This window comes from Bacteroides ndongoniae (assembly GCF_900108345.1).
Classification (GTDB): Bacteria; Bacteroidota; Bacteroidia; order Bacteroidales; family Bacteroidaceae; genus Bacteroides; species Bacteroides ndongoniae.
Genome location: NZ_FNVV01000013.1, coordinates 229,414 through 460,099, shown reverse-complemented (window position 1 = coordinate 460,099; position 230,686 = coordinate 229,414). Strand labels below are relative to the sequence as shown.

The window sequence follows — 230,686 nt, the reverse complement described above, 5'->3', positions numbered from 1 at the left end:
GTCGGCATTGCCTGTTTCCTCAACCAGCATTCTGCGCCGCACTTCGGCTTTAGCCGGATTGTAGCAGGCCATCACTACCCGATAGCCCGCACGGGCTACGGCACGAGTGATCTCAGTCCCCATGCCGCCGTCCGCTCCTGTTATTACAGCCAGTTTCTTCTTATCCATACGCCTACCCCCTGCTTTCGATGCGTTCAATCTCTTTCTTCAGGCAAGGCGGCAACTCTTCCTTCAACCGTTGATGGCATGCCATGTCGATGCTGTACATACGGGCAATGCAGTAGTTGCTGTGCCGACACGAGCAGCGTGCATTCTCTTCCGCCTTCATACGATTCACAAAGCCCGGTTCGTTAAGTAGTGCGCGACCCATTTGCACAGCCTCGAAACCGCAATCCAGCACTTCGTCAATCTTCTGCCGGGCCACCAGTCCGCCTACATAGACCAAAGGCATGGTGAGCGCCTTGCGGAACTTCAAGGCATCTTCCAGGAAATACCCCTCCTTGAAAGGCACGGTAGGAATCATCCATTTGCCTACCATACGTACTCCGTACTTCAGCCACCAGCAATCCATATAGTGGGTCATGGTACGGATGGGCATCTCGCCGCGCATCACGTACATAGGTGCCTTGCTCACAAAGCCACCGCTCAACACCAGCGCATGGGCACCGCTTTGCTGCAACCGCTGCGCCACCTGCAACGACTCGTCCAGCTCCATACCTCCACGGAAGCCGTCGCGCATATTCATCTTCACCAATACGGCCATGTCGTTGCCGGCTGCCTTCATTACCTCGTCCATCACCATGTCCATGAAGCGCATGCGGTTTTCCAACGAACCGCCGAATTCATCTTTGCGATGATTGGTAGAAGGCGAAAGGAACTGACTGATAAGATAGCCATGCCCGGCGTGAACCTCCACAGCATCGAAGCCCGACTCACGCGCCAGATTCACTGCATGGCCGTAAGCACGAGCCATTTCCGGAAGTTCGTCGGCACGCAGGCCACGGACAAACGTAGGCGAATAAAGGTTGAAGCCGCTACTGGCTCCTACGGGCATACAGCCACAGATGCTTTTGTGTGACATGTTGCCGCAATGTCCTAACTGGATGCTGGCCGCAGCACCTTCGGCATGAACGGCATCGGTCAGACGGCGCAAGCCAGGCACAATCTCCGGACGCATCCACAACTGACGGTCGAAGGAAAGGCCGCTACGGGTAACGGCAGCATAAGCCACTGTCGTCATACCCACACCACCCGCGGCTACGGAGCGATGATAGTCGAGTAGCTGTTCCGAAGGCTTGTTGCCCGGACACATACTCTCGAAGGCCGCCGAGCGGATAGTACGGTTACGCAGCGTCAGCGGACCTATGGTTACAGGGGTAAACAGTTTAGAGTTCATTTATCTATGTTTCTTTAAGATTCAGATATAACATATTTTCCAATCGCGGACAATACGAGCGGATGCAGACCAGAGTTAATATATAAAAGGTATCACCCTCTTCCGCCCTCCTACCGCCTCATCGCCAAACTCCTCACGATAACGTTTGTGGATGGCATCGGCACGGGGCACCAGGTTGGCAAACGTCCACCAGACAAACACCCAGGCTGCCGGCGACGCGGTCAGTATGGCAAAGCCCGTCCACTCCACCAGTTCGCCGAAATAGTTGGCCGAAGTGACATAACGGTACAGGCCACGGGCAGGCAGATAATGCTTCGTATCGCCCGGACGGCGCAGATGACGGATGACATGATCGGAATGCAGGTTGATGCCCATGCCCACTACGAACAGCAACAATCCTGCCACGGCATGAGGTTTCAGGAAGTAATCCATACCGCCGTCATAGAGCCCTTCCGGTGCAAAATAGAACAACCCGCCGGCCTGCATCATTCCGTTCAGCACATTGAACACAATGCCCATCACCATAATGGCCAGTGGCATGCGGCTTTTTCCTTTCATCAGGAAAGGGAAAATGAACGAACGCTGAAGATAGTGAAGCTGAAACAACAGGAAAAACACATATACCGGCATGGAAAAGCCCATGCCACTACGCCCCCACAGCCAGAACATCACGACAAACACAGGCGCCTCCATCAGCATCCAGGCCAGCTTGTTGTTGATGGACAGTCCCCACGACGAGGTGCGGAACATACCGTAACCGGCCTTTACAAAATAGAGTGCCACAAACACAAACAGTGCCACGACACTCATCACTATCAGAAACAAGTGAAACTTTTCTACATCCATAACTGTCTCATTTATGCGTACAAATATAGTGAAAACTAAAACAATGGAATAAGTTTTATCCGAATTAAAATAAAGAATGACTACCTTTGCACTCATGAAACAGGAAAAAGAGACAAACAGCCCCAGCCTCCACCTGCAGCGTCAGCAATTGCTGTTGCGCATGGAGTACGAATACGAGAAGGAAGAGTTCCGCCGCCAGACCGAAACCATGGGCGTAGCACGCAAGGTGAAGCGTGGCCTGTGCTGGTTTCCCGCCACGGCCGGACGCAGCTACTACAACTCGCTCAACCAACTGGTGCTGGAAGTGACACGCACCGAAGATACCGACATCGAGCACTCGTTCGAGTACGGACGCCCCGTCTGCTTCTTCCGCCAGACGGCGGACGGCAGCCTCAACTATTACAACTTCCAGGCCACCGTCAGCTATGCCGACGACACACGCATGGTGGTCGTCATGCCCGGCGCGGGTGCCATCCTCGACGTGCAGGGAGCCGACCGCCTGGGCGTGCAGCTCTACTTCGACGAAACCAGCTACCGTACCATGTTCGAGGCACTGAACGATGTCCTCCGGGCCAAAGGCAACCGCTTGGCCGAACTTCGCGACACACTGCTGGGCACTTTGAAGCCCGGCTTCCGCGAACTCTATCCCGTCCGCTTCCCTTGGCTGAACCGCACGCAGGAATCGGCCGTCAACAAGGTATTGTGTACCCGCGATGTGGCCATCGTCCACGGCCCTCCCGGAACGGGCAAGACGACTACGCTGGTCGAAGCCATTTACGAAACGCTGCACCGCGAACCGCAAGTGCTGGTGTGTGCTCAGAGCAACACGGCTGTCGATTGGATTTCGGAAAAGCTGGTGGACCGTGGTGTCAACGTACTGCGCATCGGCAACCCTACACGGGTCAACGACAAGATGCTGTCCTTCACCTACGAGCGTCGCTTCGAGTCTCACCCCTCATATCCCGAACTGTGGAGCATCCGCAAGGAACTTCGCCAGCTGCACGGCAAGTCGCGCCGTGGCACCTACGAAGAACGTGAAGGCATACGCAGCCGCATCTCCCGCCTGCGAGACCGCGCCACAGCCTTGGAAGTGCAGATCAATGCCGACCTCTTCGACTCGGCTCACGTCATTGCCTCCACACTGGTCAGCAGCAACCACCGCTTGCTGTCGGGCCGCCGCTTCGGCACCCTCTTCATCGACGAGGCAGCACAAGCACTCGAAGCCGCCTGCTGGATAGCCATCCGCAAGGCCGACCGCGTCATTCTGGCGGGCGACCACCAGCAACTGCCGCCCACCATCAAGTGTTACGAAGCGGCACGCGGCGGACTGGAACGTACGCTGATGGAAACCCTCGTTACCCGCAAGCCCGACACGGTCTCCCTGCTCACCACACAATACCGCATGAACGAAGCCATCATGCGCTTCTCGTCCGACTGGTTCTACGACGGCCAACTGCAGGCCGACCCCAGCGTACGCCACCGCAGCATCCTCGACTGGGACACACCCATCTCGTGGATTGACACCTCGGAAATGGACTTCAAGGAAGAGTTCGTAGGCGAAAGTTTCGGCCGCATCAACCGGCAGGAAGCCGACCTGCTGCTCAGCGAGCTGGAGAAATACATCGCCCGCATCGGCGGACAGCGCATCCTGGACGAGCGCATCGACTTCGGCATCATATCGCCTTACAAGGCACAGGTGCAATACCTGCGCAGCAAGCTGCGTGGCAGTGCCGTCTTCCGCCCCTACCGCGACCTGATGAGCATCAACACCGTAGATGGTTTTCAGGGTCAGGAACGCGACGTCATCTTCATCAGCCTGGTCCGTGCCAACGAAGAAGGTCAGATAGGTTTCCTCTCCGACCTGCGCCGCATGAACGTAGCCATGACCCGTGCCCGCATGAAGTTGGTCATCCTAGGCGAAGCCGCTACACTGAGCCGGCATGCGTTCTACAAGAAGCTGCTGGAGTACATCAAGCAATAGTGTACCAATCAGCCAACAGTTATGTAAAAACAGTGCAACAGTTACTGCACTGATAGTGCAGTAGGCTGTGCACTCACAGTGCAGTAGTTATTGCACTACAAGTGCAGTAACTGTTGCACTCGTAGCGTAGTAGTTAGTAGATGTCTTTACCCAATTGAACTATACGTATTTTAGTCTTACAAACAATGTCAACAGACAGTTTCCCAAGAACAGTTTCTGCCTAAATAGACAAAATGCACGTTTTTGCACGCTCGTTTTGTTGCTCAATTCTTGCTATTTACTCATATTTGCAACAAAAAAATAAAACCATGAAAAAGAAACTACTAACACTCATTGCTTGCTGTGCGCTGCTTGCAAGTTGCAGCTCCAACAAGAGCAACCAATCTGAGAAAGAAGAAACGTTAAAAGTCTCTACAGAAAAAGTAGAATTGACTGATTCGGCCTTTTTTGCCCAAACCCGTATCTTGCCGCTTGAAACGACCGACGCTTCTTTGGTCCAGAGTATCAATGCCATCTGTATGGCTGGCGACACACTGTTTCTGCTGGACAACAGACAACAGAAAATCTTCATTTTCGACGGAAACGGGAAGTTTATCAATGCCATTCATGACATCGGCAACGGTCCGAAAGAATATGTTGCCCTGAGTGACATCAGCATACAAAACGGACTTCTGGCCGTCCTGTGCAACCGGCCTTATAAAATAATGTATTATTCCTACGACGGACAATTTGTCAAAGAACGGAACGTCTCCGACTATTTCCGGAACTTTGCCACAACCGACCGCTATACTTACTATTATAGTACAGCCCCTTTGGGCAAACGTATTTTCAATGTGTATGATGAGCAAAACGGAACGGAAAAGCAGATACCTTTTCCCGACGGTAAATACATGGGGGCAGAAGCTCAGGAAGAGGGAACAATATATCGCGTAAGCGCCGGCAGGCAGGTCACCGAAGGGCACAGCGTACTGTTCACCTGGCCTTTTGACTATACCATTTACAAAGCCGACAACGGAGAAGTAAAAGCCCTGTACACAATCGATTTCGGTGAAAGGACACTGCCCAAGGAACTGCTTGAACAACCGATGAATGTTTTCGAGTTTACACAACTCTGCGCAAAGGAAGGATACGTCCACACCATTGAAGATATGGTCGAAAACGAAGACTACCTGATTTTCAAGACCAACCCGTGGATTTTCTTAATAGACAAACAGGAAAGAACCGTGAAGCCATGCAGCTTTATACGGGTAACGGAATTTATGGGCGGCGGAAGCAACGATTATCTTGCCGTCAAGGGGACAGACATGCTGGCCCAGTCCTATCCGCCCTTCCTATTCAAAGGACTGATGCGGAATGTGATTGCCCAAAACCTTCTGCCTCATAACGAACTGGCAGACCAATTTGCCCGCGTGTACAAAGAACTGAAAGACGAAGACAATCCGGTCCTGTTACTGTTCCAGTTTCCAAGGAAGTAAAAGGCCAGGACCTGCCGAAACAGCCGTGAAGTTTCACCCTATATCACTTATACTAAGCGCATTGCGTTGAAAGGTAAAAGAAGAACTTTCGTTTTTTTGCGGATTTGCGTCACCGTGGTGAAACTTCATGTTTCACCACATTCGCCTGAACGCCACCCCAATGCAAGGCGGTGAAAGCGTGAAAGGTATTTCCGGATAAAAGAAATCAAATGTCTGGAGAGATGTTTTATACCACTTTACCCCCCCGCCGTACAACACAAGCATTCTGCACGAGCCACACCAGTGTGGAACAAATGGATTGCAAGTGTGGAACACATGGGATGCAAGTGTGGCAGAAATGATAGAATTTCAATCTTATCCTCAAAAATATCCGAGCATGAAAATAATGAGGGAAATATAATAAAGCAAACAATTTTTCGCTATTTTTGCCAAAGCAACCATTGGATAAAAGCACTATGGACATCGTTGTAGAACATAGCATCATCCGGGATAAAGCGGAATATCTGCTCTCTCTCATTTCTCATTTTGCCGAGCGTAACGGACTGAACAAAATGCAAGCCTACCGATACATCAAACGTTTCGGCGGTATCAAACTTGTGGACGAGCATTACAACATCATGCATACACTCAGTTTTGACGAAGCTTTGGATTCATTGACCCATTATTTAAATCGTCAGGGAGGAGCCATTACATGAAACTATATCACGGCAGCAATATTGAAATCGAGAAGATAGACCTCTATAAATCCAAACCCTGCAAAGACTTTGGACGGGGATTCTATCTATCAGACAATCAAATTCAAGCAGAAGAGCTTGCCAGATTCAGAGCACTGACTGTGGGCGGTAATCCTGTAATAACCATATTTGAATTTGATGAGTCCCTATTGGAAAATGGCGATCTGAAATATCTCAAATTTGAACATTATTCTGAAGAATGGGCCAACTTTGTATTTGAGAACCGAAAGAATGCTTTTACTTTCGATAACAACTACGATGTTATTTATGGACTTATTGCAAATGACAGAGTGGGCTTTCAAATTCAAAAACTGGAAGACGGAAGTATCGATATGAAAGAGTTTCTTAATCGTATTAAATACTTCAAAGGCGTTACTTACCAATATTTCTTTGGAACAGAACTTGCTATCTCTAAACTTAGGAAATTATGACCGACATTGATTACATGATAGAACATGTAGCAGCAGACCTCATCAGACTGCTCGTTAAAAAACAAGGCATGACATTCATTGACGCAGTAGACACTCTGTATACATCGGACACTTACGCCAAACTATCCAATCCTGAAACTGGACTATACTTCCAAAGTTCCAACTATGTCTACTCGTTTTTGGAACATGAGCTAACTACCGGAATAATGGGATAGATTAGAAACTATAAGAGGAGACATATCAAAACGCTTCCCCATAAAACAAGAATGCCCCAGCCGTGCAACGCACGCCGGGGCATTCCCTGTTTTTTCTACAATCCTAAATGACTTTAGTTGTTTTCCGGACGGAGCTTGCGTACCGTAACAGCAGTCTGCCACATTTCGCTTTCGCGCAGGGCTTTCAGTTCGGCATTCAGCTTCTCGCGATAGTCGGGTTGCGAGTTGCTGTCAATAGAAATCTGAGCTTCGTTACCACACTTCACGCTCTCATACAACTTCTGAACCACGGGTTTGATAGCATCGTGGAACGGGCCCATCCAGTCGAGGGCACCACGCTGTGCAGTAGTAGAGCAGTTGGCATACATCCAGTCCATACCGTTCTTGGCAAAAAGGGGCATCAACGACTGAGTCAGTTCCTCAACCGTTTCGTTGAAGGCTTCGGAAGGCGTGTGACCGTTCTCGCGCAACACTTCGTACTGTGCCAGCAACAGCCCCTGGATAGCACCCATCAGCGAACCACGCTCGCCGGTAAGGTCGGAAGTAGCCTCGCGTTGGAAAGTAGTCTCGAACAGATAGCCGGAACCAATACCAATACCCAATGCCAGTGTGCGGTCCATAGCTTTGCCCGTAGCGTCCTGATAAATGGCGTAAGAAGAGTTCAGTCCGCGGCCTTCGAGGAACATGGTGCGGAGTGAAGTACCCGAACCCTTCGGAGCTACCATGATAACATCAATATCTGTAGGAGGAACTACACCCGTACGGTCGCTCCAAGTGATGGCGAAGCCGTGTGAGAAATAAAGAGCCTTGCCGGCTGTGAGGTGCGGCTTCAGCGAAGGCCATACCGACATAACAGCAGCATCGGAAAGCAGGCACATCACAATTGTACCTCTCTCGGCTGCTTCTTCGATGCCGAACAGTGTTTCGCCCGGTACCCATCCGTCAGCAATCGCCTTCTCGAAGGTCTTGCCCGGACGCTGGCCAACGATAACGTTGAAACCATTGTCACGCAGGTTACAGGCCTGACCCGGTCCCTGTACACCATATCCGATTACTGCGATAGTTTCGTCTTTCAGAATCTCACGTGCTTTCTCCAAAGGAAATTCTTCGCGGGTCATCACATTCTCGATAACACCGCCAAAATTCAATTGTGCCATTTTGTTTTAGTTTTTTATTTGTGGCTTTCGCCTGGTTAATATTTTATTTTTTTAGTTTTTGAGTTCTTGAGGTTTTGAAGTTTTGAGTTCTTGAGGTTCTAAGTTCCATATAAACTTAAAAACTCAAAAACTTATAAACTTAAAAACTCAAATTCTATTTTCGCCCGGCAGACCGTCTCACTACCGTTCTTCTTCACTTCCACACCGTAGACGCCGTTGCCGTCGTCGTCCAGATAGAAAGAAAGTTCGTCGCCGTAATAGCTCTCGGCTACGTAGGCCATCTCGAAACGACGGATGCGTTCCGTACGATACTTCTCCAACGGGAAGAGGTCGAGAATATGCTCAATGTAACGGATACTGTTCACATGGCCGTTCACGTCGATGTCGCTATACTTGGCCTTCAGCGTAGACACTGGCTCCGTAGCAGTGATTTTGATGCGCGAAGGTTTCTCGATGGGGCAAGGCTCGTCGCATACATAGTCCACAATGCTTCCGTTGTGCATGGCCATCAGGTCGATGGGTTTGCGCGTCTGCATACTGATCATGGCCCATACGGAGCGTGCATAACCAATCTTGCGTCCATCCCTGCCGACAATGGCAAAGTTACGGTCGGTGAAGAGGCGATAGACGTTCTCCACCCACGTCTGCACCGAAAAAGTCTCGTACTGATAGGGCATCTCGTCCATCTCGATAGCCAGTCGGGACAATACCCACGTATAGTTTTCCTCGTTCAGTGTAGCCATGCCGAAACCGCGTTCGGTGGCATGAAAGCCTGCACAGTTCAGCAGGTGGTTGCCCAGCACGCCCAACGTCAGCCTTCCTGTAAAGTCTACATGGAAAGGTTCGGCTACGAAATTATAGGTTCCTATCTTGTTGTCCATAGGTCGAGGATTTTTAGTTTTTAAGTTTTTTAGTTTTTAAGTTTAGTTGACAAGGGACAAGTTAACGAGGCCACGAGGGGAAAAGGGACTCATTACTTGTTAACTTGTCTACTCGTCAACTTGTCTACTCATTTCTTCTTTACTCTTCAGATACTTTGCCTCACGTTCAGCCAGATATTCGTTCACCCGTTCGAAACAACTGGTAGTAATGGCCACACGGCCCGAACGGACAAACTGAAGCACACAGCCGAAAGTCTGCAACTCCTGGTAAAGACAGGTGATGTCGTCGCTCATACCATTCATCTCGACAATGGAGAACACCGGATTTACTTCCACAATACGGGCATGATACTTACGTATCACCTTGGAAACCTCCGGAGTCTGCTCCAACGCAGGAGTTGCCACCTTATAGAGGGCAATCTCATGCTGGTAGATCTCATCATCGGTGAAATAGTGCGCCTGCAGCACATCTATCTTCTTGGTTATCTGTTTCACCACCTTTTCAATGGTGTCACGATCGGTCCATGCGGTAATGGTATATTTGTGCACCCCCTTGATGGACGAGGCAGACACATTCAGGCTCTCGATATTAATCTGCCTGCGGGTGAACACAGCCGTCACCTGGTTGAGCAAGCCGGCGATGTTCTCCGAATGGACGATAATGGTATATAATGTCTTTTCAGTCATAATTCTTTGTTTTCAATTTCAACATTCCAACAGCATCTGGTTCACCGAACCACCCGGAGGTGTCATCGGCATCACGTTGCCTTCTTCTTCCACACAGGCTTCGAGCAGGAACGGGCCGTCGGTTGCCAGCATCTCGCGGATAGCATCAGCCAGTTCCGAACGTTCCATCACACGACGCGAAGGAATGCCGTAAGCAGCAGCTATCTGCATATAGTCGGGGTTCAACATGGGCGTGAACGAGTAGCGGCGGTTGAAGAACATGGCCTGCCACTGGCGAACGTTACCCAAATAATTATTGTTCAGCAGAATCATCTTGACAGGGGCCTTCTGTTCCATCACCGTGCCCAGTTCCTGCAGGTTCATCTGCAAGCCGCCGTCGCCCATGAAGACACAAACCGTGCGGTCGGGGCGTCCGAACATAGCACCGATGGCAGCAGGAAGTCCGAAGCCCATCGTACCCAATCCGCCGGAAGTGACAATGCTGCGCGGACGGGTGTACTTGAAGTAACGGGCAGACATCATCTGGTTCTGGCCGACGTCGGTCACCAGAATAGCATCGTTATGGGTTGCCTCGCTCACGGCACGTACCACTTCGCCCATACTCAGCTCGCGGGTAGTGCGGCACAGTTCGGGACGGATTACCTTCTCTTCCTCTACTTCTTCGTAGGTACGGAAACTGTCGAGCCACTCCCGGTGGGTGGCCGGTTTCAGCAGTTCGGTAACGGCAGGCAATGTCTCTTTGCAGTTACCCAGCACAGCTACATCGGTCTTGATGTTCTTGTCTATCTCGGCAGGGTCGATATCGAAGTGAATGATTTTGGCTTGCGGGGCATAGGTTGCAACGTTGCCTGTCACACGGTCGTCGAAGCGCATACCTACGGCTATCAGCACATCGCACTTGTTGGTGTTGATGTTCGGTCCCAAATTGCCGTGCATACCCAGCATGCCTTTGTTCAGCGGATGGTCGGAAGGCAAAGCCGACAGTCCCAACAAGGTGCGTCCGGCAGGCAGTTCAGCCTTTTCGATGAAAGCTAACAGCTCGGCTTGGGCATTTCCCAACTCTACACCTTGCCCAACGAGCACCAACGGACGCTGGGCAGCGTTGATGAGGTCGGCCGCCTGGCGGATAGCCTCCATATCCATGTCGGGTACAGGCTGGTAGCTGCGGATGAAGTCGACTGTTGCCGGCGCATACTCTGTCTTATCCACTTGGGCATTCTTGGCAAAGTCGAGCACTACGGGACCGGGACGTCCGCTGCGTGCTATGTAGAAGGCACGTGCCACAGCCCAAGCCACATCTTCGGCCCGGCGAATCTGATAGCTCCACTTGGTGATAGGTTGTGTGATGCCTACCAGATCGACTTCCTGAAAAGCATCCGTACCAAGAAAGCCCGTCCCCACCTGTCCGGCTATCACCACCATCGGCGTACTGTCTATCATGGCATCGGCAATGCCTGTAATAGTATTGGTGGCTCCCGGACCGCTGGTTACCAGACAGACACCTACCTCACCCGACACGCGGGCAAAGCCTTGCGCAGCATGGGTAGCTCCCTGTTCGTGGCGTACCAGAATATGGTTCAACGTCTTCCGATGGTCGTATAAGGCATCGAATACCGGCATGATGCTTCCACCCGGATAACCGAATATTGTTTTTACCCCCTCGTGTTCCAGCGAACGCATCAGGGCTTCTGCGCCTGTAATTGTATCTTTCATATCAATATAATGGATAATGGAGAATGGAAAATGGAGAATGAGTGATGAATTCTCAATTATCAATTATCCATTCTTAATTCTATTAGTCTATCAGTCTCACCGCCCCCTTGTCTGCCGAGCTTACTAAACTGGCGTAAGCCTTCAGCGCCTTGGATACCTCGCGGTTGCGGGTGACAGGCGTCATGGGGCGGGCAGCCAGTTCTTCATCGGTCAGCTTCACGTTAATGGTGCGGTTGGGAATATCTATTTCGATGATGTCGCCATCCACCAGCTTACCGATGTTACCGCCGGCAGCCGCTTCGGGCGAGATGTGACCGATGCTCAGGCCCGACGTACCGCCACTGAAGCGTCCGTCGGTAATAAGGGCACATTCCTTGCCCAAATGGCGCGACTTGATGTAGGACGTAGGATAAAGCATCTCTTGCATGCCCGGACCACCCTTAGGACCTTCGTGGGTGATAACCACTACGTCGCCACTCTGTACTTTACCGCCCAAGATGCCTTCGCAAGCAGCTTCCTGCGAGTCAAACACCTTGGCTGGACCTGTAAACTTCCAGATGCTTTCGTCCACTCCGGCGGTCTTCACTACACAACCGTCCAGGGCGATGTTCCCCTTCAGTACGGCCAGTCCGCCATCCTTGCTATAAGCGTGCTCCAAGTCGCGGATGCAACCGTTGGCACGGTCAGTATCGAACTCTTTGTAATAAGCATCCTGCGAACCCAGCTTCAGGTTGAACTTACCGCCGGGGGCACTGGCATACTTTTTCTGTGCCTTCTTGCAGACGTTGGGACTGGTGATGCAGTACTGGTCAATCTCCTCGGCCAGCGTCATGCCATCTACACGTTTCACACTGGTATCTACCAGTCCCCCTTTAGCCAGTTCGGCCATGATGGCTACGATGCCGCCTGCACGGTTCACGTCCTGCACGTGGTATTTCTGCGTGTTCGGAGCAACCTTACACAAGCAGGGCGTCTTGCGCGACAATATGTCAATGTCTTCCATCTTGAAGTCGGCTCCAGCCTCGTGGGCCACTGCCAGCAGGTGAAGCACCGTATTGGTAGAACCTCCCATGGCGATATCCAGCGTCATGGCGTTGAGGAAAGCCTCGCGGGTGGCGATGCTGCGGGGAAGTACGCTCTCGTCGCCTTCCTCGTAGTATTTGTAAGCGTTCTCCACAATCAGTTTGGCAGCGTCTTTGAACAGTTTCCGGCGATTCTCGTGTGTAGCCACAATTGTTCCATTGCCCGGCAGAGCCAGTCCGATGGCTTCATTCAGACAGTTCATCGAATTGGCGGTAAACATACCCGAACAGCATCCGCATGTGGGGCAGGCATGTTGCTCTATCTTGGCTACATCCTCGTCGCTCACCGTCGTATCGGCCGACTTGATCATGGCATCAATCAGGTCGAGGTGCTGCCCTTTCCACTCGCCAGCCTCCATCGGTCCGCCCGAAACGAAGACGGTAGGAATGTTCAGACGCATGGCGGCCATCAGCATGCCCGGCGTAATCTTGTCGCAATTGCTGATGCAGACCATGGCATCGGCCTTGTGGGCATTGACCATGTACTCCACACTATCGGCAATGATGTCGCGCGAAGGCAGTGAATAAAGCATGCCGTCGTGTCCCATGGCAATGCCGTCGTCGATGGCAATGGTATTGAATTCGGCAGCAAAGCAACCCAGCTTTTCAATCTCTTCCTTGACGAACTGCCCTATCTCGTGCAGGTGGACGTGCCCCGGAACAAACTGCGTAAACGAATTAACGATGGCAATAATGGGCTTACCCATCTGCTCACGCTTCATGCCATTGGCCACCCACAATGCACGTGCTCCCGCCATGCGGCGGCCTTGCGTGCTGAACGAACTGCGTAACTGATGTTTCATCTTCGTTATTCTCCTTTCAATAAAAAAGCCTTTCTCGTATGTGAGAAAGGCTTCAAAAAAATATCTTCATCAGGTATGGATACATACACAAAACCTTTCTCACGCTCTTGATTTCAAGACCACGACGCGAATAATATGCAGGACTGCCAGGTTAATGGATGTATGTAGCATCATATCTTTCTTTTTTAAACGATTCAACTGTTTTATTGCTTAACGTGTCGCAAAGGTAAGTGATTTTTTATAATATACAAGCAGTTTGAAGAAAAAAAAGATATTTTTCTATAGATTCGTAAGAAAAAGGCGCATAAAAGTCTCCTTTTATCATAAAAGTCGAACTAACGAAAGAGCAACAAAAAGAAACTGCCACGGCTTTGCAGGCAAAACCAGTGAGGTTTGTCCGGCTGTTGCCCCGCATTTGATGAACAAACACGAGGCGTTTTCCCTGCAAACGCGGGGCATTTTCCCGACAAACGCGGCGCGTTTCTAAAACAAACCTGCCCTCCAGTGTTCCAGACAACCGTTCCACAGGAACAGTCGCTAAAACCAACCGGAAGGCAGGGACGTTGTCGTTGTCATTCCATGCCACATTTATAACAACAACATCTTTCTTTTTTTCTTTATTTCTTTCTTTATATATATAAAGGAGAAAATTGCGCTTATTCTACGCAATTCTTCATCATTTTCCTTATTATCAAACGATTATCTACTACAAAACAATTGTTTTAGTAGTCATTACTCCCTATTTTCGACCAATTTTCCTTCATTTTTCGATGTTTTTCCACTGTTTTTTGCAGTTTTTCTGATGTTTTTTGCTGGATTTTCATCGTTTTTTCATCAAAACCTTGTCGAAACTGGAAAGATTTTCATCATTTTCTGTTGTTTTCTGAGCGTTTTCTGTTGTTTTTTTAGGTCAGCGCACTGCTATTTCGGCAAAGCCCATCGGCTCGTTTTCCGTAACCATACGGACAGCCTTCAGGTAGAGGTAACGAGCCTTGACCGGAGTAAAATAGACCGATTGCATAACCGGATTGTTACGGATATTAGAAAACTCACCTGCTTTAATCTTGCGAACATGCTGCCCATCGGCATCCGCCACAGACAGTTCATAATGGGAAATAAGCCCCCGATTAGGTTCACTCTGGTCGGGCAGAAAATGGAAAGATGAAACAAAACGTTCGCTGCCCAAATCGACAGTCAACAGATCGCCATCAACAAAACAAGTAGTCTTTTCGTCACGGTCAGATGCAGCAGCAGCCGATTCCGCGTTCACACCGGAGAGGGTGAAAGGAAAACTCTGCATTTTGGAAGCCTGTACTTCTTCAAAAAGCTTGTCTGCCTGCTCGCCAGCATCATATACCCCGATATTATTGAGACAAAGCGGACCACGGGCGTCGGTAATCCGGATACGAATGCCATCGGAAACTACAGAAGAAAAGCGCAAAAGACGCTTATAGCCAATGGTCGTAGTTTCTTCATTCAGCACAACAGGCTGCCAGTTGCCCGATGCGTCACGATACTCTACCGTAAAAGCCTTCACACGCTGACCCAACGGAATGTACTCCTGCAAAAGCATGCGGTTCATCCGCAAAGCCGATGAAAAAGCAAAAGTAATATCGGCCGTCACTACACTGTCTGTTGTAGCCCAGAATGTATCGTAATCGTTGTCTGTCAAGGCTGAAGCCACATAAGCACCACCCCGCTCGTCGCTCACCTGTGGAGTAAGGCCAGCTACCAGATTTGTTTTCAACTCTTCCTGTATGATCTGATGGAAACGGACAGCATTAGCCGAATCAATCGGATGAATCAGACCGTTTCTGTCTACCGGGAAGTTGAGCAACAAAGTGCCGTTATGACCTACGCTGCGATAGTACAGGTCGACCAGTTGTTCGGGTGTTTTCACCAGACTGTCTTGTTCGGGATGGTAGAACCACCCCGGACGGATGGATACATCGCACTCGGCAGCTACCCATTGATCGCCATCGGCATGACCATACTGAAGCTCATAGCTTTTGTCATAGCCGGGATAAACCTCGCCCTTACGAAGGAAAGACCAGTTGGTTGCCCCCGCAAAGCCACGTTCATTGCCCACCCAACGGCATCCGGGACCACCGTCGGAAAAGATAACAGCCTGCGGCTGGATGCTGTCCAGCATTTCATATATACGAGGATAGTTGTAATAGTTGCGCCGGTCGATGGTCCTCGTTTCCTTCGCTCCGCCGTACCATCCATCACCTCCATTGGCACCATCAAACCATACTTCGAAAACTTCACCATAATTCGTCAGCAAGTCACGCAACTGGGCATAAAAATAGTCCAGATATTCAGGTGATCCATAATTGGCCTGATGGCGATCCCATGGCGACAGATAGACAGCAAACTTCAGCCCATACTTCTTGCAGGCTTCCGACAATTCACGTACGATATCTCCCTTACCATCTTTATAAGGACTGTTGGCTACACTGTAATCGGTCCCGGCAAAAGGCCACAGACAGAAACCATCGTGATGTTTGGCCGTCAGTATCACACCTTTCATTCCGGCAGCCACTAACGTACGCGCCCATTGTTCACAATCCAAACGGACAGGATTGAACACCTCTGCCGGTGTGTCACCATATCCCCATTCCCGGTCGTTGAACGTATTCAGGCCAAAATGGATAAAAGCATAGGTTTCCATTTTTTGCCATTCCACTTGTTTAGGTTCAGGAACAGGCAACAGAGGAGCCGGAGCCTCAACATGGGTTGATGAACAGGAAGACAGGCCTACGGCCAACATCGAAGCCAGGCATAATGCTGACAAACTGGTACTTTTTTTCATATCATAGATTGGTTTTGATAAATAATCAGTTGTTATCGTTCAGGTATATTGTCCGCCGCTCGGCAATGGACAGCTTTGACCATGGAGTGACCGAAGTCCACAAAGCCAGGTCGGTAATGTCTGCCGGATAAGTTTCTCCACCGTTCAGATCTTCCTGCAGTGCCTTCAGCATCACATAGTCCATCCCCTGGTGATGGGTATCTACCCTCAATGCTTCCTGTCCCCAATGCTGCCAATAACGATGTTCGTAACGGCTGATATAGGACTCATCGGACTCCCAGGTTTCATTAGGACTGTACCCCTCAATATAAATCTGCCGACGGTCGCCCTGCCAGATGCCTTTGGTTCCCTGTATCTCAAAATCAAGGCTACGCGGACGAGGCAAAGTCGTATCATGAGTCAAAGTAACCAGAATACCTTTTTCGGTCTGCAACTGGGTTACTACGACATCCCCCATGGTAATTTTCTGATCCGACGGTCCGCCCAAATCACGAATACGCTGCAACAGACCAGCCGGTTTTGAGGCAAAGGAAGTAAGACTCTTAAAACGATCGGTACGCCCGATACCTGCTATCAGGCAAAGCGGAGCCAGACCATGCGTAGGATACAAATCGCCATTTCCCTCCTGATAAAAACGGCTACGCCAAACGCTTTCCGTCTTGTCACGGTTGCCCAGCGTGCCGTCATCGTCCAGTAGCAAACGACGCAAATCGTGGCGGTAGCCGCCACGCATATAAACTATCTCGCCCAACAGACCGGCACGCACTAATGTATAGACTGACAAATTCTCGCGCATGAAGAGTGTATTTTCCAACGGATAGACTTTGCGCCCTGCACGTCGGGCACATTCTATCAGCGGCCGGTATTCATCCAGATACAACCCGCCTTTTATTTCCAAAGCCACATCGGCTCCATGTTCCACACAGTGCAGCGCGTGTTGCACATGACACTGCCAAGGCGAGGCCACAAATACCAAGTCGGGATGCTGCCCATCCAGCATGTTCAGATAGTCATCCTCGCCGCTATTGTAACAACATACATCGGGCATCCCGATATCCGTTAAAGCCGGATCGGCAACTGCCACTACCCGAAAGCCGGAAATGCAACGCAACAATCGGAACAGTTGCATCCCCCGATACCCAACACCTATAAATGCTGTCTTTATCATATACTTGCCGTCAGTCTGTTCTTTTCCTTTTCATTGTACGAAATGTATGTCAAAGGTAGGCATTTTTTGCAACATAAGCCAAAAGTTTCCTATCTTTGCCCGGTAAAACAAAAGATTATTCACTAAAATCATCTTTATAAAAATGGAAAACAAATACATCACCGTAGCCTATAAACTGTATTCAATAGAGGACGGCGAAAGAGATTTCGTTGAAGAAGCCCCTGCAGAACACCCTTTCCAGTTCATTTCGGGATTGGGCATGACACTCGACGCCTTCGAAAGCCAACTGACCGGCCTGAATGTTGGAGACAAATTCGACTTCACCATCGGAGCAGCCGACGCTTATGGCGAATACGACGAAGAGCACGTTATTGATTTACCGAAAAACATTTTCCTGATAGATGGAAAATTCGACAGCGAACGTGTAGTAGAAGGAGCCGTTATTCCGCTGATGACAGCCGAAGGACAACGCATCAACGGCAGTGTGGTAGAAGTAAAGGACGATGTGGTAGTAATGGATATGAACCATCCCCTGGCCGGATGCGACCTGAACTTCGTAGGCGAAGTAGTAACCAGCCGTCTGGCAACCAATGAAGAGTTGGCTGAAGTAGCCCGCATGATGAGCGGCGGTTGTAGCGGCGGATGTGGAAGCTGCGGCGGTGGTTGCGGCGATCACGAATGTGGCGACGACTGCGGATGCGAAGGCGGATGCTGCCACTAAAAGAATGAAGAACTAAAAATGAAGAATGAAGAATTTCTTTGTGTTCCCTTATTGGGCAGATACACATCAAACGAAAATTCTTCATTCTTCATTTTTAGTTCTTCATTTACTTGCTTGTCATAATATCAAGCACCAGTCGATCCGTCTCGTTCATTCCCTGCGAACCGATCTTCGTCAAGTTACGGATACTCTGGTCAACGTCCTCGTCAATGATTCCTTCCACCGAAGTAACGCACCGGTTTTCCATCGCCATGATGGCTGAAAGGACTGCAGTCGACACACCGGTCGTCACCTTCAATGCACAGCTCGGCTTGGCTCCATCGCATATCATTCCCGTCAGATTAGCAATCATGTTCTGCACAGCATAAGTTATCTGCTCGTATGTGCCTCCCATCAGCCAAGTGATGCCACAGCTGGAACCTGTAGCTGCCACCACGCAACCGCATAAAGCAGAAAGACGTCCCAGACTTTCCTTTATATAAATCACCGTCAGATGGCTCAACATCAGGGCGCGTATCAGTTCCTCTTCCGACTTTCCATTCTCTTCGGCATAAACCACTACCGGAAGCGTGGCCGAGATGCCTTGGTTTCCACTGCCTGAATTACTCATTACCGGTATCATGGCTCCTGCCATACGGGCATCGCAGGCACCTGACGTATACGAAAGAATATGTGAAAAGACACTGTCGCCCATGATCTTATGCTCGTAATTTCCACGGAGCATCTTACCCAAACCGTGACCATAATCTCCTGCAAACGACTGCTCGGCAGCAGCCTTGTTCAGACGGGCCGTCTCCTGAATGAATCGAATTTCATCCAATGGAGCTGTCATTGCAAAATCGTAGACCTTACGGAAAGTCAGGCTAAGCTTTTCTTCTTCCTGCTCGGTTGTGCCCGAAGCTGTACGTTTGTCAAACTGTATCTGTCCGTTACAGGCTTCATACACAAAATTGGTATGCCCTCCAGCAATAATGGCCGTAGCCTCATCACCTCCTGCCTGACAGACAGCTTCTATGTACAGCTTCTCGGCAATATCTTTTTTCAAAGCAATCGATATCCGCTTATCGGCAATAAACTGCTTGCCTTCCTCTACAGCTTCGGGAGTACTATCCTTCAGCACTTCCAACTGGTAAGCAGATTTCCCTATCAGGGCTCCCAGAGCCACAGCAATCGGCAATCCTATCATGCCCGTACCAGGTATACCCACTCCCATCGCATTCTTCAGGATATTGGCACTAAGCCACAGCGAAATTTTCTCCGGGCGTTTACCCAATAACTCGGTGGCACGAGCCACACAAAGAGCAACCGCAATAGGTTCGGTACATCCGATAGCCGGAACAACTTCCTGTTTTACCAACCTGATAATCTTTTTTCTTTCTATTTCGTCCATACAAAAATCCTATCATTATTCAATAATCATACAAATTTAAAGGTAATAGAAGAGAAAACAATAAGATTCAGCGGCTTTTTTTGCAGAATGAGGCCTTTTAAAACCAATATTCCGAAATAATGGAGTATTTTTGTAACTTGCTAAATAATAGGTAATATTAATCGTAAAAAAGAAAAGAATTATGAATCTAAAAAAATGGATACTTACGCTCTGCATAGGTATAACCGCAATGTCGTGCATACAGAACGAAGCACTGAACATGGAAGCGGCAATAGACGGCTGTACAGGACCGGATATACAACTGACAAACATAAGCAACACTGAAAAGAGAGTATTGCTCTACGTACAAAAAGGAGCTGATCTTTCAAAGCAAGAACTGATATTTACCTTACCAGATGGTGCAACCATCGAAGCTAATGAAAAGAAGCAAGGTGATAACGGCAACATATACGACTTCAGCGAAGGCGAACATGCACGCTCCTTCACGGTCACTTCCGAAGACGGAGAATACACAGCTGTATACACCATCTACATCATCCTGACCGAACTTCCTACCACTTATCGCTTCGAACAATTGCTCGAAGGTTCAACCAGCAATTACGACATCCTTTACGAGGAAAGCGAACCAACAACAATAGGTGATTCAAAGAAGATTCTGGAATGGTCCAGTGGAAATCCTGGATACGAATTGACCAGCATGGCTAAAGATCGTACCGGCTATCCCACCATGCTCTCGACTGACGGCTACATGGGTAAATGCGTCAAACTGGAAACCAAAGATACCGGTAGCTTTGGCGCTATGGTAAAAATGTACATTGCCGCCGGTAATCTGTTTATAGGCAATTTTGAACTGGGTGATGCTCTGAAAGATGCTCCTGCAGCCACAAAGTTCGGATTCAAGTTCTTCAAACATCCTGTACGGCTGACCGGTTACTTCAAATATAAAGCAGGAAGCGTTTTCACAGAATCAGGACAGGCAAACGAAAACAGAAAGGACCGTTTCGACATTTACGCCATCTTCTACGAAGCATCGGATAACTCCTTTATGCTGAATGGTTCCAACGCATTGACTCATCCTTCGCTGGTTGCCGTAGCTAGAATTCCTGAAGAAGAAGCCATCGAAACCAACACCTGGACTAAGTTTGACCTTCCCTTCGAATTAAAAGAAGGCAAAAGTATTGATGAAGAAAAGCTTGCTCAAGGTAAATACAAACTGGGCGTCGTATTCTCATCGAGTGTTGACGGTGCTTATTTCAACGGAGCCGTCGGTAGCACACTTTATGTTGACGAAGTAGAAGTAATCTGTCAGGAAAATAACTTTTAATCAAACAGTTAACTAAATTACAATTCATATGAAAAAATATTATCTCCTCATAATAGCTCTGTTGTCAAGTGTGGCCACCATACCTGCATGGGCACAGCAAGAACGAACTCAAAGCATTATCCAGTCCTATCTGCACGGTTGGGAATATTCACTGAAAGCAGGTTTCAGCATCGGAGGAACCTCTCCCCTTCCCCTTCCTGTAGAGATACGTAGTATAGACGGATATTCCCCCAGTATGGCTATCTCTATTGAAGGCAACACGACCAAATGGCTGGATGCGAAAAAAATATGGGGACTTACCATCGGACTACGCCTGGAGAACAAGAGTATGACAACCGAAGCTACGGTGAAGAACTATAACATGAAGATTATCAATACCAATGGAGGCGAATTGAAAGGGCTTTGGACCGGAGGCGTAAAAACCAAAGTAAAGAACAACTACCTTAGTATACCTGTTCTTGCCAATTACCGTATCAGTCCACGCTGGAAACTGGTAGCCGGCCCTTACTTCTCATACTTACTTGAAGGCAATTTCTCTGGAAATGTATACGAAGGACACCTCCGCACCCCTGATGCTACAGGCTCACGCGTCAACTTCGAAGGCGAAAGCATTGCTACCTACGACTTCAGCGACGACCTGCGGAAATTCCAATGGGGATTGCAGCTGGGTGGCGAATGGCGCGCATTCAAGCATTTGAATGTTTATGCCGACTTGACGTGGGGTCTGAATGACATCTTCCAAAAAGACTTTGATACAATTACCTTTGCTATGTATCCCATTTATCTGAATGTAGGATTCGGATATTGGTTCTAAGTAAACATACTGGAAATAACGGCAGAGCCATTCGAGCAGAAGCTGAAAAATATAGAATTTCTATTATCAGCTAACTCATCCGAAAGACTCTGTCGTTTTTGTATCGCCTCCTCTTTTACATTCAGTCTGAATTTTCAGATGAATAAAAGATAAAACATCTGATGCTATCTTAATACTTTCCTGAATAAAATCAGAAAAAGAAAGAGAAGTCACATGCCACATTTCATGATGAAAAGGAAGAGAGAATATGATATAAAAAAAGCTGCCTCAAAGCAAGAGACAGCTTTCCAGATTATATTTTAGTATATTTTATTCACCGATGACTTCCAAATTGTCTACAATCAAAGTACTATTAGCCGCACCATTAAAGTTTGCACCATCTTTACTTGAAGAACATATAATAGCCAGTTTATATGTTTTCTCTGCATCATAAGTAGCGCCATCTTTCCAAGTAAAGTTCAAGTCAAATTCAGTCCATTCACTCTTGGCTGTACCGTCTTCCAATCTGGCTCTTGCAACAATACGCTCATCATCACTGTCAATGTTACTTCCATCCAATGTTTCATCAGCAGTAGTTATCGTATAAAGAACTGCCTGAATAGCACATTCATCTACCTCTTCCGTTTCTGTTGCTACACCTTCAACGGTTCTGATGAAAGGAGTTCCGGGAGCATATTTATATACGCCTTTAAATCTTAAAGGTTTCTTATCATAAACAACACCGAAGTGAGTCATTTTTAGAGCACCACCGGGACGCAAAGCACCCAACATATCATATTCAAAAGAACCAGTAAATACTGAACCTGCGGTAATATAAGCCTTGGCCAAGGCAGCCATAGTATTACGAGCATCACGCGTTACTAGCTTAGCTGCTTTCCCTTCGTAACCATTTTCTTCGATAACAACAGGATAACCGACTAATGGATTAGCTTTATAATTCAATAACTGTGCTCCTTCATTAGGAGTAGCCAATAAATTAAGAGGAAGTGGAGAATAATATGATTCATAATCTTCACCAAGATCAACCATTTCCCATTCATCGAAAGAGAAACTCAAAACATTCTGCAATCCAGATACAGAAACCTGATATGTCTTCGTCTTTCCATAATCCTCGGAAACAACAGTGTAAGTCACAGGACCTCCAGAGAAGTCTTGAGCCACACCTGTAGCCGGAGTCACTGTAGCACCTTCGGAAACTGTAATAGTTGGAACCAAAGCTGTGATATCAGCACCTTCGACAACCTTAAAAGTAATTGTATTATCATCATTGATAACAGGCTGCTCGGTCACAACATCAGTATTATCGAACGTAAAAGTCAAAATATCAGCCTCAGTCTTCTCCGTACCTGTCAATTTAGTACCGGCAAACGTAACTTTAACATCCTGCTCCATCGAACCAAGCATAGCCTTTATGTTCAAATTTAAAGAAAGAGTGCCGTTTGCAACAGAACCCTGAGCTTCAACATCTGCGTCCAAGCCAGCTACTTCTACCTTAACAGTAGTAGTACCAGTAAATGTATATGCATTACCGTTCGGAGTAAGTTCACAATTCAATAATTCAACATCACCTACCGGAATACCCATAAAAGCAAAATCCGTAATAAACAAGTTGATAGCAGTAGTACTAGCCTTTTCTACCATTATTTTCTGATAAGCAGAAGGCATATCCTGTCCCATAACGTTCACTTTCAGTTCTCCCTTGTATCCACCGGCAATCTCATCCTGAATTACCTGTGAATAATCGGCCGGAGTAGAATCATCGTCGCTACAAGCAACGAACAAACTCATTGAACAAATCAATGCGAATAAATAAAATAATCTTTTTTTCATACTTTCTAACCTACTTGATTTTAGTTAATAATATCTCCACAACGGAGACCTTAATTCTTCTATTTTGCATTAAGGGTGCAAAATAACACTTTTTGCATGACTTCCACAAGTTCTTTTCCACAAAAAAGTTGTTCCATTTTTACCATTTTTTTATAAGAGGCCTAAAGAGTTCTATGTTTTAAAAGAATTAAAGAGTAACTAATACCTAGCCTTTTAACTAAATAGTCCCAAAACAAAAAGACTGTTTACTTTGTACCATCCTTCAACATTCTGCAAAACTTTTCAAGACTTACGTTCAGATTTCACAAAAAAGCATTATCTTTATAGAAAAAATAAAATCTAACAAAGGCATCAAAGTACACTATAGTTATATATAACCTATTTAAAGCATATCGACTATGTTCAACTCATTTGGAAACATCCTGCGCCTGACCAGTTTTGGCGAATCGCATGGCAAAGGCATCGGAGGTGTTATTGACGGATTTCCCGCCGGTATCACCATTGACATGGATTTCGTACAGAAAGAACTTGACCGTCGTCGTCCCGGACAATCGGACCTTACTACTCCACGCAAAGAGGCCGACAAAGTGGAGTTTCTTTCCGGCATCTTTGAAGGAAAATCTACCGGCTGCCCCATTGGTTTCATCGTATGGAACGAAAACCAACACTCGAACGACTACGATAATCTGAAAGAAGTATACCGTCCCTCGCACGCCGACTACACCTACCGGGTGAAATATGGCATTCGGGATCATCGGGGAGGCGGACGGTCATCGGCCCGCGAAACCATTTCGCGCGTCGTAGCAGGAGCATTGGCTAAACTGGCATTACGCCAACTTGGCATACGTATTACCGCATATACCTCGCAAGTAGGCCCTATCCGTCTGGAAGAAAACTACACCGCTTACAATCTGGATCTGACAGAAACCAACCCCGTACGTTGCCCTGATCCGGAAAAGGCTAAAGAAATGGAACAGCTCATCACCCAAGTGAAAGCCGAAGGCGATACAATAGGCGGAGTCATCACCTGTGTCATCACAGGTTGCCCTGTCGGACTAGGACAGCCCGTTTTCGGCAAACTGCAAGCCGCATTGGCATCGGGTATGCTAAGTATTAATGCAGCTAAAGCTTTCGAATACGGCGACGGATTCAAAGGACTGAAAATGAAAGGATCGGAACAGAACGATGTCTTCTACAACGATGCCGGCCGCATCACCACCCATACCAATCACTCAGGAGGCATACAGGGTGGCATCAGTAACGGACAAGACATCTACTTCCGCGTAGCCTTCAAGCCTGTAGCCACTGTGCTTATGGAGCAGCATACCGTCAACATCGACGGACGGGATACTACCCTGAAAGCCCGCGGACGCCACGACCCTTGCGTACTGCCCCGGGCCGTACCCATCGTAGAAGCCATGGCCGCACTGACCATTCTGGATTTCTACCTGATAGACCGGACAACGCAATTGTAAGAGGCCTCTCCTCCGCCCCAAAGAAATGGGAGAAAGGAAACGGCTTACCTATTATATAATGTATTACTTTTAATCCACCCGCTCCCCCTCCGACGGATCAGGGAGCGGAAAAAGAGTTTTCCTCGCTTATGATCAAGACCTACATCTCTGAAAACGAATCCCGCATGCTGGACGAATTGTTCAGCCTCATCCGTATCCCAAGTATCAGCGCCCAGCCGGAACATCACGACGACATGCTGGCCTGTGCCGAACGCTGGCGTCAGTTGCTGCTGGAAGCAGGTGCCGACGAAGCCATGGTGATGCCTTCGCAAGGTAATCCGATGGTTTTTGCTCAAAAGAATGTCAATCCCGAAGCTCCAACCATCCTCATCTATGCCCACTACGACGTAATGCCGGCCGAACCGCTGGAACTGTGGAAAAGCGCCCCCTTCGAACCCGAAGTACGTGACGGGCATATATGGGCACGTGGTGCCGATGACGACAAAGGTCAATCGTTCATCCAGGTGAAAGCATTCGAATATCTTGTAAAGAACAACCTGCTGACTCACAACGTAAAATTCATCTTCGAAGGCGAAGAAGAGATTGGTTCTCCCAGTCTCGAAGCTTTCTGTAAAGACCACCGCGAACTGCTCAAGGCTGACATCATCCTTGTATCCGACACCAGCATGCTGGGTGCCGACCTTCCTTCATTGACTACAGGTCTGCGCGGACTGGCTTATTGGGAAATTGAAGTAACCGGTCCTAACCGCGACCTGCATTCCGGACACTTTGGCGGTGCAGTAGCCAACCCCATCAACGTACTGTGCCAGATGATGAGCCGCATTGTCGATGCCGACGGCCGTATCACCGTCCCCGGTTTCTACGACGATGTAGAAGAAGTTCCTCAGGCCGAACGCGACATGATTGCCCACATTCCTTTTGATGAAGAAAAATACAAGGCTGCCATAGGCGTTCGTGAACTGTTTGGCGAAAAAGGATACAGCACACTGGAACGTAACAGCTGCCGGCCATCGTTCGACATCTGCGGCATCTGGGGCGGATACACCGGAGAAGGTTCAAAGACAGTGCTCCCTTCCAAGGCTTACGCTAAAGTATCCTGCCGACTTGTTCCGCATCAGGACCACCACAAAATCTCCCAGCTATTTGCCGACTATATTCAAAGCATTGCTCCTGCCACCGTACAGGTAAAAGTCACTCCCATGCATGGCGGCCAGGGTTATGTTTGCCCCATCAGCCTGCCGGCCTATCAGGCAGCGGAGAAAGGTTTTGAGAAAGCTTTCGGCAAGAAGCCGCTGGCCGTACGCCGTGGCGGAAGCATCCCTATTATTTCCACTTTCGAACAGGTATTAGGCATCAAGACCGTTCTGATGGGATTCGGACTGGAAAGCAATGCCATCCACTCGCCCAATGAAAATATACCGCTCGACATCATTCGCAAAGGTATCGAAGCTGTAGTAGAGTTCCACCTGAACTTCCATTAAAGCTGTTGTTCACCCAAAGAATGGTCGGCTAGTACAAAACAACAGACCCGGACAACACCAAAAACAATATCAGTGTTTGTCCGGGTTATTTGTTTCAGACAAGCTGTTCGCTGTCTTTATCTGCCTCATCGCAACTACTTGTCAACAGACAGGCACAGTGTTAGAAAGGTTTTCGGAAACTGCATCCGTTACGCCATTCCGAACAGCCATAAGCAGTCTTTCCTTTTATAACGGTTCCTTTGCCACAGAGCGGACAAGGAGTACCCACCAACTCGTCGGTAGCAGTAGCGACAGGTGTAGCCACAGTCGTAGTAGCTGCTGCAGGAGAAACGGCAGCCGCAGCATCTGCCTTCTTCTTGCGAGGAGCTCGCTTTCCGGTTTCCTTTTTCGGCTTCGCCTCAGAAGCAGCAGCAGACTTCACCGCGCGTCCCGCTTTTTCCACAGAAGGAGTCTGCACGGTAATACGCCGATTACTGCGATCGGCCAAGACGCTGGCCACAATCTCGGCAACCATCTGCTTCAGTTCTTCCAAGAATTGAGCTGCATTATAGGTACGACGTTCTATCTCGCGCAGTTTCTTTTCCCAGATACCAGTCAGTTCGGCACTCTTCAGCAGTTCCTCGTGAATGGTCTGTATCAGCTCTACCCCCGTAGGAGTAGCAATCAGATTTTTCTTTTCTTTCCGGATATAGTTACGCTTGAACAAAGTCTCGATGATGGCCGCACGTGTAGAAGGACGTCCTATGCCATTCTCCTTCAGAGCATCGCGCAGTTCATCGTTATCCACCAGTTTTCCGGCAGTCTCCATAGCCCGCAGCAACGTAGCTTCGGTATACGGACGTGGAGGCTGTGTCCACTTCTCGACCAATTCGGGTACGTGAGGTCCACTTTCTCCTTTGACAAAAGCCGGAAGGACCCGGTCTTCGTCGCCGCTATCCTTTGTCCCTTCATCATTATTGTCCTGTGCCGAAGCGTTGTAATTGAATACCACCCTCCACCCCGGATCCAATATCTGTTTACCCGAGGTCTTGAACTCAATACCTCCTGTCTCGCCCATGACTGTAGTAGTAGAAAAACGACAATCGGGATAGAAGACGGCAATAAACCGACGGGCTATGAGGTCGAACACACGCCGCTCCAGGTCAGTCAGGTTGACAGGCGGCTGACCGGTGGGAATAATGGCATGATGGTCTGTCACTTTCGAATTGTCGAATACTTTTTTCGACTTGATCAGAGTGGTACCTTCCAGCGGCGCCGTCAGTGTTTCATAACCTCGTAAACCTTTCAGGATAGAAGGACATTTGGGATAAATATCGTCACTCAGGAAGGTCGTATCTACACGAGGATAAGTCGTTATCTTTTTCTCGTAAAGAGACTGGATAGTCTTCAGGGTGTCATCGGCCGAGTAAGCGAACTTCTTGTTACACTCTACTTGCAGCGAAGTCAAATCGAACAGACGAAGCGGAGCTTCCCGACCTTCTTTCTTGGTGACAGAAGTGACAGTAAAAGGCTCGTCTTTAATACGTGCCAGTAATTCCTCACCCCGTACACGGTCGGTAATGGGGTCAATACCACGGTTTTCTTCCTCTTTCTTAGGCTTCCTACCGGCCGCAATGGCTTCTTGCTGCTTTTCGGCCTCTAAAGCCAGTTCTTCATCACTCTTGCGGATAAGAGCAGAAAAGGACGTGTCGCGATAAACGGTATTGAGAACCCAATACTGTTTGGGGACAAAATGTTGGATTTCGAGCTGACGATTCACAATAAGCGCCAGCGTAGGAGTCTGTACCCGCCCGATGGAGAGGACCTGACCATTCTGACCGTACTTCATCGTATACAAGCGTGTAGCATTCATGCCCAACAGCCAGTCGCCAATGGCACGACTCAGGCCGGCTTCGTACAACGGTTGAAAATCGGCAGCATCGCGTAGTTTGGCAAATCCTTCACGGATGGCCTCCTCGGTAAGCGACGATATCCAAAGCCGTTTCACCGGACACCGGGCACCAGCCTTCTGCATCACCCAGCGTTGGATAAGTTCACCTTCCTGGCCGGCATCACCACAATTGATGATCATATCGGCCTTCTGCATCAGGCCTTCAATGACATGAAACTGACGTTCGTAAGTAGGATTACTGATAAGCTTGATGCCAAAACGGGGAGGAATCATAGGCAGATACTCCAATCTCCACGATTTCCAGTCGGGCGTGTATTCGTGCGGCTCTTTCAAGGTACAAAGATGGCCGAATGTCCACGTCACCTGATATCCGTTTCCTTCGATATATCCGTCTTTTTTATCCCTTGCTCCCAGCACGTCGGCAATATCACGTGCCACAGAAGGTTTCTCGGCTATGCAAACTATCATTACTTCTTCAGTTGTTTTTTAGTCGGGCAAAGATACAGATTTAATAAGGAATGAAAAAACGAAGAACTGGAAAATTCGTAGCCTCCAACTGAGGGAATATTTTTACCCAACTGGGGAAAAATATTTCTCCAACTGGGAAATAAATTACAGCTATCTGATAATGAAACAAACGTATTATCACCATTCCCCCACAAACGCATAAATTTTAATGCCCGTTTACCTGCATAAAAAAAGGGCTCCGCCGAGCCCAACCTTTGTTAATTTTAAATCTAATACTATGAAAAACATGCTGCAAAGATAATAATATCTTTGGTTTTTGCAAATATAATACCTAAAAAATATCCAGAATAACATTGATTAAGAAGAAGGGCGGAAATGTAAATACATCCCGCCCTTCTTTAACGATTAAATCAATGAATTATTCTTCATCCATCAAGATCTCCAAAATCTGGCAAGCAGCCTTGGCAACCGAAGTACCGGGGCCAAAGATAGCAAGGCATTAAATTAGGTAATTCGATCAATACCCCGGATTATTTTTAGCCTCTAACTTCGGATTACTCTGCAATTCGACCAAAGGAATGGGCAACAACTCATGTTTGCCGCTGACAAAGTTTTGGTAAGCAGGATAAGGTTTGTTTTCCTTTTTGTTCACCGAACTATTCTCACCGAAAAGTTTCAGAGCATCGGCCAACACCCCCCAGCGAATGAGGTCAAATTTACGCTGTCCTTCAAAAGATAATTCAAAGCCACGCTCCCAATAAAGAGCCGTGCGAAAACGTCCCTGTTCATCACCGTCAGTAATGAAAGGCAGATCATGTGTTTTTTTGCGGACAGCCATCAGTTGATCGTAGTTGGCCGATGTATAAGAAGTGGCTCCAGCACGTTGACGTACACTATTTAACAACATCCAAGCCTGTTCTGTCTTTCCCACTTCGTTGTAGGCTTCCGCTGCCATCAACACTACATCGGCATAGCGCAAGACACAATAGTTCACGTCACCATAGTTCATATTTTTGTTACGGCTTTCAGGAGCCATCCATTCTCTACGCCACTTACCTGGATACCAAGAACCGGCACCGCGTTCTTCCTTTACATGCTGCTTGTTTTTCCAAGCAAAACGATAAGTACAGATACTCACATCGCGACGCACATCGCCTTCCTCAAAAAAGTTCTTCCACTCAGGCACAGTAATAAAAAAACCGTTGGCTCTCCCCATATAGTTGGCTGATTCAGAAGAAGCAATCCCCGTAGGTTCGGCCACCAGCGGACCGTTGTAAATGCCCCATGCACCCCCGTTACGACTGCCTTGCTGGTGATAGAACGAAATTTCGAACAGACTCTCCTTACTATTAAGCACACCTTCAGAAAAGCCTTTGAAAAGAGCTTCATAACCACCTTCATAGAAGCCATGGTAACCATTTGCCTGAAAAGCATCCCACTCTGTAAGGGCTGCTTCAAAATACGTTTTACGGGTACTTTCATCGGGACACGACAGTTTTCCATCTAACTGTAAGCTATAGCCGGCACGTTGCAAATAAACACGCATCAGCAGAGCACGAGCGGCACCTTGCGTCACCCGTTCTGGACTGGACGAAGCCGTAGCCCAGTCCAGGTTATTCTTAGCAAAGTCCAAGTCAGCAATAATCTGATCGTAAATTTCCTCACGGCTCACTCGGGCACCGAATGCCTCATCGTAACTGGCCGAGTAGGAAGTCTTGAAAGGCACATCACCCCAACTCTTTACCAAATCGAAAGCTAGGAAGGCACGCAGGAAACGAGCTTCGGCATCGAGTGCTTTCAGTTTCTGACTGTCGGCATAGGCGGACATGTTCTCTATGCCGTCAATAGCCATATTAGCCCGGTCAATGCCCTGGTACTTCAACAGCCAAAGCATTCTGACCCATTCGTTGGTGGAATTTACTGTGTAGTGCACCATATCCTTAATCTGATTATCCGAACCAGTGCGGGCCAAATAATATGTATCGTCCGATGCCATGGATGCCATTTCGTACCAGCCATAGTGGCGATAGTCTGAAATAGAATTGTAGATACCCAAGACGGCCATTTCGGCCTTGGCCTCCGTACTGAAGAAGCCGTCCTTGTCATAACTCGAATTTGGGGTCTCTGTCAGCATATCCTCGCACGATGTGAACGAAACAGCCAGCAGAACAAATGCTATATATAATAATGTGTATTTTTTCATTGCTATCATTTGTTTATTGAGGTTAGAATGCGATGTTTACACCGAAAATGAAAGAACGGCTACGTGGATAGGAACCGAAGTCCACACCGGGAGTCAGCGGGCTACGCATGTTGCTCACTTCGGGGTCGAAGCCTGTGTAGGGTGTCCATGTGAAGAGATTGTTGCCGGTGGCATACACACGCAGATTGCTCAGCTTTATTTTCTTTATCAACTGTTTGGGGAACGTATAGCCCAAAGTCACGTTGCTCAGGCGCAGGAAAGAGGCATCTTCCACTGCCCACGAATGAATGTATTTGTTACCCTCCTGATTGTCATGCCAGGAAGCAACACTCTTGCCCTGGTTCATAGCAGCCAGTTCGGCAGGGTCGGTCACCCGTTCGCCTCGGTCGTTGATGGTCATCCAGCGGTTGTGGCTGTTCATCACATTCAGGGCATTATAATTTTCGCGTCCCACCTTGCTTGTCACCAACTTAGTAGCATTCAGTACTTCATTGCCATAGCTGAAAGTGAAGAACACACTCAGGTCGAAACCCTTGTAGGTGAGGTTGTTGTTCAAACCGCCGTAGAACTTGGGCGAGGCATTGCCTATGACCGTCTTGTCGTTCTCGTCTATCACGTCGTTTCCGTCCATGTTGCGGAACTTCCAGTCGCCCGGCTGCACTGTGTTGCGGTTGCCATAGCATGCCACACCGTCCTTCAGGGTGTAGGTTTTGGTAGTGGGGTCGTAGTCGAAATCGTCTACCTGATAGAGTCCATCGGTGATAAAGCCATAGAACTGGCCGATGGGTTCGCCCACAGCCAGGCGGTGAGTATTCTGATTGTAGCCGAACTTAGCCTCGAACAGCTGCACCTCCTCACCGGTCAATGCCTCAACGGTGTTCTTGTTGTGCGAGAAGGTCAGCGTAGTATTCCACGAGAAGTCCTTCGTAACGATATTCTGCGTATTGACTGTCAGGTCGATACCCACATTCTTTGTCTCGCCGGCATTGACCATCATCGTTTCATAGCCCGACGACATGGGCAGACGGGTGCTCAGCAACAAGTCGCTACTACGGTTGATATAGAACTCGGGCGAAACGGTAATGCGCTGTTCCAAGAAACCGAAGTCGAAACCCATGTTGAACGTCTTGTTGGCCTCCCACTTCAGGTCTTTATTCGGAATGACACTCGAAGCATAACCCGGCACCAGAGCATCGCCCATGGCAGTAAGCACGGAACTGAACAGTGCCAGACTGTTATAGCTGCCTATGCGGTTGTTTCCTGCCAAACCGTAACCGATGCGGAACTTCAGGTCGGAGAAGATATTGAGCTTCTTGATGAATTCCTCCTCACCCAGACGCCAGGCGGCAGATACGGCAGGGAAAATGCCCCACTTGTTGTCGGCACTGAACTTGGACGAGCCGTCGGCACGCAGAGTAGCACTCAGCAGGTACTTGTCCTTATAGTCATAGTTGACACGGGCGAAGAAAGAGAGCAGGTTATCATCATCATTCAGATAAGAATCAGACGCCGAAGGTGTACCGATACCCATGTCATCCAACTGGAAGTCATCGGTAGGCAAATTACTAACCTCGGTGTGAACATAACGTTCCCAACGATGCACATACTCCTGGCCTAACTGGGCGGTCAGCTTATGCGCTTTCTGGAAACGGGTTTCGTAAGTCAGCACGTTCGAGGTTTGAAAGCTGCCATCTTCCGTATTACGGATAGAGCCATAAGTACCGTTACGGCGTCCCATGATGGACTGGTCGCCATAAAACAGCTCGCGGCGTTGCGTACGGTAACGCATACCGGTGTTGTTGCGAAAAGTCAACCCCTTCATTATTTTATAGGTCAATCCGCCATTAGCCTGTAGCGTGCGGATTTCGCGGTCGTCTTTTTCTTCAGCTGCGTTTATCAACGGATTCTGCATCACATTGCCGGCTTCGTCGGTCAGCAGCGGATCTTCACCCATCAGCAGTTCGTCATCGCTGCCCTTAATGCCGATAGTAGGACGGTATTGCAGAATCTGTGCCATCTTGTTGAAGCGGGCATCCGTGTTGCTGCCGCCTTCGTTAGTACCGTTGCCTGCCACGCCTGCTCCGTAAATACTACGATAGTCGAAGTTGATGCGTGCAGTAACGCTGAGTTTGTCGTTCACCTTGCCGTTCACACCCAGAGTAATGTTGTGGCGCTCGCTGCCGCTGTATACCATGGCTCCCTCATCCTTGTTGTAGCTATAGGCCAGGTTGTACTTCACCGCTTCGCTGCCACCGTTCACGCCTACACGGTAGTTCTGCGTCAGCGTGGTGCGTCCCATGGTTTCGTCCAGCCAGTCAATGCCGGGACGGTTGCCATAGTTTTCGTGCAGTTCCAGGAAGCTGCCGTAGCGGTTCTGCCAGGCGGTCATGGTTTCTTCGGGGGTGGAGGTCAGCCCCACGGTGCGTTCATAGTCGGCCAGCACAAACTCTTCGGTACTCAGCACGTCGAGCTTGTTGGCAAGCTTGCGGAAGCCCACATAGGCGTCAAACGTCACCTGTCCTTTGCCCTCCATGCTCTTGCCACTCTTGGTCGTGATGAGTACCACACCGTTGGCACCCCGGGCACCGTAGATGGCGGTGGCAGAAGCGTCCTTCAGCACGTCGATGCTCTCAATGTCGGCGGGGTCGAGGCTGGACATACCGTCCTCTGTGGGGAAACCATCTATCACATGAAGAGGCTCATTGCTCTGAGTAATGGAGATACCGCCACGCACACGAATGGAAGCCTCTGCACCCGGCTGACCGTCGGTCTGTACAATCTGCACACCCGCCATGCGTCCGGCCAATGCCTGTGTAGCATCCGAAGTGGGCACTTTCATTAGATCCTCACTCTTGATAGAGGCTACGGAACCGGTCAGGTCCTTGCGCTTCACAGTAGCATAGCCCACAACAACCACTTCTTCAAGCAACTGGTTGTCAGCCTCCAGCGTCACATCAATCTTACTACGTCCCTTCACGGGCACTTCTATGGTTTTCATACCGATGTAAGAAAACACCAATACGTCTTTCTTGGCATCATTGACGGTTATGGTGTAGTTTCCGTTCATATCGGTGATGGTGCCCACGCCCGCCGCACCTTTGAGGCTGACGTTTCCGCCTATCACTTCCAAATTTTCATTGTCCATCACTCTACCGGTGACGGTCAGGCTTTGCGCACGAAGACCGGTGATGCCTACCACCAACAGCAAAGCTAAGATAAGATTTCTCATTGTTGTTTAAATATTAATAGAATTTTAAATGAATTATTTCCATGCTGACATTCAAAAAAGATTAAAGAAAAGCCCGACAAACGCCCTCTATTTCTTTTGAATGCTTTTATAAATATGCTTTGTTTAATATTGTTCGGCACCAGCAAGATTGTAATACAGTCTATCTTTCTGCCCATCCACCTCAACTTCTACCACGATGCGGCCATCACCAGCTTCAGCAAGTGAAGCATGAATGGTTGTGTTATCCGCCTGCTTGCGCGGGCAGATAACGGTGACATAACGAACAGGGTTTTCATCGTTCTTCTTTACATTGAAAGAGAATGCCGGACGGCGAATGCGTTCGCGATAAGCCACAGAGTACCATCCTTCCTCCTCTACCATCTCCATCGGATGAGCCGAGAAGCACTGCAACCGCACATTGCTCTCACCATCGTAGTGGGTAGTCAGGCGGTTTTGTTCGCGACTGACCTCCACTGCCCCGTCGCACAACTGATAGTGCAGGTTTACCGTACCTGTTGCCGGACCGATAGCCTCGTCCACCAACACGAAGTAACTGCCTCTGACAAAGAACACCGAACGTCGGTGAAGCAAACCGGAATATCCTGGATTCTCTGTTACCAATATCCGAGTATCACCCTCCGCCTTCCACAGGCGGGTGACAGATTGGGTTGTCTCCAGATTGCGGTTGTCGAGCGTCAGCGTGTTGTGTACAGCAGTCTGCCGAAACCAGTTACGCTGTTTCCACACTTCCTCATCGCCTCCGAACACATAGCAGCCCGAGTCGGGAAAGAGGTTCTTTCCGCCCGACCACAATTCAAAGGTACCGTTGTCCGGCTGACAATGCCATTCTCCCTTCGGACCAGCCTTGAGCACCATCACCGTAGCATCTTCCTTCCACCCGTTGCGTAAAGTGAAGAAACCAGTGACAGGCGAAGCATACGACAGATGAATGGGACACCGCCCTTCCTTGCCCTGCGTAGCAAAGTAGCGCAACTGCTCATCATCAGGGAACTGGGCAGACCATCTCTTAAAACTCTTGATAAAACTGTAGGGAGCCGACCGCCTTCCGTCGCTAAAACAGGGAACAGTATAGTCGGGAAACAGGGTGTTCAGGTAGAAGTGCATCATCTGGTGAATGGTCTCAACATATGAGTCGGGAAAATCCTCACGAAAGCCATTAGCATCGGCCATGGATAGTGCCTGGCTAAATATGTCAATAGCCGCAGCATGGTATCCCAAATCAAGTTCATACTGTCCACCGTCGGCATAGACCTGCTTCCTGATTTCACGGTTCAGAACATCTATGCCACTCTGACGCCACCGGGAGGCTTCGGCAAATTCGGGAAAGAAGATACCTGCATTGAGCACGTACTGGGCCTCGAACAACAAATGATTGCCCTCGGCAGAATAGTTTTCCTGAACGTGCACGGCATGCTTGTGATAGTTCACCAAAAACTCCGTAAGGAATGCAGGCGTGAAATACCGGGAAGGAAGGAACAGCAGGAACTGATCTATCTGGTCTTTCAAGCGAATACCCGTCTCCAGCGGACGCCAAGCAAAACGCACGTTTTCGACTTCGCCCTTCACACTGTCCACATCGGCCAGCTCATACAAATCGGGATTTATCTTCACCAACGGGTTCTTACGAATCCAGTCCACGTACTGCAATACCCATTCGCGAGCATACTTCTCATCACCCGTCACCCGGTAAGCCTTACCCATGGGAATGAACCATTTATGACGATGAAGCTGCCAGCGCAATTCGTTGTCGCGCACCGGCCAGTATTTCCAATCAATATCCTTGCCGTAGTTGAAGGACGGTTGATAACCGGTATGCACAAAGAATGTGTGCTCCAGGGCCTCATCAGCCCACTTCCGCTCGGTGGGACTGAGAGTCACTTTATTCAAATCCAAAGCCGGATAAACCACACCGGCACGTTGCCGAAAATAGTCCAACAGAGCTTGAGCGGCTTTCTTCCAGTTTCCGCGACCGTAAGCTTCCTTCACCTGCTCCAACCCCGGATAATCCAAGTTGAGCAGTGCAAAAGCTTCCTTGTTCAACGACTGAGCCTGAAGAACCATAAAGGTTAACGGCAAAGCAAGCAGTAAAGCATATATACGTTTCATTAATTTGAAGTTACAATAATTACTATCATTTATTTATAAGTTCATCACATTATTTCATCCGTGTCATTTGTTTCATCCCCCATCATCTATTCCGTGTCATGACAGGCGTTTTGTCTACCGCTTCCTGCACCTGCCACACACCGTCGATTTCATCGTAGAGTACGGAAGAAGAGGCATAGCGACGCATGTAAGGTGTGCCACCAATCTGCGGATTGTCTGCCCCCAGGCTGAACACCACGGGAACGGCATCGTGAGTCACCTCCAGCGCGGCCGGTTGCGAGGCATCGAGCACGGCGCGTATCTTCCAGTCGCCCACCTCAAAGATGTGATTGCCAGTGCTGCGCAACAAAGGTATATCGGCGCCCGTATGCCCCACCCGAACCACAGCCAGGAAACGCGCCGCACTACTGCCTTCCACCGTAGCAGTGAGGTGCCACTGATTGGGGGTAGCGGGCGTAATCTGTGCGGGCGGCACTCGGAACCGGTCCGTCTGACTCAAACTGAACGGCTCTCCACAAAACAACTGCGTCACCGCCACATAACTGCCATCGGCTCCAGCTGTAGTGAGCATCTGTTGTTCTTCGTCGATGCTGAAACGCACCGGGCTATGCAACAACCACTCCCAACGCACAGGCTCGGAAGCCTCCAACTCATCGTAAACAAGCAATATGTCTGGATGCAACATCAATACATGCCGCCGATAGCAATTCAACGGAGTGTCACCGAAACCATTTTCCGGTGTCTGGCTAATACCAGCCTGCTCGAAAGCAGAGACCCACATGGGGTCATCGGACACGCCACAATAAGCATGTGAAGCATCGCCCAAGCAATAACTGATATGACTGCCTCCCAAGGCACGGACTACGCTGCCATATCCTTTCGTGGAATAGGGCTGTCCTATACCATTGACCAACAGCGTATTGTGCGCACGACTATGACGATAGGACATCAGGTTGTGGGCATCGCTGAAATTCTGATAATAACCAGTACTGCGATAAACGGGCTGCCCCTCATAGAGCAGATTGAACGCATTCTGGCTGGCCGTTGTATGACTACCCGAACCGAATGTGCTGGAACGGAACGACAAAGCCAAATCATCATCCGTACTCCCCGGATGACTGTGCATGGCCACTTCGCCCGTATCCTCATACCACAACATTTTAGGCGCATCGGCGGGGAAAACCGTATCGTAAGTGCGGTCGGCACACATGCGGTAAAGGCGCAGCTCATAGTCCTGAGCCACCAGGTCGGCACACTCGGCGGCATACCAGCCCGCATAAGCATCGCCAGTTTCCCGTGCCAGATAGTCGGCAAAGGCAGCCGTTAGCCGGCTGGGGGTGTCGCCCTGCTCGCTGGCATCGCCAAAACCATTGCTGGCCGAATGAGGCGGGAAGCTATAAACCAAGGCCTGGCCGGAAGCACGATACCAAGGATGCCCAAGAAAGTCGAAACGAGCCACATAGGAAAGCAAAGCCGGCATATAAGCCAGTGTATGAACATTGGCCGGGAAATAGCCCGTTCCGTTGTGCCACAGACCATCAAGATTGAAACCACCGGCCGGAGCACGGGCCGTCCACAGCTCATAATAGTATTCCAGCATAGGTAACACTTCACTGCCATAAACCGGATGGTCGTAAAGTAAAAAAGCTATCTGGAAGTAAGTACGCATGTTCTGCTGCCAAAAATGATTGTCAAATATATGATTTTCCTGATAACCCAAGTTTTCTTTATAATAACGGCGCAAGACACGCATCAGCAACTCTTCGGCTGCCGAACGTTCTGCCGGGTCAAGTCTGTCGTGAAGCAAGTCGTAAGCCAAAAGGCAACATATAGCCACATCGGACGAGGTGAAATTGTCGGCAAACAATTGCCCGTCGGATGGAGAAGCCATGCAAAATGCCTCCAACATTTCGTGCAGCTTGTCCGCATAGCACGACTGGAGCGTGAGGTAGGCTGCCTGATAGAGCCAAAAAGCCTGTGCCTTCAAGACAGATGCCTGGGAACAAAGATCGCCCAAAGCCTGATAATTGGTGTCTAAAGCTGTTGCCGCGCGTGTCAACAATGCCTTATATTCGGAATGGGAAGCCACTTTACGACGCGCCTCGTCAATACGAGGAGCCAGAAAACAATATAGACGCGGATAATCACGCGGCGCGTTGCAAACAAAATCGGCAAAGGAAGGGGTGACAAACACAGCTTCGTCACCTGTTACCTCGAAAGCGATGGCCTCACTCCATTCACTTGCGACTGTCCCATCGGCGGCACAAGAGCGAAAGCGCCAGTACCATGTGCCCGCCTTTAGAACGCGGTGGGGATTGAAGAAGCATCCCGTCTGCAAAGTGGAAACAAGGGTCTCAGACGTATTGAACGATGCGCTAGACGAAAGGGCAAACTCCAGCATCTCGCCCGTCTTCTGGCTTTGGGGCACTATGAGGGGAGCCGGGTTAATCATCAGCTCGTTATCGGCCTTCGGATAAGGCTGTGTGCGTATCTTGTCGCGATAGGCATCGGGAACCTCGACAGCGGGTACTTCCTGTGGTTCGTCGGTCGGAGGAAGCGAATCAGACGTACAAGCGGCCAAAGAGAAAAGAAGGGCTATGAGGAAGACATGTTTCATGATAATACTATAAGAAAAAATGTACCCAATCACTACAGAGATTACACGAATTAACACAGATTATCCAATCGAAGTTCCGTTATTATAAACAAGCATCTGTAAAAATCCGTATAATTCTGTAGTGAATGGAAATACTGGAATATAGAGAAATAGAATAGTTCAGGTCAGGAATTGCGGCTATCCGAGCGGACTTCCGCCCTCCTCTTCGCTTCCGCCACTGCCGGTTCCGCCTGTTGCGCTTTTTTCTTCGCCATTCCAACGCGTCCAACGCACGCTGGCGGGAGCCAGGTTACGCGTCACAGCACGGCCCTGCGTATAATGGGTTTCGGGGGTGAAGCGAATGCGGGTCAATTCGATGTCCTCGGCGGTCACCTTGTCGGGCGTGTCCTGCCCGCCCTTGCGTGCGGCAATGGTGTAGCGGAAGAAACCGATGTCCTGCAGGTGTACGCTGCGGCCGGCGTTCATGCCACGCGCCATGACACTGGGCAGCACCGACAGCACAGCCAGCACGTCGGCCTTGTGTACGGTAGACATTTCCATGATTTGTTCCACCAGTTCATCCGTCTCCATAGGACGGTCGGTAATAACGGCGTAAGGATAGTACTTGCCGTTGGATTTCAATTGTTTGGGTTTGAAATATGCCATAGTCTTTCAGATTTTCACCTCTTGCAGAAGAGGCAGTTAAACATTTGGTTTTCTGTGTCATTCTATAGTAATCGACGACACGGCGACCCGTAGGGTACGATACGGCGACCCGTTAGGCACCAGACGGCGACCCGTAGGGTACGAGACGCCGTGTCGTCGGCAAGGCTTCGAAAGGGGGTTATTCGAAGATGGTCAGTACAGAAAAGATAAGACCCGAAGCTGTGGAACTCATTGTTTCGGTCTTGCTGACTGTGCCATCGGCCACGTTAATCAGGCAACCTTGTACGCTTCCATCTACCACCGACGAAGATACGCAATAGTAGTTGCCACTATAGGCAGCTTTCACATTGGCTTTAAGGGTAGCATCTTCCAATGCCATGAAATCAGTAATCTGTGCTATTGAAGGGATATACCATTCGCTCAGATTTGACGCGCTGACAGGAGTCAATTCATTATTGGTGAAAAAAGCGTTGAATATCTGGAGCGTACTTTTGTCTCCCTCCATAGCATCGAATGCTGTCTTGATTGAATTGCTGAAGCTATATCCGGCATAAGCCTGGCTTGCATCGTCTGTAGTAGCAAGGCTCAATGTTGAACAGTCGCCTAAACGCAAGCGATTAATGGCCTTGTTCAGTGACACAGCATACGCTTTTGCGGTTTTGCCTTCTGCATAAACTGAATTGTCGGCCTTACCCTCTGCCATAGAGAACACCACAGCCACCGCATCTGTAGCCTCAGCCACCACTTCGCCCTGAGCATTGATATAGGCGCCGACCTTCAGTTCGCCTGCCGGCTGAGGTTCTTCGGGGTCAGTTTCTTCACCCTCGAAGGCATCATCTATCACAACTTCCATCTTAATTTTGTCATCGCCCGGCTCTTCACCCGGCTTCAGGCTGACGCTGGTGTTGCTTTGAAGGCTCATCATCTGGTCAGGGGGAAGCTGGATGCTCTTGGTAGAGGTTCCTTCTTCGTTGCTGAAAGTGATGCTAGAAGTACGAGTTTCGCCGGCCACAGTAGCCAGCACATAGCAATAGAAAGCAAACTCACCATCAGTCAACACAGGCACGTAGCTATCGGCAGTGGCCTGAAGCTGTCCCTTAGTAGTAGCCTTACCCGTAGCAACGTTGAATCCGGCGCCTGCATAGAGATTAGGATTGATGTGAGTAAGACCGGTCAGGCCCAATGCATCCACATCAGCCGTCTTCACGGCAATGCGGGTGAAGGGACGCTTCAGGGTAACGCTGCCTGCCAGGTTGTCGGTTGCCACGGTTGCGCAGAAGGCATCGGCGGCAGGATTGTTGAACAAGTCGTTAGTTTTGTTCAGACGATAGGTAATGTTGGTCAAGGTCTCGGCGTTGTAAACCACTTTTTTAGCATCATTTATGTCAGTACCTTCCACATAGTCGGCCCAGAACAAGTAATTGGCTGCGCTTGCATTCTTTTCAAACTCAAAGGTAGCCTTTCCGGCGGTCACGGGCTGCACCATGCGGGTGCCTTCGATGACTGTCCCTTCGCTGTCCACTGCTTCCATGATGCAACGCATCACATATCCCTGTACATCAGCCACTGCACGCGTATCGGGTGTGGCACCGCTTACATTCACTGAGAGAACGACTTTACCGCCGTTGGTTTCATTGCTGGAAATGATTTCCTCCTGACTGCACGCTGCCATAAAGAGCAGGGTAAACACAGCCATCACTGAATAGAAAAAGTTCTTTTTCATGGTTACTTAAAAGTTTTATTTGTATATAAATATAGTTACTTAATTATGCTTGTTTTCATTTAAATGACCTCTACCTCCATGTCTATCTCGTCGTCGAAGTCGGGATCAATGCCCACACCATCCTCAGCCAGGGCTGGATCGGCCGTAAGGAAGTTGTCACGAACGGTGGTAAGCATGCCGGGAGTACAGCGTAGGCGTATGATGGAGCGTGCCACGGTCTTGTTCTGGCTGTCCACCACTTCTACTTCCACAGGCACAGCTGTGTCGGTCTCGTTGCACAGTACATAATCAAAGCCTATCTCAAAATCCTTGACGGGTGTTTCGGGCAGGGTAAACTCCTTACTATAGCTCATGTAGAGCAGAGAATTGCGCAACTGCCCGGTAAGCACATCAAAACCCATAGGTAAATAATCGCTGTACTTCACACGCACGGTGAACTTGTTGCCACTTACTTCGCCTGCTGAAACCTTGTCTATCAGCTTGTCGAGGTCGGTAGCCAGCAGACGATAGCGTGCCACAGGACGGCTGAGCGTCAATTCAAGAGGCACCTGCACGTTCCAGTCGTTGCGATAACTGCTCAAGTCCACTTCCTGCATGGCATAAAAGGCGTCTTTCCAGTCGGTGTTGCCTTGGTAGCGTCCATTGCCGATGACAGGAGTCAGGGTAGTGGTATCGTAGAACCAGTCAGCCCTCTGGTCAGCCTGCACATAGTCGGCCCAAACAGCCAGCCGGTAAGGGCGTGCGTGAAGTTTCAGGGATACGGGCACAGTGAGCAGGGTACGTCCGTCCACTACTTCTTCGTAAACCACCTGCCGTACGGAAGTGGCGTCGCTCAGATAGGCATCCACAATAAAACGGTGCAGGTAGGCAGCATCGCCCTCTGCGCGGGTGGAGAAAGCTTTCGATGCGGCTTCGGAAACAGTTAGACGGAGCGACAACTGTGCCTTAACCGTCACCTCTGTAGGGTCTACCCCCCACTCTCCTGTAGCTGTCATTTCGGGTTCTTCGTGCAACTGGCAAGAGGCCAACAAGAAGATGCAACTGCCCAAGAGGCTGAAAATATGTTTGAATATCTTTTTCATTGTCTTCATATATTTAAGATTAAAGGCGATAGACCAGCGACAGTCCCAAACGGGTCAGTCCCCAATAGTGACGGATGCGGGTATTAATCAATGCACCGTTCTCTATATTATAATAGGTATTGTATTTTAGGTTGGCATAACCCACACCTACATTGAACTCGGCTCCCCAGTGTTGCCCCAAGGGTAGTTTGTAACCATAGCTCAGTCCAGCTCCCAACAGTGGACGACCGACGTCCTGATAGCGATTGTCTTCCCACTTAAAGTTGAACCAGGCAGTATGGGCGTGCAACCCAAAGAAGTGTCCCCGTCCGACCTCGCTTCCTGTCCACCAGCGCAACTCGGGCTGCAAGGCAATGACGCGAAGGGCATGTTCACGCTGCGCATCCCACAGACTCCACATCACAGGCAAGTCGAGAGTCATCTTGCGGTGTAGCTGCACTTCGTAAGCCAAGTTGAGCACACCGATGGCATCGAAAGCCACGTTCGTTTTCAGAGCATGATATCGATTACCCGTAACGGGCACAGCTGTCTTCTTTGCTTTCTCAACGACAGGATTCTTACCAGCAGACTTCTTTCCGGCAGACTGTTTCACCAAAGTGTTTTTCTGCTTGTGGGCAACAGGCTTGGACGTCGGTTTGCCCGAAGGTTTCCACACTGCCGTTTCTTCGGGCTCGGCCGAAGTCTGTATCAGAGGCTTCACAGGAACCTGTGCCCCAACAGTCAGCGCGGCAGCCAAGCAAAAAGCCGACAGAAGAATACGTAAGATGAATGTTTTCATGATGAATCAGTTTATGAATAAGTGGTACAATTCAGATTTCCAACTCGGGAACTTTGTCGCGCATGGTAGTGACGTAGCCATTCTCATCTACGATGGTTTCCTGCCCCTTGTAGGTAATGCTCACCTTGTCCTTGGTACTACGTATGAAAAACGAAGGTGCGCCTTCGGCCTTGAGGTTAACACTGATAAGCCAACCACCGGCCTTAATACGGCCGTCCTCCAGAATTTCGGGTGCCTTGGCAGGATACTTCACAGCATGAGTGTTAATAATGGTGCCAAAACGATAGACTTTGGCTTTCTCCGACTTGGCCGTAAAATGATAATGGTTAGGATACTTTTTAAAGTTACCTTTATCATCGGCACGCAACCAGTTATGGGCTGGTACAAAGAATTGGCTGGTAGTATCGGTCTGCAAAGCACCTGTAGAGAAAATGTAAGCATCTGAAGCTCCCCCTCGTCCCGAGAGACCCTGTACATGAATATAACGTTTATCTGTTTTATCCACGCTCATTGGTTGAGTCACCGTATGCAACATAAAGGTATAATCAGCCGGTTCGGATGCTTCCAACTCATCGTAAATAAAAATATAACCAGTATTACCCAAGTTAACGATGTGGCGACGAAATTTCGTAAGAGGCACATCATCCCAACCATTCTCCGGTGTATAATGTACATCACTCTGCTCACCACGTTTCAACCACAGTGGAGAAATTACCTTACCATAAGCATTGGATGCATCACCCAGCACATAACCGATTTTCTCCCCTACATAATAGCGAGGAATCCATCCATAACCTTCCACACCTATGCGTTGTCCCATGCCATTAACAAGAATTGTATTATGGGCACGCGTACCACGATGACAAAGCATGCTATGCACATCAGTAAATTCGATATGGTGGCCACTGCTGTAGAAAATGGGCTTACCGCCGAAGAAGGTATTGAAAGCATTCTGGTTGGCCAAAGCATGGGAGGTCGAACCATAAGGGCTACTTCGGAAACTCCACATGGCGTTGCTGCCCACACGGTCCCAATTGGTCTGGAAAGATGCTAGGCCGGTTTCGGGGAAGACATATCCCCAAGGTAAAGCTGTCAGACCAGGACCATCAGGCAAAGGTTTATCACACTGTAGACGGAACCAGGCCAAATCACCAGGCTTAGCCAGCAAAGCCTTCTTCAAGTAAAGGGGGTCAACTTTAAGGGTACGGCGTACAAAGTCGGCTGCATAAGTATTGCCAGTAAGACGGGCCAAAGCATCCAAATAACCGATACGTATGCTATTAGGACGTGCAACATTCTGATGTGAACTACCATTACCACCCGATTTGGAAAAAGGAGGCTGCTGGAAGATGGTATACATTACATTGTTGGTATACCAAGGATCACTGAAATAATCAAAGCCTGTAAGTTTTGTATAATAATAAGGGACCTCGATAAGAGTGCGCGTATTAACCGTGAAATAGGAATCACCGTTGTGCCAACCTCCATCTTTATTCAAACCCGGGAAACGCGCCAACCATACGTTATAGCAATAGTCAGTCCACGTATCAGCCTCGGGCAAGTCACCATAAGTGGCAAAAGCAGCCATGGTTAGAATGCGGAGAGTCATTTGCCAGATATGATTCTCGGCAATATGATTCTCCATATAGTTATTGAAATGATTATACATGCCGTTGCCCTTCTCTCGGATGTCATCTAACAATTCTTTCTTCTGAGCAGAAGTCAGCAAGTCGTAGAAAGAATCGTAGGCCATAGAACAGAGTGATAGAAGGGTGGCATCGTTAAAATCGCCCTTCACGTTCGCGTTCTTATTCCAATCGGACATGATCATCACCCGACGGATAGCTTCATCGGCATACTTACGGTCTTTGGTCAGAAGATAAGCACGTATCAAGGCTTCGGTGTTTCCTTCTTCGGCATCGATAATGCGGCGGCTTTCACGAGTGAGGTATGAATTGATCTGCATCTGGTTGGTAAGGTTCTTCACCTGACTGGTATTGATGTCCTTCACATCCTTCATGGGTGTGGTCAACACTTTATCAGCGCGTTCCAGATACCAGGCTCTTTCTACCTTACCCAGACTTTCTTTTCTGAACTTGTCCCATTCATCCTTAATAATCCAAACGCGAGGATGCGACAAGGGCACACACGCCAATACTTCTTTCAATGAAGGCGGGCAGAAACGATGTCCGTTGTCTTTTACCTCTACCTGTAAAGTCTCGCTCCACTGTGGTTGACCGTCCTTGACATAGGCATACTGCCAGTACCACGTACCAGGCGACAACGGTTTCTCTGGGTTGTAGAAAGGCCAGCGGGTATCTGCCTGAAAACAACCTTTTTTAAATGTACTATCTTGGGCATAACGTATCTTGTAAGCCAACTTACTCTTATCTATCTTTTTGACCAAATGTTCAAAACCGTCCATGGGAGCACCATCAGACTGGGCTTCGGCCGGCAACGGCCACTGAAAAGACACGAAGCGATCGTCGACCATTGCACCGTTGAGCGGCGAAGGGGTAACACGCGATTCGTGCATCATACTTTGCTCCGTCAACCGGATGTTAGCCGGAGCTTTCTGAGCGCAGACCGGATTGATGGCTGCAGCAGAAAACAGAGAAATGAGAATCAAATTCTTCATGGTATGTATGTTTATTTAAATAATTCGCCTCATCGGATTTTCTGTTGGCAAATATCCGTATTTGCCCGAAAAAGAAGTATCGTTTTTGTATATTCTTCCTTTCAATTTTGGCGATTTCTGTTTCATTTTTGTATATCAAGCTTTCAATTCTGTACAAGCACTTATTCAATCACCTGGGAATGAAACGCATAGGAGAATAGGGACCCGGCGTAGGATGTTGCTTCATCCACTCTAACAGCAGAACACGATGCTGCTTCAACAGCTCTGTATATCGACGTTCCACAGCTAAATTGCGCATCTCTCCCCGATCGCATGTCATGTCGTAAAGCAATTCGCGGTTCTTCCCGGCTTCATACAATACATATTTGTAACGGGGTGTACGTACCATCCAGCCACACGTACCACCGGTCTGGGCAAACAAGGTTTCCGTCACCACATAGGAACGATGACTGAGGGCTGTGTCTCCACTTTCTGTCAACGCACGGAAACTGACTCCCTGTGCGCCGTCGGGCAACTTGGCTCCCGACCAATCGCAAAGGCTGGGCATCAGGTCCACACCATTATTAATAAGCTGAGGCATCACGGTTCCAGCATGCTTTGTACCGGGCAGACAGACAATGAAAGGCACGTTAACCACTTCTTCGTAAAGAGCCGTTTTCTGATTCCACTGGTGAGCAGAAGCTCCATCTCCATGGTCGGAGGTAAAAATAATGAGGGTATTTTTCCACAGGTTCTGTCGCTCTATCTCGTCCACAATTTTACCGATTTCGACATCCACATGTTCTATCAACCGATAGTAGGCATTGAGATAACATCGCCAGTCATCGGGAGTATAGTGTCGGGTCGGATACAGACGATAGCTCTGCTCACGCTCGTAGCTCAGCACATCTGCATCATAAGGGGCTATAGGAAAGTTAGCAGGCAGGTTAGGGCAGTCGTCCAGCTGGAATTCTTCAAGGTTGGCAAACGGGGTATTCTGACAACGGGCATACTCACAAATGTTATGCGGATTGTCGAACGAAGCCACAAGGAAGAACGGCCTGGTGTGTTTTCGTTGCAGGAAACTTACCGCTGACTCGGCAAGTCCGTTATCGTTATGACTATGCAGATTCTCAAAACCGAAAGCATGCGCGGCAGGCAGAGAATTAGTATTGACGTGCCACTTGCCCGCATAGGCTGTTTCATAGCCTGCCTGCTTCAACAATGTGCCCAGTGTACGGCTGCGCAGGGAGTCGGGCATGGGTGTCTCGTTCTCGGCCATACCTATTTCGGCAGGCGTATGACCGGTAAACATAGATGCCCGCGACGGACCACTCAATGGTAACGAACAGTAAGCGTTGGTGAAACGCAAACCGTGTGCTGCAAGACGATCCATGTTTGGCGTATGCAAATCAACGTTTCCAGCACAACTCATAGCCGTAGCTGTTTGCTGATCGGTCATAATGTAGATAATATTGGGACGCTGCTGTGCCCAAAGGGAAGCTGGAAACATCAGCCCGGCTACCCAAGCAATTTTCAAAGGTTTCATACTGATTAAGACTGTTTTCAGGGATTATCGGGAGTTAACTGAATACTATTAATGGTTAACAATCCTCCCAACGAAACGAAACAGAATGACAAATTCCTTAAACTTCTTATAATTTCTCATTCGTCATTCCTTATTCTCAGGTACTTGAGCAATGCCTCCAAATAATAATAATCGGCATAGTTCAATGGCACGTCAATCTCGGAGCCATGAGGTAGAGAGCCGGTAGAATGCTTCAGTATGAAACCGGCATTATTTCCTTTAACGGCCAGATAGTCCTTGCCTGACAGACTTTTGAGTATCTTTTCAGCATGAATGAAGTATTTGGAACTATCGGGAACCAAGGTACTCAAATCGAGGAAAGCAGAAGCTATGACAGCAGCAGCCGAGGCATCGCGCGGCGTATTGGACATAGCAGGCGCATCAAAATCCCAGTAAGGAATGGCATCGGAGGTTGTGGTACGTCGTATAATCATATCGGCCACTTGGACAGCCTGTTGCAAAAAAGCGGTATCCTTCGTTTCTTTATAACATAAGGTATAACCATAGACTGCCCAACCCTGTCCGCGCGACCAAGCCGACTCATCGTTCTTACCCTGAAACGTCTGTTTACGTTCCACGGTACCATCGGCATTGTAACTCACTACGTGATAACAGGTATGGTCGGGACGGAAGTGATTAGCCATGGTTGTACGGGCATGGCGGACGGCGATGTCTGCATATTTCGGGTCACCAGTCAGTTTACTTACATTAAAAAGCAATTCCAAGTTCATCATATTGTCAATGATGACAGGAAAATGCCACGTGCCAAAATCCCAAGAGCGAATACATCCGATGATGGAATCGAAACGACTACATAAATTATTTGCTGTCTCCACCAACAATGGTTTGATGGTATCGTTCGGTGCCAGACGCAACGCGTTGCCATAACTGCAATTGACCATAAAACCAACATCGTGTGTGCCTTTCATATAACGCACATTGTTTAATTTATTGGTGAAGCGAATAGCCTGCATCTTCAAAGAATCATTACCAGTCAACTCGTAAGCATACCACAATGTACCAGGAAAGAAACCACTGGTCCAATCGGAGATAGTACAAAGCCTCCTTTTGCCTAACAGCTCTTTTGCCGGATTAGGATGGATAGAATCAATGTTCACTTTGTGTTCCAACTGTTCTTCCAGAAACGGTAACTCGTAACCCGCCCATGTAGTACGCGGCATCTTCATAGAATCGGCCAATTCGCTAGCAGTAGATAACAACTGATAAACAGCTACCTCTTCCACACTGTCTATCCATGTTCCAGTTGTAGTAGAAGTCTGATAACGACAAGCTGTCAGCCCCAAAAACAAGACGGTTCCTGCAAACAAAACTTTTTTCTTCATGTTCATGGTCTTTAGAATTCATATTATTAACAAACAACGCCGGACAACTCTTTCTATCGTCCGACGTTGCAAAGATAAAGCGTGTCATATACATACGCTTTCAAAATACGCTTTCTCTATTTCTGTTCTGTTGAAAATGCTTTCAGTTTTGTCCAGCCTCCTTTCATTTTTGTACAAGCACACTGTTTATCAATCTACTTTCCGTATTCTGAGGGCAAACAACCAAAATACTTTTTAAAACTGGTAGTGAAATAAGAAGGTGTATTGTATCCTACCATTACACTGATCTCGGCCACAGTATACCGTCCCTCTTTCAACAATTTACAAGCCCGATTGAAACGTACTTTACGGATAAAATCGTTGGTCGACTCTCCCGTCAAGGCTTTCATCTTAGCATGCAAGCTAGATCTACTCATACACATTTCACGAGCAAATTCATCAGTAGTAAAATCTACATCGTCCAAGTGTCGCTCCATAATATCCATAGCTTGCTTCAACAGTTTTTCGTCTAACGGATTCAAGGCAATCTTCTCCGGTTCTATCTCCATCGACTTGGAATAGTATTCGATGGCCCGATAACGCGTACGAAACAGATTTCGTATCTTAGTCACCACAATATTCAACACAAAAGGCTTTGGAATATAATCATCAGCTCCCACCTGTAAGCCTTCCAGCTGTTCCTTAACATCGGCCTTGGCCGAAAGGATGATAACCGGAATGTGACAAGTATTCATATTCTGCTTAATAGCGCGACACAAGTGCAAACCGTCCATGACAGGCATCATTACATCTGTCAAGACAAGGTCTACCGGCAGTTCCTTTAGCCGCTTCAATGCTTCTTCTCCGTTACTCGCCTGCACCACCTGATACATAGTACCCAATTTTTCAGCTAGATAACAACGAATATCTGCATGATCTTCCACCACCAAAACAGTTTCTTTCCGAATTTTGTCTTCCTGTGTAGATGTTCCGTCCTCATCCGACAAAGAAGCATCGACCGGTTCGTCTTCTGTGTCCACCATGTACATCTCCTGCCGATTGGTTGTGTGTACTTCTTCTATCTCTTCTGTAGTACACTGTTTTTCTTCCAAAGTGTAAGCAGATTCAACCACTGGCACTAAAACAGTGAACGTACTCCCCTCGCCTTCTTGACTTTCCATCTTGACGACACCGTGATGTAACTCCACCAGACGTTGTACCAACGAGAGACCAATACCACTACCCAAATGTTCACTATCCGCCTGATAGAAACGTTCGAATATTCTGTCTTGTTTACCAAGAGGAATACCAATCCCCGTATCCTTAACCTGTAGCATCAACTCATCACCTTCCTGCCTCAATGTCACAGTTATACTTTTGCCCCTACCAGTGTACTTGAAAGCATTGGAAAGTAGATTATTTTCTATCAACTCCAAATATTCCGGATCGCAAAGAATCTTCCGGTCCTCCAAATCAGAGTCAAAACGGTAAACAATCTGCTTTTGCTGCGCCAGACGTTCATAGAAAAGAAAATTCTTCTCCATTATCTGTCGAATGGGTACAAGCCTTACTTTTAAGTGAAATACACCCAACTCGGCACGGCGGTAGTCCATCAACTGATTGACCAGATACAGCAGACGATCTGCATTGCGCCGGATGTGCTCCAACTGTCTACCCATCCAACGGTCTTGTACCTTAGCCAGCAAATCTTGCAAAGGCGCCATAATCAACGTCAACGGAGTGCGAAGTTCGTGAGATATATTGATAAAAAAGCGCAGTTTCATTTCATTTACCTCCTTTAACCGTTCTTTGTCAATACGTTCCATTTCAAGCCGTGCCTTCATGATTTTACGTGTCCAAAAGTAGCGAACAACAAACGCGATGCTACCCGCAAACGCCAGAAAAAACAGTATACCGGCCCACCAGGTCTTGTACCAAACTGGCAAGACCACTATTTCGAGTTCTGTAGGATGATCACTCCAAATACCGTCGTTATTGGCCGCCTTCACCAAAAAACGATAGTGTCCTTGCGGCAAATGGGAATAAGACACCGTACGCATAGTATGGGTCACAGTCCAGTCGGCATCATATCCTTCCAACTTGTAAGCAAAGATGTTGTGATTACCCGCTATATAGTTGGGAACTACAAAATCCAGCGAAAACATGCTCTGCTCCGCCTTGAGCGTAATACGCCTTGTACGTCCGATATGTCGTTCCAAGATACCAGTCGTGTCACCCGGATGCACAGTTTTATTAAATAGACGCAATTCTGTGAAAATCACTGAGGGAGTATAAGGATTATCTATTAGCTGGTCAGGATAAAACGCCGTCAGTCCATTGACACCGCCAAAATATATCTGTCCGTTTGCTGTAAGACAATACGCATAAGGAGTAAACTGATTACTTTGCAAACCATCCGCTGCCGTATAGTTACGACATGTTCCCATACGAGGCACGAAACGGCTCAAACCACCGTTTGTACTAAGCCACAGGTTGCCAGAACTGTCTTCCAGAATACCATATATCACATTGTTAGGCAGACCATCCGCCGTAGAATAACGTACCACTTCCCCTTTGTTCTCATCGAAACGGTACAGTCCGTCACGGGTGCCCAACCAGAATACGTGGTTAGCCTGCTCACGTATACACTGTATTTTTTTTCTCTCCAGTTCATGCCCAGCAGGAAGTAAAGACACCTGCTCCAAAGTGTTCCCCACTATACGAAAGACATGAATACTTTCTTTATCACTAATCCAAATACGCTGCTTGCTGTCTTCAAAGAACAATTGAATTTCGGATAGTTCTATGGGCTTTCCATCGGCTATCATCGGAAAATCCGTAAAGGTCCGGCTCCGTTTGTCGAAACATTTGATAGTCCGTACCGTACTTACCCACAATTCGTCTTTCCCTTTAGGAGTAAGAGTATACACACTACGACCATCAGTCACCCTATCCGACGGCATAAAGTTCTCTATTCGCCCACTTGGCACATGCAGGATACTGAATTCACCGGCATGGCTGCCAATGTACACCTCCTGTCGTTCTTCATCCACCTGCAAAGCCTTGATGTCATTCGAGGAAAGGCCATCCGCTGTCGTAAAAGCCCTAAACAGTCCCTGTTGCTTGTCATATAGGTTCAGTCCGCCGTTAGTACCTATCCACAGATTCTGTTTCTTATCCTCAACGATACAACTAATCACATTATTGTTCAACGAATTACGACCGGGCATCCGACTAATATAACGAAACCGATTCTTCTGTTCATGATAATAGTTCAATCCGCCGAAATAAGTTCCCATCCACATGCCTCCCTGCCGATCACAATACAAACTGCGTACCGATGTTTGAGACAAACTAGCTGGATTGGAGGGATCGTTCACATACTGTTCGAACGTGTCATCCTCCTGACGGTAAATATTCAAAGAAGTAAACGTGCCTACCCACAAACGGTTCCAATGATCCAAAGCCAACGAACGTACATAGTCTGATCCGATACAGCGCTCTCCTCTGGCTGTATAATGCCGTACTGTGGCATCGCTTAGGTCAAAACGATACAGTCCTTGCCCTTCCGTAGCCACCCACAAGTAAGAAGGAACCTGCATAAGTGCGGTCAAAATCCGACATTTTTCTAATTCTTTGAATGAATACTTTCTGACTTCTTTTTTACCACCAGAATATATGTACAAGCCCTTATCTGTACCTATATAAATAAGAGAATCGCGACGAGTGAGCGAATAACATTGCTCTACATCGACAAATCCAGTAAGTTCTGCAGGTTTCGATAAGCCCTCATGAACATCGAACATATACAATCGGTTCCCAGCCAAAAACAACAGGCTTAATGAATCAACAATAGCCACATGAGTAACGGCAAGTCTTTTGTTCAAACTGCCTTTCAAACTGTAATTACGGAAAGCATCCCGATTGGCATCATAGCAAGAAAGGCCAGACTCGGTACCTATCCACAATCGGTCATGCACATCTATGTCCAGTGCATACAGAAAATCGTTAGCAAGTGTAGTCGTATCCCGACTATCGTGACGATATACTGTAAAATCATAACCATTGTACTTATTCAACCCATCCTGCGTAGCGAGCCACAAACACCCCTGACTATCCTGTACAATGTCTAGTACCGTACTCTGCGACAAACCCTCCTCCAAACCTATACGAGCAAAACTCAGCTCCGAATTGAACTGTGCCTGTGCTTTTGTCACAATCAACATAACCAACAAACAAATGGCATAAACTATTTTTTTCATAGTATACATTCTTGACATTTCGGAGCTAAGGTACAATATTTTTTAAAAGCCAACAAAAAAGGGATAGGAAAATTACTTCCCATCCCTTCCTTTATTCATCCTCTTTTTAGAAGATTATTCTTCATCCATCAAGATCTCCAGAATCTGGCAAGCAGCCTTGGCAACCGAAGTACCGGGGCCAAAGATAGCGGCTACACCAGCCTTGTACAGGAAGTCATAGTCTTGTGCGGGGATTACACCACCGGCAATCACTACAATATCCTCACGGCCCAACTTCTTCAGTTCGGCAATGATTTGTGGAATCAAAGTCTTATGTCCGGCAGCCAATGAAGATACGCCCACTACGTGAACGTCGTTCTCAACAGCTTCGCGGGCAGCCTCGGCCGGAGTCTGGAACAACGGTCCCATATCCACGTCGAAACCACAATCGGCATAACCGGTTGCTACAACCTTAGCACCACGGTCGTGTCCGTCCTGACCCATCTTAGCAATCATAATACGCGGCTGACGACCTTCTTTCTTAGCAAACTTCTCGCACAACTCGCAAGCATGCTTGAAGTCGGCATCATTTTTACTTTCTGATGAATACACGCCTGAAATAGTTCTGATTATTGCTTTATAACGTCCTACTACCTTTTCACAAGCATAAGAGATTTCGCCCAAAGTGGCACGAACACGAGCTGCTTCTACAGCCAACTCCAGCAAGTTGCCTTGCTTGGTTTCCACACACTTGGTAATGGCGTCCAGAGCCTTCTGAACTTCTTCCTCGTTACGTCCTTCTTTCAGACGCTTCAGGTTCTCCAGCTGCTCCTGACGAACGGCAGTATTATCGATTTCAAGAATATCAATCGGAGCTTCCTTCTCCAGACGATACTTGTTCACACCTACAATGGTCTGCGCACCGCTATCAATACGTGCCTGTGTACGTGCGGCAGCTTCTTCGATACGCATCTTAGGAATACCGGTTTCGATAGCCTTGGCCATACCGCCCAGCTTTTCGATTTCTTGGATGTGTTCCCAAGCCTTGTGAGCAATTTCGTTAGTCAAAGACTCTACATAGTAAGAACCGCCCCATGGGTCAACGTTCTTGCAGATGTTAGTCTCTTCCTGGATATAGATCTGCGTATTACGTGCAATACGTGCAGAGAAGTCAGTCGGCAAGGCGATAGCCTCATCAAGCGCATTGGTATGCAATGACTGTGTATGTCCCAGTGCAGCAGCCATGGCTTCGATACAAGTACGGCCTACGTTGTTGAACGGATCCTGCTCGGTCAGTGACCAACCAGATGTCTGCGAGTGTGTACGCAATGCCAGTGATTTCGGATTCTTCGGATTGAACTGTTTCACAATCTTTGCCCAAAGCATACGTGCGGCACGCATCTTGGCGATCTCCATGAAGTGGTTGGTTCCGATAGCCCAGAAGAATGACAGACGCGGAGCAAAAGCGTCAATGTCCAGTCCGGCTCCTACACCTGCACGAAGATATTCCAGACCGTCAGCCAGAGTATAAGCCAACTCGATGTCTGCCGTTGCACCGGCTTCCTGCATGTGGTAACCGGAAATGGAGATAGAGTTGAACTTAGGCATCTTTTGTGATGTATATTCGAAGATATCAGAGATAATCTTCATCGAGAACGAAGGCGGATAAATATAAGTATTACGCACCATGAACTCTTTCAGGATATCATTCTGGATAGTACCAGCCATTTCCTCCAACTTGGCACCCTGCTCCAGTCCGGCATTGATATAGAATGCCATAATCGGCAGAACGGCACCGTTCATCGTCATTGATACGGACATCTTGTTCAAAGGAATACCGTCGAACAAAACCTTCATGTTCTCCAACGAGCAGATAGATACACCAGCTTTACCCACATCGCCTACTACACGTTCGTTATCAGGGTCGTAACCACGGTGTGTAGCCAAGTCGAAAGCTACCGACAGACCTTTCTGACCGGAAGCCAGATTGCGACGATAGAAGGCATTTGACTCTTCGGCTGTAGAGAAACCTGCATACTGACGGATGGTCCAGGGACGCAGCGTATACATTACAGAATACGGACCACGCAAATATGGCGGAATACCTGCAGCAAAATCAAGGTGTTCCATACCTTCGAGGTCCTCTTTGGTATAAACAGGCTTCACATTGATGTGTTCCGGAGTTTTCCAGTCGGCCTGAATACCGTTGGCTTTCTGCCATTCAGCACCGTTAACGGGCTTGAAATTGGCATATATATCTATATTTTTAAAATCTTTTCTCATCTTCTTTGGTAGTTGACGAGGATTCAGCCGACAAGTTGCCAGGGAATTGTTCCTTGCAGCTTGTGTCCTTGTCCCCTTGTTAACTTAATAATTTAGCATTGTATTCTTTCAGGGTTTCCAATACGTTGACACGGACATGGATGAAATTCTCGATACCGGCAGCTTTCAACTCGTCCATACAAGCAGGTGCACCCGCTACGATAAACATGGCACGACCGTCCAAAGCCTTGAAGGCAGGAACAGCGTATTCGGCATATTCATCATCGCTTGAGCAAAGTACTACGATATCAGCCTTGGCAGCCAAAGCAGCTTCTACTCCTTCCTCAACCGTAGCAAAGCCTAAATTATCTACTACTTCGTATCCGGCACAAGCCAAGAAGTTGCAAGAGAACTGTGCACGTGCCTGACGCATAGCCAGATTTCCGATAGTCAGCATGAAGGCTTTCGGACGTTTGCCGGAAGTTTCAGTCTGCAGACGCAAAGCTTCGAACTCGCTTGCTGCACGGTCAAAGTTCAATGAAGGAACATCTTTCTCGCAAGTATCTTGTCCGCCGCAGCAGCAAACAGCTTCCAAAGGACGCTTATCACCGGCCAACTCTGTAAAGTTAGGATACTGGTTAGTACCCAGCAGGATTTCTTTACGTTTGGCTACAGCTTCATGACGTGCCTTGTTGCTGGCATTGACTGCTTCCTGTACCTTACCGGCTTTTACAGCAGCATAGAAACCGCCTTCTTCCTCAACGGCGAGGAACAGATCCCATGCCTGCTTAGCGATAGAAACGGTCAGATTCTCGATGTAATAAGAACCGGCAGCCGGGTCGATTACTTTATCGAAATGAGATTCCTCCTTCAGCAACAGTTGCTGGTTACGGGCCAGACGCTCAGAGAAGTCGTTCGGAGTCTCGTAAGCCTTATCGAAGGGTACTACTGTCATTGAGTCAACGCCTGCCAAAGCAGCACTCATGGCCTCGGTCTGTGTACGGAGCAGGTTTACATAAGAGTCGAATACTGTCAGATTGAATGAAGATGTTTCGGCATGTACCTTCATCTTAGCGGCACATTTGCAGTCGCCTTCGGCCAGATAAGAATCTACGATGTCGGCCCACAGCATACGTCCGGCACGGAACTTGGCTATTTCCAGGAAGTAGTTAGAGCTGATACCGAAGTTAAACTTAATCTTCTTGGCTACGGTTTCAGCGGGTACTCCGGCTTCGGTCAGCAGATTCATATATTCGTTACCCCAAGCCAGTGCGTAACCCAGTTCCTGATAGATATAGGCTCCGGCATTGTTCAGGGTCAGTGCGTTTACATTGATTACGCGATATTGAGGCAAAGCAGCAGTAGCGGCAATCAAAGCCTTGGCTGTATCTACCAGGCTGCCTTTCTCCTTACCCTTGGACAACATTTTGTTCAGGTAATCGAAGTTAATAGAACCCTGCAACTTAGCCAGATCATATCCTTTCTTCTGGAAGTATTCCACCAGCAGATTGGCCAGTTCTACAACGTGTCCCTGACAAGTGGAGAAGTTCAATTCTACACAATCGGCACAAATGCCTTCGAGTAACGCCTCCACGTATGCGGCGTTCAGTTCCTTGGCCTTTACATGGAAAGACAAGGAGTCGATACCTTTGTTCAGGATGTCCAGTGCCTTGGCATTGGCTTCCTTTACATCATCCACCTTGATTTCCTGACGAACCAGCCACTCGTTGTTGTCTTTTTTGTTACCTCTCAGATAAGGGAACTCACCCGGAAGAGCGTCAGTAGTCTTCAGTCCTTCAAGATCTTCCTTACGGTAGAAAGGTTTCACTTTGAATCCTTCGTTTGTTCTCCAAACGAGTTTCTTCTCAAAATCCGCACCTTTCAGGTCGGCTGTCACTTTCTCCATCCACTGTTCAGTGCTGACGGGAGAAAAGTCCGAGAAGAGTTTTTCTTTACTGTCTGCCATAGTTTATTTAAAAAATTAAAGATGAATACAATTCATAATGTCGTGAATAGACTTGCAAATATACTGAATTACTTCAAAGAAAAAGAGTTTTTAGGGAATTTTCGCACGCAATACTTACTTTATGATATAGTTTTTCTGCCAGACAGAGCTACATTCCCCGAACAGCTGCCGTGAATCCATCCATCCGGCAAAATAAGAAGATATCACGACAACGGCCGATAAGAGAAAAAAGAAGTCCTTTTTCTACACTCGCGCGACACAGCAAAATAAAAAGTAAGAAAAACTTTTGTTAACTCCTTTTGATTAAGTATTTTTGCGCGAAATTTTAAAAAGCACATTAATTAAGGAGTATGGATTGGTTAGAAAGTTTGTTATGGGATTCCACATCAGTCGCCCATATCGTCTGCTTGTATGCATTCGTTATTTCGGTGGGTGTGCTGTTGGGTAAGATTAAGGTTTTCGGTGTATCGTTGGGAGTGACGTTTGTCCTCTTCACCGGCATCCTGATGGGACACTTCGGTTTCACAGGTGAAACGCACATCCTGCACTTCATCCGCGAATTCGGCCTGATTCTGTTTGTATTTTGTATCGGTCTGCAGGTAGGACCGTCTTTCTTCTCTTCGTTCAAGAAAGGGGGAATGACACTGAACATGCTAGCTGTGGGTATTGTCGTGCTCAACATTGTAGTAGCACTTTCCATCTATTTCATAGCCAACGGGCAAGTGGAACTGCCCATGATGATCGGTATTCTATATGGTGCCGTGACCAACACTCCCGGTTTGGGTGCTGCCCAGGAAGCTTTGAACCAGCTGCATTACACGGGCGATCCCATCGCATTGGGTTATGCTTGTGCTTACCCGCTCGGTGTTGTCGGCATTATTGCTTCGATCATCGCCATACGGTATATCTTCCGCATCAACCTTTCGAAGGAAGAAAAAGAGCTTCAGAGTCAGGAATCGGACATGAAGCACCAGCCCCACATGCTTCACCTGGAGGTTCGTAACGAATCGATCGACGGTAAAAAGCTGTTGCAGGTAAAAGACTTCCTGGGCCGTCCGTTTGTCTGCTCGCGCATTCGCCACGAAGGACACGTCAGCATCCCTAGCCAAGATACAGAATTCCACATCGGCGACCAGCTCTTCATCGTATGTTCGGAAGAAGACGCTGCTGCCGTCACTGCATTCATCGGACGCGAAATCCAGGTAGACTGGGAAAAGCAGGACATGCCTATGGTTTCGCGACGTATCCTTGTGACCAAATCAGAAATCAATGGTAAAAAGCTGGGAAGCATGCACTTCCGCAGCATGTACGGCGTGAACGTGACACGTGTCAACCGTTCGGGTATGGACCTGTTTGCCGACCCGAATCTGATTCTGCAGGTGGGCGACCGCGTCATGGTGGTAGGTCAGCAGGATGCCGTAGAACGTGTGGCCGGCGTGCTTGGCAATCAGCTGAAACGCCTCGACACACCCAACATCATCACCATCTTCGTCGGCATCTTCCTTGGAATCCTGCTGGGAAGTCTCCCCATCGCATTCCCCGGCATGCCTACTCCGGTCAAGCTGGGTTTGGCTGGCGGTCCGCTTGTAGTAGCCATCCTTATCGGACGGTTTGGACATAAGCTGAAACTTGTCACCTATACTACAATGAGTGCCAACCTGATGTTGCGCGAAATAGGTATCGTACTGTTCCTTGCCAGCGTGGGTATTGAGGCTGGTGAACACTTCGTGCAAACAGTGGTCGACGGAAACGGACTGTACTACGTAGGATATGGATTCCTGATTACCGTCATCCCGCTACTGATTATCGGAATCATTGCTCGACTATATTGCAAGGTCAATTACTTTACGCTGATGGGTCTTATTGCCGGAAGTACTACCGACCCACCTGCACTGGCCTACGCTAACCAGATTTCGGGTAACGATGCACCATCAGTAGGTTATTCTACCGTCTACCCGCTGACTATGTTTCTGCGTATTCTGGCCGGACAGATGATATTGCTGGCCATGATGTAACGGCAAAAGACAATATTCGCCAACGTCAGAAGGCGTGCTCCATAAGGGAATAAATTTCTTTAGGCACGGATTACACTGAATTTCACGGATTATTCTTATTCCTTTCCCTGTGTTTTTCTGTGTAGTCCGTGCCTAAAATCTATAATATACCAGCCATTTTTGAGTTTGACACCCTCTTTTTACGCTCCGTATCATCCGGAGCATTCATAATCTTTTACACCCAAAGAAAGTAAAAGACTGAGGGTATCACAGTCGTATACCGAGATACCCTCAGTCGTATACTTAGGGGGTCTAAGTCGTATACTGAGGCACTCTAAGTCGTATAGCATCGAGCAGAGGACACAGAATCCTCAGAATCAGCAGATTGCGAATTCACCCGAAGAGTCTGTGAGCGTAAGAAAAAGACTTACTTACAGTTATTATACGAAACCTTCGCACAGCGCACGCCAGCGCTTTCGGCATCACTTCAGTTTCAGGCGGACAAACTCTTCGATAAAGTCCACCGTCTTCTCGATGCCAAGTACGGAAGAGTCGATGCACAGATGATAAGTCGAAGCCATTCCCCACGTCTTATAACTATAATAATTATAATACTCCGAACGCTTCTTATCGGCACGGTTCATCATTTCCTCGGCTTCGTTTTCAGAAATGCCATGCAAACGGCACAGACGCGCGATGCGGTCCTCGCGCGAAGCCGATACAAACACGTTGACACAACGCGGATTGTCGCGCAGGATGTAGTCGGCACAGCGTCCCACGAAAAGGCACGACTTCTCCGCAGCCAGCTTCCTGATGACGTCGCTCTGCACCTTGAACAGGGCATCGTTGCTTAAACAGTTCATCGACGGAAGCACACCATCGCTAAAGAACGGGAAACGCATCCCGAATATGCCTCCCACCATGCCTTGCGAAGCTTTCTCATCAGCCTTTTCGAAAAACTCACGGCACAGGCCACTCTCCTCCGAAGCCAGGTTGATAAGCTCTTTGTCATAAAAATCGATACCTAAACGCCGGGACAGTTTCTCGCCGATTTCGCGTCCGCCGCTACCCAACTGACGCCCTATATTGACTACAAATTTATCCATAATCTATTTTCAGTTTTATTGCACTAGCAAATATATATATTCTGAAGGAAAACACCATCAAAAAGTAAGAAAAAGGTTGCTCACCCCATTGTTGCATCTGACGCAGCTGCAGCCGACTTGAACTTGCGGAATTGCCAAATCAACATGAAGGCCGCCACCAGACTGGCCAGAAAATCAGAAACCGGCATACTGAACCACACTCCGTCGGCCCCCCAGAAGCGGGGCAAAATCAGCAGGCAGGGAAGCAAAATCAGCAACTGACGCGACAAAGACAGGAAAATGGCCTTCCCCGCCATCCCGATACTTTGGAAAAAGTTGGCAGTCACCATCTGAAAACCAATTATGGGGAAGAACATCACAATGATGCGCAATCCGCGAGCCGACAGATCGATCAGTTCAGCATCGGACGTAAAAATGCTTACCACCAACCGGGGTACCGCCATGCCCACCACAAAGCCGAACGTCGTAACTGCCGTGGCGTAAACAATAGTCAGCTTCAGCACCTTTGTCACACGCGGATAAAGTCGGGCACCGTAGTTATATCCGGCTATCGGCTGCATGCCCTGATTCAGTCCCATCACAATCATCACCACAATATATACCAAACGGTTCACAATGCCGAAAGCACCGATAGCCAGGTCGCCCCCATACCGTTTCAGTCCCTGGTTGATAAGGATAACGATAAAGCAAGCAGCCACATTCATCAGAAACGGCGACATACCGATGGCCAGTGAATCGAACACAATCTTACGTTTCAACCGGAAAATCCCCCGATGGAAATGAAGCAGTTCGTCACGATTGCTGAACAGCCTGAACTGCCACATAAGGGCAATGATCTGAGCCAGAATAGTAGCCACAGCCGCCCCACGGATACCCATGTCCAAACCGTAAATGAACAACGGGTCGAGAATCGTATTAATCACCACCGTAGCTATCGTTGCATACATGGCCTTCTGCGGATGGCCGGCCGAACGCAGCACCGAATTCAGTCCGAGATACAAATGCGTCACGGCATTGCCCAGCAAAATAATCTCCATATAATCGCGAGCATAAGGCACCGTCTCGTCACTGCCGCCAAAGAAGTAAAGTATCGGGTCCAGAAACGGCATCACCACCAACGTAAATCCTACACCCAGCAGAATATTCAGCACCAGCACATTGCCCAGCACCCGCTGCGCCGTCTGATAGTCTCTCTGTCCGAGCTTGACCGATATCAGTGTAGACGCTCCCACACCCACCAGCGACCCGAAAGCCGCAGCCAGGTTCATCAACGGGAAGGTAAGAGCCAGACCGGAAATAGCCATCGGCCCAACTCCGTGTCCGATAAAGATACTATCTACCATGTTGTACAGTGAAGAAGCAGTCATTGCGATAATAGCCGGAACGGCATACTGCATCAGAAGTTTACCAATGTTTTCAGTACCCAACGCCGTGGGTGTCTTTTGTTGTCCTGTCATATCTTTCTCATTTATTCAATCCGGGCGCAAAGTTACTTCTTTTTCATCGGGTAGAAGTGTAAACAAAAGGTTAAAAATAGAGAATAAAAAAACAAAGAGCATAGATAAGGCGTCCCTTTGGCGTCATTTCGAGACAAAAAATAGTATTATTAAAAAAATGTTTCGTACTTTTGTACCCAAATAGAGTGAAATTTAACGATATGAACGTTTTAGAACTAAGTGAACAGGAAATCATTCGCCGCAACAGCATGAATGAACTTCGCGCGATGGGCATCGAGCCCTATCCCGCAGCAGAGTATGTAACCAACGCTTTCTCGACCGACATAAAAGCTGAATTTAAAGACGATGACGAACCGCGTCAGGTAAGCATTGCCGGACGTATGATGAGCCGTCGCGTCATGGGAAAAGCATCCTTCATCGAACTACAGGATTCCAAAGGACGTATCCAGGTATACATCACCCGCGATGACATCTGCCCCGATGAAAACAAAGACATGTACAACACCGTGTTCAAACGTTTGCTCGACTTGGGCGACTTTATCGGCATCGAAGGCTTCGTATTCCGTACCCAAATGGGCGAAATCAGCGTACATGCCAAAAAGCTGACTGTACTGGCCAAAAGCCTCAAGCCGCTGCCTATCGTAAAATATAAAGATGGAGTAGCCTACGACTCGTTCGAAGACCCCGAATTGCGTTATCGCCAACGCTATGTCGACCTCATTGTGAACGACGGTGTGAAGGAAACATTCCTGAAGCGCTCGAAAGTCATATCGACCATGCGTGCCGTGCTCGATGAAGCCGGCTATACCGAAGTCGAGACTCCCATCCTGCAATCTATCCCCGGAGGAGCAAGTGCCCGTCCGTTCATCACCCACCACAACTCGCTCGATATCGACCTGTATCTGCGTATTGCAACAGAGCTCTATCTGAAACGCCTCATCGTAGGCGGTTTCGAAGGTGTGTACGAAATCGGTAAGAACTTCCGCAACGAAGGTATGGACAAAAACCATAACCCCGAATTCACCTGCATGGAGCTGTACGTACAATATAAAGACTATAACTGGATGATGAGCTTCACCGAGAAGTTACTGGAGCGCATCTGTATCGCTGTAAACGGTTGCACCGAAACACAGATTGACGGTAAGACCATCAGCTTCAAAGCTCCTTACCGCCGTCTGCCTATCCTCGAAGCCATCAAGGAAAAGACTGGATATGACCTCGAAGGCAAGAGTGAAGACGAAATCCGTCAGATCTGCCGTGAGCTGAAGATGGAGATCGACGATACCATGGGCAAGGGCAAGCTGATTGACGAAATCTTCGGCGAATTCTGCGAAGGCACCTTCATACAGCCTACTTTCATCACCGACTATCCTGTCGAAATGAGCCCGCTCACCAAGATGCACCGCAGCAAACCCGGCCTGACCGAACGCTTCGAACTAATGGTAAACGGAAAGGAACTGGCCAACGCATACAGCGAGCTGAACGACCCGATAGATCAAGAAGAGCGTTTCAAAGATCAGCTCCGCCTGAGCGAGAAGGGAGACGACGAAGCCATGTTCATCGATCAGGACTTCCTGAAAGCCCTGCAGTATGGTATGCCTCCTACGTCGGGTATCGGTATCGGTATCGACCGTCTGACTATGTTGATGACAGGAAAAGCCTTCATACAGGAAGTATTGTTCTTCCCGCAGATGCGTCCCGAAAAGGTTACTCCGAAGGATGCACCAGCCAAGTACATCGAACTCGGCATTCCCGAGGAATGGGTACCCGTTATCCAGAAAGCCGGCTATAACCAGATTGCCGACATGGCCAACGTCAACCCGCAAAAGTTACATATGGACATCTGTGGCATCAACAAGAAATATAAACTTGAGCTGAACAACCCGACCGTCAACGACGTAACGGAATGGATTGGCAGAATTAAGAATTAATAATGAAACTACCCGGAAAGATAGCCATTATGGGCGGAGGAAGTTGGGCTACCGCCATCGCCAAGATGGTGTTAGCCCAAGCCGAGTCAATCAATTGGTACATGCGGCGCGACGACCGCATTGCCGATTTCAAACGACTCGGCCATAATCCTGCCTACCTGACTGGCGTCAAGTTTGATATCAAACGTATCAACTTCAGTTCCAATATTAATGAAGTAGTGAAAGAGTCGGATACCCTTATCTTCGTGACTCCTTCACCCTACCTGAAGTCGCATCTGAAGAAACTGAAGACCAAAATCAAAGACAAGTTCATCATTACCGCCATCAAAGGTATTGTCCCCGACGACAACCTCATCGTGTCCGAATACTTCACCAAGGAGTATAACGTGCCCGCCGAGAACATTGCCGTACTGGCAGGACCTTGCCATGCCGAAGAAGTGGCTTTGGAACGTCTTTCGTACCTGACCATAGCCTGTCCCGACACAGCCAAAGCCTGCGTCATTGCCCGGCAACTGGCCAACAGTTTCATCAAGACCTCCGTCAGCAACGATGTGGCCGGCATCGAATACAGTTCGGTGCTGAAGAATGTGTACGCCATTGCCGCTGGTATATGCAGCGGACTTAAATATGGCGACAACTTCCAGGCCGTGCTTATGTCGAATGCCGTACAAGAGATGAACCGCTTCCTACAAACAGTATATCCCCTGAACAGAAACGTGTACGACTCCGCCTATTTGGGCGACTTGCTCGTCACCGGCTACTCCAACTTCAGCCGTAACCGTACGTTCGGTACCATGATTGGTAAAGGATATTCCGTCAAAAGCGCCCAGATAGAAATGGAAATGATAGCCGAAGGATATTACGGCACCAAGTGTATCAAGGAAATCAACAGGCACTATCACGTCAATATGCCTATCCTCGATGCCGTCTACAATATCCTGTACGAACGCATTTCGCCAACTATCGAAATCAAGCTGCTGACAGACTCTTTCCGGTAATATGCATACCCGACAGACAGACCATGCACAATGTCTGTAAAGGCTAATAAAGAACCTACGAACTTAAAAATTAGAATATTATGATTAGTTTGAACATTGAAAAAACTTTTGGATTTGTTTCCAAAGAAAGCATTTCCGCTTACGAAGCCCAAGTAAAGGCTGCACAAGAAGCATTGGAAAACGGTACCTGCAAGGGTAACGACTTCCTTGGCTGGCTGCATCTGCCTTCTTCCATCACGCCGGAACACTTGGCCGACCTGAAAGCTACCGCACAAGTTTTGCGCGACAATTGCGAAGTAGTGGTAGTAGCCGGTATTGGCGGAAGCTACCTTGGTGCACGTGCTGTCATCGAGGCCATGTCAAACAGCTTCGCCTGGTTGCAGGAAAAGAAGAACGGCCCCGTTATTCTTTTTGCCGGACACAACATCGGTGAAGATTATCTATACGAACTGACCGAATACCTGAAAGGAAAGAAATTCGGTGTTATCAACATCTCCAAGTCGGGTACTACTACCGAAACGGCTCTTGCTTTCCGCCTGCTGAAGAAGCAATGCGAGGACCAGCTCGGTAAAGAAATGGCTAAGAAAGTAATTGTAGCCATCACCGATGCCAAGAAAGGTGCTGCCCGCGTCACAGCCGACCGCGAAGGTTACAAATCATTCATCATCCCCGACAATGTAGGAGGACGTTTCTCGGTACTGACACCGGTAGGTCTGCTGCCTATCGCCGTTGCCGGATTCGACATCGAAAAACTGGTAGCCGGAGCAGCTGCTATGGAAAAGGCTTGCGGCCTTAATGTTCCGTTTGCTGAGAACCCTGCCGCCTTGTACGCTGCTACCCGCAACGAACTGTACAAGAACGGTAAGAAAATCGAGATACTCGTCAACTTCAACCCCAAACTTCACTACTTCAACGAATGGTGGAAGCAGCTGTACGGTGAATCAGAAGGTAAAGACGGGAAGGGTATATTCCCCGCAGCCGTTGACTTCTCAACCGACCTGCACTCTATGGGACAATGGATTCAGGAAGGCGAACGTACCATCTACGAAACCGTTATCTCTGTTGAAAAGACTCAGCACCAACTGACTGTTCCGACTGACGAAGCCAATCTGGATGGTCTGAACTTCCTTGCCGGCAAACACGTGGACGAAGTCAACAAGATGGCCGAACTCGGCACACAGCTGGCACACGTAGACGGCGGTGTACCCAACATGCGCGTCGTACTTCCGGCTCTCGACGAAGAAAGCATCGGCGGACTGATGTACTTCTTTGAAAAGGCATGCGGTATCAGCGGCATCCTGCTGGGTGTAAATCCGTTCAACCAACCGGGTGTAGAAGCTTACAAGAAGAACATGTTTGCTCTGCTGAACAAGCCTGGTTACGAAGAAGAGTCGAAGGCTATCCGAGCAAGACTGTAAAAGACAGATACTGATAACAGCGCAGGCAAGCGCAGCGAGATGGAAAACACCGTTCCCTGCAAAGCGGAACAGACATCATTTCCCCTCCTGCCTTTGTCTGCGCTGTCTGTTGTTTACCAACTCCTCATTCCGTATAACTTAAAAACTTATTATGTTCGAAAAATCCATATCCGACTATCTACAGAAACACGGCTATCCCCACTTGCAACTGAAAGCCGCCCTGTTCGACATGGACGGTGTACTGTTCAACTCCATGCCCTACCATGCCGACGCGTGGCACAAAGTGATGGAACGCCACGGATTGCACCTCAGTCGCGAAGAAGCCTATCTGCACGAAGGGCGTACCGGTGCCTCGACCATCAACATCGTCTATCAGCGCCAGTTTGGCAAGGACGCCAGCCCCGAACTGATAGAAAGCATCTATGCTGAAAAGAGCAAGGAATTCAACTCGCACCCCGAACCCGAACGGATGCCGGGCGCTTGGGAAACACTGCAGAAGGTCAAGGCGGCAGGTATTACCCCCGTTTTGGTGACAGGTTCCGGACAACACTCGCTGCTGGACCGCCTGACGCACAACTTCCCCGGTATGTTCGACCGTAGCCACATGGTCACAGCTTTCGACGTGAAATACGGTAAACCAAATCCGGAGCCCTACCTCATGGGACTGGAGAAAGCCGGCGTACAGGCCCACGAAGCTATCGTCGTCGAGAATGCTCCCATCGGTGTACAGGCAGGTGTGGCCGCAGGTATCTTCACCATAGCTGTCAATACCGGCCCGCTCGACGGTCAGGTACTGCTCGACGCAGGTGCCAACCTGCTGTTCCCCTCCATGCAGGCACTTTGCGACAACTGGCAAGAACTGCTCGACGCATTGAAGAAGTAAAGCGAAAAAAGGCTATCTTTGCACCACGTTTAAAGGAAACAGCTGACTTACCATCATGATAGACCAGGCAACCATCGACCGGATTATGGACGCGGCACAGATCACCGATGTCGTGTCCGACTTCGTCACCCTGCGCAAACGCGGAGTGAACTATGTCGGCCTGTGTCCTTTCCACGACGATAAGACACCTTCTTTCTACGTATCTCCCTCGAAAGGGCTTTGCAAATGCTTTGCCTGCGGCAAGGGTGGAAACGCCGTTCACTTCATCATGGAGCACGAACAGCTGACCTATCCCGAGGCATTGCGTTACCTGGCCCGGAAGTACGGCATCGAAATCAAGGAACGCGAACTGTCCAACGAAGAAAAACAGGCGCAAAGCGAACGCGAAAGTCTTTTTGTCGTCAACCAGTTTGCACGCGACTATTTCCAGAACATCCTCCACAACCACGTGGACGGACGCAGCATCGGCATGGCCTACTTCCACAGCCGCGGCTTCCGCGACGACATCATCGAGAAGTTCCAGCTGGGTTACTGTACCGATAGCCACGATGCCTTTGCCCAAGAAGCCCTCAAGAAAGGATATAAGAAAGAGTTTCTGGTGAAGACCGGCCTCTGTTACGAGACGGACGACCACCGCCTGCGCGACCGCTTCTGGGGACGCGTCATCTTCCCCGTCCATACGCTGTCGGGCAAAGTGGTAGCCTTCGGCGGACGTGTGCTGGCCGCTGCCACCAAGGGCGTCAAAGTGAAGTACGTCAACTCGCCCGAAAGCGAAATCTATCACAAGAGCAACGAACTCTATGGCATCTACTTCGCCAAGCAGGCCATCGTGAAGCAGGACCGTTGCTTCCTGGTGGAAGGTTATACCGACGTCATCTCCATGCACCAGAGCGGTGTGGAGAATGTGGTAGCTTCGTCGGGTACAGCGCTGACCACACAGCAAATCAAGATGATACACCGCTTCACCAACAACATGACCGTGCTCTACGACGGCGATGCGGCCGGTATCAAAGCCTCCATACGAGGCATCGACATGTTACTCGAAGAGGGCATGAACATCAAAGTGTGCCTCCTGCCCGACGGCGACGACCCCGACTCTTTCGCCCGCAAGCACAACGCTACCGAGTTTCAGGCATTCATCAACGAACACGAAACGGACTTTATCCGCTTCAAAACTAATCTGCTGCTGAAGGATGCCGGACGTGACCCCATCAAACGGGCTGAACTGATCAGCAATCTGGTACAAAGCATTTCGGTAATACCCGAAGCCATCGTGCGCGACGTATACATCAAGGAGTGCGCCCAGCTGCTGCATGTAGAAGACCGCCTGCTGGTGAACGAAGTGGCCAAACGCCGCGAGAAACAGGCCGAACAGCAAGCCGAACGCATCGAGCGCGAACGCCGGGCCGCCGCTGCCAGAGCCAACACACCCGCAGGCAACAGCGCAACCGTGCCCAACAGCGACATGCCACAAACTGCTGCCAACGCACCGACGGATGACATTCCCGCACCTGCCGCCGACAGCCCTACGCAGAAAACGGCTCCTGCTCCCTATTCCCCAACCGACTTCCCGCCCGAAGCCGCCCTACCGGCGGATGCATACGAGTCGTTCATCCCACAGGAAGGCAAGGAAGGACGGGAGTTCTACAAATACGAACGGTTGATTCTGCAAATGGTTGTACGCTACGGCGAACGCGTCATGTGCAACACCACCGACGAAGCTGGCGAAGAAGTTCCGGTCAGCGTCATCGAATACGTAATAAACGACCTGAAAGAAGACGAACTCGCCTTCCACAACCCACTGCACCGGCAGATTATGACAGAAGCCGCCGCCCATCTGCACGACGAAGGTTTCATTGCCGAACGCTATTTCCTGAACCATCCCGACCCGGCCATCAGCAAACTGACTGTCGAGTTGGTCAGCAGCCGATACCAGCTGAGCAAGTACCACTCGAAGAACCAGAAAATTGTCACCGACGAAGAACGCCTCTACGAACTGGTGCCCACGCTGATGATCAACTTCAAGTATGCCATCGTCAGCGAGGAACTGAAGCACATGATGTTTGCCCTACAAGACCCCACCGTGGCCAACGACAACGAAAAGTGCAACTCCATCATGCAGCGCTACAGCGAACTGCGCGAAGTACAGAGCATCATGGCTAAACGATTGGGCGACCGGGTGGTGCTGAGTTTCTAAAACGAACGAACCGATTCGCGTTATACTCCTTCCACCACCCACTTCTCAATGCCACGCGTGGCATTGCTGAAGTTCACACCTATCTTATAAAGTGTCCGCCCATCGGCAGCAAAAGGCAGGGGATATTGCTTTTCATTGATTTGCCGAAGGGCTTCCTCGGCGGAACCTTCCAGCTTAAACTCCATCACATAGATATAGCGGTCGGTCTTGACGACCATATCCACGCGGCCATAAGATGTATGATACTCCGCCTGCGTATAAAAGCCCAGCAGCTTGAAGACAATGAACAGCACGTTCTGGTAGTGAAGCTCCAAGTCGCGTATCAGCTCGTAGGGCGTGTCGGCAAAGAAGCTCTGGAGACGGTGCATGAAGGCGTCGATGTTACCGCTACGCACCTCTTTGACAAAGTTCATTATCTCGAAAGACAAATTGCCCGAAGGAAGAGAAGCATAATTGGGCAACAGGAATTTGGTGAAACCCTCTTCCACTTCCTGATTTGGGAAACCCAATTCATAGGTCCTGAACTCCCTGTCATACCCCTTAATAGTCAGATAACCGCTCTGATAGAGGATGGGAACAGGATTCATGTACATGGTGTCGATGCCCCCCAGCGAATCGGCCGTAGCCATCTCCTCGGTCAGGCGGTGCAAGTCGTACTTGCTGCGCTGGAGCAGTTCTACAAGGAAAGTTGGTGTGCCCGTCTCAAACCAGTAGCTGCCGAACTTCATCTTGGCAAATGTATTAAGCAGGCTAAACGGGTTGTAGATATCCTCGCTATCTTCCACGAAATGGTATCCGTCGTATTGTTCTTTCAACTGCAGTTTAGCTTCGTCCTCCGTGAGATGGTTCTTTTGGGCCAGCATTGCGATGTCTTCCTTGAAATCGCGATGCAGTTCGCGTTCCGTAATGCCGCATATGCTGGCAAACCGGTCGTCGATGGAGATGTCCATCAGATTGTTCAGATCGCTGAACACGCTGACCTTGCTGAACTTTGTCACACCTGTCAGCAGGGCAAAGCGGAGGTATTTGTCACAACTCTTCAGCACACCATAGAAGGCTTTCAGTGTGTTGCGATAGTCGGTGAGCAGGGGTTCGTTGCCGATGGCCTGTAGCATGGGTTTGTCGTACTCGTCCACCAGCACCACCACATTCCGCCCCGTCGCCCGGCAGGCCTTCTCTATAATCCAAGCAAAACGCTCTTCGGGAGCACGATCCTTCTTCTCATCACCATACAGGACTTCCCAGCTCTCCAAATGCTGGTTCAGGATAGCGGTCAGCGAAGCGGCGTCCTCATACTTCCGCGCGTTCAGGTCGAGGTGAAGCACGGGGTACGTCGTCCAGTCCTTCTCCAGCCCTTCCATGGCGAGTCCCTGGAAAAGCTCCTTCTTTCCTAAGAAATAAGCTTCCAACGTAGAGATGAGCAGGCTCTTGCCAAAACGGCGCGGACGGCTCAGGAAGTAATATTTGCCCGTCTTTACCAACTGATAAATCAGAGATGTTTTGTCTATATAACAATAACCGCCCCGACGTATCTCTTCAAAACTCTGTATGCCTACCGGATAAATCTTGCTCATGGTCCTTCAGAATAATAAGTTACGCAAATATACATTTTTCTCGCAAACAACAGTCAGACATCGCAAGAAAAAACCGCCGCTCCCCACCCGTACGAGCGACACTTGCATTACATTTCTGAAACACTTGTGTGGCTCGCGAGCCGTACAAGTGTCGATCACGAGCCGTGCAAGTGTTGCTCAGACGCACGAAAAACGGGGATCATTTTTGCAAACAGACAGCACACAGACTTGTTCCCGAATCCTTTACCTGGCAACCTCCTGCAACTGTTCCTTCAACTTATCCCACTGTTCGGGCGAGGCAGCCGAAGTGAAGCGAATCTTCCCCTGCTTGTCGAAAATGACGTAACGGGGAATGCTCAAGGCACCCTGACGGCCAAAGGTGTCGTACACTTCCTGATGAAAAGCGTTCTGCACGCGAACGTGCTCGCCTTTCAATCCACAATAGGCAGCCATCTTCCGCCACTTCTCATCGTTCTCCGGACGGTCGATGGAGAGATAAAGCAATACCACATCATTGGCTGCGGCATACTCCTGCAACGGACCGATGTGGGCAAATGCCGCACGGCAGGGGCCGCACCATGTAGCCCAGATGTCCATAAAGATAACCTTGCCTTTGTACAGGTCGGTCACATCCTTTATTGTCTGGGCCGAGCTCACGTCGGGGAAGTGGAGGTCGGCCGGAATAGCGGTTTCGTTGAAGGCACGGTTCTTGCCCACGGCACGGCTCACCCACGGCATCCAAGGGCTTTCGGGATGCAGTTTGCAGAACTCGTCGGCCAGCGGAAGCAGCGCCGGGTCGTAACGTTGCTGCCCTTCATCTTCAAGGAAAAGTTGTGCCATAGCAGCCTCTTGCGCCTTGCCTATCAGCCGATGCTCGAAATCGTAAAAGGCCAATTCGACTCCCTTTTCCACCCCTTCGGGCTTCGGCTCGCCTTTGGTGTAGTAGCGGATGCCGGTGTCATAGCTCACCACCGAATAGAAAGCCCTGGAGAAAGGACTGTACGGATGATTGATGGAGCAGAAAGTCGTCATGCTGTCCAGCTCGGCCAGCCATTCCTGTTTCGTAGCTTCGGACGACCGGAAGGTGGTGGCCAGCAACTGATTCTGGAACGCCAGCAGCAACTGCATGCGTATGTCCTGACGGGCTTTGTCACGGAGTTCTTCGTCCACACCTTCCACCTCCTTGTCCAGCGACAGGGCATAGTTCGTCAGCTTGCGGCGTACCGATGCAGCGATGGTATCATCGGCTATTTCCCAACGGTCGCCCTGACGGGTCCGGATGTCGAACACGTCATCGTACAGCTGTGACATCACTTCTGCCACATGAGTTGTTCGTCCTGACCTTCCAGGATAGTCATCGGCTGCTCGGACTGCCCGTCCAGCTGCACCCGGATATTTCCGCCTTTTGTCAGCAACGTACCCAGCTTCTTTTTCCCATACAGAGCGAGGTTGAAACATTCATATTCGCCCCCGGGCAACGTCAGCGCGAAGGTACTGTCGGCCTGTAAGGCCAGTGTATCGTAAGTTTCCGAATTGAACATCCCGCCGACCGAACGGTAACAGATAAGAGTCGCCCCGTCGGCATTGCGCAGGGAACCTGTGATACGGATTTCCTGACGTGTAGTACATGCAGCACACAAGCTGCCCAGACATACTGCCCCGAGGACAGCTCTCCATACATTTCGTTTCATGTGTTTCATTATTGATTAGACTATTAGAAAAAACGGCGGAACATCCACCTGACACAAAGGTAACGTTTTTTATATCAAATACAAAGACTCCAGTTAAACAGAAAAGATTTCCGGAAGCTGTCTACTACGGTAGTTTATAAAACAAAGAAACGGCCGGGTAAATCTGGAAAAGCCAGCAAAGCAGCAGTGCACTGCCTTTGCACTGATACTGCAACGCCTTTGCAGCAACGGTGCAACGCCTTTGCAGTGGCAGTGCATCGCTTTTGCACCGACAGTGCACAGAAGTTGCAACAACACACTACAGGCTTGTTGAAAAAACAAAGTCCATAGTCAGCAACCCTAAAGAAGAGTATTACATTGCTAACTATGGACTTTACGCGCCAGCCCAAGGGAAGCTGGCTATAGAAATACGTCTGCTATAAGTTATAGACAGATCACAGGGAAGTAGAGTGATGCTTGATAAGATTCATGAACTCCTCTCTCGTCTTTGCCTGATTGAAAGCACCGGTGAAATCGGAAGTTGTGGTGATGGCATTCTGTTTCTCTACGCCTCGCATCTGCATGCACATGTGCTTGGCCTCGACCACCACCATTACACCCAGCGGATTGAGCGTCTCCTGAATGCATTCCTTAATCTGCAGCGTCATGCGCTCCTGCACCTGAAGCCGGTGCGAGAAGATGTCTACCACACGGGCAATCTTGCTCAACCCCGTGATGTAGCCGTTAGGAATATAAGCCACGTGCGCTTTGCCATAGAAAGGCAGCATGTGGTGCTCGCACAGGGAGAAGAAATCAATATCCTTCACAATCACCATCTGACTGTATTCTTCCTTGAACTTGGCCGAACGCAACACTTCATGAGGGTCCATCGTATAACCCTTGGTCAGGGTCAGCATGGCCTTGGCCACACGTTCCGGTGTTTTCAGCAATCCTTCACGCTCCACATCTTCACCCAGCAAGGTAAGGATACGCTGGTAGTGTTCCTTCAACTCATCCAATGCAGGAGACTCTATTTCTTCTTTTCCTAACATAGCTTTTTTATATTTGAGACTTTATAATGGTATATTAATCTGTTCTCTCACAATCGAAGCTTCTTTGAAAACACCCGTAGCACGCAGTTTTCGCATCATCGCATCGGCTTCTTCAATGCTGCGGTAATCGCCCGCCCGACACAGCCAGCGGGGCGGATTGAAAGAAGTGTAAACGGCCAGCTCCGGAAAATATTCCTTGATGCGCGAAGCCACCGCATGCGCCTCGTTCTTGGCCTGGCGGGTATTGTTTCCGGCATACACCTGAATGCGATAGCCCGAAGTTTTAATGGTTCTGGTGTCATCGCTTCCGGTAGATACATACTCCGAACCGATCAGAGCCGTGATACGCGCATCCTGATGGACACGCACCTTGCCTTGTCCGGGCACATCGCGCTCCAGACTTTTCACTATGTTGTTCTGCGCCACCGAAAAGGTTACGAAAGCGAAACATACCACTAAAAACAAACCAAGTCTTTTCATATATAATATGTATATCGATATGTGATGATTAAATATTGCATCCTCTCACTTCTTGCCGGCCAGGCAGAAAGCCCCGACAGACATGCGGCTTTTTCAGATACGGACTATACGTCATACATAAACGTTCTTCACTTATAATCCGTGTCCGGACAACGGCCTCGCCCGAAGGCTACAAACCGATTCATGTTTCCGACACACCGCCAGGTTCAGTTCACCGACACTCGGAAAGTGGAAGAAAAGGCAATTGATAACAAGCTAAAACGACTTGTCGGAATGTTGCATCCGCGCCCCGTTGCCCGTTATCAATTGCCCGTTATCAATTATTCATTGAATGCGTCGATGATGCCCTTGAAGTCAGCAGCCTTCAAAGCAGCGCCACCAATCAGACCACCGTCAACATCGGGTTTTGCAAACAATTCCTTGGCATTCGAAGGCTTGCAGCTGCCACCGTAAAGGATAGAGCAGTTGTCAGCGATTTCCTTGCCATACTTCTCGGCTACAGTAGAGCGGATGAAAGCGTGGATTTCTTCAGCTTGCTCCGGAGTAGCAGTCTTGCCTGTACCGATAGCCCATACCGGTTCATAAGCCAGGATAACTTTCGAGAAGTCCTCAGCAGACAGAGAGAATACAGAAGCCAGCTGTGCGGCAACTACTTCGTTCTGCTTGTTAGCCTCACGCTCTTCCAGTACCTCACCGATACAGAAGATAGGAGTCAGACCATTGGCCAAAGCCAGTTTTACTTTCTCTTCCAGGATTTCTACTGTCTCGTGATAGTAAGCACGACGCTCTGAGTGACCCAGAATTACATATTTTGCACCTGTAGAAGCAACCATAGCAGCTGAAACTTCACCGGTATAAGCGCCCGATTCCTTATCAGCGCAGTTTTCTGCACCTACACCAATCTTGGCAGGGTCTACCAACGGAGTAACCGATGCCAGATGAATAAACGGTGTACAGATGATTACATCACAGTTAGGCTTTTCGTTAGCCAGTACTTCATTCAGTTCTTTTGCAAGAGCAATACCCTCCTGAAGGGTTTTGTTCATTTTCCAGTTTCCTGCAACAATGTTTTTTCTCATTTTGTTTATATTTAAAAAGGGTTAATAATTTCTGTTACTTTACTACTGCTCTTCATCACGCTGCGGCTTGCTGCGTTCCGCCTTCTTCTGCAATCTGACCACAAACAGCTGATCGGCTCCAATGACAAAGGCCAATGGAACAATAAACCACAAGAGCACATAGCCCATCGTGTACCAATCGTTTACATATTTCTGACGGCCCAGTTCCAGCTTGTCCAGACTATCGGTCAGCACATATTCATCGGGCAGCTGGCTGTCACTCCACTTGTTCAGAATAGTACCGTCCTTAATCAGCAACAATCCGGGATTGGAACGTATGATAGTCTTCAACGTAATGTCGTCCATCTGGCAGAACGGATATTCGGCACCCGTACGGTCGCACCACAAAGCAATGGCGTCTTCAGGCGAAGAAGTCAGGGCATAAAATCCATATCCGTGTTCTACACTATAATCGTAGATTTCATTAATAAGATCGATATTGCTGTCATCAGCCTCCTCTATGCGATGGGCCACCAACAGGAAAGTATATCCGCGACTGGTCAGTACACTGTCTGTAATATCTGTCCCACTCGTCAGACTCTGCATCGCAAAATCATGAATAGGCGGTTCGTACCCCTTCTCCTTGACAATCGTACGGGTTTCGACAAACGTCCAGGTGCTGTCCGGATAGTTATCCAGCGTAAACTCTTTCCGCTTACCATCTTTCTCCATCACAAACGTCGTTTCGAGTACACTGAGCTTAGCCCCTTCGGGAATCTCCATCCCGGCCTTGATATTCGTTCCTATCTTATAAGGACGGAAATCAAGCAAAGGCAGGTTGCGCAGGCAATAGGCCGACAAAGCAAACACAAAAAGAATGGTATACATGGAGAAAATCCATTCCATTTTCAGGGTAATGAACCTTGTAATCTCCCGCCACTGACGGAATACAGTAACAGCTGCAACCAACAGCACCACATTCTTGCCAAAAGTCTGCCAATTAGTCAATACCAGTGCATCTCCGAAGCAACCACAATCCGACACCGGATCGGCTAAAGCCAGATAGAGCGTCAACGGAGTCATCACAAGCATCAGCAGAAATGCCAGCGTCGAAGAAATCTTCCGCCGAATACCTAAGAAAAGATAAATACCAGCACAGAACTCGATTGCTGCAAGCAATACGGCAAATAGTAACGGCCAATATCCCGGAAACCACGAAATCAGATTGAATGCAGTCAGATAATCCTGAATTTTATAAAACGAACCAAAAGGATCTATCGCTTTTACAAATCCGGAAAAGATGAACACTACAGCCAAAACGAAACGGCAGATGTTCACCCACACTTTCATGATAATATGTTTCTTATCAGTCTCCAAATTCTATCTTTATCAAACCGAATACAGAATAATTAATCATATCCATATAGTTGGCATCCACTCCTTCCGACACCAACGTCTGCCCAGCCAGACTCTCTATCTGTTTGGTACGGTAAATTTTCATCAGAATCAGATCTGTATACGAACTGATACGCATACTACGCCAAGCCTCATCGTAATCGTGATTTTTGGCAAGCATCAGGTCAAGCGACTGCTTGGCATACTTGTCATACAAGGCCAAAGCCTCCTCATTCGATATATTGGCCGACTCGGCATATCCCAGTTCCAGCTGTATCAGGCCTACAATTCCATAATTTACAATGGCAATAAACTCCGAACGGATTCCTTCATCCACCAATGCCACTCCTTTAGTCTCAATACTACGTATGCGATTGGCTTTAATGAATATCTGGTCGGTAACAGAAGAGGGACGGAGAATGCGCCACGCCGGACCGTAATCGTGCAGTTTCTTCGAGAACAACTCACGACATACCGCAATGACATGCTCAAATTGTTGTTTAGTATCTTTCATTTCCTTACTAATAGGCCACAAAGATAGTGATAATTGGAGAGAAATGAAAAGAGGACACTCTAAAATCTATTTAAAGTGCCCTCTTGCTATAAAGATTGTTTACGTTTTTGTTATGAACAACGCAATACCTGACCCGGACGCAAGATTGTTCTACGCGTGATACGGTTCAGCTTGCAAAGTTTATCAATGGAAACACCCTGACGGGCAGCGATTTTAGACAATGTATCTCCTCTTTTAACTTTATAGAACAAACCTTCGCCCGAAGCCATGCTCTTGGCTTTGTCCGAAGATCCTTTCGTCTTCTGGAAAGTATAGGAGTCTGCTACGATATCCTGTTTTTCAAAATCAAACATCAAAGCAGGATTAATAGGAATTCCCAAGAAACGGGTTTCGAAATGAAGATGCGAACCTGTCGAGCGACCTGTATTTCCACCCAAGGCAATCGGTTCACCGGCCTTTACACGCTGATTCACATCGACCAACTGCTTAGACAAGTGGCCATACACTGTCTCCAGACCATTATCATGACGGATCACTACATACTTTCCATAGCCGCGCCGTCCCTGATTCTTCACAATACGAACTTTACCGTCGAAAGCTGCACGGATCGTGTCGCCTACATATACTTTAATATCCAATCCGTAGTGAGCACGACGCCGACGGGGACGATAACCAAACACATCGGTAATGCGGGTGTGCTCGGTAGGCATACAGAAGCCCGTCAAATCAAACGTATATTTTTCAGGTACAATGGCATTTCCGTAAGCCTGTACAAGTTCATTATTCCAATTGGGATAGAGATCAAGCCCCGGATACAAAGCCTGTTCGGCACGTATCTGTTTCTGTAAAGCCAGCGAATCTACACTTTTTAATTTTCTATCAATCGGAGCCTGACGGGCAATAAGGTCTTGAGAAAAAGAATTCAGGCTGACCATAGCCGCCGCGGCTATCAAAACTGTTTTTATTCCTTTAAAACTCATTCTGTCTGTTGTCTTTCATTTTTGATACCCGTGGCAAGTATGTAATTAGAGAATCAGAGGCTTGTTCAACGCGAATATCCAGATTATTTTTAAAAATTTCCCCAAAGATAAAACTTCTCGCTGAAAAAGAGTACCCTTTATTAACTATTTTTTCAAGAGTAACAATCTAAAAACAAAAGTGAACAGGCTCTAACCCCCTATAAATAGGGGGAATAAGGCTAAATATGTTATACAACATAAAAGCGGAAATAAAGTGTATATTTAACCGTTTTTTCAACTAATGGCCGCCCAGTTAACGTTCGTCTTCCGCAAAGCCTTCAATTGTCTCCAGAGTATTTCATTTTCAGGAAGAACTCCGTTCGGATCAGCATCTACGATTTTTTGTGCCACTTCGCGCACATATTGCAGCAACTGACCGTCACGGGCTATATCGGCTATCTTCAGATCGAAGGCAATGCCGCTTTGCTGCGTTCCCTCCAGATCGCCCGGTCCACGCAGTTTCAGGTCGGCTTCGGCTATCTCAAAGCCATCATTGGTCCGCACCATAATCTCCAACCGTTTGCGGGTATCTTCTGCCAACTTGTAACCGGTCACCAAAATACAATAAGACTGGTCGGCTCCACGCCCTACGCGTCCGCGCAACTGGTGAAGCTGGGACAAGCCGAAACGTTCGGCATTTTCAATAATCATCACCGATGCATTAGGCACATTCACCCCTACCTCGATCACAGTGGTAGCCACCATAATCTGTGCCTCACCCGACACAAAGAGTTGCATTTCCCGGTCTTTTTCGGCCGGCTTCATCTTGCCGTGCACCTTGCATACCTTACAGTCAGGGAATGCTTCACATACATGCAGATATCCTTCCTCCAGATTCTTCAGGTCTATCTTCTCACTCTCCTTTATCAGCGGATAGACAATGTACACCTGACGTCCTTCCTCAATCTGCTTCCGCACCGAACGATACAGACTCTCACGCCGATTGTCGAACTGATGAATCGTAGCGATCGGTTTCCGTCCCGGCGGTAATTCGTCAATCACCGACACGTCCAGATCGCCATACAGCGTCATGGCCAATGTACGCGGAATAGGGGTAGCCGTCATTACCAGCACATGAGGGGGCTGCGCACTCTTTGTCCACAGTCTGGCCCGTTGGGCAACACCAAAACGATGCTGTTCGTCGATGACCACAAAGCCCAACGAAGCAAAGTTCACCGTATCTTCGATAACGGCATGTGTACCTATCAGAATCTGTACCTCGCCGCTGAGCAGCCCTGCCAGAATCGCTTCCCGGCGCTTTCCCTTCACCGAACCGGTGAGCAGTTCCACCCGTACATCCATACCATGCAGAAACTCCCGGATTGTATCGTAATGCTGATTGGCCAGAATTTCGGTAGGCGCCATCATACATGCCTGATAACCGTTGTCAAGTGCAATAAGCATACTCATCAGCGCCACAAGCGTCTTTCCGCTACCCACATCGCCCTGCAACAGACGGTTCATCTGCCTGCCCATCCCCATGTCGCGACGGATTTCCTTCAACACCCGCTTTTGGGCATTGGTCAGTTCGAAAGGAAGATTTTTGGAATAAAACGTATTGAATATATCGCCTATTTTACTGAACACATATCCCCGATACTTGCGTTGCCTGTCGCGTGCATAACGCAAAATGTTGAGCTGTACATAGAACAGTTCTTCAAACTTCAACCGGTATTGCGCCTTACGCAGCAGTTCGGCACTGGTCGGGAAGTGTATATTTACCAGCGCTTCGGTCAACGGCATCAGATGATGTTCGCGCAGTATGGCCGGCGACAGCGTCTCGGGCAGAGGATCAGAAAGCAGTTTCACCACCGTAGCCATCATTTTCTCGATAGCATGGGAGTTAAGCGAACTGCGCTTCATTTTCTCCGTCGTATTATAATAAGGACGCAGTCCCATCGTTTCAAGTTTCAGATCGGCCACAGCATCCACATCGGGATGAGCTATGTTGATGCGTCCGTTGAAAACCGTAGGCTTTCCAAAGACGATGTATTCCTGACGGATCTTATATTTTCCTATAATATATTTCACCCCCTGAAACCAGACCAGGTCCACCACTCCCGTTCCGTCGGAGAAATGAGCCACCAGTCTTCGGTTGCGTCCTTCGCCCACATCCTCGAAACTCAGGATCTCACCCTTCAGCTGTATGTAAGGCATGTTGCCATCCAGCTCGTATATACTGTATATACGGCTCCGGTCTACATATTTATAAGGGAAATAATACAATAAGTCGTGCAAGGAATATATACCCAGCTCCTTGTTGAGCACAGCAGCCCGCTGGGGTCCCACGCCCGACAGATATTTTATGTCACGCGAAGCTAAATCGAACATAACAAAGCTTCGGCAATCTTCAAGTCAAAAGGAGTCGTTATCTTGATATTCTCGCGGTTACCTTCTGTCAGCCAGACAGGCTCTCCCAAAGCCTCTACTACAGAAGCATCGTCGGTAAAGTCGGACGTATAAGGCTGACGATAAGCCCGCAGCAGCAATTCTGCGTCAAACACCTGAGGAGTCTGCACCAGCCGATACTCGTCACGGGGCACTGTCTCGCTTCTTCCTCCCTGACACAGGTGACGGACAGTCTCTACCACATTGACCACCGGAACAACCGCTTTCTTTTCAGCAGCCTGTTCGTAACAGCGGGCAATCACCTCTTGCGACACAAACGGACGAACTCCGTCGTGCACACCGACCAGACCAGACGTGTTTACCCTTTCCAGCGCATTCTTTACAGAATGAAAACGGGTTTCTCCGCCATCGGCCACTTCGTGAGGCACAGTAAAATGGTGCTCCCGGCACAGTTGTGCCCAATACGCCTGTTGGCTGACCGGAAGCACCAATATAATCCGCATTTCCCGATCGTAGTCATAGAAAGCCTGCAGCGTGTGCATCAGCACAGGCTTTCCTCCTATCGGAAGAAATTGCTTGGGCAACTCGCTGCCCATGCGCAATCCTTTTCCACCGGCTACAATCAGAGCGTATTTCACAGATAAAATGTATTAACGGATGATTATTCGATTATCCTATTCTCAATCGGGCACACACATGGCCTGCTTCAATTCGGCCACTTTCTCGGCTCCCAGCAGATGTTCAACCACAGCCAAAGCAAACGGCAATGCAGCAGCAGGGCCTTTTCCGGTAATGTAGTTACCGTCTTTCTCAACCAAAGCACCGGTATATTGGGCACCTTCCAGATACTTGTCAAATCCAGGATAGCAAGTAGCCTTGCGTCCTTTCAGCAATCCCATCTTACCCAGAATCATCGGAGCGGCACAAATGGCAGCAATCGGTTTGTTTTCATCGGCAAACCGCTGTATCAGTCTGTGCAAGTCCTCGCAAGCATCCAATGTAGTCGCACCAGGCAGTCCGCCAGGCATCAGAATAAGTTCGGCATCAAAGAAATCACAATTGACTATATTCTTGTCGCAAAGCACCGGAATGCCGTGCGAACCTGTTACTATCTCATTAGGAGTTACACTCACCATTTCTACCTGAAGACCGGCACGCTTCATGACGTCTACAGCAGAAAAGGCTTCCATTTCTTCAAATCCATCGGCAAAAAATACATAAACTGTACCCATAACTTTTATCTCCTTTTATTTTAAATTAAAGTAATATGTTATTGTTCCCGTCTGATTATCCACTCCGCCCACAGCATTGAAACGTGCTTTCCGGGCCGCGTCTTCGGCTGCTTTGCGCAAAGCAGAGTTTACGGTATTGGTTTGCCTGTTGATACTGGTTGCTATCACACGTCCGGCCGGATTCACCGTAATGTCCACCACTACCCGGCCTTCGTCCTGCACATTATATACAGGCTTCGGCAGGCCACCTTCACCCAGCGAACGGCCTCCCAGACTGAACGTACCATAACCGCCTACACCCGAGGTCGCTCCGGTCGGTGCATTTCCCGTCGGACTGCCTTGTATACCCTTTCCTTCGGTATTTCCCTTGCTGCCCATCTGCGCACCTTTACCAAACGCTCCGGCTACACGCTTACGGGCTGCTTCTTCGGCTTCCTTGCGTTCTCTCTCGGCTTTCGCTTCGGCCAGCTTACGGGCTTCTTCTGCCTTTTCGGCTTCCGTTTTCTCCGGTTTTTTCGGTTTTTCCGTTTTCTTCTTTACCTCAGTCTTTGGTTTGATGGCTACGGTCTCTTCCTCTTCCTGGGTAATCATCTCCTGTTCGGCTGCCTCCTGCACTTCGGGAGCAGTCTGTTCAGGCACCACGTCTACCTCTACCAGCGACGGATCGGCTGTCCCCCATGCATCGGGTACTTCACCCAGCATCACGGGCATACCGTCTTCTTCCACCTTCTCGGGCAGACTGAAACCGACCAGCAACAGAAGGGCTACAATAGCCACATGCACCAGCAACGCGCCTGTCAGTCCTACATATTTTGCTTTTTTCTTGGAAGAGAGCATCGGTCTATTTGTTGTTTTAACTGTTCATAATAAACAATGGCGGACATGCGCCCCTCCGTTCATCTGTTTTCAGGCGGACGGGTAGCAAGCACCATCTTGAAATGGTTCTCGTTGGCAATGTTCAGCACCTTTACGATTTCGCGGTAAGGCACCGACTCGTCAGCATAAAGAGCCACATACATCTCCGGCTCACGGGCTGCACATTCCTTCAGGAAAGGTGTCAGCTCCTCGACCGACAGGTTACGCTCCTTGTCATTGCCGAATGCCGCATACATATTCAGATCCTTGTCGATAATCACCCGCGCCAAGGGCTTGGCCGATGTCTGCTGTTTGCCTTGCGGCAACAACACCTTAATGGCATTGGGCGACACCATGGTCGAGGTAATCATAAAGAATATCAGCAACAGAAAGATGAGGTCCGTCATGGACGCCATGCTGAAATTGGGTGATATTTTGACTCTGCGCTTTAACATGAAGGTTGATTCAATAAGTCCATAAAGGCCATTGTCTTGGCTTCCATCTTATTCACTACGCCGTCAATCAGCGTCACCAGATAGTTATAGGCAAACATGGCTATGATACCTACAATCAGACCACCCACGGTTGTAATCATGGCCTCATAGATACCGCTCGAAAGCAGCGTGATGTCGATATTGTTACCGGCGTTGGCCATCTGCCAGAAAGCACGTACCATACCGGTCACCGTACCAAGGAATCCCAGCATCGGCGCACCACCCGAAATGGTTGCCATGATCGTCATGCCTTTTTCCAGTTTGGCCACTTCGAAGTTACCCACATTCTCGATGGCAGCCTGCACATCGTTCACCGGGCGTCCCAGACGGCTGATTCCTTTTTCAATCATACGTGCCGAAGGTGTATCTACACTGCGGCAATAGGCTATGGCAGCCTTCAGTTCACCGCTCAGAATGTAGTCCTTTATCTTGTCCATAAACTGCGGATCTTCCTTGCCGGCTTTCCGGATAACGTAGTTGCGCTCGAACAGAATGTAGAAGCACAGCAGGGACATCAGGCCCAGCAGTACCATAATCCAGCCACCTTTCATGGCCATACTCCACAGGTTCATCTCGTCGGGTGTGTTGACAGGTGTCAATACCGGATTGGCACCGGCAATCGAATCGGCAAGCGACGGAGCCACTTGGGCCCATAAAAGCATCAGATTCATCAGCGTAGACAGTTTTTATATTCCTGAATAGTACGTTCCAGTCCCAGGTACAACGCATCGCATATCAGCGCATGACCAATGGAGACTTCGTCCAGCCAGGGAATGTTTTTATAAAAATAGTTCAAGTTCACCAAACTCAGGTCGTGTCCGGCATTCAGTCCCAGTCCCAGGCTGCGTGCCACCTTGGCAGCCTCTACAAAAGGAGCCACGGCAGCCTCCCGGTCCTTCGGATAGGCACTGGCATAAGGCTCCGTATAGAGTTCCACACGGTCGGCACCTGCCTTGGCCGCGTATTCTATCATTTCCGGGTCGGTCGACACGAAGACCGATGTACGGATGCCCGCACCGTTGAACGTATCCAGCACTTCCGACAGGAAACTCTGATTAGCTTTCGTATCCCATCCGGCATTCGAGGTCAGCTGCGTAGGGCTGTCGGGCACCAGTGTCACCTGATGGGGTTTCACTTTCAGCACCAGGTCAATGAACTCAGGAGCAGGATAACCTTCGATATTGAATTCGGTACGGAGCAGGGGGCGCAAATCATAAACGTCGCTCCGGCGTATATGCCGTTCGTCCGGACGGGGATGAACGGTAATGCCGTCAGCCCCAAAGTTTTCGCAATCCAATGCCACTTTCACCACATTCGGTACATTGCCACCGCGGGCATTACGCAACGTAGCAACCTTGTTTATATTCACGCTTAATCTTGTCATAATACGTTCGATAGTTTGCGGCAAAAATACAAATAATAGCGATAAGTTGTCAGCAATCTGAGAAAAAAATGGCATCTTTGCAACGTATAATAACAGACTGAATATGAAATTCGCCATTATCGGAAACACCTATCAGGCAAGCAAATCATCTCATGCCGAAACCCTTCTGCACATCCTTCACGAGCGGAAAGCAGAACTTTGTATCAGCCGGGAGTTCCATCGTTTTCTGTCCGACGACCTTCATCTGAACGTTCCTCCTGCCGAATTGTTCGACGGTGACAACTTTCAGGCCGACATGGTCATCAGCATCGGCGGCGACGGTACTTTTCTGAAAGCTGCCAGCCGGGTAGGCAAGAAAAACATTCCGATACTGGGTATCAACACCGGCCGGCTGGGCTTTCTGGCCGACATTTCGCCGGTCGAGATGGAAGAAACTTTCGACGAAATCTACAATCATCACTATAAAGTAGAAGAACGCAGCGTACTTCAGCTGCGCTGCGACGGCGGGCATGTGTTTCAAGAGCCTTATGCCCTCAACGAGATTGCCGTACTGAAACACGACAGCTCGTCCATGATCAGCATACATACTTATATTAACGGTGCTCACCTCACTACTTACCAGGCCGACGGACTGGTCATCGCCACGCCTACCGGTTCCACAGCCTACTCACTCAGCGTGGGCGGCCCTGTCATGGTGCCCCACAGTCAGACCATCGCCATCACCCCCGTGGCACCCCACAGCCTGAACGTGCGTCCCATCGTCATTTGCGACGACTGGGAAATCACCCTCGAAGTCGAAAGCCGCAGCCACAACTTTCTGGTAGCCATCGACGGCCGTAGCGAATCGTGCAAGGAAGGAACAAGGCTGCACATCGCACGAGCCGACTACAGCATAAAAGTCGTCAAACGCTACAACCACATTTTCTTCGACACACTCCGCAACAAGATGATGTGGGGAGCAGATGTACGGTAATAAAGCACATTTTTCGCTTTTAACGGTTCGAATCAGCCTTGCCGATTTTCACAGTCGATACCATCAGTATGGGATTTTCTTCTCCGGTCATCTTTTCCACAATACTTTTCAGCTCCGGATCCTCGATTTCCATATCCAGCAAATAGAAAGGCGGAACAACCGTATAGAATTTATCGCCCCTCAAAGCCATAGGCAACAATGGGTATCCACCGTCAATATCATTCTTGATTGCCCAGCCTTCCGAAGAACATCTGTTCAGAGTTTTACCACTTCTTTTATCCCACAGATACACCCCGGTTTCATGTTCCGAATAATTATTAAACCCGACAAACAACAGGCTGTCGCTTTCCTGACATCCCGACACCGCCCTGAAAGCCGGATATCCCTTTCTGCCTTCCATACAATCCTCTGCGCTTAACTATTCGCTTTTCAGCATTGCCAGATGATTTTCCAGCCTCGTTCTGTTCTTTTCTCCGAAATCAACGAAATACGCCGGCGAATCTCCTTCCGTTCCAAGACGGTACACATAGTCCGAGAACGGGAACGTAAGTGTCCCCTCATCCCGTCCGCCATTTCCTCTGAGCATGTGATTGTCTATCACCTCCGTCATGCCTATTGACGCATCCGCATAAAGAGAATAACGGGTTTCTGCCGTATCTATATGATAAATGACCAACAAGGGCAACTGGCCGTCTTTCTCCAAAGCCGGGTTTTGTCCATAGTCGCAATATAAGACAAGAGTATGATCCATATAAATAAAATCACCCGCCAAGAAATCCAGTTTGATTGTTTCCTTAAACTCCCCTTCCAGACTATACACCAGAACTTTCTTCCGATCCAGAACATACAATACCCCCTCTTGCGAGTTCACGGCAACCTTGTCTATTTCAGAATATTCTTCAGGTCCGACGCCTTGCTTGGCAATCTTATACAGGTATTTCCCCTGGTCGTCAAAGAAAAAGATGGAAGCGGTCTTATTGTCCACAATGATTATTTTATTGTGCGCAAACAGAAGCTGGTCAACGTTACCCATCAGATTGTCGTCCGACGTCTCCAGCGGGATGTATTGTATTCCGCTTACAAATTCCGACATATTCAGCTTCTTTTGTGCCGGACTCGTCAAATCAATATTCGTCACCTGACCGTCACTCACCTGTTTGTCCCTGCAAGCGGTGACAAGCAAAAGGCCCATCACCCACAGCACTGTAAAAAGTCTCTTTACAAAAGTAGTCGTGTTAATGAAACTCATATGTTTAATTTTTAGGTTTAACAGCCTCAAAGCTCCGAAAACCTATCCGAATAGCCTAGAAAACGAGCGTGCAAAAACGTGCAAAACCGGAAAATCTGGAATTTCCTGCCCCAACAGAAATATGAATCTTATATCAAATAAAAAAAGCTCTTCCCCAGTTTCGACACATCCGGCTATTATCAGTACGATTATTTTATGCCGGTTCCATAATATTCAGCAATCTAATATTGAGTTTACTTTCTATCTCAGCAATGCTTTTAAATGAAAAGTTAACCTTGCCCGACAACATCTTACTTACATATTGAGGAGTAACCCCAAGACGTTCAGCCAATCCATTTCGATTAATTCCATTTGTTTCCATATAGTCAACCAATGATAAAGCAACATCACGAGACCATTTCAGCCATTCACGGTTTTCACGTCTCCAGGCTGCATTTTCTTGGAACTTTGAAGGTACACTACTTTCATGCTCCTTCAAAAAATCAATCGTTTTGCTCATAGTTTATTCCTCCATGTTTAAGTCGATGAAACTATCCTTATCAAACACACCATGTCGTTTAAGGAACTCCTTACACTTGTTCAACTTATTCAGTTCTATCATGGTATGTTCCTTATCCTGCATGGTTTTTGTCAATTTTATAGCTCCTCCAGTAACGACATATACATTAGGTTCCAACCTTATTGCATATATCCTAAGCCAACTATCATGCCTCTCACGTTCCCAATTACGAGCCTTCTGACGTGTTAGCTCCACACTCCTCGTATCGCTCACATCAAGAGGTCTGAACAGGGTGTCTAATTCTTCTAAAGCCTTGCAAATTCCATAACTATATAGTATTACAATGCAAATATAGCCATTTTAACCATAAACTTATAAGTTTAGTTACCTATTTTACAACATCTTTAGAAAGTCTTCTATAAATAACACCCAAGCTGTCAACAAACCAAACGTGCAAAACCGGAAAATACACCGATTTTTTCCCAGTTAGGAAAAAATAATTTCCCAGTTAGAGAAAAATTTTTCTCTAACTGGGGAAAAAAGTACACCTAACCAAGCAAATGCAAACAATCATTCCGGGCACCCACTTCCCGATCCTTTCATAATTCAAAAGGATAATTCAATCCAAGCGCGCTGCGTACCCTCTTTTTGGCAGCCTTTCCAAGCCACCAAGTACGTGCATTCATCTGTTTGCGCACCTGTTCAGTCCGTTTAGGACTGGTGACCGGAACTTCGTCCGCATAGCGGATACTTGCAATGAAGCGAGACAGATAAACTTCCTCATCCTCGCTACCTTCTTCGGTCAGCAGCATCTTCATCATGCCTATAGGATGACCCTGCTTATGAAGGTTGACGCTGACACAAATCGGATATTTGTCCTTGTACTCAAACCCTTCCGGCAGTTGCATCCGGCAAACGACCACCGTATCGGCACCGCAACGGTACACTTCCCTGCCTCGGGTGAACATCCTGACATAACGGCCCGTATCCACCGCAAGCCCCTTGTCCAGCGGATTCTCTCCCAACGAAGCTTTCAATTCCTCATACACTCTGTCTCGACCCCATTTATTGAAATAAGGATACAGCAACAGACAGTTCTCGTCCTCGGAAACCAAGGATACCGCATACTGCCAAAACGTTCCTTTCCCCGTATAAAGAGTAAGAGGATAAGTCTCTTTTGACAATACTTTAAATCCTTCTGGTTTCGTCACCTCAATGCCATACAACTTTTCAACCTGAGAACTATACAAGTCAAAAATGCGTTTCTGGCTCCATCCGCTTATACTGCAAAGCAGAACGACCAGCATAATAAAAGCCTGTTTCATAAGTATTATCTTTTCAGTTGATGTCTCAAAGTTCACAAAAGTAATTCAGATTATCAAGAAATCGAGCGTGCAAAAACGTACAAGCCTTATAAATAACCCTACTTAGTATCTATACCACCTACTTTTAACTCCTAATGGAACTAATCGAAGCAATAACTTGTTTAACTCCTTTAGCAATGATATCAAGGCTTCAAACAAAATACATATATCACATTCAATAGAAACGCCAAAAATGTAAGAATGCTTGGTATATAAGTATTTATTTCTTTTCTTTTTCCCTCAAGGGTCTTACCTACTGTATGAAGGAATAGGAAAAACCACATCGCAATATAAATACCAGAAATATACCAGTCGTTAATCACATAATTGCATTGCTTGTTAATCGCCATTAGTAGCACGGACAATATGGCCAAAGAAATAAATATTATATATAGTGCTTTCGTTTTCATCTTGTTGCGATTATACAGTCATAAATATTCTATCTGCTAGGTTAATAAGCCTCTTTTGACAACACGTTGAATCCACCTCAATGCCATACAACTTTTCAACCTGAAAACTGTACAGGTCAAAAATGCGTTTCTGGCTCCATCCGCTTATACTGCAAAGCAGAACGACCAGCAGCATCATAAAAGCATGTTTCATAAAGGTGCGTCAAAATGAAAAAGTATAATCTTTATGTAATGTCATCCTGAACAAAGTGAAGGATCTGAATGCCCGAGCATCCTTTTTTTGAGATTCTTCGCTTTGTTCAAACTATACCTAAATAATAAGAGCTATCTTGAGCGAAGCTAATGAAAAAATACGAGTCTTTCTCTAATTTAATACGCTCTTCAAAGTTCACAAAAGATCATTTTTTACTAAAAATTTCAACGGCCTTTTGTTCAATACTATCAAACGAACTTGCCTGTGCCTTCTTCCAATCGAGTATCTCCACCCGAATAACAACACCAAATTCGTCTTTCACCCGTTGCTCTATCTCCGCTACACGCACTTTCTTTTCCTCAAGATACCAAGTCAGATAAAGCAACAGGCTCGTCACTTTTTATCTGCTGGCAACTCCTTTTCGGAAAATTTCAAATTTAAGGGCGTTTTTTCTCTTCCTTCGCAAATAGCGATCATCTCCAGCGCCATATCTTCCGCGTCCGTCACACCGATTTTACTTTTTAATTCCTCATAAGCAGTCCTCATATTGTCCAAATCCTGCACCTCCTTTACTATTTTCAATTTGGCATTCCAAGCATTTCGTTCCTCCACCGTTGTACAACTGAAATAAGCTTTCTGCTCATCTGCCGAAAGCTCATTCACACTTTTGACACTTTTCTCAAGATAATTCTGAAAGACCCTTTGATAGTTCAAAAAAGCTGTTGTCTGTGCGATGGAATCAACCCTTTCCCGTTCGCTGTCTGTCAGTTTTGTATATGCAGGCAACTGGCTTCTGTCCTTTACTGCCCTATTTTCACTTATTTTTTCAACAATTCCATTTTTCCCTTCCACATTGTTACAGGCAAATAATAGAAAAGATAACCCACAAAGAGCAACAAGTTTCAATGTAATTCTACTCATAGTTGTACATTTTAAATATTCGACAAATAAGCTTCCGCTTCGTTATTTAAGTTGATGTCTCAAAGTTCACCAAACCAATTCTGACAACCAAGGAAGCGACTGTGCAAAAACTGTGCATTTTGTTTCGCCGCTATACTCAATGCAAAAAAGATTTCATTTTTCAAACAGCACCAGAGAACCTATCGGATCATATACAAATTTACCGCCCTTATGAGCAACGGCTACAGAATTAAAAGTTTTTCCTTTATATTCCCATTGTAACTCTATAAGTTCCATCCCTATTTTAAGTTCTTTAGTCAACTGCTGTTGAATCAGATCATATGTATCCTTCTGTCGCATGGAGCGCTCCTTTTCCCTACCCTCCTTCAGAGGTAGTATTTCGTAACGGGTTCCGGTTTCATTCAGATAAAACGCTCCTTTCGTATCATCAGCAAACGATCGTTTCAGATATTCATCCAACTGCTGCTGCGAGCTAATTTCACCCAGTTCTTTGTAACCCATCAGTTTTAGGTCTTTCATGCTTTTCTCTGCACATTCTTTCACAAATTCTATTTGTTCCTTCCACGTCGATAACACCTTTCCCTCACAAGGATCCGTTATCGTTTTCTGAGCATTCAGATTACACACAGAAAACAAGAAACTCACCACCAATAAAAAACTTCTTACTTTCATCATAATAATACACTTAACAGTTTTACACTATTGTTTTATATTTAAGTTTACAAAGACTTTTTATTAGGTGACAAGGCTTCAGCCAACAAGCTAATAAGCCCCCCAATACCCTATTTTATAAAGTACCGCCCGAAACGGCTCGCTACAAACGCCTTGTCAACTCGTCAACTGCAGATTAAGTTTGCGAATTGAAAATCGACGAAGTCAAGGTTGGATTAAGTTCATATCTCAAAGTTCACCAAATCAATTCAAATCATCAAGAAATCGAGCGTGCAAAAACGTGCAAACTCCGTAAATACACAATTTTTCTAATCAGAGAGGGTTAACAAGCACGCTTAACCACGCAGATGCAAGCAGTTCATTCCGGGCAATGCCGTTCGAACGTATCTCTGAACATACCTACAGGAAAGATGAAGTCAAGCGAACCGCGTATCTTATCCTTATCAGCCTGATCCAACCGACGGATGCGCGAATCTATCCGTTTACGTAACTTTTTGATCTTCTTTAGACTGGGAAGCGCCGGCGCTTCGTCCGAATAGCGCATGCTTCCGAGGAAACATTTCAGATAGTCGTCCGCATGTTTGCAGCCTTCTTCGGTCAGTACCATCTTCATGATGCCCGAAGCATGACCGCTCTTCCTGATAAGGATTCCAACATAAGCCGAATACTTTTCCTTGTATTCGAATCCTTTCGGCAGTTTCATCCTATAAACTGTCAGCGTATCGGCATTGCAACAGTCCACCAATTCTCCCTGAGTAAATATTTTCACATAACGGGCCGTGTCCAAAGGAATCGTAATATCCCACGTATCCATCCCCAACGAAGCCTTCAAGTCACTATATGCATTTCCTTTTATGTCCGGCCAATAATTGAAGAATGGATACAGCAATAGACAATTCTTATCCTCGGAAACCATAGAAACAGGATAAACAAAACCTCCATTTTCTCCCACATAAAATTGAATGGGATAAGAATCTTCAACCAACTCTTCGAATCCATCAGGTCTCGTCACCTTAATGTCATACATCTTTTCGACCACATGGCTGTACGCGTCAAAGACGTATTTCTGCCCCCATCCGCTTGCACTGCAAAGCAGAACGACCATCATAACAAAAGCATGTCTCATAAATATTATTTTTAAGTTCATGCCTCAAAATTCCGGGAAAAGCAAGGGATAAGCAACAAATCGACTGTGCAAAAACTGTGCATTTAATTTTAGCAGAAAGCAAAACTATGCATGAACTGTGCAAAAAGCTGTGCACGGAGTATGCAAGAGGCTTATAATGAGAGAATAAACTTATCCCACTCTTTGGCTTCCGAACCGTTTTGGAAAAACTTGGCACAAAGCCTCCGCCGAAGTGAACTGACGCCTTCGGGCGAAAGAAACAACAGAGCGGCAATCTCTTTGTTTTTAAACCGAGCCTTAATGAGCAGGCTGGCACGCCATTCTTTTTCCTTCAACTGCCCTAAGCGACCCAGCTTTTGAGTAAAACCTTCGAAGGAGCCATCGAGCTGTTCGGCAAACCGGTCCCACTCGGCAGAAGTGACGGCCTGCCCGGTTATCAACTTCTGCCTGAACAAGGCATAGATTTCCGACTGGGAAAACAGGTCCTGATCCAACAAACGCTTGTTTTGCTCCAATTCCACCTGCCGATTCATGTGGGACAGAATGTCGATTTGCTGCTGCAGCTGCTCGCATTGCAAGCTGCTGCCCTGCAACTGAGTGTTCAGTTCTTGGATGCGGTTTTCCAACCGATGAATATGTTCGCGATTGTCTTCTACAAACTGCCGGCTGTTGCGATAGGCCTCGGCCTGCAACTGCTCGGCCACCTGCAGACGCAGGCGCATGACCTTGCGCCGATGCAGATAATAGAGCGTACCGCCACACACGAACAAGACAAACGCCACCATGATGGCAACATTCGTCTGACGCTGACGCAGGTTCTGAAGCTTCAAACGCTGGTTCTCCTGTTCGCGAAGCTGGTAATTGTAATGCGAATGAGCATTGCGGACTTCATCCGTTCTGGTTAACTTCAAGATAGAATCGCCCAACGATAATGCCTGATCGAGATGTCGGGCAGCAGAAACAGTTCTTCCCTGCGACAAAGCGATGGAAGCTAATCCCCTGTTAGCCCATTCCTGTACATACAATGTGCCACATGATAACAATTTGTTATAATACCATTGTGCTGAATCCAATTGACCTACTTTATGATAATAATCAGCTGCAATAGAGTAGATTCCACTCTGATTAATTTTCTCGACATTCTGCAAGGCTTATTGTAAAGGGAAATAAGCAATTTCGTATTTCTTTTCTTTCGTATAATAGTATGCTAAAAAACCTTGTATGACTCTTACCAAATCCTTTCTTTTCAACAAACAGGATAGTTTATAAGATGCCCGATAATAAAATACAGTACTGTCTTGCTGCTCCAAGTTCATAAACAGTCCTCCCAACTGACTATAACTATATACCATATTTACACTATCTTTCAGCACTTTAAAACATTCAAGGCTCTGTCTGTATGCATCCAAAGCCTCTAAATAAAGGTTCTGCTGTTTCAGCAAGGTTCCCATTTGCCAATAGATCTTGCTTTTCAAAACCATATCCTCATCCTCGCGCATCGCGTCGAGCGCCCGCTGAAAATAAGCCAACGCCTGCGGCGCATCGCCCAAGTCGCGATACACACGGCCGGCATAGTAGTAGGCTTCGGGCAGGTGGGGAAGGCGCTTGTGCCGCTCGTAGTAGGCCACTACTGGCAGGATGGCACTGTCCGACGTATGCACGATGTAGGCCTTATCCTTCGCCTTGATGCAAAGCAGGCGGTAGTACATGCGGACGTACTGAGGTTCGTCCGCCGTGTCGGCGGCATAGGAGACAAGCAAGGCACAGGCACTATCCGGCAGCACGGACACCAGACTGTCCGCCGCAAGCAGCAGCGACGGATAGGGCTTGGGACGGCAGGCGGACAGGCACAGCAGCATGCACAGGGCGGCAAACAGAACGGGCAGGCTTTTAAGCGACGTGCCCGGGTGTGTTTTTTCGATTGTATTCATGTTCGTTTGTACGTATAAGGTCTGTATGCAAATATCCTACTTATCGACTACACCCCCAAAACAATTTGTATCAAATACCTTCGATGACGTAACATCGCGTGTTAAAAATTCAGGTTTCGCCCGTGTAACGCGTTGGAACATCTACACAAATGTTACATCAGACTTGCACGTACGTTACATAAACTTGCACGTACGTTACATCCTTCACCACATCATCTTGTTTATCAATAGATTAACAAACACACATCGAACAGGCTTAAATCCCGAAGAAATAGAAAAATCCGGAAAGGTGAAAGCAAGAGGTGAAACTTCCGTGAAACCGGATGTTTCATCCTATCTACCTGACAGCCAAGATCCTGAAAGCTAAGTGAAGGCGTGAAGNATTCATAAGTGAAAGACGCTCGACAAGGGCGTTATGCTTTTTCTCAAGCTTTTTGTATTCTTTGTCGCGGAGCTTGCATTCAATGGCAGCCTTCTCAGCCTTGCTGTTTGCCTTAAGCAGGGCATCTGTAAGGGAATCAATCTTACGGTTGGCGTCCTTCAGGTCTTTTCCTATTTCATCAAGTCGTGCTATCATTTCATCAAGCTGCTTGCTCTTGTTCTGATTCTCTTCAAACAGGAACAGGGCGAACCTCTTTATCTGCTCATTATCCATACCTTCAAGGGGTGTATGCTCCTTTTCAGGCCTGTTCATCATCTCTTCAAGATGCTTCTGTCTGAGTATGTGTTCTATGAGTTCCTCTGTTTCCATGTTCTCTAAATTTTATGTAAAGATACTCATTTTCAGTGAGATACGCAAATATTCAGAGAACTTTTATCGCTGATTTTCAGAGTTTTATCATTAAATTTTTATGCTCGTTATTACCGGAGTTTCAAGTATTGTGACCAGGTCTTTCCAGTCTATCTTATACACTGTCACATCGTCCTTACGCTCTATTTTCATGAACTTATAACCCTTAATGAAGGACTTCTCATGAAGGTAGTAGGCATTCCGCTCATAGTGTATCATACGAACCTTACGCTGGTCTTTCGACATAAACATGTAAACGTCTCCGCTCAGCGGATCTCGGTGATACCTGCCGCGGATTATCTCGCATATACGCTGGGCCTTGCATCTCATATCGTGAAGCTCAGGAAGGTAGTAGAAGTTGTGAAGACCGTTGATGCTCAGCATAAGCCCTCCAGTTTCTCTACCAGTGTTTTCAGCCCCTGATAGTCTAAGCCTTTCTTCTGTATGCACAAACCCTCACGGGTTCTAATCGTTACCATGATGCTCCCTTTATGGGGAGATGTACGTTTAGACTTGCCTTTAGTAACATCCTGTTCTTCATTGCCTGCCTGGATCAACTCTTCAGGAATACCTTCCACTTCTACAGGTACAACTTTCTTCTGTGTCTTCTTGAACCAGTCATAGAATGCCGTGTAAGGAATGTTGTTGCTAATACAGAATGAGTTGATGGAAACTCCTTTGGGTTCGCCCTCGGTCTTGTAGAGGAACCACAGTCTTTCAAAATCTTTTTCGCTAAACATAATCTTTCGAGTTTTAAGTTTAGCACGAAGCTAAAGGAAAGGGACATACTAGTCAATACGCCAATTTTGGAAGCTTACCTGCAATCCCCACGAGTATTGCTTGCATGGCTCACGAGCCGTGCAAGTGTTGCTCGCGAGCCGTACAAGTGTCTCTCAGGAGCGATGCAAGTATGGCACAGGTATAGTCAAGAAATCATCTAATCCTTATCGCTACACAATTTATAAACTTCGCATGCAGTCATCAGGAAAGCACCCGGTCCATAAAGTTCCGTCATATCGTGAGTCACTTTCTTAGGATCGGCCCCAATGGGCTGTACCCAGCACAACTTCCCATCCGGATCTACAGCCTCAGCCAAAGCCTGCCAGCCTTTTTTGACTATAGGCAGAAAATCGGCAGCCGGTAAATAGCCGTGGTTGATGCCATAGGCCAAACCATAAACGATGAAACCTGTCGAACTGGTTTCGGGCGAAGGATAGCTGTCGGGATCGAGCAGACTGGCATGCCAATATCCGTCCTTTCCCTGAAGTCCGGCCAAACGGGTGGCAAACTCTGTGAACAGCGCCTCGTAGAAGGGACGGAATTCAGTATCAGCCTCGGGCAGCGTTTTCAGTATTTCGGCCAGACCGGCAATTACCCAACCGTTGCCTCTGCCCCAAAACACCTTTTTGCCATTGGCCTCGCGCTGGTCGAAGTAACGGCTGTCCCGATAAAACATTTTCTCTTCCTTGTCATACAGATGATTGTAGGTAGCCTTAAACTCGGCATCCATGAAATGCATGTATTTGCGATTGCCGGTCAGACGGTACAGGCGGGTGTACACTGCAGGAGCCATAAACAAAGCATCGCACCACGTCCAGCGTTCCAGACGAAGCTGGGGTACACGGAAATCGACACTACCGTTCGAAGGATGATTCACCACCCACTCCGTACGTGCCAGCGTAGGTTCAAGCATATTCTTATCCCTAAATTTCTCGTACAGGTCGATGTAGGTCTGAGCTACACAGAAGTCATCGGCATGATACATCCGGTTGCCCAATTGCCAACGCTGCCCGGAGAAAGTTTTCTTCATCCATTTATAATAGGTAGAATCGCCCGACAGTTCTGCCCAATCGCATAGCCCCATATACCATGCACCTGCCACCCAGCCACGCTGGTCTTTCGCCCCATGCGAAGTGTTAGGAAACTCCTTGATTTGCCAGTCGGCTACTTTCTTGCCCAAAGTTTTCACGGCCTGACAGCTCCAGAACTCCTCGGACTGAGCCACGGAAACCGTAGCTTTATTATTGACCATGTTTCCTTCTGCATAAGCAGAGATCACACCTGCGGACAAACACAATGCCGCACCATACAATTTAATCCATGTTTTCATGATACAAAAAAATCGTTTATCTAAAATTATTTAAGTTTCGCAAGTTTATTAATCGGTTGTAGTTAAGGAGTTAAGAAGTTAAGGAGTTAAGCCAATACCTCTGTGAAAAGGATACAGACCATACACTTAATCTATCGGCTTTAACTCCTAGCCCACCTTGGTGGGCGATAACTCCTTTTAACTTCTTTAACTCCTGAAAGTTTCGCATTTGCGAAACTTGAGTTAATTAACCTGAACAAAAATAGTGATTTATGCATATACTTTGCATCAACAGCCCCAATTATCCACTAGAAAAGCTGAATTAAATCTGCCCTCAAAACATGCCGATTCACTTTTAATGATTATTTTTGCAACCGGATAAAACCTTTATGGCCTCAGGCTGTTAATAAAAAAATGAAGAATGAAGAACAAGAAAATGAAAAATGAAGAATGAGGAATGAAGAATTAGTTATCATTTACCATTAATCATTCATCATTAACCATTCATCATTCACCATTAACCACTTACCATTATTCTATTAATAATATGGCGAACAAAAAGAATGCGCTTGTCATCATGGTTATAGCACTGCTGGTGCTGCTGGTAGGAGTAACCATCCTGCTGTTTACAGAGAAAAAGACCAATAGCGAACTCGTACAGGAATTCCAGCTGGAAAAGGAAGACCTGGAAAACGAATACACCCGATTTGCACAGCAATACGACGAACTGAAGCTGACCGTCTCGAACGACTCGCTGGCTTACCTGCTGGAACAGGAACAGCTGAAAACACAACGGCTGCTGGAAGAACTGCGCACCGTAAAGAGCAGCAACGCCAGCGAAATACGCCGGTTGAAAAAAGAACTGGCTACCCTGCGCAAAGTCATGATAGGCTACATCAACCAGATTGACTCACTGAACCGCCTCACGGCTCACCAGAAAGAAGTGATAGCCGAGGTGACGCAGAAGTATCATGCCGCCTCGCAGCAGATCAGCAGCCTGTCGGAAGAAAAGAAAAACCTGAACGAGAAGGTGACCCTTGCCGCCCAGCTGGACGCAACCGGCATCACCCTCGAAGCCCAGAACAAGCGTGGAAAGAAGGCACGGAAGATAAAAGATGCCGTAAAACTGAAAATAGACTTCACCATCGCCAAGAACATCACGGCCGAAACGGGCGAACGGACCCTGTACGTACGCATTGCCAAGCCTGACAACTCCGTGCTGACACAAAATTCATCGGACACCTTCACTTACGAAAACCGCCAGCTGCCCTACTCCATCAAGAAATACATCGAATACAACGGAGAGGAACAGAACGTGACCGTCTACTGGAATGTGGAAGAATACCTCTACGCAGGTACTTATCAGGTCTACATCTTCACCGACGGCACCATGATAGGGTCGAAGGAATTTACGTTGAAGTAAGAAGTGGAAAGGGGGAGAGAAGTTAAAAGCCGATAGATTTCAGAACAGAAAACTTCGCCCTTACTCCCCTCCTCCCCCAGCCTTAAGCCTTAAACTCTCAACCTTAAACCATACCCCATCCCCCTCATTCCGTATTAAAAAGTTTAAAGTATTTTGCCGTATCGGCGAAAGCATATACATTCGCATTATTGCCTATGCAATAATTGTTTTTATAAAGAACTCATTTCATTACTTACACTAACGTATGCAGACTATGAAAAAAGTCTTATGTATCATCTATTTGGCCCTCCTTGCCTTTCCTATGAGCGCACAGCGTGTCCTCAGCCTGGATAGTTGTCGTGCATTGGCCATCGCCAACAACAAAGAATTGCTGATAAGCCAGGAAAAAATCAATGCCGCACACTACCAGAAGAAAGCGGCATTCACCAACTACCTCCCCAAGCTGTCGGCAACAGGCGGATATATGCGCAACCAGAAAGAATTCTCCCTGCTGAGCGATGCACAGAAAGGCGCACTCGGATCGGTAGGTACACAGGTCAGCGGCGCCATGCAGAGCGGCATACAGGGATTGCTGACACAGCACCCCGAACTGATACAGAATCCGCAATTCATGGCATTGCTGCAAGCATTGGGAAGTGCCGACATCGCCACCCCGCTCAACAATCTGGGCAACGCGCTCGTTGATGCCTTCCGCACCGACACCCGCAACATGTATGGCGGAGCACTGACCCTGACACAACCCCTCTATATGGGTGGAAAGATACGAGCCTACAACAAGATTACCCGATATGCCGAAGAGCTGGCACGCCAGCAACACAACAGTGGCATGCAGGACGTCATACTGAGCACCGACCAGGCCTACTGGCAGGTGGTGTCGCTGGCCAACAAGAAAAGGCTGGCCGAAAGCTACCTGCAACTGTTGCAGAAGCTGGACGGCGACATGCAGAAGATGATAGCCGAAGGAGTGGCTACCAAAGCCGACGGACTGTCGGTAAAGGTAAAGGTGAACGAAGCCGAAATGACCATGACCAAGGTAGACGACGGACTGAGCCTGGCACGCATGCTGCTGTGTCAGTTGTGCGGTCTGGACTTGAGCAGCCCCATCACCCTGGCCGACGAACAGGAAGAAAACCTGCCCCTATCCTCCATAGCTGCCAACGGAATCGACCTGGAGCAGGTATACAGTCTGCGCCCCGAAGTACGTAGTCTGGAGCTTGCGGCAGAGATATACAAGCAGAAGGTAAACGTAGAGCGCTCGGCCTACATGCCCTCCATCGCCCTAATGGGAAACTACATCGCTACCAATCCGTCCGTCTTCAACAGCTTTGAAAAGAAGTTCAAAGGCATGTGGAACGTAGGCCTAGTCGTATCGATGCCGATATGGCACTGGGGTGAAGGCATCTACAAAGTGAAAGCCGCCAAAGCGGAAGCCCGCATCGCCCGCTACCAACTGGAAGAAGCCAAGGAGAAGATAGAACTGCAAGTCAGCCAGTCGGCCTTCAAAGTGCGCGAAGCGACCAAAAAGCTGGCCATGGCCGAAAAGAACCTGGAAAAAGCCAACGAAAACCTGCGTTACGCCAATCTGGGCTTTGAAGAAGGAGTAATACCCGCCAGCAACGTGCTCGAAGCACACACGGCATGGCTTTCGGCACAGTCGGAAAAGATTGACGCACAAATCGACGTGAAGCTGACCGAAATCTATCTGAAGAAGGCGACGGGAGTGTTGCAGTAAGGGGAGCCTCACCCCCGGCCCCTCTCCCAAGGAGAGGGGGGAAGGGAATGAATATTCAAAAACTTAAGAACTTAAGAACTTAAGAACTTAAAAACTTAAATCCCCCTCGTCAACTCGTCAACTTGTCAACTAAAAACTTATAAACTTAAAAACTCAAAAACTCAAAAACTCATAAACTAAAATGGATACAAAATCACAAAACAGCAATATGCTGTTGGCATTCCTCACGCTGACCGGAGTGATTGCCATTGTTGCCGTCATTGGCTTCTTTATGCTGCGCAAAGGTCCTGAAATCGTACAGGGACAGGCAGAAGTAACCGAATACCGCGTGTCGAGCAAGGTACCCGGACGTATCCTGGAATTCCGTGTCAAGGAAGGACAAACCGTCCGTGCAGGAGACACACTGGCCATACTCGAAGCACCCGACGTGCAGGCCAAACTGGAACAGGCACGTGCTGCCGAAGCTGCCGCACAAGCACAGAACGAAAAGGCGCTGAAAGGTGCCCGCCAGGAACAGATTCAGGCTGCCTACGAAATGTGGCAGAAGGCACAGGCAGGAGTGACCATCGCCGAGAAGTCGTACAAACGCATCAAGAACCTGTACGACCAAGGAGTGGTATCGGCACAGAAGCTGGACGAAATCACTGCCCAGAGAGACGCTGCACTGGCTACCGAAAAGGCTGCCAAGGCACAATACACCATGGCCAAGAACGGTGCCGAACGTGAGGACAAGGCTGCCGCCGCCGCACTGGTGAATCGAGCCAAAGGAGCTGTAGCCGAAGTGGAATCGTACATCAACGAAACGTACCTCATCGCACAGAAAGACGGAGAGGTGTCTGAAATCTTCCCAAAACAGGGCGAACTGGTAGGTACCGGCGCACCCATCATGAACGTTGCCGTAATGGACGACATGTGGGTGACCTTCAACGTACGCGAAGACTTGCTGCAAAGCCTGACCGTGGGTACGGAGTTCGAAGCCTTTGTACCTGCACTGGACAAAAACATCCGACTGAAAGTGAACTACATGAAGGACCTGGGTACGTATGCTGCCTGGAAAGCTACCAAGACAACCGGACAGTTCGACCTGAAAACCTTCGAAGTAAGAGCCCTGCCGACCGACAAGGTGGAAGGTCTGCGACCGGGCATGAGTGTGATACTGGATAGAGAATAACGACGATGATCAACAGCCAGTCCAAACATAAAGCCCTGTTGGCCGTGATGAAGCGCGAATGTCGCCGCCTCGTCGCACGGCCGCTGTACCTGTTCTGCATGGTAGTGGCACCGCTGTTCTGCTACGTGTTCTTCACCACGCTGATGGACTCGGGTCTGCCCATCAATCTGCCCGCCGGTGTCGTGGACCAGGACATGAGCAGCACCTCGCGCCAGCTGGTACGCAATCTGGACGCTTTCGAGCAGACGGCCATCGTGGCCCACTATCCTACCTTCAACGAAGCACGGACAGCCATGCAGCGGGGCGAGATCTACGGATTCTACTACATACCCGAAGGACTGTCGGCCAAGGCACAGGCGCAACGCCAGCCCAAAGTGTCGTTCTACACCAACAACACCATGCTGATAGCCGGCTCCCTGCTGTTCAGGGACATGAAGATGATGAGCGAGCTGGCATCGGGCGCCGCCGCACGCACCGCCCTCTATGCCAAAGGCGCTACCGAAGACCAGGCCATGGCCTTCCTGCAACCCATCGTCATCGACACGCACCCGCTGAACAACCCCTGGCTGAACTACTCCGTCTATCTGTGCAACACGTTTGCGCCGGGAGTGCTGATGCTGCTCATCTTCATGGTGACCGTTTACTCCATCGGCGTAGAGATAAAGGAACGCACCGCCCGCGAATGGCTGCACATGGGCAACAACTCCATCTGGATTTCGCTGGCAGGAAAGCTGCTTCCGCACACGGCCATCTTCTTCCTGATGGGTATATTATATAATGTATATCTCTACGGATTCCTGCACTTCCCGTGCAACAACGGCATCCTGCCCATGCTGTTTGCCACCCTTTGCTTAGTGCTGGCATCGCAAGGCATGGGCATCCTGATGATAGGCACGCTGCCTACCCTGCGCTTGGGACTGAGCTTCGCCTCGCTGTGGGGCGTGCTGTCGTTCTCGATGTGCGGTCTGTCGTTCCCGGCCATGGCCATGCACCCCACGCTGCAGGCATTGGCCAACCTGTTCCCGCTGCGCCACTACTTCCTGATCTACGTGGACCAGGCACTGAACGGCTATCCCATGATCTATTCGTGGACCAACTACGTGGCACTGCTCATTTTCATGATGCTGCCCTTCCTGATAGCCCACCGGCTGAAGGCTGCATTGGTTTACTATAAATACATTCCCTGATGAAACAGCTGACGTTCAAACAAAGAGTCGTACAAGGCATCTACGACATGTTCTATATATGGAAACAGGAGTTCCGCACGACCTTCCGCGACCAGGGCGTGCTCATCTTCTTCATACTGGTGCCGTTAGTGTATCCGCTGATCTATGCCTTTATCTACACCAACGAGACCATCCGCGAAGTGCCCGCCGTGGTAGTGGACAACTCGCGCTCGGCGCTGAGCCGCGAATACCTGCGCAAGGTGGACGCTACCCCCGACGTGAACATCGTGACCTACTGCGCCGACATGGAAGAGGCCAAACTGATGATGAAGGAACGCAAGGCATACGGCGTGATCTACATCCCCGCCGACTTCAGCGACAACATCGCACGGGGCAAGCAGACGCAGGTCAGCCTGTACTGCGACATGAGCGGACTGCTGTACTACAAAGCCCTGCTGCTGGCCAACACCAACGTATCACTGGCCATGAACGCCGACATCAAGGTAGAACGTGCCGGCAACAGCACCGAACGTCAGGACGAAATCACCGCTTATCCCATCGAGTACGAGGACGTGGCACTGTATAACCCGACCAACGGCTTTGCTGCCTTCCTGATTCCGGTGGTGCTGATGCTGATTATCCAACAGACACTGCTGCTGGGCATCGGACTGTCCGCCGGAACGGCACGCGAGCACAACCAGTTCCGCGACCTGGTTCCCATCAACCGACACTACAACGGTACGCTGCGCATCGTCATGGGCAAGGGGCTGAGCTACTTCATGGTCTACTCGCTGGTGTCGGTCTACATCCTCTGTGTGGTACCCTGGATTTTCAAACTGAACCGTATCGCCATACCGGGCGAACTGGCTCTGTTCATCCTGCCCTACCTGGCTGCCTGCATCTTCTTCTCGATGACGGCATCCATCGCCATCCGCAATCGTGAGACGTGTATGCTGCTGTTTGTCTTTACCTCCGTGCCGCTGCTGTTCCTTTCGGGCATCTCGTGGCCGGCGGCTGCCATTCCTCCGTTCTGGAAGTACTTTTCGTACATCTTCCCGTCGACGTTCGGCATCAACGGCTATGTACGCATCAACAGCATGGGGGCGACACTGAACGAGGTGGCTTTCGAATACCGTGCCTTGTGGTTGCAGGCGGGTTTCTATTTCATCACCGCCTGCCTGGTATATCGCCGGCAGATCATCCTGAGCCGCAGACACATGATAGAGGCTTACAAAAAGATGAGACAAAAGCGAGGCCTGTAATGCTTTTCCGGGATTTCAGTTACTTTAACTATCCATGCAACCGAAATCTCGGAAACATTCGTACTTTTGTCAAAAACAACATCTTATGAAACACACTCTTATTTCTATCGCATGTATGCTGCTCTGCCTTTGCGCTCCGCTGAAAGCCAAAGAAAAAGTAATAGACCGGCCTCCGTTCTGCGTGCGTAACACTACCTCCATCGAAGTCAGCAAAGTAGTACTCAGCGACACTGCTACCGTACTGCACATCTACGCCAAGTACCACCCCAAATTCTGGATAAAGATTGCATCGAGTAGCTATCTGAAAGACAACAATGGCGAAACCTATCCGCTGCGTTCGGGTATCGGCATCACACCCGACCGGGAATTCTGGATGCCCGAATCGGGCGAAGCCGAGTTTCAGTTAGTGTTTCCGCCCCTGCTGGCAAACGCTACTTCCATCGACTTCAGCGAAGGAAGCGAAGTGGAACAGGGATTCAGCATCTGGGGTATTCAGCTGAAAAGCAAGAAACTGCCCGAACTTGAATTGCCCGAAGGGGCAACCGTACATCCGGTAGACAAAAGCCTCGAACTGCCGCAACCCGTCTCCCAATACGGCACAGCCACGGTGAAAGGCAAGCTGCTGGACTACCATCCGGGAATGACGAAGAAAATCAGGTTCATCCTGCTCGACCCTATCAAGTCTTATACAGAATTCGAAGCCAACGTTGGAGAAGATGGCAGCTTCAGTACCACCCTTCCTGTCTGTGGCACTACACCCGCTATCTGCGCCTCCTTCGGATCGCCCATCTATTTCTACGCCGAGCCGGGCAAGACGAGCGAACTGTTCATCAACCAGCGCGAACTCTCGCGCCTGCAGTCTAAGTTCCATCAGAACGCAAAGCCTTACGGCCCGCGGGTCTACATTAACGGCCCCTTGCAGGAGATAGCACAAGAACTCTCCACACAACCCTTCCACACGAACCTGACAGAAACGGCAATGGAGAAAGAAGATCTGGCATCATTCAAGACCGCGGTACTGGAAACCTTCGCCCAAAAGGAAAAGCAACTGGAGGCGCTGCCCATCTGTCGTGCTACACGGGAACTGCTGCACTTCGAACTGGACTTCAACTGTTACAACGCACTGATGCAGGCTCCCAGCATGTTGACCCAACAATACGTAGAAAAAAACAAGCTGGACAGAGAAACCGGTTATAAATATTTCGAGAAACTGATGCAATCGAAACCGGCCGACTATGCCCCGTCCAACCTCCTGAAGTCGCTGAACAATGCCCGACTGACGCAGGCTCCCTCATACTGCCTCGGCATCATCTACGCATCGGCTATCAAAGACCAGCTTGCCAAGGACTGGGGAACGGACAAAGGTGTATTCTTCGACACAGGACGTGCAGCAAAACTCTACCGTAGCATCAACGAATTTGTTCCGCTCACAGCCGAACAGACCGCCGCACTCGACTCGCTGCCTGCCGCTTACAAGCAACTACTGACCGAAGCCAACAACCATCTGCTGCAGACCATCGAAGCCAACAAAAAGAAAACAGGCTTCAACATCAACGAAGTGGGCGAAGTGAGCAACGAAGACCTGTTTGCCTCCATCATCAGCAAGTTCCGCGGCAAGCCGCTGCTCGTGGACTTCTGGGCTACGTGGTGCGGACCGTGCCGCATGGCCAACAAAGCCATGAAGCCGATGAAGGAGCAACTGAAGGACAAGGACATCGTTTACCTCTACATCACCGGTGAAACCTCGCCGCTGGAAACCTGGAAGAACATGATTCCCGACATACACGGCGAACACATCCGACTGACCAACGAACAGTGGGCTTACCTGAACGAACACTTCCAGATAAAAGGCGTACCGACGTACTTCATCATCGACCGCGAAGGCAACATCAAGTTCAAGCAAACCGGATTCCCCGGCGTGGACAAGATGAAGGAAGAACTGCTGAAGGTGACCGACTGATGCCCCCGCAGGCTTCGGCCTGTTCCGACATCCTATATATTATATCCCCCCTTTATGGGACACAAGTACGGCTCGCGAACCACACTTGCACGGCTCGCGAGCCGCACTTGTGTTCTGCACGAGCCGTGCAAGTGTCCTGTAATCGCCTCACTCAAGGGACGCATTCCGGCACTGCTCCGTCCACCCTCTCTCCTCAAAAGAGGCAAGCTTTTACAATAATTAACCCGTTGTCATTTGCTATATTACGAAATATTCGTAGATTTGCAATGAATTCAAACTAAAACTGTATTCCATGGAAAAGTTAACAATGCAAGAAGAAGAAGTGATGTTGTACATCTGGGAACTGAAAGAATGCTTCGTAAAAGACATCCTCGCCAAATTCCCCGAACCGAAGCCCCCCTACACCACCGTGGCCTCGATCGTGAAAAACCTGGAACGGAAGCAATATGTGAAACCCACACGCATGGGAAACACATACCGCTACACACCGCTGATCCGCGAAAGCGAATACAAACGGACGTTCATGAGCGGCTTTGTCCGCAACTACTTTGCCAATTCGTACAAGGAGATGGTCTCGTTCTTCGCCAAGGAACAGAAGATCTCGGCCAACGACTTGAAAGATATAATTGATATGATTGAGAAAGGAAAGGAGAAGTGAAAAATTCCTTTTCAACGAAGAATGAAGAATGTCCGCCTTGCGGACAAATGAAGAATTTCTCCATCGTACAAGAAAAGTTCTTCATCCGCCATTTTTAATTCTTCATTCTTAATTCTTCATTTTTAATTGAAAGATATGGTCTATTTTCTGAAAATCAACGTAGCGATAGCCTTGTTCTATGCCTTTTACCGGCTGTTCTTCTACAAGGACACGTTCTTCACCTGGAGGCGGACGGCTCTGCTGTGCTTCTTTGCCGTATCGGCTATTGTACCGCTGTTCAACATCCAGACCTGGATTGAGCAACAGGAACCGATGGCAGCTATGGCCGACCTGTATGCCACCGTGGTGTTGCCCGAACTGACGCTGACACCACAGCCCGAAACGGACTGGAAGCAACTGCTGGCCGACGGCATCGGGATCGTCTACTGGCTGGTGGTAGCCTTGCTGACGGCACGCTTCCTGGTGCAGCTGACAGGCATTATCCGCCTGGGCCGACGCTGCCCCACACAGAAAATAGACGATACCACCGTACATCTGCTTCCACGGCCGGAAGGTCCGTTCTCGTTCTTCCGCTGGATATTTGTCTATCCCGACGCACACACCGGCGAAGAACTGCACGAGATACTGACGCACGAGCGCACCCATGCCCGGCAATGGCACTCCGTCGACGTGATGATAGGCGAACTGGCGTGCATCGTCTGCTGGTTCAATCCCTTTGCCTGGCTCATGAAGCGGGAAATACGTACGAACTTAGAGTACATGGCCGACGAAAAGGTACTGGAGACCGGCCACGACTCGCGCACTTACCAATACCACTTGTTGGGTTTGTCACATCATAAGGCTGCAGCAACCATCTATAACAGTTTCAATGTTTTACCCCTAAAAAAGCGCATCACTATGATGAACAAAAGAAGAACCCGAGCAATAGGGAGAACCAAATACCTGATGTTCCTCCCGCTGGCCGCCCTGCTGATGATAGTCAGCAACATCGAGGCCGTGGCACGCGCCACACAGAAGATTACTGCTGAAGTTATGGAAGCTGTCACTCCCGCCGAAACACCCGAAGTACAGCCTCAACCTGAAAACATCGCTCCACTGCCCAAGCAAGAGCCTGATAACATCGCTCCATCGTCTCAAACAGAAATGAATGTTGCTCCTATACCCCAGCAGGAAAAGAGCAAGAAGGTGACCTACAAAGGAAAGATTGTGGACGACGAAGCGGGTAATCCGATTAGCGATGTAAAAATCATCATTGACCATAAGTATCAGTCAATTACCAAAAGTACAGTCAACGCCCAAGGAGAATTCCGTATAGAGACGTCGCCCGAAGCAAGTATTCTGTTTGAACATACCAAAAGTGACGGCAGCAAACTGGTGCGATTCTGTACACCCAAAGTATTGGCACAAATGAATCCCGACAACATGGTCATTGAGCTGATACCTTATATAGATATCAAAACAGCAGCAACCGAAGCCGATGTATATGAAGTCGTAGAAAACATGCCGGAATTCCCCAACGGAGGCATGACGGCTTTAAAGAAGTACTTATCCGACAACATCCGCTATCCCGAAGCTGCTCATAAGGCTGGCATACAGGGACGTGTCACCGTGCAGTTTGTGGTTGGCAAGGACGGAAGCATCGGAAACGTAAGCATCCTGAGAGGTGTCAACGCTGATTTGGATGCCGAAGCCATCCGCGTCATCAGCAGTATGCCCAAGTGGAAACCGGGCACACAGAAAGGCGAACCGGTCAAAGTGAAATACACCGTCCCAGTCATGTTCCGCCTGGCTCCTGAACCGGTGGAGAAGATAGACGAAACTACTGTGGTAGGCTACCACACACCCGTAGCAGGCGAAGTATATGACGTCGTGGACAAGATGCCCGAATTCCCCGGCGGCATGACCGGCCTGATGCAATACCTCAGTAAGAACATCCGCTATCCGGCCGAAGCCCAAACCAAAGGTATACAAGGAAGAGTGACAGTAGCGGTCATCATCAACACCGAAGGTAAGGCTGTCAACGCCAGCATTGTCCGAAGCGTCGACCCCATCCTGGATGCAGAAGCTCTGCGCGTGGCCAGCACCATGCCCGACTGGGTACCCGGCACCAAGGACGGAAAACCCGTGAACGTGAAATACACCTTCCCGGTGACCTTCCGCCTGCAATAATAATTCTCTCTTTACATAATTGATTCACTACAGAGGACACAGAGTAACACGGAGTTTATATTTCTTGAACTCTGTGGGACTCTGTGTCACTCTGTGGTGAATGCTTATTTCTTCACCTGCACAATCCGTGTCGGCTCCATCTCAATGTTGCGCTTGTCCACTTGGCGTACCACAGCAGCAGCCAGCTGAAGGAAGGCGCGACCGGTGAGGGTATCAGAGTCGAGAGCCACAGGTGTACCCTTGTCGCCGCTCTCGCAAATGCTCTGCACGATGGGGATTTGTCCCAGCAAAGGCACCTTCAATTCCTCGGCAAGCTGTTTGCAACCGTCCTTACCAAAAATGTAGTACTTGTTCTCCGGCAGTTCGGCTGGAGTAAACCACGCCATGTTCTCTACCAATCCCAGAATAGGCACGTTCACCTTGTCGTTGGTATACATATCCACACCCTTGCGTGCATCGGCCAGAGCCACCTGCTGCGGTGTGCTGACAATGACAGCACCCGTGATGGCAAGCGTCTGGAGCAGGGTCAGATGGATGTCGCTCGTGCCCGGAGGAGTGTCAAGGATGAAGTAGTCGAGGTCGCCCCAGTCGGCATCACCCACCAGCTGCTTCAGGGCGTTGCTGGCCATACCGCCACGCCACAGGGTAGCCTGTTCGGGATTGACAAAGAAGCCGATAGACAGCAGTTTCAGACCGTACTTTTCGATGGGGATGATGAGGTCGCGGCCGTCGATACGCTCGGCATACGGACGGGCATCCTCCACCTGAAACATTTTAGGGACGGAGGGACCGAAGATATCAGCATCGAGCAGACCTACCTTGTACCCCAGCTTCACCAGGGCTACAGCCAGATTGGCAGCTACGGTACTCTTGCCTACCCCACCCTTGCCGCTCGATACGGCAATAACGTTCTTCACACGGGGCAGCATCTTGCCCGGCTCGGGACGGGCTGCCTGACGGCTTTCGGTAGTGATGGTCACCTCCACGTCGGGCGACACATAAGTATGAATGGCCGTTTCGGCCGACTTCAATATGGATTTCATGAAGGGGTCGGTAAGCTTCTCGAAGATGAGCGAGAAGCTGACCTTCATACCGTCGATACGCAAGTTGTCGGCCACCATTTCGGCTTCGACAAGGTTCTTGCCGTTGCCCGGATAGCGCACGGTGGCCAGTGCGTCGAGAATGAGTTTCGGATAAAGAGTCATAATTGTTATTTATAAGGCGTTAAGAAGTTAGAGGAAGTTAGAAGGGTAAAGGGCGATAACCCCTTCTAACTTTTTTAACTTCCAATTCATATTATTTACTTGTCTGAAGCCCGCTCCGCTTGCTGCGGTTGTAGCTTCGGTATTCATCGAGTTCTATCTCCACATCGGGCTCGACGAGCACACCTTCGTGAGGCAGGCGGAAACGGATGTACTTGATGTTCAGCCCGCGGTCCAGCCATTGCTGCTCGTAGTAGGTACGAATGCTGAGTATCTCGTCGGCCAGTCCCGAGTGATACAGGTCTTCGGTCATCACTTCGACGGGCAGGTGGTTGTGCTCCACCATGTACTTGGTGTAGGTGAACATGAAGTTGCTGTCCGTCTTCAGATGTACCAGCCCACCATCTACCAGAAAACGGCGATAACGCTCCATGAAGTAGGTGGAAGTAAGCCGCTTCGTAGCCTTCTTCATCTGTGGGTCGGAGAAGGTAAGCCAGATTTCGCTCACCTCGCCCGGCGCAAAGAAGCGGTCGATGATTTCGATGTTGGTACGCAGGAAGGCGACGTTCGTCATGCCCGCCTGAAGCGATTCAGTAGCCCCTGTCCACATACGTGCACCCTTGATGTCGACGCCGATGAAGTTCTTCTCGGGGAAGAGACGACCCAGACCGACGGTGTACTCGCCCCGGCCACAACCCAGTTCGAGTACGATGGGGCGGTCGTTCTTGAAAAACGTTTCTCCCCAGTGGCCTTTCATGTCGAAAGGCACGTCATCGACTACCGAATAGGGGTATTCAAACACGTGCGGGTACTCCCGCATATCTGCAAATTTCGCTAATTTTCCTTTTCCCATAATTTAGAAAGTCTCCACCCAACCGGTGTGGCAATAAAACGCCCGGTCGGCGAAGGATTGGTGAAACAATGCATATTGGTCGACGCCCGTACAGTGGCACACCCCTAACCGTTGCGGCAGGCAGTCTGACAAGTAACGGGCTATCACGTTGTATTTTCCGGTTCTTGCCGTGCGGATATGAAAACCACCCAGCACCAGCTTCAACACTCCCTCCGGAAATGCCTCGCGCACCGTGCGGAGGATATTGGTGATGCCCCGGTGCGAGCAGGCACTCAGCACAGCCAGGTCGAGGTCGCGCTTCAACACCAGCGCCAGTTCGTCGTCGAAACGGTCGGGACGTTTCTGTCCGTCGGTCAGCGTGTAGAAATGTTCGAAATGCGTGTCAGCCTCATCGGCTACAGGCAATTGAGGGAAGACAAAGACATCCGGCAGAATCTCTTCGGTCTGCCCGACAAAACGGAAGCGGGCAAGATCAAGGTCATCGGGGTGCATCAGGCCGTTTTCGCGCTCGTCCTTGTATTTGGGACGGAGAGCCTCACGCTTGCACACCACCGTGGCGCGGTCGTTCAACCGAAGGAAGTGATGCAGACCGCCCGTGTGGTCACGATGCCCGTGAGACAAGACAAGGCAATCCACTTCGCGCAGATCGATGCCCAGCTGACGGGCATTGCGGATGAAGAGGTCGGACGCACCGGTATCGAACAGTACCTTATGCCCTGCCACATCAACAAGCAGGGAAAGCCCATGCTCTCCCTGCAAGCCCTTGCCATAGACCGTATTCTCGACAAGGGTGGTTATCTTTATGTCTCTGTTCACGCCGGTCATTCCACAACGGTTACCCATCCGTGCACGTCGGGCTCGTCGCCGTACTGGATGGCACGCAACTTGTGATAAAGTTTAGAGCAGACCTCACCCGGCTTGCCGTCTTTCGAGATGACGTACGAACGGTTGTTCTCGGGGTCGTCGATGCGCTGGATGGGGCTGATAACAGCTGCCGTACCGCAAGCACCGGCTTCCTCGAATGTAGCCAGTTCTTCTTCGGGGATGGGACGACGTTCTACCTTCATACCCATGTCTTCGGCCAGTTGCATCAAACTCTTGTTGGTGATGGACGGAAGAATGGATGTGGACAACGGCGTAATGTACGTATTGTCCTTGATGCCGAAGAAGTTGGCGGCACCACACTCGTCCATGTATTTCTTCTCCTTGGCATCGAGGTAGAACTCTGCCGAATAGCCGGCGTCGTGAGCTTCCTTGCTGGCACGCAGGCTGGCCGCATAGTTACCGCCCACCTTGAACGTACCGGTGCCGAGCGGAGCCGCACGGTCGTACTTGCGGGTGATGACGTAAGGAGTAGTGACAAATCCGCCCTTGAAGTACGGACCTACAGGCGTAACGAATATCAGGAAGAGATACTCATTGGAGGGTTTCACACCAACCTGTGCACCCGTACCTACCAACAACGGACGGATGTAGAGTGATGCACCACTCTCGTAAGGCGGAATGAAGCGTTCGTTCAGTTTCACCACCTTCAGCACAGCCTCGCGGAAACGTTCTGTCGGGAGTTCGGGCATCAGGATGCCACGGCAGGTGGATTGCAGACGGGCAGCGTTTTCCTCCAGACGGAAGATACGCACCTTGCCGTCCTTACCCTTGAAAGCCTTCAAACCTTCGAAAGCTTCCTGTCCGTAGTGCAGACAGGTAGCCGCCATGTGCATGGGGATGGTTTCCTCGCTGCATACTTCCAGCTCGCCCCACTGACCGTTACGATGATAAATTCTCACGTTGTAGTCTGTCTTCATGTATCCGAAGGACAGATTTGACCAATCAATTTCTTTCATATCTTTAAAGTTTTGAATATTCCTGCTTTGCTAATTGCAACAAAAATAATCTTTATTCTTCACTTTCTTGCTTTTCAGCCAGTATTTTTTCGATTTCCTGGTCAGCTTTGGTCAGTTTGCTCTCGCAGAAAGCGATGATTTCATTGGCTTCCTTTATTCTCTCGGCCAGTTCATCAATCTCCAGTTCGTTGTTGTCAATCTGGCTAACTATCTTCTCCAGGCGGTTCATGGCCTGGCTGTAGGTTTCTTTTTTCTTGGTTGACGGCATATGATTCAATTTATACGAGTTAAGAAATTAAGGAGTAAAGCCGATAGTCTTGTAATGGAGAATGGATAATGGATAATGAATACACGCAACTTCATTCTCAGTTCTCAATAATCAATTATCCATTCGCCATTCTTCGTTCAGCAGATTCTTGATTCACTACCGACTGCACTTCGCCCCGATAGAGCCGGGTTACGAGCCTGTCGCCCGGGCTTAGCAAAGCGGCGTCTTTAACGGCCTTGCCATCCTTCAGCGTGATGCTGTAGCCACGGGCCAGCAGCTTGTCGGGCGAGGCATCGGCAAGGCGTTGCTTCAACAGCTCCAGCTTGTGGCGGTGGCGGGCAAGCACAGCCTCCACCGAACTGTGCAAGTCCTTACGGGCGGTGAGCAGTTCCAGCTTGGCAGACGATACCCGGCGGACGGACGCTGTAGGGATGCGGTTGCGGCACTGTTGCAGGCGGTTGCGTTCCCACTTCAGGCGGGCAGTGACTCCTTCGTACAGGCGGACAGCGAGGTCGTTCAGACGGTCGGCTGCTTCGTCCATGCGGGCAATGAGGTATTCGGCGGCGGCAGTAGGCGTCTTCACACGGGCGTGTGCCACGGAGTCGAGCACCGTATCGTCGCGCTCGTGCCCGATGCCGGTGATGATGGGCAGCGGGAACTGGGCACAGGCAGCAGCCAGCAGGTAGGTATCGAAGCAGGAAAGGTCGGACGTGGCTCCTCCACCACGGATGATGACTACCACGTCGAAGGTGTCGGCGCGACTGTTGATACTGTCGAGCGCGGCAAGCATCGATTCCTCCACACGGTCGCCCTGCATGGCGGCGGCGAAGAGTTCGGTATGGAAGTAATATCCGCGCGGATTGTTCGTCAGCTGATGACAGAAGTCACCGTAGCCAGCAGCCGTAGCCGAGGAGATGACGGCTACGCGTCGGGGCAGTTCGGGCATGGGCAGTTCCTTGTTCAGAGTCAGCACGCCTTCTTCCTCCAACTGCTTCAGAATCTCGCGACGGCGGCGGGCCATGTCGCCCAGCGTATAGGTGGGGTCGATGTCGTGCACGGTCAGGCTGAAGCCGTAGAGTTCGTGGAAGCCCACAGAGACCTGCACCAGCACCTTGATGCCTGCCGTGAAAACCTGCCCCGTACTCTCTTCGAAGTAGGGACGGAGCAAACGGAAGACGTTGTTCCAGATGACGCCACGTGCCTTAGCCACGAGGTTGTTGCTACGCGAGTCCTTCTGCACGAACTCCACATAGCAATGGCCTGTAGCGGGGTGTACGCGCACTTCGCTCAGTTCGGCCTGTACCCAATACTCGTCGGGCAGGCACTGCTCTAGGCTGCGTCGCACCAAGGCATTGAGGTCGTATAAGGATAATGCATCCATCTTTGCGGATTCTGATTTTAAGTAAGACAAACAAATCGTTTCAAACGACGGGAACTTCCGGCAGACGAGTGGGCAGAATCAGCGGCTGGCTGTAGCCTGATATTCCTGATAAGCCTTCCACATGTCGGGCACGCCATAACCGTAAATGTTGTCGGGGAAGTCGGCGTGGTCGCCCGAACGGCGAACCAGTTCGATGACTTCCTTGGCCGTCAGCGTGGGACAGGCTTGCCACAGACAGGTGACCATGCCGCACATGATGGGCGAAGAGAAAGAGGTTCCGTTGGCTCTGCCCTGATTGCCATCGGTACGGATGACGTCGGCTCCCAGCCCCACCGCCATGACATCGGGCTTCACACGACCGTCGGCCGTATTACCGATGGAGGAGAACGGTGCCAGCAGGGCTTTCTTATCGATGGCACCCACGGTCAGGACATTGTCGGCATCGCCCGGAGGGGTAATCTTCTTCCACGAGCCCTGCCCTGAATTACCGGCGCTGCACACCAGTATCATGCCCTTGTCGGCCACGCGCGATGCCTGACGCGACATCAGGGAGTAGTGTCCGTCGAGGTCTCGGAAGCGGTAATTCTTCGACGGGTCGTCGAAGGAATAGTAACCCAGCGAGGTGTTGATGACGTCCACGCCCACACTGTCGGCAAACTCGACCGCCGCTGCCCAATAGTCCTGCTCTACCAAGTGCTCGGAATACTCGTCTTCGCTGCGCAGCAACCAGAAGGAGGCTTCGGGTGCGGTACCTATCATCACGTTGGGACGGTTCATTCCGATGCACGACAGTACGCTGAGGCCGTGGCTGCTCTCGGCATAGATGTCGGCCGCAGGGTTCACAAAGTCCTTTACCCCGAGAATGCGGATATTCTGCATGGCCGTTATGCTGTCAACGTTATGGTAGCCGGCGTCTATCACGGCTATCGTCATGCCTTGTCCGCGGAAGCCCGCCTGGTGCAGCTTGTCGCCCCGGCTCATCTGTATCTGCGTGATGGCAGCTCCATAAATGCTGTCGCGATAGACGGTAGGACGGTTCACCAGCGAGTCGCGCCGTTCGGAGAAGGAAGGGCCTTTGGGAGCCGTCCATACCTTCTCGGCCATGCGGACAAAGGGGAGCGAAAGAATGCGCCCGATAAGTGCTGTGTCGTTGCACGAGACGGTGACAAAGTTATCCCACTTGCCCGTCACCACCACGTTCACGCCCTGCCGGCGTATTTCGTCGACATATTTGCGGCAAACGGGCAGGTCGGTCGAGTCGATGGGCAAATGCTGTTTGCTCCGGCGTTCGATGGCCTTCGGCGAAAGGAATTCTTCGGGTCTGTCCAAGCTATACTCCGTGGCAGCCTTGTCTTTCAGACTGATGCGATACTTCAGCGTATCTTGCTGTGCCCCTGCAGTGAATACGGTAAAAGCACAGGTCAGTAACAAAATCATTCGTTTCATTATAAATAAGTATCAGTTTTTAAGTTTATAAGTTGTTGAGTTTTTGAGTTCATGAGTTTTTGAGTTAGCGAGTTTTTAAGTTAGTGAGTCGGTAAGCGAAAGCATTATAAACTTATAAACTCAAAAACTCACGAACTTAAAAACTCACCATTCACCCCTCGGTCACATACATGCCTATCCCCCGCTGTGAGGCGATAAACGAACCGCCCACTACCCGGCGGCCGATGTAAAACACTGCCGACTGCCCCGGCGCAATGGCCGATGCCTCTTCGTGGAAGTGTACCAGCAGGCGACCGTCGTCGAGCCGGCGCAGCGAACAGGGAATGGGACGGCTGCGGTAGCGGATGCGCACCGTCAGAGCGTCGCTGCCCATCACCTCGGCCTCATCGGTCAGTTGCTCCTGCTCGACCAGCATGTAGCGGGTACGCAACTGTTCGGCATCGCCCAGCATCACGGTGTTCTTCTGCGGATTTATCTTCAGCACATAGGCAGGCTTGCCGAGGGCAATCTCCAGCCCCTTGCGCTGCCCGATGGTGTAATAAGGGAAGCCCTTGTGTTCGCCCAGCTTCACGCCTTCGGAGTTGACAAACCATCCTTTGCCTACCTCGGCGTCTATCTCGGGACAGTGCTGGCGCAGGAAGTCGCGATAGTCGCCCTGAATGAAGCAGACTTCCATGCTTTCGCCTTCGTCGGCCTTCAGCGTATAGCCCTTGTCGCGCAGATAATCGCGCACCTTCAGTTTGGTATATTCGCCCAAGGGGAAGATGCAGCGGCGCAACACGTCCTGCCCCAGCCGCCAGAGGAAGTACGACTGGTCTTTCTTGTCGTCGTCGCCCGCCACGATATATATCTTTCCGTTCCGTTCTTCCAGTCGGGTATAGTGACCCGTAGCTATGTAAGCGCACCCCAGACGGTCGGCCCACTCCGTAAGGATGCGGAACTTGAACAAAGGATTGCACATCACGCAGGGGTTCGGCGTACGTCCCTGCCGGTATTCGTCGATGAAGTTCTGCACGATTATCTGCCGGAAAGCTTCACGCTCGTCGGCCACATGATGCTTGATGCCCATACTTTCGGCCAGCCGACGGGCCTCTACCGGTTCGTCGCCCCATACCCACATGGTCAGGCCTACTATGTCATACCCCTGTTCTTTCAACATCAGGCACGTGGCGGTACTGTCGATGCCTCCGCTCATGCCTACCAACACTTTCTTCTGCGTTCCTTCCATACTTCTATTCATAATAAAATTGCATGCATAAGTCCAACATTCTTGAATCAAATCTGTGTAAACAGTACATCAATAATGAAATACCTGCCCCGTATGTTCAGTCACGGCACAGAAAAAGGACTTCATCCTGCATCCGCCCGCCTCCCGACAGCCAGCAACGCTACTGCCCGCAAGGCCGGACCTTAAAGTCTGAAATGCAAAAGTAGGTGTTTTCTAGGAAACTACACAGCGTTTATTCCTTTTTATGACATCCGACAAGCACCGGCTACCTGCCTGCAAAAGCCGGACACTGTAACACAAATGAAACAAGTATGACACACAGACATAACACATGTTTCCGAACTTTGCCGCCGAAAACCTACAGACAACAAGAAACAATGAAGAAGAACATCCTGCTCCTGCTCATGGCCCTGTTGCCACTGGCTACTCAGGCTCAAGAAAAAGCCATCAACGAAGACGGAAAGAAAATCAATAAGGAAAAACTGGAAGGCAAGGACTACCTGCCCGAAGTGCACGGAACCATCCGCGCCAAATACGAATATCAGACGGGCATGAATGCCGGACGCTTCGAGGTACGCAACGCCCGCGTCAGCCTGACGGGCAACATCCTGCCCAGCGTGGCCTATAAAGCCGAAATAGATTTGTCGGACGAGGGACAGATCAAGATGCTCGACGCCTATGCCCGTATCTTCCCGCTCAAGGGCCTGGCCGTAACGGCCGGACAGATGCGTGTGCCTTTCACCATCGATGCCCACCGCTCGCCCCACCAGCAATACTTCGCCAACCGTTCGTTCATCGCCAAGCAAGTAGGCAACGTGCGCGACGTAGGTCTGACGTTAGGCTATAAGCTGCCTACCGACATGCCTGTCACCATCGAAGGAGGTCTGTACAACGGTACGGGACTGACCAACCAGAAGGTATGGCACAAGGAAGTGAACTACTCGGCCAAAGCAGCCATGTTCCTCACCCAAGGACTGAATCTGACCCTGAGCGTACAGGCCATCCAGCCGGAAGACATCCGGATGCAATCGTACGACATCGGCGCGTACTACGAATTCGGCCGCTTCCACATCGAAGGCGAGTACCTGTACAAAACTTACTCGAAGAATGCCTTCGACGATGTGCAGGCCGTAGATGCCTTTATCAACTACGACCTTCCGCTGAAGAACGGTCCCTTCACCAAGATGTCTTTCCTGGCACGCTACGACATGATGACCGACCAAAGCGACGCCAAAACCACCGACGAGACTACCGGCGCCCTGGTTACCACCGACTACAAGCGCCAACGTCTGACCGGCGGTATCACCTTCAGCCTCAGCAAGGCCTTCCGTACCGACCTGCGACTGAACTTCGAAAAATACTTCTACGCCAAGCACAGCATCGCCAAAGAGTCCGAACAAGACAAAGTGGTGCTGGAACTGATGGTACGCTTTTAAACACACAGAAGGCGATGTGGGACCGAATGCCCCACACCGCCATTCCTGCCTCCCGTTTCGGCATCAGCCCAACGGATCTTCGCCCGGCTCGCCGGTGCCGCCACCTTCTTCCGTAGTGCCACCTCCGGAAGATGGTACGCCGCCCCACTCATTTTTTTACAAAAACTCTCGATCTACGACTTTCACTTTCAGGATATTAAATTATAATTTTGCGTAAAAAGTGGAATCATGTATAATACCAGTCATATTATCACCCGGCCCGGATTATGGTAAGGGAATTACCTTTATCAGTTGTACTCCATGATAAGGGACCTCAGCAGTGTATTCCCCATCATATATACCGATGTCTTTCTGCCTCCACAAGTCCCTGATCAAGACCTTTCCACTCAGTCCCATTTGCTTCAAATTCAATTTCAAGTCATAGTTAACGGTTTGGATTTTCTCTGCTTCATCTTGATTCCATAATACAAAATAAGGATCCATCTGGAACAGACCTATTGCCCAAGAGCCATCACAAAGTTTCTTATACCAGATCTGCCCGTTCTCTACCGGGATCTTCACAGCCGGACTGACTAAAGGATCCTGGTTAACAGCAATCACCTCACTGTTAGTCAGCAAATTCAATGTAAAGTCATCCAAAGAAGCCATATCGCAACCGATTAATAACGGAGCCGACAGAAGGCACCACAATGATATATGAGCATATTGTTCGTCCGGAGTAAGAGCAGACTCTTGCACCTCGTTTCTCCATGCTTTCCCCAATTTACCCACTACCAGCATGTCCGGGTCATTGTAATATCCCGGAGCCGTAGCCCGAGCACAAACATCCTGGAAGCACCCGATAGCCGTAACTACATTCCATTCATCGGTAATGTCGCGTGTCGTACGCCACAAATCACCTCCTGCTTCTTTACCCCAATTCCAAACATTGGGAGCTCCATAGCCTACACAGTAGACAATATCCCGCTTAACCTCATCCAAAGCATTACGCATGACAATATAAGGTTCCTGGATGGTACTTTCTTCCGTATTCTTCTGAACGTCCATATATCCACAGTGGTCATACTTCAAATAATCAACTCCCCACTTAGCCCACGTTTCTGCATCAAGCCGCTCAAAACGGTAACTTCCCAAATAACTGCCGCAAGTGGTTGGACCGGGAGAGGAATAGATACCAAACTTCAGTCCCAATGAATGGATATATGCAGACAGTCCCTCAATATCCGAAAACTTCTCATTTGCCGGAAGCACACCGTCCGCCAAACGATCAGCAGCCTGCCAGCCATCATCAATATTGACATAAGTCCAACCATATGGCTGAAGTTTTTGATAGAATGCCCCCCACTCCACGCTTATACGTAACTCCATTTACAGTCAAGAGAGAAGGGGTTCAAACTACCGCTTGATTTTTTTGTGGCATCCCCCAATCCTGTACACAATAAAAAGCCTGATATACTCCATCAAGCCAGTATTCTTTGTTTTGTGCGTCCACATGCCCACAAAGACACAATAGAAGACACAAAATATACCATTTTCTCAATAATACGACTTTCATTACAACCATTTTACCTATTCTTAAAAAAAATTACCTTCACTCTTTTATAACCGTCGGATTAAAAAATATTTCATCTAGATATACTTGATACGATGATTCAAATGCAACTTTTACATAACGGGATTTTAAGTTCAGCTTATCAAACAAGACGCCTTCAATCCAAGCGTCATGCTTTGCATTTGGCCAATGTTCTACCGTTTTCACTGATATCAGATGATACTGTTTCCCATCATCGGAAACAGACAGACTGACAGTTTCCGGCAAACCGATATTTTCCGGAACATAATTCAATCCTCGTAGCATAACTTTATCCAAAGGAGAATCATCTGTCCCCAAATCGAACAACAATTCATGATAGCCAGGGGTAAAAACAGCCCAACAGGGATCTTTGGGATTTTCTTCGGACAGCCTACTGTCTACCAGCATCCCGCATTCTTTACTCTCGGTGCAGACCGAATTCTTGCTTTTCAGTGTACCCATGAAAGAAGCGCCTAACAATCCCCAATATGTTTCTCCCCGGCTCCAATCCATATAATTCATATAAGCTTTATTGGAACATCCTGGTTGACCTAACTGAAACGAAGAGGACGGCTTGTCAAACAGACTATACATCATAAAAGAAATGATAGTCTCAACCTCTGCGGCAGAAGCAGCAGCCTGTTGTGACAAAAGACGCGGATAAGCAGCCGGTATCAAGGCCGAAGAACGGTCGTTTGTATGGTTCTCCCAAGTAAAAGTCTCACAATTGGCCCATAATGCGATGTCCAGTTTATCATGAATGGCACGCAACTTCTTCCAATTACGTTTTAAACGTGGAAGGGGGAACTGCTCACGCACACAGCCTACCTCATCCTGATAAGCTATGATGTCGACCTTCAACTTGGCCAGCTGTTTCTCATAAGCCGGATCGTCAAAGGCTGAATCCACAATGCCATAAGGAGAAATCAGCGTCTTCTTCCCCGGAGTCAATGCTTTAGCTTTTTCGACCAACGTATTGACAGCCTGTACGGCATGTTCGGCAAAAATCGGACAAAGACAATCTTCTACCGGCAAATACCAACCATAAAAAGCAGTATGATTCTTATACAAAACAGCCAGTTCCTCCATCATCTGAAGCTGACGCTGCTTGATAGCCGGATCCTGTAGATTATCATCCTGATTTTTGGCCCAACCCGTACTCATAAATACTTTAAGCCCCAATTCACCCGCCATATCCATAATAGCATCTACGGGACTTTCTTTCCCAGAAGGATATACATGAGGCATCAACTTGGAAGGATAATAGGCTTTCCCTTCATTGGCTACAGCCATGAATACAAGATATTCGATACCCATTTCCGAAAGCTCTTTTACCTTCTGACGCCACAACGCAGGGTCGGTATGGTCAAAATGCTGTGGATTGGTATACTTATTACGCACATCCTGATAAGCCAGATTTATCCATGTTCCAGTAATAGGTTTGACTCCCATTATTGCCTTATTCTGCCCATGGCAACCCAATGGAGATAGTCCAAACAAAACATACAGACATATAGTCAAAATCAAAAAAAGTCGTTTCATAGTTTTATAGTCTATTCATTAAAAAGCATTATCTCATCAACCTCGTCTTTTCCTCATGCACGATACTAAACAACAGGTTCGTCCGTCAAATCCCAGCCCATAACCGTAGCAATATAAGGAATAAGCCACATTGCCATTTTTTTATGAGCAGAATAGCCCGGATGCCATGCAGCTCCCATATCCGTAGTTCTATTATAAAGGTTCTTATCCAGTCTCAATAAGAAAACATTCGAATCATTAAGCTCATCGATAACAGCCTGATAATGTTCAAAGACAGGTGCTTGCATAGCCACCGGATAAACACAGATGATGGGAATATCTCCGTAATACTTCCGCAATTGCATAACCAGTTGCGTATATCCCTTTACAAACTCTGATTTGTAAGGATGAGGTTCCGTCGAAAAATCGTTTGAACCTAAATTGACCACAACCAGATCGGGATGATAATCCGTAAAGTTCCACTTAATCGTAAGATCTTCATCAAATGTATTCAACATCCGGTCTTTCATCGTCACTTCCGACACCCGTACAGAATCTCCATAATTGCGTACAACCCCTCTGCCAGAATGCGCTATTAATGTGTAATCCGCATTGAAATAGCGTGCAACCATAGCAGCAAAAGCCATATTACAGTTTTCTGTTTCCAACAAGAACGGTTCATTACGGTCCTTTCCCTCCACCCCGTATCCACACGTCAAAGAGTTTCCGATAAACTCAATGTGGCGGGAACGCTTCACCGGTTCTTCTTTCAAATAGCCCGAATCGGAAAGGAGAAACTGATGAACAGTAGTCCGTCCGAATTCTCCTTCCGTCCGCTTCTGAACTCTCAGACGATGAAGGCTTTTATCTATCCCCGATACCAAATTGACCAGTGTGTCCGTTCCACTTATTTTAACAACCCTATGCAACCGGTCATCAACAAACACATTATAATAACTCTCTCCTGTTTCAGAGACCTTGATTGAAACATGTCCACCTGTAAAACGGGTTTCAAAATATGTCCCTACCCAATCGAAAGCTACCGAACCATCATGCGCAACCCAGGTCCGGCCAATATACCTCACAGCAGGATTATCCCCATTGAAAACATTATCGGAACCTTTGGCATCCAGTGCCGGAATCCCACCAACCAACAGCAAAAACAACAGGTATAGATAATAGCACTTCATCTTTTTCTTCTATTTATTTTTAGCTTTGGCCTTCAACTCTTTCAAATACTTCATATATCCATTGAACAAGTCAATCGTACGTTCCTCGCCTACACGAATGGACATATCCGGGTCATTGAAGACGCCTGGGAACTGATAACAAAGAATCTTTTCAAAATTAGAGAATAGATTCAGATCATGAATGATTTCTTCTATCGGACGAGGATACAACGAATTATCAGGATTAAACAGGAAAGCTTCCAAATCAAACCACAAATGAGACTTTGCTTTGTTACATGCTTCCTGAAGCATATCTGCCGCCTCTTTCCCCGTCAAATCACCAGCCGGCATACGGGCAAAGCCAAACGGACAAAGAATATCCAAATACTCCAATAATGCAGGATAAGTATCCATTCCATTGGGAACTTCAAAACTATTAGTAGCCAGCATGATAGGTTTCCCCGGTGCAAAGCTGTTGCAATAAGACTTAAATTCCTTAAAGAAGTTCACAATGTCTGCCTTCCTCTTTTTACGCATGTCCGGTTGTTGTTCCCAATTATCCAATCCTCCTCCGCTTTCCTCGGAAACATAAAAAGCATAAAACGATTCGTGATGGCCATACATATCCCACAATTCTTTAGCTACCCGTTTATGCCACTCCAAAGATTCCGGAGTAAAATCAAACCATGCAAATATGCCCACACCAACTAAAACATTCATTCCCAATCTGTCGGCTTCGGACAAGATGGCTCCTATAGGGTCTTCAGCCGTAATATCCATACGCCCCGGATATAATTCTGAAGGATAAAAAGCTTTTCCTGCATAACTATCTACTGTCGTATTATGCTTGCCCACATACTGTTCGTTACGAAAGACCTCTTGAATGACAATCATATCCATTTCAACCTTATGCATTGAACGTACCAATTCCTTCCATTGCTCGTCGGTCATTTTCTTTATATCTTTGTTCCAATGCTTGCCTTCAATTTCACTCCAATGATAAATGCCAGCCCAAGCTCCGGATATTTGTTGGATTGAACGGATATCCGACTCCACCACTTCAATATCCTTCGTTTTACGGTATGTTCTATTTCCATCAGTAACTTTCAGAATAACCTTGTGCTTTCCTAACCGCTGCTTGGTAGGTACCACAATCTTCACAGTTTCCGATTTTCCAGCCGGAACTGTTACAGATGACTCGTACAACAAAGTATTCCTTTTTTCTCTCCCCCAGTATATGGAAACCTCAAAAGTCCGTTGCTGATCACTTTTATTAATAATACCTCCCCGGATGTCTAAGTCAACTTTATTTGTGATTTTTCCTGGAGGAATCAGTGTCAGACTGACATTATTCTCATCAGCCCATAAGCCTGTAAAAAACAAAATAGAAATAACTAATAACAAAATACGTTTCATATCAATTTCCTTCTTTAGTAAAAACTACCTGGATAAATAATGTGCGATTCAACTTTTCCGCCAGCAGAACGAATATAAGATTCAAATGTACGCTCGCCGTCTTTCAAAATAATGATACGAGCTCCATTAGGCAGATTATTGTATACCGTATTTCCACCGGTGTATCGTCCGTATGCCAATACAACTTCCCGATAAGCTACAGCATAATCGTTATCATGATCATGCCCCACAAAAATCCCCATCACATCTCCACATTCTTTCATCGAAGCAAACAGACCGGAATTCATCGTAGGACAGCATACAGCCTCGCCTCTGATCCCAAACAATCTGTTTTTGTCTTCCGTGACAGCATCTTTATACTCGGGTAACGGGATATGAAAAAAAGCCAACGCAGGAAGAGGAGCACCATCATTTTGTTTTGTAAACTCCATACTTTGAGCCCTATACCAAACTATCTGATTAAACTTTATCCAGTCATATCCGGGTACCGATTTCAGTTTTGTGTACGAATGAGAATCCATGCAATATAATAAAGCTGCTCTCTTATCCTGTTCTTTCGAAGACATAACTGTCAAAGTATAATCGGGAACATGGTTCCCTGTACGAGCCGGCATCATGCAGCCCTGTTTCCCGGCAATATAATCGTAAAGTTCCACACGAGTCCGATCATACTCATCATCATGATTTCCAAACACAACAGCAAAAGGTACGCCACGCTTCATACATGGTTCCAAAACGATATCTAATCCTTTATAAGCTTCATTAGAAACCACAACATCTCCGGTAAATATTACAAAATCAGGATGTTCTGCATCTAACACCTCGTTTATCCGGTCTAAAGCAATCTGAGAATTCGCCTGATCATCGTATTTATAATGAACATCGGTAAATTGGACAATTTTAAAATAACCGTCTTTATTAAACACCAATTTCTTTTCCTGCGCATAGCTTATAAAAGCTGTAGATAACAGGATGATACATAATAGTAATTTCCTATACATATTTTCTTTATTTCAAACTTTTTATAATCTTCAATAATAATTCCGGTTCATCCGTCGTAATATAATCAAGTCCCAACTGATAATACAAGAACAATTCTTCCGCATTGTTTACAGTCCATACATTTGTCAGCAACCCCTTTTCTTTAGCCTTCTGAAACAAGTTCTTGTCTTGCCGATATGCATAATAGGAATAGTCAATGCCAGAAATAGAATCATTAACCAAATCCTGTAATTCTTTCTTTCCTTCCATCAGATAAAGGATTTTGGCTGTCGGATCCAATTGCCGAATACGTTTTAGAACATCATAATTGAAACTGATATATTCTACATATCCCTGCATCTTCATACGATGTACAATGCTAACAACAGAGTCCGTCAATTGCAATGTACGAAACAATCCTTTCTGGGAATCTTTTATTTCTATTATCGGACGAGTCGTATTTTGTCTTCTTGCAACCAGCAGCAATTCTTGCAAAGATGGAACTGGATCATCCTTATGAACCGTATTCTGAAATAATTCGGCCAGATTTGTGTTCTCAACTTCCATACCATACACATGAGGGTCATGTGAAAGCACAACTCTATTGTCTGCCGTCAGCCAAACATCCAACTCCGAGCCTTGGCAACCTAATGCAACAGCATTCTGAAAAGAACGAATAGAATTTTGTAATGCTCCACTCTGTTTCCATGCTCCACGATGAGCTACGATTCTGTTTCTGCTAAAATCATCTTTCAACAATTCAAATTCGTAAATCTGGCCATCAATCTGTAGACTAATACCAAATCTGTATGCACTCTGTCCCTGTGATAAAGCTTTGTTCTTCTTTAAACAAATAGACTTACTTTCCGTATCTATTCTAAAAAGAGAAGACGTATCAGATATCAAACAAACATCTGACGGAAGCGGATAAATTCTTCCAATTGTTACTCCTGGCTTATTGACAGGGATCAGATAGTTGTCTAATGTATATGCTGAAATGCCCCAAAGTTGCAGACAATTACTACAAATCAAAAGAATTAATAAAAAATTTACTTTTCCTATTTTCATATCAAATATCTTTATAGCAGTCCATTTTCTTCCAAATATTTTTTATAACCATCATAATTATCTGTTCCTTTTTTAAATGTTACCCAACTGAAGTTTGTTATATACTCAGTAAAAAGCCCTGCAACAAAAAGTTGCTCTTTCAATTCTTCCCAATCTTTTGCATGATAAGGAACATCTGGGCAACCACAACTCTTAAAAGACTCAATATCCACTCCAAATGTTACTCCATTGGCATCACATGCTTTCTTTATTTCTGCATACCAATTAGGCAAATCAACATCAAAATCGACAAGACAACGTCCTCCACAATCTTGAAGATATAAATAATCAATATTAGGTGTTTGAGCAAATATACGTCCAAACCATTCTCCACAAATATCTGCAGGCATACCACGCCACAAAGCTGGAGCTATCGAAACAGATTTATTTGACTTAGTTTTAATATAGGAAGCTACCCCTTCAAGATACTGTGCTAATAAAGAAAGAGCAGGTTCTTGTTGCCAACCGACAGGATATGATCCATCATGAAATTCCTCTGTAATATACCATCCGGCTAAACAAGGATGATTACCAAATTGCTCATAAACTTCATCAAAAAGCATTTTATTACGTTGCAAATTACTATCATACTTTGTTGGATCATTCGTATTCGTTTTGCTGTAATCTCCTGGATATAACCCCAAAATGAGTTTCATTCCATTACGCTCCGCCGCCTCAAACATTTTATCAATAATATCACATTTTACAGTAACCCATGGTAGGTTTGTGTTCTTATAGAAAGAGATATTGGTCGTTTCATCTGCCCCCGTAAACTGTTGAGCATATTGAATAATCCAAGTATCCAATCCAATAGCTTTGCTATCCTTAAATTGTTGATCCCAATTTTCATTTTCATAAGCATCTTTATTTAATTGAATAAAGATACTGGAGAATTTAGGAAGCCCCGGCTTTAATTCATATGAAGTCAACTGTTCCAAATTATCAATGCCAACCTCTCCATTTCCTGTCTCATGTTTTGTATTAACAATCTCTATTCTATAACCCTCACATCGGTTTAATTCCAGTTTCTCCGAAACCTCCCCTTCACCTTTTTTGTAAAGTTTAAAAGCGCTATAGGGCATTATTAATCGATTCCATCCATCCTTTGACAAAATATCTTTATCCTCAAAAACATAATAAGACCAACGTTTACGAGTATTGTCATGAGGAGCCTCTGCCGAAAATTGCATTTTATCTTCTAAAAGAACAAAACGGAAAACTCCTTTATTATCCTTATTGCCTTTTACCCAGATTGATAAACCTAACGGATAAAAAGATAAATCAAAACGCCAATCTCCCCACGTCTGCTCAAAATAAACTTTTTCAGGTGCAGCAGTTAAAGAACTGCCTGTAAACATATACTTCAAGCGGAAACTTCCATTTCCTTCCATCTTATCATCTCCCAACTCGTAATTTATTGTAGCATTGGTCGGCTCAGCTGGTTCCGGATCTGTCAACGTTGTATGATAAATCTCACAATTTAGTTCATCGAAAGGATTAATAATTTTAGTCGCTTTAGTTTCATTAAGAACCTTCTGAATTTCTTCTGCCAAATTTACATCATTCTCAAGTTTATTCTCTTTTTTATCGTCAGAACATGAAAAAAAGAAAAACACTAATGAAAAAATATACATCATAGATACTCTCATAACACTAAAAATGTTTATATGAGGATGTACCACTGTGATACATCCCCATTGATTAAATTAAGATCTTATTGAGGATTATAACTCATCTTATACATTCTAATGACAGACTCATTTGTATCAAATCCAACCGTTGCAGCTGCGATATATACATCATATCCAGAAGAGGTAGATTTTGAATATACAGCGACATCTCCCCACACATTATAATTTGTAGGAGCTATTTCTTCTCCTGAGAACAAATTAAACTTGTCATATCCATTCTCACCAGGTTTCAATTCCATCATTGAACGATCTGTTATTTCAAATACCTGCACCTTAGAATTTCCCCAAGCAGAGTAGTTTTGTTCATTCAATACCAAGAACTGATCTTGCTCTACATTGAATACTTTAAAATCAAGGATCTTATAAGCATGGTTCGACGGTTCCAATTCAACAACTTCCATAGCGGTAGAGAAAATATTAAAACGACTGCCTTGCTTTACTGATGAATTCTCATTCTCAGCATCATCTGCTGAAGGACGATAATAAGAAATATAATGTTCTGAAGAATCATCTAAAGTAGCACGTTGAATTTGAGCGCGAGACCAATTTCCTTTCGCAGCACCATAACGTAGTTTATTAGGCTGATTTGCAGGAGTAAGCAACGTACCATCTTGTAATTCCCAGTAATAAATATACATATCATCAGGAGCCATTCCATAAATAAATGCCCTTCCTTTTGTCACATCTCCAATAACACTCATCTCATATCCCATATCAGCTGGACAACCATCAGCATCTGTATAATCAAGCAAAAGTTTATGCTCGTTTTCTGTTTCAGAATAATAATAGACCATGAAACCTGCACCATAAATATTCTCACGTGCCGTAACAAAATGTCCTGCCGCATCTACATCAATCTTCATCATAAAAGTCCTTGCAGCATCAATTTTCTTGATAAATTCGCCACTATCCTTATCGAACAAATATATAGGTCCATCATATTCTTGCACAGCCAAATACTTCTCATTCATCGCAACACCTGTATTATTACGAGTAGCAAGCCCTAAATCCAAGCATGACTTCTTCCACAAATTAATAAATCTAGTTTTAGGATACACAGGTTCAACACGAATTGTATTATGATGTAGTGTACCATTTACATCTATAACCGTTATTTTACGAGGCTCTGTAAAGTCCAGTTCTCCACCTAAAGGAGGATCAACATAACAATTATGTTCCACGCTAACTGTACAAATAAGTCGGGTCAGATCCAGAGGAGCTTCATCACTGGTTGGAACTTTGACAACAATTTCTTCTCCTTCATTATATGGACCTTTTTTTTCAGCATTATATTCTATTGCATTTCCTGGTATACGAATAGTAACATTCAACAGACCATTAACCTGATCATTCCTTCCTTCTGATAAATCCGGAGACTCACAAGAAGCCAAAGGAAGAATAAATACACAAACAATTATTATTGCTATTTCACTAAAGATCTTCATACGCTATATTTTTTATTTCCATTCATCAAACTGTTCACATAATATATTTTGCTGTATTTCTGAAAGTGGAATAGGAAAACGATTATATTTTTCAAGATAGACACGCGTTTGCCCTGCATCACAATCAACAATTTCATATTCAAACCCATCTGAAACTTGAACAGGTTTTACTCCTTTCATATGGGTTCCATTCAATAATGTCGTTCCCAACCCCCAACGGCGGATGTCCCAAAAACGATGACCTTCGAAAGCCAGTTCAATCATTCTTTCACGACGTAACAATCTCATAAATTCAGTCTTAGTCGTAGCATGCACCTCAGGCATATCAACACGTGCACGAACTTCGTTTAACGCCTTTAATGCTTCATCCAGATTATTCTGTTGAGCCATAGCTTCGGCATAAATCAATAACACCTCGGCATAACGCATATAATAAAAAGTCAAATCAGTAGAACGCATTCCATCCTTAGGCAGTGTTTCATCAAACAGTTTACGCATATAATAGCCCGTACAAGTAGTACCACCTCCCATTGCATAACCATCTTTACTCCCTTCATAAGTATACAGTGTCTCACCCTTCCACTGGCATCCATTATATAGTATAGAAGCATAAAAACGAGGATCGCGTCCTTTATACGGATCTGCTACCATCTCTGGATCACTCCAATCGAAATCACGCCCATCAACCAACTGATATGCAGAAACCAAATCTTCTGTAGGACTCACCTCTGCATAGCCTCCATCGCTGGGAGGACAATAAAAATAATCAAATGAATAGTCCATTTTATTATCATAAGAATAACCAAATTCAATAATACTCTCTGAATTTGACAGAGGAGAACTTCTTCTATTCATAAACAATTCACCGTACCCTTTATCTTCTCTAAGAGGATTCTTATATAAAGTGTATCCCAATTTTTTTACTTCCAACGCTGCATCTGAGGCTTCTTTCCAGCGTTCTGCATAAAGCATCGCACGCGCTTTCATTCCATAAGCAGCACCTTTTGTCAACCTTCCGGAAGGAACTTTATCCGCATCTGGTAAATAAAGAGCAGCAAAATCCAAATCTTCTGCAATAAAATCCCAACATTCCTCTGGAGTACAACGCGCATGTTCTTTCTGTCCCAATTCCGGCAACTCTTTATAAAGGATAAAACTGGCTCCGTAGCGCTTAGCCAAATCAAAATTAGCTAAAGCACGAAAAAAACGTACTTCCGCCTCAGCCTCTAATGCAACAGATTCTGAAAAATTGTCCTTATGCTCGGCTAAATCACGCAGAAAACGACAACATGATAACTGCCAAGTATGTCGATTCTCCCACAAATCAAAACGATTAGACGCAGGAGTAATAGGAACAGAGCCAAAAACAAAAAGGTTTTCTTCATCCCTAGGACCATTCATTTTCAGAATGTCTGTACAAGCATCATTGCTAATTGCATCACCATAATATCCCCCAATAAGAGAATAAAATCCATTCAAATTTAACCTTAAATTATCTTCATTAGACCAAGCGATATCTTCCGGATAACTATCCGTCAACACCGGATCTATATTACAACTCACCACTGACAGACTTGTTGAGAAGACAAATATTTTAAAGAATCTATAAAAGTATTTCATTGCAATAGTATTTTAGAAAGAAAGATTTAAACCAAATTCATAAGTTCTCTGCTGCGGATAATAACCTTGATTGACACTTGGCATTTCCGGGTCTAGATGCTTCAAATGGGACAATGTAAACAAGTTTCCACCCGCAAAATATATACGAACTTTCTTCAAACCCGCAGTTTCAGCCCACCTACTGGGGATAGTATAACCTAATTGAAGACTTTTCAAACGTACATATGCACCGTTTTCAACCCACCAAGACGACATTTTACCACCATTATCCCGAGAAACGATACCTAAACGAGGATATTCCGCATCCGTATGATCAGGTCTCCAAGCACCTTCCACCAAATAATAGGGTGAATTCCCATCACAATAAAAAGGTTTAGTATAAAAAGTATTATCATAGCCAACACCAGAATATATTCCGCACAAGTTTACATCGAACAAGGCCGCACCCTGGAGCAACATAGAGAAGTCTATTCCTTTCCAATCAGCAGCAATATTTAAACCGTACATCATTTCCGGTGTACTGCTACGGCCTATGGGAACCATATCCTGATCCATCGTAATTTTCCCATCACCATTTATATCCTTCAATTTTATATCTCCCGGTAAAGTCGGACCATAAATTGCACTTTGAGCTATTTCCTCTTCTGACTGAAACAATCCTTCTGCTACAAATCCCCAATACTCACCCATAGGACGTCCCGTACTACGACGATAATTAGGGACATTAGGATCCTCTGTCATTTTCAATATTTTATTCCGTGCCCACGAAATATTTCCCCTAACACTATAATTAAAGTCCTTAATGCGATTACGATGTGTCAATACCAATTCAAAACCACGGTTATCATGCGAACCATAATTTATATATGCAGGATAATAATTTCCTAAAGAAGGAGGGAAACTTCCTGATTGTGATTCGAGCGAACGTGTTGTTTTCATATAAAAGACATCCAGTTCAACACCCAAAAGTCCATTCAACATACTTGATTCAATACCCACATTATATGTATCTGTCAATTCCCATTTTAACAAAGGATTAACAGGACGACTTGTACCTAAATATTTTTGAGGTTCTGAGCCAAATATTACTATGGGATCAGCAGACAAAGTTGCCGTAGAAAAATAGGTCATTGTATTACTAATGGCCCGATCACTTCCTAAACGTCCAATAGAAGCACGCAGCTTCAGATTCTCAACGAAAGGAACAGATTCTCTGAAAAAATCTTCCTGAGAAATTCTCCAACCAACAGAAATACCGGGAAATACTCCCCACCTATATTTTTTCGGCAAAGCTGTAGAAGCATCTATTCGGCTTGTTATCTCCAACAAATATTTGTCATCATATGCATAGTTAAGACGCATTACATAACCAGCCCTTTTATCCAATCCGTGCCCGCCTTTAACCAAATTTTCATTTACTGTCAAACCATAACTCATATCCATAATATCTGTAATAGGAAAATCTTCCCTTCCCGCCGAAAGACTTGATTCATCAGCTCTTGAAAATTCATACAAGAACAGTCCCGAAACAGCATGTTTACCAAATTTATTCGAATATTCAACTGCTGGTTGAATTGTATAACCTTGATTATCCGTAAACCATTGATTTAACTGTACCTTATTAGCAACACGTCCATTCTGAACATCCCAAGAACGAGTAGACTGATTCCAACATGCTAAATCATACGTCAATAGATATTTTTTCTGCATTGTATAATTTTTCACATACGATGCATTCAATTTTAAACTTAATCCTTTGACAAACGGCAATTTATAACGCATGGATACATTACCTTGAAAATAGGTCTTTTTAATATTATTTTTTCCAGAAAGGTCTCGTGCTGCAATCGGATTATTATTGCCATTACCATCTAAATTGATACTACCTACTGGCATACCACTTGCTGTATAAGGTTGCAAATAAGGATAAGACAACATTGCTTGCTGAAAAATAGAAGCATATGATCCTACACCTGCAGAAGCTCCCGGCTCATTTTCATTCGACACATAACCTGACAAATCAAACGATAAATCAAAATTATCCGTCACCTTAGCGTCCATATTAGAACGAAAATTATATTTATCATAAGAAGTTCTATCTATAATACCCTGCTGATTATATGCCCCCACCGAAGCAAAGAATTTTAGTTTCTCTGTACCTCCCGAAATAGAAACATTATTTGTATAAGTAGGAGCAATATCTTTAAATAATAAATCGAACCAGTCCGTATTTCCATAAACACTTTCTTCCGGACCAGGATTATTTATACGGTCAATTTCACCAGCTGTAAAGCGCAAATTCTCTTCAGCTACCCCATCCATACGTTGAGCCATATTATACCAATATGCATAATCTGAACCGTTCAGAAATTTAGGGAAATTAGTATTTTGGCTTAATGTAACAGCCGAATTAACCGTTACTGTAGGTTTCTGTATTTCTCCACGCTTTGTCGTAACCAATATTACACCTGCTGCTGCACGTACCCCATAAACCGCTGCTGCAGTTGCATCTTTCAATATTGTAATGGACTCTACTTCATCTTGCGTAAAAGATGGGAAATAATCAGTTACAACACCATCTATGACAATAAGAGGACTACCATCGCCTGCGCCATTTCCACGAATATACAAACTAGAACCATCATGACCAGGTTGACCACTACTTTGTTTTGTTATCAAACCAGGAAGACGACCTGCCAACATTGAAGACAAATTTCCACTTGGTGCCATCTTTAGTTCTTTATTATCAACCTGAGCAATAGCACCAGTCACATTTATTTTCTTCTGCGTACCATATCCTACAACCACCACTTCATCCAATAATTCAGAATCTTCCTTCATTACCACTTTCAGAATCCTCTCACCATTCAGAGATACCTTCCGCGTTGTGTATCCGATGTAAGAGAATGTCAGGTTAGCTTTAGCATGAGGCACCATAATAACAAAATGTCCATCTGCATTTGTCACAGTACCAACCTTACGATCTTCCGTAAAAACAGAAACTCCAATTAAAGGATTATCTGCTTCATCAAAAACATTTCCTTCCACTCTAATCTGAGCAATAGCCTTTATACTCATAAGAGCAGATAAAAAGAGCAGTAAAATAAAACATCTGTTTTTCATTATCATTCAAATTTAAAGTTAAAACTATACCATTCCATTCTTATTCTGAGAACCTATTTCTTCCAGCACCTTCCAACACTGATAAAGTCCACGAGGTACATGAAAACATCCTTTCCATTTACCACCTTTCAGAGGAAGAAGTACCTCACCACGACGGTTCAGATAACCATACCACTCAGGATATTTTTCATCTCTAAAGTGCGACCACACATAATCGTGCACTTCCTCAAACCACTCCAAACATTGCTTGTCTCCTGTCAGATAATAACCCTTCAAAAGCGAAATCAAAGTCTCAATATGTACCCACCACAGTTTTTGATCCCATTCAAGCTGCTGAGGAGGATTACCCAAACGATCCATAAAATAAAAGATTCCACCATATTGTTTATCCCACCCATAATTGAGCATGGTCAAAGTGATGTTTTTAGCCTTCTCAATCAGTTCCGGGCGTCCAAGACGTCTGCCCAAATCCATAATGAACCACATGGCTTCAATAGCATGACCGGGGGTTACCTGTCTACCTTCGAAAGAATCAGACAGAGAACCGTCAGATAAAACATTTTCTACGATTATTCCTCCTAGTTCAGGACGATAGAAAACATCCATTACTTCGTGAATACAAGTATCCATCGTCTTCACTAAAAACTCTTCGTCAAGCAAATGCTCTATTTCCAATGCGAGATTACAAAGAATCATAGGTAATGCAAATCCTTTCAGATTGCGGGTGCCTGGATGCAGCTTGTTCCACTTTCCTTTCGGATTGTCCACCTTTGAAAGAATAATATCAAACGTCTTCTTGGCAATCTCTGCATACTCCTGTTTTCCGGTAGCCAAACTCAACTGTCCAAATGCCATCGTAGCAAACGTATAAGAGAAGATGTTGTAAGGTTCTACTAAAGGATGCCCCTCACGATCGAGAGAGAAATACCAATTATAGTTTCCGTCATGCCCATACTTCTTCAGGAATTCACCACCTTGAACGGCACAATCCAGCCACTCTTGCTTTTGTTCCACTTTATTGTAAAGCATGGAGAACATCCACACTTCACGCCCCTGCAACCAAATAAACTTATCTGTATCAAACACATCACCATTACGCTTCAGACAAGTGAAATATCCTCCAAATTCACGATCCTGCGAATGATCCAACCAAAAAGGAAGAACCTTATCTAAAAGTTCATCTCTGTACTGATTTGCCAGTCTTTCAAAATCCATCATTTTTTCCGTTTTTAAATTAGATAGTCAAGAGCCTCTATCAAACTAATATTCGTTAATCTCTTCATATTTTTTATTATTCATCTACTGTATAAGTAATCACATCCCTTATCCAAATATCAGCACCTTTTATCGGATTCATCCATTTACACGTTATTTTATAGTTTCCATAAGGTTGTGTATAATTAAAAAACAATTCATGTTTACGATGATTATATTTCGATGGGAGCAAACATCTTTCCACCAATTTTGCATTAAAATATATATCCAACTCAGCGACATAATTTTCAGGAATATTCTCACCTTTAAGTTCGCCACGAATAACAGCGCCAACACCATTAAATTCAACCGACCGAAAATCCTTCACCCAATTTTCTACAATAAATTTCCGATCCAATTTCAAGCCTTCAAAAGAAACTTCTAACGGTACTGGTTGGGGAGATTGATACGCTATTTTGACATTGCCACCATCTACTTTTCCTCCTTCTCTTTCTACCATCTGCAAAGCATGATTAAAACTTAATTCACAACCTTTTTTAAAACTTACTGTATTGTTAAAAGGGAGATCCTCTACCACAGACAACTCCTGTTTATATTTCTCCGGAAGATGATCATAACCTATCATTGCCCCCAATATTCCTCCGGAAGAAGCAGGATTACAATCTGAATCTTGTCCTGCTCGTGTAGATATATCAATCGTTCTTTCAAAATCACCTTTTCCATAAAGTAAGCCCAAAACAATATATGCACCATTGACATAAGTTTCAATGTTAAACGGCATTTCTACTCCATCAGGACAGGCAATATCATTGTCACCCCATTTCTTCTCAATTCTCTCCCAACATTCTTTCCAATTATCTGGATACAGTTTACTCCATCTAATCACATCTGACATACATTCATAAAAACGGCTTCTTTCAGGAACGACTTTCAATGCTTCTGTCACAACATACTCAACATCATCACTTACATATGCCAAAGAATACATAGCCGCGACATATACTCCTCCATACCATCCATCTCCATAAGCCATAATATGCCCTACACGATCACAAATTTCTGTAGCACTATTCACCATACCAGGCGACATAATTCCTGCAAAATCCGCTTCTATTTGAAAATCCAGGCAATTTGCATGAGGATTATTATGCCAATGCCCACATTTCGAAGGTTCTATCCCCCTTAAAAGATTGTAACGAGCCATCTGATTAGCATGACACAAAGGATAGTCCTTGCCCAAGAACGCTACAGCAAATGAGTCGGTCGGTGCATCCAAACCACATTTTTCAATAGTTTCCACAAAAGTCAAATCAACGTAAATATCATCATACAATCCTCCACCAGCATCATACCACTTCTTAATTTCGCCAGATCCCCAAGGAATTCTGACCGAATCAGGAATCATCTGTGACAAATACTTAAACTCTGTTGGTCCACCATATGTACAGCCTATTATCTGTCCAGCCCAAGCGCCTTTCACTTTATCAAATAATATGTCTTTTGATAAAGTAACGTTCATCATTCCATTCTGATTAGCATTACAAGAGCATAAAGTTGCTATCATGCAACCAATTAGCAAACAATTCTTAATCTTCATTTTATATTTTATAATTTAAGGTCATTCTTCATTTTTTCATCCAATAACGCTCAATTTCTTCCAGCGATTTACCTGTTGTTTCAGGAACTAATTTCCAAACTATCAATATATATGGAACACACATAAATGCGAATAATAAGAAAGTGCCAGCAGGAGTCAGATTTTGTAACATCCAAGGAGTAAGCTGACCCACCAAATACGTACCTACCCAAAGAGCAAAACCTGCAATAGACATAGCTATACCACGGATACGAGTAGGATACATCTCGGACAACAGTACAAAAATGACGGCCGAAATGGAAATAGCACAGCAAAACACATAAAACAGAAAGAAAAACAACAAAAAGCTGTTAGATAAGCCTAATACTTCTGAAAAACGAAAATAGAAACCAATCAACAGTAATGACAACACCATACCCGAAACCCCATAATAAACAAGTTTCTTACGACCGACGCGGTCAATAATAAAGACTGCAATCACAGTTGTCACTGCATTAACGATACCTACCAATACCTGACTAAACAAAGCATCACCGCCAGACAGACCCGCTTCTTCAAAAATGGAAGGACCGTAATAAAGTACAGCATTCACACCCATGAACTGTCCCAAAATAGCAATAGCCGCACCAATCAATACCGCCTTCAGGATGCCGGGTTGCAACAAGAATTTCCAATCGGATTTGCTTTCAGATTGAACCACAGACTTTGTCTCGCTAAGCTGCACAACTGCATCCCGAGATAAAAGATATATCTTGCGAAAAACACCAAGCGCCTTGTCGTCACGACACTTGAGCACAAGCCAGCGGGGACTTTCGGGAATAAACAACACCACAAGGAAGAACAACAACGAAGGAACACAAGAAAAGCCCAACATACCCCGCCAAACTTCGGACACCAAAATTGTATTCATCCAACCACTACCAAGCGAAGCACCACTCTGTGAGAAATGCAGGAGTTGATAATTGGCCAAATAAGCACCAAGAAAACCCAAAGTTACCGCCAATTGATAAAGTGACACCAATCGCCCCCGATAACGCGCAATAGAAACCTCGGATATATAGAGTGGTGACACAATAGACACTACTCCGATTCCTACCCCACCCAACACACGAGCTACCACCAATTGATCGAATCCGCCGGCAAATGCACATCCTATGCCTGACACCGAAAAGAACAAAGCAGCTATCAGCATCGTAATCTTACGTCCATAACGGTCGCTCAATTTGCCGGCAAACAACACCCCGATGATAGAACCTACCAAAGCACAACCGACAAACCATCCCGTCTGAATCTGGTCAAGCCTAAATTGCGTCGTCACCAGCGATATGGTGCCCGAAATAACCGCCGCATCATATCCGAACAAGAATCCTCCCAAAGCCGCTACGACAGAAAGGAATACCAAATAAGAAAAATTTATATCTGTTTTCATACCTATTAAAGTTAATCTATAAGAAAATCAATGCATTATCTCTAACCATTCAAGAACTGATGAAACCGCTGGTTCCATACTTTGAAGCTATCGGTTTATCTCATCAATAACGGTCAAATTCTCTAACGGAGCAAATTAATCCATCTCGAAATATTCTTTGTATCTGTCATACAAATGTCCGGCCTGAATATAAGCCGACTGCGGACTCATGAAATGAGAAAACTCGAAAGTAATAGCCTTGTCATATCCGGCACGCTTGGCCGCTTCCAACTTCAAGCGGAGCTTATCAAACTTAATCGGCAGAAAATGGATAGGCATATCACGATCGAAAGTTTCTGCATTTGTCCAACACTTCATACTATATTTATCAGCCAACTTCTTATTTACTTCAAAAAATGCATCCAGTTCATCATAATCAATATGCCCATCCTGAAATGCACAAGCGTCAACAACATCATGAATACCATCGAATATCTCATTCCATTCTTGTTCATGCTGTCGTACAGATACCGTTTCCTTTTTGGTCAACTTACTTGTTCCCATAATAGCCTTCTTACCATCAATCCAAGGCGAAATAAAAGTCGGCAAGCCACCTGAGACATCCTTACACTGTTTGCCTAAAGCATGAAAAGCCGTAATAGCTCCTTTTGTAGCCCGACTGATTTCACCACTGATATACCATCCTCCAAAACTATCGAAACGACTACCATACTCCTCCCACACTTCATCTATCACATACTTGTTATCCTCTATCTCACAACTCAAGTCGCCAGTATCCCAATAACGCCCAGAATCGTACAAACCGAAATAGAACTTCATGCCATACTTCTCCGCCAACTTCAAATACATTTCAAGTAAATCAACCGAAGGCATATAGCAACCCTTACCAAGCAAATACTTCGACGGATAAGTAACAAACTTTCGATAACCAGAACGGATCATAATAACAGTATCTATACCAATAGATTTCATATAACGGAAATCAAGTTCCCATTCTTTTGGTCCCCAATTCTGATGAGGAATATCATGTGAAATCTCATCCAAAAAAGTCCCTGTTATTTTCAATCCTCCACACTTAGGTACAATCAATTGAGAATTGCCAGCCGACCCCTGTAAAAGCTGTTGCCCTTCTCTTTCAGATAATGACGCATACGATAAAGATGGAGCCGCCAGTAACGACACACCCGCAAAAACTGATTTTTTTATGAACTCTCTTCTACTACTCGCTTCCATCTGCATTAGATTATTAGTATTTTATTATATAACGCCGCAAATATACTAATCATTTTAATTATATCCAATAAATTAATAAAATATTTTATTATATATCGGCAAGATAATTAAATATATCACATAAATGAAATTATTATGTTATTAATTAATGAATAATTAATGAAATATTTTATTATCTTTGTGCATACTAATAAGAAATGATAATATGGCACAAGCATTACTCAAAGAAATAGAGATAGGGAGCAAAAATGCCCTATTAAAAAAGAGAATAATTACACATTATATATATAATGGAAGTTCTACTATTACAGATCTCTCTAAAGAACTCGATTTGAGCGTGCCGACCGTAACCAAATTCATAACAGAGATGTGTGAAGAAGGATACATCAATGATTATGGTAAATTGGAAACCAGTGGTGGAAGGCATCCCAGCCTCTATGGGCTCAACCCCGAATCCGGCTATTTTATTGGAGTAGACATCAAAAAGTTTGCTATCAATATAGCCTTAATCAATTTTAAAGGTGATATGCTGGAGCTGAAAATGAATATTCCCTACAAATTTAATAACACTCCGGAAGCATTAGAAGAACTATGTAAACTTGTCAAAAATTTCATTAGGAAAGCAGAGATCAATGCAGAGAAAATCATGAATATCTGCATTAATATTTCCGGACGGGTCAATCCTGAATCAGGTTACAGTTTCAGTATGTTCAATTTCTCGGAGAAGCCACTAGCTGAAGTACTGACAGAAAAGATTGGCAAACCAGTCTGTATCGACAACGATACACGAGCTATGACCTACGGAGAATATATGAAAGGATGTGTAACAGGAGAAAAAAATATCATCTTTATCAATATTAGTTGGGGACTTGGCATAGGTATTATCATTGACGGAAAGATATATACCGGAAAGTCCGGATTCTCTGGCGAATTCGGACATGTCAATGCTTTCGACAACGAAATCATCTGCCATTGCGGGAAAAAAGGCTGCTTAGAAACAGAAGCTTCCGGTAATGCACTACATCGCATTTTCCTAGAAAGAGTAAGCAGAGGCGAAACATCTATTTTATCCAACAGATTAAAAGATAAAGGTAACCCACTCACTTTAGACGATTTGATAGTAGCAGTCAACAAAGAAGATCCCCTGTGCATCGAAATAGTGGAAGAAATAGGCCAAAAACTAGGTAAACAAATAGCTGGCCTGATAAATATCTTCAATCCAGAACTAGTCATCATAGGAGGAACGCTTTCGTTAACAGGAGACTACATTGCACAACCAATAAAAACAGCCGTACGAAAATATTCACTAAACTTAGTAAACAAAGATTCCATAATACTGACTTCCAAGCTAAAAGACAAGGCCGGAATTGTGGGAGCCTGTATGTTGGCTCGAAGTCGTATGTTTGAAGGTTAATATCTATCCTAAAAAGAACTTACCAGATATTCTTCCTTTTCCGCATCTCCTCCCGCACCAGTTCCGCCTCCGTAGGCGACAGTTTGGGCAGCTTTACCGTCTGCGGACTCTCCTGCTGGTAAGCTTTCACTTCGTCGATAAGCAGTTGCCAGTCGTACAGGAATTCTTCCGAACAGCCATGACGGCGGTATATCTCTTTGGCTGCCTCCAGAATCTCGGGAGCGCAACTGTCATCCCCTTGGAAAACCACTGCGGGGATGTCGTGATGTATGCAGTCTCTTAGTAAACGTACTTGATCTTTCATTGCAGAATTCTTTTCTATTTTCAGTATTGCAACTTTCACCAATTTAACCCTTTGGCAAGGGGAATACAAAGATAAAGGGTATTTTCCAAAAGGTATTGCATAATAGCCGAAAAATCCGTATATTTGAGGAAACGAAGCAACGGTTATGGCTAACCCGAACATTCCGGGCATTCCCCGGACCGAACAAGACCTGCTGTATCAGAAACTAAGCGTTTACAACAGCGGAAGAACTTCTTACAAAGAAGTAGGAGCCTATCTTGTGGCATTGCCCCGTTACGAACACCCTGCATACTCACTGTGGATTTATTCGCCACTTCCCGAGCATCAATCCATCTTCTACATCTGCGACCTCTCCGAAGATGTGCACGATTCGCTGCGTATAGCCAGTACGCTCTGTTTCTATTCCCAGCGACCGCTCTACGTTGTAGAATACAATGCCAAAAGGATGCAAAGCAAAGGCGACGACCTTGTCTTTTTCGGAAAATATCGGGGACACTTTCTGCACGAGGTACTACGCATCGACCCGGCTTACCTGTCGTGGATTGCTTTCAAGTTCGAACCACGCATCCCCAAGCAGGAACGCTTTGTACAGATAGCCCGCATATATCATTCGGTCCACCTCGATGTGCAACGGCGAAAAAGCCAGCAACAAAGCAGAAGCAGTTTTCTAGGAAAAGAAGGGGACAAAGTAGAAAATCTGAAACTGACTGTCCAGAGTGTACACATCGAAGACAATCCCTACAAGACGCAAGTCATAAAGGGCATTCCACACTTCTACGTCAGACAAATGCTAAAGCTGAAAGATGCTGCCGGCAACCTCGTTACCCTGCGTATCAATGCACGGACAGCCAGTACACAGTCGTGTCTGCTCCCTGCCCTGGAACACGCCTATCAGCCGGGCGAAACAGTAGAAATCGCCTCGGCACGGATAGCCCGTACTTACCTGATAGGGAACATAAAATGTACGAGGCTCAATTATGTAAAGCTGCGATAGAAGCTTGCAGATGCTTTCACACTTTCTCAATCAGCACCGTAGCATAAGCCGAGATGCCTTCTTCACGCCCGGTGAAACCAAGTTTTTCTGTGGTTGTAGCCTTGATAGATACATCATCTTCATCTACCCCCATCACCGATGCAAGCGTACGCTGCATCTCGGGAATATGTGCCTTTAACTTAGGCCGTTCGGCGCAAACCGTAGCATCAATGTTACCGACAGTATAGCCTTTGGTAGCAATCAGTTCAACGGTTTTCTTCAAAAGGATTTTGCTGTCGATACCCGCAAACTCGCCTGCTGTATCAGGGAAATGATAACCGATATCACGCATATTGGCCGCCCCCAACAAGGCATCACAAATGGCATGAATCAGCACATCGGCATCGCTATGTCCCAGCAGCCCTTTCTCATGTTCCAGCCGGATGCCTCCCAGCCAAAGCTCGCGTCCCTCGACCAGCCGATGGACATCGAAACCAAAACCTACACGTATCTTCATAAGCTTTCTTATAAAACAATATAAACTACAACTGTTCTTCCTGCCACTTTCACAGTTATCGGATGTAGAAATCAAGCAGTTTTTCTTCGCCCAGATATCCTTGCAAATGTTGTCCGATGCTTACCGGTCCCACTCCCGCAGGCGTACCCGTAAAGAGCAGATCACCAATTTTAAGCGTCATGAAACGACTGACATAAGCAATAATATCGTCCACGCGGAATAACATATCGGCCGTATTTCCACGCTGTACCTCCTTGCCATCTATATCAAGATGAAAGTCCAGATTCTGCACATCCCCACCTGCCTGCTCCAAGGAGATAAAGTCGCCTATTGCAGCCGAATTATCAAATCCCTTACACAGTTCCCAAGGATTGCCCGCCTCACGGAACTTACGCTGAAGGTCGCGGGCCGTAAAATCGATACCGACCGTCACTGCGTCGTAATAACGACGGGCAAAACGTGGAGCAATATGCTTGCCCAATCGGCAGATACGTACTACAACTTCCGTTTCATAATGCACCTCGTTCGAAAAGTCAGGCAAAAAGAAAGGCTTGCCGTCCTTCAGTATCGCCGAATCAGGTTTCAGGAAGATAACCGGCTCATTATTCACAGCCGTATGTCCCAATTCCTCGTTATGACGGGCATAATTCATGCCCACAGCCAAAATCTTCATGACTAAATATGTTCAAAATTCAATCGGTTAAACATTACCGCCAGATGGGCGTACAGTGAAGTATTCTGCACCACAATATGCTCGGGCACCCGGATACGGAACGGAGTAAAGTTCCACACAGCCTTGATGCCTCCCTCCACCATTTTGTCGGTAATCTGTTGAGCTATCTCAATGGGAACAGTCAGCACACCGATATTGACATCGTACTCCGACATCTTCTGTTCAAACTCATCGGTATGATAAATAGGGATACCGTTCAGCTGTGTTCCTACCAGATCAGGATTCACATCGAATGCCGCCACAATCTCCAATCCGAAATGGTTCAAACCGGAATCGTGCAGCAAGGCTCCACCCAAGCTGCCTACACCAAACAGAAAAGCCTTATGCAAATTGGTAAAACCCAGAAAATCTTCTAATACAGCAATCAAAGTATCAATATCGTAGCCTACCCGTGTGCGGCCAGAGATATTGACATACGACAAGTCCTTGGCTATCTGAGATGCATCGATATTGATTTCTTTGGATATTTGCGTAGAAGAAACAAAACGTTCTCCTTTCTTTTTCAACAGCTTGACATTAGAAAGATACCACGGGAGACGGCGCAAGGTTGGCTCCGGCACTTTCATGCTATTCTTATGTTGAATTGCCCGGTTCGTGGTCATTCTCTTCAATTATTTAGGTTACAATAGACAAAAGTAGTCTTTTTTCTGTAAACGCTTGGCGATAGTTAACATAATTTCTACAAAACTTTTGACTGCATTGCAAGACTCCATGCAAAACATTATTTTTGCCTGTCGAAATCAAGGAACAGACATATACATATCCTATATATCAAGCATATTATGAAAAAGAATGACTGGAAAGAACGACTCAATGTAGTATACTCCACCAACCCCGACTTCCAATACGAAATGGAAGAAAACATCGAAGCACCTACCTTGCCACCCGCACAACAACGCCTGCGCGTGCAACTGGACCGCAAGAACCGGGGAGGAAAAGTGGTGACCCTGATAACTGGATTTACCGGTACAGAAGACGACCTAAAAGAACTGGGACGGATGCTGAAAAGCAAATGCGGTGTAGGAGGTAGTGCCAAAGACGGCGAAATCATAGTACAAGGTGATTTCAAACAGAAGATCATCGAACTGCTGAAAAAGGAAGGATATACCCAGACAAAGCCAGTAGGATAAAAAAGAGCGGCAACTACAGAATAAACCGTAGTTGCCGCCTTCATAAATATATTAAAGGAAATAATTATTCAGCACGCAAAGTGAAACGCTTGAAGTCGATAACCTTCAGTTCAGGATCAGCTTCTTTCAACACTTCTCTTACTGTCTTCTTAGGATCCATTACATCCTCCTGGTTCAACAGACAAACTTCCTTCAGGAACTTGCCCAGACGACCTTTAGCGATGTTCTGAATCATCTGCTCGGGCAGGTTAGCAGCCTTCTCAGCAGATACAGTAGCGATGATTTCCTTTGCCTTAGCAACATCTTCTGCTGTAATCCAGCCCTTAGACATGTTGCTTTCCATGTGATCTTCGCTATCTACGTGAGCAGGATTGATACCGGCTTTCTTCAGAGCTGCTTCAACAGCCTTCTGTACTTGCTCAGCCTTTGTCTTCTCAATAGCCACTTCGATTTCTTTCTGCTTGATTTCTTCAGATACGCCGTCTTCGTCGATCGCAATCGGGTTCATAGCTGCAATCTGCATGGCAACCTGCTTACCCAGTTGTTCGTCTACTTTCTTATTGAAAGCAACGATAGTGCAAAGACCGTTCTTATTCATGTGGTTGTAAACAACAGTATCAGCACCTTCTACTGTCATGTAACCGTCAAGTTCCATCTTCTCGCCTGTGATACCACTGCGGTCTGTTACAGCTTGAGCTACAGTTACGTCACCCAGTTGCAGAGCTTTTACTTCGTCCAAAGTCTTGCACTTGTTGGCAACAGCAAGATCCAGAATATCCTGAGTCAGTTTAACGAAGTCAGCATTCTGTGCCACGAAGTCAGTCTCGCATTTCAAAGCGATAACTACAGCAAAGTCGCCAGTAGTCTTAGCCAAAACGCAACCTTCTGAAGCTTCACGATCGGAACGTTTAGCAGCTACAGCTTGACCCTTTTCGCGAATAATCTTCATAGCCTTGTCGAAATCGCCTTCAGCGTCATTCAAGGCATTCTTGCAGTCCATCATACCAGCACCGGTCATTTTACGGAGCTTGGTTATATCAGCCATTGTTACAGCCATAATTTCTTCTATCTATTTAAAAGTTAATAATACTCTGTGTTATAAAGCAATTGAGAGCTGAGAACAGAGAATTGAGAATTGCCGTTTAAAGTAACTCTCAACTTTCAATTCTCAACTCTCAAGTATATAATTTAAGCCTCTTCGTCTTCTTTCATGAAGGCAGCAGCCTTAGATGCGTTGATGGCATCTTCGTCAGACTTGTCAAGGCGAGCTTTAGTAGCTTTCTTCTTGCCTTTGTTGGCAGGAGCTTCACCAGCAGCTTCCATATCAACCTTCTCTGCCTTACGCTCTTCCAAACCTTCCTGCATAGCAGCGCAGCAAGCATCCAGAATAACTTCTACAGACTTGGTTGCATCGTCATTAGCCGGAATTACGAAGTCTACGTTAGTAGGATCAGAGTTCGTATCTACAATACCGAATACGGGAATACCCAAACGGTTTGCTTCGCGAACAGCGATGTTTTCCTTCATAACGTCAACTACGAACAATGCAGACGGCAGACGAGTCAAATCGGCGATAGAGCCTAATGTCTTGTCCAATTTGGCGCGTTGACGAGAGATCTGCAGGATTTCTCTCTTAGAGAGGTTAGCATAAGTACCATCGTTAGTCAATTTATCGATAGTAGCCATCTTCTTCACAGCCTTACGGATAGTCGGGAAGTTAGTCAACATACCACCCGGCCAACGCTCGATTACGTAGGGCATGTTTACAGATGCAGCCTTGTCGGCAACCACCTGCTTAGCTTGTTTTTTAGTAGCAACAAACAGAACTTTCTTACCAGACTTGGCGATTTGCTTCAAAGCTTCAGCAGCTTCGTCTACTTTAGCAACAGTCTTGTTAAGGTCAATGATATGAATACCATTGCGTTCCATGAAAATATAAGGAGCCATTGCAGGGTTCCACTTTCTCTTCAAGTGACCGAAGTGGCAACCGGCTTCCAATAATGTATCAAAATTTGTTCTTGACATCTTGTTTTAATCTTTAATTCGTTTACTTTCTTTTTTGTTTTTCTAAACCAACCGCCGGGTAGCCTGTTCAGTGCGAGCGAGAGTCCCGGTAGTTTAGATGCTAAACGTATCCAGTTGACGAGGTTATCAGTTGACAGTCTACAAGACAATAGACTTATAGGCTCGTTAACTTGTCCACTTGTTAACTTATGTAACTGATTAACGTTTACTGAACTGGAATCTGCGACGTGCTTTCGGACGTCCCGGTTTCTTACGTTCAACAGAACGCGGGTCACGGGTCATGAAGCCTTCTGCACGCAGGGCAGCTTTGTCATCGGCATTGATTTTCACCAAAGCGCGGGCAATAGCCAGACGCAATGCCTGAGACTGGCCAGTGAAACCACCACCGCAAAGGTTCACTTTGATGTCATATTTTTCAGCAACACCCAATTTGTTCAACGGTTGCTTAACCACATACTGAAGAATGCTTGATGGAAAGTACTCTGCGAGGTCTCTCTTGTTAATAGTAATCTTTCCAGTACCTTCGCTTACGAAAATGCGTGCGATAGCACGTTTACGTCTGCCTAATGCATTTACTACTTCCATTATCTTCTTATTTAAGTGCGTTAATATCAATCATTTTCGGGTTCTGAGCAGCATGTTTGTGTTCGCTACCAGCGTATACATACATATTACCCAGCAATTTAGCGCCCAATTTGTTCTTAGGCAGCATACCCTTTACTACTTTTCTCAGCAACTTGTCATCACCGTTCGGTTTAGCCTGCAAGCGGGCAGGGGTGATTTCTCTCTGACCACCAGGATAACCTGTATATGACAAATAGATCTTGTCATTCCATTTGTTACCGGTCAGTTTCACTTTGTCGGCATTGATAATGATCACATTATCGCCACAATCTACATGAGGGGTAAAGTTAGGTTTATACTTTCCTCTCAACAGTTTCGCAACTTTTGCGCCCAAACGACCCAATACTTGGTCGGTAGCGTCAACAATGACCCATTCTTTAGTCACTGTAGCTTTGTTTGCAGAAATGGTCTTGTAACTTAAAGTATCCACTCTTGATTTGTTTTTTAATAATGTTACTACTAATTTTTTCTCTTCACCGCTAATCGGACACCCCGGACAAAGGCCGTCCAACTCGCTATGAATTAATCGCTTATCCTTTTTAGATAATAATCGGCTTGCAAAGGTACGGTTTTTCTGCGAACTGACAAACGATTTAGCCTTTTTTTGATTATCACCGAGTTGGCTTTTTCTCACCCGTCACAGATACATACAAAAAAACTTTCCCACCTGGGACGCACGCACAACGTTTTGTCCCGGATGGGAAAGAATTAAAAACAGAAACAACACTCTTGCTGACAAGTACAGAAAACTATCAGCGAACTATATCTTCTGGAAACTTATCGGGCATCACAACACGTTTCCACGTCTCGTGATACCAGCAATTCAGTTCATTTCCATTCAAGTCCTTCGATATAAAATACTTCAAATGCATGTATTCATCCGATTCCATTTCAAACTGAAGCACATTATCCTGATTGTCCAACATAGGCAGGTGAATGTTCTTTTCAATACTTTCCTTGTAAGAATTATCTGTCAGCTGTTCATAAGTTCCATAACCGGTTATAATGGCATCCGACCCAGGAATAAGCGTAAAATTAACAATCCGCCCATCCTTACCAAGTACTTTGAATGTATTACTCGGTTTCAGCATTCCAGGTACATCAGCAGACTCGGACACATAATGGCACAATTGCCAGATTCCTTCCAGATTGGCCGGTTTAAAAGCAGCCTTCTCCTGTGCGGAGACTCCTGCTACCGCAAGCAGCATAGCTGCAAGCATGGTAAAGAACAAATTTCGTTTCATATTCGTATCGTTTTTGGTTAACACTCTCAGCCTTAGGGGCTGTCACAAATATAAATAAAATTTTCGAGAATATAACACATATACAGAAAAAAAAGTCCGCACAATCTGATAAATTGTACGGACTTGCTCTTTAAGGGTAAAAAATATCCTTATTGTCTTTCAGCAAACAAATTCTTCAATTAGAACTCGGCATTACGCGGAGTACGCGGGAACGGAATAACGTCGCGGATATTGGCCATACCTGTCACAAACAGAAGCAGACGTTCGAATCCCAGACCGAAACCGGCATGAGGACATGTACCGTATTTTCGCGTATCCAGATACCACCACATGTCTTTCATCGGAATATGCAGCTCGGTGATGCGTGCCATCAGCTTGTCATAATTCTCCTCACGCACACTTCCACCGATGATTTCGCCAATCTGCGGGAACAACACGTCAGTACCCTGCACAGTCTTACCATCCTCATTCTGCTTCATATAGAAAGCCTTGATTTCTTTCGGATAGTCAATCATGATAACAGGCTTCTGGAAATGTTCCTCAACCAGGAAGCGCTCGTGCTCGCTGGCCAAATCGCAACCCCAATATACAGGGAACTCAAACTTATGTCCTTTTGCCACGGCTTCTTCCAGAATCTTGATACCTTCCGTATAAGGCAGACGGATAAACTCGGTATCAACCACCTTTTGCAGACGTTCTATCAATCCTTTATCAACCATCTTGTTCAGGAATTCCAGATCGTCACGACAGTTGTCGAGTGCCCATCTTACACAATATTTAATGAACTCTTCTTCCAGATCCATCAATTCGTTCAGATCTGCAAAAGCAACTTCAGGCTCAACCATCCAGAACTCAGCCAAGTGACGGGGAGTATTAGAGTTTTCAGCACGGAAAGTAGGACCAAACGTATAGATAGCACCCAAGGCCGTAGCAGCCAACTCGCCTTCCAGCTGTCCGGAAACCGTCAGACTGGCCTGCTTACCAAAGAAGTCGTCATCGTAAATAATAGAACCGTTCTCGTCCTTCTTCAGGTCGTACAGATTCTTCGTTGTCACCTGAAACATCTGTCCGGCACCTTCGCAATCGGACGCTGTGATGATCGGAGTATGGAAATAGAAGAAGCCCTTCTCGTGGAAAAACTTGTGGATAGCTATCGCCATATTGTGACGGATGCGGAACACAGCGCCAAACGTATTGGTACGGGGACGCAAATGAGCAATCTCGCGCAAGAACTCCATGGAGTGACCTTTCTTCTGCAAAGGATATGTATTGTCGCAAGTACCCAACACTTCTATCTCGCGGGCTTGGATTTCGGCTTTCTGTCCGGCACCGACCGATTCGGTCAGAACACCATTCACACTAAGGCAGGCTCCGGTCGTGATATCCTTCAGCACATCTTCGTCAAAGCTGGCCACGTCTACCACAATCTGCACATTATTTATTGTAGAACCGTCATTCAGTGCAATAAAATTCACCTGTTTGCTACCTCTGCGGGTACGAACCCATCCTTTCACATTGACCATAGCGCCAAAATCGTCACGCTTCAGCAGGTCAACAATCTTTGTTCTACTAATCTTTTCCATAATTCTATCGTATTCTGCAAAGAGTCAAAGAGCTGCATCGCTCCCCGACTCTTTACTACATTATATTAATACTCTTTTTTATTCAAACGAACCCATCCGTAAGAAGTTTACCTCCTGCTCTGTCAGGTAACGCCATTCGCCACGACGCAAACCCTTCTTTGTTAATCCGGCAAAGTATACACGATCCAGTTTCACCACCTTATAGCCCAGCGACTCGAAGATTCGGCGCACGATACGGTTCTTACCCGAATGGATTTCAATACCTACATCATTCTTCTTATTCTCGTCAGTATAGCTGATGGCATCTGCATGAATCTCACCATCGTCCAACTGAATACCGGCAGCAATCTGTTCCATATCTGCCTTTGTCAGATTCTTGTCCAGATGCACATGATATATTTTCTTTTTCAAATACTTGGGATGAGTCAGCTTAGAAGCCAGATCACCATCGTTGGTAAGCAACAGCACACCGGTCGTATTGCGGTCCAGACGGCCTACCGGATAAATGCGCTCGGTGCAGGCATCCTTTACCAGATCCATTACCGTGCGACGCGCCTGCGGATCGTCGGATGTAGTCACCGTATCTTTAGGTTTGTTCAGCAATACGTAAATTTTGCGTTCGATGCTGACTGTCTGATCATGGAACTTCACTTCGTCACCACGTTTGATCTTGGTTCCCAACTCGGTTACGACAACACCGTTTACCGAAACTACACCAGCTGTAATAAACTCATCGGCCTCACGGCGTGAGCAGACACCGGCATTAGCAAGGAACTTGTTCAAACGGATCGGCTCGTTCGGATCGACAAACTGTTCTTTGTATTCTATCTGTTTCTTCTTGCTGTACTTAGCGTTCGGATCGTAATCGGCTGTACGACGCTGACGGTTTCCACCTTGTTTGCCATATCCCTGCGGCTTGCCTGCACCACCAGCATTGAAACGCGAACGTTGCGGACGATCACCATTATCGGCATTCGGAGCAAAACGCGGACGTTGCGGGCGGTCGTTTCCATACGAACGTTGCGGACGTTCACTAGCTTCGGCATCATTATAACGCGGGCGCTGCGGACGCGCACCATAAGAACGTTGCGGACGATCGCCATACTCGTTATTCGGAGTAAAGCGCGGACGTTGCGGACGATCATTGCCATAAGTGCGTTGCGGACGACTCGAATTTTCTGAATTGGAATTGAAACGCGGGCGATACGAACGGTCATCGCTGTACGAACGTTGCGGACGATCGCCATTCTCAGTATTAGGATTGAAGCGCGGACGGTAAGAACGGTCGCTGCTATAAGCACGCTGCACACGTTCACCATTCTCCCTGTTAAATCTCGGGCGATGCGGGCGATCGCCATTTTCACGGTTATAAGACGGACGGTTATAACTTCCGTTGAACTGGTTACCATCACGGCCGGCATTCGAGTTCCCCTCTGCGGAAGAAGCATCGCGCCAAGTTTCGTTTTCTGTACTCATTTTGTTTTTATTCGAATAAAATTAGACGTTGGCCTCACGGCCGTTATTAGGTAGATGTGTCAAATAAAGGAGCTGCTTCCTCTTGACACATCCTCTTATTTACATTCCTGTATAATTGTGCGGAGTGATAGCGCGAAGTTCTTTCTTGATGTCCTCGCTCACGTTCAGCTCCTTGATAAAGTTCTTAATAGATTCTTCTGTTATGGCCTGGTTGGTGCGCGTCAAAGCCTTCAGTGCTTCGTACGGATGCGGATAGGCCTCGCGACGCAGAATAGTCTGAATAGCTTCAGCCACGACGCTCCAGCAGTTGTCCAGATCGCGATAGATAGCTGTTTCATTCAGCAACAGTTTACGCAAACCCTTCAATGAGCTCTGGATGGCAATGATAATATGTCCGAAAGGCACACCGATATTGCGCAGCACAGTCGAGTCGGTCAGGTCGCGTTGCAGACGAGACACCGGCAACTTCACAGCCAGATGTTCCAAAATAGCATTTGCCATACCCAAATTACCTTCGGCATTTTCAAAGTCGATGGGGTTCACTTTGTGAGGCATAGCACTCGATCCCACCTCACCGGCTTTAATTTTCTGTTTGAAGTATTCCATCGAAATGTATTGCCAGAAGTCGCGGTTCATGTCGATCATGATGGTATTGATGCGCTTCATGGCGTCGAAGATAGCCGACAGATTGTCATAATTGGAAATCTGTGTAGTATATTCTTCACGTTCCAAGCCCAGCTTTTCGGATACGAAACGGTTGCCGAACGCCTTCCAGTCGTATTCGGGATAAGCTACGTGATGGGCGTTGTAGTTACCGGTAGCACCACCGAACTTGGCTGTCACGGGACAGGCCTTCAGCGTGGCAAGCTGACGTTCCAAACGATAGACAAACACATTGATTTCTTTTCCCAGACGGGTAGGCGAAGCGGGTTGTCCGTGCGTCTTGGCCAGCATAGGGATGTTGGCCCACTCTTCAGCATACGTGCGAAGTTGTGCTATCAACTCTTCTATCTGCGGATAGTACACATTGTTCAGTGCTTCTTTCACCGAAAGGGGGATAGAAGTATTATTAATATCCTGTGAAGTCAGACCAAAGTGAATAAATTCTTTATAGTCGTCCATTCCACCCAGCTTGTCGAACTCTTCTTTCAGGAAGTATTCTACAGCTTTCACGTCGTGGTTGGTCACGCTTTCAATATCTTTGATGCGCTGTGCATCGGCTTCCGAGAAGTTGCGGTAGATGTTTCTCAAAGTTTCGAACACAGCCTTGTCCACCCCTTTCAATTGCGGCAAGGGCAGTTCGCACAGGGTAATGAAGTATTCCACTTCTACCCGTACACGGTATTTTATCAGTGCAAACTCAGAAAAATAATCAGCCAAGGCCTCAGCCTTGCCTCTGTATCGACCGTCGATCGGAGAGATAGCGGTAAGTAAATCCAGTTTCATACGTCGTATCTATAATGATAATTATCAGACTGCAAAATTACGGCTTTTTTCTGACTTACAAGGGATAAGAATGACATAAAAACTCCTTGCAACTATAAAATTATCCAAAATACATCCGCCACTGTCGCCTGCCTCACCTACCGCCGAACGCAAAAGGCCCTTCCTCCCTACCCTATCGACTTATCTATACCTTCCTATTTTCCCTAGTTAGAAAAAAAATTTTTTCCTAGTTAGAAAATAATATTTTCCTAACTGAGAAAAAATAAAGGGATAATTGCTACCCAGAAATGGCTATCCTAAAAAAAGAAAAAGAGGACACCTTTACATGTATCCTCTAAAAAATTGTCGGTGGGCGTTGACGGATTCGAACCGCCGACCCTCTGCTTGTAAGGCAGATGCTCTGAACCAGCTGAGCTAAACGCCCGTTTCGAATAACAAAAATAAAGAATTGAGTGTGGGCGTTGACGGATTCGAACCGCCGACCCTCTGCTTGTAAGGCAGATGCTCTGAACCAGCTGAGCTAAACGCCCGTTTTGAATAACGAAAGTGAAGAATTGAGTAGTGGGCGTTGACGGATTCGAACCGCCGACCCTCTGCTTGTAAGGCAGATGCTCTGAACCAGCTGAGCTAAACGCCCGTCACTTTCGTTTCAAAAGCGCTGCAAAGGTACGACATTTTTTGATATCTGCAAACAATCGAATGACTTTTTTCAAAAAAAAACATCACAGCCTCATCGAAACAGACGACGGTGTATCCGACCAAACAAACAACACTGTGATGTGCAAAGCACAAAAAAAGTAAGGACACACCTTGATGGTGCATCCTTACAAAATACAATAAAAATATCTCTATTCAGATTATTTATATTCCTGCCAGCTCTTGATCTGGATATCCTCCAATTTCATCTCGCAGAAAGCCTCAATAAAGGCACTAGCCAGACGCGCATTGGTGATCAACGGAATATTATGGTCAATAGCACCACGACGAATCTTATAACCGTTCGTCAACTCACGTTTGGTATGATTCTTCGGGATATTGACAATCAGATCAAACTTATGCTCGGAAATCATCTTCATCACATTATTCTCGGCATCGGGACGTTCATCCGGCCAGAAAACAGGCACTGTATCTACGCCATGGGCATTCAAGAAAGCTGCTGTGCCGGCTGTAGCATAGATCTTATAACCTTTAGTATAAAGCATGCGGCTGGCATCGAGCAAATCAACTTTCGACTTCATAGCACCCGACGAGAACATCACACCCTTTTCTGGAGAAGGAACTTTGAAGCCGGTAGCAATCATCGCATTCAGCAAAGCTTCTGAGAAATCATCACCCAAGCAACCAACCTCACCTGTTGAAGACATGTCTACACCCAATACAGGGTCGGCCTTGTGCAGGCGCGAGAACGAGAACTGGCTGGCTTTTACGCCAATCCAATCGATATCATAAGCCGATTTATCGGGTTTGGTATAAGGAGCATCGAGCATAATCTTTGTTGCGGTCTCGATAAAGTTGCGTTTCAACACTTTGCTGACAAACGGGAAACTACGTGAAGCGCGAAGATTACATTCAATCACCTTAACTTCATTATTGCGAGCCAGGAACTGAATGTTGAACGGACCTGAGATGTTCAGTTCCTTAGCAATCTGACGACTGATCTTCTTGATGCGACGGGCGGTAGCAAAATAGATCTTCTGAGCGGGGAACACCAAGGTAGCGTCGCCAGAGTGTACGCCGGCAAACTCGACGTGCTCGGAAATGGCGTATTCCACCACCTCGCCGTTCTGAGCTACGGCATCGAATTCTATCTCCTTCGTATTCTGCAAGAACTGCGAAACAACTACCGGATATTCTTTCGATACCTCAGCTGCCATCTTCAGGAACTCCTGCAATTCTTCTTCGTCGTAGCAAACGTTCATAGCTGCACCTGAGAGGACGTAAGACGGACGCACCAGCACCGGATAGCCCACCTTAGCCACAAAGCCTTTCACATCTTCCAAGCTGGTTAGTTCCTGCCATGCCGGCTGATCGATACCCAGCTGGTCGAGCATGTGAGAGAACTTATTACGGTTCTCTGCGCGGTCAATAGATACCGGAGAGGTACCCAATACAGGAACTGACTGACGATAGAGTTTCATAGCCAGATTGTTCGGAATCTGTCCGCCTACCGATACGATAACACCACGGGGTTGTTCGAGGTCGATAACATCGAGCACACGTTCGAACGACAGTTCATCGAAATAAAGGCGGTCGCACATATCATAATCAGTCGAAACCGTCTCTGGGTTATAGTTGATCATGATAGACTTATAACCCAACTTGCGGGCTGTCTGGATAGCATTCACCGAACACCAGTCGAACTCAACGCTGGAACCGATACGATAAGCACCCGAACCCAGTACAACTACCGACTTTTCGTTCTTATAATAGTTTACATCATAACCCTGTACGGCATATGTCATATAAAGATAGTTGGTCAGTTCAGGATGTTCACTGGCTACGGTATTAATACGCTTCACAGCCGGAAGAATACCCAGTTCCTTACGACGGGCACGCACCATGAGATTTTCCTTCTCCATGTTGCCAGTCGGATGAAGTACGAAACGGGCAATCTGAAAGTCGGAGAAGCCTAATACCTTAGCCTGACGCAATACATCGGCAGGTATGTCTTCTATCTTCTTATATTCGGAAAGTTTATGCTTATAATCGACAATATTTTTCAGCTTGCCGAGGAACCACGGATCAATCTTTGTCAGATCGTAAATGCGGTCAATCGTATAGCCTTCTTCCAAAGCCTGGGCAATGGCAAAAATACGAAGATCAGTCGGATGCGACAATTCGTGATCAAGATCATCGAAATGAGTACCATCGTTGCCAACAAAGCCATGCATACCCTGACCAATCATACGCAAACCTTTTTGGATAATTTCCTCGAAGCTACGGCCGATAGACATGATTTCACCTACCGACTTCATGCTCGAACCGATTTCGCGGCTCACTCCGACAAACTTCGTCAAGTCCCAGCGAGGAATCTTACAAATCAGGTAATCGAGCTGAGGTGCTACATAAGCCGAGTTGGGTGTACCCATCTCGCCAATCTGATCGAGCGTATAGCCTAAAGCAATCTTGGCAGCTACAAAAGCCAACGGATAACCGGTAGCCTTGGATGCCAATGCTGAAGAACGACTTAAACGGGCATTTACCTCGATGACACGATAGTCATTGGTTTCGGCATTGAAAGCATACTGAATGTTACACTCGCCCACAATGCCCAAGTGGCGGATACACTTGCGGGAAAGTTCCTGCAACATCTCTACCTGTTCGTTGCTGAGCGAACAAGTCGGTGCAACCACTATAGACTCACCTGTATGGATGCCCAGAGGGTCGAAGTTTTCCATGCTGGCCACGGTGAAACAATGGTCGTTTGCGTCACGAATAACCTCAAATTCTATTTCTTTCCAACCTTTCAGAGACTCTTCTACAAGAATCTGTTTGGAGAAAGTGAACGAGCTTTCGGCCAACTTCACAAATGCTTCTTCGTCGGGGCAAATACCACTACCCAATCCGCCCAACGCATAAGCCGAACGTACCATCACCGGATAACCGATTTCGCGAGCAGCCTTCAAAGCATCTTCCATACTTTCCACAGCATGGCTCTTGGGAGTCTTCATCGGTATTTCATCGAGCTTTTTGACAAACAAGTCGCGGTCTTCCGTATACATGATGGCTTCTACTGAAGTACCCAACACACGTACACCGTATTTTTCAAGAATACCTTTCTGATAAAGTTCGGTTCCGCAATTCAATGCAGTCTGTCCACCGAAAGCCAACAGGATTCCGTCGGGACGTTCCTTCTTGATAATCTCTTCCACGAAATAAGGAGTTACCGGCAAGAAATACACCTTGTCAGCGATACCTTCCGAAGTCTGAATCGTAGCGATATTGGGATTAACCAGCACAGAGCTGATACCTTCTTCGCGCAAAGCTTTCAAAGCCTGCGAACCGGAGTAGTCAAATTCTCCAGCCTGACCGATCTTGAGCGCACCTGAACCCAAGACTAACACTTTCTTCAAATCGTTCTTCATTGTTTCTCTTTATAAGTTGTTTTAATGTCTTTTACTCCATATATAAAAAATGCGTCATCCTTATCAAAGGACAACGCATTTATCAAAGAATTAAAAATATCTCTGCAAAAACGGAAAAACCATCAACCGGCGAATGAAATTCATTCGAACTAAAATAAAAACTGGTTCCCATTTCCTGTGACTGCATATACAATTTCTAAAGTTTTTGCAAAGTAACGACTTATTCGTGACATGAACAAATATTTCAGAAATTGTTTTGCAACACAAATGACACATGCCGTTATTTAACAAAAATAACAGGCTGTTCCAATTGTTATCTTGCCGTTTGATTTATCTTTTCCGTATCGTTTTTTAAAACAGCTTTGGTACGATACTCTATTGTTGCCGCCAAGTCTGTACACAGGCCACCATCATTTTCTCCGATTCCGACTGTACCAGTCCTTCAAAGATTAAACAATGAATTATTTACTCCGAGAACGCTTCCGAAATGCGGAAACATTTCCGATAATCACAGCTACCCTATTGTCCCTCGCAGCATTCCTGCTGATTTCCTTTCACTTTTTCACGAAAAACACCTACCTTTACGGCCAGAAAAAAGCAATGGGAAATGATTAATGGTAAATGGTAAATGACCAATGATTAATGATTAATGGTAAATGGTGAATGATTAATGGTAAATGGTGAATGATTAATGGTGAATGATAACTAATTCTTTATTCTTCATTTTCTTATTCTTCATTTTTTCATTTCCCGCTTTCAGTTTACGATTATCAATTATTCAAATATATAAGTATGGCAAAAGAAAAAATCATCCTCACAGGCGACCGCCCGACGGGACGCTTGCACATAGGACACTACGTAGGCTCACTGCGCCGCCGCGTGGAACTGCAGAATGCCGGCGACTACAAAGATATGTTCGTCTTCATAGCCGACGCACAGGCACTGACCGATAACATGGACAACCCCGAAAAAGTACGCCAGAACGTCATCGAAGTAGCATTGGACTACTTGGCCTGCGGACTGGACCCGACGAAGAGCACCATCTTCATCCAGTCGCAGATACCCGAACTGTGCGAACTTTCCTTCTACTTCATGGACCTGGTAACCGTCAGCCGCCTGCAACGCAACCCTACCGTGAAGACCGAAATACAGATGCGTAACTTTGAAACAAGCATCCCCGTAGGCTTCTTCACCTACCCCATCAGCCAGGCAGCAGACATTACTGCCTTCAAGGCAACCACCGTGCCCGTGGGTGAAGACCAGGAACCGATGCTGGAACAAGCCCGCGAAATCGTGCGCCGCTTCAACAACATCTACGGCGAAACACTGGTTGAGCCCGAAATCCTGCTGCCCGACAACGCCGCCTGTCTGCGTCTGCCCGGCACCGACGGCAAGGCCAAGATGAGCAAGAGCCTCGGTAACTGCATCTACCTGAGCGACCCCGCCGACGAAGTGCAGAAGAAGATACGCAGCATGTACACCGACCCCGACCACCTGCGCGTACAAGATCCCGGCAAGGTTGAAGGAAACACCGTCTTCACCTACCTCGACGCCTTCTGCCGTCCCGAACACTTCGAGCGCTACCTGCCCGAGTACCCCAACCTGGACGAACTGAAGGCACACTACCGCCGCGGCGGACTGGGCGACGTGAAGGTGAAGAAGTTCCTGAACGCCATCATGGAAGAAGAGCTGGCTCCGATACGCAACCGCCGCAAGGAGTTCGAGCAAGACATTCCCGCCATCTACGACATGCTGAAGAAAGGTTGCGAAGCTGCCCGCGAGACAGCCGCTGCCACCCTCGACGAAGTTCGCCGCGCCATGAAGATCAACTACTTCGACGACGCCGAACTCATTGCCGAACAGGCAAAACGCTTCAGCAAATAACTCCACCTCAGGAGTTGCACCACTTGCAGTAGTTAGAGAAGCCAAGAGGAGTTGCCACCTGTTTCGAGCAGATTTAAAGGTGAAAGCCGGTCGACAATGCAGGAACAACCTGATGTAACGGCTTAACTCCTTAGCTTCTTAACTATCCGGCAAGTATTTATTTCAGCATTGGAAATCAACAAAAACAAACTGGGATATAATTATTCTCATAGGTATGAGAAAAGGATTCTCATGCTTATGAGAAAACCATTCTCATAGTTATGAGAAAACTATTCTCACGCCTATGAGAAAAACATTCTCAAAGCATGAGAACGAATAAGCCCCACTTGTACGGCTCGCGAACAATGCTTGTTCCGCTCACGAGCCACACTTGCACGGCTCGCGTGTAATGCTTGTGTCGCTCCGCAGCAATACCTGTCATGCTCTACAGCACTGCTTGTTCAGCCAGCTAACTACCCATGTTGTCCGGCTAAAGTAGATGTTTACGCCCGCCAAGTAGAACGTTGGGAATGAATAAACCTTAAACCCTCTATTTTGCCTTCACGCCTTCACCGCGCAATTAGCATCAGATAATCAGGCAGATATGGTGAAAGAAGATGTTTCACCCGAAGGTTCACCAGACTTCAAAGGGCATAAAATTGTACTTGTATGATTTTATACCCTTTGAGGCATCTCTCACCATAAAGTACTCAAAATGAGCGGCTTTCGTTGAAACTTCACCAAAAAAACTTGGCAAAACAGAGAATCTCAATTTCAGAAAAGCAGAACAATAAAAAAGGACTGACTCAAAATAAAGAATCAGTCCCTCAAATTATACATGAAATTTATTCTATTTGTCCTACTTAGAAAACAATTTTTCAATCTCATCCTCACGGATAGTAGCCAGTACCACATGCCCATCCGGCGTGTAATTGGGCGAAGGACAGGCAAACAGACTGTCGACCAGATTGGCCATTTCATCGTTACTCAGCACTTGACCGTAAACGATGGCGGCTGCCTGTGCCAACGTAGCCGCAAGCATACTCTGCACTTCTTCCTTCACATCGCAACCTTTCTCCATGGCCGTATGCACCATGCTGCGCACTAGTTCTACCGGATTCAGTCCGTCGATGCCCGAAGGAACTCCGTTGATGGCATAACTGCCCCCACCCAATGAAGTCAGTTCGAAGCCCACTGCCGACAAATCGTCGGTAATGCTTTCGAGCACAGCAGCCTCGGAAGCCGGGAACTGAACGATTTCGGGGAAAAGCACTCCCTGCGACATGCCCTGATGCTGACGAATCTGCTGCATATAGCGTTCGTAGAGCACCCGCACATGTGCACGATGCTGGTCGATGAGCATCAGTCCCGATTTGACGGAAGTCAGAATGAAACGTCCCTTGAACTGCAGATGTTGCGCACCCTTTTCCATCCCGGTCTCCTGACCGTAAAGCGATGCAGGCGCTGTATCCGAAGGAGCAGTAACAGCCGACGAAGCCATAAAGGCGTCGGATGCAGATTCTTCCTCCCAGCTTTCACCGTCTGGTTCCGTAAACTCCGGCGCATTCATCTTGCTGGCCTTCTCCAAACCTGCATAAAGCCCTTCCCACTCTACCTGCTGACGGGAATAACTGCCCCCGCCACCATACGATGACGAAGATGATGACTTGAACGGATTGAAATCAGCATTATAATGCACCTTGGGCGGCTCTATCGGCCGGGCCTGTTCGAAGGCCGGAATGTCCGGCATGTCTTCCGTATCGAAGTCAATCTGCGGGATGGCACTGAACTTACCCAGCGACTCCTTGACTGCCGCCGACAGAATCTGCCAGATGGCCTGTTCGTTCTCGAACTTGATTTCGGTCTTGGTAGGATGAATGTTCACATCGATATTGGCAGGATCGACCTCAAAATAAATGAAATAAGAAATCTGCTCGCCGGCAGGAATCAGCTGCTCGTAAGCCTCCATCACTGCCTTGTGAAAATAGGGATGACGCATGTAACGCCCGTTCACGAAGAAATACTGATGTGCCCCTTTCTTGCGTGCCGACTCCGGCTTGGCCACATAGCCTGAGATTTTTATCATGCTGGTATCCACGTCGACCGAAAGCAACTGCTGGTTCAGCTTCTTGCCAAACACTGCCAGAATGCGCTGGCGCAGAGGCATGGGAGGAAGATTGAACAGTTCGGCATCGTTGCTGTAAAGGTAGAAGGCCACATCGGGATGCACCAACGCGATGCGCTCGAACTCGGCCAGAATATTACTCAGCTCCGTAGAGTTGGCTTTCAGAAACTTACGACGGGCAGGCACATTGAAGAAAAGGTTCTTGACCGAGAAGTTACTGCCTTTGGGACAGGAAACAGCTTCCTGGCTCTCGACTTTCGATCCGGCAATGACCAGACGGGTACCCAGTTCCTCGTCGGCCGGCCGGGTCTTCAGCTCTACTTCGGCTACGGCCGCAATCGAGGCAAGCGCCTCGCCACGAAAACCCATGGTGCGCAAGGCAAACAAATCGGCCGCCTCACGGATTTTGGAAGTGGCATGACGCTCGAAGGAAAGACGTGCATCCGTTTCGGACATACCCTTTCCGTCGTCAATCACCTGGATACAGGTCTTTCCTGCATCCGTCACTAAAACATGTATTTCCTGTGCTTCGGCATCGATGGCATTCTCTACCAGTTCCTTAATAACCGATGCCGGACGTTGAATCACCTCTCCGGCCGCTATCTGGTTAGCGACCGAATCGGGAAGTAAATGAATGATATCGCTCATGATAATCAAATAATCCCATTACTGATGGCATACCATATATAGAACAGGACGGCTATCAGAATCAAGGCCACCCCAAAGTGCATGGGGCGACGTCCGCTCTCCTTGCGGCGTTTCAGATGGGTGGTTCCTTCCACAAACTTCCCCCGGATGTCTTCGGGCGAAAATTCTTTCTCGGGCAACATGCCAAGTTCGCGCTTGGCTTTCTCTTCCATCTTCGCTAATCTTTCTTTCCGCTCATCCACATAGATATAGGGATGATGAAAGCCGCGGGGTTTCCGCATTGTAAACATTCCCATAACTCTATTTTTTAGTTCGTTTGATATGCATATTCCTTGGCGAAGTTACAGGTTTTCGGTCACTTTTCTGCAATACGTCACCTGCTTTTTTACCTCTCCACTCAAAAATATCATCTTTATTGAGAGGGCGTATATAATCGAACCAGACAAAAGAAGGCAGTTTGTATTTCTCCGCAGGAATCTGATCCATCGGATAGGCTATGCCATTGGCCTTGCCGATAAAAGCTCCCTGTTCCATTTTACGGTCTTTCAGCAACATTCGCAGGAAGCCTCCCTCAGAATAGTTCAGCATCATCAGCGTACTGTCCTTCTCTTCAACAGGATAGAAAACAACCAATACGTTACCGTTGACATCGACCCGGCGCATTTCTCCTCCAACGAAATAGGCTTTCATTTCTTTTCCGGCCACCTGATTGTAGTGTATGGAATCTTTCTGTTCTACAGCCAATGCCTGGTTGATGATATGAGCCCAGTCGATGGTGCTGTCGTTCATATACACCTTGATTTCCTCGCCCAGCAACTGCTGTTCGCCATACCACATGATGGGGTCGGTGTACATTGTCATGCAGGAATCCTTAGAGTTATATACCATCGAGTCACACACTGCCTGCACATCGGTACGGTAAGCACGTACTTTATGATAGGCACGCATTTCACGATACATGGAGTCGGTATCGAGGTTAAAGGTCACCAAACGCAGTGTATCGGCATGCATAAACAAGCTGTCGCCCTGCGAATAGTCGATAGCCACAGCCCGCTTGGTTGCCACAGCATTTCCCGTCAACTCGTTATAGAAACAGTAGTCACCGGTCAGCATGTTGCGGTTGACGGTATCGTTCATCTGAACATTATCGAATGCTTCTCCGTATCCCAGCTTCCGGTCGTAGAAAAGACTGTCGCCAGTCAGTTTTTTCCCTTGATTGGTCAGCACCGAACGGTCCAGCAACTCGGCCTGTTCGCTATTGGTGTTATAAAATCCACGTTCGGAATAAATATGATTCTGCTCGCTCACAATGTCCGACGGTCCAAGGATGGTTGCGATCTTTGTCTGCGTACTGTATTTCAGAGTATCCGAAGTCAGCACAAATTTCGGATTCACCAGTTTGACATCATGATTGAATACTGCCAATTTGGTAGCGGGACTATATTCTCCCCACACTGAAGTCAAAACGTTTTCTTCGTCGGTCAACGTTCCTCCTTCGAAATAATAACCCAGATTGTAAAGCCGGTCATAGTTCAAACTGTCGGTAGTAAGCACCGTATTACGGTTGATCATCCGGACATTTTCGCGTAACATGGCCAACTGCGACATTCCGTCATAATACAGATAATCGCCATAAATGAACAGCGTATCTCCCTGTTCCATATGAACATTCCCGAAGGCTTCCACCGAATTTATTTTCTCGAAAATCAAAGCACTGTCGCAAAACATATACATGCTGTCATGCCTCAACCGCACCGAACCAATCAGTACCTGCACATCGGGACGCATTTGTTTGTCAGCCTGTGCTTCGTCGGCGTACAACAGGTCGACACGTGTTTTCCCGGCTCTCTGGTTCGTTCTCTTCCCACCGGAAGCATGAGAAGTTCCGGTAGTTTGAGCCGAAGTTTTCTTTTTCACCACTGTATCCTGCACAGCAGTGTCCTTGACAACTCTCTCCGTCTTCCTAACCGGTGTCTTCGATAGCGTTTTTTTGTCTTGAGCTCCTAACAAACAGACACCAAACAGGCATAGAATACCTGTCAGGAGGTATCTATGCCTGTATAGCAGACCATTCTTATATCTTTTCATATTTATTCTTTAATCCAGCCCGGATATTTGAAAGCACAATCTTTTTTCCACTTATCATTGATGCGGACGTACGTGTGTTTCTGCTTCTCGCGTATCCACTTGTCCAACACTTCTGCACGTTTTTTCTCCAATACAATATTTTTCAGATTCTGGTAATCATCGGCCACGGTAGCTTTGTGTCCGTTGGTACGACTCTTCAGCTTAACAATGACACACTCTTCCTTACCCGTACGTTCGGGAATCATTGTGAACGCTTCTGAAATCTCTCCTACCTGCATCTTGTCTACCACCTTGGCAATCTCGGGCGGCAGTTCCTGCATCTCGAATTTGGAAGTATTATTATTGGGATTAGGCAGCAAACCGTAGTTATTGCGCGTATCCTTATCATGCGAAAGCAAAGAAGCAGCCTCCTCAAACGAGAACTTATTGTTACGGATATCATCGGCAATAGAGTCCAGACGTTCAGTAGCAGCCGTCAGTGCAGCCTCGGGAATATGAGGTTTCAGCAAAATATGACGTACCTTAATGCGGTCGCCTCGTTTTTCTACCAGCTGAATGATGTGATAACCAAATTCCGATTCTACAATCTTCGACACCTTATCAGGACTTTGAAGATTAAAGGCGACATTGGCAAAAGCTGGGTCAAGCTCACCACGTCCCATAAAACGAGGCAGCTCACCACCGTTGATAGCCGAACCCTTATCTTCGGAATACATACGTGCCAGCATCGTAAAGCTTTCTCCTTTGTTGACACGCTCTGTATATTCACGCAAGCGTCTCTTTACATCCTCTATTTCTTCCAAAGGGACTTTAGGCTGCTGTGTGATAATCTGCACTTCCACCTGAGTAGGAATATAAGGGATACTGTCTTGTGGCAAATCTTTAAAATAACGGCGTACTTCGGCCGGAGTTACTTTGATGTCTCCAACCAGCTTCTGCTGCATCTTCTGCACCGTGATCCCTTCGCGGGCATTTTCACGCAAAGTCTCGCGAATCTGGCTGGATGTTTTATTAAAATACTCCTCCATCTTCTCGCGCGAACCGATGTTGGCAATATACATATTGGTCATATAGTCAACACGCTGAATAACTTCATTTTCAGGAACCTCAATACTGTCGAGAGCAGCCTGGTGCAAAAACAGTTTCTGCACAGCAATCTCTTCAGGAATCATACAATACGGATCACCGTCGAACCGGCGGTTTTCCCACAAAGCATTCAGACGTGCTTCTTCCACTTCGGATTTTAATATAGCCTCGTCACCTACTACCCAAACTACCTCATCAATCACGTTGTCTTGTCCGTAAGCAGCAGAACCGGCAAGTAATGTCAAGGCAAACAAAACTATAAACTTAACGTTCATAAACTTTCTCATTCTTGATGTCTTATTACTAATAAAATTTAATCTCATTCTTTTTCACCGCTCTCTCGTACATGCCGTCTTTCAAATCTTTCATAAAGACAACTTGCTTCAGGTTCAATAGCATATCTTTCACATGTTTACGGGCAAATTCGTACGGTTCTTGTTCGCCAACCGGACGATAATCGCTTACATTCAAAAAGTAATAGAAAGCTGTGTCTTTCAGCTCTATATGGCGGTTTTTATTGAGATATTCCTCAGCATCGGGTTTATCCAAAGGCATCATGCCAAGCACTTCGGACACAGGAACCCATCTGTCATAAAAGTACTCATATTTCACAGCGTTCCGCATCTGATACTTCTCCAGATGTTCTACAGCATCGGAAGTCTCCGACTTGTACCAACGACGGACATTGGCAATATGAGGAGCTGTCAGCGGAACTTTAATAAAGAGTCCCTTTATCAAGGGACGGTCTATCTTGAAAAGCCCCTGGTTATTATTATAATAATCGACCAGCTCTTGTTCAGTAATCTCATCAGCCAACTTCTGATGTATCAGTGCCTGCTGATAAGTGTGCATAATCAGTGCCCTTCTGTAATTATCAACCAATTTATCGATTTCCTTATTGTCGGGTATATTATCACATGCCTTATCGTACAATAAAATATCCTCTGCCCAATTACGGATGTAGTTCTCGGCGAACAACAAACTGTCATCTTTCGACAAATCGGGTGGCAACACCGATTGCAAATCTTCACGATAAAGAAAATTCCCATTCAGCTCTACCAAAGGCGTCTTTCCTTCATGGTCGTAGTGTTCGCCACACGACACACAAAGTAGCATAAAAATAAGCCCAAAACAGGTTGTTCGCATTGCTAAATGATATTTTCTTTATTTTGAGTTACGAAGATAGTGGTTTAATTGGTTGCTTCAGTGATTATTAACGGTTTTTAAAACCTCTTGGTTAATTTCAACCTTACTTACAGCCCTCAAACTGTCCAACCAACGTAGCCCCGCATCCTGATAATAATCAACCAAAAGCCTGTCACGAATCTCCTGATAGCTTTCAGGACCGTTCACTTTTTTCCCCTCTACAACAGTAAAAGGATGATCCGGCAAGGGAACTGCTTTCCTTTTTTTAAACACCAGTTCATCAACAAAAGCATTTTCACCTACCGCAAACGTACCGTATTCAATGCTGACCTGCGACTTCCCATCCACATTGAAAACAAGTCGCACAGCATTGTTCCATTCCGCCTCAGGCAATTTCTTCAAAAACTTACGGACCTGTTTGGCCATCCGTTTGGTAACGGCATGAACAACCAATCCCCTGTATCGCGGTTCTTTCCAATCGTACTTAGCCCGATGAGTTTCAAAATACGACTTCAGCCGAGCATCATCACAAAAGTTTTTCTCATACACTTCCTTACGATAGATTTCGTAAGCCAGCAAACTGTCCTGATAAACCTGCAACTGTCCAGCCAGTTCCGGATATTTCTGCTCCAAACAAGAATTCTCCAAATCGAGTACAGACTTGGCGATAAAGTCTTCTATTTGTCGAGATATAGTTCCTGGGTGAGCTGCGGCAAAAGCATTAAAATCAACACCCGTATAAGGTTTGCCGCCAAGGACAAACAAAGTCCGAGTTGTATGGCCAGTCCTATGCAGTTCCTGCATCGCAAGATGATCGGGATTATAGCCAAAATCCTTCTTCAACTTTTCCACAACAGATGCCATCTCTTTTTTCACCTGAATCCGACCGACATGCTTTTCTATCAGACTGTCCTTGATGGCAGAAAATGGAGGGATTTCTTCCCTAGCCAGCACCTTTACGATATGAATTCCCTGAGGTGTGAAAAAAGGCTTTGATATCTGCCCTGGCTTCATACGGAAAACAACATCCTCAAATTCTATAGGCATCTGCAAACGACCTACCCAAAACGTCTGTTTCTCATCAGAAAAACACCGCACACACTCTTCAAAAGAGCTCCCCTTCTGTATTGCCTCGTATATCGAATCCATACGTACTTCGGCAGCATGAAGCATCCGGGCAGACGCGTTTTGAGGAAGATATCTAAATACATGGCAAACCTGCACACGTTCAGCATCATACCCGGTTGCCATCCTCTTGTACGTTGCTTCTACAATCTTATCAATAACTTGTTCGTTAAGCAAATAAGGCTTTGACAGCTTTCGACGATATTCTTCTACCTGCTGCCGAATATCCGGCAAAGTATCCATTCCCGCCTGTCGGGCAGCCTCAACCATCAAGCAAAAATCAATAAAACGGTCAATCGGATCCATTCGCCCAGTAGGAAAGAAAATACTGTCCCGCTCACATATCCGTCTAAAATCCGAATATGAGATTTCCTTTCCGTTGATACGTATCATCAACGGATTTCCCTGTAACATCATGGGATAAATCAATATAAGCCCAATCAGTATACAGGCAAAACGGAACCATTTTCCTACAATCATATTTGCTACAAAGATAAATATTTAAAAAGCTATTTTAAAGCAAAGAATGCCCGAAAAGCATATACTACTCCCCGGGCATTTTAACTTTATCTCACTGTTATTATTCAGGACGGCTATAATTAGGTGCTTCGCTGGTAATAGCTACATCGTGAGGATGGCTTTCAAGAACACCAGCATTAGTAATACGAGTGAACTTAGCTTCATGCAGCTTTTCGATATTGGCAGCACCACAATAACCCATACCGGCACGCAAGCCACCTACCAACTGATAGATAACCTCATACAAAGTACCTTTATACGGTACACGGGCCGCAATACCTTCAGGTACAAGCTTCTTCACATCACTGGTTCCGCTTTGGAAATAACGGTCTTTCGAACCATTTTCCATTGCTTCCAAAGAACCCATACCACGATATGACTTAAATTTACGGCCATTGAAAATAATTGTATCGCCCGGCGACTCTTCTGTTCCAGCTACCAAAGAACCAATCATCACACTCCAACCACCAGCAGCAAGAGCCTTGACAACATCGCCCGAATAACGTAAACCACCATCAGCAATCAAAGGCACACCGGTTCCTTCCAAAGCTTTGGCAACATCATAAACAGCAGTCAGCTGGGGAACGCCCACACCTGCAACAACACGGGTTGTACAGATAGATCCCGGACCGATACCAACTTTTACTCCATCAGCACCAGCCTCAACCAAAGCCTTAGCTGCTTCTCCGGTAGCAACATTACCTACTACAATATCAATATCAGGGAAAACTTGCTTTGCTTCTTTCAGCTTCTCAATAACATATTTAGAATGTCCATGAGCTGTATCAATTACAATAGCATCGGCTCCAGCCTCAACCAAAGCACGCATACGGTCGAGTGTGTCAACCGTAACTCCTACACCAGCTGCTACGCGCAAACGTCCTTTTGCATCTTTGCAGGCCATAGGTTTATCTTTGGCTTTTGTTATGTCTTTATAAGTGATCAGACCAACCAGCTTGTTATCTTTGTCCACAACAGGCAGTTTCTCAATCTTATGTTCCTGAAGTATTTGCGCTGCAGCCTCCAGATCGGTTGTCTGATTGGTTGTGACGATATTTTCTTTCGTCATCACTTCATCAATGCGTTTGCTATGATCTTTCTCAAAACGAAGGTCACGGTTAGTGACAATTCCTACCAAATGTCCTTCATCGTCTACAACCGGAATACCTCCAATCTTATATTCTGCCATCAACGACAATGCATCGGCAACAGAAGAGCCTCTCTTAATGGTAACGGGATCATAAATCATACCGTTTTCAGCACGCTTTACAATAGCTACCTGGCGTGCCTGTTCTTCGATAGACATGTTTTTATGAATCACACCGATTCCACCTTCACGCGCAATGGCAATTGCCATTTTGGCTTCTGTAACAGTATCCATAGCAGCCGTTACAAAAGGAATTTTCAACTCAATGTTTCTTGAAAACTTTGTCGAGAGTTCGACAGTTTTAGGAAGTACTTCAGAATAAGCGGGGATTAACAATACATCATCGTAAGTCAATCCATCCATAACAATCTTATCAGCAATAAATGACATAGGTATGCGTTTAAAATTTATTGCGTGCAAATATACGGTTTTTATTCCATGTCCGTATATCTACACGCAATATTTTTCTTTTATTAAGCTAACTTTCCAAGCTTAATTTGCCATTTCCGAGATAAACTTAATACGCACAAGACGCACTTCTTCTTCGGTAAAATCATCGCCTAATTCATCCAACGCATCATCAATGTTGTCCGTTGTCGATTCTTTAAAGTAATCGTAAATATCAAGCATATGATCCTCGTCCATAATATCTTCGAGGAAATAATCGATATTCAGTTTGGTACCAGAATAAACAATGGCTTCTATTTCATCCAGCAATTCGTCAAATTCAATGCCTTTCGACATTGCTATATCATCCAAAGCTACTTTACGGTCGATCGCCTGAATGATAGCCACCTTCATTTTCGACTTGTTGGCAACAGTGCGCACACGTAAGTCTTCCGGACGCTCAATTTCATTTTCTTCACAATGGCGTTTGATCAGCTTACAGAATTCTTCACCATAACGTTTAGCCTTGCCTGCTCCTACTCCGGGAATATTCTGCAGTTCCTCCAACGTTACAGGATAAATGGTAGCCATTGCCTCCAGCGATGGATCCTGGAAAATTACATAAGGCGGAACTTCCAATTGCTTGGACAGCTTCTTGCGCAAATCTTTCAGCATGGAATATAACGCCGGATCCACAGCACACGAGCCTCCTCCCCGCATCGGAGCTTCTTCTTCCAATTCTTCAAAATCGGTATCTTCCACAATTTTGAAAGATTTCGGATGCTTCAGGAATTTACGTCCTTCATCTGTCACCTTCAGCAAACCATAGTTTTCTACATCTTTGCTCAGATAACCGGCTATCAAAGCCTGACGAATAACGGCATTCCAGGTTTTATCTTCTTCTCCCATTCCGGATCCGAACACTTCCAGATCTTCATGCAAATGAGCCAGAACTTCAGAAGTTTCCTTTCCTTGTATCACATCTATAATATAATCTGCCTTGAAGTTCTCCTTTACGGCAAGAACAGTTTCAATGACAGTACATAATAAATCTTGAGCTTCCACTTGTTTTTTCGGATTTAAACAGTTGTCACAATTTCCACAATTATCTTCCGTGTACTCTTCACCGAAATAATGCAGCAGCGTTTTGCGGCGGCACACGGATGATTCGGCATACGCAGCGGTTTCCAGCAGAAGCTGCTTGCCTATTTCCTGCTCTGCTACAGGTTTTCCCTGCATAAACTTTTCCAGTTTCTGCAAGTCTTTATTGGTATAAAAAGTAATGCATTGTCCTTCTCCTCCATCACGACCGGCACGGCCAGTTTCCTGATAATATCCCTCCAGACTTTTCGGTATATCATAATGGATCACGAAGCGTACATCAGGTTTATCGATTCCCATACCGAATGCTATTGTAGCCACAATAACATCGATCTTCTCCATCAGGAAATCATCCTGATTTTGAGTACGCGTAGCAGAATCCATTCCTGCATGATACGGACGTGCGTTAATGCCATTTGCCTGAAGTATTTCGGCCAGTTCTTCCACCTTTTTCCGGCTTAAGCAATAAATAATACCCGATTTTTCAGGATTATTCTTGATAAACTTTATGATGTCACGATCCACATTGGCTGTTTTGGGACGTACCTCATAATAAAGGTTAGGCCGATTGAAGGATGACTTAAACACCTGTGCTTCTATCATACCCAGATTCTTCTGAATATCGTGCTGCACCTTCGGTGTGGCTGTCGCAGTAAGTGCAATCAGCGGAGCCTTTCCTATCTCGTTGATAATCGGACGAATCCTGCGGTATTCCGGACGGAAATCATGCCCCCACTCCGAAATACAGTGAGCTTCGTCAACAGCGTAAAACGAAATTTTCACTGTCTTAAGAAACTCCACATTTTCCTCCTTCGTCAGCGATTCCGGCGCGACATACAGCAACTTGGTCTTGCCGTTAATAATGTCTGACTTCACCTGATCAATCGCACTCTTGTTCAGAGAAGAATTAATAAAATGGGCTACTCCCTCTTCCTCGCTAAAGTTACGCATCGCATCGACCTGATTCTTCATCAAAGCAATCAAGGGAGAAATTACAATGGCCGTTCCTTCCATCAACAACGAAGGTAACTGATAGCACAAAGATTTTCCTCCACCGGTAGGCATCAATACAAAGGTATCATTACCTGCCAACAAGTTTTTAATGATAGCTTCCTGATTTCCTTTAAATGTGTCGAACCCGAAGTATTTCTTCAGCTGGTCTGTCAAATTTATATTCTTCCCTGCCATGATTCGTTAGGTTGTTTATTCAATTATCAGTTTTATTAGTCACACTAACAAAGTTATAAACAACTTCTTAAATTTCAAGCATATTCTGCTGATTATTTTTTCTGAAACTTCAAAAAAAGTAATCAGACAAAGATTAGCTTTTGATTTTAAGCATTTTGCAAACGAGCCACATTAGCCTTTTCAAGCTGGCTTTTGGCATAATCCAACGTCACGACAAATGTTTTTTTCTGTTCGGAAGGAACTTCGAACATCGCATCCATCATGATTGTCTCCACAATGGCACGCAATCCACGGGCACCCAACTTGTATTCTACCGCCTTATCGACAATGTATTCAAAAACAGCATCCTCGAAAGTCAGCTGTACTCCGTCCATTTCAAACAGCTTTATATATTGCTTGATGATAGAATTTTTAGGTTCAGTCAAAATAGCCCGCAATGCATTACGGTCAAGCGGATTGAGATATGTCAATACCGGCAAACGACCTATGATTTCAGGAATCAGTCCAAACGACTTCAAGTCTTGAGGAGCGATATACTGCATCAGATTCTTTTTATCAATAGTAGCCGTATTACGCACAGCATTATAACCGACGACATGCGTATTCAAACGCTGAGCGATCTTCTTCTCAATTCCATCGAAAGCACCACCGCAAATGAACAGAATGTTTTTCGTGTTCACAGGAATCATCTTCTGATCAGGATGCTTACGCCCTCCCTGGGGAGGAACATTCACTACCGAACCTTCAAGCAGTTTCAACAGGCCTTGTTGTACTCCCTCGCCACTAACATCACGGGTAATGGAAGGATTATCTCCTTTGCGGGCAATCTTATCGATCTCGTCGATAAAGACTATACCCCGTTCAGCTTCGGGCACATTGTAATCCGCCACTTGCAATAAACGGGTCAAGATACTTTCTATATCTTCGCCCACATAACCAGCCTCGGTCAGTACCGTCGCATCTACAATGGTAAAAGGGACATGCAGCAGTTTGGCAATCGTACGTGCCAGTAATGTTTTACCGGTACCAGTACTTCCTACCATGATGATATTCGATTTTTCAATCTCTACATCATCTCCTGCATCCTTCTGCAGCAGACGTTTATAATGATTATAAACAGATACTGACAAATAACGTTTGGCATCGTCTTGTCCAATAACATATTGATCAAGAAAAGCCTTGATTTCTGCCGGCTTCGGCAATTCCGCAAGATTCAGTTTTGAGACCCCGTTCTTTTTGGCGGCTCCCATTGCTTCTTGTGCTATCTCATAGGCCTGGGTAGCACAACTGTCACAAATGAAGCCGTTCATGCCCGTGATAAGAAAGCCTACCTCATCTTCCGAACGACCACAAAAACTACATCTATTCTTATTTCGTCTCGAATCTGCCATACTTATTTCTTAATCAATACTTCGTCTACCATGCCATATTCTTTTGCCTCTTGGGCAGTCATCCAATAATCACGATCAGAATCAGCCCATACTTTATCGAAAGGAGTATGTGAATGATCGGCAATAATAGTATAAAGTTCTTTCTTCAATTTCTGAATTTCGCGGGCAGTGATTTCTATGTCCGAAGCCTGTCCCTGTGCTCCACCCATCGGCTGGTGAATCATAACACGTGAATGGGTCAACGCCGAGCGCTTTCCTTCCGCTCCAGCTACCAATAAAACAGCTGCCATGCTGGCTGCCATACCTGTACAGATTGTAGCCACATCACAACTGATAAACTGCATCGTATCATAAATGCCCAATCCGGCATACACCGATCCGCCCGGTGAATTGATATAAATAGATATGTCCTTACCCGGATCTACCGAGTCAAGATAAAGTAATTGTGCCTGCAGAGTATTGGCCGTATAGTCATCGATTTGTGTACCAAGAAAAATGATACGGTCCATCATCAAACGCGAGAATACGTCGAGCTGCGTCACATTAAGCTGGCGTTCCTCCAAAATATATGGATTCAGATACCCGGCTTGCGACTTGATTACATCGTCCAGCACCAAGCTATTCATACCCAAATGCTTGGTTGCGTATTTTCTAAAATCATCCATTGTCTTTCGATTTATTATTAAATTAAAAACGGGTGCAAAGAAACAAAAAAGAATAGATAGACACAAAAAAAACAGGGATGTTTGAAGAGTTTTTCAAACATCCCTGTTTTTTTAAGTAACAAGCTGCAAACTATAAGCAACAAATATGGATATGATAATTATCTGAACCTATCCCTTATCTATTTGTTACAAAGCTTATTGCCTGCTATTTTCGGTTATATTATTCAAACATTTTGTTAAAGTCAACAGCCGAAATAGCCTTGTTTTCTAATGTTACCTGCGGCTTCAATGCAGTAGCAAGTTTGGTTTCTACTACACGGTTCACCAGACCTTCAACACTTTCTTTCTTCTTCAACATCTCTTTCGAGTAGTTTTCCAGAATTTCATCAGGCACACTCAGCATACCGTATTGTGCAAACTGTGCACGGGTAGCTTCCTTAGCCATGTCGGTAATATCCTTTTGCTCAACTTTGATATCGTTAGCTTTCACCAACTGCTCCTTAATCAGGTGCCAAGTCAGCTCTTCAATGCTCTTGTCGTAGTTGTCCTCAACAAACTTCTCGTCCTTATCAGGATTGTTCAGACGCATAATGCGTTTCAGCAATGCATCGGGGAATTCAAGCTTGCCAATCTTATCGGTCAACACCTTGCGCAAGTCGATAAGGAACTTATAGTCGCTATCTGCTACGAACTGGTTAGCGATAACTTCTTTCACCTTAGCACGGAATTCTTCTTCAGTCTTTACATTACCCTCACCAAATACTTGATCGAAGATATCCTGATTCAGTTCACCTTCTACGAAGCGGGTAATTTCTTCTACCTGATAGCTGAAGTTAGACTTCATTTCAGCAGCAGCCTCCTTATCGATCTTCAACAACGAAGCCAGCTCTGCCGGATTGCCATCCCATGCAGTGTGAGGATTGAACACCAGCACATCATTCACCTTAGCATTGGCGAAGATAGCCTTCTGTTCGTCATTCTTCATATAGGCAGGCATCATCACAGCACCTTCTACCTGGATACCGCCTTCCTTGGTGTTTCCTTCCTCATCAAGTTCTGCCAACAGACCTTTCAACAGATCGTTCTCGGCATAAGTCTCAACCTGTTCGTACTTTCCGTTGCGTTGAGTATAGGCTTTCACCTGATTGTTTACCATCTCATCGGTTACCTCGATATCATAATAGTCTACCTTGTCATCCTTGCTAACCTCTACTTTGAACTCAGGTGCCAAAGCGATGTCAAACAAGAATTCGAATTCTTCCATCGTATCGAAATCGATAGCCGGTTGTTTTTCTTCATTAGGCAGCGGTTCGCCCAAGATGTTTACCTTATTGTCCTGAATATACTTATATACAGTTTCTGAAAGCAACTTGTTCACTTCTTCGGCCAGTACAGATTTTCCGTACATCTTCTTCACCAGCCCCATAGGAACCATGCCCGGACGGAAACCCGGCATTTGTGCTTTCTGGCGGAGGTGCTTCAAAGCCTTGTCCACCCTTTCCTGATAATCTGCTTTTTCGAGCTTTACAGTAAGCAGTGCGCTTACCTTGTCAATGTTTTGCAATGAAACGTTCATCGTGACAAATTATTTATTTGATTTATACTATATTCCAAATTCTCAAAATGAGTGCGCAAAATTAGCGTTAATCTTTCAATTATCAAAAACATCGCCAAATTATTTCATTTCAGTAACATTCTACTTGGTTATTCTATCTTCTCCGCACAGCCTCCTCCGCAACTTTCTATACAGGCATCTGTCAATAATAAGAATCGATCATTTTTACAAAAGGAAACAAATAAGTACGGAGGCTGAAATTCGGCCTCCGTACAAACTTTTTTTTAGCAAACTGTTTTTATAAAAATCTACTCTTCTTCAAACATAAAACGTTTGAAATAAACTTGTTGTTCCTGAGCAGAAATACTAATCAGACGAATCTTCTGCACCTTACGCCCAGAGACCTGACCATTAAAACGTGTTTTACCATTCACCGGCTGAAGAGGAACAGACTCCCAATTTCGACCGTCAACAGTCGTTTCGAGGCGGAAAGAAGCCGCCATATCCGCAATACCCAAATCAACAGACAAACTTTTCAGTGTACGCAAGCCGTCTATCGACAGAACAAATTCACCACCCGGTTGCCAGCGAATTACCTCATTGACAGCAGCCACACTACCGCCCTTACCTTTATGCGAAACGGATAAGGAAGCCAACTGAGGAACGTTGCTGCTCATGGTATAAGGCATGTAAGCAGCACGGGTATCAAGCTGCGTCTTATACTTATTGTTATAACGAGTAACAGCTGATACAAACAAAGCATTAAAGGTAGGCAACAATTCTTTGCTTCCGCTTTTCACCCCAGGCTGATAGGGATTCTGATTGTAAGAAGTATCAATTTTGTACATCAGCATCTGCAAAGCCTTGGCGTGTGCATAAGCAGCATCAAAAGCCTCAGCATCCGAAGCTTTAAGAGATTGCAGCATACGGAGCACCGACTCTCCATATTGTCCCACCAGTTTAAACTGCATCAGCCACGGTTCTATTTCGGTTATCAAAGCCATATTTTCTTGCGATGCCATCAAGCAATCGGCCGCCTCTACAATTTTCCGGCATTCCGTTTCTACCTGGCTGAACGCATTTTCATCGATAGTCCCATTTTCCTTGTAAGCCGAGAGCAATGCCTGTAAAGCCGGTTGCAGGGCCACAGACTCATCGCGACGGAACCCATGACCGTTAACTCCCAAATCGGAATTGTGAACTGCAAAAGTTTCAAGACTGGAAGCGTGAAGAGGCATCAAACTGCGAATAGCACGTTTCCAGGAAGCATCACTGTCATAGTCTGCCAGATTCCAAGCATAGTCTGCCACACTATACAAAGCTATTTTAGAAGCTTCGGCATGTTCCATCGGATTAGAGACAAAACCTTCCATTTGATCGGCAATGTCGAGTCCGTTACCATAAACCGGTCCCATAAGCAAGTGATCGCGTACATAGTCTGAAACCGGGAAATTCCACCAGATGTATGCTTTACGTTTTATTAAAGGATTGATAAAGTCCATCGATTCACGGTCGATCGTGGCAATAACACGGTTTCCTGTCCACATGATCTGAATGCCCGGGTTCAGTTTCTCGCCCAACGTAGTAAGATAGCCTCCAGCCACGTTAGACCACGATCTGTTATATTCCGTAGGACACATGATGAGCGGTTCCACATCGCCCTTCACCTTTACAAAATGGTCATCCAGATAATTAAGCAGTTCGGCCTGCTTGTCTGCTTTGGTTCCTTCACCCGAAATATCATCGAAGAAAACAGCAAAACCACGCACACCCAGCTCATACATGCGTTCGAACTTATTCAGCAGATTCTGACGATCTTCATCGTTCCACTTAATATCCTGTCCCGGATGGATAGCCCAATAAAAGATTACCCCATTCTCGGCAGCTTTGTCTACCAGTTCTTTCAGCTGAGCCGCTTCACGTTCAGGATAAGGTTTCCGCCAGTTGGGAGTACTATGATAAGGATCGTCTTTCGGACCATACAAATAAACATTCATTTTATTACGTCCATAAAACTCCAACTGACTAAGACGTGCCTCATGACTCCAGGGAGTACCATAAAAGCCTTCCACCACACCACGGTAAGGCACATCAGGATAGTCCGTTATCTCAGCCAAAGGCAATTTAGGCAAAGTAAGTAACTGAGCCAGCGTCTGCACGCCATAATAAGTACCCCGTTCGTCGGTACCAGCAATAATAATCTCGTCCTTATCTATCTTCAGATAATAACCTTCCGGATTGGCAGGAATACGTCGAGCGTACTTTTTCACGGCTTTATCGCCCTTAGTACCGATACTGATGCGAAACGCAACCTTTTCAGCCTTACCAGGCAATAATTTTTCAAGCAAAAGCAAGGCAGGAGAATCTTCCAGTTTCTGATCAGCAGAAAGTGCATAAGTCAAAGGAAGAGCAATGCTGTCCTGAGACGCTTCATAAACCTGAGGAGTGGGTTGTAAATGGAATTCTTGGGCTGACAACATGCCTAACGACAGACAGCCCATAATTCCGGATAGCAGTAGTTTTCTTTTCATAGGAGTTAGTTTAATTATGATCGGGTACAAAAATACGCCTTTCATTCATATAAACCACCTTCCATTCTAAAAAACGCCAATAATCTGCCGCCCGGCCAGCTCTTTTTATATAAATCTCCGAATATAAGCTGCAGCTTTTCATTATCGATGTAAGGACAACTACAAATTATGCTCTCCAAGCAGCAGCCAAACAGATTCACATCAGATTTTCTTTCTGATCAGCAAACAGCAGCCACCACCCGGAGCCAGCTTCACCTGCACTACAGAATCGGCCGACACCTGTTGCCGACGCACTTTCAGCTGCTCGCGATTATGCAGGTAATGGGCATCATCGCCGTCTTCCACCACCACAGCCTCGTATTCCGTTCCTTTCTCCAGAAAATCCATTGGCAGGTCGAGTGTGCGTCCCTCTTCGTTCGTAGCCACACCTACCAGATAAGCCTCTTTCGTTTCTCTCATCATGGCAATGTACTCACCAATCTTTCCACAAAGCGTACGGCTCTCCAACCAAGGCATCTGCTGTGCACTGATGAACTCCAACAAAGGAGGATATTTACGATAGAATTCAGGAATATCGGGAATAACAGTAGCTCCCGAAAAGACGATAAGCGTACGCGCAGCCTCGGACACCAAAGTAGAAGGAACCGGCTGGCTTTCGTCCACACGGGTAGTGTGCCCCTGCCGTAGGTCGAACATACCGTTGTTCATGTCGATGGGACCTGCTATCATATTGACAAATACAGAAGTAACAAATGTCTTAGGCTGGAATACCCGATGGGCATCGAGCTGTGCCTGACAATATTCACGCGTAACGGCATTGGGCCACGTACGCATCTGACCGTAAGGATGAACAGGACCATCGTGGAAATCGACAAGCAGCCTGTTCTGTGCGCACAAAGCAGTTATTTTCTGTGTCCACAGATTCTTTTCACGGGGAGTTCCGCTCATAAAGCCATATTTGATTCCGGCTGCTCCCCACGAAGCATATTGCGAAAGAGTTTCTTCGATAGGATATCGCCGTCCGCCTACATCATTCAGATAGAGCCATACGCCCACCCCTTTTTCCTTACCATATTGGATAATACGTTTTACATCCGATGATTTGTCTCCCGAAATCGGATTAGACTCTGCCTCGTGTTCAGGACCGTACCAATTGGCATCAAGCACCAGATAAGGAATATGTTGTTCGGCTGCAAAGTCAATCATACGTACCCACGAAGGATAATTCATTCCATACGTAAAGCCTTCCCATTGGGCACCGTCAATACGCCAGTCCCAAACAGCCACACCGGGTTTCACCCACGAAAAGTCGCCCGTAGGATCGGGATTCAGCAACTCAATCAGGTGAGAATCGACCATCGCGCCAGGAGTACCTCCTACAAAAATCACTCTCCATGCTGACAGATAGCCCGCTGCCAGGTCGACCGCCTGAGGTTCAACTTCAAAAGTCCGTTCGCCTTTGGCTGAACGCAAAAGCAAAGGAGCATCGGTATGCAAGTCGGCTTCGTGCAGAGCCATGTACAACGTACTGTCCACCTGTACTGTCATTACAGGCTGGCGGGTACCTTCCGATTCAGTCAGACGTTCAGGGCCGATATTATGCCACTCGTTATTATAGAACCAAGCTGTATAATCGCCATTGAAAGCAAAACGGGTACTTTCCATCACCTTATTTATAGCCAATGGAGAATCTTCGGGAACAAAATAGCGGAATGCTACACCATCATCGTAAGCCCGGAAAGCCATGCCGAGCGTACGGTCGGAATCTCCCAAAGAAAAAGTCAGAGAAAGTTCGTTGTAGCAGTCTTTTACACTGCTTCGTTTGCCCCATACCGGTTTCCAGACACCATTATGCTGATTTCTTTCTGCAGATACCAGCTTAACACGACTGGCAGTAAACAGCTGGCTGTTCAGAGAATCCTGAAATCCTAACAACGAAGTATTCACCAACAGAGAGTCGTAAGCAGACAAACGATAACTCCAGTTTCCGCTATCGGATTGGAATACTTCGAGAGAAATCTCTCCGGCAGGAGATGTCAAAACATACTCTGTAGCTTTACCACAACCGGCAAAAGACAGAAAGAACAAAAAACAATACAGTAGTTTCATCAAATGTTTCATAATATTTCGGCATTAAATAATCTAAGGTAGTTTGTCTGCGAGCGAAAAGACTAAACCATAAAATCCTTGCGACGCAGCACAAAGCTGTTACTCAAGTACTTTTCGCGCACAATCTTATTCTCGGCCAACTCTTCAGGCGTACCCTGGAACAGAATCTTGCCCTCGAACAGCAGGTAAGCACGACTGGTGATACTCAATGTTTCCTGCACGTTGTGGTCGGTAATAAGAATACCGATGTTCTTATCCTTCAGTCGCCATACAATCTGTTGGATATCTTCTACAGCAATCGGGTCGACACCGGCAAAAGGTTCGTCAAGCATAATAAATTTGGGGTCGATAGCCAGACAGCGGGCAATCTCCGTACGTCGACGCTCACCACCCGAAAGCTGGTTACCCTTGTTCTTACGTACTTTCTGAAGACGGAACTCGGCTATCAGGCTTTCCAGTTTTTCTTTCTGATATTCCAAGGGTTTGTTAGTCATCTCAAGTACAGAAGCGATATTGTCTTCCACACTCATCTGACGGAAAACGGAAGCTTCCTGCGCCAGATAACCGATGCCGGTCTGAGCACGCTTATACACCGGATATTTCGTGATGTCAAGATCGTCCAGGAAAATACGACCTTCGTTAGGAGTTATCAATCCTACTGTCATGTAGAACGACGTAGTCTTTCCGGCACCATTCGGTCCGAGCAGTCCGACAATCTCTCCCTGCTTGACATCAAACGATACATGACTTACCACTGTGCGCTTTCCGTACTTTTTGACCAAATCTTCCGTGCGAAGCACCATTTTAGTTTCTTCCATATCAGCTAATTTTGCCGCAAATGTAGCAAAATATGCTGAAAAGCCGTACATTTGCAGACAAATACTAACTCAGAAGTTATGATAAAAGCCCTTAAGACAGTAGGAAGATATTTCATGCTCATGGGACGAACTTTCTCCCGCCCCGAACGTATGCGCATGTTCTTCCGCCAATACCTCAACGAAATGGAGAAGCTGGGCGTAAACTCCATCGGCATCGTATTGCTGATATCGTTCTTCATCGGCGCCGTTATCACCATACAGATCAAGCTGAACATCGAAAGCCCCTGGATGCCCCGATGGACCGTTGGCTATGTGACCCGCGAAATCATGCTGCTGGAATTCTCGTCCTCCATCATGTGTCTGATTCTGGCAGGAAAAGTCGGTTCCAACATCGCTTCCGAACTGGGAACAATGCGCGTCACGCAGCAGATTGACGCATTGGAGATCATGGGAGTCAATTCGGCCAGCTATCTCATTCTGCCCAAAATATTCGCCATGGTTACCATGATTCCGTTACTGGTGACTTTCAGTATCTTCGCCGGCATCATCGGAGCCTTTGCCACCTGCTGGTTCGGGGGCATTATGACGGCTACCGACCTCGAATACGGTCTGCAATACATGTTTGTAGAATGGTTCATCTGGTGCGGCATCATCAAGTCACTGTTTTTTGCCTTCATCATTGCCAGCGTATCGGCTTTCTTCGGCTATACCGTCGACGGCGGATCTATCGAAGTGGGCAAAGCCTCGACCGACTCGGTTGTGACCAGTAGCGTACTGATACTTTTTGCCGACCTGGTACTGACACAACTATTGATGGGATAAACGGAAAATCGTAACAGAAAACAGAAACAATTATGATAGAACTGAAAGGACTATGCAAGTCATTTGAAGAAAAAAACGTATTGACCGACATCAGTGCTACCTTCGAGAATGGAAAGACCAGCCTGATTATCGGACAAAGCGGTTCGGGAAAAACCGTACTGATGAAGTGCATCGTCGGACTGCTGACACCCGAAAAAGGAGAGCTGCTGTACGACAACCGCAACTTCTTGACAATGAACAAGAAGGAGAAAAAAGCCTTACGGCGCGAAATGGGTATGATTTTTCAAAGCGCCGCACTCTTCGACTCAATGACTGTGCTGGAAAACGTCATGTTTCCGCTGAATATGTTCAGCAACGACACTTTACGCGACCGTACCCGCCGTGCCATGTTCTGCCTGGACCGTGTCAACCTGACCGAAGCCCAAAACAAATACCCCGGCGAAATAAGCGGCGGTATGCAAAAGCGTGTAGCCATAGCCCGTGCCATCGCACTGAACCCGCAATACCTGTTCTGCGACGAGCCCAACTCGGGCCTCGACCCTAAGACATCGCTGGTCATCGACGAGCTGATACAGGACATTACACGCGAATACAACATGACAACCCTGATCAACACACACGATATGAACTCGGTGATGGGGATCGGCGAAGAAATTATTTTCATTTATGAAGGCCATAAAGAATGGGAAGGCAGTAAAGACGACATTTTCACTTCGAGCAACGAACGGCTGAACAATTTCATCTTTGCTTCGGACCTGTTCCGCAAAGTAAGAGAAGTAGAAATCCAGAATATCGAAGGATAAGATACAAAAAACGCAGCCATAAAGAGCTGCGTTTTTTTGTTCTCATAAAACCAGTTAATAGAATTGCATATCATCACGACATACATTTGTCTGCTATATGCTTCCTATCCGAAGCATTAAAGGAGATTTCAAATACGCCACAAAAATAACCTATAGTTTTCATATAAAAATCACGGAAAACCGTGAGAGGCTTCTTTTTCGTCCTTATTCCAACTTCAGCCATCCCCGTGACACGGCTTTCAATACCATATCAACGGAATTTCGAGCATCAAATTTAGATATCAGCCTTTTACGGAAAGTCTCTACCGTATTTTCCGAAATACTCAACTGGGCTGCTATCTCACGAGTACTCAGTCCCTTTGCTATGCCCTGCAACACTTCAAGCTCGCGCCGTGTAGGAAGGTCGTGAGGCAACAGTTCGGCCGAATGACGGGCCAACATCCGACAAATAGATGCAAAACGAGGGCAGGTGTACGACTTCCCCTGAAGAACACTGCGAATAGCCGCTGCCAATTCGGACGATGCCGAAGCTTTCAGTATAACGGCATTGACCCCGCTCTGGGCAAGCCTGTTTGCTATCCACACTTCTTCGTGCATCGTATTTACAATAATCAGCGCCTGTTCATTCAACTCGCGTATGCGGGCTATCAGCTCAAAACCAGACAGGTCGGGAATGCTGACATCCAGTATATAAATATCGTAATCACGCTTGGCTATCAGTTCAGCAGCTTTTATACCGGAAGTCACCGCATCGGCCACTATCGCTTCCGGCATCCGGTTCACAACCCGGCAAATGCCTTCGAGCACCAGGCTGTGGTCGTCAACCACTAACACTTCAGCTTTCTCTCTCTTCTCCATAATCGTTCAATTTCACTTTAACAGTTACTGCCAGATGCGTACCCTGCCCAGAATGAGCATCCAGCTGCACAGTTGCACCGATGGTTTCGGCTCTTTGCATGATGGTTTGCAAGCCGATTCCTTTTTTCTTCTTATTCAGGTCGAAACCTTTCCCGTCATCGTCTACACGCACGGACAATGATGCTCCTTCCAACCGCAACTCTACTCTGACCAGCGATGCGTCGGCATACTTCAAAGCATTGCTCACCGCTTCCTGAACGATGCGATAAAACTCAAAACCGATGGCTTGCGGAATCTGTTTCCAGTCAACTCCCTCGGTAGAATGATACTCGGCCTTCGTTCCTTCAGGCAACGACAAGTGCCAGATGTAGTCGCCCAGCATTTCGTCGATGGTCGCATACTGAAAAGCCGGCGGCATCAGTTCGTGCGACATGCTGCGCAAGCGTTCACGGGTAGCATCGAGCACCGCAAGCTGTTCATTCATCGCCTGGTCGTGACGGTCCTCGGTTATCGCCCGTATGTTCATGCCGAGAGCTAGCAGACTGTTGCAAACATCATCGTGCAGTTCGGCAGCCATCCGCTCGCGTTCACTTTCCAATCCGTCGATATACTTGCGTGCAAGACGTTGTTCGGTATCTTTCTGCAAAGCCAGAAACTGCCGTTCTTTTTCGCCTGCCGCCTGTGCCAACTGGGCCACACGTGCCTTCTGGCGCTGGCGCACATAAAGAAAAACAAGTATCAGCATCAGCAACAAAGCAATGGTTCCGCCCGACACAATACGGCTGCGCAACAATGCTGCTTCCCGCTCCAGTTCTTTCTGCTGCAAGCGCGTAATCTCCAGTTCTTTCTCCTTAGTCCTATATTTTACCAGAAAGTCCGAAAGCTGTTCGGAATATTCCTCACGCGATGCCGAGTCGCGCAAAGCGTATGCCGTACGCAGACTTTTATAGGCCTTTGGATATTCATGCAACGCATGCAAGCATTCGGACAAATGCAGATACACGTCATAATCCTTTATGTCGCGATAACCCGCCTTTTGCATATCTATCAGAGCGAGGTAAGAAACCATCGCCTCACGATATTGCTTCCTGTCCTGCATCAAAGGGGCACGGGTCTGATGATAACGATAACGCTCCACGTCCGTCCGAAGTTCGCCAACCATTTCCTCCAGGCTTTGCAAACAAATCATGGCACTATCCGTCTGCCCCAATGTACGATAGGCATTGGCCAGATAATTGTAGGCCTCGCAAAGACGTCGTTTGTTGTTTACTCCTTCCAACACCGGAATAGCCTTTTGCAACGTAACAACCGCCTCCCGACTTTTCCCTGCGATATTACACTGGATAGCTCCAAGATTGACATAGAACAGGCCTATCATCTGCGGAGTGCCATAGCGCAAAGCATAGTCGACCGCTTTCTGCGAGAAAGGAAGGGCTGCTTCGGGCTGGTCCGAATCGCAATACACCGTTGCAATGTTGCCATAAATGTGAGCAACCGTCCGGAAGTTACCTTGAGCCTCGCACAGGCGAAGTGCCTGTTCAAAACTATGAATCGATTCATTCAGCCGCTTCTTGCGCCGGTAGATAGCGCCCAGCTGATTCAGGTTTTCTATCAGCATAGCCGTATCTTTATCCAGCTCCGAACGCTTTTCGGCCTGAAGCGTATAGACAAGTGCAGAATCTGTCTTGCCTTCGTACAGAAAAGAACTGGCATAGTTGGTTAGCATCACCCGATAGTCTTCAGCCATGCGTGGCTCGTGCCTGGCTGCTTCCATTCCTTTTTTCAGATAGAAACGGGCTGAATCGTAGCGGGCAGACACATTGAAATAATAGCCCATGTCGGAAGAATAAGTAACAACTTTGTCCTGCATCCGGCCTCTTACCGCAAGGTCGAGCGCTTTGCGTTTCCAGCGGAAACCCGCATCGTAATCACCGTCGACAAAGCAGGCCTCGCCTTTCCAGGCATAGTATTCCCTGAAAGCAGCCAGACTTTTGTCGCGCACCGCCAGCTGCCGGATGGAATCGGCATAAAGAGAAAGCAGTTCGGGATATCGTTCGATCGAAGACAGGTAAGCGCATACGTCGGCATAGCTTTCCATCGTTTTCTTTTCGGCAGCCAGCCTACGCAGTTCAAGCAACCGACCTTCATCAGCCGCCCACAAATCTGCTTGAAACAGAAAAAACGAAAGTATGCACAATACCTTTATAATCTTCATGTATACGTATTTTGGTTCAGCGACAAAAATACAGAAAACCAATCTATCCGCATACGATTCAGGAATTTTTCTTTCGCCGGCAAAAATAAAATGACAATAGGGCATAAAAAAACCGCCAGCTTTGCAGCCAGCGGTCAAGAAATAATGATTCATTCCGAAAACCCGACGGAAGGGTTTTAAAAGACACTTGCAAGTCATTTGTCAGACACTTGCATTCCATTTGTGGGACACTTGCACGGCTCGTGCAGAACACTTGTGTCGCTCACGAGCCACACTTGCACGGCTCAAAACACCGTTTTGCAAGGCCTGAAAGCATCTCCAGACGGCTTTCGGAATGCCTCCGACACCTTCCCTCCTTACTTCTGACGGATATAGATGTTGATAGGAGTACCCGTCAGGTTCCACTTTTCGCGCATCTTGTTTTCCAGGAAGCGGCGATAAGGTTCTTTCACATATTGCGGCAAATTGGCAAAATAGACGAAAGAAGGAACCTTGGTATTGGGAAGCTGTGTGATATACTTAATCTTGATATACTTACCCTTGGTCGAAGGAGGCGGATAGGCCTCGATCAGCGGAAGCATCTCCTCGTTCAGACGTGCTGTAGGAATGCGGGTCATGCGGTTCTGGTATACCTGACGCGCTTCTTCAAGCACCTTCAGGATGCGCTGCTTGGTCAGTGCCGACGCAAAAATAATGGGGAAATCGACAAACGGAGCAAAACGCGAACGGATGGCGTCTTCGAACGTCTTCATCACCTTTACCGTCTTGTCCTCGACCAAGTCCCATTTGTTCACCACTACGACCAATCCCTTCTGATTCTTCTGGATAAGCGAGAAGATATTCAGATCCTGGCTTTCGATGCCACGTGTAGCGTCGAGCATCAGAATACAGATATCCGAATTTTCAATCGAACGGATGGAACGAATCACCGAGTAGTACTCCAGATCTTCAGTCACTTTGTTCTTCTTACGGATACCGGCAGTGTCTACCAGATAAAAATCGAATCCGAATTTATTGTAACGGGTATAAATAGAGTCGCGGGTCGTACCGGCTATCTCTGTCACGATGTTACGGTCTTCGCCAATGAAAGCGTTCACAATGGACGACTTTCCTGCATTGGGACGACCGACAACGGCAAAGCGGGGAATATCTTCATCGAGAATCTCGTCGGACTCTTTCTTGAATTTGCTTACAATCAGGTCCATCATATCGCCCGTACCGCTACCTGTCATAGCCGAGATACAGTAAGGTTCGCCCAAGCCCAAGCTATAAAATTCGGGGGCGTTGTATTGCAGTTCGTTATTATCAGTCTTGTTGGCTATCAGCAACACCGGCTTTTTGGCACGGCGCAGAATAGCGGCTACATGCATATCTAGGTCAGTCACACCGTTCATTACATCGACTACGAACAGAATAACATCTGCCTCGTCGACAGCCATCAGCACCTGTTTACGGATTTCTTCCTCAAAGATATCATCCGAATTGACAACCCATCCACCGGTATCTACTACCGAAAACTCACGCCCCAGCCATTCCGATTTGCCGTATTGGCGATCCCGTGTAGTTCCGGCTTCCTCGTTCACAATCGCCTGGCGGGTTTTGGTCAGACGGTTGAACAAAGTCGATTTTCCCACATTGGGGCGTCCTACTATTGCTACTAAATTTCCCATAGTTTTTCTTGTTTTTGCGACTATCCCAGTCGTATGAATACTAATCCAATTGATAACCGAAGTTACGCAATTCCTTGTCCGAATTACGCCAGTCCTTATCAACCTTCACAAACGTCTCCAGAAAAATAGTCTTTCCGAAGAACTTTTCCAGATCACGGCGAGCCTCGGAAGCAACCTTCTTCAAAGCCTTTCCCTGCTTGCCTATTATAATACCCTTCTGCGATTCACGCTCTACGTAAATCACCGCATTGATGTGTATCTTCTTATCATCTTCCTTGAACTGCTCTACCACTACTTCGACAGAATAAGGGATTTCCTTGTCGTAATACAGCAGAATCTTTTCGCGGATAATCTCGTTGACAAAGAAACGTGCGGGCCGGTCGGTCCACTGGTCTTTATCAAAATAAGGAGGAGAATCGGGCAGAAGTTCCTTGATACGCTTCATCACGTAATCAACATTGAATTTGGTTGCAGCCGAAATAGGAATAATTTCCGCTTGCGGCAACAATTCCTTCCATGCCTCGACTACCTCAACCAGTTTCTCCTGATTAGTCAGGTCTATCTTGTTGACAAGCAAAAGTACCGGTACGGTCATCTTTGCCACCTTTTCGACAAAGTCGTTATGCTTGTCCGGCGTCTCAACTACATCGGTGACATAAAGCAACACGTCCGCATCGGCCAGAGCCGAGGTCGAAAAATTCAGCATGGACTCCTGCAACTTATAATTCGGTTTCAACACTCCCGGTGTATCCGAAAACACAATCTGCATATCATCCGTATTATAGATGCCCATAATGCGGTGACGGGTGGTCTGAGCCTTGAAGGTAGCAATCGAAATCCGTTCACCGACCAAGGCATTCATCAGCGTAGACTTGCCCACATTCGGGTTGCCTACAATGTTTACAAAACCTGCTTTATGCATCGTCTTTCATGTTTTAGAATTGAGACAAAAAAACGCATCGAATTAAAAATAGGATGCGTTCTTTTTATATTATTCATCAGCAGTATGTTCAGGAAAAAATCAAGAACAAAACACTAGCTATTGCTTCTTTCCATCATATCCCCACTTCATATAAAGGGCACCCCAAGTAAATCCGGCACCAAATGCAGTGAAAATAATATTATCACCTTTCTTCAGTTTCTCTTCGAAATCCCAAATACAAAGTGGCAGTGTTCCGGCACTTGTATTACCATATCGTTCGATGTTGATCAGCACTTTCTCGTGAGGAACTTCCAAACGATGGGCTACTGCATCAATAATACGAAGATTGGCCTGATGAGGAACTACCCAATCGATTGTATCTTTTGTCAGTCCGTTCTTCTCGGCAAGTGCAACACTAATATCCGACATGTTCGATACAGCATACTTAAACACGGTACGACCTTCCTGATACAAGTAATGCATATGGTTGTCTACCGTAAAATAAGAAGCCGGACAAACAGATCCACCTGCTTTCAAATGCAGGAAAGGCAAACCCTTACCATCTGTACGCAACATTGAATCCATGATACCTACATCTTCCGTTGTCGGTTCCAGCATGAAAGCCGCAGCACCGTCACCAAAGATAGGACAGGTGGCACGGTCGCTATAATTCACGATCGAGGACATCTTGTCGGCACCTACAATAATGATTTTCTTGTAACGTCCCGAACGGATGTAATTGGCAGCTGTCTCCATCATGAAAAGGAATCCGCAACAAGCAGCAGACATGTCATAAGCAAAAGCTCTTTTCAGACCCAGCTTATCACACAAAATGGATGCAATAGAAGGAAACTGATAGTCGGGAGTAGAAGTAGCTACGATAACCAAATCAATATCATCGGGATTAGAACCGGTACGTTGCATCAGCTGCTTAGCAGCTTTACGCGCCATATACGAAGTTCCGAGTCCTTCTTCATTCAGGATATGTCTTTCCTTCACTCCGATACGAGTCATGATCCATTCATCGTTGGTATCCACCATTCTCGACAACTCATCGTTAGTCAGAATATAATCGGGTACATATCCACCGACTCCTGTTACTACAGCATTTATTTTTTCCATCTAAATATCTTTACTAATAAAAAGTACCAACACGAAGTAGTGCCTAAAAAGGATCGGTCACCCCACCCTTCTTAGACACACTATATACATGTTCAAGTACAAAATCATTCAGAATTTGCCGAAATTATACGGCAGCCTCTTTCTCAATAGCCAGCTTACCTCTGTAATAGCCACATGCGCTACATACAGTGTGATATACATGCCATTCACCACAGTTCGGACAAATAGCTAATGTAGGAGCTACAGCTTTATCATGAGTTCTTCTCTTTGCAGTTCTTGTTTTTGACTGTCTTCTTTTAGGATGTGCCATTTTCTTCTAATCTTTAATTGTTATCTAATATTTTCTTTAATTCATTCCAACGCGGATCAATCGGCGTTTCTGTTTCTTCTTCCGTCAGTACATCATCTTCCGGAATGAAGGCATCTTCCTCCTCCTCATCCGGAGTAGTACGTAGATGCTTTCTCAATTTACTGCTCATCGCCTTATTGCATTTTCCGGGAGCATGAACATGCTTCATCGGAATAGCCAAAGCTACAAATTCGTACATGAACCATGCTACATTAATTATCCCTTCATCTTCTGGAATAACGATCAGGTTTTCACCTTCTTCGGCATATTCATGTCCAAACTTCACCAGCAACTTGTCCGTTGAGCTCACTGGCTGCTCCATATCATCCAGACAACGGTCACAAGGCACCCACACCATCCCGTCTGTCTGAAAATTCAATTCAAAAGCACGAGATGTTTTTCGTACAACTAACTCTACATTGACTTTACCCTTCTGAACTTCAGGCCCGTCAATGTTAGCAAAGAAAAGGTTATCCAAAACAAACTCATACTTACAAGAGTCTGCCTGCATACCTTTCAAGTCTATTTTGTATTTATCAAACTTTCCCAAAGCTTCTTTTGTTTATTCGGGCGACAAAGATACAAATAATTATCCTCATAATGTAGCATTTAGGGGTAAAATATTCTTTTTTATACTGATTTTACATGCTTTCCATAATAAAAACGTAAGTATCCTATTCATATTAGATATGAAATAAAGTACAAAAAAGGATCGATATGTATATTACATAATCATGCTTAGCACCCATTCCTGCATTTCTCCCATGATTGCATATGCCTTTCTATTGTACTCTCTCTTTCTAACTATCCTTCTAAAACTCCCCAGTTATCCCCAGCGAGTGCACCTGTTATTGCACTCACAGTGCAGTAGTCAGTGCACTCCCAGTGCAACAGTTGGTGCACTAACAGTGCAGTAACTGTTGCACCGGAACAGCACAGTTAGCGTATCTGGAAGGAACTATTCAAAAGAATAACACGCAGGATATATCGTTCTCAGGCGCGGCCTTCCCCGTGGCTTTCCGTGGCATCCGTGCCTGAAGGGAAAAAAAGAATTCTGCGTGCATGCGGAGGGAAAACAAAAAAGCCCCTCCGGAACTCTCCGAAGGGGCTTCTACTAAAACGGCGACTACCTACTCTCCCACTGTTACGCAGTACCATCGGCGTGACCGGGCTTAACTTCTCTGTTCGGAATGGGAAGAGGTGGAACCCCGATGCTATAGTCACCTTAATAAGGTCGACATGATGTCTGAAAGTAAAACCATCAATTCTGAATGTATATAACGACCATTCTATATCTTATTTGAGACCTAAAAGTGAACGGGCAATTAGTAATGCTCGGCTTTGGTGTCGCCACCTTTACACCTGCATCCTATCAACGTCATCGTCTTTGACGACCCTAAGAAATCTAATCTTGTGGCTGGCTTCGTACTTAGATGCTTTCAGCACTTATCCAATCCCGACTTAGATACCCGGCAATGCACCTGGCGGCACAACCGGTAAACCAGAGGTCAGTCCAACACGGTCCTCTCGTACTAGTGTCAGAGCCACGCAAATTTCATACGCCCACGATAGATAGAGACCGAACTGTCTCACGACGTTCTGAACCCAGCTCGCGTGCCACTTTAATGGGCGAACAGCCCAACCCTTGGGACCTTCTCCAGCCCCAGGATGTGACGAGCCGACATCGAGGTGCCAAACCCCTCCGTCGATATGAGCTCTTGGGAGGGATCAGCCTGTTATCCCCGGAGTACCTTTTATCCTTTGAGCGATGTCCTTTCCATACAGAAACACCGGATCACTATGCTCTAGTTTCCTACCTGATCGACTTGTATGTCTCCCAGTCAAGCGCCCTTATGCCATTACACTCTGCGGACGGTTACCAATCGTCCTGAGGGCACCTTTAGAAGCCTCCGTTACGCTTTTGGAGGCGACCACCCCAGTCAAACTACCCACCAAACAGTGTCCTCCATCCAGGAGTTAGAACTCAAACAACCAAAGGGCCGTATTTCAACAGCGGCTCCACGATGACTGGCGTCACCGCTTCGATGCCTCCGGCCTATCCTACACATCAGTTGCCCAAATTCAATGTTAAGCTATAGTAAAGGTTCACGGGGTCTTTTCGTCCCATCGCGGGTAATCGGCATCTTCACCGATACTACAATTTCACTGAGCTCACGGTTGAGACAGCGTCCGGATCATTACACCATTCGTGCAGGTCGGAACTTACCCGACAAGGAATTTCGCTACCTTAGGACCGTTATAGTTACGGCCGCCGTTTACTGGGGCTTCAATTCAACGCTTCTCTTGCGATGACGTCTCCTCTTAACCTTCCAGCACCGGGCAGGTGTCAGGCTGTATACTTCATCTTTCAATTTTGCACAGCCCTGTGTTTTTGTTAAACAGTTGCCTGGACCTATTCTCTGCGCCTCAACTTGCATTGAGGACCCTTTATCCCGAAGTTACAGGGTCAGTTTGCCTAGTTCCTTAACCGTGATTCACTCAAGCGCCTTAGTATATTCAACCCGACTACGTGTGTCCGTTTGCGGTACGGGTACCATACAAGTTATGTTTAGCGGATTTTCTCGGCAGTATGTTTACCCACACTATTGACTTGTCCGAAGGACGCGTCATACTTTCAGGTTCGATTCTTTCCGTGGATTTGCCTGCGGAAATCAACATCTACTCCCTTAAACCGGCTATTCCGTCAGCCGGCGGTGGTGTCACTCCTGCGTCCCCGCGTCACCCTGCATGGTAGTAACGGAATATTAACCGTTTCTGCCATCGGCGTCGCCGTTCGGCTGAGCCTTAGGACCCGACTTACCCTGATCCGATTAGCGTTGATCAGGAAACCTTAGTCTTTCGGCGGGCAGGTTTCTCGCCTGCCTTATCGTTACTTATACCTACATTTGCTTTTCCACACGCTCCAGAATACCTCACGGTACGCCTTCAACGCTGAGTGGAATGCTCCCCTACCGATGTATAAACATCCCAGAGCTTCGGTAGAATACTTATGCCCGATTATTATCCACGCCAAACTCCTCGACTAGTGAGCTGTTACGCACTCTTTAAATGAATGGCTGCTTCCAAGCCAACATCCTAGCTGTCTTAGCAATCTGACTTCGTTAGTTCAACTCAGTATTCATTTCGGGACCTTAGCTGCTGGTCCGGATTGTTCTCCTTTAGGACATGGACCTTAGCACCCATGCCCTCACTCCCGACATAGAACTGGCACGCATTCGGAGTTTGTCAAGACTTGATAGGCGGTGAAGCCCTCGCATCTTATCAGTCGCTCTACCTCATGCCAGTATAAGTCGAGGCTGCACCTAAATGCATTTCGGGGAGTACGAGCTATCTCCAAGTTTGATTAGCCTTTCACCCCCACCCTCAGTTCATCCAGAAGCTTTTCAACGCTTATTGGTGCGGTCCTCCAGCTGGTGTTACCCAGCCTTCAACCTGACCAAGGGTAGATCACTTGGTTTCGCGTCTGTTCCTTCCGACTATCCGCCCTGTTCAGACTCGCTTTCGCTTCGGCTGCAGGCCTCAAGGCCCTTAACCTTGCCGGAAATAACAACTCGTAGGTTCATTATGCAAAAGGCACGCCGTCACACCGAAAGGTGCTCCGACCGCTTGTAGGCGCACGGTTTCAGGAACTATTTCACTCTTCTGTTCGAAGTGCTTTTCACCTTTCCCTCACGGTACTGGTTCGCTATCGGTCTCTCGGGAGTATTTAGCCTTACCGGATGGTCCCGGCTGATTCACGCAGAATTCCTCGTGCTCCGCGCTACTCAGGATACCACTATGCTTCGTCTGACTTCATGTACGGGACTGTCACCGTCTGCGGTGCTACTTTCCAGAAGCTTCCATTCGTCAGATTTCTTGCAACGACGTGGTCCTACAACCCCTGTCATGCCGTAACATGGCAGGTTTGGGCTGGTCCCCGTTCGCTCGCCACTACTTGGGGAATCATTATTTATTTTCTTTTCCTGCAGGTACTAAGATGTTTCAGTTCCCTGCGTTGGCCTCCACCATAAGGATGGATGGTATTCCTTCAGAATACCGGGTTGTCCCATTCGGAAATCCGCGGATCAAAGGTCATTTGCACCTACCCGCAGCTTATCGCAGCTTATCACGTCCTTCATCGCCTCCGAGAGCCAAGGCATCCGCCATGCGCCCTTGCTTACTTTTTTGTCTTATCGACACAGCAGTCGATATATACTTTCAGCTTTCAACTTTTACTTTCATTTTGTACATCATGTCATAGATCGTAAGGGAGAAATCCCTAAGTGGAGAATAACGGATTCGAACCGTTGACCCCCTGCTTGCAAAGCAGGTGCTCTAGCCAGCTGAGCTAATCCCCCAGATATTTTCAGGTAGTCCCAGGCAGAGTTGAACTGCCGACCTCTACATTATCAGTGTAGCGCTCTAACCAACTGAGCTATAGGACTGTCAGTCTAACCCTCGCCTTTCGGCTCGGCTTCTACTTTTCTCGCAATATCGTAAAAACAATCACGCAGGTACAAGAGAACGGTAAGAGAACCATCCGAACTTCATCTTTCGGACGTCACTCCAGAAAGGAGGTGTTCCAGCCGCACCTTCCGGTACGGCTACCTTGTTACGACTTAGCCCCAATCACCGGTTTTACCCTAGGGCGCTCCTTGCGGTTACGCACTTCAGGTACCCCCGGCTTTCATGGCTTGACGGGCGGTGTGTACAAGGCCCGGGAACGTATTCACCGCGCCGTGGCTGATGCGCGATTACTAGCGAATCCAGCTTCGTGGAGTCGGGTTGCAGACTCCAGTCCGAACTGAGAGGGGTTTTGGAGATTGGCATCCTGTCGCCAGGTAGCGGCCTGCTGTACCCCCCATTGTAACACGTGTGTAGCCCCGGACGTAAGGGCCGTGCTGATTTGACGTCATCCCCTCCTTCCTCACATCTTACGACGGCAGTCTATCCAGAGTCCCCAGCATGACCTGATGGTAACTGGATATAAGGGTTGCGCTCGTTATGGCACTTAAGCCGACACCTCACGGCACGAGCTGACGACAACCATGCAGCACCTCCACAGCGGCGATTGCTCGCTTATCCGTTTCCGGATAATTCCGCTGCAGTTCAAGCCCGGGTAAGGTTCCTCGCGTATCATCGAATTAAACCACATGTTCCTCCGCTTGTGCGGGCCCCCGTCAATTCCTTTGAGTTTCACCGTTGCCGGCGTACTCCCCAGGTGGGACACTTAACGCTTTCGCTAAGCCGCTGACCGTATATCGCCAACAGCGAGTGTCCATCGTTTACTGTGTGGACTACCAGGGTATCTAATCCTGTTTGATACCCACACTTTCGAGCATCAGCGTCAGTTACAGTCCAGCAAGCTGCCTTCGCAATCGGAGTTCTTCGTGATATCTAAGCATTTCACCGCTACACCACGAATTCCGCCTGCCTCTACTGTACTCAAGGCTTCCAGTATCAACTGCAATTTTACGGTTGAGCCGCAAACTTTCACAACTGACTTAAAAGCCCGCCTACGCTCCCTTTAAACCCAATAAATCCGGATAACGCTCGGATCCTCCGTATTACCGCGGCTGCTGGCACGGAGTTAGCCGATCCTTATTCATACGGTACATACAAACATCCACACGTGGATGACTTTATTCCCGTATAAAAGAAGTTTACAACCCATAGGGCAGTCTTCCTTCACGCTACTTGGCTGGTTCAGGCTCTCGCCCATTGACCAATATTCCTCACTGCTGCCTCCCGTAGGAGTTTGGACCGTGTCTCAGTTCCAATGTGGGGGACCTTCCTCTCAGAACCCCTATCCATCGTCGACTTGGTGGGCCGTTACCCCGCCAACTATCTAATGGAACGCATCCCCATCGCTGACCGGAATCCTTTAAAAGGATATCCATGCGGAAGTCCTTTGCTATCGGGTATTAATCTTTCTTTCGAAAGGCTATCCCCGAGTCAGCGGAAGGTTGGATACGTGTTACTCACCCGTGCGCCGGTCGCCATCAATTGAAGCAAGCTTCAATCATGCTGCCCCTCGACTTGCATGTGTTAGGCCTGTAGCTAGCGTTCATCCTGAGCCAGGATCAAACTCTTCATTGTAAGAATATCTTTTGCGACAGTTGCCTGTCGGCATTTGCTCTGTTCAGGACGACCGATTGATTTACCGAAGTTCTCAATTCTTCTCTTTCTTTATATATATATAAGGAAAGAGCATTGACGGTTCTTCTTTACCCGGAGAAATCTGATCTTTTCAATCTTCATTTCTCCGCTCTTGTACTACGTATTGTTTATGTAATCTCTTCATAGATCGCTTCTTCTTGACGAAGGCTTTTCTTTCGGAAAGCGGATGCAAAGATAAGAACTTTATTTCATATCTTCCAAATTTTTTCGAAGTTTTTTTTCATTTTTTTCAGGGGCTCTTTGTGAAGCGTTGCTTGACAAAGATCACCTTTCCGGCTCACTTTCCTTACAGAATGTAAGCAGAAAAAGATCTAAAACTGCGAATCGTTTGTTCCGCGTATCTCAGAATGTCATTTCGTCGCTGCTCTCGTTCTCGAAAGCGAGTGCAAAAGTAGTGGGTTTTTAATTATGCTCCAAATATATCAAACACTTTTTTTCAACTTTTTGATGAAGTTTTTGCTAAATAGCTGATTTATAGATATGTTGTAGAACATGTTTTTAAAGAAGGTATCGTAGGGAAAGGGAAAGGGGACACATTATACATTCACATGTGCGCGCGAGAAGGGAAAAAGAAGCAAAAAGAGGATAGAAAGGGGAAAAAGGGGGAAAGATAGGGACTAAGAGGCGCAAAGGAAAGGACTAGGAGGAGAAAAGAAGAAGGGACAGATCAAGCAAAAATAAAAAGACGAGTTGCATCAACAGCAGCTCGCCCTCAAAAAAATATGTAGTCTTCAGCAGGAGAATAGTACATTATCCTCCCCATGAAACTTTCCTCACATCAATATTGCAGCGGTAAAACTCAAAGACCTTCTTTAGACTCTTCCTGTGGAATACGCACAGAAGTATAAAGTTCAAGAATAGCAGCAATCGTCATACACACAATCCACTCGTTGCCGTGCGTAAAGAACATGAAAGCGCCCGTCAGCACCAGCAATATTGCTCCAAAAATCTGCTGACGCCGCAAACGTTTCACATTCGGACTTTTACTTTTGGACGGAGAATTAATCTGCGCAAGCGCCACCATAGCCGCCCCTATCGTATAAATATAAGGAGCAAGTTCCCATCCGGTGATATACACGGCAGCACCCGTCAGAGCCATAACGGCTCCTACAACAAAAAAAGCAGGTATCAGTTGTTTCATTATTCTATATCTTCTTCAAATACATAAATATCTTCATTGGGCTTCTTCATCAGATACTTTTCACGAGCAATACGCTCGATAGCACCCGAATCAACAGCCAACTCGTTGAGTCGTTCCGTATTCTCTTCATACTCATTACGATATTTTTCGATTTCACTGCGCAAACGACTTTCTTCACGCGCATACTGAAAACGACGCATCAGATTATTCTCGTCTAGAAATCCCAATATCACAGCAAAGATGACTAAAGTCACCAGATATTTATTGAAAAAACGGTTCTTACGGATGTAAGCCCAAAGCGAAGCAAGTTTATCCATCTGCCCTTAACTATTAAAAGACTACAATCGGCCGATACAACAAATGTTTACAGCCAATATTTACAGCCACAAAGATAAAAGGAATAAGCGAGAAACGGCAGCAACCAGATAATAAAAAATTGCAAAACACAGGTAATCTTCATCCAGCCCAACATTACCGACAAGCAAAATTTGTCTGACCGAATATAGAGATTTTCGATTTGTATGTGCTATCTTTGCACAGTATGACCAATGGAGCCAGATTTTGTACGCGGAATCCCGGCCACAGTGACAAGAAACTCCCAAATATGGAAAATTATATCGTATCAGCCCGCAAGTACCGTCCTTCGACCTTCGAGTCGGTAGTTGGACAACGGGCTCTGACCACTACTCTGAAAAATGCCATTGCCACCGGCAAACTGGCACATGCTTACCTCTTCTGCGGACCGCGAGGCGTAGGCAAAACTACTTGTGCCCGTATTTTTGCCAAGACCATCAACTGCATGCACCCCACCGCCGAAGGCGAGGCATGCAACGAATGTGAGTCGTGCACTGCTTTCAACGAACAACGTTCGTACAATATACACGAGCTGGACGCCGCCTCAAACAACTCAGTTGACGACATTCGGCAACTGGTAGAACAAGTACGTATTCCGCCACAGATAGGCAAATACAAGGTCTACATCATCGACGAGGTACACATGCTCTCGGCATCGGCCTTCAACGCTTTTCTGAAAACATTGGAAGAGCCACCCCGCCATGCCATTTTCATTCTTGCCACGACCGAGAAACACAAAATTCTGCCTACCATCCTTTCGCGCTGTCAAATATACGACTTTAGCCGCATCAGCGTGGAAGACACTGTTGCACACCTGGCATACGTAGCATCGAAGGAAGGCATCACTGCCGAGCCCGAAGCACTTAACGTAATCGCACTGAAAGCCGATGGCGGTATGCGCGACGCCCTATCCATCTTCGACCAGGTAGTCAGCTTCACCGGAGGACACATTACCTATCAAAGCGCTATCGAGAATCTGAATGTACTAGACTATGAATACTACTTCAGACTGACCGACCAGCTCCTTGAAAACAAAATAAGCGATGCCCTGTTATTGCTGAACGACGTACTGAACAAGGGCTTCGATGGCAGCCATTTCATTACCGGACTGGCATCGCACTTTCGCGACCTGTTGGTCAGCAAAGACCCTGCCACCACTTCACTGCTCGAAGTTGGTGCCAGCATCCGCGACCGTTATCAGGCACAGGCACAGAAATGCCCTGTTCCCTTCCTGTACAAAGCAATGAAACTTTGCAACGATTGCGACCTTAACTACCGGATGAGCAAAAACAAACGCCTGCTGGTAGAACTTACATTGATTCAAGTAGGGCAACTCACCGCTGGGGAGGACGATGCCAGTGGTGGGCGTAGCCCTAAACAAGCCATAAAACCTATATTCAACCAGCCTGCCGCCGCTCAGCAGCCACAGGCTACCCCTGCCATGCCCCAACAGCAGGCAACTGTTGCTCCACAGCAACCATCAGTGCAACCTCAGCAACAAGCAGCTCCTGCTACAAACAATGCACGCCAAGAAGCACCAGTACATGCTACACCGACCGCCGTGCTGCTTGCACAAGGTAAAGAGGAGAAGAAAATCCCTGTAACCCAAATGTCGAAATTGGGGATTTCCATCAAGCGTCCGCGTCAGGAAGAAGAGAAAAAGGAAATTACTACGCCTTCTTCCAATACGTCTACGACATCCACATCCCAACCTGTTGACGACTATATCTTCAACGAGCGTGACGTGAACTACTACTGGCAGGAATATGCCGGCCAAATGCCCAAAGAGCAGGTCGCTATCGCCAAACGAATGCAGAACATGCATCTTAACTTACTGAACGATACGACTTTCGAAGCAGTAGTCGACAATGAAATCGTTGCCAAGGAGTTTACCGGAATGATACCCGTCATACAAGACTACTTACGCAACCGACTGAAAAACAGAAAAGTCACCATGACCGTACGCATCAGCGCACCAACAGAGAAAGTCCGTGCTTACGGGCGAGTGGAAAAATTCCAAATGATGTCTCAGAAAAACCAAGCCTTGCTCCAACTGAAAGATGAATTTGGGTTGGAATTATATTCATAAAAAACGATTTTATATTTTCCCAGTTAGGAAAAAAAGTTTTCCCAACTGGGAAAATATTTTTCTCTAACTGGGGAAAATTCAGTTCTCATTTTTCCTAATTAATCAACTGATAATCAACACCCGCCTTTTAAGCTTCCTCAAAGCTTCGAAAGCGACTCTATTTAGACAGCATACAAATTAGATTTTTTTTAAACGAAGTAGGGAACAAGTAACCAAGAAAACCATTATTTTTGTCGCCGTAATTAGTACTAATAATAATTTAAAATCTAACGAAAATGGCTTACGTAATTAGTGACGATTGTATTGCTTGCGGAACTTGTATCGACGAGTGTCCGGTAGGCGCTATCTCTGAAGGTGATAAGTATTCTATCGACCCTGAAGCATGTACAGAATGCGGTACTTGCGCAGATGTTTGTCCTTCTGAAGCAATTCACCCGGGAGCATAATACAATCCTATTCAGAAAAGATAAAGGGATACACCGTTGCTGGTGCATCCCTTTTTTCATATACGTTCCGTCCTCATTCAGCGTGTCGGCTGATGCATCCCAGCCATCAGCAAGCCATTCTGACGGGCATAATCCAAATAGTATTTACGGTTCTTGACAGCCATTTCCGGATTCATATCATAAGAAGCACAGAAGTCTGGACGCACCAACTGGAGAGCTGCTCCATGCATCAAATCGCCCACAACGAGAAAACCACCCAGCTGATAGACCGTATGACCGGGTGTATGCCCTTCGGCATTCAAAGCTACTACCCCCGCCGGCAACGTATCACCATATTCGAACAAATGCAACCGGTCTTTGTAGGCCGACATCGTAGCAACAACCTTTGCCTTCTGATCGTCGGGCATCTGCATCCAACCATCGTATTCCTGGCGCGCAACATATACTTCAGCATGCGGGAATACAGCACTGTCAGCCTTCACCATTCCCCCTATATGATCGAAATGCAAATGGGTCAGGAATAAACAGTCAATATCGGCAGGCGATAAACCAGCGGCCTCCAATCCCTTCATCAGACGGCTGTCGGGTGCTCCCATCCCCGTATCAAACAAAATATGCCTTCCATCAGCTTCCACCAGAAAAGTACTGACTGACGAAGGTATTCCATCGGCTATTCCCAAACTGTCAACCAACTGTTGCGGCACATCGCCAAACAGACTTACCGGCATCAGCCGTTCTTTAGCATTATCACGTATCCACGTCAGTTTCACTCCGTCACGTTCCATCGTAGTAGTGTCCATACAAGCAAACAGAGCTTGTTCTTCACTCTCTGCTGCTGCTTTTTTCTGCGCACCACTGCCACAACTGCTTCCCATCAAAGAAGCAACCAGCGCACCAGCCAATAAATACAAACTTCTTTTCATGATCTCTGCTATTTTAGTCAATCTATGTTCTTTTTATCCATTAGTCCAGACAGTCACGCAAGCAAAACCAGAACAAGAATACGGCTCTACCTCATCCAATATTACTGTCTTCCAATATAAAAACAAAGATAAAAGAAAAATCCTCTTGCCGTACCCGAGAAAGGGATCCGGCAAGAGGATTTATAATAATTATTTGTATAACTACAGCTTACTTCAGTGCAGCCAATGCTTCCTTAATGCGGCGAATAGCCTCAACAATGTTTTCATCGCTAGTAGCATAGCTCATACGGATGCAATCGGGCGCACCGAAAGAAGTTCCGCCTACACAAGCCACGTGACCTACTTCGAGCAGGTACATAGCCAAATCATCGGAAGTATTGATTTTACGGTCACCAGCCGACTTTCCGAAGAACGAACTACATTTTGGGAAGAGGTAGAAAGCACCTTCGGGAACATTCACTTCGAAGCCCGGTACTTCCTTAGCCAGCTTCACAATAAGATCGCGACGGCGTTGGAAAGCCTGACGCATCTCTTCTACCGGAGCTTGCGTACCTGTGTAAGCTGCTTCGGCTGCTTTCTGCGATACAGAGCAAGGACCTGAAGTATACTGTCCCTGCAACTTGTTCACGCCTTTTACAATCCATTCGGGACCGGCAATGAAACCGATACGCCAGCCTGTCATAGCGTATGCTTTTGATACACCGTTGACGATAACCGTACGGTCTTTCATCGACGGAATCTGGGCAATGCTGTGATGACGGCCAATATAGTTGATATGTTCATAAATCTCGTCGGCAATAACGATTACCTGCGGGTGCTTTTCGAGCACAGCAGCCAGTCCGGCCAATTCCTCGGCACTGTAGACCGAACCCGTCGGATTGGACGGAGAGCAAAGAATCAATGCTTTAGTCTTTGGTGTAATGGCAGCCTCCAGCTGAGCAGGAGTCATTTTAAAATCCTGTTCGATACCAGCCGTTACAATAACAGGTGTACCCTCGGCCAGTTTCACCATCTCCGGATAGCTAACCCAGTAAGGAGCAGGAACAATGACTTCATCACCCGGATTGACAAGTGCCAAAACAGTGTTGCACACCGATTGCTTAGCACCATTGGCACACGAAATCTGGGCAGCGGTATAGTCCAGACCGTTTTCGTTTTTCAGTTTGGCCACGATAGCATTGCGCAAGGCTGGATAGCCGGCTACGGGAGAATAACGGGAATAGTTCTCGTCGATTGCCTGTTTAGCAGCCTCTTTAATGTGGTCGGGAGTATTGAAGTCAGGTTCACCGACACTCAGGTTAATCACATCCACGCCCTGTGCCTTCAGTTCGGCACTTTTCTGAGACATGGCCAATGTCGCCGACGGCGACAGACTGTTCAAACGGTCAGATAATTGATTCATCTTATTTCTATATTTAGAAGGTTGTTATATTCCGATTGCAAAATAACAGATTTTTCCCGACACGGAAAAACAAATAGTCAAATTACTTATTGAAGTGTAGCGTATGCCCCATGCGCTCTTTCTTCGTACGCAGGTAGCGCTCGTTGTAAGGATTGGGAGTCGTTTCGATAGGAACATTCTCGGTAATCTCCAGTCCGTAAGCTTCAAGGCCTACACGTTTCACAGGATTGTTGGTCATCAGACGCATTTTGTGTACCCCCAGCTCACGAAGAATCTGAGCACCTACACCATAGTCGCGTTCATCGGCCAAATGTCCCAGACAGATGTTAGCATCCACCGTATCCATACCGTCTTCCTGCAACTTATAGGCTTTCATTTTCTCCATCAATCCGATGCCACGGCCTTCCTGATTCAGATAAACGACCACTCCCTTGCCTGCCTTTTCAATCATTTCCATCGCTTTGTGAAGCTGCTCGCCACAGTCGCAACGCTTGGAAGCAAAAATATCACCCGTAGCACACGAAGAGTGTACACGTACCAGAATCGGCTCGTCCGGTTCCCACTCGCCCTTGAACAAGGCCACGTGCTCCAGCCCGTTGGATTTCTGACGGAAAGCGATCAGGCGGAAATCACCATGCTGGGTAGGCATGTGCACCTCTACCCCCTTCTCGACAATGGATTCTTGCTTCAGACGGTAAGCAATCATATCACGGATAGAGATGAGCTTCAGTCCATATTCATCGGCCATTTTACGCAACTCAGGCAAACGGGCCATGGTTCCGTCATCGTTCATTATCTCCATCAGCGCACCAGCCGGATAGAGTCCTGCCAGACGGCACATATCAACGGTAGCCTCGGTATGTCCGGCACGGCGAAGTACACCTTTTTCCTGAGCATAAAGCGGATTAATATGACCGGGACGACCGAAAGTAGCAGGAGTCGACGCCGGATCGGCCAACGCCTGAATGGTAGCAGCACGGTCGGCAGCCGATACACCGGTTGAACAGCCTTCCAGTTTATCGATAGTCACCGTAAAAGGAGTTCCCAGTACGGAAGTATTGTCAAGCACCTGATGTGGCAAGTCCAATTCCTTGCAACGCGACACGGTAATCGGAGCACACAGCACACCACGCGCATGTTTCAACATGAAGTTTACCTTCTCGGGGGTAATCTTTTCGGCAGCGATAATAAGGTCGCCCTCGTTTTCACGATCTTCATCGTCTACTACGATGACAAAGTTACCAGCCTTGAATTCTTCAATGGCTTCTTCTATGGTATTCAGTTTTACATTTTCCATATCGTTATTATTTATTTATCCCTGAGATTCTTTATGATATATATCACATCTTCGTTTGTCTTTATGACACGCTCCATATCCTTACTCAACCGTATGCGGAACGCCCAAATACGGAAATAGAAAAACAGTCCTACCGGGAACACGACTCCGCAGGCCAGGTTCAGCCAATAATTATGGAACGGACGTACATGAGCATGAACAGGTATCACCGGATAATTGTTCAAAGCTGTCAGCAACGACATGGCACGCGTGTTCGACATTTCGTCAATCAGCGCCTCCATACGTTCGTTGATCTTCTCTACTTCCTCGTCCACCTTATCGTTCATCCACAGTCTGAAATAATTTGGAGCATGCTTCAGATCATTTCTTGCCACATAGTCGCGACAATCGTCCGAAAGCTGCTGCAAGTCACCGGGGATTCTGTCATAATCGGGGTCGTGAATGATGACTTCCTTACGGAACATGTGCCGCACACTGCGGATACCGATAATCTTCTTAAACCAATTAATATAGGCATCAGCGTTCAGCACTACAGAGTCGTTGTTAGATTTGTAAGTAAGGAAAGCTCCTAACGGTGCCAGAATAGCTGTACTGGTCCACATACCCATCCAGACAATCCACTTGCCGTCGCGCGCCATCTTGTAGCCCGTATTATTAATGATATAATAGATAATGAATATCAGCACCGACACTACCACCGGCATACCCAAACCGCCTTTGCGGATGATACCGCCCAAGGGAGCACCGATGAAGAAGAATATCAGGCAGGCCAACGAAAGGGTAAACTTTTCGTGCCAAGCAGTCATATGCTTTCGAAGGGAAGACTCAGTCTGTTGTATATTAAAACCTTTGAAGCTCCAGTCGCTTGCTGCCGACTCGGCACGACTCACGGCCGATGAAATGATCTTCTGTTTCTCCATCAGCGTTGCCGCATCAAACAGACTGTCTACATTGAAACTGGAAAGTACGGCTTTCTCAATCTTGGTCGTATCAGACTTTGTCAGATGGGGTACAGGCCGGTAAGTAGCTTCCATCGCTTCGTTATAATAAGCCCGCCCCACACTGTCGTTCAGCACCTTCATCGAATCAATGTCCGCCTCCAACGTTGCCATATTTTTACTGCTCGACTGCCCGCTCATAAAGCCTTCGTCGGCCATGTTGAAGTCAGAGTCGAACTCTATGATGGCATGTTTCTCACGGAAAGCTTCCCGCTGATAGGGCACGTTCTTCTGGTTCATGCTCTGCGACTTCAGATTCTCGAACTGCTCACCGCTGAACAGATGCAAATATAAGTGCTGTTTATCTGCTGTCATCTCCAGGCGTCCGGAGTCGGCTTTGATGATCTGTGCGTTCTCGAATCCTTTCTCGAAATTATATATCAGTACGTCGTACAGCATACCGGTCTTACGGTCTTTGTGCTTCACATACAGGTTGTAACCCTCTATCTCGTCGTAGAACACGCCTTCGGGAATGTCCAACTCGGGCGATTTCTGTTTCATGGAAAGAAGTAACGTCCACAGTTTGGTCTGTGCCTTAGGCCCCACAACGTTCTGAAAATAAAAGGATACACAACAAATCAGCGAAATGAATACAATCAGCGGACGCATGATTTTGATCAGAGAAATACCTGCCGCCTTCATAGCCAGCAACTCGAACCTCTCACCAAAATTTCCGAACGTGATCAGGGCAGCCAACAAAATGGCCAAAGGAAGCGACACCGGTACCAACGTCAGTGCCGAATAGAAAAAGAATTGAGCCAAGACTGAAATTTCCAGTCCCTTTCCTACCATTTCGTCTACATACCTCCACAGGAACTGCATCATGAAGATGAAAAGGCAGATAAAGAAAGTGCCTACAAACAGCAGGCAAAAACTCTTCAATATAAATATATCTAACTTTTTTATGCGCAGCATCTTATTCGTATCATGCATTGAAGACACAAAAGTAGCACAAAAAAAGGAGTACGGAAAATTTTTAATCGAAAGTTAACTAAAAACCACACGTTCTCCGTAATGTCTCCACCTGCGACTCCCACAACTCACGTACGTCATCCACCTCGTTGGCGGCAGCAAAGTCAGTAATTTCGAGTACAAAGTCATTGGTCAGTTCGCTATTTGTCATCTTTAGTTCAAAATACTCGCGAGGGATTTCATTGTCCAACCAACGGAAACGGATAAATGAATAAGCACGTACAGCCACAATCTCGGCGGTCCGCTTTTCCGTTTTACCCCAAAAGAAGTCTACAATCTTATCATCCGACTGCACTCTGTCTGCAAACCAGCCTTCCAAGCCGGTAGGAGTACTGATGGCAGACCAAAGGATGCTTTTAGAAGTCGCGTTCAAAAGGTATTCCAAGTGTATTTTCTTTCTTTCCATAGTCATTATTCAGCTTTCTTTTGCGTTGCCAAGATAAATACTTTTTTCTAATTAGAAAAAGGAATCTATGCTTTTTGTTCCCACAGAAGAGCATATTTCACCACAACAAACTGATAATCAATACAAAATAAAGACATAAAAAAAGATGTTTCACATGCTTCATTGAAGTTTCAGAGAAAAAATGCACAAAAAAGACACGAAAAGTTTTGGTAGTTCAAATAAATGCTCTATCTTTGCACCCGCAATCGAGAAATGATGGCGGGATAGCTCAGCTGGTTAGAGCGCATGATTCATAATCATGAGGTCCCCGGTTCAATCCCGGGTCCCGCTACTCTGATAAGATAAGACTGTTGAGAGGCTTCCACTCTTGGCGGTCTTTTTTGTTTTATGCGCCTGTGAAAGGTGCACGAAACGTGAAGTTTCACCATACTCCATTACCTATCAGCGAATTAACTCACAAGTGAAAGCGTGAAAGGAATAAGCAGAATTCCTTTCAACAATAGCAAATAAAGCAAAAATCAGCTCCAACAATATCTGATTTCACCATAAAAACATAGCGTCCGAGCCACACTTGTGTGGCTCATAAGCCGCGCAAGTGTTTCTCGCGAGCCGTACAAGTGTCGCTCATGAGCCGTGCAAGTGTCTATTAAGGCTATATGAAGTGTCGAAGAAAAGCAATGCAAATTCATATTTTATCATTACCTTTGTAACAGGCAAACCTATTCCAGACACTCATTCTTCCAAACGTTTTCGAATGAAGCCTGAGCAAACCTATTTAAAGACACTAAAAAGAATAATCACCATGCAACCCTTTGACTATAGACCTGACGATAACCGGTATAATAACGGAATGAAGTATCGCCGTTGCGGACGCAGTGGCATCCTGTTACCCGAAATCTCACTGGGACTGTGGCATAACTTTGGCGATGTGGACACATTCGCCAATTCACAAGCCATGGCCCACTACGCCTTCGACCGAGGCATCACCCACTTCGACCTTGCCAACAATTACGGCCCCTCCGCTGGCTCGGCTGAAGAAACTTTCGGCACAATCATGAAGAAATCTTTCATGCCCTACCGCGACGAACTGTTCATATCAACCAAGGCCGGGCATGAAATGTGGCCTGGCCCCTATGGCGACTGGGGGTCGCGCAAATCGCTGATGAGCAGCTTAAACCAAAGCCTTAAAAGAATGAATCTGGACTACGTGGACATATTCTACTCCCACCGCTACGACCCCAACACACCGCTCGAAGAAACCTTGCAAACCCTTGTCGACATTGTTCGTCAGGGAAAAGCGCTCTATGTAGGCATCTCCAAATATCCCGCCGAAAAGGCAGCCTTCGCCTACCAATATCTGGCAGAGAGAGACGTACACTGCCTACTCTATCAAGGAAGATACAGCCTCTTCAGTCGCGAACCCGAAAAAACAGGCATCCTGAAACAGGCACAAGAGAACGGTAGCGGCTTTATCGCTTTCTCACCGCTAGCCCAAGGCCTGCTGACTAACCGCTATCTGAACGGTATTCCGGAAGATTCACGCATGGCACGGGGTGGATTCCTGAAAAAAGAAGCTCTAACAGAAGAAACTCTGAACAGAATCAAAGCCTTGAACGCACTGGCCTTGCAACGCGGACAAACGCTGGCCGAAATGTCGCTGGCATGGTTGCTGAAAGACGAATTGGTAACTTCGGTCATCATCGGAGCCAGCTCTGTAGGCCAACTGGCAGACAATCTGAAAGCTCTCGACAACACTTCTTTCACCCAGGAAGAACTAAGTCTGATCGAAAACATTCTTGCATGATTGGAACAGACATGTACGAAGCCTATTAAACTGGACAACCCACCGCTCACTCTTTTATCAGTGAGCGGTAGATTGCATCCTGTATGCGAGTACGGATATCAAGCTTCATCAGCTTCGTATTCCATACATCCGGATAAATACGGTTACTGAGGAAAACATACACCAGACGGTTATCCGGATCGACCCAGGCACACGTGCCGGTGAACCCTGTATGGCCATAAACCGAAGCCGGAGCCAACTTACCGCAAGGACTCTTTTCCGGATGCCGACTATCTGGCTTGTCAAAGCCTAGCCCACGGCGACTTATTTTGGAAACGCTAGTCGTAAAGAAACGACATGTCTCCCTGCTCAGATAACGTTTTCCGTCCAACTCTCCACCGTTCAGCAGCATCTGATAAATCTTTGCCACCTCACCGGCATTCGAAAACAGTCCGGCATTGCCCGATACTCCTCCCTGAAAAGCAGCCGACTCATCATGCACATATCCGCGAAGAACCGTTTTCCGCAGAAACGGATCGGAAGAAGAAGGCACAATTTCTTCTTTCGGTAGCCGTTGAAGCGGTAAATAAGCTGTATGCGTCAATCCCATAGGAGCATAAAACACTTTCTCCAGATATGCATCCAACGGCAGGCCAGACAAAGTTTCGACTACTTGCTGAAGTACGATAAAACCTACACAACTGTAGCGATAGCGCTTATCCCTCAAAGGCGCATCCGCAATCTTCTTCAAATAAATCTGCTTGAACGACTTGTCAAGCCAAAGACTGTCGGACACCTGCCAGACATGAGACGACGTACGTACTTTCGAGACAAGCCCTTTCTTGAAACGGAAATTCGAATTGGCCCATGTGCTGGCTCCTATCCGTACCGAATGCAGCTTATCCGGCTTCTGTTTGTAAAGTCCGCCCCGATAGCTATCCTTATCAATAGCTTCTCCGTAGAACAGCAAGGTAGAAGGAAGTCCCGATTCGTGCAACAGCAGTTCGCGAATGGTAATGTTGCGCTTGTCGGTATTCTTCAGAAAAGGCAAAATGTCTCCTATCCGATCAGTCAGATTCAATTTACCTTCATCGTAGAGCTTCATCACAGCCAGCAGGGTAGCCGTTGTTTTGGTCAGCGAGGCAATGTCGTACACATCGGTCGGCTTCACTGGAATTTCTGCAGTTCCGTTCCGGTTCATCCGTCCGTGTGTTCCAAACGCCTTGTTGTACATTTCCTTACCATCCTTCCACACCACAATCTGGCAACCCGGATAAGCACCTCTACGGATTCCTTCCTGGGCAATCGAGTCGATACACGCCAATTTTTGCGAGTTCATGCCATGTTCTTCTGGAATGAAATGAGGCACCGTCCGTGGCCCAACATCTGTCCCGGCTCCTGCTGCAAACAGACTGCCGATACTTGCCGACAACCTGCCATTGGCACAAGCCTTTCCGTATAATATCTTTGCCACCTGACATTGCACATCGTCTTCCGACGAATGAGCAAGCACTACCGCACCGGCCTTTGCCATACATTTTTCTATTGGAACAAGTTCCTTTCCAGAAACAAATGCCACAAAAGTAACCGGCACACTGGGCGCAAAATTATCAAAGAAAGACTTATAGGCTGACAGCTTTCGTACGGTAATGCCTACCACGATACGCTTGTAGTTCGCCAACGAATCCATCAGTTGTTTCCGGTTTTCCTCCGTCATATCCTGTGTCAGACAGAACTCCTTCGGTTGAGTATAAACCGATAGCTCCTTCAAGAAAGGCTTCAATCCATTTGGTTCGCCAACATTCAGCACCGCAACCTTTTTTACTACCGGATCAAGAGGCAACAGTCCCGAATCATTGCCCAGTACTGTTATAGATGCCAGATTGAGACGTCGTATCAGGTCACGCGTATGCGGTCGGTCAATCCGATTGGTCAGTCCAGACAAGCGGATATGAGGTTTCTTGTTCAAGCTCAAAGCATATTTATAAGTCAACACCTTCCGGCATTTGGCATCAATCTCTTCACGCGACAGTTCGCCATGCTTCACAGCTGCATGCACAGCGGCCACTTCCTCTTTGATACGGCGCGGCACCAGCAACAAGTCATTACCAGCCTTCAACGCCTGAAGACAAAGCGTTGCACTCTCGCCTACCCCCTTCATGGCAAGTGCATCCGTAAAAACAAGTCCCTGAAACTTCAGTTCTCTCGTCAACAAGTCGTACACCACATTACGCGACAACGACGAAGGCAATCCGTTACGAACCTCGAAAACAGGTACTTCCAGATGCCCCACCATAATGCCGCTTACACCGGCACGGATAGCCTTCTTAAAAGGATACAGTTCCACACTGTCCAGACGCTCACGGCTGAAAGGCAATAAAGGAAGTTCCTTATGCGAATCGGTATCAGTATCACCGTGCCCGGGGAAGTGTTTGCTGACAGACAATACTCCACCCGATTCAAGTCCAGTGGCATAAGCAATCACTTTACTTGCTACGTTTACCGGACTTTCGCCAAAAGAGCGAGTATTGATAACCGGATTCTCCGGATTGATGTTAACGTCGGCTACCGGTGCAAAATTGACCTGCACTCCAAGTTCGCGACACTGACGGGCCACTTCACGGCCATATTCATAAATCAGGCTGTCGTCCTGAATACATCCCAGCACCATATTCCTCGGAAACGAAGGAGTACCACGCAAGCGCATTGCCAGCCCCCATTCCCCATCAAAAGTCATCAACAGTGGAACCTCGGCCATCCGCTGTGCTTCATTAGTCAGTGTCACCTGATTCTGTAACTGTCCGCCCGAAAAGAGCAGACCGCCAACCTTATAGTCCTTTACGACCTTACGCAAGAGTTCCCTGTTCTTCTTCGTAGGCTGCGGTGCGATGGTATAAATAAACAATTGCCCGATACGTTCTTCCAAAGTCAGCTCTTCCATCACCGAATCCACCCACTGCCTGCAACGCACATCATCCGCAAAAGGGCGTATCATCAACGGTTCCACCGGTGCAGTCGGTTCGGGTGGAACAAGAGACAAGCTCCTATCGGAAGCCACATGTCCACAACAAACCATAAAGACTAAAAGGAAGAATAGCAATCGTTTCATCATAATCCACAAGATATTTTTATCTATTTCTTCAAACTCTGATAAATCAGTTCCTGAATATTTTCACGGATATCCAAATCGCCCAGTTTCGTATTCCAAGCATTCGGACAAAGACTGTTACTAAGGAATACATATACCAACCCGTTCTCCGGATCGGCCCAAGCGCATGTTCCGGTAGAACCTGTATGTCCATAAACCGTTGCCGGCGTAGACAGCGAACAAGGACTGCGCAATGCAACCGAAGCGTCAGGACGGTCAAAGCCCAAACCACGACGACTGTACTTCGACGTCTCGGTAGTAAACAGACGACAAGTTTGTTCGTTCAAGAAGCGCTTTCCGTTCCATTCTCCACCATTCAACAGCATTTGGAAAACAATAGCCACCTCACCGGCTGTCGAAAACAATCCGGCATTGCCCGACACACCACCCATACAGGCTGCTGTCTTATCATAAACGTATCCGCACAAATCCTGCCGGCATAAGAAATCATTGAAGGCAGTCGGCATTACTTCCGACTTATCATAACGCGACAATGGCAAATACATTGTACGCTGCAACCCCATCGGAGCATAAAACTCTTTTGCCACATACAGATTCAGCGGCAATTGTGTTATTGATTCCACCACCTGTTGCAACAGGATTCCAGCCAGACTACTGTACACCGAACGCCTGCCTATCAGATCACTTTTGGCAATCATTTGCAACATAGTATTCTTAAAACTTTTGTTCAGCCACAGTCCATCAGCCACCTGCAATGTATGTGAAGACGTCCGCGAAGACGATATCAACCCCTTCTTAAACTTAAAATCTGTACAAAAATAGCTGTGCTCGCTGACCCGTGTCCGATGCCACTGGTCTGCCCAACTTTGGGCATATGGTCCGTGTACAGAACGCGGATCGATCGTTTCAATGTAGAAACGTAAATGAGGTGCCAATCCAGCTTCGTGAAACAACAAGTCACGAATCGTAATGTTGCGTTTATTACTGCCGCGCAAAAAAGGAAGATAAGAAGATACTTTAGCATCCAGTTTCAATCGTCCTTCCTCATACAACTTCATCACCGCCAACACAGTAGACATAGGCATAGTCAATGCACCCAAATCGAACATATCAGTCTGCCGAACCGAAGTCGTGTCCTGCAAAGAATGCGTTCCGAAACCTCTGTCATAAATAGTCTGGCCATTTTTCCAGACCAGAATCCGGCACCCTGGATATACACCTTTTTTCAGCCCGTCTATGGCCACTTTATCTATCTGCTGCAAAACGTACGACTTCATTCCGATATCTTCGGGTAACATCCGTACCGGTTTCATTCCCGTTGCAATACTGCATCCTGCTCCCACCGGAAAAGACCGGCCTATATTGACAAACAGACGCCCCGTTGCCGAATCCTTCGCAAACAAAACATCGGCTACATACTGCTGCAAATCAGATTCTTGAGAATGAGCCAACACTAACGCACTGGACCTTGCCAAAGCCTGCTCCAACGCATATGTTGACTGAAAAGGAGCAAAGAACGCATAGACCAACGGAGCTTGTACTTCCAGGCTTTCCAGAAAGTTCTGCACTTCAGGGCCCAATATCTGTAAACCCTGTCCTGTGATACTGACAATCATACGACGAAACGGCTGCAACTCTAACCTTACCGATTCACACGCCGCCGCATCAGCATCGGCAGCCAACTGATAACGGACAATTCCAGCACTCTCCTTCAATCTTTCCACAAAAGCCGAGTCTTTTCCTGCTTCGCCAATACTAAGCACCGCAATATCTCCTTCAACCGGGGCCAAAGGTAAAACTCCAAAATAGTTGCTGACCACCGTCACCGCAGCCCGACGCAAATCGGCAGCCAATGCCTGTGCCGATTCTGTATTAATACGATAGCTGATACCACTGACCTGCAAATTCGGCTGTCTTCCACGTAAACCCAACATATATTTACGTGCCAACACTTTTCGGCAGCGTTCCTCCAACTCATCTTCTGGCAGTTCGCCCGACTGCAATGCTTTCACCAATTCATCATGTTCGCGCAAAGCATTTCCGTAAGACACAACCATACCTTCCAGAAAACGTTCGCCTTCCAGTTCTGCTGGCAAGATATCACCAAACATCCCCAGTTCATGAAACTCACGTAAGGCTTCAGTACGATACTTCTGCATCAGTATTGTATCTGTCATGCATTGCAAAGCTGCCTCATTAGGGAACACAGGGACTCCCGAAAGACGATCCGACAGGCGTCTTCCCCGTGTCGTAATCAACAAGGGGAGTTCAGATCCGCCCTGTGCCAGATTGGTCAGAATAGCCTGTTCTTCCGGAGTACCTCCATCGAATACCAATCCACCGATTTTGTATTTTCTAACCAACGTACGGACCATCTTTTTATTCTGGCGGCTTGCCTCAGCCGGCAACGTAGCCACCAGTAATTGTCCGATCTTCTCGTTCCGTGTTAACCGGGAAAAAACTGAATCGACCCACTGTCTGCAAGCCTCATCTTTTGTTGCGACCTGTGTATATTCCACACTTCGTGCTGACACAGGCTGTACAAAAATTCCCGATAACAATAGAACAGCCTCTAACAAATATATCTGAATCTTCTTTTTCATCATCTACACATCCTCACTCTTTAAGGAAAAAGATTATTCCGCTTGTAGTGTCAACTTCATCTTACCAACATAAACACCGCTCTTGCCAACATGCATAATAGGAACATCTTTTCCGTCAGCATTCTGATAGATCGCAGGATGTTCCATATTGGTATGGGTATGGCCACCCAAAATCACATCAATATTACGTGTCTTGGCTACAAGGTTGTTGTCATATTCTTCCGAGTCAGCAGCTCCCGGCTGAATACCCAAATGCGAAAGACAGATAACCACGTCGCAATGCTCTTTGTTCTTCAACAGATCAGCCATCTCCTGAGCTGTAGCCACAGGATCTTTATAGACCACACCTTCGCACTTGTCAGCTTGAACCAAACCCTCCAGTTTCGGACTGATGCCGAATACTCCTATTTTCAATCCACTACGTTCGAGAACAACGTAAGGTTTCACAATACCTTCAAGAACAGTACCTGTCATGTCATAATTAGCACAAACAACCGGGAAATTGGCCATACGAAACAAGCGCGCCATATTATCCATGCCAAAATCAAACTCATGATTACCGATGGTCATAGCGTCATACTTCATCAGATTCATAGACTTTATCTCAACTTCCCCTTTAAACAAATTATAATAAGGTGTACCTTGCGAGATATCACCGCAATCGAAAAGCAATACATCAGGATGCTCATTACGGAATTCTTTCACAAATGTAGCCCGACGCACTACTCCACCCATACCGGCAGCCGGATCGGCTGTATGCGGGGGAATAGGTTCAATACGACTATGCGTATCGCTAGTCTGAAGAATAAACAACTCTTTCTGTTGTGCCGAGACAACAACGGCCATACAAACCAACAGCAGGCCGACAATATAAAAACGTTTCATACGACTCATCAAAACTTTAAAGATTGAACAACTGAAAAATCATACTCAGACATCATTTTACGACAATCCGACCTTCCATACGTGACGTAATCACTTTCCCGGCAGCCGTCTGTTTCTCTACATACTGCATAAAAAGGTCACGCAAACGTGCCCCATCGGGACATTCCCGTTTTTCAGCCTGTATCAATGCTGTCATACCATCATTTCCCTCTGCCAGATAATCAATTGTTGCGATCGTATACAGTTTCTCATCCTCTACTGAACAGCCACTTATCGTGCCCTTCAACAACTTTCCATCAGACGTGATTTCCAGATTTATACCACTAACACCTTCTCCACCACGGGCTGCAATATTTTCAAACAGTTGCTTTAAATAGGTCCCCTTTATCGTAAGTACACAAAGCGCGTTTTCGAAAGGCAGTATCTCATAAATCTCAGCACAACTAATAGGTCCTTCTGTCAGCACACTGCGTAAACCACCTATATTGACAAGACCCATATCTGCCGGTTTACCCAAAACCGGTACCGCCGATTCGCGTAACACATCGGCTACTAGATTCGACAAAAGATCTTCCGGACGTTTACGGTCCATCGACACATCTGCCGTACCTACGACCCGATACATAATACTATCCACCGTAGCCTTATAAGGAGCAAGCAACGCCTGCGCATCCGCATCGGAACGAGCATCCCACGAAGAATCAATTGCCACCCTTTCCCCCTCAACCTTTATTACCTCGTAAGCAGAGTGACACGACATTAAAAAGAAGACAGTACCCAGCACCGTCCCTGAAAGAAGATTCAAATAATTCTTTTTCATCTGCATTTGTTTTACTGAAAATCCGCTAAACGGACACATACTTATTTTTTTCTTTATTGCCACAAAGATACTTTTTCTTGACGAACAACAAGTATTGCAAAAGGAAAAATAAACAAGGCAAAAACTTATTTTAAAAAACCGGGACACGCCACCGGAAAAACTACAGGAAAAGAATACCGTCCTCTCCAAACTTAGAGAAAAGACACTTCAAACAAAAATAAGCCGAAAACATTTGTGTATCTGACAAATAATTCGTTCCTTTGCACCGCTTTCGCGCAATCGCTGTCAGGACACACCGAGAGAAGCCTGGTATGTTGCGTTGTAACGATCAAACAATTTAATAATAAAAACAATGGATTTAATTAAAATTGCAGAAGAAGCATTTGCTACCGGCAAGCAACACCCGAGCTTCAAGGCAGGTGACACAGTAACAGTAGCATATCGTATCATCGAAGGTAACAAGGAACGTGTACAGCTGTACCGTGGTGTTGTTATCAAGATTTCCGGTCATGGCGAAAAGATGCGTTTCACTGTACGCAAAATGTCAGGTACCGTAGGTGTAGAGCGTATCTTCCCGATTGAATCACCGGCTATCGACAGCATCGAAGTAAACAAAGTGGGTAAAGTACGTCGTGCCAAATTGTATTACTTGCGTGCCCTCACTGGTAAGAAAGCAAGAATCAAAGAAAAAAGAGCTAACGGCTAATCATTTTGAACCGCTATCGAACAAGAGTGTATCCGCAACGATACACTCTTTTTTGTTTCCACACTTATCAGCCACATATCATAACTTAAGCTACACAAGTAAAACCTAGACGCTTTAAGCCTGATTGTCCACAAAAATCTGCGCAATTCAATAAAAAAAGAAAAGAGCATGTTATTTTCCAATAAACACACCCTTCTCTTCGTTCTAATAGTTTCTTATAAATCGAATCTGCTTATTTTACATCTTTCAGTTCCCAACCCAATGCACTGGCACCCAGCACAGCTGCATCTGCATCTTTGAGTTCCGAAATAAGCAATTTCGTTTTTCCTTTATAGATATTAAGTACATTTTCATCAATAGCTTTCTGAACAGGCTTGATGATATAGTCACCAGATTTAGCCAATCCGCCAAACAGTACAATCGCTTCCGGACTGGAGAAAGCAATAAAGTCGGCCAATGCCTCGCCTAAGAGTGTTCCTGTAAACTCGAAAATATCCTGAGCCAGTTTATCACCCTTTACAGCTGCATCGTACACGTCCTTCGAAGTGATATTCTCAGCTGGGATAGAACGAAGCAAACTAGGTTCGGTACGTGCAGTAAGGAACTCGCGTGCCGTACGTGCCACACCCGTAGCCGAACAGTATGTTTCCAGACAGCCACGACGTCCGCATCCACAAACACGGCCATTCTCACGGCGAATAATGGTATGTCCCAACTCACCGGCAAAACCATCGTGGCCATATACCATCTGACCATTGACCACAATTCCACTACCAACGCCTGTACCCAATGTTATCATGATGAAATCTTTCATTCCGCGCGCAGCACCATATGTCATTTCACCGATAGCAGCAGCATTGGCATCATTGGTCAGTGCCGTAGGAATCCCCAAACGTTCTTCGAACATATTAGCCAATGGAATTACACCTTTCCAAGGCAAATTTGGAGCAAATTCAATTGTACCGCTATAATAATTGCCGTTAGGAGCACCAATACCGATACCCTTTATTCTTTCCACACCACCGTTGGCTATAATCAACGGCAACAGGTGTTTGCATACTTCGTCCACATAATCGTTGACATCAGCATACGCTCCTGTTTTAATAGAACTTGTAGCCACAATCGTTCCACGCGCGTCAACAATACCGAAAACTGTATTTGTCCCACCTATATCAATACCTACTACGTAGGGCTTCTCCATGGTTGAATTCATGATATTAATTGTTTTTAAAGGGTTAGTTGTTAAAATGTTTATGTTTACAAAAGTCACAAAGAAAAACGACACTACAAAATCTTTTTTTAAAAAAATTCAGCCGATTTGCAACTTTTCGCAACACTTGTGCGTCTAATAGTAAAAATTAATAAGAGCAAACATTAAATCAAGAGAGTCGTGATACTACTAAAAGACATCAATAAGACCTACAACAATGGCGCGCCACTGCATGTACTCAAAGGCATAAACCTGCACATCGAGAAAGGAGAATTTGTATCCATTATGGGTGCTTCAGGATCTGGAAAATCCACCTTACTTAATATATTAGGTATATTGGACAACTACGATACAGGTGAATATTATCTGAATGGTACCCTTATCAAGAATCTGAGTGAGACGCGTGCCGCCGAGTATCGTAACCGTATGATTGGTTTCATTTTCCAGTCATTCAACCTTATTTCTTTCAAGAATGCAGTCGAGAACGTAGCCCTTCCCCTCTTCTATCAGGGAGTGAGCCGGAAGAAACGCAACGCCCTGGCATTGGAATACCTTGACCGTCTGGGACTGAAAGACTGGGCCAACCACATGCCCAACGAAATGTCAGGTGGTCAGAAACAGCGTGTAGCCATTGCCCGCGCTCTTATCACCCGCCCGCAAATCATTCTGGCCGATGAGCCGACCGGTGCTCTCGACAGCAAGACTTCAGTCGAAGTGATGCAGATTCTGAAAGATCTTCATCAGACAGGCATGACGATCGTTGTCGTGACCCACGAAAGCGGCGTTGCCAACCAGACAGACAAGATTATCCACATTAAGGACGGCATCATAGGCACCATCGAAGAGAATTTAAATCACGATGCTTCTCCGTTCGGGAAAAATGGATTTATGAAATGACATCTTCTATCTTCTAAAAAAGACAAATATGATTGACCTTTGGCAAGAAATATACGGCACCCTGAAGCGCAACAAACTCCGCACTTTCCTGACAGGATTCGCCGTGGCATGGGGCATCTTTATGCTCATCGTCCTCCTGGGAGCAGGCAACGGCCTCATCCATGCCTTCGAACAGAATTCGTCCGAGCGGGCGCTCAACTCTATCCGCATCTTTCCTGGTTGGACCACTCTGTCGTATGACGGACTGAAAGAAGGACGACGCATTGAGTTAGACAACCGAGACCTAGCAGACACCGAGACACAATTCCCCGAAAACGTGACCAGCGTGGGTGCCACTGTACGCCAGAGCAGCCTCAACATCAGTTTCGGCAAAGAATATGTCAATTTATCATTGCTGGGAGTACACCCCAACTACACCGAAATTGAAGCTATCAAAACTGCAGAAGGACGCTTTATCAACGTCACCGACTTGAAAGAACGACGTAAGGTCATTGTCCTCCATAAGAAATCTGCTGATATTCTTTTTGGTAAGACACATACCAATCCTATTGGTCAGTTTGTCAATGCCAGCGGTGTGGTCTATCAGGTTGTAGGGCTTTACAACGATCAGGGCAATAGTGAGCCCAGCGAAGCCTACATCCCCTTCAGCACCTTACAAACCATCTACAACAAAGGGAATAAATTGAACAACATCCTACTGACTACCGATGGCCTGACTTCCATCGAAAGCAACGAAGCCTTCGAACAAGAATATCGCCGTGTAATCGGTGCGAACCACCGCTTCTCGCCCGACGACACCAGCGCTATCTGGATATGGAACCGCTTCACCGACTACCTGCGTACCATGAATGCCATGGGCATCCTACGCACAGCCATTTGGGTGATTGGTATCTTCACTCTGTTGAGTGGTATTGTAGGTGTGTCGAACATCATGCTCATCACCGTACGCGAACGAACCCACGAGTTTGGCATCCGTAAGGCACTGGGCGCCAAACCGGCCTCTATCCTGTGGCTCATCATCATCGAAAGTATTACCATCACTACCTTGTTCGGCTACATCGGCATGGTGGCAGGAATCGGAGTGACGGAGTGGATGGACAACACATTCGGAAACCAGACAATGGATGCCAGCATGTTCCAGGCCAAAATGTTCAGCGACCCTACGGTGGATCTGCGCATCGCCATACAAGCCACACTGACGCTGGTCATTGCCGGTACGCTGGCCGGATTCTTCCCCGCCCGAAAGGCTACGAAGATTAAACCGATTGAGGCGTTGAGGGCGGATTAAAGGAAAGCCTCACCCCTCAAGCCCCTCTCCCAAGGAGAGGGGAGAAAAAGACATAGAATTTAAAAATAGAGATTAATATATAATATGGTATAATACATTCATCATAAAGTATCGCCTCCTACTCCCCTCTCCTTGGGAGAGGGGCCGGGGGTGAGGTTTCTTATTCATTATGAAAATAGACAAAGACACTTGCGAGGAAATCCTCGTCACCATCACCCGTAACAAGACGCGAAGCCTGCTGACAGCTTTCGGCGTATTTTGGGGTATCTTCATGCTTGTGGCTCTCATAGGAGGTGGGCAAGGCATGGAACAGGAATTGCGAAAACAATTCGAAGGATTTGCCACCAATTCTGGTTTTATTTTCGCCCAACCGACAGGCGAAGCATACAAAGGCTTCCGCAAAGGACGAAGCTGGGATCTGGAAATGGCCGATGTCGAACGAATTGGTAAGTTGAGCAAGATAGAGATTGCTACTCCTTCAGTGGCCCAATGGGGCAAGACTGCCATCTACGAAGGTAACAAATACGATTGCAGCGTCAAAGGTCTCTATCCGGACTACGAACAGATAGAGCATCAGGAGATTGCTTATGGACGGTTCATCAACGACGTGGACATCCGTGAAGCGCGCAAAGTATGTGTGATTGGCAAACGTGTCTACGAAAGTCTCTTCCCCAAAGGAGATGACCCCTGCGGAAAATACATACAGGTAGACAGTATCTACTATCGGGTAATAGGCATGTGCTCGTCCGAGGGCAATGTCAACATCCAGGGACAGGCTTCCGAAGCCGTCACCCTGCCTTACACTACGATGCGAAAGATGTACAACCTAGGCAATACCGTAGAACTGATCTGTTTCACCATGAAACCAGGTGTAAAGGTGGCCGACGTGGAAGAGCAGGTGAAACAGACCGTCAAAGCAGCCCACTACATCTCGCCCGACGACAAACAGGCTGTGATGATGCTCAACGTCGAAGCCATGTTCTCCATGATGGATGCCCTGATGACGGGTGTGCATATCCTGATCTGGATGGTGGGCCTGGGTACCCTTTTCGCCGGCGCTATCGGCGTGTCGAACATCATGATGGTGACCGTACGCGAACGTACCACCGAAATAGGCATCCGCCGTGCCATCGGTGCCCGTCCGCGCGACATCCTGCAACAGATTCTCTCCGAAAGCATGGTGCTGACTACTGTAGCGGGCATGGCTGGCATCTCGCTAGCCGTACTGGTGCTGCAGGTTCTTGAGGCAGCTGCCAATCCGCAAGGAGTCATCGAGACGCACTACCAGGTCAGCTTCGGCATGGCCGTCGGCACCTGTATCCTGCTCATCGCTCTTGGCGTACTGGCAGGGCTGGCACCAGCCTACCGTGCCATGGCCATCAAACCGATAGAGGCAATACGCGACGAATAGTAACTCGAACGGCTTTGAAATCCGCATTTCAATGCCGTTCGAACGAGCATTCCAACGACTTTCGAACGACTATTCGAGACTCCTTCGAACGATCGCTCGAAAACCAATCACCCAACATAAGAATATAAACTAACAACAAACATCAAATATGAAAGCAAAAAAGATTCTGAAAAGCGCATTGCTGGTTATCGTTGCCGGCATCTTCATCTGGACCTTCGTATTCCTTTACCAGAAGTCGAAACCAGAAGTCACCGTATACGAAACAGTCCGTCCTGCTGTGGCCGACCTGGAAAAGACTACCGTCGTCACCGGTAAGATAGAACCACGGGACGAGGTCCTCATCAAGCCCCAGATTTCGGGTATCATCGAAGAAGTCTACAAAGAAGCCGGACAGAAGATAAAGAAGGGCGAAGTGATAGCCAAGGTAAAAGTCATCCCCGAACTGGGCACACTGAATGCTGCCGAAAGCCGCGTCCGCTTGGCCGAAATCAACGGACGACAGGCCGAAACCGACTTTGCCCGCTTAGAGAAACTTTACAAGGACAAACTGATCAGTGCCGAAGAATATGAGAAAGGCGAAGTCACCGTCCGCCAGGCACGCGAAGAACTGCAAGCCGCCAAGGACAACCTGCAGATTGTAAAAGAGGGAATCACCCAAAACAGTGCCTCCTTCTCCAGCACCCTGATACGCTCTACTATCGAAGGACTTATCCTGGACGTACCCGTCAAGGTAGGTAACTCCGTCATCATGAGTAATACCTTCAACGACGGAACCACCATCGCCACCGTGGCCGACATGAACGACCTCATCTTCCGTGGCAATATCGACGAAACCGAAGTGGGCCGTGTCAGCGAAGGCATGCCGGTGAAAATCACTATCGGTGCCTTGCAGGACCTCACTTTCCAAGCCAAGCTGGAGTACATCGCCCCCAAGTCGACCGAAGCCAACGGTGCCAATCAGTTCGAAATCAAGGCAGCCGTTACTGTGCCCGACACAGTGGTTATCCGCTCAGGCTATTCGGCCAACGGTGAAATCGTACTCGAACGTGCCAGCCAGGTACTCGCTATTCCCGAAGGCTGCGTCGAATTCAAGGACGACAGTACCTTTGTCTATGTACTGACCGACAGCGTACCACAGCAGCAGTTCCGTCGTCAGCCCATCGAAGTAGGTATGAGCGACGGCATAAAGATAGCCGTCAAGAAAGGCATCACTACCAACGACCTGATACGCAATGCCAACAAAAACGATGAAGAAGAAAATTAACCACTAACCTAACCATCCGAGACAATTCTTATGAAACGATTACTCACCATAGCCTGCATAGCCTGTGCTGCCACCGGCTTGCAGGCACAAGACACTTGGTCGTTGCGCCGCTGCATTGAATACGCCATCGAGCACAACATCAACATCAGGCAAAGCGAAAACGCCGCCCGCCAAAGCGAAGTAGAAGTAAATACAGCCAAATGGGCACGACTGCCCAGCGTGAACGGTAGCGCCAACCAAAGCTGGAACTGGGGACGTACGCAAACCGCCGTGCCCGACGAAAGCACCGGCGACTACTCTACCGTATACGTCAACACCAGCAGCAACGGTACCAACATGTCACTCAGTGCCAGCGTTCCCCTGTTCACCGGATTGCAGATTCCGCACCAGTACGCACTGGCCAAACTGAATCTGAAAGCCGCCACTGCTGACCTGGAGAAAGCCAAAGAAGACATCTCCATCAACGTGGCATCGTACTATCTGCAAGTATTATTCAACAAAGAACTGCATCAGGTAGCCTTAGGACAGGTAGCCCTGAGCAAAGAACAGCTGCAACGCATCAGCCGCCTGGCCGAAGTGGGAAAAGCCTCGCCGGCCGAAGTGGCCGAAGCCAAAGCACGTGTGGCACAAGACGAAATGACTGCCGTACAGACCAACAACGACTATCAGCTGGCCCTGCTCGACCTCAGCCAGCTCATCGAACTGGAAACGCCCGAAGGCTTCGCACTGGAAGAACCTTCCGTCCAGCTGGAAATAACTCCGCTGACGCCTCCTGACGAAATCTACCAGAATGCCGTAGTCAACAAGCCCGCCATACAGGCAGCCCAGTATCGTCTGGAAGGCAGCCGTCACAGCATCCGCATCGCACAGAGCGGTTTCTATCCGCAAATCAACCTGAACGGAAGCCTGGGCACTAGTTACTACTCGACCATCAACCGTACGTTTAACCAGCAGATGGGTGACAACTTCAGCAAGTACATCGGCCTCAGCCTGAGCGTACCCATATTCAACCGGCTGAGCACCCGCAACCGGGTACGCACGGCCCGCCTGCAACGCGAAAGCTATGCCCTGCAACTGGACAATGCCAAGAAGACCCTCTACAAGGAGATTCAACAGGCTTGGTACAACGCTACCGCTTCCGAAAGCAAATACACCAGCAGTTGTGCCGCCACTGAAGCCAGCCAGGCTTCCTTCCAGCTGATGAACGAGAAGTACATCAACGGTAAGGCAACAGCCGTCGAGTATAACGAAGCCAAACAAAACCTGATGAAAGCCCAAAGCGACGAACTGCAAGCCAAGTACGACTATCTGTTCCGCACCAAGATTCTGGACTTCTATCAAGGCATACCGATAGAATGACGTAAAATAGTCGTATCTTTGTGCCCGAAAAGGATTTAGACGAGACTATAAGCATAAAGATATGAACAAAAAACATGTAAAAGTAGCAGCAGCCTCCATACTGCTGCTATTTCTGTTGGTTGCCACAGTGGCCTTCCTGAGCCGCGGAAGCTTGTTACGACACGTAGCCGGCAAACACATGGCCCGTTTAGAGCAACGCTACGGACTCGACATCGGCTATGAAAAGCTGCACATGAAAGGGCTCCGGACCATCGCTGTCGAGGGGCTGACCGTTGTTCCCGCAGGACGCGATACACTGTTGTCCCTGCAGTCACTCGATGTACGCATCGGACTGTGGGCACTACTTGGAGGCAATATCAATGTCCGTCACGTCGGTATGGACGAACTCTCACTCCGCTTCATCAAGCAAGATGGCAAAGCCAACTACGATTTTCTGTTCCTTCCCTCCTCGAAAGACTCCCAACCCGAAGTACCTAAAGCAGAGAGAAACTACGCCCGCCGCGTCAATACCCTGCTCGACCTGCTTTTCGGTCTGCTTCCGGGCAACGGCGAACTGAACAACCTTCATATCTACGAACGAAACGACAGCAACTTTGTTGCTTTCCACATCCCTCAATTGCACATTTCCGACCGACGCTTCCAGTCTCAAATGCTCATTCAGGAAGACAGTCTCAGGCAACAGTGGAACATCAGTGGCGAACTGAATCCGTCGGACCGCCGCCTGCATGCCACGCTCACTGCTCCCCAACTCACCGTCCCCTACATCCGCCGACGTTTTGGAGCCGAGGTACAGTTTGACAGCCTTACGTGCCGTCTGTCGCAAGAGAAAAGCGACAACAGCCTTGCTTGCCTTGTAGGAGAAGCCGAAGTGCGCGGCTTGCACGTCTATCACAAGCGTCTGTCCACCGATAAGATCAACCTTGACCACGGCCAACTTCGCTTCCACGTCGATGTGGCACCGCAATCCGTCGAGCTGGACAGTGCCAGTCTGGTACGCTTCAATGCACTCATCTTTCACCCCTACATGCGGATAGAACACCCGCAACAATCGGGAGCGGAGCCAACATGGCACTTCACTGCATCCGTCGACAAGCCCTGGTTTCCGGCCGAAGAACTGTTCAGCTCGCTTCCCAAGGGATTGTTCGAGAACCTGGAAGGCATCCGCACCGAAGGCGAACTGGCTTATCATTTTCTGCTCGATGTAGACTTTGTCCAACTGGACAGCCTCCGCCTTGAATCGGAACTGAAAAGCAGAAATTTCCGCATCCGCCAATTCGGACACACTCCGCTGAACAAGATGAGCGACGAATTTGAATACACGGCCTACGAAGACGGCCGTCCTGTCCGCACCTTCCCTGTAGGGCCGTCGTGGGAGCACTTCACTCCCCTTGCCGAAGTGCCGGACCTGTTGCAGATGTCCGTCATGCAAAGCGAAGACGGTGCCTTCTTCTATCATCACGGATTCCTGCCCGACGCACTGCGCGAAGCCCTGATACACGACCTCAAAGTACGCAAGTTTGCACGGGGAGGCAGCACCATCTCGATGCAACTGGTCAAGAACGTCTTCCTGACCCGCAACAAGAACATAGCCCGCAAGCTGGAAGAAGCACTCATAGTCTGGCTGATCGAAGGGCAACACCTCACGTCCAAAGAGCGCATGTACGAGGTATATCTGAACATTGCCGAATGGGGTCCTCTGATTTATGGTATTCACGAAGCAGCCGACTTCTACTTCGACAAACGGCCTTCACAGCTCTCGCTGGAAGAGTGTATCTTCCTGGCATCCATCATCCCCAAGCCCAAGCATTACAAGAGTTCTTTCACTCCCGACGGGCGTCTGCGCGACAGCCAGGAAGGCTACTTCCGCCTCATCGCCGAACGGCTGGCTAAGAAAGGACTCATCAGTGAGGAACAGGCCGCAAAAGTGGACATAGCCAATGTCACACTGCGCGGTGCAGCTCTTGCAAGTTTCCATGCACAGGCTGAGGAAGGGGAAGAAGAAATGGAAAGTGAATCAAAAGAATTGTGAAGCCAGTGTGAGACTTCACCTTTCACCACATTCCACTGATAATCAACAGTTAGAAGCCGGTGAAAGCGTGAAAGGAGAGAAAAACATCTGTCTTCAGACAGTGTTGTTTCCGGCTACAGCCTTCACCCTTTCACCTTTCTTTTCCCCTAACAGCTGTTACAAAGAGGGACTTTACAACCGCCAAGTGGCACATGGCGAACACAAACATCTACTTCAGCACCGGAAACTACCTACAGCCGTTGTGAGCCACACTTGCACGGCTCGCGAGAAACACTTGCACGGCTCACGAACGACACAAGTGTGGCTCACGAGCAACACAAGCGTTGCTCGAAGCCCCTCTGTATCAGTGTCTAAAATTAAATAAAATGAGAATTACACACAAGAAAAAGTAACTGACAAAAACTGACAATCGTCATAATCAGCAAGTTACAGAGTCATTGTCACGCTTTTGTAACGCTTCATACATTTTCTGAAAGCATTCTTCATCACTTGCATTCTGGTAACAAAAACTTCACTCTACGTAACATCGTCAGCAAAAATCGTACATTTCACGCCCTTTTTCGTATGGAGTTGGACGAAGCACGGTCGTTCTGTTCCTTTCTCGAAGGCTCTCTTGAAGGGCGGTGAGCCGGGGCCTTATCCTTGTCTTTTTTAGGGCGAATGACTTTCACCGGAGCCTTTTCGGGTTTGGGTTTCGGACGACTCGGTGCTTTCCAGTCGGGAGCTTTTGACGAACCGGGACGCAAGCGGATGCTTCCAAAGTCCGAACGGCGGCTGGAATGATAGTGCTTACCATCGCGGATGCGAAAATTGCCCGCGTAAAACGCATGATGGTAACGTCCTTTATAATAACTCACATGGTTGTGACGAGGGCGAGCATGTGCACCGCAATACGTCTTATAGTGTGGAGGACACGGATAATAGAAATGCTTATGGTTGGTGTAAGTCAGATAAATGCGGAAATTCCAACGTCCGCCCGATACATAAACAGGACGGAAGAAATGGGCTGCCTGAATGAAGTGGCCGTACTGGCTACGGTTGAGCACCCAGTGCAAGTCGTCGTTGCGGATGTCCAGACAATCGTAATAGCGGTTCAATGCCCACTCTTCGCCACGAAGCACATTGTCCATCAACGAACCGATGTTCGCGATAAAGTCGTAGTTGATTTCGTACACATCGTTATACTGCGCTTTGCTCAGCTTCAGTTCGTAAGCCATTTTGTCCGTCAGGAAACGGGCTTCAAGACGCACACGGCTGCTGCTCATCGCAGCACTACACAAAACAGTACTTGCCAGAACGGTACAAAACAGGATGATAAATCGTTTCATGGTTCCCTCCTTTTTTAAAGTATTGATTTCTTCATGTTACTATCGGCAAGGATTCCGGCTCCGTTCTCTCTACTCTCTAGTGCGAAGCCTGTCAAACGCCGGCCATTTCCGCTCCGGTGCCTTGCTCATGGCACAAAAATAGGGAGAGAAAATTCCCCTCCCTCGTCACATACTCTATTCCCTGGTAGGGAAATCCCTATTCTTTTGCCAGCACAATGCCGTCGTCCTGCAGCACCACCAGGCGTTTCTTGTACAAGTCGCCCACTGCCTTCTTGAACGTTTTCTTGCTGACGCCGAACATCGCATATATCTCTTCGGCCGGCGTCTTGTCGTTCAGCGGCGTGCGTCCGCCGTTGCTGCGGATATGTTCGAGCAGCGTCTTTGCAAAGTCGTCCACCTTGCCTGCACCGGGCTTCTGAAGCATCAGGTCTATCTTGCCGTCGTCGCGCACCTGCTTCACGTATGCCTTCAGGCGCATACCGGTATGCAGCGGCTGAAATATCTCGCTGTCGTAGAGCAATCCTCCGAAACGATTCTCGATAATGGCCTTGAAACCCAAGTCGGTCTTCTGCCAGATCAGCACTTCCACTTCCTGTCCCGGCACATAGTCGGCTTTTTCCTTCGACAAATAACGGTCTACCTTAGCCGAAGCCACAATCCGGAAACTTTCTTCGTCCAGATGAACGTGAACGACATAACGCTTGCCCACCTGCATTTTCATCTTCTGCTCACTGAAAGGCACAAACAGGTCCTTCATCAAGCCCCAGTTCAGAAAAGCTCCATACTGATTGACCCAGGCTACCTCCAGACAAGCAAACTGGCCTACTTGCACCAGCGGTTGCTGCGTAGTGGCCACCAGACGTTCTTCGTTGTCCAGATAGATAAAGACGTCCAGTTCGTCGCCTACCTTGCAATCTTGCGGCACGTAGCGTTTGGGCAGAAGAATCTCACCCTCTATATCATCGTCGAGATACATGCCGAAATCCACCTGCTTCACGACCTTCAGTCTGTTGAATTTTCCTAATTCGATGCTCATAATCTTCTACTTTTCGGGCAAAGATAATGGAAACAGCAGGCAGAACAAAATCGGGAAGCTCATTTTTAGGCCGAACAGACAAAATACCCCCCCATACTCCCCACCTAAAACCTGCCGGCGAATGTAAACTGAATATAATTATAACTTTTCAATCTAAAAGATAACTTTCTTCTATGAACAAGTCTATGCTAATTTTATTATCTTTGTGGCGAGAAATATAAAAAGAGACCTTTATATTCACTTTTAAATAATAAAGATTATGGAATTTCTAACTAACGAGAAACTGACCATCGTCGGCGCAGCCGGTATGATTGGTTCGAACATGGCTCAAACTGCCATCATGATGGGCTTGACTAACAACATCTGCTTGTACGACCCGTACGCTCCCGGTCTGGAAGGTGTTGCTGAGGAACTGTTCCACTGCGGTTTCGAAGGTGTAAACATCACTTTCACTTCCGATATCAAGGAAGCTTTGACTGGTGCTAAATATATCGTAAACTCTGGTGGTGCTGCCCGTAAGGCTGGTATGACTCGTGAAGACCTGCTGAAAGGCAATGCTGCTATCGCTGAAGAATTCGGTAAGAATGTTAAGACATACTGCCCCGACGTAAAACATATCGTTGTTATCTTCAACCCGGCCGACATCACCGGTCTGATCACTCTGTTGTACTCTGGTTTGAAACCGGGTCAGGTAACTACACTTGCCGCTCTCGACTCTACTCGTCTGCGCAGCGAATTGGCTAAACACTTCGGCATCTCTATGGACGCTGTTGAAAACTGCCGTACATACGGTGGCCACGGCGAACAGATGGCCGTATTCGCTTCTACAGCTAAAGTAAACGGTAAGGCTTTGACCGACATCATCGGTACTGACGCTCTGACTAAAGAACAATGGGCTGAAATCCAGCAGAAGGTAACCAAAGGTGGTGCCAACATCATCAACCTCCGCGGACGTTCTTCATTCCAAAGCCCGGCATACGTTTCTATCGAAATGATCGGTGCTGCTATGGGTGGTAAAGCATTCCGTTGGCCTGCAGGTACATACGTATCAAACGATAAGTATGACCACATCATGATGGCTTGGGAAACTTCTATCGACACTGAAGGCTGCCACTGCGCTGCTTTGAGCGGAACTGCCGAAGAACAAGCTGCTTTGGACAAGAGCTACGAACACTTGTGCGCTCTGCGTGACGAAGTAATCGCAATGGGTGTTCTGCCTACTATCGACCAATGGCACAGCATCAACCCGAACATCGACTGATAAGCTGATGAAAACTATCATAAGAAGGGCCGCCCACAAGCGGCCCTTTTTTATATAGCCACCCATAAGACAAGACTATAGAAGTAGTAATTCTTAATATACATTAAAAGTACGACAAGCTCTCCGATTCGTTCATCATAACCCATATATTTGTATCTGACAATATTAACCCGACAAACAAATATGAAAAAACTATTACTCTGCCTCGCTTTACCTCTATTTCTATTGACAATGAGCGTTCCTGCCTTTGCAAAAGACAAGACAGGAAAAGGAGAAAAAGTTATCGAAAACAAGCTTTACAGCATCACCCTCCCCAGCGACTGGGAACCAGGCAGTCTTCAGAAAAAAGACGGCACTCCCTACGAGCGCAATGCCGGCCCTTATCACCTATACATATTCCAATGGAACTCACCTAAAAAAGGAAAGTTCTTCGATGGATACGGCATCTTCCTACAAAGCTACGAACGACGGGACGGAAAGGCAGTCACAATGGCCGATATGGAAAAAGAAATTCAACGGAACAACAGTATCTCCGGAGTAAGTGATGTAAAACGGAGTGAACAAAAGGCAAAGCCGGGACAAAAACAGATACTTATCACCCGTAAAGGACAAAATTATAGTGAAGATAAAGGCTGGGTTTATATCCAAGAACGCATATACTACTTAATATACCCCGACGGACAACGGATGCACTTACTCAAACTATTTGTCACTGAGGATTTTTATCAACGGCAGTCCAATGCTGAAAAACTGATTCAAAAGATTTTTGCTTCATTCCGCGTAAAAGGAACTCCCCCCTCCCAATAAGATACAAACTCTACATCCGTATTTCCTTTAACACAATACTTTTAATAAAGGAAGGCATCTTTTTTACACATTTTCCCGCTAAAAATTTGCAGTATCAAAAAAAAGGCTTACCTTTGCACCCGCAATCGAAAGATAAGCAATGGTGTCATAGCTCAGTTGGTAGAGCAAAGGACTGAAAATCCTTGTGTCCCCGGTTCGATTCCTGGTGACACCACTTTTTTTTAATAAGGTATCGGAATGTAGCGCAGTTGGTAGCGCACTACGTTCGGGACGTAGGGGTCGGGCGTTCGAGTCGCCTCATTCCGACACAAAAAAGAAGGTGTGTCAAAAAGCACACCTTCTTTTTTTTAGCACAAAGCCCCGACTTTCACAAGCTGGGGCTTTGTTATTACCTAAAGATTTCCGCAAAGAATCGATGAAGATATTGCAGAAAACGATCCTGTACGCATGGTTGACGCTTTGGTTGAAAGCCTGAATCTTGAAAGTTTCAGGAAGTTATACAAAGAATGCGGCCGTAGTCCTTACCATCCCAAGATGATGCTAAAGGTTATCTTGTATGCCTATATGAACAATATATACTCCTGCCGGAAAATAGAAAAGCTTCTTCATCGTGATATCCATTACATTTGGTTAGCCGGTTATGAGAAACCGGACTTTATTACTATCAACCGTTTCCGTAACCGGGTGAAGAAGGAGATTAACGAAGTGTTTACCCAAACCGTACTTCTGCTTTCATCCAAAGGTTTCGTCAGTCTGAATGTGGAATATATTGACGGAACAAAGATTGAGTCCAAGGCCAACAAATATACTTTTGTATGGCGGAAGACTGTTGAACATAATCGTGAACGCCTGATGAAGAAAATCAGGGTTCTGTTAAGCCAAATAGATGACGTCATCGCTCAGGAAAAAGCTTCGGAAAACAACGATGGAATTGAGTTTACCCCTTCCATATTGACAGAAATGGCTGGGGAATTACGCAATGCCCTTGAACAGACTGCAGAGCCTTCCACGAAAGAGCAGAAATCAGAGCTGAAAAAGAAACACAAACAGCTGAAAGAACTGGAAGCTCACAGGGATAAGCTTCAGGAATACAACACCCATTTGGACAATCTTCAGGACCGTAACTCTTATTCCAAGACAGACAAAGAAGCCACCTTTATAAGAATGAAAGAGGATGCCATGCGTAACGGTCAGACAAAACCCGGATATAATCTTCAGATTGCTACGGAAAATCAATTCATTATCGATTATTCTCTTTTCCCGAATCCGACTGACACCTTGACGATGATTCCCTTTCTGAAGTCCTTTGCCGACAGATACGGCCAGTTGGCTCATACGGTGGTTGCTGATTCCGGTTACGGATCAGAAGAGAATTACCACTTTATGTCGGAAAACGGGATGGAAGCATACGTCAAATACAATTATTTCCACATGGAGCAGCGGCCAAGATTTAAACCGGATCCTTTTAAGGCCGAAAACTTTTTCTACAATGAAGAACAGGATTACTGCGTCTGTCCAATGGGGCAAAAGATGCAGAGGGTAGGTACCAGGCATACGAAAACCGAATCCGGATATGTAGTCGAATATGTCAGGTATAGGGCTGTCAGATGCGAAGGATGTCCGTTAAGATGTCTGTGTTTTAAAGCTAAAGGAAACAGGACGATAGAACTGAATCACCGACTCAGGATATACAAACAGAAAGCCCGGGAACTTCTCTGTTCCGAAGAAGGGTTGAAATACAGAGGGCAAAGGTGTATAGAGCCGGAAGCTGTATTTGGACAGATAAAATTCAACATGAACTACAAGCGCTTCCGTCATTTTGGGAAGGACAAGGTTCTTATGGACTTTTCCTTCCTGGCCATCGCCTTCAATATAAAAAAGATGTGTACCAAGATGAATAAAGAGGGTATAAATTGGCCAATTAAACACCTTTACGGCCTTATTACCGCTCATTTAAGCTATTGGGAACAAAATAATCGAGATTATCTTCAGAATATCGCTGCCTGAAAGAGTTAACTACGCTCTTATCGCTGATAAAGAAAAGAGGGTGAATCGCGTATTACGACACACCCTCTTTTATTTTATACCACATCTGCCCGAAAAA

The 230,686-nt window shown here is 47.0% G+C and carries 173 protein-coding genes, 8 tRNA genes, 3 rRNA genes and 2 pseudogenes (1 of these 186 cut by a window edge); 48 read left to right on the top strand and 138 right to left on the bottom strand.

The genetic code is table 11. The features are described 5' to 3' along the window. From BQ5591_RS06155 to BQ5591_RS06145, 3 genes are all read right to left on the bottom strand, one after another. A protein-coding gene (locus tag BQ5591_RS06155) for an SDR family oxidoreductase (RefSeq protein WP_071148780.1) crosses the window boundary here: on the bottom strand, positions 1 to 168 show its start. Its footprint begins 681 nt before the window's first position; only the first 168 of its 849 coding nucleotides appear in the window; it begins with the start codon at positions 166 to 168; its stop codon lies off the left edge, out of view. A 4-nt stretch (positions 169 to 172) separates the two neighbouring features. After that, entirely contained in the window at positions 173 to 1,396 is a 1,224-nt protein-coding gene (locus BQ5591_RS06150) for an NADH:flavin oxidoreductase (RefSeq protein ID WP_071148779.1), read from the bottom strand. Positions 1,397 to 1,471: 75 nt separating this feature from the next. After that, positions 1,472 to 2,242, bottom strand: coding sequence for a DUF1295 domain-containing protein (locus BQ5591_RS06145; RefSeq protein ID WP_071148778.1), 771 nt, complete (start codon positions 2,240 to 2,242; stop codon positions 1,472 to 1,474). 76 nt (positions 2,243 to 2,318) lie between these two features. Here BQ5591_RS06145 and BQ5591_RS06140 point away from each other — a divergent pair, with 76 nt between their 5' ends. From BQ5591_RS06140 to BQ5591_RS06120, 5 genes are all read left to right on the top strand, one after another. Beyond that, positions 2,319 to 4,223: an AAA domain-containing protein gene (locus BQ5591_RS06140; protein WP_205410622.1), complete on the top strand. Its 1,905-nt coding sequence runs from the start codon at positions 2,319 to 2,321 to the stop codon at positions 4,221 to 4,223. 308 nt (positions 4,224 to 4,531) lie between these two features. After that, entirely contained in the window at positions 4,532 to 5,698 is a 1,167-nt protein-coding gene (locus BQ5591_RS06135) for a 6-bladed beta-propeller (protein ID WP_071148777.1), read from the top strand. A 455-nt stretch (positions 5,699 to 6,153) separates the two neighbouring features. After that, positions 6,154 to 6,393 (top strand): DUF3791 domain-containing protein, encoded by a 240-nt coding sequence (locus BQ5591_RS06130; protein WP_022162977.1) that lies wholly within the window; start codon positions 6,154 to 6,156, stop codon positions 6,391 to 6,393. Then, the gene (locus BQ5591_RS06125) at positions 6,390 to 6,863 is read left to right on the top strand and encodes a DUF3990 domain-containing protein (RefSeq protein ID WP_071148776.1); all 474 of its coding nucleotides are present in this window, start codon (positions 6,390 to 6,392) and stop codon (positions 6,861 to 6,863) included. The genes BQ5591_RS06130 and BQ5591_RS06125 overlap by 4 nt, the downstream gene beginning before the upstream one ends. Further along, a complete protein-coding gene (locus tag BQ5591_RS06120) occupies positions 6,860 to 7,078 on the top strand; it encodes a hypothetical protein (protein WP_071148775.1) in 219 nt (72 codons plus the stop codon). Before BQ5591_RS06125 ends, BQ5591_RS06120 begins: the two co-directional genes overlap by 4 nt. A 113-nt stretch (positions 7,079 to 7,191) precedes the next feature. Here BQ5591_RS06120 and ilvC read toward each other — a convergent pair whose 3' ends face one another. From ilvC to BQ5591_RS06085, 8 genes are all read right to left on the bottom strand, one after another. Further along, entirely contained in the window at positions 7,192 to 8,235 is a 1,044-nt protein-coding gene (ilvC, locus tag BQ5591_RS06115) for a ketol-acid reductoisomerase (protein ID WP_071148774.1), read from the bottom strand. Positions 8,236 to 8,366: 131 nt separating this feature from the next. Beyond that, positions 8,367 to 9,116, bottom strand: a complete 750-nt coding sequence (locus BQ5591_RS06110; RefSeq protein WP_071148773.1) for an acyl-[acyl-carrier-protein] thioesterase — start codon at positions 9,114 to 9,116, stop codon at positions 8,367 to 8,369. Between the two features lie 108 nt (positions 9,117 to 9,224). Further along, on the bottom strand, positions 9,225 to 9,803 hold the full coding sequence (gene ilvN, locus BQ5591_RS06105) for an acetolactate synthase small subunit (RefSeq protein ID WP_022163209.1): 579 nt from the start codon (positions 9,801 to 9,803) through the stop codon (positions 9,225 to 9,227). A gap of 18 nt (positions 9,804 to 9,821) precedes the next feature. Beyond that, entirely contained in the window at positions 9,822 to 11,516 is a 1,695-nt protein-coding gene (gene ilvB, locus BQ5591_RS06100) for a biosynthetic-type acetolactate synthase large subunit (RefSeq protein ID WP_071148772.1), read from the bottom strand. 82 nt (positions 11,517 to 11,598) lie between these two features. Further along, positions 11,599 to 13,401 (bottom strand): dihydroxy-acid dehydratase, encoded by a 1,803-nt coding sequence (gene ilvD / locus BQ5591_RS06095; protein WP_071148771.1) that lies wholly within the window; start codon positions 13,399 to 13,401, stop codon positions 11,599 to 11,601. 238 nt (positions 13,402 to 13,639) lie between these two features. Then, positions 13,640 to 13,987 carry a hypothetical protein gene (locus BQ5591_RS21340; protein WP_159434435.1) on the bottom strand — a complete coding sequence of 116 codons (348 nt, stop codon included), beginning with the start codon at positions 13,985 to 13,987 and terminating at the stop codon, positions 13,640 to 13,642. 324 nt (positions 13,988 to 14,311) lie between these two features. Further along, positions 14,312 to 16,216 (bottom strand): alpha-L-fucosidase, encoded by a 1,905-nt coding sequence (locus BQ5591_RS06090; RefSeq protein WP_071148770.1) that lies wholly within the window; start codon positions 16,214 to 16,216, stop codon positions 14,312 to 14,314. A 25-nt stretch (positions 16,217 to 16,241) separates the two neighbouring features. Next, the gene (locus BQ5591_RS06085; protein WP_071148769.1) at positions 16,242 to 17,384 is read right to left on the bottom strand and encodes a Gfo/Idh/MocA family protein; all 1,143 of its coding nucleotides are present in this window, start codon (positions 17,382 to 17,384) and stop codon (positions 16,242 to 16,244) included. Positions 17,385 to 17,526: 142 nt separating this feature from the next. On the opposite strand from BQ5591_RS06085, the gene BQ5591_RS06080 reads away from it, so the two are divergent. Next, positions 17,527 to 18,105, top strand: a complete 579-nt coding sequence (locus BQ5591_RS06080; protein WP_071148768.1) for an FKBP-type peptidyl-prolyl cis-trans isomerase — start codon at positions 17,527 to 17,529, stop codon at positions 18,103 to 18,105. Positions 18,106 to 18,211: 106 nt separating this feature from the next. Here BQ5591_RS06080 and BQ5591_RS06075 read toward each other — a convergent pair whose 3' ends face one another. Further along, entirely contained in the window at positions 18,212 to 19,495 is a 1,284-nt protein-coding gene (locus tag BQ5591_RS06075; RefSeq protein WP_071148767.1) for an L-cysteine desulfidase family protein, read from the bottom strand. 181 nt (positions 19,496 to 19,676) lie between these two features. Here BQ5591_RS06075 and BQ5591_RS06070 point away from each other — a divergent pair, with 181 nt between their 5' ends. Next, on the top strand, positions 19,677 to 20,819 hold the full coding sequence (locus BQ5591_RS06070; protein WP_022163216.1) for a PCMD domain-containing protein: 1,143 nt from the start codon (positions 19,677 to 19,679) through the stop codon (positions 20,817 to 20,819). A gap of 28 nt (positions 20,820 to 20,847) precedes the next feature. Continuing rightward, positions 20,848 to 21,633 carry a porin family protein gene (locus tag BQ5591_RS06065; protein ID WP_071148766.1) on the top strand — a complete coding sequence of 262 codons (786 nt, stop codon included), beginning with the start codon at positions 20,848 to 20,850 and terminating at the stop codon, positions 21,631 to 21,633. Between the two features lie 309 nt (positions 21,634 to 21,942). On the opposite strand, the gene BQ5591_RS06060 is transcribed toward BQ5591_RS06065, so the two are convergent. Continuing rightward, entirely contained in the window at positions 21,943 to 23,463 is a 1,521-nt protein-coding gene (locus BQ5591_RS06060) for a PCMD domain-containing protein (RefSeq protein WP_071148765.1), read from the bottom strand. A 398-nt stretch (positions 23,464 to 23,861) separates the two neighbouring features. Between BQ5591_RS06060 and aroC the strand changes: the two genes are divergently transcribed. Next, positions 23,862 to 24,938 carry a chorismate synthase gene (gene aroC, locus BQ5591_RS06055; RefSeq protein ID WP_071148764.1) on the top strand — a complete coding sequence of 359 codons (1,077 nt, stop codon included), beginning with the start codon at positions 23,862 to 23,864 and terminating at the stop codon, positions 24,936 to 24,938. Between the two features lie 128 nt (positions 24,939 to 25,066). Further along, complete coding sequence (locus tag BQ5591_RS06050; protein WP_071148763.1) at positions 25,067 to 26,419, top strand: dipeptidase; 1,353 nt, start codon at positions 25,067 to 25,069, stop codon at positions 26,417 to 26,419. A 160-nt stretch (positions 26,420 to 26,579) separates the two neighbouring features. On the opposite strand, the gene BQ5591_RS06045 is transcribed toward BQ5591_RS06050, so the two are convergent. The 15 genes from BQ5591_RS06045 to mutA all read right to left on the bottom strand — a co-directional run bounded on the left by BQ5591_RS06045 (position 26,580) and on the right by mutA (position 57,178). Further along, the gene (locus tag BQ5591_RS06045) at positions 26,580 to 28,778 is read right to left on the bottom strand and encodes a DNA topoisomerase 3 (RefSeq protein ID WP_071148762.1); all 2,199 of its coding nucleotides are present in this window, start codon (positions 28,776 to 28,778) and stop codon (positions 26,580 to 26,582) included. 517 nt (positions 28,779 to 29,295) lie between these two features. Next, complete coding sequence (locus tag BQ5591_RS06040) at positions 29,296 to 30,981, bottom strand: RagB/SusD family nutrient uptake outer membrane protein (RefSeq protein ID WP_071148761.1); 1,686 nt, start codon at positions 30,979 to 30,981, stop codon at positions 29,296 to 29,298. A gap of 22 nt (positions 30,982 to 31,003) precedes the next feature. After that, positions 31,004 to 34,210, bottom strand: coding sequence for a SusC/RagA family TonB-linked outer membrane protein (locus BQ5591_RS06035; protein WP_071148760.1), 3,207 nt, complete (start codon positions 34,208 to 34,210; stop codon positions 31,004 to 31,006). Positions 34,211 to 34,333: 123 nt separating this feature from the next. Further along, positions 34,334 to 36,337: a heparin-sulfate lyase HepC gene (gene hepC / locus BQ5591_RS06030; protein ID WP_071148759.1), complete on the bottom strand. Its 2,004-nt coding sequence runs from the start codon at positions 36,335 to 36,337 to the stop codon at positions 34,334 to 34,336. A gap of 82 nt (positions 36,338 to 36,419) precedes the next feature. After that, positions 36,420 to 38,954: a DUF4962 domain-containing protein gene (locus BQ5591_RS06025; RefSeq protein ID WP_071148758.1), complete on the bottom strand. Its 2,535-nt coding sequence runs from the start codon at positions 38,952 to 38,954 to the stop codon at positions 36,420 to 36,422. A gap of 177 nt (positions 38,955 to 39,131) precedes the next feature. Continuing rightward, on the bottom strand, positions 39,132 to 39,599 hold the full coding sequence (locus BQ5591_RS06020) for an HU family DNA-binding protein (RefSeq protein ID WP_022163226.1): 468 nt from the start codon (positions 39,597 to 39,599) through the stop codon (positions 39,132 to 39,134). A 178-nt stretch (positions 39,600 to 39,777) separates the two neighbouring features. Further along, positions 39,778 to 41,322, bottom strand: a complete 1,545-nt coding sequence (locus BQ5591_RS06015) for a DUF6562 domain-containing protein (RefSeq protein WP_071148757.1) — start codon at positions 41,320 to 41,322, stop codon at positions 39,778 to 39,780. Positions 41,323 to 41,381: 59 nt separating this feature from the next. Next, on the bottom strand, positions 41,382 to 42,413 hold the full coding sequence (locus BQ5591_RS06010) for a DUF6562 domain-containing protein (protein WP_235817048.1): 1,032 nt from the start codon (positions 42,411 to 42,413) through the stop codon (positions 41,382 to 41,384). A 10-nt stretch (positions 42,414 to 42,423) separates the two neighbouring features. Next, positions 42,424 to 43,182 carry a DUF3575 domain-containing protein gene (locus BQ5591_RS06005; RefSeq protein WP_071148755.1) on the bottom strand — a complete coding sequence of 253 codons (759 nt, stop codon included), beginning with the start codon at positions 43,180 to 43,182 and terminating at the stop codon, positions 42,424 to 42,426. 31 nt (positions 43,183 to 43,213) lie between these two features. After that, a complete protein-coding gene (locus BQ5591_RS06000) occupies positions 43,214 to 45,820 on the bottom strand; it encodes a DUF4962 domain-containing protein (protein WP_071148754.1) in 2,607 nt (868 codons plus the stop codon). 169 nt (positions 45,821 to 45,989) lie between these two features. Then, entirely contained in the window at positions 45,990 to 47,348 is a 1,359-nt protein-coding gene (locus tag BQ5591_RS05995; protein ID WP_071148753.1) for a sulfatase family protein, read from the bottom strand. A gap of 116 nt (positions 47,349 to 47,464) precedes the next feature. Next, positions 47,465 to 48,730 carry a glycoside hydrolase family 88 protein gene (locus BQ5591_RS05990; protein WP_071149356.1) on the bottom strand — a complete coding sequence of 422 codons (1,266 nt, stop codon included), beginning with the start codon at positions 48,728 to 48,730 and terminating at the stop codon, positions 47,465 to 47,467. Positions 48,731 to 48,924: 194 nt separating this feature from the next. Next, positions 48,925 to 52,971 (bottom strand): hybrid sensor histidine kinase/response regulator transcription factor, encoded by a 4,047-nt coding sequence (locus BQ5591_RS05985; RefSeq protein ID WP_071149355.1) that lies wholly within the window; start codon positions 52,969 to 52,971, stop codon positions 48,925 to 48,927. Positions 52,972 to 53,085: 114 nt separating this feature from the next. Further along, a complete protein-coding gene (gene scpA / locus BQ5591_RS05980) occupies positions 53,086 to 55,233 on the bottom strand; it encodes a methylmalonyl-CoA mutase (RefSeq protein WP_022163234.1) in 2,148 nt (715 codons plus the stop codon). A gap of 79 nt (positions 55,234 to 55,312) precedes the next feature. After that, complete coding sequence (gene mutA, locus BQ5591_RS05975; protein ID WP_022163235.1) at positions 55,313 to 57,178, bottom strand: methylmalonyl-CoA mutase small subunit; 1,866 nt, start codon at positions 57,176 to 57,178, stop codon at positions 55,313 to 55,315. Positions 57,179 to 57,528: 350 nt separating this feature from the next. Here mutA and BQ5591_RS05970 point away from each other — a divergent pair, with 350 nt between their 5' ends. Beyond that, positions 57,529 to 59,193, top strand: coding sequence for a putative transporter (locus BQ5591_RS05970; RefSeq protein WP_071148752.1), 1,665 nt, complete (start codon positions 57,529 to 57,531; stop codon positions 59,191 to 59,193). Positions 59,194 to 59,654: 461 nt separating this feature from the next. On the opposite strand, the gene BQ5591_RS05965 is transcribed toward BQ5591_RS05970, so the two are convergent. Both BQ5591_RS05965 and BQ5591_RS05960 read right to left on the bottom strand, forming a co-directional pair. Next, positions 59,655 to 60,278 carry a cytidylate kinase-like family protein gene (locus tag BQ5591_RS05965; RefSeq protein ID WP_071148751.1) on the bottom strand — a complete coding sequence of 208 codons (624 nt, stop codon included), beginning with the start codon at positions 60,276 to 60,278 and terminating at the stop codon, positions 59,655 to 59,657. A gap of 80 nt (positions 60,279 to 60,358) precedes the next feature. After that, positions 60,359 to 61,735, bottom strand: a complete 1,377-nt coding sequence (locus BQ5591_RS05960; RefSeq protein WP_071148750.1) for an MATE family efflux transporter — start codon at positions 61,733 to 61,735, stop codon at positions 60,359 to 60,361. Positions 61,736 to 61,935: 200 nt separating this feature from the next. On the opposite strand from BQ5591_RS05960, the gene lysS reads away from it, so the two are divergent. The 5 genes from lysS to dnaG all read left to right on the top strand — a co-directional run bounded on the left by lysS (position 61,936) and on the right by dnaG (position 69,162). Continuing rightward, positions 61,936 to 63,666, top strand: a complete 1,731-nt coding sequence (gene lysS, locus BQ5591_RS05955) for a lysine--tRNA ligase (RefSeq protein ID WP_071149354.1) — start codon at positions 61,936 to 61,938, stop codon at positions 63,664 to 63,666. A gap of 2 nt (positions 63,667 to 63,668) precedes the next feature. Then, positions 63,669 to 64,664 carry an NAD(P)H-dependent glycerol-3-phosphate dehydrogenase gene (locus BQ5591_RS05950; protein WP_022163241.1) on the top strand — a complete coding sequence of 332 codons (996 nt, stop codon included), beginning with the start codon at positions 63,669 to 63,671 and terminating at the stop codon, positions 64,662 to 64,664. A gap of 80 nt (positions 64,665 to 64,744) precedes the next feature. Then, complete coding sequence (locus tag BQ5591_RS05945) at positions 64,745 to 66,082, top strand: glucose-6-phosphate isomerase (RefSeq protein ID WP_071148749.1); 1,338 nt, start codon at positions 64,745 to 64,747, stop codon at positions 66,080 to 66,082. A 151-nt stretch (positions 66,083 to 66,233) separates the two neighbouring features. Next, entirely contained in the window at positions 66,234 to 66,965 is a 732-nt protein-coding gene (locus tag BQ5591_RS05940) for an inorganic diphosphatase (protein ID WP_022163243.1), read from the top strand. A 55-nt stretch (positions 66,966 to 67,020) separates the two neighbouring features. Next, positions 67,021 to 69,162 (top strand): DNA primase, encoded by a 2,142-nt coding sequence (dnaG, locus tag BQ5591_RS05935; protein ID WP_071148748.1) that lies wholly within the window; start codon positions 67,021 to 67,023, stop codon positions 69,160 to 69,162. Positions 69,163 to 69,182: 20 nt separating this feature from the next. Here dnaG and BQ5591_RS05930 read toward each other — a convergent pair whose 3' ends face one another. The 16 genes from BQ5591_RS05930 to BQ5591_RS05860 form a co-directional block, all read right to left on the bottom strand. Next, complete coding sequence (locus tag BQ5591_RS05930; protein WP_071148747.1) at positions 69,183 to 70,736, bottom strand: ATP-binding protein; 1,554 nt, start codon at positions 70,734 to 70,736, stop codon at positions 69,183 to 69,185. Positions 70,737 to 70,979: 243 nt separating this feature from the next. Beyond that, positions 70,980 to 72,059: a TlpA family protein disulfide reductase gene (locus BQ5591_RS05925; RefSeq protein WP_235817047.1), complete on the bottom strand. Its 1,080-nt coding sequence runs from the start codon at positions 72,057 to 72,059 to the stop codon at positions 70,980 to 70,982. Then, positions 72,047 to 72,427, bottom strand: a complete 381-nt coding sequence (locus BQ5591_RS21760; protein WP_235817046.1) for a hypothetical protein — start codon at positions 72,425 to 72,427, stop codon at positions 72,047 to 72,049. Before BQ5591_RS21760 ends, BQ5591_RS05925 begins: the two co-directional genes overlap by 13 nt. 434 nt (positions 72,428 to 72,861) lie before the next feature. Further along, a complete protein-coding gene (gene folE / locus BQ5591_RS05920; RefSeq protein ID WP_022163248.1) occupies positions 72,862 to 73,458 on the bottom strand; it encodes a GTP cyclohydrolase I FolE in 597 nt (198 codons plus the stop codon). A gap of 21 nt (positions 73,459 to 73,479) precedes the next feature. Beyond that, positions 73,480 to 73,938, bottom strand: a complete 459-nt coding sequence (locus tag BQ5591_RS05915; RefSeq protein WP_071148746.1) for an SPOR domain-containing protein — start codon at positions 73,936 to 73,938, stop codon at positions 73,480 to 73,482. A 320-nt stretch (positions 73,939 to 74,258) separates the two neighbouring features. Then, positions 74,259 to 75,017 carry a triose-phosphate isomerase gene (gene tpiA / locus BQ5591_RS05910; RefSeq protein ID WP_022163250.1) on the bottom strand — a complete coding sequence of 253 codons (759 nt, stop codon included), beginning with the start codon at positions 75,015 to 75,017 and terminating at the stop codon, positions 74,259 to 74,261. A gap of 42 nt (positions 75,018 to 75,059) precedes the next feature. Then, entirely contained in the window at positions 75,060 to 76,373 is a 1,314-nt protein-coding gene (locus BQ5591_RS05905) for a BT_3928 family protein (RefSeq protein WP_071148745.1), read from the bottom strand. Beyond that, positions 76,363 to 76,905 (bottom strand): DUF1599 domain-containing protein, encoded by a 543-nt coding sequence (locus tag BQ5591_RS05900; RefSeq protein WP_071148744.1) that lies wholly within the window; start codon positions 76,903 to 76,905, stop codon positions 76,363 to 76,365. Before BQ5591_RS05900 ends, BQ5591_RS05905 begins: the two co-directional genes overlap by 11 nt. A 110-nt stretch (positions 76,906 to 77,015) precedes the next feature. Continuing rightward, positions 77,016 to 77,885, bottom strand: coding sequence for a M23 family metallopeptidase (locus BQ5591_RS05895; protein WP_022163253.1), 870 nt, complete (start codon positions 77,883 to 77,885; stop codon positions 77,016 to 77,018). 273 nt (positions 77,886 to 78,158) lie between these two features. After that, positions 78,159 to 80,255 (bottom strand): ATP-dependent DNA helicase RecG, encoded by a 2,097-nt coding sequence (recG, locus tag BQ5591_RS05890; protein WP_022163254.1) that lies wholly within the window; start codon positions 80,253 to 80,255, stop codon positions 78,159 to 78,161. Continuing rightward, on the bottom strand, positions 80,243 to 80,911 hold the full coding sequence (locus BQ5591_RS05885; RefSeq protein ID WP_083380888.1) for a 2-C-methyl-D-erythritol 4-phosphate cytidylyltransferase: 669 nt from the start codon (positions 80,909 to 80,911) through the stop codon (positions 80,243 to 80,245). Before BQ5591_RS05885 ends, recG begins: the two co-directional genes overlap by 13 nt. Before the next feature lie 42 nt (positions 80,912 to 80,953). Beyond that, the gene (locus BQ5591_RS05880) at positions 80,954 to 81,505 is read right to left on the bottom strand and encodes a DJ-1 family glyoxalase III (RefSeq protein WP_022163256.1); all 552 of its coding nucleotides are present in this window, start codon (positions 81,503 to 81,505) and stop codon (positions 80,954 to 80,956) included. 15 nt (positions 81,506 to 81,520) lie between these two features. Further along, positions 81,521 to 82,342, bottom strand: coding sequence for an energy transducer TonB family protein (locus BQ5591_RS05875; RefSeq protein WP_071148743.1), 822 nt, complete (start codon positions 82,340 to 82,342; stop codon positions 81,521 to 81,523). A gap of 59 nt (positions 82,343 to 82,401) precedes the next feature. Further along, a complete protein-coding gene (locus BQ5591_RS05870) occupies positions 82,402 to 82,815 on the bottom strand; it encodes an ExbD/TolR family protein (RefSeq protein ID WP_071148742.1) in 414 nt (137 codons plus the stop codon). Continuing rightward, complete coding sequence (locus BQ5591_RS05865; RefSeq protein ID WP_071148741.1) at positions 82,809 to 83,525, bottom strand: MotA/TolQ/ExbB proton channel family protein; 717 nt, start codon at positions 83,523 to 83,525, stop codon at positions 82,809 to 82,811. The genes BQ5591_RS05870 and BQ5591_RS05865 overlap by 7 nt, the downstream gene beginning before the upstream one ends. After that, a complete protein-coding gene (locus tag BQ5591_RS05860) occupies positions 83,525 to 84,238 on the bottom strand; it encodes a pyridoxine 5'-phosphate synthase (protein WP_022163260.1) in 714 nt (237 codons plus the stop codon). The genes BQ5591_RS05865 and BQ5591_RS05860 overlap by 1 nt, the downstream gene beginning before the upstream one ends. 103 nt (positions 84,239 to 84,341) lie before the next feature. On the opposite strand from BQ5591_RS05860, the gene BQ5591_RS05855 reads away from it, so the two are divergent. Continuing rightward, positions 84,342 to 85,211 (top strand): NAD kinase, encoded by an 870-nt coding sequence (locus BQ5591_RS05855; RefSeq protein ID WP_022163261.1) that lies wholly within the window; start codon positions 84,342 to 84,344, stop codon positions 85,209 to 85,211. A gap of 19 nt (positions 85,212 to 85,230) precedes the next feature. On the opposite strand, the gene BQ5591_RS05850 is transcribed toward BQ5591_RS05855, so the two are convergent. The 14 genes and pseudogenes from BQ5591_RS05850 to BQ5591_RS05775 form a co-directional block, all read right to left on the bottom strand. Next, positions 85,231 to 85,611: a hypothetical protein gene (locus BQ5591_RS05850; protein WP_071148740.1), complete on the bottom strand. Its 381-nt coding sequence runs from the start codon at positions 85,609 to 85,611 to the stop codon at positions 85,231 to 85,233. 18 nt (positions 85,612 to 85,629) lie between these two features. Next, positions 85,630 to 86,460: a 6-bladed beta-propeller gene (locus tag BQ5591_RS05845; protein WP_071148739.1), complete on the bottom strand. Its 831-nt coding sequence runs from the start codon at positions 86,458 to 86,460 to the stop codon at positions 85,630 to 85,632. A gap of 193 nt (positions 86,461 to 86,653) precedes the next feature. Continuing rightward, positions 86,654 to 86,959, bottom strand: a complete 306-nt coding sequence (locus BQ5591_RS05840) for a helix-turn-helix domain-containing protein (RefSeq protein ID WP_071148738.1) — start codon at positions 86,957 to 86,959, stop codon at positions 86,654 to 86,656. Positions 86,960 to 87,558: 599 nt separating this feature from the next. Continuing rightward, positions 87,559 to 88,284: a hypothetical protein gene (locus BQ5591_RS05830; RefSeq protein WP_071148737.1), complete on the bottom strand. Its 726-nt coding sequence runs from the start codon at positions 88,282 to 88,284 to the stop codon at positions 87,559 to 87,561. A gap of 847 nt (positions 88,285 to 89,131) precedes the next feature. Beyond that, positions 89,132 to 89,311: a hypothetical protein gene (locus BQ5591_RS05820; RefSeq protein ID WP_022161862.1), complete on the bottom strand. Its 180-nt coding sequence runs from the start codon at positions 89,309 to 89,311 to the stop codon at positions 89,132 to 89,134. Between the two features lie 8 nt (positions 89,312 to 89,319). Beyond that, entirely contained in the window at positions 89,320 to 89,847 is a 528-nt protein-coding gene (locus BQ5591_RS05815; RefSeq protein WP_071148735.1) for a hypothetical protein, read from the bottom strand. A gap of 153 nt (positions 89,848 to 90,000) precedes the next feature. Continuing rightward, the gene (locus tag BQ5591_RS05810) at positions 90,001 to 90,522 is read right to left on the bottom strand and encodes a hypothetical protein (protein ID WP_071148734.1); all 522 of its coding nucleotides are present in this window, start codon (positions 90,520 to 90,522) and stop codon (positions 90,001 to 90,003) included. A gap of 355 nt (positions 90,523 to 90,877) precedes the next feature. Further along, on the bottom strand, positions 90,878 to 91,645 hold the full coding sequence (locus BQ5591_RS05805; RefSeq protein WP_071148733.1) for a hypothetical protein: 768 nt from the start codon (positions 91,643 to 91,645) through the stop codon (positions 90,878 to 90,880). A 152-nt stretch (positions 91,646 to 91,797) separates the two neighbouring features. Continuing rightward, positions 91,798 to 92,718 carry a hypothetical protein gene (locus BQ5591_RS05800; protein WP_159434434.1) on the bottom strand — a complete coding sequence of 307 codons (921 nt, stop codon included), beginning with the start codon at positions 92,716 to 92,718 and terminating at the stop codon, positions 91,798 to 91,800. Positions 92,719 to 92,796: 78 nt separating this feature from the next. Continuing rightward, positions 92,797 to 93,576 carry a tetratricopeptide repeat protein gene (locus tag BQ5591_RS05795; RefSeq protein ID WP_071148731.1) on the bottom strand — a complete coding sequence of 260 codons (780 nt, stop codon included), beginning with the start codon at positions 93,574 to 93,576 and terminating at the stop codon, positions 92,797 to 92,799. A 382-nt stretch (positions 93,577 to 93,958) separates the two neighbouring features. Continuing rightward, positions 93,959 to 94,327 (bottom strand): annotated as a pseudogene (locus tag BQ5591_RS22270) (IS66 family transposase); the annotation flags it as partial. 90 nt (positions 94,328 to 94,417) lie between these two features. Then, positions 94,418 to 94,750, bottom strand: a complete 333-nt coding sequence (gene tnpB / locus BQ5591_RS05785) for an IS66 family insertion sequence element accessory protein TnpB (RefSeq protein ID WP_071148245.1) — start codon at positions 94,748 to 94,750, stop codon at positions 94,418 to 94,420. Next, complete coding sequence (locus tag BQ5591_RS05780) at positions 94,744 to 95,106, bottom strand: hypothetical protein (RefSeq protein ID WP_071148244.1); 363 nt, start codon at positions 95,104 to 95,106, stop codon at positions 94,744 to 94,746. Before BQ5591_RS05780 ends, tnpB begins: the two co-directional genes overlap by 7 nt. 197 nt (positions 95,107 to 95,303) lie before the next feature. Next, the gene (locus BQ5591_RS05775; RefSeq protein ID WP_083380887.1) at positions 95,304 to 96,476 is read right to left on the bottom strand and encodes a glycoside hydrolase family 88/105 protein; all 1,173 of its coding nucleotides are present in this window, start codon (positions 96,474 to 96,476) and stop codon (positions 95,304 to 95,306) included. A 526-nt stretch (positions 96,477 to 97,002) separates the two neighbouring features. On the opposite strand from BQ5591_RS05775, the gene BQ5591_RS05770 reads away from it, so the two are divergent. The 8 genes from BQ5591_RS05770 to BQ5591_RS05735 all read left to right on the top strand — a co-directional run bounded on the left by BQ5591_RS05770 (position 97,003) and on the right by BQ5591_RS05735 (position 107,996). Next, the gene (locus tag BQ5591_RS05770) at positions 97,003 to 97,878 is read left to right on the top strand and encodes a hypothetical protein (RefSeq protein WP_022162377.1); all 876 of its coding nucleotides are present in this window, start codon (positions 97,003 to 97,005) and stop codon (positions 97,876 to 97,878) included. A gap of 253 nt (positions 97,879 to 98,131) precedes the next feature. Beyond that, positions 98,132 to 99,610: a TolC family protein gene (locus BQ5591_RS05765; RefSeq protein ID WP_071149351.1), complete on the top strand. Its 1,479-nt coding sequence runs from the start codon at positions 98,132 to 98,134 to the stop codon at positions 99,608 to 99,610. A gap of 181 nt (positions 99,611 to 99,791) precedes the next feature. Beyond that, on the top strand, positions 99,792 to 100,781 hold the full coding sequence (locus BQ5591_RS05760; RefSeq protein ID WP_071148729.1) for an HlyD family secretion protein: 990 nt from the start codon (positions 99,792 to 99,794) through the stop codon (positions 100,779 to 100,781). 5 nt (positions 100,782 to 100,786) lie between these two features. Next, positions 100,787 to 101,968 (top strand): ABC transporter permease, encoded by a 1,182-nt coding sequence (locus BQ5591_RS05755; protein WP_071148728.1) that lies wholly within the window; start codon positions 100,787 to 100,789, stop codon positions 101,966 to 101,968. Then, entirely contained in the window at positions 101,968 to 103,209 is a 1,242-nt protein-coding gene (locus BQ5591_RS05750) for an ABC transporter permease (RefSeq protein ID WP_071148727.1), read from the top strand. The genes BQ5591_RS05755 and BQ5591_RS05750 overlap by 1 nt, the downstream gene beginning before the upstream one ends. Before the next feature lie 85 nt (positions 103,210 to 103,294). Then, the gene (locus BQ5591_RS05745) at positions 103,295 to 105,169 is read left to right on the top strand and encodes a TlpA family protein disulfide reductase (RefSeq protein ID WP_071148726.1); all 1,875 of its coding nucleotides are present in this window, start codon (positions 103,295 to 103,297) and stop codon (positions 105,167 to 105,169) included. Between the two features lie 292 nt (positions 105,170 to 105,461). Then, the gene (locus BQ5591_RS05740; RefSeq protein WP_022162369.1) at positions 105,462 to 105,827 is read left to right on the top strand and encodes a BlaI/MecI/CopY family transcriptional regulator; all 366 of its coding nucleotides are present in this window, start codon (positions 105,462 to 105,464) and stop codon (positions 105,825 to 105,827) included. Positions 105,828 to 105,962: 135 nt separating this feature from the next. Beyond that, positions 105,963 to 107,996 carry a M56 family metallopeptidase gene (locus BQ5591_RS05735; RefSeq protein WP_071148725.1) on the top strand — a complete coding sequence of 678 codons (2,034 nt, stop codon included), beginning with the start codon at positions 105,963 to 105,965 and terminating at the stop codon, positions 107,994 to 107,996. A gap of 104 nt (positions 107,997 to 108,100) precedes the next feature. Here BQ5591_RS05735 and BQ5591_RS05730 read toward each other — a convergent pair whose 3' ends face one another. From BQ5591_RS05730 to mnmA, 8 genes are all read right to left on the bottom strand, one after another. Beyond that, positions 108,101 to 109,201, bottom strand: a complete 1,101-nt coding sequence (locus BQ5591_RS05730) for an Mrp/NBP35 family ATP-binding protein (protein WP_071148724.1) — start codon at positions 109,199 to 109,201, stop codon at positions 108,101 to 108,103. Between the two features lie 91 nt (positions 109,202 to 109,292). Then, positions 109,293 to 110,051, bottom strand: coding sequence for a tRNA (guanosine(46)-N7)-methyltransferase TrmB (gene trmB, locus BQ5591_RS05725; RefSeq protein WP_071148723.1), 759 nt, complete (start codon positions 110,049 to 110,051; stop codon positions 109,293 to 109,295). Positions 110,052 to 110,054: 3 nt separating this feature from the next. Next, positions 110,055 to 110,876: an MBL fold metallo-hydrolase gene (locus tag BQ5591_RS05720; protein ID WP_071148722.1), complete on the bottom strand. Its 822-nt coding sequence runs from the start codon at positions 110,874 to 110,876 to the stop codon at positions 110,055 to 110,057. Continuing rightward, complete coding sequence (locus tag BQ5591_RS05715; RefSeq protein ID WP_071148721.1) at positions 110,873 to 111,892, bottom strand: branched-chain amino acid aminotransferase; 1,020 nt, start codon at positions 111,890 to 111,892, stop codon at positions 110,873 to 110,875. Before BQ5591_RS05715 ends, BQ5591_RS05720 begins: the two co-directional genes overlap by 4 nt. Positions 111,893 to 111,944: 52 nt before the next feature. Beyond that, positions 111,945 to 112,160 carry an exodeoxyribonuclease VII small subunit gene (gene xseB, locus BQ5591_RS05710; RefSeq protein WP_071148720.1) on the bottom strand — a complete coding sequence of 72 codons (216 nt, stop codon included), beginning with the start codon at positions 112,158 to 112,160 and terminating at the stop codon, positions 111,945 to 111,947. Positions 112,161 to 112,275: 115 nt separating this feature from the next. After that, the gene (gene xseA / locus BQ5591_RS05705) at positions 112,276 to 113,541 is read right to left on the bottom strand and encodes an exodeoxyribonuclease VII large subunit (protein ID WP_071148719.1); all 1,266 of its coding nucleotides are present in this window, start codon (positions 113,539 to 113,541) and stop codon (positions 112,276 to 112,278) included. A 78-nt stretch (positions 113,542 to 113,619) separates the two neighbouring features. Beyond that, positions 113,620 to 114,987: a S8 family peptidase gene (locus tag BQ5591_RS05700; RefSeq protein ID WP_071148718.1), complete on the bottom strand. Its 1,368-nt coding sequence runs from the start codon at positions 114,985 to 114,987 to the stop codon at positions 113,620 to 113,622. A gap of 151 nt (positions 114,988 to 115,138) precedes the next feature. Next, the gene (gene mnmA, locus BQ5591_RS05695) at positions 115,139 to 116,263 is read right to left on the bottom strand and encodes a tRNA 2-thiouridine(34) synthase MnmA (protein WP_262483111.1); all 1,125 of its coding nucleotides are present in this window, start codon (positions 116,261 to 116,263) and stop codon (positions 115,139 to 115,141) included. Positions 116,264 to 116,592: 329 nt separating this feature from the next. On the opposite strand from mnmA, the gene BQ5591_RS05690 reads away from it, so the two are divergent. Continuing rightward, on the top strand, positions 116,593 to 117,651 hold the full coding sequence (locus BQ5591_RS05690; RefSeq protein WP_071148716.1) for a porin: 1,059 nt from the start codon (positions 116,593 to 116,595) through the stop codon (positions 117,649 to 117,651). A gap of 264 nt (positions 117,652 to 117,915) precedes the next feature. Here the strand turns inward: BQ5591_RS05690 and BQ5591_RS05685 are convergent. The 14 genes and pseudogenes from BQ5591_RS05685 to BQ5591_RS05620 form a co-directional block, all read right to left on the bottom strand. Then, positions 117,916 to 118,980 (bottom strand): annotated as a pseudogene (locus BQ5591_RS05685) (glycoside hydrolase family 27 protein); the annotation flags it as partial. 262 nt (positions 118,981 to 119,242) lie between these two features. Further along, positions 119,243 to 120,766 carry a DUF4434 domain-containing protein gene (locus BQ5591_RS05680; RefSeq protein WP_071148715.1) on the bottom strand — a complete coding sequence of 508 codons (1,524 nt, stop codon included), beginning with the start codon at positions 120,764 to 120,766 and terminating at the stop codon, positions 119,243 to 119,245. Between the two features lie 65 nt (positions 120,767 to 120,831). Next, entirely contained in the window at positions 120,832 to 121,935 is a 1,104-nt protein-coding gene (locus BQ5591_RS05675; protein WP_071148714.1) for an SGNH/GDSL hydrolase family protein, read from the bottom strand. Between the two features lie 9 nt (positions 121,936 to 121,944). Further along, positions 121,945 to 123,330, bottom strand: a complete 1,386-nt coding sequence (locus BQ5591_RS05670; protein WP_071148713.1) for a DUF4434 domain-containing protein — start codon at positions 123,328 to 123,330, stop codon at positions 121,945 to 121,947. Positions 123,331 to 123,344: 14 nt separating this feature from the next. Then, on the bottom strand, positions 123,345 to 124,331 hold the full coding sequence (locus BQ5591_RS05665) for a metallophosphoesterase family protein (RefSeq protein ID WP_071148712.1): 987 nt from the start codon (positions 124,329 to 124,331) through the stop codon (positions 123,345 to 123,347). Between the two features lie 7 nt (positions 124,332 to 124,338). Continuing rightward, on the bottom strand, positions 124,339 to 125,379 hold the full coding sequence (locus tag BQ5591_RS05660; protein ID WP_071148711.1) for a glycerophosphodiester phosphodiesterase family protein: 1,041 nt from the start codon (positions 125,377 to 125,379) through the stop codon (positions 124,339 to 124,341). Between the two features lie 11 nt (positions 125,380 to 125,390). Then, positions 125,391 to 127,067, bottom strand: a complete 1,677-nt coding sequence (locus BQ5591_RS05655) for a DUF4434 domain-containing protein (RefSeq protein ID WP_083380885.1) — start codon at positions 127,065 to 127,067, stop codon at positions 125,391 to 125,393. Positions 127,068 to 127,132: 65 nt separating this feature from the next. Next, on the bottom strand, positions 127,133 to 128,554 hold the full coding sequence (locus tag BQ5591_RS05650) for a DUF5018 domain-containing protein (RefSeq protein WP_071148710.1): 1,422 nt from the start codon (positions 128,552 to 128,554) through the stop codon (positions 127,133 to 127,135). 12 nt (positions 128,555 to 128,566) lie between these two features. Next, positions 128,567 to 130,174, bottom strand: coding sequence for a RagB/SusD family nutrient uptake outer membrane protein (locus tag BQ5591_RS05645; protein ID WP_071148709.1), 1,608 nt, complete (start codon positions 130,172 to 130,174; stop codon positions 128,567 to 128,569). Between the two features lie 12 nt (positions 130,175 to 130,186). Beyond that, positions 130,187 to 133,297, bottom strand: coding sequence for a SusC/RagA family TonB-linked outer membrane protein (locus BQ5591_RS05640; protein ID WP_071149349.1), 3,111 nt, complete (start codon positions 133,295 to 133,297; stop codon positions 130,187 to 130,189). Between the two features lie 24 nt (positions 133,298 to 133,321). Next, complete coding sequence (locus BQ5591_RS05635) at positions 133,322 to 134,512, bottom strand: n-acyl-d-glucosamine 2-epimerase (RefSeq protein WP_071149348.1); 1,191 nt, start codon at positions 134,510 to 134,512, stop codon at positions 133,322 to 133,324. A 76-nt stretch (positions 134,513 to 134,588) separates the two neighbouring features. Then, positions 134,589 to 136,109, bottom strand: a complete 1,521-nt coding sequence (locus BQ5591_RS05630) for an ADP-ribosylglycohydrolase family protein (RefSeq protein ID WP_071148708.1) — start codon at positions 136,107 to 136,109, stop codon at positions 134,589 to 134,591. 28 nt (positions 136,110 to 136,137) lie between these two features. Next, positions 136,138 to 137,538, bottom strand: coding sequence for a sugar porter family MFS transporter (locus BQ5591_RS05625; RefSeq protein ID WP_071148707.1), 1,401 nt, complete (start codon positions 137,536 to 137,538; stop codon positions 136,138 to 136,140). 135 nt (positions 137,539 to 137,673) lie between these two features. Beyond that, on the bottom strand, positions 137,674 to 138,771 hold the full coding sequence (locus tag BQ5591_RS05620) for a DUF4434 domain-containing protein (RefSeq protein ID WP_071149347.1): 1,098 nt from the start codon (positions 138,769 to 138,771) through the stop codon (positions 137,674 to 137,676). A 205-nt stretch (positions 138,772 to 138,976) separates the two neighbouring features. On the opposite strand from BQ5591_RS05620, the gene BQ5591_RS05615 reads away from it, so the two are divergent. Next, positions 138,977 to 140,185, top strand: a complete 1,209-nt coding sequence (locus tag BQ5591_RS05615) for an ROK family transcriptional regulator (RefSeq protein ID WP_071148706.1) — start codon at positions 138,977 to 138,979, stop codon at positions 140,183 to 140,185. Between the two features lie 19 nt (positions 140,186 to 140,204). Here BQ5591_RS05615 and BQ5591_RS05610 read toward each other — a convergent pair whose 3' ends face one another. After that, complete coding sequence (locus BQ5591_RS05610) at positions 140,205 to 140,489, bottom strand: hypothetical protein (protein WP_071148705.1); 285 nt, start codon at positions 140,487 to 140,489, stop codon at positions 140,205 to 140,207. Positions 140,490 to 140,634: 145 nt separating this feature from the next. Between BQ5591_RS05610 and BQ5591_RS05605 the strand changes: the two genes are divergently transcribed. Beyond that, positions 140,635 to 141,483, top strand: coding sequence for an exodeoxyribonuclease X C-terminal domain-containing protein (locus tag BQ5591_RS05605; protein WP_071148704.1), 849 nt, complete (start codon positions 140,635 to 140,637; stop codon positions 141,481 to 141,483). A 16-nt stretch (positions 141,484 to 141,499) separates the two neighbouring features. Here the strand turns inward: BQ5591_RS05605 and ispF are convergent, their stop codons facing one another. Genes ispF through BQ5591_RS05590 form a run of 3 tightly spaced genes read right to left on the bottom strand, consistent with a single transcriptional unit; the run spans position 141,500 to position 143,314 of the window. Further along, positions 141,500 to 141,979 carry a 2-C-methyl-D-erythritol 2,4-cyclodiphosphate synthase gene (gene ispF / locus BQ5591_RS05600; protein ID WP_022163347.1) on the bottom strand — a complete coding sequence of 160 codons (480 nt, stop codon included), beginning with the start codon at positions 141,977 to 141,979 and terminating at the stop codon, positions 141,500 to 141,502. 55 nt (positions 141,980 to 142,034) lie between these two features. Then, positions 142,035 to 142,652, bottom strand: a complete 618-nt coding sequence (locus tag BQ5591_RS05595) for a fumarylacetoacetate hydrolase family protein (protein ID WP_071148703.1) — start codon at positions 142,650 to 142,652, stop codon at positions 142,035 to 142,037. Positions 142,653 to 142,654: 2 nt separating this feature from the next. Then, complete coding sequence (locus tag BQ5591_RS05590; protein ID WP_071149346.1) at positions 142,655 to 143,314, bottom strand: redox-sensing transcriptional repressor Rex; 660 nt, start codon at positions 143,312 to 143,314, stop codon at positions 142,655 to 142,657. A 180-nt stretch (positions 143,315 to 143,494) separates the two neighbouring features. Between BQ5591_RS05590 and BQ5591_RS05585 the strand changes: the two genes are divergently transcribed. Further along, complete coding sequence (locus BQ5591_RS05585) at positions 143,495 to 143,842, top strand: translation initiation factor (RefSeq protein WP_071148702.1); 348 nt, start codon at positions 143,495 to 143,497, stop codon at positions 143,840 to 143,842. Between the two features lie 64 nt (positions 143,843 to 143,906). On the opposite strand, the gene tsf is transcribed toward BQ5591_RS05585, so the two are convergent. The 12 genes from tsf to carB all read right to left on the bottom strand — a co-directional run bounded on the left by tsf (position 143,907) and on the right by carB (position 156,325). Then, complete coding sequence (gene tsf, locus BQ5591_RS05580) at positions 143,907 to 144,899, bottom strand: translation elongation factor Ts (RefSeq protein WP_022163351.1); 993 nt, start codon at positions 144,897 to 144,899, stop codon at positions 143,907 to 143,909. Between the two features lie 131 nt (positions 144,900 to 145,030). Further along, positions 145,031 to 145,867, bottom strand: a complete 837-nt coding sequence (gene rpsB / locus BQ5591_RS05575) for a 30S ribosomal protein S2 (protein WP_071148701.1) — start codon at positions 145,865 to 145,867, stop codon at positions 145,031 to 145,033. A 198-nt stretch (positions 145,868 to 146,065) separates the two neighbouring features. Then, positions 146,066 to 146,452, bottom strand: coding sequence for a 30S ribosomal protein S9 (gene rpsI, locus BQ5591_RS05570; protein ID WP_071148700.1), 387 nt, complete (start codon positions 146,450 to 146,452; stop codon positions 146,066 to 146,068). Between the two features lie 7 nt (positions 146,453 to 146,459). Further along, entirely contained in the window at positions 146,460 to 146,921 is a 462-nt protein-coding gene (rplM, locus tag BQ5591_RS05565) for a 50S ribosomal protein L13 (RefSeq protein ID WP_022162284.1), read from the bottom strand. A 322-nt stretch (positions 146,922 to 147,243) separates the two neighbouring features. Further along, on the bottom strand, positions 147,244 to 147,735 hold the full coding sequence (locus BQ5591_RS05560) for a DUF4488 domain-containing protein (protein ID WP_022162285.1): 492 nt from the start codon (positions 147,733 to 147,735) through the stop codon (positions 147,244 to 147,246). Positions 147,736 to 147,914: 179 nt separating this feature from the next. Then, positions 147,915 to 149,318, bottom strand: a complete 1,404-nt coding sequence (gene asnS / locus BQ5591_RS05555; protein ID WP_071148699.1) for an asparagine--tRNA ligase — start codon at positions 149,316 to 149,318, stop codon at positions 147,915 to 147,917. 78 nt (positions 149,319 to 149,396) lie between these two features. Further along, the gene (locus tag BQ5591_RS05550) at positions 149,397 to 150,794 is read right to left on the bottom strand and encodes a pseudouridine synthase (protein ID WP_071148698.1); all 1,398 of its coding nucleotides are present in this window, start codon (positions 150,792 to 150,794) and stop codon (positions 149,397 to 149,399) included. A gap of 99 nt (positions 150,795 to 150,893) precedes the next feature. Continuing rightward, positions 150,894 to 152,240 (bottom strand): adenylosuccinate lyase, encoded by a 1,347-nt coding sequence (gene purB, locus BQ5591_RS05545; protein ID WP_071148697.1) that lies wholly within the window; start codon positions 152,238 to 152,240, stop codon positions 150,894 to 150,896. A gap of 349 nt (positions 152,241 to 152,589) precedes the next feature. Further along, positions 152,590 to 152,664 (bottom strand) — tRNA-Val (locus BQ5591_RS05540). A 31-nt stretch (positions 152,665 to 152,695) separates the two neighbouring features. After that, a tRNA-Val gene (locus tag BQ5591_RS05535) sits at positions 152,696 to 152,770 on the bottom strand. A 32-nt stretch (positions 152,771 to 152,802) separates the two neighbouring features. Then, positions 152,803 to 152,877, bottom strand: a tRNA-Val gene (locus tag BQ5591_RS05530). 220 nt (positions 152,878 to 153,097) lie between these two features. After that, positions 153,098 to 156,325: a carbamoyl-phosphate synthase (glutamine-hydrolyzing) large subunit gene (carB, locus tag BQ5591_RS05525; RefSeq protein WP_071148696.1), complete on the bottom strand. Its 3,228-nt coding sequence runs from the start codon at positions 156,323 to 156,325 to the stop codon at positions 153,098 to 153,100. Between the two features lie 792 nt (positions 156,326 to 157,117). Here carB and trpS point away from each other — a divergent pair. Next, positions 157,118 to 158,209 carry a tryptophan--tRNA ligase gene (gene trpS, locus BQ5591_RS05520; RefSeq protein ID WP_022164370.1) on the top strand — a complete coding sequence of 364 codons (1,092 nt, stop codon included), beginning with the start codon at positions 157,118 to 157,120 and terminating at the stop codon, positions 158,207 to 158,209. Between the two features lie 838 nt (positions 158,210 to 159,047). Here the strand turns inward: trpS and mutL are convergent. From mutL to lptB, 14 genes are all read right to left on the bottom strand, one after another. Continuing rightward, a complete protein-coding gene (gene mutL, locus BQ5591_RS05515; RefSeq protein WP_071149345.1) occupies positions 159,048 to 160,961 on the bottom strand; it encodes a DNA mismatch repair endonuclease MutL in 1,914 nt (637 codons plus the stop codon). Between the two features lie 5 nt (positions 160,962 to 160,966). After that, positions 160,967 to 161,257 carry a hypothetical protein gene (locus tag BQ5591_RS05510; protein WP_071148695.1) on the bottom strand — a complete coding sequence of 97 codons (291 nt, stop codon included), beginning with the start codon at positions 161,255 to 161,257 and terminating at the stop codon, positions 160,967 to 160,969. A gap of 4 nt (positions 161,258 to 161,261) precedes the next feature. Next, complete coding sequence (locus BQ5591_RS05505; protein WP_071148694.1) at positions 161,262 to 163,049, bottom strand: OstA-like protein; 1,788 nt, start codon at positions 163,047 to 163,049, stop codon at positions 161,262 to 161,264. 2 nt (positions 163,050 to 163,051) lie between these two features. After that, positions 163,052 to 164,422: a peptidylprolyl isomerase gene (locus BQ5591_RS05500; protein WP_022164364.1), complete on the bottom strand. Its 1,371-nt coding sequence runs from the start codon at positions 164,420 to 164,422 to the stop codon at positions 163,052 to 163,054. Positions 164,423 to 164,438: 16 nt separating this feature from the next. Beyond that, positions 164,439 to 165,281: a peptidylprolyl isomerase gene (locus tag BQ5591_RS05495; protein WP_022164363.1), complete on the bottom strand. Its 843-nt coding sequence runs from the start codon at positions 165,279 to 165,281 to the stop codon at positions 164,439 to 164,441. 57 nt (positions 165,282 to 165,338) lie between these two features. Continuing rightward, complete coding sequence (locus BQ5591_RS05490) at positions 165,339 to 166,886, bottom strand: peptidylprolyl isomerase (RefSeq protein ID WP_071148693.1); 1,548 nt, start codon at positions 166,884 to 166,886, stop codon at positions 165,339 to 165,341. Positions 166,887 to 166,986: 100 nt separating this feature from the next. Beyond that, positions 166,987 to 168,462, bottom strand: coding sequence for an IMP dehydrogenase (gene guaB, locus BQ5591_RS05485; RefSeq protein ID WP_071148692.1), 1,476 nt, complete (start codon positions 168,460 to 168,462; stop codon positions 166,987 to 166,989). Between the two features lie 102 nt (positions 168,463 to 168,564). Beyond that, positions 168,565 to 170,748, bottom strand: a complete 2,184-nt coding sequence (gene recQ, locus BQ5591_RS05480) for a DNA helicase RecQ (RefSeq protein WP_071148691.1) — start codon at positions 170,746 to 170,748, stop codon at positions 168,565 to 168,567. A gap of 146 nt (positions 170,749 to 170,894) precedes the next feature. Next, a complete protein-coding gene (gene clpX, locus BQ5591_RS05475; protein ID WP_022164359.1) occupies positions 170,895 to 172,139 on the bottom strand; it encodes an ATP-dependent Clp protease ATP-binding subunit ClpX in 1,245 nt (414 codons plus the stop codon). 2 nt (positions 172,140 to 172,141) lie between these two features. Then, entirely contained in the window at positions 172,142 to 172,804 is a 663-nt protein-coding gene (clpP, locus tag BQ5591_RS05470) for an ATP-dependent Clp endopeptidase proteolytic subunit ClpP (RefSeq protein WP_071148690.1), read from the bottom strand. 220 nt (positions 172,805 to 173,024) lie between these two features. Next, positions 173,025 to 174,380, bottom strand: coding sequence for a trigger factor (gene tig / locus BQ5591_RS05465; protein WP_022164358.1), 1,356 nt, complete (start codon positions 174,378 to 174,380; stop codon positions 173,025 to 173,027). A 287-nt stretch (positions 174,381 to 174,667) separates the two neighbouring features. After that, positions 174,668 to 176,890: a beta-N-acetylglucosaminidase gene (locus tag BQ5591_RS05460; protein WP_071148689.1), complete on the bottom strand. Its 2,223-nt coding sequence runs from the start codon at positions 176,888 to 176,890 to the stop codon at positions 174,668 to 174,670. Between the two features lie 201 nt (positions 176,891 to 177,091). After that, on the bottom strand, positions 177,092 to 179,011 hold the full coding sequence (locus tag BQ5591_RS05455) for a glycoside hydrolase family 97 protein (RefSeq protein WP_235817045.1): 1,920 nt from the start codon (positions 179,009 to 179,011) through the stop codon (positions 177,092 to 177,094). 50 nt (positions 179,012 to 179,061) lie between these two features. Further along, a complete protein-coding gene (gene lptB, locus BQ5591_RS05450) occupies positions 179,062 to 179,817 on the bottom strand; it encodes an LPS export ABC transporter ATP-binding protein (protein WP_022164355.1) in 756 nt (251 codons plus the stop codon). A 78-nt stretch (positions 179,818 to 179,895) separates the two neighbouring features. Between lptB and BQ5591_RS05445 the strand changes: the two genes are divergently transcribed. Together BQ5591_RS05445 and BQ5591_RS05440 are read left to right on the top strand one after the other, a co-directional pair. Next, complete coding sequence (locus tag BQ5591_RS05445) at positions 179,896 to 180,639, top strand: MlaE family ABC transporter permease (RefSeq protein ID WP_022164354.1); 744 nt, start codon at positions 179,896 to 179,898, stop codon at positions 180,637 to 180,639. 32 nt (positions 180,640 to 180,671) lie between these two features. Then, on the top strand, positions 180,672 to 181,442 hold the full coding sequence (locus BQ5591_RS05440) for an ABC transporter ATP-binding protein (RefSeq protein WP_022164353.1): 771 nt from the start codon (positions 180,672 to 180,674) through the stop codon (positions 181,440 to 181,442). Between the two features lie 204 nt (positions 181,443 to 181,646). Here the strand turns inward: BQ5591_RS05440 and BQ5591_RS05435 are convergent, their stop codons facing one another. The 14 genes from BQ5591_RS05435 to BQ5591_RS05375 all read right to left on the bottom strand — a co-directional run bounded on the left by BQ5591_RS05435 (position 181,647) and on the right by BQ5591_RS05375 (position 196,216). Continuing rightward, positions 181,647 to 182,300: a response regulator gene (locus tag BQ5591_RS05435; protein ID WP_071148687.1), complete on the bottom strand. Its 654-nt coding sequence runs from the start codon at positions 182,298 to 182,300 to the stop codon at positions 181,647 to 181,649. After that, a complete protein-coding gene (locus BQ5591_RS05430) occupies positions 182,278 to 184,515 on the bottom strand; it encodes an ATP-binding protein (protein ID WP_071149344.1) in 2,238 nt (745 codons plus the stop codon). The genes BQ5591_RS05435 and BQ5591_RS05430 overlap by 23 nt, the downstream gene beginning before the upstream one ends. A gap of 356 nt (positions 184,516 to 184,871) precedes the next feature. Next, positions 184,872 to 186,185: a ribosome biogenesis GTPase Der gene (gene der / locus BQ5591_RS05425; protein WP_071148686.1), complete on the bottom strand. Its 1,314-nt coding sequence runs from the start codon at positions 186,183 to 186,185 to the stop codon at positions 184,872 to 184,874. A gap of 40 nt (positions 186,186 to 186,225) precedes the next feature. After that, the gene (era, locus tag BQ5591_RS05420; RefSeq protein WP_022164348.1) at positions 186,226 to 187,107 is read right to left on the bottom strand and encodes a GTPase Era; all 882 of its coding nucleotides are present in this window, start codon (positions 187,105 to 187,107) and stop codon (positions 186,226 to 186,228) included. Between the two features lie 117 nt (positions 187,108 to 187,224). Next, entirely contained in the window at positions 187,225 to 188,229 is a 1,005-nt protein-coding gene (locus tag BQ5591_RS05415; RefSeq protein WP_071148685.1) for a beta-ketoacyl-ACP synthase III, read from the bottom strand. 124 nt (positions 188,230 to 188,353) lie between these two features. After that, positions 188,354 to 188,539, bottom strand: a complete 186-nt coding sequence (rpmF, locus tag BQ5591_RS20665) for a 50S ribosomal protein L32 (protein ID WP_022164345.1) — start codon at positions 188,537 to 188,539, stop codon at positions 188,354 to 188,356. Between the two features lie 13 nt (positions 188,540 to 188,552). Next, complete coding sequence (locus BQ5591_RS05410; RefSeq protein ID WP_022164344.1) at positions 188,553 to 189,128, bottom strand: YceD family protein; 576 nt, start codon at positions 189,126 to 189,128, stop codon at positions 188,553 to 188,555. Positions 189,129 to 189,695: 567 nt separating this feature from the next. Continuing rightward, a 5S ribosomal RNA gene (rrf, locus tag BQ5591_RS05405) occupies positions 189,696 to 189,806 on the bottom strand. Positions 189,807 to 189,883: 77 nt separating this feature from the next. Next, positions 189,884 to 192,765: ribosomal RNA gene (locus BQ5591_RS05400) — 23S ribosomal RNA — on the bottom strand. Between the two features lie 97 nt (positions 192,766 to 192,862). Next, positions 192,863 to 192,936, bottom strand: a tRNA-Ala gene (locus tag BQ5591_RS05395). 13 nt (positions 192,937 to 192,949) lie between these two features. Then, positions 192,950 to 193,023, bottom strand: a tRNA-Ile gene (locus tag BQ5591_RS05390). 125 nt (positions 193,024 to 193,148) lie between these two features. Beyond that, a 16S ribosomal RNA gene (locus BQ5591_RS05385) occupies positions 193,149 to 194,677 on the bottom strand. Together the 16S, 23S and 5S rRNA genes with 2 tRNA genes alongside form the textbook arrangement of a ribosomal RNA operon. Positions 194,678 to 195,557: 880 nt before the next feature. Then, positions 195,558 to 195,899, bottom strand: a complete 342-nt coding sequence (locus BQ5591_RS05380) for a hypothetical protein (RefSeq protein WP_071148684.1) — start codon at positions 195,897 to 195,899, stop codon at positions 195,558 to 195,560. After that, the gene (locus tag BQ5591_RS05375) at positions 195,899 to 196,216 is read right to left on the bottom strand and encodes an FtsB family cell division protein (protein ID WP_022162839.1); all 318 of its coding nucleotides are present in this window, start codon (positions 196,214 to 196,216) and stop codon (positions 195,899 to 195,901) included. The genes BQ5591_RS05380 and BQ5591_RS05375 overlap by 1 nt, the downstream gene beginning before the upstream one ends. A gap of 287 nt (positions 196,217 to 196,503) precedes the next feature. Here BQ5591_RS05375 and BQ5591_RS05370 point away from each other — a divergent pair, with 287 nt between their 5' ends. Beyond that, positions 196,504 to 198,342, top strand: coding sequence for a DNA polymerase III subunit gamma/tau (locus BQ5591_RS05370; protein WP_071148683.1), 1,839 nt, complete (start codon positions 196,504 to 196,506; stop codon positions 198,340 to 198,342). Between the two features lie 275 nt (positions 198,343 to 198,617). After that, complete coding sequence (locus tag BQ5591_RS20660) at positions 198,618 to 198,788, top strand: DUF362 domain-containing protein (RefSeq protein ID WP_021846942.1); 171 nt, start codon at positions 198,618 to 198,620, stop codon at positions 198,786 to 198,788. A 77-nt stretch (positions 198,789 to 198,865) separates the two neighbouring features. Here the strand turns inward: BQ5591_RS20660 and BQ5591_RS05365 are convergent, their stop codons facing one another. The 5 genes from BQ5591_RS05365 to BQ5591_RS05345 all read right to left on the bottom strand — a co-directional run bounded on the left by BQ5591_RS05365 (position 198,866) and on the right by BQ5591_RS05345 (position 204,786). After that, on the bottom strand, positions 198,866 to 199,711 hold the full coding sequence (locus BQ5591_RS05365; protein ID WP_071148682.1) for an MBL fold metallo-hydrolase: 846 nt from the start codon (positions 199,709 to 199,711) through the stop codon (positions 198,866 to 198,868). A gap of 208 nt (positions 199,712 to 199,919) precedes the next feature. Then, positions 199,920 to 201,113 (bottom strand): pyridoxal phosphate-dependent aminotransferase, encoded by a 1,194-nt coding sequence (locus tag BQ5591_RS05360; protein WP_022162842.1) that lies wholly within the window; start codon positions 201,111 to 201,113, stop codon positions 199,920 to 199,922. An 82-nt stretch (positions 201,114 to 201,195) separates the two neighbouring features. Further along, positions 201,196 to 202,410, bottom strand: coding sequence for a bifunctional 3,4-dihydroxy-2-butanone-4-phosphate synthase/GTP cyclohydrolase II (locus BQ5591_RS05355; RefSeq protein ID WP_022162843.1), 1,215 nt, complete (start codon positions 202,408 to 202,410; stop codon positions 201,196 to 201,198). 11 nt (positions 202,411 to 202,421) lie between these two features. After that, positions 202,422 to 204,323 (bottom strand): LptF/LptG family permease, encoded by a 1,902-nt coding sequence (locus tag BQ5591_RS05350; protein ID WP_071148681.1) that lies wholly within the window; start codon positions 204,321 to 204,323, stop codon positions 202,422 to 202,424. Positions 204,324 to 204,399: 76 nt separating this feature from the next. Next, on the bottom strand, positions 204,400 to 204,786 hold the full coding sequence (locus BQ5591_RS05345; protein ID WP_071149343.1) for an START-like domain-containing protein: 387 nt from the start codon (positions 204,784 to 204,786) through the stop codon (positions 204,400 to 204,402). Positions 204,787 to 205,043: 257 nt separating this feature from the next. On the opposite strand from BQ5591_RS05345, the gene BQ5591_RS05340 reads away from it, so the two are divergent. Both BQ5591_RS05340 and BQ5591_RS05335 read left to right on the top strand, forming a co-directional pair. After that, positions 205,044 to 205,117, top strand: a tRNA-Met gene (locus BQ5591_RS05340). 471 nt (positions 205,118 to 205,588) lie between these two features. Next, positions 205,589 to 206,590, top strand: a complete 1,002-nt coding sequence (locus BQ5591_RS05335) for an aldo/keto reductase (protein ID WP_071148680.1) — start codon at positions 205,589 to 205,591, stop codon at positions 206,588 to 206,590. A 46-nt stretch (positions 206,591 to 206,636) separates the two neighbouring features. Here the strand turns inward: BQ5591_RS05335 and BQ5591_RS05330 are convergent, their stop codons facing one another. From BQ5591_RS05330 to BQ5591_RS05315, 4 genes are all read right to left on the bottom strand, one after another. Further along, a complete protein-coding gene (locus tag BQ5591_RS05330) occupies positions 206,637 to 209,678 on the bottom strand; it encodes a serine hydrolase domain-containing protein (protein WP_071149342.1) in 3,042 nt (1,013 codons plus the stop codon). 23 nt (positions 209,679 to 209,701) lie between these two features. Then, the gene (locus BQ5591_RS05325) at positions 209,702 to 212,053 is read right to left on the bottom strand and encodes a serine hydrolase domain-containing protein (protein ID WP_394331796.1); all 2,352 of its coding nucleotides are present in this window, start codon (positions 212,051 to 212,053) and stop codon (positions 209,702 to 209,704) included. A 261-nt stretch (positions 212,054 to 212,314) separates the two neighbouring features. Beyond that, positions 212,315 to 213,166, bottom strand: a complete 852-nt coding sequence (locus BQ5591_RS05320; protein ID WP_071148679.1) for a bifunctional metallophosphatase/5'-nucleotidase — start codon at positions 213,164 to 213,166, stop codon at positions 212,315 to 212,317. A gap of 52 nt (positions 213,167 to 213,218) precedes the next feature. Next, positions 213,219 to 213,986, bottom strand: coding sequence for a 5'-nucleotidase C-terminal domain-containing protein (locus BQ5591_RS05315; protein WP_071149340.1), 768 nt, complete (start codon positions 213,984 to 213,986; stop codon positions 213,219 to 213,221). A gap of 352 nt (positions 213,987 to 214,338) precedes the next feature. On the opposite strand from BQ5591_RS05315, the gene rplS reads away from it, so the two are divergent. After that, entirely contained in the window at positions 214,339 to 214,692 is a 354-nt protein-coding gene (gene rplS, locus BQ5591_RS05310; protein WP_071148678.1) for a 50S ribosomal protein L19, read from the top strand. A gap of 232 nt (positions 214,693 to 214,924) precedes the next feature. On the opposite strand, the gene BQ5591_RS05305 is transcribed toward rplS, so the two are convergent. Continuing rightward, positions 214,925 to 215,905 carry an ROK family protein gene (locus BQ5591_RS05305; RefSeq protein WP_071148677.1) on the bottom strand — a complete coding sequence of 327 codons (981 nt, stop codon included), beginning with the start codon at positions 215,903 to 215,905 and terminating at the stop codon, positions 214,925 to 214,927. 177 nt (positions 215,906 to 216,082) lie between these two features. On the opposite strand from BQ5591_RS05305, the gene BQ5591_RS05300 reads away from it, so the two are divergent. The 6 genes from BQ5591_RS05300 (at position 216,083) to BQ5591_RS05275 (ending at position 224,150) form a co-directional block, all read left to right on the top strand. Then, a complete protein-coding gene (locus BQ5591_RS05300; RefSeq protein ID WP_022162853.1) occupies positions 216,083 to 216,799 on the top strand; it encodes an ABC transporter ATP-binding protein in 717 nt (238 codons plus the stop codon). A gap of 28 nt (positions 216,800 to 216,827) precedes the next feature. After that, complete coding sequence (locus BQ5591_RS05295) at positions 216,828 to 218,087, top strand: ABC transporter permease (protein WP_071148676.1); 1,260 nt, start codon at positions 216,828 to 216,830, stop codon at positions 218,085 to 218,087. Positions 218,088 to 218,256: 169 nt separating this feature from the next. Then, entirely contained in the window at positions 218,257 to 219,498 is a 1,242-nt protein-coding gene (locus tag BQ5591_RS05290; RefSeq protein WP_071148675.1) for an ABC transporter permease, read from the top strand. A 148-nt stretch (positions 219,499 to 219,646) separates the two neighbouring features. Further along, positions 219,647 to 220,762, top strand: a complete 1,116-nt coding sequence (locus BQ5591_RS05285) for an efflux RND transporter periplasmic adaptor subunit (protein ID WP_022162856.1) — start codon at positions 219,647 to 219,649, stop codon at positions 220,760 to 220,762. 30 nt (positions 220,763 to 220,792) lie between these two features. Next, positions 220,793 to 222,121: a TolC family protein gene (locus tag BQ5591_RS05280; RefSeq protein ID WP_071148674.1), complete on the top strand. Its 1,329-nt coding sequence runs from the start codon at positions 220,793 to 220,795 to the stop codon at positions 222,119 to 222,121. A 61-nt stretch (positions 222,122 to 222,182) separates the two neighbouring features. Beyond that, positions 222,183 to 224,150, top strand: a complete 1,968-nt coding sequence (locus BQ5591_RS05275; protein WP_071148673.1) for a biosynthetic peptidoglycan transglycosylase — start codon at positions 222,183 to 222,185, stop codon at positions 224,148 to 224,150. A 548-nt stretch (positions 224,151 to 224,698) separates the two neighbouring features. Here the strand turns inward: BQ5591_RS05275 and BQ5591_RS05270 are convergent. Together BQ5591_RS05270 and BQ5591_RS05265 are read right to left on the bottom strand one after the other, a co-directional pair. Continuing rightward, positions 224,699 to 225,478, bottom strand: a complete 780-nt coding sequence (locus BQ5591_RS05270; RefSeq protein WP_022162859.1) for a hypothetical protein — start codon at positions 225,476 to 225,478, stop codon at positions 224,699 to 224,701. Positions 225,479 to 225,674: 196 nt separating this feature from the next. Next, a complete protein-coding gene (locus tag BQ5591_RS05265) occupies positions 225,675 to 226,514 on the bottom strand; it encodes a CvfB family protein (RefSeq protein WP_022162860.1) in 840 nt (279 codons plus the stop codon). Positions 226,515 to 226,773: 259 nt separating this feature from the next. Here BQ5591_RS05265 and BQ5591_RS05260 point away from each other — a divergent pair, with 259 nt between their 5' ends. The 5 genes from BQ5591_RS05260 to BQ5591_RS05240 all read left to right on the top strand — a co-directional run bounded on the left by BQ5591_RS05260 (position 226,774) and on the right by BQ5591_RS05240 (position 230,589). After that, positions 226,774 to 227,775, top strand: a complete 1,002-nt coding sequence (locus tag BQ5591_RS05260; RefSeq protein ID WP_022162861.1) for a malate dehydrogenase — start codon at positions 226,774 to 226,776, stop codon at positions 227,773 to 227,775. Positions 227,776 to 227,958: 183 nt separating this feature from the next. Beyond that, the gene (locus BQ5591_RS05255) at positions 227,959 to 228,582 is read left to right on the top strand and encodes a hypothetical protein (protein ID WP_159434433.1); all 624 of its coding nucleotides are present in this window, start codon (positions 227,959 to 227,961) and stop codon (positions 228,580 to 228,582) included. A gap of 141 nt (positions 228,583 to 228,723) precedes the next feature. Then, positions 228,724 to 228,796, top strand: a tRNA-Phe gene (locus BQ5591_RS05250). A gap of 19 nt (positions 228,797 to 228,815) precedes the next feature. Then, positions 228,816 to 228,888: transfer RNA gene (locus tag BQ5591_RS05245), tRNA-Pro, on the top strand. Between the two features lie 105 nt (positions 228,889 to 228,993). Continuing rightward, positions 228,994 to 230,589 carry an IS1182 family transposase gene (locus BQ5591_RS05240; protein ID WP_071148671.1) on the top strand — a complete coding sequence of 532 codons (1,596 nt, stop codon included), beginning with the start codon at positions 228,994 to 228,996 and terminating at the stop codon, positions 230,587 to 230,589. Positions 230,590 to 230,686: the final 97 nt, after the last annotated feature.

What these genes read in the sequence shown, in the direction of transcription:
- BQ5591_RS05325 (WP_394331796.1), bottom strand. Translation starts at nt 212,053, where the DNA reads ATGGTCCGTACGTTGGTTAGAAAATACAAAATCGGTGGATTGGTATTC.
- BQ5591_RS05670 (WP_071148713.1), bottom strand. Translation starts at nt 123,330, where the DNA reads ATGAAACGTATTTTGTTATTAGTTATTTCTATTTTGTTTTTTACAGGC.
- BQ5591_RS05350 (WP_071148681.1), bottom strand. Translation starts at nt 204,323, where the DNA reads ATGCTGCGCATAAAAAAGTTAGATATATTTATATTGAAGAGTTTTTGC.
- BQ5591_RS05260 (WP_022162861.1), top strand. Translation starts at nt 226,774, where the DNA reads ATGGAATTTCTAACTAACGAGAAACTGACCATCGTCGGCGCAGCCGGT.
- BQ5591_RS06050 (WP_071148763.1), top strand. Translation starts at nt 25,067, where the DNA reads ATGATCAAGACCTACATCTCTGAAAACGAATCCCGCATGCTGGACGAA.
- BQ5591_RS05960 (WP_071148750.1), bottom strand. Translation starts at nt 61,735, where the DNA reads ATGACAGGACAACAAAAGACACCCACGGCGTTGGGTACTGAAAACATT.
- dnaG (WP_071148748.1), top strand. Translation starts at nt 67,021, where the DNA reads ATGATAGACCAGGCAACCATCGACCGGATTATGGACGCGGCACAGATC.
- BQ5591_RS05625 (WP_071148707.1), bottom strand. Translation starts at nt 137,538, where the DNA reads ATGAAAACAGATATAAATTTTTCTTATTTGGTATTCCTTTCTGTCGTA.
- ilvN (WP_022163209.1), bottom strand. Translation starts at nt 9,803, where the DNA reads ATGACTGAAAAGACATTATATACCATTATCGTCCATTCGGAGAACATC.
- BQ5591_RS05940 (WP_022163243.1), top strand. Translation starts at nt 66,234, where the DNA reads ATGTTCGAAAAATCCATATCCGACTATCTACAGAAACACGGCTATCCC.
- BQ5591_RS05865 (WP_071148741.1), bottom strand. Translation starts at nt 83,525, where the DNA reads ATGAATCTGATGCTTTTATGGGCCCAAGTGGCTCCGTCGCTTGCCGAT.
- BQ5591_RS05365 (WP_071148682.1), bottom strand. Translation starts at nt 199,711, where the DNA reads ATGAAAAGAAGTTTGTATTTATTGGCTGGTGCGCTGGTTGCTTCTTTG.
- BQ5591_RS20660 (WP_021846942.1), top strand. Translation starts at nt 198,618, where the DNA reads ATGGCTTACGTAATTAGTGACGATTGTATTGCTTGCGGAACTTGTATC.
- aroC (WP_071148764.1), top strand. Translation starts at nt 23,862, where the DNA reads ATGTTCAACTCATTTGGAAACATCCTGCGCCTGACCAGTTTTGGCGAA.
- BQ5591_RS05415 (WP_071148685.1), bottom strand. Translation starts at nt 188,229, where the DNA reads ATGGAAAAAATAAATGCTGTAGTAACAGGAGTCGGTGGATATGTACCC.
- BQ5591_RS05775 (WP_083380887.1), bottom strand. Translation starts at nt 96,476, where the DNA reads ATGAAAACATGGATTAAATTGTATGGTGCGGCATTGTGTTTGTCCGCA.
- BQ5591_RS05510 (WP_071148695.1), bottom strand. Translation starts at nt 161,257, where the DNA reads ATGGGAATGTTTACAATGCGGAAACCCCGCGGCTTTCATCATCCCTAT.
- clpX (WP_022164359.1), bottom strand. Translation starts at nt 172,139, where the DNA reads ATGGCAGATTCGAGACGAAATAAGAATAGATGTAGTTTTTGTGGTCGT.
- BQ5591_RS05680 (WP_071148715.1), bottom strand. Translation starts at nt 120,766, where the DNA reads ATGAAACGACTTTTTTTGATTTTGACTATATGTCTGTATGTTTTGTTT.
- BQ5591_RS05440 (WP_022164353.1), top strand. Translation starts at nt 180,672, where the DNA reads ATGATAGAACTGAAAGGACTATGCAAGTCATTTGAAGAAAAAAACGTA.
- tpiA (WP_022163250.1), bottom strand. Translation starts at nt 75,017, where the DNA reads ATGAGAAAAAACATTGTTGCAGGAAACTGGAAAATGAACAAAACCCTT.
- BQ5591_RS05330 (WP_071149342.1), bottom strand. Translation starts at nt 209,678, where the DNA reads ATGAAACGATTGCTATTCTTCCTTTTAGTCTTTATGGTTTGTTGTGGA.
- hepC (WP_071148759.1), bottom strand. Translation starts at nt 36,337, where the DNA reads ATGAAACGTATATATGCTTTACTGCTTGCTTTGCCGTTAACCTTTATG.
- BQ5591_RS05590 (WP_071149346.1), bottom strand. Translation starts at nt 143,314, where the DNA reads ATGACCACGAACCGGGCAATTCAACATAAGAATAGCATGAAAGTGCCG.
- BQ5591_RS06045 (WP_071148762.1), bottom strand. Translation starts at nt 28,778, where the DNA reads ATGATAGTTTGCATAGCCGAGAAACCTTCTGTGGCACGTGATATTGCC.
- BQ5591_RS06075 (WP_071148767.1), bottom strand. Translation starts at nt 19,495, where the DNA reads ATGGACGAAATAGAAAGAAAAAAGATTATCAGGTTGGTAAAACAGGAA.
- BQ5591_RS05640 (WP_071149349.1), bottom strand. Translation starts at nt 133,297, where the DNA reads ATGAAAAACAGATGTTTTATTTTACTGCTCTTTTTATCTGCTCTTATG.
- BQ5591_RS05275 (WP_071148673.1), top strand. Translation starts at nt 222,183, where the DNA reads ATGAACAAAAAACATGTAAAAGTAGCAGCAGCCTCCATACTGCTGCTA.
- trmB (WP_071148723.1), bottom strand. Translation starts at nt 110,051, where the DNA reads ATGGGAAAAGGAAAATTAGCGAAATTTGCAGATATGCGGGAGTACCCG.
- BQ5591_RS05380 (WP_071148684.1), bottom strand. Translation starts at nt 195,899, where the DNA reads ATGAAACAACTGATACCTGCTTTTTTTGTTGTAGGAGCCGTTATGGCT.
- BQ5591_RS05335 (WP_071148680.1), top strand. Translation starts at nt 205,589, where the DNA reads ATGCAACCCTTTGACTATAGACCTGACGATAACCGGTATAATAACGGA.
- rpsI (WP_071148700.1), bottom strand. Translation starts at nt 146,452, where the DNA reads ATGGAAGTAGTAAATGCATTAGGCAGACGTAAACGTGCTATCGCACGC.
- BQ5591_RS05770 (WP_022162377.1), top strand. Translation starts at nt 97,003, where the DNA reads ATGGCGAACAAAAAGAATGCGCTTGTCATCATGGTTATAGCACTGCTG.
- BQ5591_RS05360 (WP_022162842.1), bottom strand. Translation starts at nt 201,113, where the DNA reads ATGAATCAATTATCTGACCGTTTGAACAGTCTGTCGCCGTCGGCGACA.
- xseB (WP_071148720.1), bottom strand. Translation starts at nt 112,160, where the DNA reads ATGCCGTCAACCAAGAAAAAAGAAACCTACAGCCAGGCCATGAACCGC.
- BQ5591_RS05345 (WP_071149343.1), bottom strand. Translation starts at nt 204,786, where the DNA reads ATGGAAAGAAAGAAAATACACTTGGAATACCTTTTGAACGCGACTTCT.
- BQ5591_RS05850 (WP_071148740.1), bottom strand. Translation starts at nt 85,611, where the DNA reads ATGGAAGGCAGAAAGGGATATCCGGCTTTCAGGGCGGTGTCGGGATGT.
- BQ5591_RS05265 (WP_022162860.1), bottom strand. Translation starts at nt 226,514, where the DNA reads ATGAGCATCGAATTAGGAAAATTCAACAGACTGAAGGTCGTGAAGCAG.
- purB (WP_071148697.1), bottom strand. Translation starts at nt 152,240, where the DNA reads ATGAAACTGGATTTACTTACCGCTATCTCTCCGATCGACGGTCGATAC.
- BQ5591_RS05645 (WP_071148709.1), bottom strand. Translation starts at nt 130,174, where the DNA reads ATGAAATACTTTTATAGATTCTTTAAAATATTTGTCTTCTCAACAAGT.
- asnS (WP_071148699.1), bottom strand. Translation starts at nt 149,318, where the DNA reads ATGGAAAAGATTAGTAGAACAAAGATTGTTGACCTGCTGAAGCGTGAC.
- BQ5591_RS05970 (WP_071148752.1), top strand. Translation starts at nt 57,529, where the DNA reads ATGGATTGGTTAGAAAGTTTGTTATGGGATTCCACATCAGTCGCCCAT.
- BQ5591_RS05320 (WP_071148679.1), bottom strand. Translation starts at nt 213,166, where the DNA reads ATGAAACGTTTTTATATTGTCGGCCTGCTGTTGGTTTGTATGGCCGTT.
- BQ5591_RS05595 (WP_071148703.1), bottom strand. Translation starts at nt 142,652, where the DNA reads ATGAAGATTTTGGCTGTGGGCATGAATTATGCCCGTCATAACGAGGAA.
- tig (WP_022164358.1), bottom strand. Translation starts at nt 174,380, where the DNA reads ATGAACGTTTCATTGCAAAACATTGACAAGGTAAGCGCACTGCTTACT.
- BQ5591_RS05610 (WP_071148705.1), bottom strand. Translation starts at nt 140,489, where the DNA reads ATGAAAGATCAAGTACGTTTACTAAGAGACTGCATACATCACGACATC.
- BQ5591_RS05915 (WP_071148746.1), bottom strand. Translation starts at nt 73,938, where the DNA reads ATGAAAAGACTTGGTTTGTTTTTAGTGGTATGTTTCGCTTTCGTAACC.
- BQ5591_RS05985 (WP_071149355.1), bottom strand. Translation starts at nt 52,971, where the DNA reads ATGAAAAAAATAGTTTATGCCATTTGTTTGTTGGTTATGTTGATTGTG.
- ilvC (WP_071148774.1), bottom strand. Translation starts at nt 8,235, where the DNA reads ATGGCACAATTGAATTTTGGCGGTGTTATCGAGAATGTGATGACCCGC.
- BQ5591_RS05675 (WP_071148714.1), bottom strand. Translation starts at nt 121,935, where the DNA reads ATGAAGTGCTATTATCTATACCTGTTGTTTTTGCTGTTGGTTGGTGGG.
- lysS (WP_071149354.1), top strand. Translation starts at nt 61,936, where the DNA reads ATGAACGTTTTAGAACTAAGTGAACAGGAAATCATTCGCCGCAACAGC.
- rpsB (WP_071148701.1), bottom strand. Translation starts at nt 145,867, where the DNA reads ATGTCAAGAACAAATTTTGATACATTATTGGAAGCCGGTTGCCACTTC.
- BQ5591_RS05900 (WP_071148744.1), bottom strand. Translation starts at nt 76,905, where the DNA reads ATGAAAGATACTAAACAACAATTTGAGCATGTCATTGCGGTATGTCGT.
- BQ5591_RS05460 (WP_071148689.1), bottom strand. Translation starts at nt 176,890, where the DNA reads ATGAAAAGAAAACTACTGCTATCCGGAATTATGGGCTGTCTGTCGTTA.
- BQ5591_RS06005 (WP_071148755.1), bottom strand. Translation starts at nt 43,182, where the DNA reads ATGAAAACATTCATCTTACGTATTCTTCTGTCGGCTTTTTGCTTGGCT.
- BQ5591_RS05315 (WP_071149340.1), bottom strand. Translation starts at nt 213,986, where the DNA reads ATGAAAAAGAATTATTTGAATCTTCTTTCAGGGACGGTGCTGGGTACT.
- recQ (WP_071148691.1), bottom strand. Translation starts at nt 170,748, where the DNA reads ATGGCAGGGAAGAATATAAATTTGACAGACCAGCTGAAGAAATACTTC.
- recG (WP_022163254.1), bottom strand. Translation starts at nt 80,255, where the DNA reads ATGTTCGATTTAGCTTCGCGTGACATAAAATATCTGTCGGGCGTGGGA.
- lptB (WP_022164355.1), bottom strand. Translation starts at nt 179,817, where the DNA reads ATGGAAGAAACTAAAATGGTGCTTCGCACGGAAGATTTGGTCAAAAAG.
- BQ5591_RS05855 (WP_022163261.1), top strand. Translation starts at nt 84,342, where the DNA reads ATGAAATTCGCCATTATCGGAAACACCTATCAGGCAAGCAAATCATCT.
- BQ5591_RS05815 (WP_071148735.1), bottom strand. Translation starts at nt 89,847, where the DNA reads ATGAGTAGAATTACATTGAAACTTGTTGCTCTTTGTGGGTTATCTTTT.
- BQ5591_RS06135 (WP_071148777.1), top strand. Translation starts at nt 4,532, where the DNA reads ATGAAAAAGAAACTACTAACACTCATTGCTTGCTGTGCGCTGCTTGCA.
- BQ5591_RS05765 (WP_071149351.1), top strand. Translation starts at nt 98,132, where the DNA reads ATGAAAAAAGTCTTATGTATCATCTATTTGGCCCTCCTTGCCTTTCCT.
- BQ5591_RS05755 (WP_071148728.1), top strand. Translation starts at nt 100,787, where the DNA reads ATGATCAACAGCCAGTCCAAACATAAAGCCCTGTTGGCCGTGATGAAG.
- BQ5591_RS06025 (WP_071148758.1), bottom strand. Translation starts at nt 38,954, where the DNA reads ATGAAACATGTCTTCCTCATAGCCCTTCTTTTCTCTTTGGCCGCTTGT.
- ispF (WP_022163347.1), bottom strand. Translation starts at nt 141,979, where the DNA reads ATGAAGATACGTGTAGGTTTTGGTTTCGATGTCCATCGGCTGGTCGAG.
- BQ5591_RS05700 (WP_071148718.1), bottom strand. Translation starts at nt 114,987, where the DNA reads ATGAAACGAATGATTTTGTTACTGACCTGTGCTTTTACCGTATTCACT.
- BQ5591_RS06110 (WP_071148773.1), bottom strand. Translation starts at nt 9,116, where the DNA reads ATGGACAACAAGATAGGAACCTATAATTTCGTAGCCGAACCTTTCCAT.
- BQ5591_RS05870 (WP_071148742.1), bottom strand. Translation starts at nt 82,815, where the DNA reads ATGTTAAAGCGCAGAGTCAAAATATCACCCAATTTCAGCATGGCGTCC.
- BQ5591_RS05995 (WP_071148753.1), bottom strand. Translation starts at nt 47,348, where the DNA reads ATGAAACCTTTGAAAATTGCTTGGGTAGCCGGGCTGATGTTTCCAGCT.
- BQ5591_RS05880 (WP_022163256.1), bottom strand. Translation starts at nt 81,505, where the DNA reads ATGGGTACAGTTTATGTATTTTTTGCCGATGGATTTGAAGAAATGGAA.
- carB (WP_071148696.1), bottom strand. Translation starts at nt 156,325, where the DNA reads ATGAAGAACGATTTGAAGAAAGTGTTAGTCTTGGGTTCAGGTGCGCTC.
- BQ5591_RS05780 (WP_071148244.1), bottom strand. Translation starts at nt 95,106, where the DNA reads ATGTTTAGCGAAAAAGATTTTGAAAGACTGTGGTTCCTCTACAAGACC.
- tsf (WP_022163351.1), bottom strand. Translation starts at nt 144,899, where the DNA reads ATGGCTGTAACAATGGCTGATATAACCAAGCTCCGTAAAATGACCGGT.
- BQ5591_RS05495 (WP_022164363.1), bottom strand. Translation starts at nt 165,281, where the DNA reads ATGCGAACAACCTGTTTTGGGCTTATTTTTATGCTACTTTGTGTGTCG.
- BQ5591_RS05930 (WP_071148747.1), bottom strand. Translation starts at nt 70,736, where the DNA reads ATGAGCAAGATTTATCCGGTAGGCATACAGAGTTTTGAAGAGATACGT.
- BQ5591_RS05285 (WP_022162856.1), top strand. Translation starts at nt 219,647, where the DNA reads ATGAAAGCAAAAAAGATTCTGAAAAGCGCATTGCTGGTTATCGTTGCC.
- BQ5591_RS05750 (WP_071148727.1), top strand. Translation starts at nt 101,968, where the DNA reads ATGAAACAGCTGACGTTCAAACAAAGAGTCGTACAAGGCATCTACGAC.
- BQ5591_RS05255 (WP_159434433.1), top strand. Translation starts at nt 227,959, where the DNA reads ATGAAAAAACTATTACTCTGCCTCGCTTTACCTCTATTTCTATTGACA.
- BQ5591_RS06130 (WP_022162977.1), top strand. Translation starts at nt 6,154, where the DNA reads ATGGACATCGTTGTAGAACATAGCATCATCCGGGATAAAGCGGAATAT.
- BQ5591_RS05280 (WP_071148674.1), top strand. Translation starts at nt 220,793, where the DNA reads ATGAAACGATTACTCACCATAGCCTGCATAGCCTGTGCTGCCACCGGC.
- BQ5591_RS06150 (WP_071148779.1), bottom strand. Translation starts at nt 1,396, where the DNA reads ATGAACTCTAAACTGTTTACCCCTGTAACCATAGGTCCGCTGACGCTG.
- BQ5591_RS05295 (WP_071148676.1), top strand. Translation starts at nt 216,828, where the DNA reads ATGATTGACCTTTGGCAAGAAATATACGGCACCCTGAAGCGCAACAAA.
- BQ5591_RS06035 (WP_071148760.1), bottom strand. Translation starts at nt 34,210, where the DNA reads ATGAGAAATCTTATCTTAGCTTTGCTGTTGGTGGTAGGCATCACCGGT.
- ilvB (WP_071148772.1), bottom strand. Translation starts at nt 11,516, where the DNA reads ATGAAAGATACAATTACAGGCGCAGAAGCCCTGATGCGTTCGCTGGAA.
- BQ5591_RS05635 (WP_071149348.1), bottom strand. Translation starts at nt 134,512, where the DNA reads ATGGATTTTGAAAGACTGGCAAATCAGTACAGAGATGAACTTTTAGAT.
- BQ5591_RS05760 (WP_071148729.1), top strand. Translation starts at nt 99,792, where the DNA reads ATGGATACAAAATCACAAAACAGCAATATGCTGTTGGCATTCCTCACG.
- BQ5591_RS05990 (WP_071149356.1), bottom strand. Translation starts at nt 48,730, where the DNA reads ATGAAGAAAAAAGTTTTGTTTGCAGGAACCGTCTTGTTTTTGGGGCTG.
- BQ5591_RS05560 (WP_022162285.1), bottom strand. Translation starts at nt 147,735, where the DNA reads ATGAAACGAAATTTGTTCTTTACCATGCTTGCAGCTATGCTGCTTGCG.
- BQ5591_RS06080 (WP_071148768.1), top strand. Translation starts at nt 17,527, where the DNA reads ATGGAAAACAAATACATCACCGTAGCCTATAAACTGTATTCAATAGAG.
- BQ5591_RS05735 (WP_071148725.1), top strand. Translation starts at nt 105,963, where the DNA reads ATGGTCTATTTTCTGAAAATCAACGTAGCGATAGCCTTGTTCTATGCC.
- der (WP_071148686.1), bottom strand. Translation starts at nt 186,185, where the DNA reads ATGGGAAATTTAGTAGCAATAGTAGGACGCCCCAATGTGGGAAAATCG.
- BQ5591_RS05665 (WP_071148712.1), bottom strand. Translation starts at nt 124,331, where the DNA reads ATGTATAGGAAATTACTATTATGTATCATCCTGTTATCTACAGCTTTT.
- tnpB (WP_071148245.1), bottom strand. Translation starts at nt 94,750, where the DNA reads ATGCTGAGCATCAACGGTCTTCACAACTTCTACTACCTTCCTGAGCTT.
- BQ5591_RS05370 (WP_071148683.1), top strand. Translation starts at nt 196,504, where the DNA reads ATGGAAAATTATATCGTATCAGCCCGCAAGTACCGTCCTTCGACCTTC.
- trpS (WP_022164370.1), top strand. Translation starts at nt 157,118, where the DNA reads ATGGCAAAAGAAAAAATCATCCTCACAGGCGACCGCCCGACGGGACGC.
- clpP (WP_071148690.1), bottom strand. Translation starts at nt 172,804, where the DNA reads ATGGATGATTTTAGAAAATACGCAACCAAGCATTTGGGTATGAATAGC.
- BQ5591_RS05830 (WP_071148737.1), bottom strand. Translation starts at nt 88,284, where the DNA reads ATGAAACAGGCTTTTATTATGCTGGTCGTTCTGCTTTGCAGTATAAGC.
- BQ5591_RS05355 (WP_022162843.1), bottom strand. Translation starts at nt 202,410, where the DNA reads ATGGAAAATGTAAAACTGAATACCATAGAAGAAGCCATTGAAGAATTC.
- scpA (WP_022163234.1), bottom strand. Translation starts at nt 55,233, where the DNA reads ATGAGAAAAGATTTTAAAAATATAGATATATATGCCAATTTCAAGCCC.
- BQ5591_RS21760 (WP_235817046.1), bottom strand. Translation starts at nt 72,427, where the DNA reads ATGAAACGAAATGTATGGAGAGCTGTCCTCGGGGCAGTATGTCTGGGC.
- ilvD (WP_071148771.1), bottom strand. Translation starts at nt 13,401, where the DNA reads ATGAAACATCAGTTACGCAGTTCGTTCAGCACGCAAGGCCGCCGCATG.
- BQ5591_RS06010 (WP_235817048.1), bottom strand. Translation starts at nt 42,413, where the DNA reads ATGAAGACAATGAAAAAGATATTCAAACATATTTTCAGCCTCTTGGGC.
- BQ5591_RS05290 (WP_071148675.1), top strand. Translation starts at nt 218,257, where the DNA reads ATGAAAATAGACAAAGACACTTGCGAGGAAATCCTCGTCACCATCACC.
- BQ5591_RS05945 (WP_071148749.1), top strand. Translation starts at nt 64,745, where the DNA reads ATGATTAGTTTGAACATTGAAAAAACTTTTGGATTTGTTTCCAAAGAA.
- BQ5591_RS05895 (WP_022163253.1), bottom strand. Translation starts at nt 77,885, where the DNA reads ATGAGTTTTAAAGGAATAAAAACAGTTTTGATAGCCGCGGCGGCTATG.
- BQ5591_RS05430 (WP_071149344.1), bottom strand. Translation starts at nt 184,515, where the DNA reads ATGAAGATTATAAAGGTATTGTGCATACTTTCGTTTTTTCTGTTTCAA.
- BQ5591_RS05950 (WP_022163241.1), top strand. Translation starts at nt 63,669, where the DNA reads ATGAAACTACCCGGAAAGATAGCCATTATGGGCGGAGGAAGTTGGGCT.
- BQ5591_RS05660 (WP_071148711.1), bottom strand. Translation starts at nt 125,379, where the DNA reads ATGAAAATAGGAAAAGTAAATTTTTTATTAATTCTTTTGATTTGTAGT.
- BQ5591_RS06015 (WP_071148757.1), bottom strand. Translation starts at nt 41,322, where the DNA reads ATGAAAAAGAACTTTTTCTATTCAGTGATGGCTGTGTTTACCCTGCTC.
- BQ5591_RS05840 (WP_071148738.1), bottom strand. Translation starts at nt 86,959, where the DNA reads ATGAGCAAAACGATTGATTTTTTGAAGGAGCATGAAAGTAGTGTACCT.
- BQ5591_RS05615 (WP_071148706.1), top strand. Translation starts at nt 138,977, where the DNA reads ATGGCACAAGCATTACTCAAAGAAATAGAGATAGGGAGCAAAAATGCC.
- BQ5591_RS05305 (WP_071148677.1), bottom strand. Translation starts at nt 215,905, where the DNA reads ATGAATTCAACCATGGAGAAGCCCTACGTAGTAGGTATTGATATAGGT.
- BQ5591_RS06145 (WP_071148778.1), bottom strand. Translation starts at nt 2,242, where the DNA reads ATGGATGTAGAAAAGTTTCACTTGTTTCTGATAGTGATGAGTGTCGTG.
- BQ5591_RS06125 (WP_071148776.1), top strand. Translation starts at nt 6,390, where the DNA reads ATGAAACTATATCACGGCAGCAATATTGAAATCGAGAAGATAGACCTC.
- BQ5591_RS05620 (WP_071149347.1), bottom strand. Translation starts at nt 138,771, where the DNA reads ATGGAAGCGAGTAGTAGAAGAGAGTTCATAAAAAAATCAGTTTTTGCG.
- era (WP_022164348.1), bottom strand. Translation starts at nt 187,107, where the DNA reads ATGCATAAAGCAGGTTTTGTAAACATTGTAGGCAACCCGAATGTGGGC.
- BQ5591_RS05745 (WP_071148726.1), top strand. Translation starts at nt 103,295, where the DNA reads ATGAAACACACTCTTATTTCTATCGCATGTATGCTGCTCTGCCTTTGC.
- BQ5591_RS05720 (WP_071148722.1), bottom strand. Translation starts at nt 110,876, where the DNA reads ATGACCGGCGTGAACAGAGACATAAAGATAACCACCCTTGTCGAGAAT.
- rplS (WP_071148678.1), top strand. Translation starts at nt 214,339, where the DNA reads ATGGATTTAATTAAAATTGCAGAAGAAGCATTTGCTACCGGCAAGCAA.
- BQ5591_RS05505 (WP_071148694.1), bottom strand. Translation starts at nt 163,049, where the DNA reads ATGAAAAGATATAAGAATGGTCTGCTATACAGGCATAGATACCTCCTG.
- BQ5591_RS05375 (WP_022162839.1), bottom strand. Translation starts at nt 196,216, where the DNA reads ATGGATAAACTTGCTTCGCTTTGGGCTTACATCCGTAAGAACCGTTTT.
- BQ5591_RS05875 (WP_071148743.1), bottom strand. Translation starts at nt 82,342, where the DNA reads ATGCTCTCTTCCAAGAAAAAAGCAAAATATGTAGGACTGACAGGCGCG.
- BQ5591_RS06140 (WP_205410622.1), top strand. Translation starts at nt 2,319, where the DNA reads ATGACTACCTTTGCACTCATGAAACAGGAAAAAGAGACAAACAGCCCC.
- mutL (WP_071149345.1), bottom strand. Translation starts at nt 160,961, where the DNA reads ATGAGCGATATCATTCATTTACTTCCCGATTCGGTCGCTAACCAGATA.
- BQ5591_RS05715 (WP_071148721.1), bottom strand. Translation starts at nt 111,892, where the DNA reads ATGAAAGAAATTGATTGGTCAAATCTGTCCTTCGGATACATGAAGACA.
- BQ5591_RS06060 (WP_071148765.1), bottom strand. Translation starts at nt 23,463, where the DNA reads ATGAAAAAAAGATTATTTTATTTATTCGCATTGATTTGTTCAATGAGT.
- BQ5591_RS05270 (WP_022162859.1), bottom strand. Translation starts at nt 225,478, where the DNA reads ATGAAACGATTTATCATCCTGTTTTGTACCGTTCTGGCAAGTACTGTT.
- BQ5591_RS05550 (WP_071148698.1), bottom strand. Translation starts at nt 150,794, where the DNA reads ATGAGTACAGAAAACGAAACTTGGCGCGATGCTTCTTCCGCAGAGGGG.
- BQ5591_RS05655 (WP_083380885.1), bottom strand. Translation starts at nt 127,067, where the DNA reads ATGAGAGTATCTATGATGTATATTTTTTCATTAGTGTTTTTCTTTTTT.
- xseA (WP_071148719.1), bottom strand. Translation starts at nt 113,541, where the DNA reads ATGGATGCATTATCCTTATACGACCTCAATGCCTTGGTGCGACGCAGC.
- BQ5591_RS05605 (WP_071148704.1), top strand. Translation starts at nt 140,635, where the DNA reads ATGGCTAACCCGAACATTCCGGGCATTCCCCGGACCGAACAAGACCTG.
- BQ5591_RS05435 (WP_071148687.1), bottom strand. Translation starts at nt 182,300, where the DNA reads ATGGAGAAGAGAGAGAAAGCTGAAGTGTTAGTGGTTGACGACCACAGC.
- BQ5591_RS05490 (WP_071148693.1), bottom strand. Translation starts at nt 166,886, where the DNA reads ATGATTGTAGGAAAATGGTTCCGTTTTGCCTGTATACTGATTGGGCTT.
- BQ5591_RS05805 (WP_071148733.1), bottom strand. Translation starts at nt 91,645, where the DNA reads ATGAGACATGCTTTTGTTATGATGGTCGTTCTGCTTTGCAGTGCAAGC.
- BQ5591_RS05795 (WP_071148731.1), bottom strand. Translation starts at nt 93,576, where the DNA reads ATGAATACAATCGAAAAAACACACCCGGGCACGTCGCTTAAAAGCCTG.
- rpmF (WP_022164345.1), bottom strand. Translation starts at nt 188,539, where the DNA reads ATGGCACATCCTAAAAGAAGACAGTCAAAAACAAGAACTGCAAAGAGA.
- BQ5591_RS05860 (WP_022163260.1), bottom strand. Translation starts at nt 84,238, where the DNA reads ATGACAAGATTAAGCGTGAATATAAACAAGGTTGCTACGTTGCGTAAT.
- BQ5591_RS06000 (WP_071148754.1), bottom strand. Translation starts at nt 45,820, where the DNA reads ATGAAGAATTTGATTCTCATTTCTCTGTTTTCTGCTGCAGCCATCAAT.
- BQ5591_RS05740 (WP_022162369.1), top strand. Translation starts at nt 105,462, where the DNA reads ATGGAAAAGTTAACAATGCAAGAAGAAGAAGTGATGTTGTACATCTGG.
- folE (WP_022163248.1), bottom strand. Translation starts at nt 73,458, where the DNA reads ATGTTAGGAAAAGAAGAAATAGAGTCTCCTGCATTGGATGAGTTGAAG.
- mutA (WP_022163235.1), bottom strand. Translation starts at nt 57,178, where the DNA reads ATGGCAGACAGTAAAGAAAAACTCTTCTCGGACTTTTCTCCCGTCAGC.
- BQ5591_RS06040 (WP_071148761.1), bottom strand. Translation starts at nt 30,981, where the DNA reads ATGAAAAAATACACATTATTATATATAGCATTTGTTCTGCTGGCTGTT.
- BQ5591_RS06090 (WP_071148770.1), bottom strand. Translation starts at nt 16,216, where the DNA reads ATGAAAAAAAGTACCAGTTTGTCAGCATTATGCCTGGCTTCGATGTTG.
- BQ5591_RS06085 (WP_071148769.1), bottom strand. Translation starts at nt 17,384, where the DNA reads ATGATAAAGACAGCATTTATAGGTGTTGGGTATCGGGGGATGCAACTG.
- BQ5591_RS05845 (WP_071148739.1), bottom strand. Translation starts at nt 86,460, where the DNA reads ATGAGTTTCATTAACACGACTACTTTTGTAAAGAGACTTTTTACAGTG.
- BQ5591_RS05690 (WP_071148716.1), top strand. Translation starts at nt 116,593, where the DNA reads ATGAAGAAGAACATCCTGCTCCTGCTCATGGCCCTGTTGCCACTGGCT.
- BQ5591_RS05445 (WP_022164354.1), top strand. Translation starts at nt 179,896, where the DNA reads ATGATAAAAGCCCTTAAGACAGTAGGAAGATATTTCATGCTCATGGGA.
- BQ5591_RS05500 (WP_022164364.1), bottom strand. Translation starts at nt 164,422, where the DNA reads ATGAGAAAGTTTATGAACGTTAAGTTTATAGTTTTGTTTGCCTTGACA.
- BQ5591_RS05585 (WP_071148702.1), top strand. Translation starts at nt 143,495, where the DNA reads ATGAAAAAGAATGACTGGAAAGAACGACTCAATGTAGTATACTCCACC.
- BQ5591_RS06120 (WP_071148775.1), top strand. Translation starts at nt 6,860, where the DNA reads ATGACCGACATTGATTACATGATAGAACATGTAGCAGCAGACCTCATC.
- BQ5591_RS05650 (WP_071148710.1), bottom strand. Translation starts at nt 128,554, where the DNA reads ATGAAGATCTTTAGTGAAATAGCAATAATAATTGTTTGTGTATTTATT.
- BQ5591_RS05965 (WP_071148751.1), bottom strand. Translation starts at nt 60,278, where the DNA reads ATGGATAAATTTGTAGTCAATATAGGGCGTCAGTTGGGTAGCGGCGGA.
- BQ5591_RS06020 (WP_022163226.1), bottom strand. Translation starts at nt 39,599, where the DNA reads ATGGCATATTTCAAACCCAAACAATTGAAATCCAACGGCAAGTACTAT.
- BQ5591_RS06070 (WP_022163216.1), top strand. Translation starts at nt 19,677, where the DNA reads ATGAATCTAAAAAAATGGATACTTACGCTCTGCATAGGTATAACCGCA.
- guaB (WP_071148692.1), bottom strand. Translation starts at nt 168,462, where the DNA reads ATGTCATTTATTGCTGATAAGATTGTTATGGATGGATTGACTTACGAT.
- BQ5591_RS05810 (WP_071148734.1), bottom strand. Translation starts at nt 90,522, where the DNA reads ATGATGAAAGTAAGAAGTTTTTTATTGGTGGTGAGTTTCTTGTTTTCT.
- BQ5591_RS06065 (WP_071148766.1), top strand. Translation starts at nt 20,848, where the DNA reads ATGAAAAAATATTATCTCCTCATAATAGCTCTGTTGTCAAGTGTGGCC.
- BQ5591_RS05630 (WP_071148708.1), bottom strand. Translation starts at nt 136,109, where the DNA reads ATGAAGATTAAGAATTGTTTGCTAATTGGTTGCATGATAGCAACTTTA.
- BQ5591_RS05455 (WP_235817045.1), bottom strand. Translation starts at nt 179,011, where the DNA reads ATGAAACATTTGATGAAACTACTGTATTGTTTTTTGTTCTTTCTGTCT.
- BQ5591_RS05730 (WP_071148724.1), bottom strand. Translation starts at nt 109,201, where the DNA reads ATGACTCTTTATCCGAAACTCATTCTCGACGCACTGGCCACCGTGCGC.